This is a genomic window from Rhizohabitans arisaemae (assembly GCF_025996515.1).
GTDB classification, from domain to species: domain Bacteria; phylum Actinomycetota; class Actinomycetes; order Streptosporangiales; family Streptosporangiaceae; genus Rhizohabitans; species Rhizohabitans arisaemae.
This window is the reverse complement of record NZ_BLRH01000009.1, coordinates 1,149,406-1,334,691: the sequence shown is the minus strand read 5'-3', so window position 1 is coordinate 1,334,691 and position 185,286 is coordinate 1,149,406. Positions and strand designations below refer to the sequence as shown.

Below are 185,286 nucleotides of genomic sequence, written 5' to 3'. Positions count from 1 at the left end.
GAGCTTTCCGTGGTCGTGAGCTACAACATCGAGATCATCTCGTCAAATCTACCCAGCGAGGCATGAAGGTCCTAAATTTACGGGCATTCCTCCAGGGATGATCTGTGACTCGTGATGGACTGGGCTCCCGGTCCGGCGCTGTTGTTGCGATCCCTCCAGGGATGATCGGGAACGTGCCGCGCCGGAACCCCTCCCGGCATCCCGAACAGTTGCGATCCCTCCAGGGATGATCGGGAACCCTAGGGTAAAGCCGCAGGTCGGTGGGGTGATTCTTGTTGGTTTGGGGGTGCTTTTTGCAGCGGCCCGGCGGTAGTGCATCGTCGCAGGTCAGACCTTGATCGAATAGGTGCGTTGGTGGGATGGGATCCGGGTTCATGGTCTCAGTCTTTGTCGGCCAATGCGGTGTGATCCGGCGGATTCAGATCCCTGCTGGCCGGGGGTCGAGCAGGCTCGGTTGTGCCGTCGCGGAGCTGGGATCGGTCCTGAAATCGGCACCCGGGTGGGGTAGGAAGGTTACGCTCTGGCCGTGATCGATTTGTGGGAGCCTACGGCGGCTGGGGTGATGCGGTTGCCTTCGGGGCGGTTGGTCCGGGGACGAGGGCTGCGGCGGGGTTTGCCGGCTGGGCCCGTACCGTCCCTTGGGGTGTATCTGCTGGGTCGCCAGCCTCCTCCGGTGGAGTGGGACGCACGGTGGGTGCGGTGGCCGGATTTCCGGTTGCCGTCCGATCGGGAGGATGCCGGGGAAGTGCTGCGGGAGGCGTGGTCGCGGGCCGAGTCGGAGCGGGTGGAGGTCGCCTGCGGGGGTGGGGTCGGACGGACCGGTACGGCCTTGGCCTGCCTCGCCGTTCTGGACGGGGTGCCCGGTGCGGAGGCGGTCGCCTATGTGCGGGAACACTATTCTCGGCGGGCTGTGGAAACCCCGTGGCAGCGCCGCTTCGTGGCACGCTTCCAGTAGCGGACGCTGGGCCGATCGCCAAAACCCTGATATGGCGGAGCTCCTCGACGGCTGCTCTAAGGATCCTCTCGTTGGACGGTGGGGACGGACCGGTAGTCCTGGCCTTCGACGGGTTGGATCTGTTCGTAGTCGACCCAGCGTTCTGCGGTCCAGTGACGTCCGCTTGAGGGGGAGGACTCCTGCCAGGACAGCAATGCCCACCAGCGTCCGTCTTCGGTACGGCGCCGGGCGCGGAGGAAGACCGGCCGCCGCCGGTACTCGACCAGGGGCGGCAGCGGAAGCGGCGACTCCGGCGTGCGACGCATCTTCGCAGGTTATCGCGGGTGCAGACGGAGTCTGGGGTGGGGTTGCGGACTTCCGGAACACGGATTTTGGGGTAATTCCGCTGCAGTGGGAAGTGCTGATCGCTAATGTGGTGAGCGTCGCCGAGGGCCGGGTATGCGAATTCGACCGGGTCATTTGGGCGTGCACAACTTCATTCGAGTCTTCCCGGTGCGAAGACGACGGATACATCCTTCACTATAAGGGAGTGGGCGGGTTCGGTTCCCGCTGACGGCTTAAGCAGCCGGCGTTTCCGTGGTCGGGCCCATTTTCCGTCTCAGATTCAATCTCGGGAAGGCTTTGCCGAATATTTCGCACCTCCCGGTGCGTCGGCTGCGGCTACTTCTTTGGCGATGTACAGGTTCGAATCCTGAAACCGCTGCCATTTCGATCTGGGAGGTGCTCGGCTTGGCCGCTCCCAGAGAGATGCTTACAGGCCCAATCGGGGGTTGGGCGTGGGGAAGCGCAGCCTGCACTGATCGCTGGCTTCGGTGGAACTCGTCAAGCTGTCTGCGATAGGTCATCGCTGCATCATCCGGGTTGTCTGAGCGGTGGATCGCCTGCTCGATCGGTACGGGAAGCAGGTTCGCCACCTGTTTGTCCGTTCGGTATCCCGAAGCGAATTTGCTGCCTTTCGGATTCCTGTACATGCTTGCGGCGTCGTTTCCCTGACATGTGTTGTGCACCAATTGTGTGGGTATCGTGCTGGCGTTTTGGTAAGTGATTTGTTGGCGTCCTGAGCGGGCCGGGAATTGTCGGTGGCGGGTGGCAGGGTGGGGGTGTGGAGATTCCGGTGACGCAGCGGGTTCCCGCCGGGCTGGCTCAGATGCCGCCCGGCGCGGAGCTTGCGCGGGTGCTGGCCGGGATCGACATCGGGCGGGTGTCCGCGCCCGATGCGGTGGAGGTGCTGAAGGCCCGGTACCGGCAGCACTGCCACGACGAGGCCCATCTGATGGCGGCGATGGTGGAGGTGGGTCTGCGCACCCCGGGTCCTGATTCGCTGGTGTGCCGGGCCGATGCCCCGGATGAGTTCTCCTCCGACGAGCTGCGCCCGGCTTTGGTGTGGTCGCGGCGCCGGGCCGGCAGCCGGTTCGATGAGGCGTGGGATCTGATGTCGCGCCTGCCGATGGTGCACGCGGCTTTGGAGCGGGGCCGGATCGATGCGGTGAAGGCGCGGGCCTTTGCCGCCTGGACGCGTGGGCTGGCCGATGAGCAGGCGCGGGCGGTGTGCGGGCGGCTTCTTCCCCTGGCGGAGGCGGTGACGGTGGCCGCGCTGGTCGACGCGGTCGGACGCGCCGCGGTCGCGATCGACCCGGAGTGGGCGGAGCGGCGGTTCAAGGCGGGTGTGCGGGAGCGGCGGGTGGCGGGGTCGCGCAATCCGGACGGGACGGCGAACCTGTCGGGGCTGGACCAGCCGCTGGACCGGGTGGCTGCGGCGTGTGCCCGGGTGGACGCGCTGGCGCGGCGGGCGAAGGCGGCGGGGGACCGGCGGCCGTCCCAGCACATCCGGTCGGAGTTGTTTCTGGGGTTGTTGGACGCCGGGTTGCAGGGGTTGACGGACGAGGAGATCGTGGACCGGCTGGTGGCCGATTCCCGGGCGGCCGGTGACCTGGCCCGGTCGGAGGTCGGGCGGGGGTCGGGGGTTCGGCGGAGCGGGGAGGCGTGCGCCGCAGCCCGGCCTGTTGATGTCGGCGGTTCGTCGGGGTCGCGGGGGGTCGGCGGGACGGTCGGTGCGTCGGGTCTCTTGCGACCGGTACGGTCCGGGGGAGCGGGTGCTGCCGAGGCTGGGGACGGTGTCGCGCCGGGGAGCGGGAGTCGTGCCGGGGGCGGTTGGCCGTCGCGGGGGCCGCTTGTGTCGGAGGCCGGGCGGGATGGGAACGCACATACGGCCCGGTCGGCTGTTCTCGGTGGATCGGCTGGTCTTGGTGGATCGTCCGGGCGGTCGGGGATCGTCGCGGTGGCCGGGGGGAAGGCCCATCCTCCGGCGGGCGGACTGCCGGACGCCGGGTTCCGGGGTCTGGCGGATGAGGGGGTCGTGGAATCGCCGGTGGCCGACTCCGGGTGCGGGGATGGCCCGGCCCGATCGGAGGTCGGGCGGGATGAGAACGCGCATGTGGCCCGGTCGGCTGATCTCGGCGGACCGTCCAAGCAGCCAGGGGACGCCGGAGCCGCTGAGGCGCACGGTTTACGGATGGTCGAGGCCGGGCGGGCGGCGGTGGCCGCGGTCGCGGACGGTGTCTCGTCGGCTGGCGGCAACGGTGTCGGGGGCAGGTCGACTCGCGGTCCGGTGACAGGTGGTCTCGAAGGCACCCCGCCGGTGTCCCCTCGATCGTGGGGAACCCGTGATTCGGACGAACTCGAGGTTGGCTTCCCTGAACCAGGCAGGCCGGACTGCGAAGCGCCGGTCGCGAGTCAGCGGGGGTGGGCGGCGGGGGAGTTGCGGGTGGAGGTGTCCACGCTGCTCGGTCTGGATGATCATCCTGGTGAACTGGCCGGGTGGGGGCCGGTACACGCCGGCCTAGCCCGGGAGATCGCCGCTCGGCAGGTGCGCGGGCAGTGGCGGTGGACCCTCACCGACGATCACGGGCGCCTGGCCGCCTGCGGTGTCACCCGATGTCGCCCCGGTCCCCGCGACGACCCCGGGATCAAGGTGCCGGAGCCGACGGTCGGCCCGGCCGGGACCGGTGACCGACGCGGAGTCGTCGAGCTGCGGTTCACGCGGTCCGGCCTACTCCGTCTGGGTGCCCTGCCCGGGCTCCCGGGCCGATGGCGGCGGTTGCTCGACGATCTCACCGCCCAGGTTGTGGCCGGAGCCGCGCGGGCAGGCGAGCCGGACCGGGAACGCCCCGTCCAGGGAGGCTCCGGAGTGGGCGACCTCACAAGGGACGGGTTCGACGGGACAGAGGTGGGGGCCGATTCGCACAGGACCAAAGCGCATGGAGCAGTGCCGCACGCAACAGATCCGGGCGGGACCGCCCCCGGCCGAGCGTGCCCTCGAAGATCGAGCGAGGGCGAGGGCGGCTCCGGGAGCGCTGGGAGAGACCGCGCACCGGACGACCGGACGGAGCGAGGTGGGACGGAGCCGGGTGACACCGGTCAGGGTCCCCGGTTCCCAGGGGCTGCTCTGCGCCGTTTTGTACAGGTACGCGACCGTACGTGCACCGCGCCCGGCTGCGGGGTGCCCGCCTCCCGCACCGACCAGGACCACATCCGGGAGTGGCGGAATGACGGGCGCACCCGGGCGGACAACCTGCACTGCGTCTGCCGCCACGACCACCGCCTGCGCCACGAGGGCGGCTGGCAGGTGGCCATGAGCTCTGCCGGCGTGGTCGTCTGGACCACTCGGCTCGGACAGATCCACCCGGCCACACCAGATCAGATCATCGTGCCGCTCCCCGAGCCTCTGCCCCGCCGTCTCACACCGCTCGACTATCCGATCGAGGACGACGATCGCCCGATCCTTGCGGACAGCTCACCGGCGGCGGTGGATCTGCGGATCCCTGGGGTGTCAGCCACGACGGAACCCCAGTCGGTACCTGACTCCGAGTCGGACACACCTCCGTTCTGACTTGGGCACAAAAGACCCAAGTTCTCTCCGGGAGCGGTTGTCGTCTGGCGCGAAATCTGATTTGCCCCGCGAGGCGAGTCATCCACAACGTGTTCGAGTTCTGCGGTGTCATGGCTTAATCGCTAAGAGATCAGGCCATGCCTGAGCTGGGCCACTGGCGTGCGAGCATCGGTATCCCGATATCGAATCAATGGAGACCGGATTCGACGATGCATTGAGTTCAGGAAGCCGGAAATTCCTCCGTTGGATCAGTGATACAGATCAACAGGTGACGAACATGTTTCACCTATCGCTTGTGAATGGGATTTCCGATGCGCGGACTGGGTCCGCTTCTTGAAGCTGTCGCTGGTTCGAATCGGGCCAGGTGCCCGCCTGCCGACTATGGCGTCAGCTGCGCACTCTCATCGATGTGATCGCGTGTGCTCGACGAGGGATGCACACTCCGATAATTCGGATGCGCCGTAGATCGAAGATCTCTAAGGTGGGAACCGCCGCCGAGACCGGTCACGGGGCCGGAATCGCGCGGCACCACAACTTCACCCGAGTTTTCGCAGAGGTTCCACGGAGACTCACCCAACTTTCGCACCTCCCGGTGCGAAGGCTGCGGCTACTTCGATTTGGATTCGAACAGTAGGTGCCGCCGCCGACTCTGATCTCGGGAGGAGCATGGCCGTATGGCGTGCCCGGTGCGCAGGAGAGGGTTACTTCCATTGTTAATGGGGTTGTCGCTGGTTCGAGTCCAGCCGAGGATTTCGGTCTTCGTAGCTCAGTTGGCAGAGCGCCACACGTATCCCTCACCGACTTGATTTCGGGCACCCGCCGTGCGCCGGCTCCTCCTTGGCGCAAGTCCGCAAAAGGAGGGCTGCAAGGATGGCCAAGTTCAACCGTCGGGCCGCGAAGACCGCTGTCACCAGTCCGGTTGTCACCGAGAGTATGCCGTCGACCCGCACCTATGAGGGTGCGCCCGGCTACCTCCGGAGCACCAAGGGTGAGCTCTTCCTCCTGGCGGTCACGAACATGGTCGGTGAGCAGACCTTCTATGAGAAGGCGGACAAGCGGGACAACAGATTCAGGTACCTGGTCCGGCAGGTGGCGGTTGAGGACGTCGGATGGCTCGCCGGATTCCTGCCGTGGCTGCGGGACGAGGCGAACATGCGGTCCGCTCCGATCGCCGCGGCGCTGGAGGCGGTACAGGTACGACTTGCGGCCGGGCTGACCGGGATGAACCGTCAGTTGGTGGACTCGGTGCTGCAGCGTGCCGACGAGCCGGGGGAGGCTCTCGCGTACTGGCATTCCAGGTTCGGCCGGACTGTCCCCAAGCCGGTGAAGCGCGGCATCGCGGACGCCGTACGCCGCCTGTACAACGAGCGCTCGCTCCTCAAGTACGACACCGACTCGCGCGGGTGGCGGTTCGGCGACGTGATCGATCTGGTTCACCCGTCTCCCGACGACGCCAAGAGCCGGTGGCAGGGCGATCTGTTCGCCCATGCCCTCGACCGTCGGCACGGGCGGGACAAGCCGATCCCGGAGACGCTGCGGCTGCTTCGTGATCGGGCGGATCTGTTCGCGTTGCCGGTGGAGCAGCGGCGTTCCGTGCTGAGCGAGCCGGAGCGGCTGGGCCGGGCGGGGGTCACCTGGGAGGCGCTGGCCGGCTGGTTGCAGGGGCCGATGGACGCCGAGGCGTGGACCGCGATGATCCCGTCGATGGGGTACATGGCCTGCCTGGCGGAGGGAACGCCGGTATGGCTGCCCGACGGGACCACCGCACCGATCGAAGAGGTCGTCGCACGCAAGCTGCCCGTCCTGTCCTACGACAAGGCGTGGGACACCCGCCCGGTGAAGTACGGCGCGAACCAAGGGCCGCGCAACCACTCGGTTGGCGCGTTGGGGCCGACCACGCCGACCGCCTGGCTCGACACCGGCGTGCGCCCGGTCGCCACTATCCGCTTCGTATCCGGCCGCACCATCGAGGCGACCTACGACCACCGCTGGATTCGCCAGCGGCGCGGTGGGCGCCAGGCGTGGGAGTGGACCACCACGGGAGACCTTCGCGTCGGCGACCGCATTCCCGTCCCGCTGACCGCATCCCAGTTCGGCGAGGAGGGCGACGCGTGGGACGGCTACTTCGTTGGCGCCATGCTCGGGGACGGCGGCATGACCGCGCTGACCCCAGAGTTTCACGGCAACCCTGACGATGGTGCGGTCGCCTTCATGCGCGAATACGTCGTCAAGCACGGCTGCCGTGTGACTGAAACCCCGAATGGCAGCATCGTTCGTCTGCGCTTTCCGTTCAAGCAGTGGAAGCTCAACCCGCTCACGGAGGTCCTGCGCCGCTACGACGTGTGGGGCAAGCGCTGCGAGGTGAAGTCGCTGCCAAACCGGCCGTTCAGCCGTGAATTCTGGATCGGGGCGATCTCCGGCCTCATCGACACCGACGGCTGCGTGCGGGAGCGCGTCAACGCCAAGGGCACTGCACACGGCTCGGTGGAGTACGCGACCGTGTCGCGGAGGCTTGCTCAGCAGGTGTCGGACGCGCTGCTTCGCCTCGGCGTAACCAGCATTGTGCGAGAGAGGGCGGTCAAGACCTCCACCTCCACCCTCGACGGAGGTAGGACGATCACTAGTCGCCTGGCCTTGTTCGTCGTGGAAGTGAACCGGGCGACGGCCCTGGTCAAGCTCAGCGAGCTGCTGGACTTGCGGATCAGCTACAAGGCTGCGTCGCTAGCGCGACTGGCAGAGAAGCTGCGCCACGTGGCTCCGGCGCGCAGCGAGATGCACGGCTATGACGAGTCGATCGCCCTCGACCGCGTTGCCGCCATCGAAGACGGCGGGGAGCGGGCGACTTACTGCGTCACGGTGGAGGCATCCAACCTGTTCATCGCTGACGGTCTCGTGACCGGCAACTGCCTCCGCAACCTGCGGAACTTCGACCAGGCGGGCGTCGGCGACGAGACCGCCGGCGAGGTCATCACGCGGCTTACGGACCCCGACGAGGTCGCCCGGTCCCGGCAGTTCCCGTTCCGGTTCTACTCCGCCTACCGCAACGCTCCGTCGGAGCGCTGGCATGACGCCCTTGACCGGGCGCTCGCACTGGCGACGGGTAGCGTACCCGCTCTGCCGGGGCGCACCCTGGTCCTGGTCGACACCTCCGCTTCGATGACGGCGGGGCAGGTGTCGGCGCGGTCCACGGTCAGCGCGGCGCAGGCGGCGGCGTTGTTCGGTGTGGTTCTGGCGTCCAGGGCGACGAAGGTGGATCTGCATGGATTCGCGGACGGTGTCTTCCACCACCGGTTCGATGCCGGGGCGTCGCCGCTGCGGGAGATCAACCGGTTCTGCGAGCGAATCGGTGAGGTGGGGCACGGGACACGGATCGCTGAGGCGATCAAGGCCACCTACCGGAAGCATGATCGTGTCATCCTTCTCTCCGACATGCAGACGTTTCCCTACCTGGGCGAGTCTGTCGATCGTGCGGTGCCGCAGGATGTCCCGATCTATTCGTTCAACCTCTGCGGCTACCAGCAGGCGGCAATGCAGACCGGCAAGGCGAACCGCCATGAATTCGGTGGATTCTCCGACGCCTGCTTCCGGCTGATCCCGCTCCTCGAGCGCGGCCGGAACGCCGGGTGGCCGTGGCAGTGACCTGACGAACCCTGACTGACCTGACGAACCCGCACCATTTATGAGGTTCGGTACGGGCCGAGCCGTCGAGCCTGAGTGGCACGCGTTCGACGGCTTGCCCGTACCGGAGGACAAGTCCAGAAGCGGTGATGTCCTCCATGTCTCGCAACCCACTACTTTCCGGGTTAACGCGGAGTTTGGTATGGGCTTAGCCGTCGAGTCCGGTACGGCTGGGCTCGGTAGCGCGCCCGTACCGGATAAGTGGTGTGTTCTGGCAAGGCTTCCAGGTAAACAACCTTCACTGTCAATCCGATCTGACCTAAAGTCAGGATTGATCAGAATGGGGTGATCTATGTCCTGGCTCCAGGAACGGCAGATCGACGAGCTCTACCATCGCGCGGTAGCCGCGCAGGCACAGGGACGGCACGCCGAAGCCCTGGGATCGCTACGTCGAGCCGAGTCACTCCTGCGTGCCCAGACGGCCGACGACCGGGTCACGAGCCGACTCGCGTCGTTGCTGTACAGCATGGGGTCGAGCCTCACCGCGACCGGGGAACCGAAGCTCGCGATCAAGGCGTTGGAGGAGAGTGAGCGGCTGTATTCCGCGCTCGAATCCCACCTCGGCACGGACAAGCCGAACCTCCTCGCCGACGCGCGGGCACGCCTGGCCGTCGCCTACGCCGAACACGGCTCCGGCGCGTCCGCCGTACTCAAAATGGAAGAGGCGATCGGCGTCTACACCGCGCTCGGCGCCATGCAGTCGCGAACCGCAAGCAACCCCCACTATCTCGACCTCGCCCGGGTACTCAGCCTGAACGCCTCGGTACTGGCCAAATACGGAGATCCCGATCTGGCGGCCGGATCGGCCGACCGGGCCGTCCGGATGTACCTGTCCCAAGCCGAGGAGATCAACCGGCTGCCGGACAGCCGACTGCACGGGATGTACCTGTATCGGGCGATCACCGTCGCCGCGGAGACCCACGCCGCCTCCGGCCGGTTCGACTTGGCGCTGACCGCCGACGACATCGCGATCGCGGTGAAAGGAATGCTTGGCGGTGACGTCGTCTACGAGCAGGCCCGAATGGGTGTACACCTGGAGGCGTCAGGCCAGATCGCCAAAGCCCGGGTCATGCTGGGGCAGGCACGCCAGACGAACCCGGCCGTGGCGACCGCCGCCGAACAGGGTTTCGCCGGCCCGCACCCGGTCACCCTGGCCGCGGCGCTCCAAGTCGCCGGAGAGAACCTCCACGAGATTCTCTGCGACCCGCGATCACAGCATGCGAACGTCTGCGTCGCCGACCGGTGTTCGCCGCAGGCGGCCACACTCTTCGCCGTCCGATTGGCGAGAACGGCGCTCCAGATTTTCCCGGCGAGCCCCGCCGCGGGAAGCCGGGTCGGGCTGGAGGCACACTTCCTGTTTTCGCTCGCCTCCCGGGCCGGCGAGACCAACCTCCGGTACCGATTCGGGGAGTACGGCCCGGCCTGGGCGCGGGTCCTCCTCGAACTGGTACGCGTGTACCACGCGGGCGGCCATCAGGGGATGGCGCGAGACCTGGTCGGCTGGAGCCGCGGCGTCCTCGGCAACCTCCAGCCGTACGCCCACATCGACCAGGACACCGAGGAAATCATCCAGGCGAGCCTCGCCCTCCACCGCCGCATCGGCGAACCCGACCTCCCCACCCCCGGCATCTAGCCGGTCCTGCCTCCAGGGATGATCTGTGACCCGGCGGCTACGGTGAGCTAGTGCCGCATCAGACGACGTTCGCCCTGTTGTGGTGCCCTGTCACGGTTGGGGATCATGACGGGGCCCAGTTCTGACAGGAGGTTGGTGATGGCTCTCAACCGACGGCACTCACGGCTCATCACGGTGGACGGCGCCGATTACCGGTGGCAGGTGCGGAGAGATTCGGAGTGCGTGTACTGCAAGGGCGGGCTGGGGGCTTCCTTCGTGGTCCAGCAGGTGGATCCGCAGGGCTCTGTCCTTGTGGTGGGGTCGTCGCACTCGATGTCCCCGATCGTGCCGGCAGTGGTTCGGGCTCGTGTCCGCAGTGCCTTGGGCCAGGGGTGGATGCCCGCGCATCCCGGCGCGCAGCTCCATCTTGTCGGCGGCGGCTGAAAAGTGGACAAGCGTCGGAACCGGGGCACGGTTCACGCGTCGCTGACATCGTCTCGTCAAGGGCGGTCAGCCCACTGGGGGCAGCTCACGCGGGTAGGCGCCGGCAGTGGGTCTGCGCGAGCCGGCCACACCACGCGCGGTGCGGGGGCATGCGGGGCAGCATGATCCGCCGCTACATCATCTGGCGAAACCGCCATGCCGACGACCAGCGCCTACGGGCCGTCGTCGACAGGGCGAACGTTGCTGATGAGGCACTGGTCGCCGAGCTTCACGATGCGATGCCTCCAGGGATGATCTGTGGCCCCGAGGTAAAGTCGCAGGTCAGGCCTTGATCCAATAAGGGGTCGGTGGGTGGGGCCTTGGATTATTGTGGCGGGTTTTGCCGGTTGGTGTTAGCGGATCAGGCTTGGGCGCCGGTGTTGGTTCAGATCAGGCCGAGGGCGAGCATGGCGTCGGCGACTCGTTTGAAGCCGTCGATGTTCGCGCCTGCCACGTAGTTTCCGGGCATGCCGTACTCGTCTGCGGTTTTCAGGCAGCGGGCGTGGATGTCGCGCATGATCTCGCGAAGCCGGTCCTCGGAGTATTCGAAGGTCCACGAGTCGCGGCTGGCGTTCTGCTGCATCTCCAGTGCGCTGGTGGCGACGCCGCCGGCGTTGGCGGCCTTTCCGGGCCCGAACGCGACCCCGGCTTCCAGGAATACCCGGATGCCTTCGGGGGTGGTGGGCATGTTGGCGCCTTCGCCTACGGCGACGCATCCGTTCCTGACCAGGTGCTCCGCGTCCTTGCCGGTGATCTCGTTCTGGGTGGCGGACGGCATCGCCACCTCGCAGGGGACCTCCCACACACTCCGGTTCGGGACGAAGGTGACTTCTTTGCCGGCCCGTCCGGCGTAGACGTCGAGCCGGTGGTGTTCCACCTGTTTGATCTGCTTGAGCAGGTCCAGGTCGATCCCCTTCTCGGCAAGTATGTAGCCGGAGGAGTCCGAGCAGGCGATTACCGTTCCGCCGAGCTGCTCGACCTTTTCGATCGTATAGATCGCGACATTTCCGGAACCGGAGACCACGACGCGCCGGCCGTCGAAGGAGGTGCCCCGCGCCTTGAGCATCTCTTCGACGAAGAACGTGCAGCCGTACCCGGTCGCCTCGGTCCTGACCTGCGCGCCGCCGTAGCTCAGCCCCTTACCGGTGATCACGCCGGACTCGTACCGGTTTGTAATCCGCTTGTACTGGCCGAACAGGTAGCCGACCTCCCGCTGGCCGACCCCGATGTCCCCGGCGGGCACGTCGGTGTATTCACCGATATGCCGGTACAGCTCGGTCATGAAGCTCTGGCAGAAGCGCATGATCTCGTTGGTGGAGCGCCCCTTCGGCTCGAAGTCCGAGCCGCCTTTGCCGCCGCCGATGGGCAGGCCGGTCAGACTGTTCTTGAAGATCTGCTCGAAGCCGAGGAACTTCACGATCCCCAGGTAGACCGAGGGATGAAACCGTAGGCCGCCCTTGTACGGGCCGAGGGCGCTGTTGAACTCCACCCGAAAGCCCCGGTTGATGTGCACCTCGCCCTGGTCGTCGGACCAGGGCACCCGGAAAATGATCTGCCGCTCCGGCTCGCAGATCCGCTCGATGATTTTGGATTCCGCGTACTCCGGATGCTTGCCGAGGACCGGCCCGATGCTCTCCAAGACCTCACGCACCGCCTGGTGGAACTCGGTCTCACCGGGGTTGCGCCGCAGAACGTGGTCGTAGACCGACGACAGCTTCTCGTGCAGCATCGTGGAGCCTCCTCGTTCAGGTACCGCTCCAACCCTATGAGGCACCTTTTCCGACCGATCAGGGCGGTCCCATCATCGATGTCCGGTACGGCCTGCGGCTGCTGTTCGCCCTGGTAAGTCAGGGTTCGCAGTTATCTGAGGCGACTGTCGGAAATGCTTAACCAGTCAAGCACCGGGCTTCCCTTAATCGAGACCGGAGACGGCCTCATCGGGGACGGCGAGGGTGAACCCGTCGCGGGGGCGATCGACGCGCCCTTCATGCCAGACGGGTTCGTCGCTCTCGTAGACGGTTCCATCGGCGCCGAAGATGAGAAAACGGTCGAAGTCATCGGCGAACCAGCGGTCGTGGGTGACGGCGAGGACGGTGCCCGAGTATGAGGCCAGGCCCTGCTGCAGGGCGTCGGCGCTGGCCAGGTCCAGGTTGTCGGTCGGTTCGTCGAGGAGGAGCAAGGTGGCGCCGGACAGCTCCAGCAGCAGGATCTGGAGCCTGGCCTGCTGGCCCCCGGACAAGGTTTCGAACCGTTGACCACCGGCGGGGGCGAGTTCGTAGCGGGCGAGCGCGGCCATCGCCTCGTTGAGGGTGAGGGCGTGCCCGGACATCACGAGTTCGGCGGGGGTACGGCCGTGCAGCTCGGGCCGGGCGTGCGTCTGGACGAAACGTCCGGGCGTCACCCGCGCGCCGAGCTTGGCCGAGCCGCGGTGCCGTACCGACACCTCGTGACCCTGGCCGATCTCGGCGAGCAGCTGGAGAAAGTGGGATTTGCCCGAGCCGTTGGAACCGAGCACGCCCACGCGTTCGCCGTACCGGATCTCGACGTCGAACGGCCGCATCAGACCGGTGAGCTCCAGGTTTTCGCAGATCACGGCGCGCTTGCCGGTGCGGCCCCCGCGCAGGCGGATGCGGATGTTCTGCCGCTTGGGCGGGCGCTCAGGCGGACCGGCCTCCTCGAACCGGCTGAGCCGCGTGCGGGCGGCGCGATAGGAGGAGGAGAGCGCGTCGTTGTTGGCCGCGGTCTGCCGGAGCGTGTTGACCAGGCGCTTCAGCTTGACGTGCTCCTCGTCCCACCGTCGTCGGCGCTCCTCAAGGCGTTCGGCGCGGTCCGCGCGGCCCTTCGCATAGGTGGCGAAACCGCCTCCGTGGATCCATACCCCACGAGATTCGACCGTGACGATCCGGTCCACCGCGTTGGCCAGGAGCCGGCGGTCGTGCGAGACGATCAGCACGGTCTTGGGGGTGGCGCGGAGCTGTTCCTCCAGCCACTCCTTGCCGGGCACGTCCAGGTAGTTGTCCGGTTCGTCGAGGAGGAGGACCTGGTCCGGGCCGCGGAGCAGCGCCTCCAGGACGAGGCGCTTCTGCTCTCCGCCGGAGAGGGTGTTGACCGGCCGGTCGCGGACCGCGTCGTAGGGCAGGCCCATCGCCACGGTCGTGCAGGTGTCCCAGACGACCTCCAGGTCGTAGCCTCCGGCGTCGCCGTAGTCGGAAAGGGCCTGCGCGTAGGCCAGCTGGGCCGGTTCGTCGTCCCGCGCCGCCAGCGCCGCTTCGGCGTCCGCCAACGCCGCGGTCGTCTCCCGGATTCGGTCGGGGGCCACCGAGAGCAGCAGGTCGCGCAGGGTGCTGTCGTCTCGGATGTTCCCGATGAACTGGCGCATCGTGCCGAGCCCGCCCGAGCGCACCACCCGGCCGTCGGCGGGCCGGACATCCCCGGTGATCAGCCGGATCAGGGTCGTCTTGCCCGCGCCGTTCGGCCCGACCAGCCCGGCCTTGACCCCGTCGCCGATCCGGAACGACACGTCGTGCAGCAGGAGCCGCCCGTCCGGCAGCACATAGGTCAGCCGGTCCACCTCGACGTGTCCCACGGCCGCCGTACCTCCTCATGGTTCTAGACCGATGTACGAGTGACCGGATCAACGATCCGGTACTCGAACAACATACTAGACTCTCCCCTGTGAGCACGAGTGAGATGCAGAACGTCTGGTTCAGGGCCACGGCGACCCAGCGCGGCGCACCGCCGCTCAGCCGGGACCGGATCGTCGCGGAGGCCGTCGCCCTGCTGGACGAGGAAGGCGTCGGCCGTCTCACCATGCGCCGGCTCGCCGAGCGGCTCGGCACCGGCTCGACCACGCTGTACTGGCACGTCAAAACCAAGGACGACGTACTCGACCTAGCCCTGGACACGATCTTCGACGAGGTGCGGGTCCCCGCCGGGGGTGGGGACTGGCAGGAGGACGTCCGGGCGCTCCTCCGGGGCTGGCTTCAGGCACTCCTGAATCACCCGTGGTCCACGACCCTGCTCAGCCGGCCGCTGATGGGCCCGAACGTGCTCACCCGCAGCGAGTTTCTGCACGCCACCCTCGCCGCGGCCGGGTTCGCCGGGCAGCGGCTGACCGGGACTGCGTACGCGCTGTCCAACTACGTGATCGGCTCGGCGATGATGCAGGCCACCTGGCAGGCCGGCGACGAGGAGGAGGTACGCGAGGCCGCGAAACGGCACCTGCACGCCCAGCGGGACCGGTATCCCACCCTCGCCACCCACGATCCCCTGGTCGGAGACGAGTGGAAGGACGCCTTCGAGCTCGGCCTCGACTACCTGCTCACCGGGATCCAGAGCCAGTTGGCGGTATTCAAGGGCGCCTGACACGTGAATCGAATATTATTTCGAATGTCATGAGCGATGTGCTGTCTGGGGAGGAACGATGTCGTTTACCGATGAGGAGATCGCCTACCTGCGGTCACAACCACTCGCCCGTCTCGCCACCGTGGCGACGGACGGGCAGCCCGACGTGGTGCCCCTCTCCTTCGAGTTCGACGGGACCCACTTCTGGGTCGGCGGCGTGGGCGAGTCCGTGCTCGTCACCCGGAAGTTCCGCAACCTTCAGGCCGGGAACCGCGAGGTGGCCCTGGTCGTGGACGATCTGTTGTCCGTCGATCCACTGATCGTCCGGGGCATCCGCGTCTACGGCCACGCCGAGCCTCCGGTCGAACGGGTCGGTCGGGTCGGGCCCGGCGTCTACAGCCGGATCACTCCGGCCGTCTCCTGGAGCTGGAACCTCGACGGCGAGCCCGCCGGCGACACCTGGTACGAGTCCCGCCGCACCGTCCACGAGGCCCCGGCAACCTCTTAGACCACCGTTCTCCCGATTGTGGAACAGCAGAGTTGACCTCTACCTAGCTAGAGGTTGGAGACTGCAGGCACGAGATTCGTCGATTGGGGAGATTCGATGCGCGCGGTTCATGTGCGGGAGTTCGGTGGGCCCGAAGTGCTGGTGCCGGTGGAGGTCGACGACCCGGTGGCCGGTCCCGGCGAGCTGGTCGTGGGGGTGGCCTTCGCCGATGTGATCTACCTCGACACGCTGCTGCGGGGCGGCTGGGGAGGCGAGTACTTCCCGAAGAATCCGCCGTACATCCCCGGGGGTGGCGGCGCGGGGAGGGTGTTGTCGGTCGGCGACGGCGTGGATCCCGGCTGGGTCGGGCGCCGGGTCGTCGCCAGGTCGGCCACCGGGTACGCCGAGCGGGTCGTCTCCGCCGTCGACGAGGTGGTGGAGATCCCCGAGGGTTTGGGTTTCCCCGAGGCGGCAGCGGTACTGCACGACGGGGCCACCGCCCTCAACCTCGCCCGGATGGCGCAGATCGAGAAAGATGAGTGGGTGCTGGTGGCCGCCGCGGCCGGTGGGGCGGGTTCGCTGCTGGTGCAGCTGGCCCGTGATGCCGGGGCCCGGGTCGTCGCGGCGGCGCGGGGTGAGCGCAAGCTGGCGCTGGCCCGCGAACTCGGCGCGGAGGTCACGGTCGACTACTCGGTGGAAGGGTGGACCGACCGGGTGCGCGAAGCGACGGGCGGTGCGGGAGCAGACCTGGTCATCGACGGCGCGGGCGGAACTCTGGGCGAGGCGGCGTTCGAGGCCACGGCGCGAGGCGGCCGGTTCATCACCTACGGCACCGCGGACGGCGGGCTCGTCGAGATCGACCCGCAGGTGGCCGACGAGCGGGAGGTACGGGCGAGCAACGCGCTGATGGCCGGACCACCCGATCAGGCAACCGTACGGGAACTGCTTTCGCAGGCGCTCACCCTGGCTGCGGAAGGGCGGATCCGGCCGGTCATCGGTGCGACCTTCCCGTTGGATCGGGCCCGGGACGCCCACGAGTCCCTGGCGCAGCGCAACACGGTCGGCAAGTCACTGCTCCTCATCTGAGAACACGCGCTACCGACCTGAACCGCTGACGGCGCTTCCGAACCTGTCGCCTGGAACTGAAACCTCAACGTGTCCGACAGGCCGATGGCTTGACCTCGAGTTAGCTGGAGGTTGGAGACTGCGTGCACGAGATTCGTCGATTGAGGAGTGGTTCTGTGCGCGCTGTTCATGTACGGGAGTTCGGTGGTCCCGAGGTGCTGGTACCGGTGAAGGTCGGCGATCCGGAGGCCGGTCCGGGAGAGGTGGTCGTGGGGCTTGTCGCCGCAGATGTGATCTTCCTGGATACGCTGCTGCGCGGCGGCATGGGAGGGGATATCTTCCCGAAGAATCCGCCGTACATCCCCGGCGGCGGCGGTGCGGGGACGGTGCTGTCCGTCGGGGACGGTGTGGATCCCGGCTGGGTCGGGCGGCGGGTCGTCGCCAAGGCGGCCACCGGTTACGCCGAGCGGATCGTCGCCTCCGTCGACGCAGTGGTGGAGATCCCCGACGGGGTGGACTTCCCCGAGGCGGCAGCCGTACTGCACGACGGGGTCACCGCACAGGGCATCACCCGGCTGGCGGAGATTGAAAAGGGCGAGTGGGTGCTGGTGGCCGGGGCGGCAGGTGGGGCGGGTTCGCTGCTGGTGCAGCTGGCGCTCGACGCCGGGGCCCGGGTCGTCGCGGCGGCGCGGGGTGAGCGCAAGCTCGCGCTCGCCCGTGATCTGGGGGCGGAGGCCACCGTCGACTACTCGGTGGAAGGATGGGTGGACCGGGTACGCGAGGTGACCGGCGGCAGGGGAGCCGACCTGGTCATCGACGGTGCGGGCGCGATGCTTGGCCAGGTGGCGTTCACGGCGGCGGCACAGGGCGGCCGGTTCATCACCTACGGGGCCGCGGACGGCGGGGTCACCGAGATCGATCCGAGCCTCGCCGAAGAGCGTCAGGTGCGGGTGATCAGCGCACTCGTGGGGCCGCCCGATCCTGCCGTCAGACGGGAACGGCTCGGGCGGGCGCTCGCGATGATCGCGGAAGGGCGGCTTCGACCGGCGATCGGTGCGACCTTCCCGTTGGATCGGGCCCGGGACGCCCACATCTCACTTGCCGCGCGCAACACGGTCGGCAAGTCGCTGCTGATCATCTGAGCGGGCACGCACGGCCGCTGCTTGATGAGGAGTCCGGACAATCGGGATGCCGACGGACGATGGTCTGGGCTACCGTCACGGACAGTCGGCGGACACCCTCGGAGGTGCCGCCGTCGGGAGCCGAGCCCGTACGGCCGTCGGCGTCTCACCCCGGAAGGTCTTCATGATCACGTGGCGTCGGCTCGACGAGCGGGACTTCCCGCTGCCATGGTTCGTGGCTTCTTCGCAGGCAGCCCCCAAGTCTGGCCTGATCAACAGTGGCGTTGTTGTGCATATTTGGAGCGTTGAGCCTGAGGCTGCTTGGGGGCGGCTGGTGCCCTAGCGTTTGGGTATGGCGGAGCGACGGGTGGTTTTGAGTGGGTCGGTGTTTGAGGAGCAGATCGGGTATGCACGGGCGGTGGTCGACGGGGATCGGGTGTACGTGTCGGGAACCACCGGGTTCGACTATGCGACCATGACGATCTCCGACGATGTGGTGGAGCAGGCCGAGCAGTGCCTGCGCAACATCGGGGCGGCGCTGGCCGAGGCGGGATGCGGGTTCGCCGATGTGGTGCGGGTGCGGTATCTGCTCCCGGACCGCGCGGATTTCGAGCCCTGCTGGCCGGCGCTGCGGCGGTGTTTCGGCCAGGTTCGACCGGCCGCGACCATGATGGTGTGCGGGCTCGCCGATCCCCGGATGAAGATCGAGATCGAGGTGGACGCGCGGCGGCGGTCCGCCTGACGGGTGGATGAGAACCGGTCAGCGGCGGCGGTTGGCGCAGTCGATGCAGGTCTTGGTGGTGGGTCGGGCTTTGAGGCGGGCCAAGGCGATGGGGCGGCCGCAGCTTTCGCAGACGCCGTAGGTTTGCCGAGCGAGTCGCTCCGTCGCCTCGTCGAGGTCGACGAGGTGTTGTTGCGCGCGGTCGAGCTGGGCTTCGATGTGGGCGCGTTCGTAGACGACGGTGGCGCCTTCCGGGTCGTGTTCGTCGTCGGAGGCGGACATCGCCGCGGATTCGAGGATCCCGTCGCGGTCGCGAACGAGGGCCGCGATCTGGACGGTGGTGCTCTCGCGGTCCTTGCTTAGGAGGTCCTTCAAGGCGGCCCGCTCCGCAGTGGAGAGACCCGCTTTGGACGTTTGCCCCTTCACCTCAGTGTGAACGGACTATGACATGTCCGTATTCCTCAAGCTATGCCCGGCTCCTATGTGCCCGGTCGGGTCCGCCGGGGCGGGGCCAGAGGTACGGCGGATGCGGGTATGCACCCGCCCAGCCTGATCGTGTTCACTTCAATCGATTGTGAAATTGAGTGAACACGACTGGTGGACCACGTCACCCATGATCGCTTAAGTCTCCTCTGATCAGGTGATTTCATCGTGAACATCCGTGCAACCCTTGTTCACAAAACTTGTGTCTGATAGAACAAATGGCAATCGTAGGTCACGTGGGGTGTGACGGATGTGACCGTACGCCCCCCGCTGCCTATCCCCTCGTGGCCTCAGGAGGACCGCCATGGCTGGTTTCTTGCGTCCGGACGGTGAGAAATCACCCCTGCTGTCCCGTCGGTCGGTGCTTCAGCTCGGCGGTGGGGTGGCACTCCTCCTGGCGACCGGCTGTGCGGCCGGGACAAAGGCGGGCGGCGCGGGCGCTCCCGCGACGGCGGGGGCGGGTACGGCGGCCGGCGGCGCGGCGGCCTCGACGCTGCGGATCGCGGTGAACAGCTACATAAGCAGCTGGGACCAGGATTTCGTGGGCTTCGACCTGATCGGCCTGATGCTGCACAAGAACGTCTTCCCCTACATGATCGACTACGGGGTCAAGGACGTGGCCGGTGGCCGGATCCTGGACACCACCGCGGTCGGGCCGACGTTCGCCGAGTCGTTCGAGCCGGACGCCGACAACAAGGTCTGGACCCTCAAGCTGCGTAAGGGCGTCAAGTTCGCCAGTGGCAACGAGATGACCGCCAAGGACGTCAAGTGGTCCAAAGATCGGGCTTTCGCCGCGAAGGCGAACGTGGCGGGGATCTACCGGCTGATCGGGCTGACCAAGGCCGACCAGGTGGAGATCGTCGACGACTACACGGTTCGGTTCCGTCAGGAGTTCCCGAGCGCGCTCACCCGGCAGATCCAGGCGATCGCGCTGTACGTCTTCGACTCCGAGGAGGCGAAGAAGCACGCGACCGACGCCGACCCGTGGGCCAAGGAGTGGTTCGCCAAGAACGCCCCGACCGGCGGCTACTTCAATGTGGAGAAGGCCGTGCAGGGTCAGGAGATCGTGCTCGCCGCGAACACCGGGTACCCGGGCCCGGACGCCCCCAAGACCGCCAAGATCCGGCTCAGCGTGGTGCCCGCCGCCTCCAACCAGCGCCTTCAGCTGGAGAAAGGCGACATCGACATCGCTCTCGGCATCGCCCAGCGGGATATCAAGGACCTGAAGAACGCCGAGGGCATCAAGGTCATCTCCGCGCCGAGCAACGCCCAGCTCACCATTCAGATGTCGGTGACGACGGCGCCGTTCGACGACCCCAAAGTGCGTCAGGCGTTCGCGCACGCCGTGCCGTACGAGCAGATCATCGCGAATGTGTACGGCGGTGAGGCGCGGGCCTGCAAGAGCTTCGTCCCGCTGGACATGCCCGGCTACGTCGACACCGGTTACCCGTACACCCACGACGTCGCCAAGGCCAAGCAGCTCCTCGCCGAGGCGGGCAAGACCTCGGTCGGCTCCGAACTGGTTTACGAGAGCGGCAACGAGGAGCAGCAGCAGCTCGCCGTACTCGTGCAGAGCGAGGCCCGTAAGGCGGGCATCGAGCTGAAGCTCACCTCGCTGGACCCGGCGACCTTCGGGGAGCGCAGGGAGAAGCGGAACATCCCGCTGCAGGTCACCATGGGTGAGCTCTGGGTGAACGATGTCGAATACATGCTCGGGACGAGCTTCGTCAAAGACGCCAACCTCAACTACTCCAACTACAACAATCCCGAGATCGAGCAGATTTTCGAGCAGTCACACACGGTGGTGGAAGAGTCCGAGCGGGCCAAGCTCTGGCTCAAGGTTCAGGAGATTCTCGCCCGGGACGTGCCGTGGGTGATCGTCTGCCAGCCGAACTTCAACCTCCCGGTCCGCGCCGAGGTGGCCGGTTGGGTCCAGCCGATGGACGGTCTCGCCCGGCTGCGTTACCTGAGCATCGCCAAGTGATCCATGCGCGTCCTCCGGTTCGTTCTCAGACGGCTGCTGCAGCTCGTCCCGGTCCTGCTCGGGGTGGTGATCCTCACCTTTCTCCTGGTCCGGGTGCTGCCCGGCGACCCGATCAAGACCATCCTCGGGCCCAACGCGAGCGAGGCCGACGCCGCAGCCGCGCGGGCCAGGTTCGGGCTTGATCAACCCCTCTGGCAGCAGTTCCTCGACTATCTCGGGGGGCTGGTCACCGGGGACTTCGGCACCTCCATCCAGAGCGGCGGGGCCGTCGCGTCGGAGATGGCGGTCCGGCTCGGCCCGACGCTGGAGCTCGTCGTCATCGCTCTCATCATTGCGCTGGTGATCGCCACGGTCCTCGGCATCTGGTCGGCGCGGCGCGCGGGTGGGGCCGGGGACCACACGGTCCGGGTCGGGGCGCTCGTCGGCAACTCGGTGCCCGAGTTCTGGCTCGGCCTCGTGCTGATCCTGGTCGTCTACAGCGTGCTCGGCTGGGCTCCGGCGCCGAGCGGACGGGTCGACCCCGACACCAACCTCAGCCTGATCACCGGCGCCGATCTGCTCGACGCGGCGTTGACGGCGAACGGACCGGCCTTTCTGTCCGCGCTGCACCACCTGATGCTCCCGGTGGCCACCCTGGTCATCGTGATCGTCGCACCGCTGCTGCGGAGTGTACGGGCGTCCGCCCTGGAGGTGCTGCGCTCGGAGGCGTACACGGCGGCGGCCACGCACGGGCTCCGGGACCGGCTGCTCCTACGCGGCTATCTGCTCCGGGCGACCCTGGCCCGGCTGCCCGCCCTGGCCGCGCTGGTGTTCGGTTTCGCCATCGGCTCCACGGTTCTCATCGAGTACGTCTTCTCCTGGCAGGGCTTCGGCCAGTGGGCGCTACGCGGCCTGCTCTTCCGCGACTATCCGGTCGTGCAGGCGTCGGTGCTGGTGATCGCCCTCCTCTACGTCCTGGTCTTCCTCATCGCCGACGTGGTTCAGGCGATCCTCGACCCCCGAGTGAGGATCTGATGGCGCGAACGGCAAGGACGAAGGAGCGCTTCGCCTCCTCCCTGATCGTCGTGGGCTCGGCGATCCTGATCACGGTGGTGCTCGCCGCGCTCTTCGCCCCGCTGCTCAGCTCCTGGGGCCCCGAGGAGATCGATCCGGCCGCCTCGCTCGCCGCGCCGGGCGGGGCGCACCTGCTCGGGACCGACCTCAACGGGATGGACGTCTGGAGCAGGGTGCTGTACGCGGCACGGCTCGATCTCGGCGTCGCGGTCGCCTCGGTCGCCCTGGCCGTGGTGGCGGGGAGCCTGATCGGCCTGGTCGCCGGGTACCGGGGCGGCCTGCTGGACGACGCCCTCATGCGGGTGCTCGACATCTTCCAGGCGTTCCCCACCTTCATCCTGGCGCTGGCGGTGGCCGCGCTCCTCGGCGGCGGGGTGGCCAACCTGATCGCGGTGGTCGCCCTGGTGAACGCCCCCGCCTACGCCCGCCTGGTCCGGGCCGAGGTCCGCGCCATCCGGGACCTGCCGTTCGTGGAGGCGGCCCGGACCTCCGGCTCCTCCACCTGGTCGGTGCTCTGGCGGCACGTCCTGCCCAACAGTCTCACCCCGGTCCGGGTGATCGCCCCGCTCAACTGCGGCTGGGCGATGCTCACCCTCGCCGGGCTCTCCTTCCTCGGCCTCGGCATCCCGACACCCGAGGCGGAGTGGGGCGCCATGATCAGCCTCGGTGCCGGGGATGTGGTCGCCGGGCGCTGGTGGACCTCGGTGCCACCCGGTCTCTGTCTGCTCATCTGCGTTCTCGGCTTCAGCCTCCTGGGCGAGGGGCTGCAGGAACGCGCCGACTCGAAGCGGAGGTGAGGTCGGTGACCCTTCTGGCGATCGAGGACCTCTCCGTGGTGATCCATGGGCGTGGCCGGCAGGTGGCGGCGCTGAGCGGCGTCACGCTGTCCGTCGGTTCCGGCGAGGTGGTCGGCCTGGTCGGGGAGAGCGGCGGCGGCAAGAGCATGGTCGCCCGCTCGATCGTCGGCCTCCTCCCGGGCGGCTCGCAGGCGAGCGGCCATGTGTTCTTCGACGGCTCCGATGTGCTCGCGATGGGCCGTGCCGAGCTGGAGTCGTTCCGGGGACGTGGCGCGGCGATCTGCTTCCAGAATCCGCGCGGCGCGCTCAGCCCGACCCGGACCGTGGGCCGTCAGCTGGTCGATCGGCTGCTCACCCATCAAAAGCTGTCACCGGATCAGGCCCGTGAGGTCGCCGCCGAGCTCTTCGAGTCGGTCGGCATCCGCAGTCCGAAGCGGCGGCTGGCGGCCTATCCGCACGAGCTTTCCGGTGGGATGGCGCAGCGCGTCATGATCTCCCTCGCCACCGGGTGCGCGCCCGGCCTGCTCATCGCGGACGAGCCGACCACCGGTCTGGACGTCACGCTCACCCGGGAGATCCTGGCCAGGTTCCGCCAGGCCGCGGACGCGGAGGGCCGGGGCGTCCTGCTCATCTCGCACGACCTGGCGTCGATCGCCGAGGTCTGCGACCGGGTCGTGGTGCTGTACGCGGGCACCGTGGTGGAGACCGGCCCGGTCGCGCGGGTGCTCACCGAACCCGCCCACCCCTACACGCGGGCGCTGCTCCGCTCGGTACCCGATCTGGACGGCCGCCCGGTGGCGGTCACCCCGGGTTCGATGCCGCTGCTCCGCGAAGCTCCGGGTTCCTGCCCGTTCGCCCAACGCTGTACGGATTCCTCGGAGCGCTGTACGGCGGAACGCCCGATGGCCCGGCTGATCACGGGGGAGTGGAGCACCGCGTGTTTCCACCCCAAGACCGGCTCTCTCGCCGAGCGGGTGCACGGCCTTGACGACATCGCGCACGCCCGCCACCTCGAACAGGCCGAGTACCCACTGCGGATCGGCGAGGCCCCCTCGGGTGAGCCTTCCGGCGAGATCGAGGCCCCGGGCAAGGCGGCGACCACGGGCGGAGCCCCGTACCGGACAGAAGTCGTGGACGCGCGCGAGGTGCTGCGGGTCGAGGACGCGCATGTGGTGTACGGGAGCCGGTTCGGCGGCGGCGGGCATCACGCGCTGCGCGGGGTCGGCCTCAGCGTGGCCGCCGGGGAGACGCTCGGCGTGGTGGGGGAGAGCGGCTGCGGGAAGAGTACGCTCGCCCGGCTGATGCTCGGCCTGCAGGCGCCGACGCGGGGGCGGGTCGAGGTGGCCGGGCGGGATCTCGCGAAGGTGCGCGGGGCGGAGCTGCGCAGGCTGCGTACCCGGGTCCAGCTGGTCTTCCAGGATCCGATCGGCTCGCTCAGCCCTCGGCGCACGGTGGCGGACGCGATCGGCGAGCCGCTGCGCGCGGCCGGGGTGCCGGCGGCGGAGCGGGAGGCGCGGGTCCGGGCCGCGCTGGAGCGGATGGAACTGGACGCCTCGATTCTGGAGCGCAGGCCGCACGAGCTCTCCGGCGGGCAGGCGCAGCGCGTCGGGATCGCCAGGGCGCTGGTCGGCGAGCCCGATCTGATCGTTTTCGACGAGCCCACCTCGGCGCTGGACGTGACGGTCCAGGCGCAGATCCTCAAGGTGATCGCCGAGGTGACGTCCGACCCGTCCCGCGGCGCGGTGTTCATCTCGCATGATCTGGCCACGGTTCGGGGGTTCTGCGACCGAGTCGTCGTGCTCTATTTGGGGCGGATCGTGGAGGAAGGGCCGGTTGAGTCGGTCTTCGGCGATCCGCGTCATCCGTACACCCGGGCGCTGCTGTCGAGCGCGCCGAGCCTCGGCCGGGGCTTCGCCGGCGCCGGGGTCACGCTGACCAGGGACCTGGAGGAGACGGACGCGGCGCGGGGGTGCGCCCTCGCGCCACGCTGCCCGTTCTCGGTGCCGGCCTGCGCGGAGCGGGAGCAGGAGCTCCGTGACCACGGCGGGAGCCGGGTGGCCTGCCATCGCGCCGCCGACATCCCCGGGCTGATCGAGTTGATCGAAAGGTGACATCTGCCATGCCCGACCCCAAACGCATCCGGCTCGCCGTCGACATCGGCGGCACGTTCGTCGATGCGATGGAGCTGGACGTCCGTACCCACCAGGTGCGTTTCCGGAAGGCGTCGACGACCCCGGCGCGGCCCTGGGAGGGGGTGCTCGACGCGGTCTCCGCGCTCGGGACCGATCTGTCCGAGGTCGAGCTGTTCATCCACGGGACGACGCTGGGGCTCAACGCGGTGCTGGAGCGCCGGGGCGAGCGGACCGGGATCATCACCAACGACGGGTTCCGCGACGTGTTCCTGCTGGGCCGCGGCAACGTCCCCTCCGATCACATGTACGACTTCGAGTACCGGCGTCCCCCGAGTCTGGTACGGCGGCGCGATACCGCCGGGGTACGCGGGCGGCTCGACCACAAGGGCCGCGTGGTGGACGAACTCGACGCCGGCGGGGTACGCGAGGCGGCCCGGCGGCTCGTGGAGGAACAGGGCGTGGTCTCCATCGCCGTCTGCTTCCTGCACTCCTTCCTGGACCCCACCCACGAGCGGGAGGCGGCGCGGCTCATCAGGGAGGCGTATCCGCAGGTGCGGGTGTCGGTCTCCACCGACATCGTCCGGGAGTACCGCGAGTACGAGCGGACCAGCACCACGGTCCTGGACGCCTACATCCGGCCGATCTTCGAGCGGTATGTGGACGAGCTGGAGCGGGGCCTGGCCGAGCGGGGCTTCGACGGCCGGTTCCTGATCATGCGCTCGGGCGGCGGCTCGATGACCTCGGCGGTGGCCAAGACCTCCCCGACGCACACCGTGCTCTCCGGCCCGGCGGGCGGGATCGTCGGCGCGGCCCACCTCGCCGCCGAGCTCGGCCGCCGTGACCTGCTCACCTTCGACATCGGCGGCACCTCGCTGGACGCCTGCGTGATCGAGCGGGGTAGCGCGGTCGCGGCCTACGAGGCGCAGCTGGAACACTTCCCGCTGCTCATCCCCACCTACGACATCCGGACCATCGGCGCGGGCGGCGGGTCGATCGCCTGGCTGGAGCGGGGACTGCTCAAGGTCGGCCCGCAGAGCGCCGGGGCCGATCCGGGTCCCGTCTGCTACGGCCGGGGCGGCACGCTCCCGACGGTCACCGACGCGGCTGTCGTGCTCGGCTTCATGGACCCGAGCCGGTTCCTTGCGGGGACCATGGACCTCAGGGCGTCCTCAGCCCGGGAGGCGCTCGACGAGCAGATCGCCCGGCCGCTCGGCCTCTCCGCGGAGACCGCCGCGGCGGGGGTCTTCGACGTGCTGCTCGCCAAGACCGTCGGTGCGGTCCGGCAGATCACCGTGGAGCGGGGGCACGACCCGCGCGGCTTCTCGCTGCTGGCCTTCGGCGGGGCCGGTCCGCTGCTGGCGCCGCTGCTCGCCGCGGAGATGGGGATCGGCGAGGTGATCGTGCCGTTCGCGCCCTCCGGCTTCTCCGCCTGGGGGATGCTCAGCGCGGACATCGTGGACGACTTCTCCCGGACCGTGATGGCCACACTGGACGACGCCGACCTGGACGAGCTGGAGTCGGTGTTCCGCTCGGTGGAGGCCGAGGCGGTCGCCTCGCTCCGGGCCCAGCAGGTTCCGCCGGACCGGATGGTCCTCGAACGGCAGTTTGAGCTGCGCTATCTCGGCCAGGAGCACTCGCTGATCATCACGACCGGGTCCGGGCCGGACCGGGAGGCGATCCGCAAGGCGTTCGAGGACACCCACGTCACCCGGTACGGGCACGCCATGGACAACCGGCTGCAGATCCTCAACCTGCGGGTCCGCGGCATCGGCCGGACCGACCGGCTGGAGCTGCCGGTACGGCCGCGCGGCGACGGGGACCCGGGCCGGGCGCTGCTCCGCCGCCGGGACGCCTACGACTTCGGCGTCCGGGACGTCGCCTCGTTCGCCGTTTACGACCGGGCGCTGCTCGAACCCGGCGACGTCTTCGACGGGCCCGCCCTCGTGGACGAGGGCACCTCGACCACCGTCGTCCCCTCGGGGCAGCGGGTCGAGGTCGACGAGCACGGCTATCTGCTGGTGAGACCGACGGAGGCGTCATGACCAAGCGACTGGACGGGGCCACCGCCGAGGTCGTACGGAGCTATCTGCTCGCGGCGGCGGAGGAGATGCGGGCGACGCTGATCCGCACCTCCTTCAACCCGGTGATCTACGAGGTACACGACTTCGGCATGTCGATGTACGACGCGGACCTGCGGCTGATCGCCGAGGCGACCGGGCTCACCTTCTTCCTCGGCGCCAACGACTTCTCGCTGCGCAAGGGCGTGGAGTACGTCGGCCGGGAGAACCTGGAGCCGGGCGACGTGGTGCTGCTCAACTACCCGTACTGGAACGCGGCGCACGCCTACGACGCCACGCTCTTCTCGCCGGTCTTCTCCGGCGGGGAGATCGTCGGTTTCCTGTGTGTTCGGGCCCACTGGATGGACTTGGGCGCCAAGGACCCCGGCTACGTGCTGGACTCCACCGACATGCACCAGGAAGGCATGATTTTTCCGGGCACGAAGGTGTTCTCCCGGGGCAAGCCCAACCGGGAGATCCACGAGCTCATCCGGTTCAACTCGCGCATGCCCGACCTGGTCCTCGGTGACCTGCACGCCCAGGTGGCCGCGCTCCGGACCGGCGAACGCCGCTTCCTGGAGATCCTGGAGAAGTTCGGCCGCCCCACCGTGGACGCCGCCGTACAGCGCATGATCGACGACGGCGAAGCCCGCACCCGCGCCGCCCTGGACAAGCTCCCGCAGGGCACCTGGACCGCGGTGGACTGGGTCGACGACGACGGCATCACCGACGACCCGGTCCGGATGGAGGTCGCCGTCACCATCGCCGACGGCACCTTCACCGTGGACTTCGCCGGGTCCTCTCCGGCGGTCCCCGGCCCGATCAACATGCCGTTCGGCGCCACCGAGGCGATCTGCAAGGTCATCCTCAAGTCGCTCACCTCGCCGGACGACCCGTCCAACTTCGGCACCACGGTGCCGTTGACGGTACGGGCGGAGCCCGGCACCCTCTTCCACGCGGTCTATCCCCAGCCCACGTTCACCCTGTGGACCGGAATCGTCGCGGTGGAGCTCATCCTCAAGGCGCTCGCCCAGGGCATGCCGGACCGGCTGCCCGCCTCCTCCGGCGGTGACGTGCCCGGATTCATGATGGTCGGGACCGACCCCGACACCGGGCAGATGTTCGCGGTCAGCAACAACGACCCGGTCGGCTGGGGCGCCACCCGCGACCACGACGGGATGAACGCCGCCACCCACGTCTCCGGCAGCACCGGGCGGATCACCCCGATCGAGGTGCTGGAGGCACGGACCGGGATGTTCTTCGAGCGGGTCGAGATGCGGGAGGACTCCGGCGGTGGCGGCCGGCACCGAGGCGGGGTCGGACTGCGGAGGGACATCCGCTTCGTTCTGCCCGGCGAGTTCCTGAGTGTGATCAAGAAGACCAGGACGCGGCCGTGGGCGCTCCGGGGCGGCCTGGAGCCCGAGGCCAACCAGGTCGTGGTCTTCCCCGGCACCGACCGGGAGCAGCGGGTCAGCACCAAACGGGTCAAGGTCGAGGTCGGCGACAGGATCACCCTGCTCACCGCGGGCGGCGGCGGGCACGGCGACCCCGCCGAACGCGACCCGGACGCGGTCCGGGAGGACGTCGCCGAGGGCTACGTCTCCCCGGAGGCGGCCCGTGAGATCTACGGAGTGGAGGTCGATCGATGAGCGACACCCCCGTCGTCCTGGTCAACTGCACCGTCGCGGACAGCCTCCGGCGGGTCCCCGACGCGGCCGTGCTCATCCGCGGCGAGCGGATCGCCGCGGTCGGCCCCCGGGAGGAGGTGATCCCCCAGGTGGACGCGGCGACGCTCGTCGACCTGGACGGGGCCCACCTGACGCCCGGCCTGGTCAACATGCACACCCACTTCTCCCTCTCCCTCCCCGGCGCGGGCGGGGAGCGGGTCGCCTCGTTCACCCCGCACGAGCTCGCCCTCTACATGGCGGACGGGGCGCGGCGCACCCTGCAGTGCGGCGTCACCGCCGTCCGGTGCGTGGCGGAGAAGGATCACGCCGACTTCGCGCTCCGCCGGGCCGTCGACGCGGGCCGGGTGTCCGGCCCCCGGATCTACACCGCGGGGCGGGCGCTGGTCTGCACGGGCGGCCACGGACACGAGGGGAGCGACACCCTCGAATGCGACGGCGCCGACGACTTCCGGCGCGGGGCGCGCACCCAGATCAAGATGGGCGCCGACCTGATCAAGGTGATGATCTCCGGTGGGATCGCCGGGCGGCACGAGCGGATCGACACCCCGCAGCTGTTCGCCGACGAGATGGCCGCGGTCATCGGAACCGCACACGCCTGGGGCCGTAAGGTCACCGCGCACGCCGGTCCCGCCGCCGTGATCGCCCAAGCCGTCGAGCTCGGCCTCGACTGCGTCGAACACGGCTACCAGCTCACCCCCGAGGTCGCCGCGGCGATGGCCGCGCGGGGCACCGCGCTCGTACCCACCCTGCTGGTCACCCGATGCAAGGAGTTCTTCGACGAACTCGGCGTGCCCGAATGGATGCAGTGCCGCTCGCTCGGCGCCGGCCCTCGGCACCTGGAGAGCTTCGCGATGGCCCTTGCGGCCGGGGTCGAGGTGCTCCTCGGCAGCGACATGCCGCCGTTCTGGTCCTTCGAGGGGACCAACGCCACCGTCCGGGAGCTGGAGTACCTGTCCGAGTACGGCCTGGGGCCGGCTCGCGCGCTGTATGCGGCGACGCTCGGCCCGGCCCGCTGGCTCGGCGCCGAAGCCGACCTCGGCACCGTCGAGGCCGGACGGTACGCCGACCTGATCGCGATGGACGCCGACCCGCTCGCCGCGACCTCGGCCTTCCGCACGATCCGCTGGGTGATGAAGGGAGGCCGGGTCGTTCGCGACGACCGGGCCGGAGGAGAGCGGGTATGACCGGGACGACCACCGACGCCGCCGCCATCGCGGCGGGCATCGACGACATGTACGACGCGTTCCTCGCGGCGGACCGTGTCCGGTTCGACGGCCACCTCGACCCGGACATCACCACGTGGGAGACGCACCTGCCCGGGCCGCTCCGCAGCCGGGCCGAGCTCGACGCCTATCGGGACAGCCGGGACGCCTCGGGCGCCCGCCCCACGCTGAGCCGGCTCGTCGCCCGGGACAAGCGGATCGACGTCTACGGAGACGTCGGCGTCGCCCGGTACCTGCTCGTCGCCGAGAAACCCGGCGCCCCGGCCGAGCACAGCCGGGTGACCGACGTGCTCCGCCGTACCGACGACGACTGGCTGATCGTGCATCACCACGCCGAGTACCTCGGCTCGTGACAGGGGAGGGATGACGGATGGCCACTGAGACGAACCCGGCGGGCGCGGACCCGGCGGAGGGGGACATGGAGCTGTACGACCTGCGGGTCGTGGTGGAGCGGATCGAGGGCAGGTCCGTCTGCGGGATGGCCGTCGGCGACTACTTCGAACTGGAGAACAGCGCCCACCTGAAGATCCCCGAGGGCAAGCACTTCTGCGTGTACGCGCTCGGCTCCGCCCTGCCGTTCCTCGCCGCCAAGCAGCGGGACCTCGCGGCCGGGGACTGGCTGGAGCAGGACTCGCTCTTCTGCTGTCCGGACCCCGAGGAGCGGCTGGTGATGCGGGTGGAGCGGACCCGCCGCCGCCGGATGAACTGCGCTGACCTGACTTAAGGGGATTTTTCGTGCTTGAAGCGGAGATCGGGCTCGGGCTGCAGAGCGACAAACGGGCCGGTGACTACGCGCGGCTCGCCCGCCGGGCCGAGGAACACGGCTTCGACGTGCTCAGCGTCTTCGGCGACCTGATGTACCAGCCCCCGCTCTTCCCGCTGCTGGAGATGGCCGCCGCGACCCGGCGGGTGCGGCTCGGCACCGCCTGCCTCAACCCCTATTCAGCGGCGCCGTACGAGATCGCCGGGCAGCTCGCGGCGCTCGACCTGGCCTCGCACGGCCGGGCCTACCTGGGGCTGGCCCGGGGCACCTGGCTCGGCGCGGTCGGCATCGACCAGCCGCGCCCGCTGACGGCGCTCGCCGAGACGGCCGAGGTGGTGTACCGGCTGCTCGGCGGGGACGTGAGCGGGTTCGAAGGGGAGGTGTTCCGGCTCGCCCCCGGGACCGGACTCCGCTACCGTCCGCACCGCCCGCGACCGCCGTTGCTCATCGGCGCCTGGGGGCCGCGGGGGGCCGCGCTGGCCGGACGGATCGCCGACGAGCTCAAGGTCGGCGGGAGCGCCAACCCGGCCATGGCGGAGGTGGCCCGAGGCTGGGTCGCGGCCGGGGCCGCCGAAGCGGGGCGGGATCCGGCGGAGATCGGGGTGGTGCTCGGCGCGGTGACCGTCGTCGACGTCGACGGGCGGGCGGCCCGGGCGAAGGCGCGGACCGAGGTGGCGATGTACCTCGCGGTGGTCGCCGACCTCGATCCAACCGCGGAGGTCCCGGCCGACCTGCTCGCCGCGGTGAAGGAGCTGGTGGACGCGGGGGAGCACGAGGCGGCGGGGCGGCTGATCCCGGACGATCTGCTCGACCTGTTCGCCTTCTCGGGGACGCCCGAGCAGGTCGCCGCGCAGGCGCAGGCCCTCATCGACGCGGGGGTGCGCCGGGTGGAGTTCGGTACTCCGCACGGCCTCACCGACGACTCCGGGGTGGAGCTGCTGGGTGCCGCGGTACTTCCGCTGCTGGACCGTTCAGCCCACTTGGGCACCTGACGGAGCCGATTGGCTCCGTACAGTCACGTTGAAATCGGATTCCGGGCGAACTTTTAGCATCAAAGGTAGAAAGCCGGAATTCGTATGTGCTGCTGATTTCACCAAAGTTCAGCTTGAGTGAACATGGAGGTGCGGAAGGAGAGCGAGATGACAAGCAGGAGAGTCGTCGGATCGGCGGCCGGTGTGCGCGAGCGCGTCACCGCCCAAGCCGAGGGCGACAACGGACCCACGCTGGAGTACGAGGCGGGCAACCCGTACGACGAGTATGTCGGCGCCCAGATCCTGCATGGCCTCCTCAAGCCCCGCACCGACGTGCCGGAAGAGCGGGCCTTCCTGGTGATCAGCCAGGTCATGGAGCTGTACTTCGGCCTGATCAGGGCGGAACTGCTGGAGGCGCAGCGGCTGCTCGACGCCGACGACGTCGTCGGGGCGACCACCGCGCTCGGCCGGAGCGTCCGGCACTTCGACGGGCTCAACGCGACGTGGCAGTCACTCAGCTGGATGACCCCCGTCCAGTTCAACTCCTTCCGTCCCGCGCTCGGCGAAGCCTCCGGATTCCAGTCCGCCGGCTACCGGCACCTGGAGTTCCTCTTCGGCAACAAGTCCGAGCCGATGACCCGGCCGCACCGCCGTACCCGGCGGGTCTACGCCGAACTCCAGGAGGCGCTGGCCAAGCCCAGCCTGTACGACAGTGTCCTCGACCTGCTCTCCCGGCGGGGCTACAAGATCCCCGGGGACCGGGACCTGACCGTGGAGTACGTCCCCATGCCCGAGGTGGAGGCCGCCTGGGTCGCGATCTACGGCGAGCAGGGGCCCGGCGGCGAACTGTGGAACCTCGCCGAAGCCCTCATGGACCTGTCGGAGAAGTTCTCCGACTGGCGGTACCGCCACATCATGGCGGTCCGCCGGGCCATGGGCGCCAAAGCCGGGACCGGCGGATCCACCGGCCTGGCCTGGCTGGAGCGGAGCCTGCGCAGGGAGGTCTTCCCCGAACTCTGGTCCGCCAGGACGGTGATCTGATGGCCGGCGGAGCCGGGCAGGACGTCGCGCTGGTCGGTGCCGGCCTCGTCGGCTGCCTGGCGGCCGTCTACCTCGCCCGCCGCGGACACCGGGTCACCCTCTACGAGCGCCGCCCCGACCCGCGCAAATCCACCCCCGAGCGGGGACGCTCCATCAACCTGGCGATCTCCGAACGGGGGATCGACGCGCTGCGCCGGGTCGGCCTCGACGAGACCGTCATGGCGCCGGCGCTCCCCATGCCCGGCCGGATGATGCACGCCCGCGACGGGTCGCTCAGCTTCCAGTCCTACAGCGCCGACGGGCGGCGGGCGATCAACTCGATCAGCCGGGGCGACCTCAACCGCACCCTGCTGGACGCGGCCCTCGACCGGCCCGGCGTGGAAGCCTGCTTCGAGCACCGGCTCACCGGCCTCGACGTGGACACCGGCCGGATGACCTTCGACACCCCGTCCGGCCCGGTGGAGAAGACCGCCCGCGTGATCATCGGTGCCGACGGCGCCTACAGCGCGGTCCGGCTCCAGCTGCAGTTCCGGCCCGGCTTCGACTTCAGCCAGAGCTTCCTCGACTACGGCTACAAGGAGCTGACCATCCCGGCGCGCGACGGCGAGTACGCCCTCGACCCGGGGGCGCTGCACATCTGGCCGCGCGGCCAGGCGATGATGATCGCCCTGCCCAACCCGGACCGCTCCTTCACCTGCACCCTGTTCTGGCCCAAGTCCGGCCCCGGCAGCTTCGCCGAACTCGACACCGCCGAAAAGTTCACCGCGTTCTTCGCCGAGCACTACGCCGACGCCCACGCGCTCATGCCCGACCTGGTCGACGACTACACCCACAACCCGATCGGGCACCTGGTCACCGTGCGGGCCAAGCCCTGGCACGTCCAGGGCGAGGAGGCGGTGACCGGCCTCATCGGCGACGCCGCGCACGCCGTCGTCCCCTTCTACGGCCAAGGCGCCAACTGCGGCTTCGAAGACTGCGTGGAGCTGGACCGCTGCCTGGAGGAGACCGGCGACGACTTCCCCCGCGCCCTGGCGACCTTCGGCACCCGCCGCAAGGAACACGCCGACACCATCGCCGAACTGGCTTTGGCCAACTTCGTCGAGATGCGGGACAAGGTCGGCTCCCGCTCGTTCCTGCTCGGCAAGAAGATCGAGCACGGCCTGGAGCGGCTCCTCCCCGGCACCTACGAGTCCCAATACGAGCTGATCTCCTTCAGCACGGTTCCGTACGCCGAAGTCCGCACCCGCATAGCCCGCCAACGCCGCACCGTAACCGCCCTGGCAATAGGAGCAGCCACAGCTGCCGCCCTAACGGCTGTACGGGCACTAAGACGCCGCACTTAAAGAACCCGTCCCGGTTGCGAGTGTGGCTGGATCTTAGGGCTGGTCGCGCTACGTCCGCACTTCTCGCGCCGCGTTCTTTGCGGTGCGAGAATGCGCGCGGCGGTTCGTGCCGCGCGCTTTTTGTGCGGCATGAACCGACCGCGGTCGATGTTAAAAAATACTGTTCTTGCAGGCGTGACTTCTCTTAACGGGGTATCGCACGTCCGTGGTTGTGACCTGGTCTTCCCCTAGGCACCCGACGCCTAAAAAAGTCTCGGCGTGACCACGGAAACCACTGTGGTGACCTTGTCCGTGTCGTTGTACATGCTGTGCGGAACCGAGGAACGCAGGTGGATGCTGTCGCCGGGGTGGAGTCGGTGTTCGACCCCGTCGACTTCGTAGAGGAGTTCGCCTTCGAGGACGAAGGCGAATTCTTCTCCGAAGTGGCCGTAGGCGTCTTCGCGTTTGCCGCCGGGGGCGATGTGGACGAGGAGGGGTTCGAGGACGAGGTTGGGGCCGCGGGCGGAGAGCATGCGGTAGGTCTGCTGGCCGGAGATGTATTCGGTGGCGGCGGTGGCGGAGCGGGTGAGGGTGAAGTGGCCGGGGAGTTTGGCGGCGGGGGTGTCTTCTTCGGCTTTCTGGTCGTCGAAGAATTCGGCGACGCTCCGGTCGAGGGCGGCGGCGACGCTGTTGAGTGCGGTGAGGCCGATGGAGGAGATGCCGCGTTCGACTTGGGAGAGGAATCCGATGGAGAGCCCGGAGTGGGTGGACAGGCCGCGCAGGGTGAGTCCGCGTTCTTTGCGGAATCGGCGGATTCTGGCCCCGACGGCGTCTTGGCCGTCGGGGCCTTCGCCGCGCCGCCGTTCTGCTGTGCCCACCGGGTCCCCCTAAGTCCAGCTCTGTTCGCTCTAGCTAAACATATTTCATGAAGAGCGGGAAGGTGTAACGGCAGGGGCTCACCGTTGCCCGTTCACGGCCTTGTCGCCGGGGAAGAGACGGAGCTGCAGGGTGGCGATGAGCCGCTGGTCGGGGTCCTCCAGGTCCACGTTGAAGAGGCCGGAGAGTCGGCGGAGCCGGTAGCGCATGGTGTTGGGGTGGAGTTTGGCGGTGAGGGCGGCGCGCGGGACGTTCCCGTTCGCGTCGCACCAGGCCCGGAGGGTGTGCTCGTAGTCGGTCCCGTGCTCGGCGTCGTGGGCCCGGATGGCGCTGAGGGGTTCGCGGGGCACGGAGCGGGAGCGGAGCAGCGTCTGGAGTTCCAGGAGGAACAGCTGCGCGGTGACCTCGGCCCGGGTGGCGACCTGTCCGTGCCCGAACTCGCTGCGGAGTACCCGCAGGGCGACTTCGGCCTGGTGGGCCGAGTCGGCGACGGCTTTCGGCGTGCCGACGGTCTCGCCGATCCCCGCGTACCAGTCGCCCGCGCCGAACCGTTTGCCCGCCTGGGTGACGACGTCGACGACGAGTTTGCGGAGGATCGGCTCGGCGCCGGTTTTGACGATCACGCCGTAGATGAGGTCGTCGACGACGCCGGTGAGCGCGGTGAGGCGGTAGGAGGTGCAGGTGACGGCGAGCAGGTCGCTGACCCGGGCGGCGAGGATCCGTTCCACCCGGGGGTCCTCGCAGCCGAGGACGACGACGCCGAGCCGGGCGTCGAGCGGGATGCCGAGGAGCGCGGCGGCTTCGCCGGCCCGTTCCTTGTCACGCAGGAGTGACCGCATCCGTTCGTCGCGGAGCCGCCGGGCGGCGTCTCCGGCGAGGCGGTGCCGGCTGAGGAAGGCGGCGGCGGACCGCCCGGCTTCGGCGAGGAGGAGTTTGGCGTCGGGGGCGAGGTTCCGGTCGCCTTGGACGACCCAGATGGAGCCGAGGTTCTCGCCGCCGCCGCGGACCCCGATGGCGAGTCTGGGGAAGGATTCGCCGGGCCGGTGGAACCAGACGGCTTCGTCGCCGCGGGCGAGGGCGCCGTACTCCTCGGCGTTGGTGGGGTGCGGGGGGACTTTGCGGCCGAGGATGCCTTCGCGGCGCTCTTCGTCGATGAGCTGCCCGGGGATCGAGGAGTAGGCGAGGATGCGTGTGGTGACGTCTTCGACGGCGACCGCGCCGCCGATCTTCACGGCGAGGGTGTTGGCCAGGTCGAACAGGTCGTCGCTCTCGGTCCCGGGTCCTCCGGCGGACGGTTCGCCGAGGGCGCGCAGGGTGCTGACCAGGGAGTAGAGCCGCCCCCAGGCGATCTCGGGGGCGGCTTCCAGCAGGGCGATCCCGTGGGCGCGGGCGCGCTGCACCAGCCGGGCCGGGTCTTCACCCCGGGTTTTGACCACGACGGCGGAGACGCCGGCGTCGGCCATGGCGCCGACGAGCTCGGCGGTTTCCCGCTCGTGTACGCCGTACTCCACGGCGAGGAGTACGGCGCCCTCGAGTTTGCCGAGGTGGCTGAGCCGGTCGTAGACGACGGGCTCTCCGACGAGGACGTCGGGGCCGCGGGGCGTGGCGAGCGGACGGAGCACGTCGGCTCCGAGCGCGCCGAGCATGGTTCCGAGCGTGGGATTCGACTCCCTGATCGGACTCTCCCCCCTGAACCCTGTCAGATCACAACATAATGGTTTATATCAGGATAAATAGATCGAGTGAGTCAGACCGCCGTCTCCTGCGGCGCCGACGCCAGCAACCTCCGGGTGTACGCGTGCCCAGGGCGGTCCAGTACGGACTCCGTCGGCCCCTCCTCCACGATCTCCCCGTGGTACAGGACGACCAGCCGGTCGGTGACCTGCCGGACCACGGCCAGGTCGTGGGTGATGAAGAGCAGGCTCGTACCCAGCTCCCGGTTGACCCGGCGGAGCAGCTCAAGCACCTGCGCCTGGACCGAGACGTCCAGCGCCGCCACCGGCTCGTCGCAGATGAGCAGACGCGGCCGGACCGCCAGGGCCCGGGCGATCGCCACCCGCTGCCGCTCCCCGCCCGACAGCGCCACCGGACGGCGCCGCCCGTACTCCGCCGGCAGGCCCACCAGGTCGAGCAGGTCCGCCTCCGACGGCGGGACCTCGCCGTCGGCCGGACGCCTGCCGAGCGCCTCCCGCAGGGCGAAACCGACGGTGTGCGCGGGGTTGAGCGAGGTGTAGGGATCCTGGAAGACGCACTGCGCGACGCCGTCGACCGCGATCGTCCCCGCGGTGGGCCGGGTGAGGCCGAGCAGGCAGCGGGAGAGGGTGCTCTTGCCCGAGCCCGACTCGCCCACCAGCCCCACGCTCTCCCCGTCGCCGATCGTCAGGGAGATCCCGCCGAGCGCGACGACCGGCGGAGCCGACCGGCGTACCCGGTACTCCTTGCGCAGTCCCGAGACCCGCGCCACGGCGGGCCTCGGCCCGCTCGCCGCGGTCGCCGGGGCCTTCTCCGCGGGCGGGGACGGCCGGGAAAGCAGGCCGGCGATCTCGGCCTGCCGGTGGCAGGCGACCAGATGGCCCGCCCCGACCGGCCTCGGCTCCGGAGCCGAGGCCCCGCAGCGGTCGTCGGCGTGGCCGCACCGGGAGGTGAAGACACAGCGACCGGCGACCTCGGCGGCCCGCGGCACCCGGCCGGGGATGCCGGTCAGCGTGGCCCGCCGGTGCCGTACCGACGGCATCGCGGTGAGCAGACCGGCCGTGTACGGGTGCCCGGCCCGCTCGGCGAGCCGCGCGGCGGGCGCCTCCTCCAGGATCGACCCGGCGTACATCACCAGCACCCGGTCGCAGGTGTCGAAGGCCACCCGCAGGTCGTGCGTGATGAGCAGCAGGCCCATTCCCCGGGACTCCCGGAGCCGGGTGAGCAGGTCGAGCACCTCCCGCTGGACCGTGGTGTCCAGCGCGGTGGTCGGTTCGTCCGCGATCAGCAGGTCCGGGTCGCCCGCGAGCGCCGCCGCCATCGCCACCCGCTGGCACATGCCCCCGGAGAGCTGGAACGGGTACCGGTCCGCCACCGAGGGGTCGGTGATCCCGACTTCGGCGAGCCGCCGGGTCACCTCGGCGCGGCGGGCCGCCCGGCCGAGGGCGCGGGGGAGTGTCTCGGCGATGTGGGTCCCGGCGGTGAGCATCGGGTTGAGCATGGTGAACGGGTCCTGCAGGAGCAGGCCGATGCGGCGTCCGCGGAGCGTGCGGAGCTCGCGCTCGGGTCGGCCGATCAGCTGCCTGCCGTCGAAAACGACCGAGCCCCGCGCGGTCAGCCCGTCGGGGAGCAGGCCGGCGGCGGCCCGCGCGGTGAGCGACTTGCCGCTGCCCGACTCGCCGACCAGGGCGACGGTCTCGCCGGCGCCGATCCGCAGCGTCACCTCGCGGACGAGGGTCTCGCCCCGATGGGAGATGGTGAGTCGGTCGACGGAGAGGTCAGCCACGGCGCGCTCCCGCTGATGAGATCCGGTCGTACCCCGCGTCGGCGAGCATGGTCGCCGCGGTCGCGGTCACGGTGATGAGCAGGGCGGGCGCGATGACCGACCAGGGGTTCAGGTCGAGGATGGACCGGTTCTCCGCAAGCATCAGCCCCCAGTCGGGGGTGCCCACGGGGACGCCCATCCCCAGGAAGGAGAGGCTGGACAGGCCGACGAGGGCGGTGACGAAGTCCAGCAGGAAGTTGGTCACCACGGTGGGCAGCACGTTCGGCAGGAGGTGGACGAGGACGATGCGGCTGCCGGAGAGGCCGAGTACCCGGGCCGACTCCATGTAGGGGAGCTCCCGCTGGGTGAGGGCGGCGCTGCGAACCAGCCGGATGTCGGTCGGCACCACCAGGAGGATCAGCATGAGGACCGCCGCGTAGTAGCCGCCGCCGAGCACGCCGACCACCACGATGAGGACGAGCATCGCGGGGAGGGCGTACATCAGATCCACGCTCCGCATGATCAGAGCGTCGAGGGTCCTGCCCCGGTAGGCGGCGACGAGCCCGAGCGCGGTGCCGATCAACGTGGTGCCGATCGCCACCAGCAGCGGCCCGGCGATCGCCGTCCAGGCTCCGGCGATGAGCCGGGAGAAGATGTCCCGGCCGAGGTCGTCGGTGCCCAGCCAGTGCAGGCCACCGGGGCCGACCGCCCCTCTCGCCGGATCTTGCAGCAGGGGGTCGTAGGGGGCGATCCGTTCACCGAGCACGGCCGCGACCAGGACGAGGGCCAGGGCGGCCAGGCAGGCCAGGAGCACCGGCCCGGGACGGCGTACGTTCACGTCGCGCTCCTCGGGTGCCGGAGACGGGGGTCGATCGCGAGGTAGGCGAGGTCGACCAGCAGGTTGATCAGGATCACCGCGGCTCCGGTGAGCAGGGCGAGCGCCTGCACCACGGGGATGTCCAGCTGCCCGACCGCCTTGACCAGCAGGTTGCCCACTCCGGCCAGGCCGAAGGCCTGCTCCACCACCACGGCACCGGCCAGCGAGCCCGACAGCAGGAGCCCGCTCATGGTCAGCATGGGCAGCGAGGAGTTGCGAAGCAGGTAGACGACCTGGATCCGGATCGGTGAGAGTCCGCGGGCGCGGGCGAAGGTCATGAAGTCCTTGCCGATCACGTCGATCACGGTGGCGCGGAGCTGCCGGACGATCACGGCGGCCGACCCGGCGGCGAGGGTGAGCGAAGGGAGGGTGAGGTGGTAGACCATTTCGATGAAGGTCTCACCCGCGCCGTACACCGGGAACCAGCCGAGCAGCACCGCGAAGCCGTACAGCAGCAGCAGGCCGAGCGCGAACGGCGGGGCGCTGATCGAGACGAGGGCCGCGAACGTCACGGCGCGGTCGGTTCCTCCGCTCCGCCGACTGCCCGAGATGAGCCCGGCGGGGATTGCGACGACCAGGGCGATCAGCGTGCTGTACAGCGCGAGGGTCGCGGTGATCGGCAGGCGTTCGACGATCATGTCCAGGACATTTTGCTGGGTTTGTACAGATTTGCCTAGGTCGAGGTGGAGCACGCCTTCGATCCAGTACCAGTACCGCATCAGGAACGGCTCGTCGAGGTGGTTCTCGGCCCGGAGGGTGGCCAGCAGTTCCGGTGTCGCCGGCCGGGTGCCGAGGAGCAGTTGCTCCGGGCTGCCCGGGCTGAGCCCGAGCAGCGCGAAGCAGAGGAACGACAGCACCAGGAGCAGCAGCACCATCGCGCCGAGCCGTCGCAGGGTGAAGGCGAGCGCGGACAACTAGCCCACCCGTTTGATCAGCACCGAGGTGCGCTGCGTGACGGCCCAGGTTCCGTACTCCACTGCCAGCGCATACGTGCGGTTGAGCGCGAGACCGGTGTCGAAGTAGTAGAGCGGCTGGTACGGCACCTGGTCGGCGAGTTCGGTCACGATGCTCTTGACGACCTGCTGCCGCTGCGCACCCGTGGCGGTGGTCAGGTCGGACAGGCCCTTCTCGATCGTGGGTGTGGTGTAGTTGGAGAGGTTGAAGTGGTTGGGCTTGGCGCTCGCCGCCCCGATGACGTCGGGCAGCATCTCCCCCGGGTCGGGGGTGCTGTAGCTGGCGCTGAGGATCTGCATCCCGAGGTCCTTGTGCGCGTACAGCTGGGCGACCCACTTGTCGCCAGGGATCGGCTTGGGGGTGAGGGTGATGCCGATCTGCTTGAGGTTCTGGCTGAGGTTCTGCACGACCTTCTTGACGGTCGTGTCGTCGCCGGAGTAGGGGAGCTCGGCCTCGAAGCCGTTCGGATACTTGGATTTGGCCAGCTCGGCTCTGGCCTTGGCCACGTCGAAGTCGTACTTGGGCAGCGTCGCGGTGAACCGCGTCGCCTCCTCGGCGCCGAGGAGCGTGTTGAGCTGCGGCTCGGGGATGACGGAGTACGCGCTGACGGTACGGCCCTCGGCCGCCGACAGCGATGCGCGGTCGACCATGTGTCCGATGGCCCGGCGGACGTGCACGTCGTCATAGGGCTTGGCGGTGACGTCGAAGGAGAGGTAGTAGACGCCGTTCGCCCGCGCGAAGTGGGTCTGGGCCTCGCGTATCGCGGTCCAGCGGCGTGCGTTCTCGACGTCCACGTAGGCGGTGGCGTCGATCTCCCCGCCCTGGACGGCCAGGCGCAGGGTCTCGACATCCCCGATGATCTTAAACTGGATGGTCTTGATGGCGGGCTTTCCGCCCCAGTAGTGGTCGTTGCGCTCCAGGATTGCGCCGGAGGCGGGGGAGAAGCTCTTCACCTTGTACGGACCGGTGCCCATGGTGAGCACCGTGGGACTGCCGAGATCCCGGGGGTGTTTCTCCGCGAAGGACTTCTTCACCACCTGCCACACCAGGCTCGGCATGTACTCGAAGTTCACGCTCGGCTTCTTCAAGGTGACGGTGACCTCGTGGTCCCCGCCGGCCGTCACCTCCTTCACATTGGAGACGAAGAATCCGGCCTGGGAGGCGACCTTCTCGTCCAGGTGCCTGCTGAGGGAGTACGCCACATCCTCCGGCGTCACCGGGCTGCCGTCCCAGAACTTCACGCCCTTGCGGATCGTGTAGACGTAGGTGGTCGGGTCCTTGCGTGTCCACGACTCGGCGATTCCGGGTTTCAGCTTGCCGTCCAGCCCGATGTCGAGGACGGTGTCCAGGAGCTCGTTCTGGATCTGCGCGGAAACGCCGTCGAATCCGTGCGCGATGTCCAGGCTGGTGGGTTCACCGGTGATACCCCAGGTGAACTTGTCGATCTCGGTGCCGGAGGAGGACTTGGACCGGTCGGCGGATTCGCCGGCGTCACGGCCGCAGGCCGAGAGGACCATGCTCAGGGCGAGCACGGCGCAGGCGAGACGGCCCGCCTTGATTCGGGGAGACATAATCGATCACCTCACGCGTCGGGCGCAGAAGAATCCGTTGACGAGATGGGTGGCCGGGGCGCCGGCGGGACCGACGAAGGAAACGCCCCACCCCCGGTTGCCGGTGAGCCGGGTGTCCTCGGCGATGAACCGGTCCGGCGCCCAGGGCAGCAGCCGGGAGACGACGGTCGGGCCGACGGGGCCGCCGGAGGACGCGGACACGGTGACCCGTCCGTCGGCCACCGTCACCTCGTAGCGGGTGTTGTACTCCTCGTAGACCCCGGCCAGCCGGTCGGCGTCCACGGGAATGTCCGCCGAGGGCTCGGGCGGCGCGGCGTGCCGCACCCCCCAGAGCTCGGGGAAGAGTACGGCGGCGAGCTCTTCGGCGAGGGGATAACCCTGCTCGGGCACGTTGCTCAAGGTGGCGAAGGCCGCGCCCGGGCCGGGCAGCCAGAGCAGCTGGGAGGAGCCGCCCTCGTTGGTGCCGGTGTGCCCGTACAGCCGCGTCCCGTGCCAGTTCTTGATGTACGGGCCGACGCCCCACGATTCGGCGAGCAGCGTGCCGGGGACTTCGACCTGCGGTGACTGCATGATCGTCACCGACTCCGGGGAGAGCACCCCCGCCCCGCCGTCGAGGAAGATCCGGGCGAACCTGATCAGGTCGGCGGCGCTGGTGCACAGCGTCTCGCCCGCCGCGGCCTGGGTGGGGGTGCAGCCCCACGGGCGCAGCACCCGGGGCTCACCGTCGTCGCCGAGCCCGTGGCCGACCGAGACCCGGTGGAAGACCAGGTCCTCGGGGAGGGTGACGCTCTGCCGGAGCCCGGCCGGTTCCAGCACCCGCTCACGCAGCAGGTCGTCCCAGGTCTGTCCGGTCACCTGGACCGCGGCCTCCCCGGCGACGCAGGTGGCCAGGTTGCTGTAGCCGTACCCCGTCCCCGGGGGGAAGAGCAGCGGCAGGTCGGCGACGGAGCGGATGTAGCGTTCGGTGGCGACCTGCTCCCGGCCGTAGGTCGTGTAGGGCCCGTTGTCCAGTCCGGAGCTCATCGAGAGCAGGTGGCGCAGGGTCATCGTGGCTTCCGCCTCGGCGTCGGCCAGGCGCAGGTAGGGGATGTAGGTGCGCACCGGCTCGTCCAGGTCGAGTTTGCCCTCCTCGACCAGGCTCATCACCAGCACGGCCGTGAACACCTTGGTGGTGGACCCGATCTGTACCAGGGTGTCGACGGTCATCGGGCGCCCGAGCTCCACGTTGGCGGATCCGGTGGCGAAAGCCCGGATCTCCCCGTTCACGAGCACCGCGACCTGAGCGCCGACGACACCGAGCCGGGACGCCGTTTCGTCGAGCAGCGTTTGAACATCGCGGTCATCCATGTCACCGGAGCGTAGGAACGCAGGCTATGGCCAGGCATCGCACATTCCCCCAAAGGGATGTGCGGAGCGTTTGTCGCCACGGCCAAAGCCGGATCCGGCGCCGGTGTGGATGGATGGGGCCATGACCGTGGAAGCGATGACTGTGGACTATGCCAGAGCGGAACGCTGCCTGCCGCACAACCGGGAGAGCCTGGTCTTCGGCGACCGGGTCGACGCCCGATGGGACGGGGACAGGTTTCTCTACTTCCGCCGGACGCGCAGGGGCGACGATCGGTTCCTGCTCGTCGACCCCGCCACGGCGACGGCCGTCGAGGCGTTCGACCACAAGCGGCTCGCCGCGGCGTTGGGCGTGGACCGGATCCCCTTCGAGGAGGCCGAGCTGTCCGGGGAGGTGCTCACCTTCGAGCTGGACGGCAAGAAGATGCGCTGCGACCTCGGCGACTACACCTGCGAGGTGACGGGTGAGGCCCCCGACCTGGGCGCCCCCGTCTCGCCGGACGGGAAGTGGGCGGCGTTCGTCCGCGACCACGACCTGTGGGTCCGGGAGATCGCGACCGGCCGGGAACACCGGCTCACCCACGACGGCGAGGCCGACCGGGCGTACGCCGAGACCCCCGACGCGGCTCGTGCCGACGTCCTCATGGAGACGCTGGGGCTGACCTTCCCGCCCGCCCTGGTCTGGTCTCCCGACTCCACCCGGATCGCCACGCACCGCCTGGACCTGCGGAACACCACCCTCGCCCACCTCCTCGACTCCATCCCGGCGGGCGGCGGACACGCCCGGCTGCGCACGCTGCGCTATCCGACGCCGGGCGCGCCCGAGCTCCCGACGGCCGAGCTGGTCGTGGCCGAGGTCCCCGGCGGCCGGATCGTGCGCGCGCAGGGCGACCCGATCCACATGGAGTACCTGCCGCAGGAGCTGATCGGGCTGCTCTGGTGGTCCGAGGACGGCCGGCGGGTCTACCTCCTGGACGAAGACCGGCACGGCAGGCGGCTCACGCTGTACGCGCTCGACCCCGGGACCGGTGGCCTGACCGTGCTCGCCGAAGAGCACGCCGAGACCCGGATCGACCCCACGGCCGCGGGGGGCCGGATCACCCGGGTGCTCGCCGACGGCCGGGTGCTCTGGTACTCGCAGCGGGACGGCTGGGGACACCTCTATCTGCTCGCCGACGGCCGTGAGACCCGGGTGACCTCCGGGGAGTGGGCGGTCCAAGAGGTCCTGCACGTGGACGAGAAGGCCGGAACCGTCCTGTTCACCGCGTCCGGGCTGGTGCCGGGCGACCCGTACCCGCGCCAGATCCTCTGCGTCGGCCTGGACGGCACCGGGCTGCGGCGTCTCACCGACGACCGGCTCGACCACTCCTGCCAGGTCTCGCCCGGCGGCGCCTACCTGGTCGACACCGCGTCCGACGCCGCCACCCCGCCGGTCACGGTGCTGCGGGACCGGACGGGGCAGGTCGTGCTGCCACTGGAGACGGCCGACACGACCGCCCTCGCCGAGACCGGCTGGACGTCCCCGGAGCGGTTCGCGGTGACCGCCGCCGACGGGGTGACCACCGTGTACGGCGTGCTGCATCCGCCGTACGACTTCGATCCCGCCAAGCGCTACCCGGTGATCGACCACGTCTACCCCGGTCCTCAGGTGAAACGGGTCCCCCTCGGCTTCGGCGACGACGAGGTGGACGCGCTGCGGGCGCTCGGGTTCGCCGTCGTCACCCTGGACGGGCGCGGCACCCCGGGCCGGGACAAGGCCTTCCACGACCTCTCCTACGGACGGATGGGCGGTGCCGGGTTCCTGGAGGACCACGTCGCCGGGATCCGGGAACTCGCCGCGACCCGTCCCTGGCTCGACCTCTCCCGGGTCGGGATCATCGGCCACTCGGGAGGTGGGTACGCGGCCGCCCGGGCCATGCTCACCCACCCCGAGTTCTTCCACGTCGCCGTCTCGATCTCCGGCAACCACGACATGCGGTACTACCAGGCGGGCTGGGGCGAGCCCTACCACGGGCCCTACGACGCGGAGTCCTACCGGGAGATCGCCAACGTGACCCACGCCGAGCGGCTCCGCGGGCGGCTTCTCCTCATCCACGGAGAGCTCGACGACAACGTCACCCCGCAGCACACGATGGCCCTCGCCGACGCGTTCATCCAGGCCGACAAGGACTTCGACCTGCTCATCGTGCCGGGGACCGAACACAGCCTGATCGGGCGCACCGCCTATGTCACCCGCCGTGGCTGGGACCATTTCGTCCGGCACCTGCACGGGGTGGAACCGCCGAGGGGGCACCGTCTCACGGAGCCTCCGTTCCAGGCGTCCAAGATCCGGCGGATGTTCGGCTGACGCCGGAAGGAACCGCCCATCATGCGCGTCGTGGAGCTGACCGACGGCTTCCTCGCATTCGACCTCGACTGCATGCACAGCGTCGGGGGAACCCGGCTCGCCCTCGACGTCACCAGGGAGGAGACCGCGTTGATCGCCCGGGCCATGACCTACCGGCACGCCGTGCTCGGCCGCCGGATCGGCGGCGCGGGCGCGACGCTCCGGGCCGAGCCCGAAAGCCGGGCCCGGGTGATCTCCCGGTACGTCGAGGAGATCCATCCCCTCGCCGACCGCCGTTCGTTCCTCACCGTCCCCGACCTCGGCACCCGCCCCGAGGACTTCCACGCCCTCCCGGCCCCCACCTCGGCCGGCGGGTCCGATCCGGTCGACGACGGTCCCGGTACGGCGGCCGGTGGCCGCAGTCCCGCGGCCACCGCGCTGGGGGTGGTCGCCGCCGCCGAGATCGCCCTGGGAGGACTGCGCGGCCGGACCGCGGCGATCGAGGGGTTCGGCGTGATCGGCTCGGCGGTCGCCGCCGCCCTGGCCGCCCGGGGCTGCCGCGTCGTCGCCGTCTCCACCCGGCACGGCTCCGTCCGTTCCCCGTCCGGCCTGGACGTGCCGGGGCTGATCGCCCTCCGGGAGCGGTACGGCGCCGCGTGGCCCGGCCACGCGAGCCTCGCCGTACACCCGCCGGCGGCGCTCTTCACCGTCCCCGCCGACCTGCTCGTCCCCGCCGCCCGCACCGGCGTCCTCGACGAGGACCGGTCCGCGGGACTCGACGTCGCGGCGATCGCTCCCGCCGCGCACGCCCCCTACACCGAGGCCGGGCTGGAGGTCCTGCGGCGGCGCGGCGTGGTCGCCCTCGCCGACTTCGTCTGCAACGCCGGAGCGGGCCTCGGCCCGCAGGCCGGACGCACCGTCGCCGACCTGACCCTGCGCACCCTCCGGCACGACCAAGGCCCCTACGCCGGCGCCCGCGAGCTCGCCGAGGACTTCCTCCGCACGTGGCTGCCCCCCGCCGCACTCCCCGTCGCACCCCCGCTCGCCCCCTGAACGGCCGCCCCGTGGGGATCCTCGGCATCTGGCCTAGTCGAAGGGGATGCCGTCGAAGGTGCCGGACAGGGACGGGCGGGTTCCGAACGCCGTCCAGGTCAGCGTCACCTCGTGGGTGCGCCCGCCGGTCTCGGCGCGGAGCGTGGCGACGGCGCGGCCGTCCGGGGTGAGCTTGATGGGTCCGCTGACCCGCAGGTCGCGTACGAACCGCACGCTGTCAAGGGTGATGTCCTGGCCGAAGGAGACCTGGCCGCCGCGCAGGCCCGGCTCGTTCGGCCGCCCGAAGTAGTAGAAGGCGTGCGGATTGCGGCGGGCGGTGGCGTCGGCGGCGGTGGCGAAGGCGGCCGCGATGATCCGCCGTCGGCCGGGGCCGAGGTTGCGGGCCGGGTGCGGGGTCACGTCCTTGAGTTCTTGCGGGAACGCGCCGACGGCATGGTAGTTCTCACCGGTGCATTTCCGGTCGACCACCCGCTTGGTGGTCAGGAAGGTGCGCAGCATGCCGCGCACGCAGTCACCCATCGGCGACGGGAGAAAGGACTGCGCGTGAATCCCGAACGGAATCCGGACGACGGTCGCGTTCGGGAAGACCTGAAACGAACGCGCCACCTCTGCGGGGCGGTTGACGTCGAAGTCCCCTGCCACCACCAGGACGGGTACGTCGGGCAGCGCCTGTCCGGGCGGGCGCGGCGGGCTGTGTCGCGGGGTCGGCCAGTTGACACACCACTCCAGACCGCTGACCCCGGTGGAGACGAAGTCGGTGGGCCGATAGGGCGCCATCGGGCGTTCCCGCTCGTAGTGGCGCTCGGCCTGCGCTCGACGCTCGGCTGCCGATGCCAGCCGGTCGAAGGGGAAGGAACCGTCGCCACAGCGGAAGGCCACATGCCCCGCAAGCCACGGAGGGTTGAACGGCGGGACGGCCTTGGGGATCAGCCGGGCCAAACGGCGTAGTGGAGCCGGGTCACCGTTGAGGTAGGCGTGTGCGGCCGCGACGACTTCCCGGCCGAGCACCGCTTCGGCCGGCTCACGCAGCGTGAGCGCTTGGTGCAACGTCATCTCCGGGTCCGGCTGCTTTCGCAGCCGGTCCACCAGCCTCGTCCATACGCCGGAGGCTTTGCCCGGCAGCGCGTCGCATGCCTTCGACCGCCCGCAGACGAGATCGAGGTAGTCGAGCCGGGCGTCGAACCCCTGGTCCGCGTAGCCGTCGCGACCGATGACCATCGAGCTGTCCAGGAAGATCGCGTCCAGGCTGTTCGGGTACCGGGCCGCATACGCCTGGGCGTACAGGGTGCCGTAGGAGTTGCCGAAGTAGCTCATCTTGCCCAGGCCGAGCGCTCTCCGGACCGCGTCGAGGTCGTGCGAGGCCTGGTCGGCGGTGAAGTACGCGCCCCGGGGACCCACGCTCTCGGCGCAGGCGGCGACGGTCGCCGGCTTGAAGGGGTCGGCTCCCGGGCACAGCAGCGGTGAGGACTGTCCTATCCCACGCGGATCCATGACCAGCAGGTTCTTCCGGTCAAGGACAGGCCCGAGAACCTGCTGAATCGCGGGTATCGCCGGCAGAGCCGGTTGCGGCCCGCCGCGGTTGGCCGCCACCGTCCCGTCGGCGTCCTTGGCCGGGATGAAGGTGAAGGCTACGGAGATGCGTTCGGAGGAGGGGTTCTCCCAATCGAGAGGGACCTCGATGCTGCCGTCGCAGCGCGTGGTCGCGGTCGCGCACTCATGCAGTTCGGTCGGAGGGGTCGGTGCACCGGGCAACAAGGCCGTGGCCAGCACGAGCCCCAAGGCTTTTGCGATCATGCCACCAGTCTCGGTACCCACGCTCCGGGTTTCTTCGGCCTCATGGAGGATCCTCCCTGGGAACTTGTTCCTAGAGCCGTCCGGTACCGCCGTCCCTGGGAGCTTGTTCCTAGAGGCGGGTCGCCGGCGGGCACGACCATGCTGAGCCCGCCTGCCCCGGCCGCCTGGACACAGACGACGTCGCGCCCCGGGGGGTGCGGGGCGCGACGTCGTGGTGGGGCGGATGGTCTCAGCCGAGGAAGAGGTAGTCGGACTTGTAGGGGGACTTGGCCTTGGGGGTGCGGGCCGGGTCGCAGGCGCCCGCGGGGGCGACGCCGCCGACGGTGTTGAGCCGCAGGATCTGGGTGGTGTGGGCGAGCAGGCCGCGGCCGGCGCCGCTTTGGGTGGCGTCCAGGACGAGCTCGGGGATGTTGCCGTCACCGTTGGGGGTCCGGGTGACGGCCTTGCCGGTGAGCGGACCGTCGCCGACCTCACCATGCGTGCACTCCGCCACTCCGGCGGGGCCTACGCCGGAGCCCGAGAGCTCGCCGTGGACTTCCTCCGCACCTGGCTACCCCCGCCGCCCTCCCGCCCGCCCCTTGACCGGCCGCGCGGTACGGCCTGCGCCCGGGGCGGCTCAGGCGGTGCGGGCCGGGTCCGGTCCGCGAGTGGCCCGGTGCAGCCTGTACGGCCCGGCTGGTCGTCCGGTTCCGGCAGGCGATCGAGCCGCGGCTGCCGTACGGCGTGCGCCCGGTCGTTCGTGTCTCCGGTCGTATCCGGCACGACGTGGGCGGCCCGGGCCGGATCCGTGGTGACGGCGTCGAGGTCGCGGGGCCTCCGGATGCCCCACTTTCTATGGAAGGGGTGGGTAACGGAGGAGAAGCCGGATGCTGGGCTTGACGATCGCCTTGGCCTTGCCACTCAAGGTGTCAGGGATAGGGGTGCCCGTCGGGTAGGCGAAGAGCTCCGGGTCGGCGGTGCGATCCAGGTCCCACGCGTTGATCTGTTCCACGATGCGTGTGGCGAGTCTCCGACCGGCGGGGCCGTGGCCGACGGCACCGAGATGCCAGCGTCCCGGCGTCTCCGCACGGCGGATGGTGAAGTAGGCAAGTGAGTCGCCGGCGACCAGGGCAGGGCTGCGGGTCACGATCGCCGGGGTGCACAAGCCGGCCTGCACGGCCCTCTGATCGGCCGAGATTCGGACGGTACCGTCGTCCACAGCGCTCATATGAACCCAGACGCGGTCGAAAGGCTCCTCGCCGTGGACCGTCGCCTCCGACCACACGACCGACCTCTCCCGTTCGAGTATGCCCTGGAGGGCCTCGACGTCGACAGACTGGTCCACGTCGAAATGCAGGGTGACCAGGCTGTCCGGGTCGATGGTGGATTCCTGTTCGCCGGGCTGGCCGAGCATGGGCACGAAGCCGCACAGGAAGACCCAGTCGGACTCCCAGTGATCGTCACGCTTGATGAACGCGACCGCGCGGGTGGTCCCGCGCCAGCGTAGCGGCACGACGAGTCGCCCACCGGGTACGAGCTGATCCCACCACGGCTGTGGGATGTCCCATGCGCCGACGGTGACGATGATTCGGTCGTACGGGCCGTGCTCGGGCGCACCCAGCGCACCGTCACGCGTGATCACGGTGATGTCATGGAATCCGGTGGCGTCGAGGTTTCGACGTGCGGCGGCGGTTACGTCGGGGTTGATGTCGATGGTGATGACCTGCCCCTTGTCACCTGTCAGGGTGGACAGCAGACCGGCGTTGTAGCCGGTTCCCGCGCCGATCTCCAAAATGCGCTGATCGGGCTGCACGTCGAGAGCGTTCAACATCCCCGCGACGATGCTCGGACCGGAGGCACAACTGAGGTGAGTGCCATCGGGGAACGTATGTGTGATCACCGCCTTCTCCTCATAGGCGTCGGTCAGTGGAGCGGTAGGGACGTAGCGGTGACGTTCTACCTGCCGTAAGGCGCTCTCGACTGATTTGCTAAGGCTTTGCTGGGAGAGGATGCGGTCCACCATGCGGGCACGCAATCCCTCAGGGGAGACGTTTGTCGCAGCGTTCATTTGGTTCCTTCCGTCGTGCGGTGATCTGGGCCCGATGCACATGCCGAGCCGGAACAGCCAGTCGGTGCGTAGATCAGCCGGTGAACAGGCAGGTGTTCCATCTGGCTCCCGCAGCCGACGCTGTAGGGAGGATCTCCTCGACCAGCGCGATCCCGGCTCTTCCTTCCAGGAAACCCTCGTCGGCGGGTGCTCCACGCTTATGTAGATGTCGGCGTAGCCGATCCTCCACGGTGTCGATGGCGGTGGAGAGCTCACTGCCACCGGTATCGGCATGGACGCGCCGGGCCGTATGGATCAGCCCCGCCCAGCCGTGGCAGAGCCCGGCGTCGGTGAAGTGGGCAAGCTGGCGGCCATCTGTAAGGCATCCGACAAGGGCCTGCTCGGCGATACGTGTGCGTACTCGGTCTCCGGTGGCGAGGCCCGCGAGGTGCTGGGCACACGCGATGCCCGGCGCACCGTAACACCAAGACGGCCGGTGTGGACCGGTGCGGGTTGTGAGGCCGCTGCGCAGTTCATCTCGGTCAATGCTCTCAGGCCACCAGGCACGGGAGCCATGATCCGCGCGCCAATGATCGAGCCAGACAGAGATGGAGTGGATGGCGGCGCATTGCCCGTTCACGATTATCCGTCGCCGCATCGCCGTCGACAGTAGTGCCAGCGGTCCGCTGATGCCGTGTGCCATGCCGAAGCCCGCGTGGCCGCCGTCCCATCGTGGTGATCGGCGGCGGTCCGGGCTACCTGCTGCCCACCATCCAGGCAGAGTCTCCCCACCGAGGCGGACGGGTTGTGTGAGCCGAACCAGGTAAGCCAGGACCTGACGGAGAAGTTCGTGATCGTGGTGACGGTGTATGAGGTAGCCGCCAAGGCCGGTGATTCCATTGATCAGGTCGTACTCGCGGGCGGTGGCCATCTGGCCGTTGTCGATCCGACGATGTGCTGCGTCGAGGCGGATTCGGATGAGTGTGTTGATGCTGTGGTCGAGTGTGGCGAGAGCCCGGGCGTAGGCAGGGTGTCCGGCGGTATGCAGTGCGTACGCGACGGCGGGTGCCCCATAGAACAAGCTGGTGATCTCGGGGTGAGCGTGTACGGGTACGGCGGTCATCTCCTGGGCGAGGCGGTGGACTGGCTCCCATCCGGCGACTTCGGCGTGGGCACGTTCGATGTGGGGTAGGGCGATGCCAGGTGCACCGTCTGCCAGGGACTGCGCCCGTCCCGCGTGCTGGGTGCCTCTCATCTGGGGCTTCTGGCTGTCTTTGCGAGGCGAGCCAGCGCGATTCGTCGGGCGAGGCGCAGGCATATGGCCTCGTCGGTGCGATCGATGAGCCGGGCTCGGTTGTGGTGCATGTGCAGCAGAGCAAGCAAGATCTGATCGGTGTCGACGTCGCTGGGTAAGGCGAGGCGATATCGGCGTAACGCGGCTTGCCGTGCACTCCAAGCGGCGACCAGAGTGGTCGGCAATGTCGAGCCGTCCGCCAGTGTTCTGCGTGTCGGCCAGAGGCCGGTCTGCTCGGCTACCGCCCGCCCGGCGGAAGCGCCGGTTTTGGGGGCAAGGCGTGTCGCGAGCCACTCGGTTGCCTCGTCCGGGGACGCATGGAATCCGTCGGCGATGTCCACCATGCCGATCGCGGTGAGAGCTATGGGGTGGATCACCCGTGACGGAAGGAGACGGAAGGCGAGAGCAACGGCATGAGAGTCCGCGGCGAAGGCTTCTTCCACCGCGTCCATTGCTGCTCCGCCGCCGTATCGGCCGAGTTCGCGATGGTAGGTGGCAAGCGCGATCCGGGACGCTGCACCGATCTCGCGAAGCTGTTGCCCCCATTTGCCGACGACCACTGCCAGGGCCGCGTACTCGTCCGGGCTGGTGATGCGAATCCGCAGCCGGAGGTGGTCGGTTTCCCGCACGCTCCGGTAGCGGGCGAACCAATATGCCGGTTCACCGGCTGCCATGGCGATCAACTTGGGCAAATGGGTGTGGATGATGTCGTCGAGGCGCTCGGGATGGGTGAACACCTGCGCGTACAGCCATGACGCTTGCGGTGCCGCCGGTAGGTGCGCGGCGACAGAGTCGGTGACCAGTGGCAGCGATCCGGTCGCCAGGTTCGGGGTCGGTGGGGTGGCACGCACGAACGGCATTACGATCTCGTGAACATGTCCCGCGATCCACGCAGTCTCGGCGAGGGTTTCGGTTTCGGTCAACCTAGCCGCGCGGTGTTTGTCCAGATGCTCACGTAACACGATCAGGTGTGCACGGACTGTGAGGTCAAGTCGCAGCGAGCGGTGCCCATCGTGCAACTCAACCACGTGAGGGCAGTTCCAACGCCGACGCCACTGGACGAAGGCATCCTCCCAGGAGCCCGCTTCTGTGAGCATCCTCGCATGGTCCTCAGCGGCGATGCGCCAAGTCGAGGGAGACAGAATCGCGCGCCGGTACCGTACTCGGGGCATGTACGGCAGTTGAGCGGCCGGTGACCCCCAATCGAACTCGGTGAAATGGGCGAGAAAGCCGCGCGTCAGTGTGGCGAGAAACCGAGCCAATGGTGGTGCCTGCTTCTTCAGGGCAAGAGCGTGAAACACCTGGGGCTCGATAATCCGGCGCCGGGAGATGCTGACCAAATGTAGCCCGTCAGCCACGGCCACGAGTCCGAGATCGTCGAGGCGAATGATGCGGGGGTCGTCGTCGGTGCGGTGTTCGCCGAGCGAAAGCACGTATGGCAGGTGGGCGGGACCGCGAGCAACGTTCTCTGAGTGTGGAAACAGTGGCGGAAACGAGAGTTGCACACTGAGTGCATCGACGACACCTGGTGGTGTGGCGGCGTAAGTGGTGTCAAGGTTTGCGTTGATGACCGCCGGTCCGAACCGGCTGGTGAGGGTGCCGAACGCCCATGCGGGGTGAACGGTGAAGGTATATTCCCCGGCTTCTAGCGCTTCCTTGCTGACCGCATGGACGCGAGCACCCAACTCGACGTGCGGCGGTATCCAACGTGGATCGACTGGTTCCTTCGCCGTAATTGTGGCGATGATGTCGTCGGTCAGGACGACTTCATCGCGCCTGTCCCTGATCGCCGCCCAGGCCAGCCGAAGCAGCACCCCGTCGCGGTGGCTGACCACCGGTTCGGGTTCGGTCAACATGCTGGCCGGGTATCCGGGAGGCCACCCGATACCGGAGTCCGGGTGAACGGCCTCGGAAACAGGGACGACCGCACCGGTGCCGTAGCGGTCCCAGAAGTCGCGACACCAGTCGTTCCATGCTGGGTCGGGACGTGGTTGGCGCGTCAGCCGCACCAGGGCAGTCACGGCGTGCGCCATTTCCCTGGTCAGCTCGTCGGGGACTGCGACGTGGCAGTCGAGGTGGAGGTCACCGGCGAGTTGCGCGCGTCCTGCCGTCGACAGCCGCCGCATCCGTTCCGTGGCTACGGTACGCAGCCGGGCTTGCCCTTTCGGGTCCTTCTTGATGGCGTTGTGTGCAGTGATCACCTGCTGGATGTCACGGAGGCTACGGACAGTGGTACCGGCTTGCACCACGGTGGTCTCGGCTGTCGCCTTCTCAAGTGTCTTGATCACATGCGCAAGCGGATCGACGACTGTCATGGGGGCCCGTAGATTGGTGATCAATATTCCCTGGGCGACGAGAACGTGAAGCGCGGCGAGGATTGTGGCGACCTGGGCACCGGGAAACACCTCGGCGATCTTTCCGACCAGGAGAGAGGCGTTGATCGGTGCAGCGGTTGCCTCCTGGACAAGGCGTACGACAGCGGTCTTTCGCACTGTTACCCGCCCTGATCCGCGCGGTACCTCGATCCGATCGCCTCGATCCATCACCAGATCGGAGACTACGAGATCCAGAGTTGGGATGATCTCCAGTGAGGCCTCCAGCTGTTCGACTACGTCGTCAAGCCAAAGCGTGTCCGCCCGTACTAACGTTTGGTGGCCCGTTCCCCAACTCGCCTGAGCATCATTGCCAACCTGGACCGGAGCGACGCCGGCGAAGAGACCGAATGGAGTCGGGCGGCCAAGCGCTCGCAGTAGGTAGCGCATTGCCGAGAGCGTCACTCGGCGGACTCGCTTCCCGTCTGTGATCTCCTGGTCGATGATCGCCTCAATCTTGGCGGCGAGCGGCGTACTGGCGTATCGGGTTGCCTCGGCAAACCCAGGCACTGCCCACGCATCCCGTAGCCACGACCGGCACGAGTCAGGGTCGGCGAACGTAGGCCACGTGGTCGGGGTACGGCTCAGCGGTAGGGCCGCTGCGCGCAGCATCGCGCCACCAGCATGTCGGTACAGCGGCGAATCCGTGCCTCCCATCACACACTTCCTCTCGTTGAGGGTGGTTGATTGGACGGTTTGTGGGGATCTGGCGGCAGCCTGATCCCCACAATCCATTGGGATCAACTGCTGGCACACGCCGAATAGCACGTGGAGCCACAGGTGTCGCTGGTGTCGCAAGAGCGGACGATGTACCCGGTGGACGCGTCGGTCGTCACCCGGACATCAAGCTCGAACTCGGTGAGGGCGCCCTCGGCATCGATCAGGATCGTGTTCATGAGTCCTCGCTTCTACGTTGCTAACAGGGGCTGAGGCTCGATGGCGGGGTGGGTATTCCGCCCCGGAGACTCCTTCGGTGGTGAGGCTTCTTCGGTGGTGGACTCTCCTCACCGTGCCGTTCGCCTGGCGGACACATCAATGTCGCCGTCAGCGCAGCGCATTGCCTCCGCTATTGCCACCCGTGACAATGAAATGACCGACAGTGCCAAGATTGCGACCGATGTCGAGAGACTCACGGAGGCATGCGCACCCCATGGCAACGATTAGCCGGATGCGCCGGGCCGAGCTCACACGCCGAGGTCAGGAGATTCGTCGGCAGGGTCAACGGCAACGGTGGTCAGTCCAGCGGATCGCAGAGGCGATCGTGCAAGAGCTTCCGCAGGTGCTCCCCCTTGAGGCGTGGCGGTGGGCGCTCGGCTGGTCGCGCGCCCAGACCATCACCGAGATCGCCGACTACTACACCCGGACCAGGATCGGCACGTCGCTTCTGAACGCGAGCATGCTTTGCAAGTGGGAGCACGGGGACATCACGCCAGGCTACGACTACACCGCAGCACTGTGTGCGGTATATCAGGCAGATCCCGTCCGGCTTGGACTACGCAACACCACGCTGTTGTCGCATGTGATCGACGGCAGGGCGTACCGTGACGGGCGAGGATTCCCGCGATGGACCTACACGGATGGTGATGCGATGACGGTCGATCACAACAGCGGTGCTGCGGCCTTGGCCGCCATCCGCGACTCCATCGCCCTGGCACTCGAAGTCGAGGGTCCAGCCGGCGGCCCGCTCGCCTTGGAGAACCTCGCCTCGGCGGTCGCCTACTACGACCGGAACTACTCGATGTTTCCGCCTGGTCTGCTCGCGGTCGAAGTGCATCGTACCCGTATGTTGGTCGGCGGCATGCTGAAGCGCGACCAGTCCGACACCGCGCGGACCGAACTACGTTGTCTGGCCGGTTGGCTGTCGGCACTTGTCGGCAATCTGGCGTTCCACCTGGCGGACTACCCGGCGGCGGCGATTCACTTCGCGACCGCGGCGCGCCTGGGAACCGCAGCCGGGGACGGCGACTTGATCTGCTGGTCGCTCGGGGCCCATGCGATGACCGCCTATACCAGCGATCGCCCGATCGAGGCTCTGGAGCTTGCCCAGCAGGCGTACGAGTACGCCGGCACGCCGCTCCGCCGCGCCCAGATCCTGGCCTGGGGTCGGCTACGGTCCCTCGCTCATATGGGAGAGGGCTACCGGTCAGACGCCGCCGTGGTCATGGTCGCCGCCCAGCGAGAGCTGGAGGCCGACCCTGACGGTGACCGGCCAGGCCGGTTCGGGTTCGACCTCGCCGAACTCCAGCTACACCTTGCGGAGGCGAACCTGCAGTTCGGCGACCACACCGCCGCCGGTCTCCACGCCGGGGCATCACGGCATTCCCTTCCCGTCGGCCGACCGGGCTGGGCAGCCGCCACGCTCGTACTCGCGCGCGCGGAAGCCGCACGCGGACGTCTCTCCGATGCCGCTGCGCTCGGCCTGGAAGTGCTCGACGTGATCCCGGCGCCCGCCCTGCGGGAGACCAGCCGGGTCAGGCTCCGCGACCTCGACCGGGACTTGTCCGCGGCCGGAAGTCCGGGTGCCGAGGCGCAGGACCTTCGTGAGCGCACCCGAGCTTTGCCGACGCTCATACCGGTTGGCCGGATTAGCGATGAACCCAACGGCCGGAGCTGAACGACTGAGGAGAACAGAGGAGGGGATCGCTGGCACGTAGGCTCGTGGCCATGTCTCAGCATGTTGAAGTCCATGTGACCGCAGGAACGCGTGAAGAGGTTGTGCGGATCGCTGATGCGGTCGTCGAAGGCAGGGTGGCGGCAGGCGCTCAGATCAGCGGTCCGATCTCGTCTACCTACCGGTGGAAGGGGGAGATCCAAAGGAACAATGAGTATCTGGTCCTCATGAAGACGACACAGCAGAGACTTGACGCGCTCGTGAAAGTCGTCCGGGAGACCCACTTCTATGAGACGCCTGAGATTGTCGCTGCGCCGATCGAAGGCGGATTGGCGAAGTACAGGGACTGGATTACGGAAGAGACGGCGGAACCGACTTCGTGCGCGTAGCGGCGTAGTCGGTGCGGAAATCGCGGGCCGCCTGAGTCCGTGATGAACGAAGCTCGGCGACCACGCGGTCGAGACGTTCCCAACCGAGAGGAAAGGCCATGGTTGTCGTGGCTGCAAGGGAGTCCCGCGCCAACGTCACAGCCTCGGAGACATCGCCCAATCTGGCTCGGGCCAGAGACAGTTCGGCCTTCACCACGCACAGCTTCTGGATCTCGGTTTCGGGACCGAGGTGCAGGAGGATGTCGAAGCGCCCTGGGTCCAGGAAGTATGTCCATGGATGAGCCTTGGTGTCAGCCGAGGGGTATAGGTTCTCCGCTTCCCGGATCGGCGTGAGCGCGGTCGCCGAGCAAGGTGGCTTCCTCGGCTTGTCGGGCCAGTAGCCATGCGCGGGTCGCCGGATCGGCACTCCCGAGGTGTTCCAGGCCGTCGGTGGCGAGGCGAACGCCTCTTCGGTTGTCTCCATCTGTCATGTAAGTGCGGTAGCTGGCCATACAAGCGGAAACTACGGCCGCATCATCGGCACGTTTGGCGGCAAGGCCCGCCAGTCGGGAGTTCCCCGCCGCATCGGGGCCGTCCCCCAGTTCCCAGGCGAACCAGGCAGCGAGGACAGCGCTTTCTCCGGCGGTCCCGGTGACACGTCGGCGTTGAATCTCCGGAGGACCGCTCTCTAAGAGCGTACTGATTTCGTTGAGATGCCTCAGCAACGCCGGATAGGGAACCCGGGCCGGGAAATGCTCTTCCAATCTCTGGAGGCCCCTCGTTCTGGGTTCCAGATGGGACACCGTTGCATTGTCCGGCCTGTGGTCTCCAGCAAGGGCTCGCATCAGTCGCTCTGGGGCTCAAGCAGCGGGTCGCACGATCTTGCCAAATTTGAACACCTGCTTAATAGGAGCGGGAGGTTCGCACACATGAACCAGGGATGAACAACATTAAGAGAACTGTTCTAGCGCCTGCCGCAATGTGGCCATGCCGCGTGCTGTATGGATTCTAACCGCGCCCGCGCTGATTCCCATTGCGTTGGCGATATCGGTGACCGGCAGGTCAGCGTAATAACGCAGCACCAGTGCTTCCCTCTGACGGGTCGGCAGTGTTCGCAGGGTTTCAATTACCGCTGAACGCTCAAGCTCGCTATTGGCGGTCTTCTCAGCGCTCGAAGCTTCTGGTAGTTCCTGGGGAGCGTACGCCTCAATGACAGCGCGATGACGCAGGACCGAACGTGATCGGTTAATGACCGACTGGCGCAGGTATGTCAGTGCTTTGTCGGGATCGCGTAGCCTATGCCAGTCTTCGTGAATAGCAACGAAAGTATCGTGCACTACCTCTTCAGCAGGAGCTACATCTCTTACCAGCAGGAATGCAAGGCGCACAAGCGACCGATAGTGAGCGCTGTAGAGAGCCGTAACAGCAGTATCGGCATCTCGCTCTAGGGGAGGTGTATTGGTGATTAGGGCTGATTGGCTTACTACCACGGCCATTGCACCCGTCATGAGTACTTCATCAGGCTGCACTGCGAGAGCGCTCGAACAGCTAGTCCTAAAATCGATCGCTACGCGTGTCGAAATGTGACTGATATCACCTCTAATTGCTGAATAGGCAGCCGCTATGTGGTGCCGATAGGTCTGCATGGAGTAACCGAGGACCCATGCCTCAGGATTACCAGACGCAACAAGCTCCTCCCAATCATCGAACGCTTTCGTCATCGCTTGCCTGACGAAGACGTTAGCCGCTTCCTCGGTTAGGCCCGTAAGTTCACAAAGGGAAATTGTGAGCACAGAGTAGCGCTCGGTGTAAAAACTTGCAAACGAACGCCAGTCGGGCTGAGCCGGTCGCGCTGCTTCTAGCGAATTTGCTTCAATCGACGATTTGTCGTTGATCAATTCTAGAGATCCACGCCTGTCGGCGGCCAACCGCATCAGAGTATCGCTTATCTCCAGTTCGTTGGCTTCGGCAAACTCACATGCCTTGACATAAAGCGCTTCCGGATTGTGCTGGTTGGCGCGCCACCACTTGAGCATCGTTGGATCGTGCGCCAGCAGCGCGCGTGCCCTAATGGAGAGAGTTACTGAACCATGAGTACGGTCTCGTAGTTGGCGTGCTCCTACCGTCCCAAAAGATGATTCCTCAATAAGGCGCGCTATATCCTCGACGCCTTGAGTGTGGTCCGCCTCTGACCATTCCATATTCATGTGTTCACCTCTCCCCTTTTTTGGAGGGGGCTACATGAGACCGATGTCGATGCAGGTACCCCTCCACGGCGCGGCGGGTAACCTCGGGGCCGAGGATCTCTGCAATTTCTTCCTGCTCGTACCCATCCATGCTTAGGACAATCGCGGTCCGAGTTTTCTCGTTTGCTATCCCTGCCAGCCCTCGACGGATCTCCTCGCGCTGTACTACTACTTCTTCAGGTCCTAGTTCTGGTATTGCTATTTCGATCAAGTCATCCAAGGGGCACGTGATCCCGGAATTTTGAGTTCGGGCCAACTTTCTCCAAATATTTGCAAATTGGCCGCAAAGTGTTCGAGTGAAATATGTTTTTAGACTTGCTCCGAGCTCTGCTTTCCAGCCACCCTGCTCGAGTCCATAGAGCTTGAAGTTCTTTATGGAGCGGGCCACTGTCTCCTGTGCAAGATCCTCGCGATCATCAATCTTGATCGGTGCGGGCAGTATAGGAAATCCAGCTTCTGCACACTTCGCGAATATATGCCCGTTGGCCAGCCATGCCATCATGACTTGGTAGCCGTAATTTACCATTTCTTCTTCAAATACTACGTAAGCCGGTCCCTGAAAGTTCTGGGCTGCAAGCACGTCCCGTATTTGGCGATCGACTTCCAAGCGAGCGGTATGGTCCAGAGTGATGTTCGGTTCGGGTTCCGCCTCACGCCACCTATCGACCGCCCACTCCTCGAGCTGACGAGAGGACACCAGTTCGCTGTGCGGCTGATTGGTCCAGTGAGGTCGCTCGTCCATATCTTCCTTTGCTGCATCCGGAGGGAACGTTGCCTCGTTGCGCCGCAGAATGGTCATGTGTGAACGAGGTTGTACGACCTCCCTATAGTCACCGAAGCTTGGGCAACCCACGCGTGAATCCAAAGAGTTTCTTGGAGAGTGGCCGTGGGTTTCCTCGGCTGGATCGACTAGGTGAGGCGGTAGAACCGCGATGGCGGTTCTATCCCGATCTCACTCGAAGGGAATCCGATGTCAGACCCGTCGCCACCTGCGCTCTTGAGTCTTCGCGCTGCACTGATCTTGATCGCAAGCCTCACCATAGGTGCCCTTGCAGGCCTCCTCACCTACCTATCTCGACAGGATCCAGCCGAAGCGTGCCTCGGTGGTGGGGTCATAGCAGGGTCAACGATTCTTGTCCTCAACAAGATCATTTCTCGCCATACGGAGTGACAAGCCGCGGTACCGGTGCCCCGGACGACGCCTGCCGTCCGGGGCACCGGTACCGCGGCTCTCCGAGCCGATCACGCGGCTGCCGACCGGGGCCGTGCGACAGGAAGTTGCGCGGCCGCGCACCCAGACACCGAGGTCGGGCTGGAGGTCCTGCGATGGCGCAGTGGGTTGCGTCCACGGAGGTGGTGTACGAGTTTCCACTGGTGACAGGCGGGGCATCGTGAACTGAGGACGGCCATCGTGGCGCCACTATCCAGGTGGAGTTCCGAGCGGTCCGAGGAGATGGCCGAGGCCCGTTCACCGTACGACTCATCCGGCGGAGCCCGTATCGGTCCGGGGATCGGGTCGCCGTACCGCAGGCTTGGTCGGGGCTAGTCATGGGATCCCCGGACGGGGTGGACCTTGATGGGCGGGATGGCCTTCAGGCAGGTGGTGTCGCCGACGGCACCGGTGCGGATGAAGGCGGTGACGAGGCTCGCGACGCAGCCGCTCGGGTTGTAGTCGGCGACGTGGCCCATGTTCGGCACCGTCACCAAGGTGGAGCGTTTGAACTGGCGGGCGGCTGCGCCGCCCGAGGCGACGCTGGTGTTGGCGTCCAGGTCGGCGGCGAGGACCAGGACCGGCACGTCGGGGAACACCCCGGTTGACCTGTACGGCTTCGCGGTGCCTTCGGACGGCCAGGTGATGCACATCTCGGCCATGGTGCCCCGGGCGAAACCCTTCGCGCTGAACGCGTCGAACTGACCTTCGGCTCGGGTGAGCGCCCGTCGAACTGGCGGCGGCGCTCCGGAAGGGACGAGGACTCGTTCCACGGCTTGGGATAGTCGTTGCAGCTCACCGCGATGAAGAGCGCGTTCCCCGACTCCAGGGCAAACTGTCCGTCGGTGGCGAAGGAAGCGAAGATCTCGCGCAGCTGGCCGTAGTCGCCACTGGCCGCAGGCCCCGGGGATCGGCACCGGGTTGATCGGGCTGCGGGAGCGGGTGCGGCTGCTCGGCGGGAGCTTCGCCGCCGGTCCGGCGCCGGAGGGCGGCTTCGCGCTGACGGCGGAGCTGCCGCACGAGGCACGGCCCCGGCCGGAGTCTTCTCCCGTGGAGGTACCGGTCGGCGGGCCGGGAGGTGGGGCATGGCCGTCGTCTAGGGCGCGGGACCGCTCAGCGTGGCCGCACTCCTGCTCGGCAGCCTCGTCTACCTGCCGTTGCCCGGTTGGATCACCTCGGTGAAGCCGGGCATGTCCGCCGGGCAGGTGGACGATCTGGTCGGGGAAGATCAGCCGGTCAGCCGGCTCGCGGTGGCCGGTGTGGAGCCGCCGCGCCCGCCCGGTACCGTCTGCCGGTACGTCTTCCTGGGAACCCGGCTCACCGAGAACCCGGTGATCGTCGACAGGTACTGCCTGCGCGCGGGGCGGGTGACCGAGATCCGGACGCTGCGGCTGTCCGCGCCGAGCGGGTGAGCGGGCAGAATCGGTACATGCCCATCCGTGTGCTGCTCGCCGACGACGAATTCCTGCTGCGTACCGGCGTGCGGTTGATCCTGCGGCACGCCGACGACGTTGAGGTCGTGGCCGAGGCGTGCGACGGGGCCGAGGCGGTGAAGGCGGTTCGCACGCACAGCGTCGACGTGGTGCTCCTCGACATCCGGATGCCGGTGATGGACGGGATCGCCGCCGTGGCGGAGATCGGCCGGGTCGCGCCCCGCGTCCAGGTCGTCATGCTGACGACCTTCGGCGAGGACGACCTGGTGGCGCGGGCACTTCGGGCGGGCGCGTGCGGCTTCCTGCTCAAGGACACCGGACCCGAGGAGCTCATCCAGGCGGTGCGTACCGCGGCGGGAGGCCAGGCGATCCTCTCCCCCCGCATTAACGGGCAGATCATCGACCACTACGTGAAGACGGACGACAGCCGGGCCGAGCGTGCCGCCGACCGGGTGTCCACCCTCACCGATCGCGAGCGGGACGTCCTGCTCAAAGTCGGTGCGGGGCTGTCCAACGCGGAGATCGGCAGAATCCTCTACATGGGGGGAGGACACGGTGAAGGCGCACGTCAGCCGGATCCTCACCAAGCTCGGCTGCGCCAACCGGGTGCAGGCCGCGATCCTCGCCCACGACGCGGGCCTGCTGCCCGACGTCTGAGGGGTCCCGGATCGCCGGACCCGGCGCAGCCCGTACCTCTCGCTCCTGTTTCCCGGGACGGCCGGGGGTCGGCGGGTGAACTCGGCCGGACGGTACTGCAGAGCTTGAGGTCGCTTACGGGGGGACACCGCCGGTTTGTCGTCGTCACCTCGACGGCTGCTGCCTGCCCGGCCCAGGCGGATCGCCCTCGCCTCTTGTCGGCGGGCGAAGACGACGTCGCGCCCCGGGGGGTGCGGGGCGCGACGTCGTGGTGGGGCGGATGGTCTCAGCCGAGGAAGAGGTAGTCGGACTTGTAGGGGGACTTGGCCTTGGGGGTGCGGGCCGGGTCGCAGGCGCCCGCGGGGGCGACGCCGCCGACGGTGTTGAGCCGCAGGATCTGGGTGGTGTGGGCGAGCAGGCCGCGGCCGGCGCCGCTTTGGGTGGCGTCCAGGACGAGCTCGGGGATGTTGCCGTCACCGTTGGGGGTCCGGGTGACGGCCTTGCCGGTCACGGCGCTGCCGTCGGGGGCGATCCACTGGGGCGGGCCGGCGGCCGGCGTGACGAAGGAGTGCTTGATGCCGCGGGCCAGTTTGGCGGTCACCCCGAACTGGGTGAAGGCGTGGCCGCCGTCCTGCTGCTTGGTGCAGGCGTAGATCTGGGAGCCGCGGAGCACCTCGGCGGTCAGGGCCCTGGGGTGGCTCGCGCCCCGGCTCAGCTGCCCGCGCACGGCGCCGCCGTCGAACTCGACGGTGTGCAGGTTGGTGTAGTAACCCTGGGGGTTGCCCGTGATCCGCCGCAGGACGGATCGTTTGACCGGGGCCTGGCCGGCCACACCGGTCAGGTTCGGCGGGAGCCCCGCGGGGTCGGCGAAGAGATCGGCGACGACGGGGCCGTTCTTCCCCCGCACCCCCTTGTGGATGTGCCCGTTGGTCGGGGCGTCGACCCCGGACCAGGTGACGGTGTAGGCGAGGGCGCCCCCGTTCGGGCGGAGCCACCAGGTGGCGGCGCCGTCGCGGTCGCCGCGTTTCCTGCCGTCGTCCTCCTGGACCTCTTCGGCGCCGTCCGCCTTGGAGGTGAGGGTCGCCTGGTTGCTGCCGTGCAGGACGCCGCCCAGGTCGACCGCTTTGTTGAGTTTGTGGAACTGCCCGCGTACCGCACCCTTGGGGAACTCGGCGTTGTGCAGGTTGGCATAGAAACCCACGGAGTCGTCGCGGAGCGAGGCGAGCAGCCCGGCGTCGTTCACCGTGACGGTGCCGGTGATCCCGAGGACGCTCTTGGGCAGGGCCTTGGTGAGGAAGTCGATCTTCACGGGCCCGTTGGCGCCTTTGGCGCCCAAGTGGATGTGGGCGGCGGTGGGCGGGGCGACCTTGTTCCAGCGGAGCGCGAACGTCACCTGGTCACCCTTGATCCGGATCACGGCGGTGGCCCGGCCGTCGCGATCGCCCGGGGTGCCGACTTCGTTCGCGCCCCGCAGGCCCGCGGCGAGGTACACCTCGTCTTGGGCCGTCTTCAGGGCGGCGGGTTCCGCATCCGCCTGGGCGGGGCCTGGGTGGAGCACCGCGGCGGCGAGCAGGCCGGCCACGGCGAATCCGGGCAGCGTGAATCGACGTGCGAACATGGTTTACCCCTTGAATGCTCTGGTCACCGATCCGGTTGACCGGCTTGTCAGCCGGGCGATTCGCCCTGTCGACACGTGGTACGGCGCCGCGGGTGCGGCGGGTTCAACGAAATCTCAACATTTTTTCGCCGGTTTCCCGGGCGGAATTTCCGCATGGCCATACGTCGCTATTTGTGGACAAATAGCGAATAGGGGTGATCTATTGGTTGGATGTCAGACGGGAATGGCGAGCAGGACGTCTCCGCCGTTGACCCGCACCTCGAAGCGGACCACGTCGGTGCGCGGGAACGCGACCCCACCGTGCACGTAGAGGGGGGCCGGTGAACCCGGGACGCCGTACCCCTTCGCGGGGACGGCCCACCCGGTGACCACCCGGCGCTCACCGGACCGGGAGACGGCGATCAGTTCGCACTCCAGCGGTCCCCGCACATTGCGCAGTTCCAGCGCGGCGTGCGTGCCCCAGGCCCGGGGCTCCACCGCCACCCCGCCCGCGACACCCGAGGGCGACGTCGCCCAGTGCTTCTCCGCGCTCGCGACGAACATCTGCTCCGCCGGACCACGGTGATGACCTGGCTGTACGGTGTCGCCACGGGTGACGGCGGCGCCCACCACGATCCCGCCGGCCAGCAGGGCGACCGCGGCGGCCGCGCCGACGAGGGCGGTGCCCCGGCGGACCCGGCGCTGCCGCGCCTTGCGGCGGTTGAGCAGATCGACCATCCGGACGACGCCGTCCTCGACGTTCTCCTCGGCGTCCCCGGCGCCCCGCCGGTCGGCTTCGACCGGATCGATTCCGAGGAGGGCCCCGGCCACCCCCGACATCTCGGTCAGCTCCGCCGTACAGGACGGGCATCCGGCGAGGTGCCGTTCGAAGGCGCGGCGGTCCTCGGCCTCCAGCAGCCCCAGGGCGTAAGCGCCGACATCGGTGTGCTCCACCTCTGAATTCACGCCGTCACCCCTCTCTCCTCCAGCGCGACCCGCAACGCCCGGACGGCGTAATAGACCCGCGATTTCACGGTGCCCACCGGAATACCGAGCAATTGGGCGGCCTCGTTTACCGACCGATCGCGGAGAATCGTCTCGTTGAGAATCTCGCGATGGGCGGGCGACAATGATTTGAGTGCCTCGGAGACGATTACCTTACGCAGGAGATCCTCCATCTCGTCAGGTATCGGCAGGCTCTCCAGCGGCTCCTCCCCCGATTCCTGCGGCCGGGCGTCCCGGCGGCGCCGGTCGTCGATGACGATACGCCGGGCGACCGTGGCCAGCCAGGGCATGAGCGACGGGGCGTCGGCGTCGAGCCGGTCGGCGCCCCGCCAGGCGCGGATCATCGTCTCCTGGACCACGTCCTCGGCCCATTGCCGGTCGCCGCCGGTGAGGCGGATCACGAAGCCGAGCAGCGGACGGTGGTACTCCCGGTAGAGCTCGGAGACGACGAGTTCGTCGTCTGCGTCGGTCACCGGACGGAGGCGGCGGATCCAGCCACGCAGCCCGCCCGTCGCTTTGACCCGTGCGGCCATGGAGGCGTGTCCCTGGGGGGTAGGGGGGTCTTTCCGCACGAGCCTAGGCTCATCGTGATCGCGGGACAAGGTGGCGAGCGGCGAGTGGCTCACCGGAGTACGGCTGTCCTGTCGCATGTCCGCTGTCCCTTGGCCGGCAGGTGATGTCGGATGGTTGTACGGCCGGGGGCGGGCCTGTGGTTCAACCGGCCGCCGGGTTTTCCGCGGGATTCGCCGCCGGGCGGGTCACCGGGCTATTCGGGGCCCTCCACCGTGGTCATCGGTTTGGCCTCGCGGTAGTAGCGGACGGCGCCCGGGTGGAGCGGGACCGGCACGGTGCTGATGGCGGAACGTTCGTTGACGTGGCGGGCGGCCCCGTGCGCCGCCATGAGCTCCGGCTTGAGCTGGAAAATCATCTTGGTCAGCCGGTAGGCGGTCTCGGTGTCCAGGCCCCCGCCGACGACCAGGATGTTGGGGACTCCGATGGTGGGCGTCTCGCTGTACAGCCCGTACATCCGCGCCGGGATCGACCGCTTGAAGTAGACGTTGTTGTGCCGGTCGACGAGGGCCTTCAGGTAGTCGTCCGTCGACAGGATGCGGATCGGCATCTTCTGGGAGAGCTCGGTGATGGCGGGTGCCGGGAGCCCGCTGGTGAAGAAGAAGCCGTTGATCCGGCCGGTGCGGAGGGCCTCCGCCGACTCCGCCACACCCAGGTGGACCCGCTTCACCGCGGCCTCGGGGAGTCCCGCGGCCTCCAGGAGCCGGGTCGCCAGCAGCTCGGTCCCGGAGTTGGCGGAGCCCACCGAGACGGTGCCGCCCGTGAAGTCGCTGAGCATCCAGACGGGGGTGGCGCCGCCGACGACGATCTGGAGGTACTCGTCGTACAGGCGCATCAGGGAGGCGATCGGGAGGGGCGCGGGGAAGGGGAGCATCCCCGCGGGCGCCAGGGCGGCCGCGTCGAGGGAGGAGAAGCCGATGTGGGCCTCACCGGAGGCGATGAGGCGAAGGTTCTCCAGGGAGGCCGCGGTGGACCGCACCTCGACCGACGTCCCCCAGTGGTACCGAAGCCAGTGGGCGAGGGAGCGGCCCAGCTTGTCGTACACCCCGCCGACCCCACCGGTGGCGATCACCAGCCGGCGCGGTGGCTGGAAGGGCCCGCAGCTCCCGATGGTGAAGGGGAGCGTGATCAAGCCCGCGATCGCCGTACGGCGCCTCACGTCGCCACCACCGGCACCGCGACCTTGGCCGGCGCGTCCGCGGCGCGCAGCCGGACGCAGGCCATGAGGCCGTGCGGCTCGGCGCTGTACAGCTCGATCTTCCCGCCGGAGCGGGAGACGAGCGTGGTGCAGATGGCGAGGCCGAGGCCCGACCCGTCGACGTTCTGGGTCTTGGATCCACGCCAGAACGGATCGGCCGCGTGCTTGCGCTCCGCCTCCGACATGCCCGGTCCGTCGTCGATGACGTGGACCTCCGTCCAGCCGTCGGCACCCACGTGCACCCCGACCGTCACCTGCGACCCGGGGCCGGAGAACTTCAACGCGTTGTCGAGCATGGTGTCCAGGACCTGGTCGACCACGCCCTCACCGGCTTGGACCGGGGCGACGGGGTCGCCGATCCGGTGGAGTTCGATCTCCCGCTGGTCGGCGATGGGCTGCCATCGGACCACGCTCTGGTCCGCGACGGCGCCGAGGTCGACCACGGTGAGGACCAGCTCCTCGCTCTCGGCCGTGGCCAGCCCGAGCAGCCCGTGGCACAGGAGCGCGAGCCGGTCCACCTCGTCGAGGATGGCCTGGACCTCCGGTGTCCGCTCCGGTTCCAGGCCCGCGCCGAGGTTCTCCACCTGGAGCCGCAGGACGGTGAGCGGGCTGCGGAGCTGGTGGCTGGCGAAGCTGACGAAGGTGCGCTGGCGGTTCACCAGGTCCTGGATGGTCTCGCTCATGGTGTTGAACGACTGCACCAGCCCCCACAGCTCCGGCGGCCCCGTCGTCATCCGGGCCCGGGACGAGAGCTCCCCCCGGGTGATCGCCTTGGCCGCCTGGTCGAGGCTGAGCACGGGACGCAGGATCCACCGGGTGAGCCACGGCACCACGTTGCGCGCGGCGAGCACGATGAACAGGCCGAGGCAGAGGAAGAGCGCCCAGCTGCCCAGGATGTCCTGACGGAGCTTGGTGGTCGAGGAGACGGTGACGGCGGCGCCGATCGTCTCGTCGTCCAGCAGGATGGGAACCGCGATGATCATCGGGCCGATCTCCCACGGCCAGCTCGTCCGTTCCAGGATCGGCTCTTCCCCGGAGAGGGCGACCGCGACCTTGGTGGCCATGGTGGGCAGGTTCTCCAGTCCTGATTCAGAGAACGCGGTCGGTTTGCTGTATCTGTCGAACAGGACGACGTGGATTCCGTAGAGCTCTTTGTATCGGGTGAATTCTTGGTTGATCGGCTCTATGTCACCGGTGAGTAGGGTTGATTTTCCAATTTCGGCGTACCGGTTGGTATCGGCCTGGCGGTCGATAAACATCGAGCGGGTGAGAGAACCGGCGCTGCTTATCCCCAGGGGCAGCATCAGGCACACCAGTGTCAGGGCTATGACCGTCTGGAAGACGATGTGGATGCGACGGCGCAAGACGTGCTCCCTGCGTCGGTCTCCGCCGGAGGGACGGGAAAAAGCAGGCGGTAGCCGACGCCTCGTACGGTGTCCACCGGGTTGGGTTGTCCGAGTTTGGCGCGCAGCGTGGTCATGTGCACGTCGAGGGTGCGGCTCGTCCCCGACATGCAGGTCTTCCAGATCTCCAGCAGCAGGCGCTCGCGGCTGACCACGACCCCGGGGGTCAGTGCCAGCCGGGACAGCAGCGCGAACTCCTTGGGGGCGAGGTCGACGGGGCGGCCGGCCCGGCGGACCCTGCGGGTGTCCAGGTCGATCTCCAGATCGCCCAGGGTGAGGGTTCCGGCCGGGCTGAGCCGGGCCCGGCGGAGCACGGCCTGGATGCGGGCCTCCAGTTCGCCCATGCTGAAGGGTTTGACGATGTAGTCGTCGGCACCGGCGCGGAGCCCGCGGATCCGGTCGTGCTCGGCGCCTCGGGCGGTCAGCGCGATGATCGCCACATCGCTGTTCTCCCGGACGTGCCGGCAGATGTCCAGGCCGTCCTCGTCGGGGAGGGTGAGGTCGAGAAGGATCAGGTCGTAGCCGGTGGCCAGGCGGGCCTCCGCCCCGTTGCCCGCATGGAGGACGTCGTAGCCGAATCGTTTGAGGGCGATGCCGAGCGCTGCGGCCAGGCGCTCGTCGTCCTCCACGATGAGAACTCTCATCAGGGCTCCAGGTTCGCTCGCCGCTGTGATTTATGCCACGAATCTTAGCCATTTCGCCCTACTTGGCAAGAACCAGCTCTCGGTCGGCGAAGTAACCGGGTACTTATTTATACAATTCATATAGATACTCTGGGTGCTTTTTCGATAACTCTCAGCTCGATTCCTAAGGTCGTGTTAATAGTCGGAGATTGCCGGTTGACCGCCCCTGGCAGGCGAAATAGTTTGCGCCTTACGCCCGGTATGACAGTGGAATCGATGATCGCAATCAATTCCGCGGAGGTTATACCGCTTCGACAGGTGAAAGGGGGTGAATATATATATGCCTAATTCCAGGTCACTCGACCTCTCCGACATCGGAGTCGAGCAGTTCGAGGTGGCGCCGGCCGGTGACGTCTCCCTGGAGTCGCTCCTGAGCGGCAGCGGGATGCACGAGAACGCGGCGTCGGTGCTCCCCGTCGGCTGCTGCAGCTGCTGCATCCCCTGTTGCTGCTGCTGCGGCTGAGCGGAAGGAGAAAGGAATGGTCAGCAAGGAGATCAAAGCCCTCGACCTGGGCGATCTCGACGTCGAAACCCTGACCTTCGGCGGCAACGCCTCCGGTCAGACCCTGGAGTCCCTGTTCGGCGAGACGAGTCACGAGCTCGCCGCGTCCTGTGCCCCGGGCTGCAGCTGCTGCGCGTCCTGCTGCTGCTGTTGCTGCTACTAGTTTCAGGGAGAAGACCATGAACAAGTTCACCCTCGAACTCGGCGACCTCGACGTGGAGCCCATCCAGCTCGACCCGACCGGGGCCGTGACGCTCGAAGCGCTCAACGTCTACACCCCGGAGGTGGCCGCGTCCTGCTTCAGCGAGGACTGGTTCCTCTGCAGCTGCTGCTGCTGCTGACGGGGAGAGGGAGGTTGCTGTGAGTAGCGAACTGGCCCGTTCCCTGCATCAGTTCGCGGTCGAGCCAATGGAGATCGTCGACGACGGCGCCGTCACCCTGGAGTCGCTCGTCGGCGGGCACAGCATGGCCGAGGTCGCGGCCTCGTGCTCCTACTGCAGCTGCTGCGTGGTGTGCTGCTGCTGCTGTTGCGGCGGCGGCTGAGAACGATCACTTCAGATCTAGCTCAGCCTGTGGAGGAAAGGAGAGCATGATGTCCGTCCGCAAGAGTCTCGCACTCGAGCTCGTCGGTTTGGAGGTCGAGGCCATCCAGCCCGGCGTGCCCGGTGCGACCACGTTGGAGACGGTGGAGTTCGGTCACGGGATGACCGAGGTCACCGCCTCCGTCGGCGTACCCTCGTGCAGCGCCAGCTGCTGCCTCGGCTGCTGCTGCTGTTGCTGCTGATCCTCGGATCGCGTGCGCGGTGGGTGTGCCGCCGCATCTGCCCTCCCGGCCAGGTCGAGACGGACCGGCCGGGTCCCCGTACACCGCCGGCCGCCCTCCCCGAACCCGCGCGCAGCGAGAGGAAGCCCACACGATGAGACCAAAGCTCAAGCCCGACGTCTTCTGGGTGCCCGGCCCCGAAGGGGTGTCCTTCGTCCACTCCGGCGGCCACCTGAACATCAACGGCAAGACCGCGTTCGCACTGATCGACCGGCTCGCCCCCTTCCTCGACGGATCGACGTCCTTGGACGAGCTCGTCGGCGACCTTCCCGGCGGTAAGCAGGAGATGGTCACCACCCTGGTGACCGCCCTCGCCCGGGCGGGACTGGTCAAGGACACCACCGAGGACCTGCCGCACACCCTCGACGCGAGCCTGCTCGACACCTACGCCGCCGAGATCGCCTACATCGACTACTACCTCGACTCGGCCGCGCGCCGCTTCCAGAAGTACCGCGAGACACCGGTGGTGTGCGTCGGCTCCGGCCTGACCTTCACCGCCCTGATCCACGCCTGCCTCCGCTCCGGCCTCCGCGAGATCGTCGCCGTGGTGACCGAGGAGTCGCCGACCGACCTGAACCGGCTGCGGGAGTACGCGGACGAGGCGACGGCCAGGGACCCGCATCAGCGGCTGACCCTCCGGCAGGCGTCCCCGGACCAGGACTGGCCCGACGTCGTGTGGGAGGGCGAGCTCGTCCTGCACGTCGCCGACGTGAACGTCCCGGCTCGCGCCCGCCGGCTGGATCTGCTCTGCCGCGAACTGGGACGCCCCCTCGTCCAGGCGGTCGTGGTGGCCGACGAGGCGTGGATCGGCCCGGTCGGCGGCTCGGCCGGCCCCGGATGGGAGTCCACCTGGCTACGCCGCGCCGAGGGAACCGCGGAGGACGCCTCCGCCGGCGGCTTTCTCGCCGGACCCACGGCCGGCATCGTCGCCAACCGGCTCTCCTTCCTGGCCTTCCGCCACGTCACCGGCGTCGAGGAGATCGACCCGGTGGTCGCCGACCCCACGGGGGCCGGGCGTCGCCTGATCACCCGGGTCGATCTGGAGACCCTGGCGACCACCGCGCACCGCTGCCACCCCCACCCGGGCGGCCTGGACGCGGCCCCGGACACCGAGTCCGCGTTCGCCGACCGCTACGAGGCGTTTCTGGCGGCCAGAGCCCGCGGCTCCGACGACTTCTCCGCCGCCGCCGCCACCCTCTACGACCCCCGCCTGGGGCTCTTCACCGAACTGGACGAGCACGCGCTTCCGCAGATCCCGCTGCGCGTCGTCAAGGCGAGGGTCGCAGACCCGTTCGGGGTGCTCGGTGCAGCTTCCGAGGTGCTCGGCGCCGGACCCAGCCTGGAGCGGGCCCGGCGCGGCTGCGGTGAGGTCGCCCTGCGCGCCTACGCGGCGCTCGCGGTCGACGGCCGCAGGCTCGTCGAGGACGACGGGGCGCTCAAGGCCTACGCGTACAACCTTCAGCTCGGCAAGCCGGAGCTCGTCGAAGCCCATCTCGCCTATCCGGCGCTGGCCGCGCCCCTGTCGCCGGAGGGGTTCCGGGTCCCGCCGGGACTCGTCTCCGGGACCGACGCGGGCGACGCCCTCACCCGCGGCCTCCTGTGGCACTGCGTGGAGCGCACCGTCGCCGGCCTGAACAAAGCCGCCGAGCCGTACCCGCTCGTGGACCTCGCGGCCGTCCTGCCCGAAGCGGACCGGCAGATCCTGGAGATCCTGCGCCTCATCGGCGCGGACACCGCGGTGTACGACGTCACCGGGGAGCTCGGGGTCCGCGTGTACGCCGTCTGCGACGGCGGCCGGGCCGTCGCCTACGTGCCCGGCGACGATCTGATCTCCGGGCTGGAGCAGGTGGTCCTCGGCCGCCAGGGCGTCACGGAGCCGGCCGTGCCCGACCTCCCGCGCGCGCTGCGGGGGACCGGGACGGCGCTGGCCGCGGAGCCGTACACGCCGCCACCCTGGCCCGAACTCGTGGAGATCCTGCACAGCCGGGGGGCGCGGGTCTACGCGCTGCCCGCCGGACACGACCCCGTGGTCACCGCCGCCCTTCCGACGCTCGTCCAGGTCGTGGTCCATGACTGAGACCCTCGTGAGCGCCGGAGACCGCGTCGGCGTGGCGGGAACGGGCCGCCTCGGCCGTACCGTCGCCGAACGGCTCGCCCGTGACCTGGACGTGGTCCACCTGACCCCGGGCGGCGCCGGGGCGGCGGAGCTGAGCGCCGCCGTCGTGGTCGAGGACGGGCCCGGCACCGGCGCACCGCCCGCCGAGGTCGGCAAGGCCGCCCGCTGGCTGCCGGTACGGGTCGAGCTCGGCACCGTGGTGATCGGCCCGGTCGTCGTGGACGGCGTGCCCGGCTGCCCCACCTGTGTACGGCTGCGCGCGGTCAAGGCCAGGCCGGACGCCCAGGACCGGCTCCGGGCCCGCCGGATGTACCCCGAACGGTACGAGGCCGACGAGACCAGGATCACCGCCTTCGGCGCCGGCGTCGTCGCGGAGCTGATCGCGGCGGAGGTGCGCGGCGGGGAGACCGGCCGGGTCCTGCACGTCAAGCTCGGCTCCCTCGACGTCAGCGTGCACCGGTTCCTGCCCGAGCCGTACTGCCCCGACTGCGGGAGACTCCCCGACGACGGCGAGGAGGCGGCGGTCGTCGTCCTCCGCCCGCGGCCGAAGCCCGACCCCGGCGTCTACCGGGTCCGGGACCTGCGCGCCGAGACCGACGCGCTGACCGCGAACTACGTCGACGTCGAGACCGGGATGATCCGGGGGGTCCAGCGGACCGTCTACAGCACGTATCCGACCATCGCCGCGCCGATGGGGCTGTCCGAGACCGACGACCAGACCGAGATGGGGTTCGGCCGGGAGCTGGACTTCCACACCGCGCAGGTGACCGCGATCGCCGAAGCCCTGGAGCGGTACGCGGGGACCCGGCCCGGCGGAAAACGCACCGTGGTCCGGGGGAGCTACCGGGAGCTCGCCGATCGCGCCCTCGATCCGAAAAGTCTTGGACTGTACCCGGACTCCCGATACGACGTGCCGGGATTTCCGTTTACGCGCTACCATGACGATCTCGTCGTCCCCTGGGTCTGGGGATACTCGTTCCGCCGCGGCGAACCGATCCTCGTCCCTGAATGCTGCGCCTACTACCGGCTCAGGAGCCTTGATCCCACGTACCGGCCGTTCGTCTACGAGATTTCCAACGGCTGCGCGATCGGCGGTTGCCTGGAGGAGGCGATCCTGCACGGGATACTCGAACTGGCGGAGCGGGACGCGTTCCTGCTCACCTGGTACGCGCGGCTCCCGGTACGCCCGCTGGACCTGGATTCGGCCCGCGACCGGCGCATCCCGCTCATGGCCGAACGGCTCCGCCGGATCACGGGCGCGAAAGCCTACGCCTTCGACACCACCACCGAGCACGGTGTTCCCAGCGTCTGGGCGATGGCCATCAGGCCGGGCGACGACGAATCCCTGCCGAAGGCCGTATGCGCCGCGGCGTCGGGCTTCGACCCCGAGCGGGCCGTCGCGAACGCGCTGCTGGAGATCGCCCCGCTGGTCGAGTGGCGGGCCGAAGGATACGCCGACGAACTCCCGCGGGTACGGCGGATGCTGACGAACCCCGACGAGGTCCGGTCCATGCACGACCACTCCCTGGTCAACGGGCATCCGGCCGCGTTCTCCCGGTTCTCCTTCCTCTTCGACGGGGATCGGACGCCGATGCCGATCGAGGAGTCGTTCGCCGGGGCCTTCCGCCCCCGCAACGACGACCTCTCCGTGGACCTGACCGCGACCGTCGCCCGATACCTCGACCGCGGACAGGACGTCGTGGTGGTGGATCAGACCACGCCCGAGCAGGCCCTCGGCGGCTTCGCCTGCGTCAAGGTCCTCATCCCCGGCCTGCTCCCGATGACCTTCGGCCACCGGGCCCGCCGGATCGACGGGATCCCCCGGCTGCTGGAGACCCCCCACCTACTCGGGTACACGGAGGCGCCGTTGCGTCCGGAAGACGTCAACACCGATCCACACCCGTTCCCCTAAGGCGAGGAGGCGGCATGGGCGACGTCGGCACCGAGGTCGGCGACCGTTACTGGCACAACACCCTGCTCGACTCCGCGTCCCTGCTCCGGCGCGGGATCGGGGTGGAGGGCTCACCGGACGAACCCCCCAAGTTCAAGTCCTACCCGGGGCTGCGGGCACTGCCCCTGCCGCAGCGGCTCCCCTCGCGGCTCGGCCCCGTCACCGCGGCGTTCGGGGAGCACGTCCCCGGCGACGGGCGCACCGCGCCGCTGGACGCCGACACGCTGGGCGCGCTGCTCCACTACGGGTACGGGCTTTCCCGGGTCGACGTGGGGCCGCTCTCCGGCTGGCCGTACCACCGCACCGTGCCGTCGGCCCGCTGCTTCTATCCCACCGAGCTTTACCTGTGGCTTCCGGAGGACGGGGCCCGCCCCGCCGGGGTCTACCACTACGACCAGCTCCATCACGCGATCGTGCCGATCCGGCGCGGCGACCACCGCTCGATTCTCGGCGCCGCGGCCGGGGCGGATCTGGACGGCGCGGCGGCGGTGCTGCTGCTCACCTCGCACCTGTGGAAGACCGCGTTCCGCTACCGTCACTACGCCTACCGGCTCTGTACGCAGGAGGCGGGGATGACGGCCGGGAACCTGCTCATGGTCGCCGGCTGTCTCGGACTGGCGGCGAGCGTGCGCACCCGGTTCCTCGACGAGGTGACCGATCGGCTCCTCGGGGTCGTCCCGGCCGAGGAGCGGACGATGGCGGTGCTCCCGATCTTCCCGTCGCGGCCCGCCGCCACGGCGGAGGAACTGCTCACGCGGCTCCCGGAGATCTCGCCCGCCTTCCGGGACGTGCAAAAGGACGTGACCCTCGCCTCGGACACCTACGAGATCGACGCCCACTCGGTGCTCACCGACCTGCGACCGCCGGCCCCGCCGGACGACGTCGACCTGGTGGAGGCGCTGCGCCTGCGCAACTCGGGCGGGACGCTGTTCAAGCCGGTACGGCGGCCGATGGCCGCCGCCGACTTCCGGCGCCTCGCCCTGGCGGCCGCCCCCTACTCCGGCGACCTGGGCACGGTACCGCTTGGTACGTCCCATCTCGTCGCCCAGCACGTCACCGGGGTCGACCCCGGGGTCTACCGGCTGCCGGGGCTCGACGTCGTGGGCGAAATGCCGCAGGGCGGGTTCGACGAGGGCACCGGGCCGCCGATCGTGGACATGACCGGCGTCAACGCGATGTTCTACGTGGTGGCGAACCGGGACCGGATGACCGAGCGGTTCGGCGCCAGGGGATACCGCATCGCCAACCTCGACGCCGGGATCGCGGCGCAGCGGCTCTGTGTGCTCGCGGGGGCGGCGGGGCTTGCGGCCAGGCCGCTCAACGGGTACCGGGTGGCTTCCGTACAGCGTCTGCTCGGCGTCGTCGACCCGGCGGAGCTGCCGATGTTCCAGATCGCGGTCGGCCATCGGACGGTCAACGCGCAGTACGAGATGCCCATCGTCTTCTAGGAGGTCATGGCATGCAGACACGTGTCGCGGTCCGGGTGGCCTCGATCCCGGTCTCCGCGCTGGAGAACTTGCGGGCGGACAAGAGCTGGGCCACCCTCAGCCAGGTCGCCGGGCTCGGCAGGTGGCTCGCCGAGGAGGGGAGCGGGCTCGCCGACGACCTCTACCCGTTGATCGGGGACGAGGGGAACGCCGTGGTCAAGTCCCGGCTGGTCGCCCTCCGCCGGGCGCTGTTCGGCCGGCGGCGGATCCCGTCCGCGGTCTGGGCCGAGGAGGTGCGCGCGACACTGCCCGCGGAGCTCGCCGACCGGGTGGACCACTGGTCGGCGCAGTACGCCGAGCGGGAGCGGCTGCTCGCCGAGCTGCCGGCGACGCTGGAGGAGGAGACCGAGCGGCAGGCGGAGGGCCTGCGTGCGGCGCTGGCCGAGCCGGCCTTCGGGCACGGGCTCGTCCAGGGGAGCCCGGTGCTGTTCGAGGAGCTCGCCAAGTGGCTCGACGGACCTCCGGACCGGCCGCCGGGCCGTCAGGCGGTGCTGCGCCTGGTGAAGTACCTGGCCCGGGTGGTGGCCAAGACCAGTCCGTACAGCACGTTCACCATCAGCGGCTGGGCCGGGGTGGACGAGGAGTCGGCCGCGCCGTACCGGTACACCGGGGACTTCGCGTGGACGAGCGTCTCCGAGCTCAACGCCTGGGTGCTGACGGCGCTGAACGAGGCGGTGGCGGCGCGGCCGGCGCTGCTGCGCTCCACGAGGGTGCGCGTCAACCCCAGCCTCGTCTCGCACGGCGGAGTTGTCCGCTTCCTCTCCCCGGCCCCGATGAATCCGCTGGTCACCACCAGACCGGGGGAGGCGTTCGACACCTGTGTCCGTTTCGTCGGGGAGTATCCGGGGGCGACCGTGGACGAGGTCTGCGCCCACCTCCGCCGGATCGATCCCGAGCTCGGGGCGGAGGAGACCGAGAGGTTCGTCGGCAAGCTGATCGGCGTCGGGGCGCTCTCCCCGCTCGCGGGCTACCGCGATCAGGACGAGGACCACTTGGAGGGGCTGGCCGGGGCGCTGGACGCCGACCCGTCGGCGGCGCCGTACGCCGCGGAGCTCCGCGCCCTCCACCGCGACCTGCTGGGCTACCCGTCGATCGCGGACCCGCGGGAACGGCTCACCCGGCAACGCGAGATCTATGCCGGAGTCGAGCGGCTCACCGCCCCAGGACGCTTGGCGATCAAGGGGCGGCTGCCCCGGAAGAACCTCTTCCACGAGAACGCGGTCTTCACCCGGCCGGTGCTCGAATACGGGCGGACCGCCTGGCGGCCGGTGCTGGACGAACTGGCGGGTCTGCGAGCCCTGCTCGGCGCGGTCGACGCGATGCTCCCCACCCGGCAGGCGATGGCCCGGGTGTTCTCGGTGTGCCACGGCCCGGAGGCCGGCGTCGACTGGCTCGACTTCTACCAGCTGATCAACCGGCTCACCGCCGAGGGGGCCGAGACCGTGGTGCCCGGCCTCGACGCCGAGACGCTGCGCACCCTGCGCCGCGGTCCCGTCGGCTGGTCGCCGCAGACCTGGCGCGCCCTGCCCTTCGCCCGGGAGCAGGCGGCGATGAAGGACCGGGTCACCGACCTGATCCTGGCGACCAGTCCCGACCCGGACGGGGTGGTACGCCTCCCGGCCGAGCGGCTGATCGAGGCTCTCGGCGCCGGGGACGGCCCCGGGTTGCGGGACTCCGTCACCTGCTACGTCCAGCTGGTCGGGGAGGGGGAGCACCCGAGGGTGGTGCTCAACGGGGTCACCGGAGGGTACGGCCGGGGGCAGGGCAGGCTGGCACGGCTCATGCGCCAGGCCGGGGGCGAGGATCCCCCCGGCGGGTTCGCACCCGTGACCCACGCGCCCGGCGGGGGGCTGCTCGCCGACAGCGACGGGCTGTTCGGCTCCAACCTCAACCTGCGCGCCCGGTGCTGCGAGTACGAGCTCGACTACCCGTTCATCACCTCGGCCAGGGAAGACCGGTTCAAGATCCCGCTGAACGACCTGGTCGTGACCCTCGATCAGGACAGCGGGTTCCTCGCCCTCGGCTCCAGGAGCCGCGGGGTACGGGTCCACCCGACCCACCCGGGGGTCATGGCCGAGTTCTGGCTGCCGCCGCCGGTCCGGGACCTGCTCGCCGTCTTCGGGCCGCCCGCGTCCCTGCTGCACGCGAGCATGCCGCTGTTCGTGCCCCAGGGCGACGACCCCCGGGACGGGGGCGTCCGGATGCTCCCCCGGCTGGAGTCCGGCCGGATCACGCTCTCCCGGCGGTGCTGGGTGTTCCCCGCGCGGGAGATGCCGCGGCGCGGCAAGGGGGAGGAGGACACCAGGTACTGGCTCCGGATCACCGAGTGGCTCACCGGCCAGCAAATCCCGGAGCGGTTCTACATCCGGGTCATGGGCTTCTCCGAGACGGTCTTCAAGCCGGACATGAAGTCCCGCAAGCCCGTCTACGTCGACCTGACGGTGTGGCCGCTGGTGGCGCTGCTCGAACGGATGATCGCGGACGGCGGGGATCTGGTGGTGGTCACCGAGGCGCACCCCGACCTCGCGCAGGCGCCCGTCTACGGCACGGAACGGCATGTCACCGAGTTCATGGTCGAGCTGCCCGCCGTACCCGACGGGGAGGTCCGATGAGCGGCGCGTGGGTGAGCGTGCACGCCTACCGTCAGGGCGGACTCGACCCGCTGATCAATGAGGCGGTGGTCCCGGCGGCGCGCGCGCTGACGGCCGCCGGGCAGGTGGACGGGTGGTTCTTCCTGCGGTACTGGGAGGGCGGGACGCACGTCCGCCTCCGGGTACGGCCGGCGGGCGGCTCCCGCGACGAGGTCACCGAGGCGCTGCTCGGCCCGCTCGCGGACTACCTCCGGGCCCATCCGGCGGGCGGTCCGGCGGACCAGGCCGCCTACACGGCGATGGCGGCGGGTTTCGCCGAGTACGAGGGACTCGCCTCCTACGAGCGGGTGCTGCGCCCGGCCGACACGGCCGCCGCGGTGCCCTACCGACCGGAGCACGACTCCTACGGGCACGGGGAGTCGCTCGCCGCGGTGGAGGACCACTTCGTCGAGTCCAGCCGGATCGCCGCCGAGGTCCTGGCCTCGGGGGCGCCGATGTCCCGCCGCCGCGGCCTGGCCCTCTCGACGGCGATGGTCACGCTCGCCGTGCTCCGTCCCGACCTGGACCGGCTGGCCGCCGAGTACGCCTCCGCGGACGGGGGACACCGCGACCGCTACCCGATCTCGGACGCGCACCACCAGGCGTACGCGGCGCAGCGTGACCGCCTCGCGGAACAGGTGGAGGGGGTCTGGTCGCTGCTCGGCGCCGGAGGCGGCACCGACACCCTCGGCGCGTGGCTGGGGACGATCCGGGCGCTCCGCGACAGGCTGTCGGAGCTGGCCGACGCCGGGCTGCTCACCGTGCGGCCGCCCCGATCGCCCCTGGCCTGGCAGCGCGGGATGACCCCGGTGGAGGGCATCGCGATGCGCTGCGCACATCTGATCAACAACCGGATGGGAGTGTCCATGGCCGACGAGATGTTCGTGACCTACCTGATGGCGAGGACGCTCGTCGACCGAGGGGAGCGGTGCGCGCGATGACCACGTCGACCTGGCATAGCGCCCACGTCTTCCATCACTCGCCCGAGGGCGTCGACGAGCTGATCCTGGGCGCGGTCCGACCGCTGATCTCCGCGCTCCCGGCGGGGACGTCGGGCTACTTCCAGCGGCACTGGGTGCTCGGCCCGCACGTCCGGATCAACGTACGGGCGGAGCCGGGCGTGTGGGACCGCACGGTCCGCCCGCTCATCGAGGAGATCGTCGGCGGTCATCAGCGGCGGCACCCCTCGGCCGGCCACCCGGACCCCGAGTGGGAGATGCGGGCGCACGAGAAACTGGCGCAGCTGGAGAGCGAGCCGGGGCCGCTGGCGCCCTGGCAGCCCGACAACACGATCGGGTACGCCCCCTTCGACCCGCGTCTGCACGTGCTCGGCACGCCCGAGGCGAGCGAGCTGCTCGCCCGGTTCCACGTGGAGACGACCCCCCTGGTCTTCAAGATCATGGAGGATGTGGCGGGGGGCGCGCAGCGGCTGGACATCGCGCTGAACCTGATGCTGGCGAGCGCGCAGGTGCTCTGCCCGCCGATCGACAAAGGCGCCATCTCCTACCGGTCCCACGCCGAGGGTTTCCTCGCCAACGTGGTGAACCCCGGGGAGATGCGTGAACGCTTCGACCGTGTCTTCGCGAGCAACCGGGAGAGCCTGTCGGCGCGGCTGCGCGAGGTGCTCGCCGGGGTGGAGACCGGGGAGCACGGCCTGCCCCACCTGGCCGGGTGGACGGCGATCCTGGCGGACTTCCAGCAGCGGGTCCAGGACCTCAGCCGGACGGGCGGACTGATCCTGCCCCGGGTCGGCCTGCCGATGGCCGGCACGGGCGAGTGGAACCGGGTCAGCCCGTTCCACCGGGTGCTGTTCGGCAACGAGGAGGTGCGCAGGGAACTCGACGAGTCGGAGTGGTTCACGGTGTACCGCGCGCTGCTGAACTACCAGTACCTGTTCTTCAGCCGGTTCGGCATGATCCCCCGGGAGCGCTTCCTCCTGTGCTACCTGGCCGCCCGCGCGGTCGAGACGGAGTACGACGTGCGCATACCCGAGATGTTCTCCGAGGCCGGTCTGGGATGAGCCGGGGAGACACCGCGCGCCGGTATCTGGGGGTCGCCGAACGGCCGCCGATCGACGCGATGAACTCCGCGGACTGGCGGACGATGCCGCCCCTGGTCAAACGGTACGGGCGGCACGCGGCGGTGCCGATCCCCGAGCCCCTGGGCGACCTGCTCGCATCCGCTTCGGGCCTGACCCGGTACCAGTGGGAGACCGGCGGCCCGGCCGGGACGACGCTTCCCGAGGAGGGGTACGCGGCGGGGCGCGCCTACCGGCCCGTCCCCGCCGGCGGCGGGCTGCAGTCCAGCGAGGTCTACCTGGTCGGCTCGGCCGACGGCCTGGAGACGGGCGCGTACCACTACGACTGCGCCGCGCACTCCCTCACCCGGGTCCGCCGCGGTGCAGTCCCGGGTGACCTCGGTCTGCCCGGAGCGCGACTCTGCCTGCTGGTCACCGGGGTGGTCGGACGCCTGGTCTTCAAGTACCGGGAGTTCGGGTACCGCCTCACCTGCCTCAACGCGGGGGTGGTCGCCGGTCAGCTGCTCAGCCTGCTGGCGGGGACGCGGTGGTACGGCCGGGCCGTCCTGCGGTTCGATCCGGCGCCGATGGGGGACGTCCTCGGGTTCGACGCCGGCGCCGAGACCGTCCTGGCCGTCGTCGAACTCGCGGGGGAGCCGTGGACGGACGCCGGGCCGGACCGCCCCGCCCTGGACGCCGAGGCGTTGCCGCCCACCGACCGGACCCGGCCCGTCCCGATGCTCGACTCCGTCCCGCTGACGGCGGCGCTGCTCGGCGCGAGCCGCACGGCCGACGGCCCGCCGCCGCCCGTACCCGGACTCGCGGGCCTGGGTGGGGGAGCGGCGGAGCCGCTGCCCGCGGTGGCGTCGCGCCTCGCCGACGGGGTGGCGCGCCGCCGGAGCGCGGACGGGAGGTTCGGCCCCGACCCGCTCGGCCGCGAGGATCTCGCGGCGGTCGTCGCCGCGGGGGCCGGGGGCTGGGAAAGCGAGGTGGATCCCGGGCACATGCTGCTGTACGCGCTCGTGCACCGGGTGGACGGGGTGCCGACCGGCAGATACGTGTACGACCGCGGGGAGCACCGGCTGCTGCGGCTCCCTTCCGCGCAGGACGGTCCCGGGGCCGCCGGGCCCTTCGCCCACATTCTCGCGATGCACGGCGCGGCGGCCGGGCTCTATCTCGCCGGCGACTACGAGACCGGCCTGGACACCGTCGGCGACCGGTGGTACCAGATGCTCAACATCACCGCGGGGATCGCCGTACAGCGCGTCTGTCTCGCGGCCGCCGCCCGCGGTCTCGGCAGCCGGGTCCGATGCTCCTTCGAAGCGGATCAAGTCGCCCGGCAGCTTCATCCCTCGGGGCGGATCCGGCCGCTCTGTCAGGTCCTCATCGGGCGGATCGGCAGTGAGACCGCCTACACCCAACCGATCGACGGGAGGCACACGCTATGAAGTTACGGGGAAAGGTGCCGAAGACCGGGCCCACGCGGGAGGTGCCCGTCGCCGAGACCCTCAAGCGGGTCACGCCGCTGCTGCGGACGGTCGGGGTGACCCGGGTCGCCGACATCACCCGGCTCGACCGCATCGGGATCCCGGTGCACAACGCGATAGCGCCGGGCTCCCGCGACGTCCTCTCGGTGTACAACGGCAAGGGGCGGACCCACGCGGACGCCCGGGCGTCCGCGATCATGGAGGCGGTGGAGCGGTTCGCGGCGTGGCAGCCGATGACCGCCGACGTCATCGCGTCCTACGCCGAGCTCGCCGCCGGACGGCACCCGGTGATGAACCCGGCGGACCACAACCTTCAGCCCAACCCCTTCTACCGCGAGGACCGGCCGATCTCCTGGGTACGGGGACACGACCTCCTCGCCGACGAGGAGGTGTACGTCCCGCTCTGCCTGGCCGGGTACTACACCGTCTTCCACGAGCCCCAGTGTTTCTACATCACCACCGGCAACGGGCTCGCCTCGGGCAACTCCCTGGAGGAGGCGATCTGCCACGCGCTCTGCGAACTCGTCGAGCGGGACTCCTGGACCCTGGCCGACCTGGTGAGCAACCGGCTCAGGCAGGTGGTCGTCACCAAGCTCGGGGCGGCGGCCCCGGCGGGCGCCGACCTCTGGCTGGAGGAGCGTCACCCGACCGTGGACCCGGCGACCCTGCCCCCGTCGGCCGGCTGGTTCGCCGAGCGCGTCCAGGAGGCGGGCCTCCCCCTGGTGATCAAGAACATCACCTCGGCCGCCGGAATCCCGAGTTTCGCGGCCATGGTGGCCGAGGACGTGGCGGAGACCTTCTCCCCCGGGCATTCCGGCTACGGCACGCACCCGGACGCCGAGGTCGCCGTGGTCCGCGCGATCACCGAAGCCGTGCAGAGCCGGGCCGTCGACATCCAGGGCATGCGGGAGGATCTCTCCCTGCCCGGCCGGCGGGTCGACAAGTGGAACCAGCACGCCTCGCGTGGTGGGGCCACCGACAAGTCGGTCTGGCCGTGGCGGGAGTCGGGCCCCGCGGTCGACTTCGCCACCCTCCCCAGCCATCCCGGCGACGACGTCATGGCCGACGTCGACCTGCTGCTGGCCCGCCTCCGGGACCAGGGGCTGGAACGGGCGATCGTGGTGGACCGCACCCCGCCGGGCTTCCCGGTGAGCGTGGTCCGGGTGATCGTGCCCGGGCTGGAGTCCTACGGGGTCGACCAGAGCAGGCTCGGGAAGCGGGCCGGCGTCCACTGGGACGCCACGTTGAAGGAACTCATCGGGATGCGGGATCGAGGGGAGAGCTGATGCGCGCCGTGGTGTTCGCCGGGCCGAGCATCGACGCGGCCACCGTGGCCGGGATCGCACCGGTGGAGCTGCGTCCACCGGTCATGCGCGGCGACGTCGACGCGCTGCTCGCCGAGCCGGAGCCGGTCACCCACATCGGGATCGTGGACGGCGGGTTCCTCCAGGGCCTCATGATCTCCCCCAAGGAGCTGATGCGGGCGCTGGACGGACGCAACCCGGTGAAGCTGTTCGGCTCCTCCAGCATCGGCGCGCTGCGCGCCGTGGAGCTCGCCGACTGGGGCATGACCGGGGTCGGCCGGATCTACGAGATGTATCGGTCGGGGCAGGTCGACGAGGACGACGAGGTGGCGATCACCTACGACCCGGACTCGCTGCGGGCGCTGTGCGAGCCGATGGTCAACATCCGGATCGCGATCGAGGCGGCGCTGGCGGAGAAGGTGGTGGACGCGACGGCCGCCGAGACCGTGATCGCCATCGCGAAGGAGTTCTACTTCCCCGACCGCACCTACGACCGGATCCTCCGGGCGGTGCCGGAGGCGGCCGGGGTGGACGTGCCCGCCCTGCGGGAGTTTCTGGCCACCCGGGCTCCCGACGCCAAACGAGAGGACGCCATCCGGCTTCTCCGGCACATGATGAATTGACATGGATACGGGCGTCCGGATTTCGGCACAGGATTCGCCGGGCCCGACTCCGGCGGAGGAATATCGAGCCGACCCCATCGGATTCTTCGACCGGCGGGTCAAGGAACACGGGGATTTCTTTCCCCTGCATTTCGCGGGCAGGCCCTCCTACGTCCTGGCACACCCCGAGCTCGTGGAGCACGTCCTGGTCCGCAGGCCGGACAACTACGTCAGGGACTCCTCGATTCAGCGGCATCGCGCGCTGCTCGGCGGCGCGCTCATCGCCGACGACGACGAACGGAGCTGGCGGCTGCAGCGACGCCGCCTCCAGCCCCTGTTCGGCCAGGGCCACGGCGCGGGTCACGCCCCGCTGGTCGCCGCGTACGCCGACGCCGCCACGGCACGCTGGGCCGACGGTTCGATCCAGGACCTCTACCGGCACATGCTGGACCTCACCCTCGACCTCACCCTCGGCCTGCTCTTCGGCGCGGGCGCGGTTCCGGAGGAGGTCCGGTGGCACGCCGACGCGGCGATGACGTACCTGCGCGCGGGGATGGAACGTCCGCATCGGACCGAGGCGGACGCCGCCCCCGGCACCTGGGGACGCGAGGTCACCGGGTTCGTCGAGGAGATGGATCGGCTCCGGGGCCACGTCGGGGCGCTGATCGCCGAACGGCGGCGCGGGGGCGCCGCCCCGGGCGGCGATCTGCTGGCGACGCTGTCGGCGGAGCCGGGCGGGATGGAGGAGGTCCGGCTCCGGGACGAGCTCGTCTCCCTGCTGGTGTCCGCGCACGAGACCACCGCGCTGGGGCTGACCTACGCCTGCTACCTGCTGGCCGCCCACCCGCCGGTGCAGGATCGCCTGGCGCAGGAGCTGCGGGCCGTACTCGGCGGCGCGGCCCCGGGATTCGGCGATCTCAGGCGGCTGGCCTACACCGAGGGGCTGGTCAGGGAGACGCTGCGGCTCTTCCCTCCGGTGTGGTTCCTCACCAGGGACACGGTGCGGGACGACGTGGTCGGGGGCAACCCGGTGCGAGCCGGCTCGCGGATCTTCATGCCGCGGTGGACCATCCAGCGGGATCCGAGGTTTTTCGACGACCCCGGCGAGCTCCGCCCGGAGCGGGGCCCCGCCCGGCACCGGCTCGCCTGGTTCCCCTTCGGCGCCGGGCCGCGGCGGTGCATCGGCTCGGCCTTCGCGTTGGCCGAGACGGTGCTGGCGGTGGCGGCGATCGCCCGGCGGGTCCGCTTCACCCTGCCGGAGGATCACCGGCTGGACCTGCTGCCGACCCTGCACGTTCGCCCAAGAAATGGGATGTTGCTCAGAATTCACAGGAAATTATGAAATATGACATCTGTCATATGGATCACCGATTAATTGGCACTGGTCGAAAAACTGGCTGATGGTGAGCATTTAACTATGAATGACAGCAACTCGCCCGCCATAGAGATAAGCGGGCTCAGGAAACGCTTCGGTCAGGTCGTCGCCCTGGACGGAACCGACCTTCGCATCGGGGTGGGCGAGGTGGTCGCCGTCCTCGGGCCCAACGGCGCGGGCAAGACCACCATGCTCGACATCCTGCTCGGCCTGCAGCGTCCCGACGCCGGGGAGGTGCGGGTGCTGGGCGGCCCGGTCCGGAAGGCGATCGACGAAGGCCGGATCGGCGTGGTGCTGCAGGAGGGCGAGCCCCTCCAAGGGGTGTCCGTCCGGGAGATGATCCGGATGCTCGCCGACATCCACCCCCATCCCATGCCGCTCGACGCCGTCCTGGCGCACGCCCAGCTCACCGATCTGGTGGACCGCCGTACCGAGAAGCTCTCCGGCGGGGAGACCCAGCGGCTCCGCTTCGGCATGGCCCTGGTGGGCGACCCCGAGCTGCTCGTCCTGGACGAGCCGACCGCGGCCATGGACATCGCGGCCCGGCGGTCCTTCTGGACGATGGTGCGCGGCCTGGCCGCCGGCGGACGGACGATCCTGTTCAGCACCCACTACCTGGAGGAGGCCGACGCGATCGCCGACCGGATCGTGCTGATGGCGCACGGCCGGGTCGTCGCCGACGGACCCACCACCGAGATCCGGGCGATGGCCTCCGGACGCGTCATCCGCTGCACCCTCCCCGACGCGGTCCCCGGGGACGACCTCGCGGCCGACCTCCGGGCGCTGCCGGCGGTGACCGACGTCGAGGTGCACGGCACCGCGGTGACGATCCGCTCCGCCGACGCCGACGCGACGGTACGGGCCCTGTTCGCCGCCTACTGGCAGGCCCGGGACCTGGAGGTCGTCGCGGCCCCGCTCTCCGACGCCGTCTTCTCCCTCACGGAGGACCGCCCGGCCGACGGCGCACAGCTCACGACGGGAGCCACCCGATGACCGCCTACCTGCGGATCGAAGTGCTGCGGACCCTGCGCAACGCGGCCTTCGTCATGTTCACCATCGCCTTTCCGGTCGGGTTCTACCTGCTCTTCACCACGCTGTTCCAGCTCAACCAGGTGGGGACGACCGAATTCGACGCCTACTACATGGTGTCGATGTCGCTCTACGGGTCGATGAGCGTCTGCCTGATGGGGATCGGGGCGCGGATCGCGGTGGAGCGGACCCGGGGATGGACCCGGCAGCTCGCCCTCCTCCCGGTCCATCCGGCCTCCTACATCGTGGTGAAGATGGTCTCGGCGACGCTCCTGGTGATCCCGGTGATCCTCCTGATCATGATGTGCGGCCTCCTCGTCAACGGCGTCGAGCTCCCGCTCGGCACCTGGATCGGGCTGGTGCCGCTGATCTGGCTCGGGGCGCTGCCCTTCGTCGCGCTCGGGGTGGCCATCGGCTACACCTTCCGCGACGAGGTCGCCCAGATGGCCGCGATGAGCCTCTACTTCCTCATGTCGCTCCTGGGCGGCCTCTGGATGCCGGTGACGGTCTTCCCCGACTGGCTGGAGGCCGTCGGCACGACCCTGCCGACCTACCGCGCGGCGGAACTCTCCTGGCGCCTGCTCGCCGGTGAACAGCCGCTGACCTGGGGAGCCGTGCTTCTGCTCGGCTGGGCCGCGCTTTTCGGACTGGTCGCGGTCTGGCGCTACCGCCGGGTGAGCTGACCGTGACGGGTGGGGCACGCGTACCCGTCAAGCACATCCGCCTGGCGGCCGTCTCGGCCGTCGCCTTCCTCGGCTTCCCGCTCGCCGGCTTCCTCGCGGAGGGGCCGGGCGGGGTGCGGGCCGCGGTGGCGACGGCCGGGACGGCCGTCTTCGGCGCGCTCTTCGCCCGGGCCGTCTGGGTCGGCATCCGGCCCGCGCACTCGGGCCGGGGCACCCTCCCGCTGGTGGGGATGGCCGTCGTGGGGGCGGCGATGCTCACGGTCATGGGGATGGGCTGGCTTCTCACCGCCTCGTACTACCTCGCCGCAACCCTCCTGCTCGACCAGCCCCGGCGCAGATGGCTCCCCGGGCTGGCCACACTGATCATCGCCGATGTGGCGCTCGGGGTCTGGGTCGTCGAAGCCGATCCCGGCCGGGTGCTCTGGACGGTCCTGCAGATCGGTCTCTTCGGCCTGCTCACCCTGGGGGCGTACCGGATCGGCGACCTGTCCGGGCAGCTGCGCGCGGCCCAGGCCGAGGCCGAGGGCGCTGCGGTGGCCAGGGAACGGCTCCGCATCGCCAGGGACCTCCACGACATCCTCGGGCAGCGGCTGACCGAGGTGATCCTCAAGACCGAGCTCGCCGCCCGGCTGATCAAGCGGGATCCCGACCGCGCGGTGTCGGAGCTGACCGAGCTGTCCAAGGTGGCGCGGGGGGCGCTGGAGGACGTCAGGGCCACCGTCTCGGACTACCGGCGGATCTCCCTCGCCGGTGAACTCGCCGCAGCCCGCACCCTGATGCGCTCGGTCGGGGTGACGCTGGTGACCCGGGTCCCGGAGGTCTCGCTGCCCACCCCGCTTGACGAGATCGCCGCCTGCGCGGTACGGGAAGGTGTGACCAACGTCCTCCGCCACTCCGGCGCGCTCCGGTGCGAGATCAGCGTCGAATCGGGAGAGGCCCTGGTGGTCGCCGTCTCCGACGACGGCCCGGTACGGCAGGCGGCACCGGAGCGGGCCGCCGGTCCGGGGACCGGGCTGGCCGGGCTGGCCGAGCGGCTCGACGCGGTGGGGGGACGGCTCTCGGCCGGACGGGTGGGGGACAGGTTCGTCCTGCGCGCCGAGATCCCCGGGGAGCCCGGATGATCAGGGTCGTTCTGGCCGAGGACCAGAACCTGGTCCGGGGGGCACTCGCCGCGCTGCTGTCGCTCGAAGAGGACATCGAGGTGGTGGCCGAGGCCGCCGACGGCGAGGCGGCGGTGGCGGCCGCGCTCGAGCACCGGCCCGATGTGATCCTGCTCGACATCGAGATGCACCCGGTCGACGGGATCGAGGCGACCCGGCGGATCCGCGCGGCGCTGCCCGGGACCAAGGTGATGATCCTCACCACCTTCGGCCGGCCCGGCTACCTGCGCAGGGCGCTGGAGGCCGGCGCCTCCGGCTACCTCGTCAAGGACAGCAGCCCCGAGCGGCTCGCCGACGGGGTCCGCGGGGTCAGGGCCGGCCGGATCGTGGTCGACCCCGCGCTGGCCGTGGCGTCCCTGGAACGCGGTCCGGATCCGCTCACCGACCGGGAACGGGACGTGCTGCGGGTCGCCGCCACCGGGGTCGCGGTCACCGAGATCGCCAAAACGCTCAGCCTCTCCGCCGGCACGGTCCGGAACTACCTCTCCAGCGCGATCGCCAAGACCGGGACCGCGAACCGGATGGAGGCCGCCCTGCGCGCCAGGGAGAGCGGCTGGCTGTGATCCGGGACAGGCCGCGCGGCCGGAGTGGGGTTCCGGCGCCGTGTCTCTCTCGCCCGGTCAGGGGGTCGGCGGGCCGACCGCGATGGCGTCGAGCTCGAAGCGGCAGCCCGGGGCGCTCAGGTTGTTCACGGCGACCATGGTGGCGGCGGGGGTCCAGCCCCGGTAGTACTCGTCCATGGTGGCGTGCATCAGGTCGGCGTCGCGGATGTCGGTGATGTACTCCGTGGTCTTGACGACGTTTCGCCAGGTCAGCCCGAGGTGCTCCAGCACGCCCTGGATGTTGCGCATGACCCGGTGGGTCTGCTCCACGATGTCGTCGGGCAGCACGCACTCCTCGGGGACGTGCGGGTGGTTGTGGTACAGCGGCAATGCGGTGGCGCCCCCGAGGAAGTACATGGTGACGGGGGAGTCAACCTTGACCGCCGGGGCGTAGGGGAGTTCGGCCGCGCGGCTGGGAATCGTGTCGATGCGCTGGATGGCCATGGTTGTCGGCTCCTTGGTGAAAGGTAACGGTGAACTGAGTTGTCGGTGGAGAACCGGTCACATCCGGGTGTCCACGGTGACCGTCTTGCGGTGGGTGAAGCCGTCCAGCGCTCCCTCCCAGGAGAACTCCCGGCCGATGCCGCTCCGCCCGATCCCTCCGTAGCTGATCCCGGGGAGCTGGCCGAGCCCCCGGTTGACCTGTACCCATCCGGCGTCGATGGAGTGGGCGGTGCGCAGCGCGCGGCCGAGGTCACGGCCCCAGACGTAGGCGGCGAGCCCGTAGTGGGTGTCGTTGGCCATCCGTACGGCCTCGGCCTCGTCCCGCCAGGGCAGGGCGACGAGCACCGGTCCGAAGATCTCCTCGCGGACGATCCGCCAGGAGGGCTGTACCCGCGTGAAGACGGCCGGGGAGACGAACAGCCCGCGGTCCGGGCTCGAGGTCTGGGGGATCTCCCCGGTCAGGAGCCTGCCGCCGTCGGCGACCCCGGACTCGATGTAGCCGCGGATCCGCCCGTACTGCACCGGGTTGATGACCGTGCCGATGTCGGAGCCCTCGTCGAGCGGGTCGCCCATCCGGAGCCGGGAGATGGCCGTGACCACCCGGTCCAGGAACGAATCGAAGATCGACTCATGGACGAGGAGCCGCGAACCCGCCGTACAGGACTGGCCCTGCCGGGTGAAGCGCATGCCGTCGACGACCCCGGCCGCGACGGCGTCGGTGTCGGCGTCGGGGAAGACGACGGCCGGGCTCTTGCCGCCGAGTTCCAGGGAGACGGGGACGATGCGGTCGGCGGCGGCCCGCATTACGATCCGGCCGACCTCGGTGGAGCCGGTGAAGGAGAGCTTGGCCACGTCGGGGTGGGCGAGCAGGGCCGCCCCGGCCTCCTCCCCGTACCCGGTGACGACGTTCAGCACCCCGGGCGGGAGGTGCCGGGCGCAGATCCGGGCGAGCTCCAGCACGGCGAGCGGGGCGTCTTCCGCCGCTTTGAGCACCAGGGTGTTCCCGGTGGCCAGCGCCATGGCGATCTTCACACTCGCGAGCTGGACCGGGGCGTTCCACGGGATGATCCCGCCGACCACGCCGAGGGGTTCGCGGATCGTGTAGTTGAGCAGGCCGTCGCCGAGGGGGACGGTCTCGCCCTTGGCCTCACCGGCCACGCCGCCGAAGTAGCGGAAGAGCCGGGCGGCGCCGATCACCTCGGGCCGGGTCTGGCGCCGGATCGCGTTGCCGGTCTCGGTGGAGAGCAGCCTGGCGAGGCGCTCGGTCTCGGCCTCGACGTCGTCGGCGATCCGCAGCAGGGCGTGCCCGCGGTACGCGGGGTTCTCGCCGCGCCAGGCCGGAAACGCCGTGGCGGCCGATCGTACGGCGTGCGCGACGTCCTCGGCTCCGCCGCGCGGAACCCGGCCGGCGGGCCGTCTGCGGGCCGGGTCCTCCACCTCGATCCAGCCGCCGTCGGTGCCGGCCGACCACACCCCGCCGATCAGCATGAGGTACTCGTCGGTGCCGGCGGCCCTCGGGCTGGATGGCCTCATCACGCTCCAAAAGAGAATATTGGTTAGGCTCTATTAGCCTCTATTAGGCATCTTGTGGTTGTCAAGAGGATGTATCTGACTGTTGGTTATACTGGTTCCATGGCATTGCCAGTAGGTGTTCCCAAGGCCGAGGCGCTGGCCCGGTACGTCGACGAGCTGATCAACCAGCGGAGGCTCATGCCCGGTGAGCGGATCGCGACCAAGGACGAGCTCCGTCAGGAGACCGGGCTCGCCCGCGCGACCGTCAACGAGGCGGTCAGACTGCTCCAGTCGCAGGGGCGGATCCTGGTGCGTCCGGGTCCCGGCGGCGGCCTGTTCGTGGCGCACACCGACCCGGTCGTCCGTCTGGGGCAGACCCTGCTCGCGGTGCACAGCGAACCGGTCTCGGTCACCGACGCCGTCGCGGTCCGGGACGCCCTGGAGCCGCTGCTCGCCGCCGACGCGGCGCGGTTCCGCAGCGCCAGGGACATCGCCGACCTGCGGGTGCTGCTGGACGCCATGGCGGACGTGGTCGGCGATCCGGAGCGCTTCATCCGGGCGAACTGGCGGCTGCACGAGCGGATCGCGCAGATCGTCGGCAACCACATGCTCCAGACGATCTATCTGGGGCTCGCCCAGTTCATCCAGGACCAGGCCGTCGCCGTCGTCCCGGACATGTCGGCGAACGAGCACACGGAGTACAAGAAACACCGGCTCTACCTGCACATCGACCTCGTGCAGGCCATCATCGCGGGCGATCCCGAACAGGCCGCGGCCGCCGCGCGGAGGCACTCGCTGGAGATCCGTCCCGCGCAGGACATGCGCCCGGAGCAGACCGGAGCGGGTGTCTAGCCGATCTCCCGGTACGAATCACCGGCCCGGATCGGCGTACGGCCGGAACACCCTGGGTGCGGCGTCCCGGCCGATGCCGTGCGCGCCGGCGCGCGCATGGGTCTTACGCGTCGTCCACGACCGCGGTGCACTCGATCTCGATGAGCAGGCCGGGTAGCGCGAGGCCGGTCACCCCGACGATGGTCTGCGGCGGAGGCGGCGTGCCCTCGACGGCCTCGGCTACGGCCGAGGTGATCTCCTCCAGGGCGTGCGGCCGCGTGGTGTAGATGGTCCGCCGCACGATGTCGCCCCAGCCCACCCCGGCCGCGTCCATGGCGAGCTTGAGGTTGCGCATCGAGACCAGCGCCTGGGTGCGCAGGTCCCCTTCACCGACGATCTTGAGGTCGTCGTCGAGGGCGACCTGGCCGGCGAAAAAGATCTGCTTGCTTCCCCGGGCGATCGCGATGTGGCTGTAGCTGGTGGCGGGGTGCATCTGCGGCGGGTTGAACAGCTCTCGTGCCATGTCCGGTGTTCCTCCATGGATCCTGGGGTGGGCAGGCGATGTGCCCGATATCCTGAAACAGGTATAACCAAAACAGCTTCGGCGATCCCTTGACAAGGGTCTTCTCCGCGACTAATCCTAATTGAGTCTAATCAATAGGACCCACAGGAGTCACTGTGCCGACTATAGAACGCCTTGCCCACGTCGGTGTCCACGTCCGCGACCTGGACCGGTCCGTGGCCTTCTACCGCGACGTCCTGGGCCTGCAGGTGAGCGACGACGACGCCGAGCACGGGATGGTCTTCCTCAGCTCCCGGCCCGACGTCGAGCATCACGAGGTGCTGCTGTGCGGCGGCCGGACCTCACCGGACGGGGAGCTCTGGCTGCAGCAGATCTCCTTCCGCTGCCCCACCCTGGAGGACGTCCTCGCCTACTACCGGCGGTTCGTCGAGCACGACGTGAAGATCGAGTACACCGTCACCCACGGCAACGCCATCGGGGTCTACTTCTACGACCCGGACGGCAACCGCCTCGAGGTCTACTGGCCGACCGGGCTCGTCGCACGCCAGGGCTACCTGGAGGGGCTCGACTTCACCCTTCCCGCGGACGTGCTGCTGGAGCAGGTGCGCAAGTCGGTGGCCGAGCACGGTGAGACCGGCTACGTGGACATGCGTCTGCTCGGCGGCATCGACGTCGGGCAGTCCGACTCCTGAGCACAGCCCGCTCAAGGAGGCCGTCATGGACGCCGCACTGCTGCTGCTCCGAGTCGTCTTGGGGATCATCCTCGTCTGCCATGCCGCGCAGAAGTCGCTCGGCTGGTTCCGAGGGCCAGGGCTCAACGGGAGCGCGATCTTCTTCGAGTCACTCGGGCACCGTCCCGGGCGGATCATGACGATTCTCGCGGCGGTCTGCGAGCTGACCGCGGGGACGCTGTTCCTCCTCGGGCTGTTCACGCCGCTCGCCGCCGCCGTCGCCGGGGGCACGATGCTCGTGGCGGGACTCTCCATGATCGCGAAAGCGGGCGTCTTCTGGAACGTCCTCGGCGGCGGTGAGTACCCCTTCGTTCTGGCGATGCTCTGCATCGCGCTCGGTCTGAGCGGACCGGGCGCCTGGTCGCTGGACGCCGTCCTCTTCAACCCGTGGCCCCCCGCGGCCGGGATCGCGGCAGCCGTACTCGCTGTCGTGTCCGCCGCGCTCGCCATGGTGAACACGAGAATTGCCAGGAAAGGCCAAGCCCCATGAGATTGATCGGATATCGGGACGGCGAGACCCGGTACATCGGCGCCGTCGAGGGCGACACGGTGCTGCCCATCGCCACCCTCGACGACTTTTACACCGACCCGGCCGGTCGGCTGGAGCAGGCACAAGGCTCCCAGGCCGCCCGGCTCGCCCTCAGCGGCCTCTCCCAGGTGCCGCCGGTGCCGATGACCGCCAAGGTGTTCTGCGTCGGGCTCAACTACCGTGCGCACGCCGAGGAGGCGGGCGCCACCGTCCCCGACCACCCGACCGTGTTCGGCCGCTGGCACTCCACCCTGGTCGGCGACGGGGAATCGATTCCGGTGCCCTCCACCGAGCACGGACTCGACTGGGAGGTCGAGCTGGCGGTGGTGATCGGCGAGACGCTGATCGACGCCGATGAGGGGTCCGCGCCGCAGGCCGTACTCGGCTACACCGCCTTCAACGACGTCAGCGCGCGGAGCCGGCAGTTCGACACCACCCAGTGGACGCTCGGCAAGAACCCCGACAAGAGCGCCCCCATCGGCCCGGTCCTGGTCACCGCCGACGAATGGGACAGCGGGCGCGACCACCGCCTCACCACCAAGGTGAACGGCGAGCTGATGCAGTCCGGCTACACCTCCGACATGATCTTCTCGATCGGGCGGGTGCTCTCCTACATCTCCCAGACCTCCACCCTGCGCCCCGGCGACGTGGTCGCGCTCGGCACCCCGGAGGGTGTCGGCTTCACCCGGACGCCCCCGAGGCTTCTCGTCCCCGGTGACGTGGTGGAGGTCGAGGTCGAGGGCATCGGCGTGCTCAGCAACCCGATCACAGGTGTGGCGGGCCGGTCGTGACCCTGACGGCCGATGGGCTTCCGGCCCTGGTCCGGGGGGATCCGGCCTTCGCGGCGGAGACTCTCGGCTACAACCGCGCGTGGCGGCCCGACCCGGAGCTGGTGGTCCGGGCGACCGGTCCGGCCGACGTCGCCGCGGCCGTCGCCTTCGGGGCGGCACGGGGACTCGGCGTCGCCGTCCAGTCCACCGGGCACGGGCTCGTCGGAGATCTCGGCGGGTCGCTGCTGATCAGCACCCGGCGGATGAAGGGCCTCGCGGTCGACCCCCGGGCCCGTACCGTCACGGTGCAGGCCGGTGTGGTCTGGGCCGAGGTGATCGAGGCGGCGCGGCCGTACGGGCTGGCGCCGCTCAACGGGTCCTTTCCCGGGGCCGGCGTCATGGGCTTCACCCTCGGCGGCGGGCTTGGACCGATGTCGCGCAGGTACGGCTACGCGGCCGACCACGTGCGGTCCGTGGAGCTGGTCACCGCGGACGGAACGTTCCACACGGTGAGCCCGGAGCGTGAACCCGACCTGTTCTGGGGAGTGCGCGGCGGCAAGGGAAACCTGGGTGTGGCGACCGCCCTGACGATCGGGCTCGTCCCGGTCACCCGGCTCTACGGCGGCGGGATCCACTTCCGGGGGGAGTCGGCGCCCGAGGTGCTGCACGCCTACCGCGAGTGGATCGAGGACCTTCCCGAGGAGACGACGACGTCGGTCGCCCTCCTGCGGATGCCGGAGGCCCCCGAGCTGCCCGAGCCGTTGCGCGGCGCGTTCGTCGTCCACCTGCGCATCGCCCACCTCGGCGACCCCCGGCTCGGCGAGGCACTCCTCGCCCCGATGCGGCGGGCGGGCCGGGTCCTCATCGACGACGTCCGCGACATGCCGTACACCGAGATCGCCTCGATCCACAACGACCCGCCCGACCCGCAGCCGTTCTGGGAGGGCAGCTCCCTGCTCGCCCGGCTCTCCGCCGGCTCCGTCGAGGAGCTGCTGCGGCTGGCCGGCCCCGGTGCGGAGCTTCCCCTGGCCATGGTGGAGCTGCGGCACCTCGGCGGCGCGGCACGGCGCGCACCCGAGGTCCCGAACGCGGTCTGCGGGCGGGACGCGGAGTTCTGCCTGCTCGCCGTGGGCGACGCCACGGAGGAGGCGGCCCGGGCCGGGGCGCGGGTGCTGGACGCGCTCGCCGCCGACTCCACCGGGGGCACCCTGCTCAACTTCCAGGGCACCGCGTTCGACGACCTCCACCGGGCCTACTCGGCCGAGACCTATTCCCGGCTGCGGGAGCTCAAGCGGATCCACGACCCCGGCAACCTCTTCAGGTTCGGCCACGTGGTCCCCGCGGCGGGGGAGGACCGGTGACCTCCACACTCCTGTACGGCGGCGCCGTGCACACCCTCGGCGACGCGGGGGAAACCCACGAGGCGATCCTGCTGCGTGACGGCAAGGTGGCCGCCGTCGGGCGCCACGACGAGCTGAGACCGCATCTCGGCCGGGATGGGACCGCGATCGACCTGCGGGGCCTCACCGCGATGCCCGGGCTCGTCGACATTCACCCGCACCTCATCCAGCACGCCGGGCAGATGGCGGCGATCGTCGACCTGACCGACGCGGTCGACCACGACGACATCGTCCGCCGAATCGCCGAACGCGCGGCCACCACTCCACCCGGAACCTGGATCGTCACCAGCCCGGTGGGGGAGCCCTTCTACTTCATCCGCCGTTCCTACCGCGACCTGAAGGAGCGTGTCCTTCCCGACCGCCACATCCTGGACCGCGCGACCGACCGGCACCCGGTGCTGATCCAGGCGTGGGCGCCGGTCACCCCGAACATCTGCGCGTTCAACACCGCGGGACTGCGCGCGGTCGGGATCACCGACCTCATTCCGGATCGGGTCTGCGACGTCTGGATCGACAAGGACCACAACGGGGCCGCCACCGGCATCCTGCGGGGATCCGTCAACCAGATCTACAACTACGACCCGTTCTGGACCCAGATCCTGAACCGGCTGCCCCGCCCGGCGGTGGACCTCTTCTCCGCCACCCGCAAGGCGATGGCGACCTACAACCGGCGCGGGGTCACCACGGTCTACGAGCCGCACAACATGACCGCCGACTACCTCTCGGTCTATCGGCACCTGCACGCCGAGCGGCGGCTCACCACCCGGGTGGGGATCTCCATGGAGGTGGAGATGTGCGCCCGGCCGCCGTTCCAGCCCGCGAGCATGGCCGAGTTCGGCGAGCTCATGCGCCGGGGGCACGCCGAGCTCACCGGTGGCGACTCCACACTGTGGATGGTCGGCCTCACTCTGGCCGCCTCCGGTGGGCCGGGATGGCCGGGACACATGGTCATGCCCGAGCCCTACGCCGACCCGTACGGGCGCCCCACCAAGGGCACCGCGTTCATCTCGGCGGAGAAGATCCGCGCTTTCGCCGAGTACTGCCTGGAGCACGACATCCGGGCCAACCTTCTCGCCGCCGGCTACTCCGACCACGAGGACGTCCTCGGTGTGCTGGAGGACCCGGAACTGGCCGGCCGGATCCGCGGGAGGCACTGGATCGTGCAGCACGCCCCGCTGATCACCGAGCCGCAGGCCCGGCGCTACCGCGCACTCGGGTTCGACCTCACCACCTGCGCGGGCTTCTCCTGGGCGAAAGGGGAGATCTACGGGGAGAGAATGGGACGGCACGTCTGGCGTGACCTGGTGCCGTTCAAACGACTGCTCGACGCCGGGCTGGACGTGGCCTGCGGATCCGATTGGGGACCGAAGAACGCGTTCGAGCAGATCCAGCTCGCCCAGACGGGTGTCTTCGCGGCGAGCGGGCGGAGCAACGCCTCGCCCGACCACACCGTCGACCGCGGCCAGGCCGTCCACATGTGGACCGGTGCCGGGGGCCGCGTCCTGCGCCGTCCCGGGCTCGGCCACCTGAACCCCGGCGCGTACGGGGACCTCATCGTCGTCGACCGTGACCCGCTGAACTGCGATATCGCGGATCTGCCGGGCACCGAAGTCGAGCTGACGCTTCTCGGGGGAGAGATCGTGCACAACTCCGGCCGGCTGGACGTCTGACCACCGGCCCCGACACCACCCGAAGCTCTTCCCCATGGGGACATCCGGCCCAAGGAGGCCTGCGATGCGGCAGAACACCGACTCGCCACCCGCCAAGCGCCCACTGAGTGCCCGGCGCGTCGTGGCGGCCTGTATGGCGGGCACCACGATCGAGTGGTACGACTTCTACATCTACGGCATGGCCGCGGCGCTCGTCTTCGGCCCCCAGTACTTTCCCTCGCTGTCCCCGCTCGCCGGGACGCTCGCCGCGTTCGGCACCTTCGCAGTCGGCTTCGGCGCCCGGCCGCTCGGCGGCATCGTCCTCGGACATTTCGGCGACCGGATCGGGCGTAAGTCCATCCTCGTCTGGTCGCTGCTGCTCATGGGCGGCTCGACGTTCGCGATCGGCCTGCTCCCCACCTACGAGCAGATCGGCATCTGGGCACCGATCCTCCTGGTCACCCTGCGCTTCCTTCAGGGCGCCGGGCTCGGCGGGGAGTGGGGCGGGGCGGCGCTGATGGCCGTCGAACACGCGCCCCCGAACAAGCGCGGCCTGTACGGCAGTTTCATCTCCATGGGCATTCCGGCGGGTCTGGTCCTGTCCAACCTGGTGTTCCTGGTCATGGCGCAGGTCGCGCCGGGCGACTCCTTCGCCACCTGGGGCTGGCGGGTGCCGTTCCTGCTGAGCATCGTCCTGGTGCTCGTCGGCCTCTGGGTCCGGCTCGGGGTCGAGGAGAGCCCGCTCTTCAAGCAGTCGCAGCACCAGAAGAAGGCGGAGAAGGAGCAGAGCCTCCCGATCGCCACGGTGCTCCGCCGCTACCCCAAGCAGGTGGCCCTCGCCGCCGGGACCTACATCGGCAACAGCGGGGTCGGCTACATCGTCATCGTGTACCTGCTGACCTACGGCACGACCGTCCTGAAACTCCCGCGCCAGCAGATCCTCACCTACATCCTGATCAGCATGGCCACGATGGGGGCGGCCATCATCGCCGCGGCGATCCTGTCGGACCGGTACGGCCGCAGGAGGGTCTCCCTGGCCGGCGCGGTGCTCTCGGTGATGTGGGCGGCGGTCTTCTTCCCGCTCGTGGACACCGGCCAGGGCTGGGCCATCCTGCTCGCGGTGATCGGCATGAACTCCTTCTCCGGGATTCTGTTCGGCCCGCAGGCCGCGCTCTTCGCCGAGCTGTTCAGCACCGAGGTCCGCTACAGCGGCATCTCCATCGGCTACCAGCTGGGAGCGCTGCTGGGTGGCGCGCTGGCCCCGATCACCGCGACCGCGCTGTACGGCCTGACGGGTACGTCCCAGCTGATCACGATCTATATGGTGGGAATCTGTGTGATAAGTCTGGCTTGCTTCCTGGGGCTCACCGAGACCCGGCGGCGCGATCTCTCGGCGGACCCGGCGGAGGAGCCGCAGCGGACTCCCCCGAAAGGGGACGTCGTCCCCGTGAAAGCGTGAGGTCATGGAGATAACCACCCGTCCGGAACTCACCGGGACGTTCGGCATGGTCGCCACGTCGCACTGGCTGGCCAGCGGGGTCGGCATGGCCATCCTGGAGGGCGGCGGCAACGCCTTCGACGCCGTCGTCGCCGCCGCGTTCACCCTCCAGGTGGTCGAACCCCAGCAGAACGGTCCCGGAGGCGACCTCCCGGTCATCTTCTCCCGAGCCGGAGACCCCACCCCGGCGGTGCTCTGCGGGCAGGGACCCGCCCCCGCCGGGGCCACCCTCGACCACTTCCGCGCCCTCGGGCTCGACCTGGTCCCCGGCGCGGGGCCGCTCGCCGCCGCGGTCCCCGGGGCCACCCCCGCCCTGCTCACCCTCCTGCGCGACCACGGCACCCGGCACCTGCGCGACGTACTCGGCCCCGCCGCCGACTACGCGCGGTCCGGCTTCCCCGCCACCGCGAACATGGTGGAGACCGTCACCTCGGTGGCGGAGCTGTTCCGCGACCACTGGCCCACCTCCGCCGCCGTCTACCTCCCCGGAGGCCGGCCACCGGTTCCGGGCGGCAGGTTCGGCAACCCCGCGCTGGCCGCCACCTATGAGCGGCTGCTCGCCGAGGCGGAGGCCGCCGGGCCCGGCCGGGAGAACGAGATCGACGCCGCGCTGCGCGCCTGGTCGCACGGGTTCGTCGCCGAGGCGGTGGACGCCTTCGCCGCCCTGCCCTGGCGGGACTCCTCCGGGGAGCCCCACGCCGGGGTGCTCACCGGGGAAGACATGGCCGGCTGGGAACCCTCCTACGAGGAGCCGGCGACCCTGGAGTTCCGGGGGCACACGGTGTGCAAGCCCGGGCCGTGGAGCCAGGGACCGGTCCTGCTCCAGCAGCTCGCCCTGCTGGCGGACGCCGACCTGCGGCCGGGCACCGTCGGCTACGCGCACACCGTGATCGAGGGCGCCAAACTCGCCTTCGCCGACCGCGAGGCCTGGTACGGCGACAGCGCCGAGGTGCCGCTCGGCGAACTGCTCGCGGCGCCGTACACCGCCTCCCGCAGGCAGCTCATCGGCGAGACGGCCTCCACCCTGCTGCGGCCGGGCTCGCCCGGCGGCCGGGTTCCGCGGCTGCCCGGTCTGGGGCACGGACCAGGGGTCGCGGCCGACGGGAGCACCGGGGAGCCGACCCTCGCCCACGGCCTGCGCCTGCCGGACGCCGTCACGGCCCCCGGCGCCGTCGGCGGGGACACCGTGCACGCCGCCGTCGCCGACCGGTGGGGCAACCTCGTCGCCGCGATGCCGAGCGGAGGCTGGCTGCACTCCTCGCCGATCATCCCCGAGCTCGGTTTCCCGCTCGGCACCCGGCTGCAGATGACCTGGCTCCAGGAGGGGCTCGCCTCCTCACTGGTGCCGGGCCGCCGGCCCCGCACCACTCTGTCGCCTTCGCTGGTGCTGCGGGACGGCGAGCCGGTCCTCGCGTTCGGGTCACCCGGTGGGGATCAGCAGGACCAATGGCAGCTGCTCTTCCTCCTCAACCACCTGGTCGGCGGGATGAACCTGCAGGCCGCCGTGGACGCGCCGACCTTCCACTCCACGCACTTCCCGGCCTCCTTCTACCCCCGGGACGCCAGGCCCGGGCAGATCGTGGCCGAGACGAGCCTGGGCGAGGAGGTGCTGCGCGAGCTGGAACGGCGCGGCCACGAGGTGGTCCGGGCCCCCGCCTGGTCGCTCAGCCGGATGTGCGCGGTCGGCCGCGACCCGGCCACCGGCTTCCTCCGTGCGGCGGCCGACCCCCGCGGCGGCCACGCCTACGCGGCCGGCCGATGACCCGGCCGGCATCGAGGTGTGCCCGGAACGCCGGCGCGGGATCTCACGCGTTCTCCCCACATCCCTCTCTCGGATGATCGTTGCGCTGTGCGTATCCCGGAGGGAGTGCACATCACGATGATCACCCGAGGATGGGTCCGACAGGCGTTCCGTGGTGATCGTTGCGCTGTGTGCGCCCTTCAGGAGCCACACACCGCAACGATCACGTGGTGGATCTGCAGGATCCCGCCCCAGGTGGGGCGCACTGTCGCCCGACAGCCCTCCATGAAAGGACCGTTCCAAGCCTCATGTCCGCCTCCGAACTCATCGACGGGCTGCCGCCGATCGACCTCGGTCACTGGGCCGCCGCGGTCGCGCCCATCGCGGTCCTGCTCGGCCTGGTGCTGTGGGGGCGGTGGTCGACGGCGGTGAACGGGCTGATCACCCTGGGCACCGCGGTCGGAATCGCCGCGCTCCTGTTCGGCGCGGGGCCGCAGGTGCTCCTCGTCGGCGTCGGTAAAGGCCTGTGGGTCGGGGTGTGGATCCTCTGCGTGGTGCTCTCCGCGCTCTTCCTGCACCACTGCACCACCCGGATGGGCCTGGACCGGCCGGGAGGGCTCCTCCGGCGCATCCTGCCGTACGACGTCGAGAACGTCCTCGTCATCGCCTGGGTGTTCGCCTCGCTCGTCCAGGGGGTCGCCGGATTCGGCGTGCCCATCGCCGTCGCGGCGCCCCTGCTCGTCGCGATGGGAATCAAGCCGGTCCTCGCCGTGGCGATGCCGCTCGTCGGCTACCACTGGTCGGTCGGCTTCGGCTCGATGGGCTCCTCCTTCTACATGGGATCGCTCACCGCGGGCCTGGACGCCGGACAGACCGCCCGGTACGCCGTGGAAAGCTCCCTCCTGCTCGGCGTCAACGCGCTCATCGCCGGGATCCTGGTCGCCTTCCTGCACAGCGGGTGGCGGGGGATCGTCCGGGCCTGGCGGGTCCTGCTCGTCTGCGGGCCGCTGATGGCCGGTGCCCAGGCGCTCGCGGTACGGGCGGAGCCGGCCATCGGCGCCCTCGCCGCCGGGGTCGCCGGAATCGCCGGGGTCGCGCTGCTCCGATGGCTCGGCCGGGCCCGGCGGTCACGGGACAGGGTCGCGATCTCCCCAGGGCCGGTTCGACAGGGAACGCCGCCGACCACGGCCGGCCAGACCCCGGTCGTGGGCCCGGGGGCTCTTCACCAGGATGGGCGCAGGGATGCCCTGCTCCGGGTGGAGGAAACCGCGGGTGCGGGTTCACCGGGGTCCGCGAGCTCGGCTCGGATGGATTCGGGACCGCGGTCGGCGGGAAGCGTGGAAGCGCTCGCCTCGGAGCCAGGTGGTGGCGGCCCGGTTGCCGGGAAAGCCGGAACCGGGGAGAGCGACGCCGAACCCGGCGCAGCCGTATGGTCCGGAGCCGGGTCACCGCAGGCCAGGATGGACGGATCGATCGCGGCGCGGGGGAGGAAGCCCCGGGAGGCGCATCCGGCGCTCGCGTTCGTGCCGTACGGGCTGCTCTTCCTGCTCGCCCTCGCGGTCTACGTCCCCGGCCCCTCCCGGGATTGGGTCAAGACCCATCTGCTCGTCGGGCCGTCCTTCCCCACCACCCAGACGGCGTACGGGCTGGTCAACGAGCCGGTGCAGACCTACACCCCGATCGCGCTCCTCGGCCATCCCGCTTTCTACGTCCTGGTCGCGGCGGCGGGCGGCCTGCTCGTCTGGCGGCTGCTCGGGCACTGGCCGAAAGGCGGCCTCCGGACCACGACCGCCGCCTGGGCGGGGCAGGCCAAGAAGTCGGTGACCTCGATCCTCGCCCTCACCGCCGTGGCCAACCTGATGACCGACACCGGCATGATCCGCATGGTGGCGGTGGGCACGGCCGAGGTCCTCGGCGGGGCCTACCCGCTCGTGGCCCCCCTGGTCGGCCTGATCGGCGCCTTCCTCACCGGCTCGACGACCTCGTCCAACACGCTGTTCGCCTCCTTCCAGCGCGACGTCGCCGACCAGCTCGCCCTCCCGCCGTCCACCCTGCTCGCCGCCCAGCTGGCCGGCGGCAACATCGGCAACTCGCTCGCCCCCGTCACCACGGCCATCGGCGCGCTCTCCCTCGGCGACCGCACCCTCACCGCCCCCGCGCTCCGCCGTACCCTCACCCTCTCCTGGCTCCTCCTCACCGCGACGATCGCCCTCACCTTCGCCCTTCTGCACGTGTTCTAGGGTGAGTGATCGCCGGGCGACACGTCCGTGCGTCCTGGCCACTGGCGCGGGGTGTCACCGGACATGGGCGGTGTACGCAGCGTCCCCCGGCTTGGGCATCGGCGTCGATCTGTTGTGGACGAATGTACTCAGCTATGGCGAATGTGATTGTTCGTGGCTTTTTCCGGACATGAATAGTCGATGAAAGTGCGAAAAATCCGTGGATGGGTGGTATTGGATTTCTCGGGAGATCTGCGGAACCACGGCTCCCGCGGCGTGTTACGTGACAGACGTTTGATGTCTCCCGTCCCGTCGCCCTAGGTTTCCTGGTCACGGGAATCGGCACCGGTATCTCGTGATCAGGAGACCTACCGTGTACGCATGGAAGGTCGCCTTCCTGAACGAGGCCTTGACCAAACATGTCGCCCGGTTGAGGCTTGTGGCGAGATGGCCGGCAAAACTCGACCTTGGAGGCAGCCATGGCGCTACGGCTCATCGGCATCGATCCTGACACGGCAGGAGGCAACTGCCCCTCCGTTTGGGTCGACGAGTCCTCGGGGGACCTGCTTTTTCAGGGATGGGAGGTGACGGATCGCGCTACTCTGGACGAAGTCGCAGCCAAGAGCCCGATCACCGCGCACGAGAAGGTCGTCAGATTGCCTGCACGTATGCGCGCGATCATTCAGGAGGCAAGCGGTGGAGGAGCGGCCAACCTTCAGTGAACTGTTCGCCGGGTGCGTACGCTCAGCGGTGCATCTGGAGATGCGGGACATGTATACACCGGACGACCCGGTATATCTCGACTGGAAGGCCGACGTCCCTGTCAATGCGGTCGAGCGCTGGCGGGAATGGTATGACTTGATCGTGGCCACTGTGGCTCGCGGAGTACAAGTGCGTCGTGCCCGTATTATCTCGGAACCGATTACCGACTTCATCCGCCATGAGTATGACCTGACGGCCGATCTGAACATCGCCGCAGGTGAACGGGTGCGGTGGCTCCCTCGACGTCACGCGTCAGGTTTGGCGTTACCGGGCAATGACTTCTGGGTATTCGACGATCAACTTGTCAGATTCGGGCATTTCGCTGGTGATGGTACATATCTCTTCCAGGAGATCACCAAAGAGTCAGACGTCGTGAAGCTCTGTGTGGCTGCCTTCGAATCCGTGTGGGAACGGGCTGTCGATCACAAGGATTACCACCCCGGCTGAGAGTAGGCGATGATCTCGCAGTCAAGCTCCACGAACGATTTCACCGGCGAAGCTGAGACTGTGGTACAAGCGGGAGTCGTGTATGGCGGGGTGCATCTTCATCGTGCCCACCGGGCGTTTCCAGCACCCCATCAGCTGCCTCTAAACCCTTCCGGCTTTGTCAATCGGAAGGGTGATTTGTACCAGCTTGACCGGTTCCTTATTGCGCGTTTCGGTTCTGACGAACAGGGAAGTATGCCGGCCGGAGTCTCCATAGTGTCCGGCCCGCCCGGGGTAGGAAAGACGGCCCTTGCGGTGCACTGGGCCCATCGCGTCCGCGATGAGTTCCCAGACGGTGATCTTTACATCGACATGCAAGGGTTCGCCACAGGAGCACCACTCTCCACGGAAGTAGCGCTCGATGCCTTCCTCCGCTGCTTGCAGGTTCCCCCCGAAGATATTCCGGACACACTGGCGGGTCGGTCCGCACTCTTCAGGTCGTTGCTGGATGGGAAGCGTGCCCTCATTCTCGTGGACAACGCTTCCTCGTCCGCCCAAGTGCGCCATCTGATTCCGGGGTCACATCGGTGTTTTACCCTGGTAACCAGCAGGAACACCCTCTCTGGACTGGTGGTGAGGGAAGGAGCACTACCTGTGACCCTGGATGTTCTGTCTCCCGAGGAGTCCGTTCTTCTTCTTTCGGAAGTGATAGGAGCGGATAGAGTCAGAGCTGAGCAGGATATTGCTCTGCGAGTTGCGCAGCTGTGTGGCTGTTTACCACTTGCGCTCAGGGTGGTTGGGGAGCGTGCGGTCGGCCGCCCATTGGTGTCATTAAAAAACTTGCTTGATGAACTGATTGGTGAGCAGCGGAGGCTTGATGAGCTTGCTTCGGTAGAGGATGAGCTCAGCGATACGCGTGCGGTCTTCTCCTGGTCCTATCAGGCGCTGACTCCAGAACTCATGCGAGCGTTCAGACTGCTTGGCTTGTTCGAAGGAAGAGAAATAGGGGTCGGGGCCGCTGCTGCTTTGATCGGGGTTGGAATGGCGACCGCCAAACGACAGTTGCAGGCGCTCACGGGTGTCCATCTTCTCCAGGAAGTATCTGCAAATCGTTTTCAGTTTCACGCTCTGCTCAGGTTGTATTCGAGGGAGCGTGCATTTGTGCAAGACTCGCAAATGGAGCGCACGAAGGCTGTGCGTCGGTTGCTGTCCTGGTATCTCCTGACTTCCAATAATGCAAGATCGGCTATCCTGCCATTCTTGCCGCAGATTCCACTTGTTCCCGCAAACCAGATTGATCTGGTCGATGATTATGGTAGTGCACCGGAAGCTATGGCCTGGTTTGACGTAGAAAGACCGAATATACTTGCGGCAATGCGTCAGGCGATCGAACTTGGCCAGTTTGATATCGGATGGAAGCTGGCGTTCGTGACCACGGGGTTCTTTGAGCTTCGCTCCTATTGGAAGGAGTGGGAGGAGAATCATCGAAACGGCCTTGCAGCTGCGGTTTCGCTGGGGGATGGTCTTGGTGAGGCGGTCAATTTACTAATGCTGGGTGATATCGCATGGCGATCTCGGCGGTTTGATGAGTCCATGTCAAGTTATCAGCGTGCCGCAGAAGTCGGCCGCAGTACTTCCGAGGGCTGGGTGGAAGGATTCGCCCTCCGTGGTCAAGGCCTTATATGCGAAGAGCGAGGCGACTTCAACGAGGCATCCGAACTCTTCCAGTCCTCGCTTCGCATATTCCGGTCAACCGGATTTCGTCGAGGAGAGGGGATGTCACTGCTTAGCCTGGGAAGGTGTGAACGGGCAATCGGAGATCTGGCGCAGGCGGTGGCACTTGGTGCGGAAGCCGTGAGGATCTTTGATGAGATCGGCGATATATGGACCTCGGCATGGGGAAGGCTGTCGCTAGCCGAAATCCTTATGGAGATGGGGTCGGATGCCGATGCGATGGAAATTCTCCGTATGTCCGGGGAGGTGTTTCGAGAGTTTGAGGATCACCGTAGTGAGGCCCAAGCGCTTTTATGGCTAGGTGAGCTTCTTCTTCGTCAAAATGACAAATCCGGTGCGCGAGAGTGTTGGAGCAGAGTACTGGAGATATATGAATCCTTGGGGGATCCGGACACGGCTGACATCCGAAACCGAATGGATGGACTAGGCGTTGAACACTGATATCGGTGCAATCTGGAGTTCTATGAACTGAGACGTGACGCGAGGGTTGGGTTGGCTTCTTCACCCAGCCGACCGGGAACCGGATCCGGTCGAGCCCTCCGAAGAAGGGGGCGCGGATGTTCGGGCCACGGTCTGTACTTGCTCAGGGGGTGTCGCCGGGAGGCGGAGGCGGAAGGTGGTGCCGGGGGCGGTGGGGTCGCAGGCGGCCTCGACGTCGCCGCCGTGGGCTTCGGCGACGGCCGCGACGATGGCCAGGCCCAGGCCGGAGCCGCCGCGGCCCCGGGATCTGCCCCGGTCGGTGCGGTAGAAGCGTTCGAAGACCCGGACGCGTTCCTCGGGGGTGAGGCCGGGGCCTTCGTCGGCCACCTCCAGGACGGCCATGCCCGCGGACTCGGTGAGGCGCAGGCGCGCCGGGGTGCCCTCCGGGGTGTGCCGGATCACGTTGGAGAGCAGGTTGCCGAAGACCTGCCGGAGCCGGGCCTCGTCCCCGTACACCTCAACGGGTTCCGGGCAGTCCAGTGCGAACCGACGCCCGGGGGCGACGGCCCGGGCGTCGGCGACGGCGTCGGCGGCGAGGGCGGCCAGGTCGACGGGTTCGGACTCCAGCGGCCGTCCCTCGTCGAGCCTGGTCAGCAGGAGCATCTCGTCCACGAGGGACCCCATCCGCTCGGCTTCCGACTCGATCCGGCTCATGACCTTGGCGAGGTCGTCCGGCCGGTGCGCCGCGCCCCGGCGGAACAGCTCGGCGTAGCCGCGGATGGTCGCCACCGGGGTGCGCAGCTCGTGCGAGGCGTCGGCGAGGAACCGGCGCAGCCGCTCCTCCGAGGACTCCCGCTTGCGGAACGCGGACTCGATCTGCCCGAGCATGGCGTTGAGCGCCAGCCCCAGCCGGCCGACCTCGGTCCGGGGCCGGGTGACGTCGACCCGGCGGGTGAGGTCGCCGGAGCCGATGGCCGCGGCGGTCTCGGCGATCCGGTTCAGCGGGCGCAGGCTTCGCCGGACGAAACGCAGCGCGAGCAGCCCTACGGCGACCAGCGCCGTGAACGTGAAGAATCCGGCGATCTTGGCGGTCTTGCCGAGCAGCTCGTCCGCCTCCCGCATCCGCTTGCCGACCAGGAGTATCCGCTGGTCGGGCAGGGACGCGGTGCGCACCAGCCACTCCCCGGCCCGCCGGAACCGCTCTTCGCCCGGCTCCGGGACCAGGTGGCGGGTGAGGCCGTCGCCGAGCCGGGGCGGGGCGCCCAGCGCCCAGGTCTGGATGGGCTTCCCGCTGCGCTCGTAGGTGGCGAAGAACGAGGGGGCGTCACCGCCCGCGGCGACCGCCTGCCAGGTGCGGACGATGTCGTCCCGGGGATCCGGCGTGCGGAACCGCCCGTTCACGACCGTGCGCCCGAACTCCTCGGCGGCGGCGGCCAGCTCCAGGTTCTCCCCCCGGTCCTTCCAGTCCTTGATGGCCCCGAGGGTGGCTCCCAGCGAGCAGGTGAGAGCCAGGAAAAGCAGGCTGATCAGCGTCAGCACCAGCCGGATCCACAGGGACACGACTCACCCCCGGGGGACCGGCATGCGGATGACGTATCCGATGCGGGGAACGGTGTGGATCAACGGAGGGTCGAAGGCGTCGATCTTGCGGCGGAGGTAGCTGATGTAGGTCTGGATGACGCCGTCGTTCCCGCTGAGCTCGTCCTCCCAGACGTTGTCCAGGATCTGGCGTTTGGAGATGACCCGCCCGGCGTTCACGGTCAGATAGTGCAGCAGCCGGAACTCGGTGGGGGAGAGGGTGATCGGCACCCCGTGCCGGTACACCTGGTGGGCGTCCTCGTCGATCTCCAGATCGGCGAAGACCACCCGCCCGCCGTCCCGGTCGTCGGGCTGGGTGCGGCGAAGCACGGCTCTGATCCGGGCGACCAGCTCGTCGAGGCTGAAAGGCTTGGTGAGGTAGTCGTCGCCCCCCACGGTCAGCCCGCGCACCTTGTCCTCCACGGTGTCCCGGGCGGTGAGGAAGACCACCGGCGCCTGGCAGCGCTCACTGCGCAGCCGGCGGCACAGCTCCAGCCCCGACCCGTCCCCCAGCATGATGTCCAGCACGATCAGATCCGGGTTGAACGCTCGCAGCCGGGACTGCGCCTGCTCCGCCGAGCCCGCGAGCTCGGTCTCGAAGCCCTCGTAGCGCAGGGCGGTGCCCACCAGGTCGGCGAGGAACGGCTCGTCGTCGACGACGAGGATTCGGGAGGCTCTCTCTTTCACATCCCCAGTCTCACCCACCGATCCCGGACGAAGACCCGGAAAACCTCAGGATCCGTACGGCCTTGTGGCCGCCCGCGGCCGTACTGCGGCATCGCCCCAGCCGGGCGAGACCCCAAGCCGCCGCAGGCCGTACCGGACTCGGGGCTTTGTGAGCAGGTACGGCCTGCGGCGGCTTGAGGGGTCGCGGGCCGGAGCAGACGCAGGCCGTGGCGGGGTCAGAAGAGGAACGGGGCCGGGAAGTCGGTCCAGCCGGATCGGGTGAGCAGGTCGAGGACGGTGTGGCGGGCGGTTTCGACGACGTCGGCGGGGGTGAAGCGGGTGAACCGGTCGTCCTGCTTGAGGATGCGGCCGTCGACCATGACGAGCCGGACGTTGTGGGGTTTGGCGCAGTGCGCGACGGTACGGATCGGGTCGACGCAGGGCGCCAGGTTGAGGGCGTCCGCGTCGAGCAGGATGAGGTCGGCCCGTTTGCCGACCGTGAGGGAGCCGGTGAGGTGGTCGATCCCGAGGTCCCGGGCACCGTCGATCGTGGCCATCTCCAAGGCGCGGCGCGGCGTGAGGGGACCGTCGGGGCGTCTGCCCTTCTCCAGTTCGAGCATGGCGGCGACCTGGCTGAACATGTCGGCGGGCAGGGGCGAGGCGCAGGTGTCGATGGAGAGGCTGACGACGATCCCCGCGTCGAGGAGTTCGCCGATCCTCGGGATGCCCATGCCGTGGTATTCGGTGAGCGGGCTCAGGGTGAGGTGCGTGCCGGTCTCGGCGAGCAGCTCGATCTCGGCGTCGTCGACCTCGACGGCGTGCACGATCTGCAGGTCGGGGCCGAGCAGCCCGTCGCGGTACATCGCGGTGAGGTCGGCGTACCGGTCGGTCTGGGCGCGCCGGCCGCCGCAGTGCATGGTCATGGGGACGCCGAGCTCCCGGAGGGTGTCCCATTCCCGGCGCAGGACGTCCGGTTCGGTCCGGGTGGGACCGCGGACGGCCGCCCCCAAGGTGAGCAGTCCGTCCGGGGTGAGCTCGTCCTTGACCCGGGCGATGTCGGGCAGGTCCATCGGACGGGTCCGGTCGTAGGCGTCGGGGTTGCCGTAGGAGTAGCGGGTCCGGAGTCCCATGTCGCGGTGGGCCCGGAGCTTGGCGTCGACGTCCTCGGGGGACCGGGCGTTGTGGTCCCAGTTGTTCACCGTGGTGATCCCGGAGGCGGTGGCCTCGGCGAGGGCCATACGGCACGCGTCGTAGGAGTTCTCCGGGGTGAAATGCCGGGCGAGGCGCCGTTTGACGGGAAAGTAGCCACGGACCGGCCCGTCGGCGATCACCCCGCGCAGCACGGTGTTCCACAGGTGCCAGTGGGTGTCGATCAGCCCCGGCATGAGGATCGACCGGGGTGCGTCGATCACCGTGGCGCCGTCCAGGGGGACCTCGGCGCCGATGTGGGTGATCGTCCCGTCGTCGACCCGGACCCGGCCGGCCGGCAGGTCGCCGACGGCCGGGTCCATGCTGATCAGATAGGCGGAGCCGATCACGTAGGAGTCGCTCACTCCTCCTCCTCCGCTTCCCGCAGCAGTTCCCACAGCCGGTCTCTGAGCTCGGAGAACTCGGGCAGGGCGTGGACGTCCCGCGCCGCCCGGGGCCTCGGCAGGTCCACGGTGATGATCTCCTTGATGCGTCCGGGCCGGGGGGTGAACACCACGATGCGGTCGCCGAGCAGGATCGCCTCGTCGATGCTGTGCGTGATGAACATCACGCTCTTGCCCGTACGGATCAGGATGGCCTCCAGCTCGCGCTGCATGACCTCCCGGGTGAGCGCGTCCACGGCGCCGAACGGCTCGTCCATCAGCAGGATTTTCGGCTCCGCGACGAGCGCGCGGGCGATGCCCACGCGCTGTCGCATCCCGCCCGACAGCTCGGACGGGTAGGCGTCCTCGAATCCGCGCAGGCCGACCAGATCGATGGCCTCCTGAATCCGGGGCGCGCAGTCGGCGCGGAGCTCGGGTCGCATCTCCACGCCGAAGTAGACGTTGTTCCAGACGGTGCGCCAGGGGAACAGCGCGTACTCCTGGAAGACCACGGCGCGGTCCGGTCCCGGATCGCGGACGGGCTTGCCCCCCGCCTCGATCCGGCCCGCGGACGGCGTCACCAGGCCGGCGACGACGTTCATCAGCGTGGTCTTCCCGCAGCCGCTCGGGCCGAGCACGGTGACCGTCTCGCCCGGCGCGATCTCCAGCACCGCGTCCAGTACGGCGGCGCGCACGGTCCCGCCCTCGGTGGCCCGCCGCGCCGACTCGTAGGCGACCGAGACGTTGTCGATCGTGACGGCCGGTGCCACGGCCGCCGTACTCTCCGCTGGCTCGGTCATCCGCTGGACGAGGGGCTCGCCGCGGGGGCTCCGCCCTGCGGTCCGAACGGCACCTTGGTTTCGGGAAGCCCCAGGTCCTTCTGCGCGGCCTTGAGGGGGGCCAGGTCGGTGATCTGCTCGAAGGTCGGGATTTTCGGGAGCTTCTGCGAGGTGAGCAGCTTCATCGTCTCGTCGGCGGAAAGGTAGAGGTTGTTGCAGAACAGACGCGGGCCGACCTCGTAGAACTTCTTGTCCTGCTCGACGTTGACGCCGTTCTTGACGTTCATCTCCAGGACCTTGTCCTTGTTGGCGAGGTCCAGGTAGAAGCGCGCCGACTTGATCATCGCCCGGGTGAACCGCGCCGCGGTGTTGGGGTTGGCCTTCAGCCAGGCGCGGTTCGCCGCCATGATGTCGTTGGGCCATTCCACGCCCTCGTCCACGACGACGTTGGCCTTGGTGTCGATCATGCCCTGGCGGTGCCGGCCGAAGAACGGCGTGACGGCGAGTTTGCCCTGGTTGAAGAGCTTCACCCAGGCGTCGGAGCCGCCCGGCACGGTCACGTACTTCACGTCGACCTTGCGCAGGTCCCAGCCCTTGGCGGCGAGCAGGTCGAGCCGCTTCTCCACCTGCGGGTCACCGGGGACGCCGCCGAGCAGGACCTCCCGGCCCGCGAGGTCCTCGGCCTTGGTGGCCTTGGGGTCCACGGCGAGCAGGTACGGCTCCAGGCAGCGGTAGCCGGAGAAGGCGGCGAGCTCCAGGCCCTCGTTGACGGCCTGGGCGAGCGGTCCGACCTCGATGATGCCCACGTCCAGGCTGCCGCCGACGACGCCGGCGCGGACGTCCTCGGCCACCAGCGGCTTGACGTCGAGGCCCTCTTCCTTGAAGAAGCCCTGCTCGACGCCGATCCAGAAGGGGGCGACCGAGCCAAGGTCGGGCAGGCGCACGCCGACGTTGACCGTGGTCTTCTCGGGAGGTCCGAAGCCGCCCGCGACGGCCGCGCCGGGGCTCGCGGGGGTTTCGGAGGTGGATCCGCCGCAGGCGCCGGCCACCAGGGTGACGGTGGCGAGCACGCCTGCTACGGCGGTGCGATGGAGGTGTGGTCGAGCCATGACAGTCCTCATCTGGTTCCCGAGTCGGACGGCGGGCACGTAAGCCCGGCTGTGATCCCCACGGTCACCCTTGGGGGTACGGGCTCGCCGCTGCGAAAATCCGCTGTTGGTGGATAATGGATACATAACACCCGCCATGTCAACACTTGATTTCTCCTGGAACAGGAAAGATGCTGTGGCTGGGTCGCAAATTGGATACATCATCCGACCCCGTACACATTCATCACATCGCCTCGGACCCTCCGGGGGAGGATCATGACCACATCGACCGCGGAGGCGCCCGCATCCGCATTGCGCCCCGCGACCCGGACTTCCTGGGTGCAGAGGCTGACCGGCCGGCAGCGCGCCGCCATCGTCACCGCCGAGGTGCTGATCGTGCTCGCGCTCTGGGAGGTGATCGTCACCGTCCTCGCCCTGGTGAGCCCGGTCTTCCTCCCGCCACCCTCACGGATCGTCCAAGGGTTCGCCGACCTGGTGACGACCGGGGAGCTCTGGCCGCACCTGGGGTCCAGCACCACCGCCTACGTCATCGGCTACCTGCTCGGCGCCGCAGCCGGGGTGACGCTCGGGTTGATCATCGGCGGCTCCTCACTGATCTACAAACTGTCCACGCCCATCATCTGGTCGCTGTACGCGACACCCTGGATCGCACTGCGCCCGCTCGCCACCGTGTGGTTCGGGTTCGCGGCGGGACCGATCATCTTCCTCGTGTTCATCGCCTCGTTCTATCCGGTCCTGCTGAACACGATCGCCGGGGTGCAGACCGTCAACCGATCGGTGATCAACGCGGCCCGCGTCTTCGGCGCCTCCCGCGTCGAGGTCTTCCGCAAGATCGCGCTCCCGTCCACGTTCCCGTACGTGCTCACCGGTCTCCGGCACGCCGTCGTCATCGGGATGATCGGCCTGATCGTGGGCGAGCTCACCGGGGCCTCCACCGGTCTCGGCGCGCTCATCACGCTGAAGACCAGCACGTTCAAGACCGGTCAGGCGTTCGCGGTCATCATCCTGACGATCATCTGGACCGTGGGGCTGAGCCAGCTGATGAACCACATCGCCAAGAGCCGCTCGCCCTGGCTGGGCCGGAAGGAGATCTGATGACCGCCGTGAGCTCGCCGTCGCGGCTCCGCGCCTCCGGCAAACGCCGCTCCCCCCGGCCCCCGGCGCCACCGCTGCGCGGGCGGGTCAAATGGTGGGGTGCGGTCGCCGCCGAGGTCGTGATCCTCCTGGCGCTCTGGGAGCTGGCCGTGGGCACCCTGGAACTCATCGACCCCGAGTTCTTCCCGCCCCCGTCCGCCATCGTGGGCAGCCTGGCCGACCTCGCCTCCGGCGGGCGGCTCCTGCCGCACCTGCTGTTCAGCCTGCAGAGCTTCGCCATCGGCTATCTGCTCGCCGTGGTCCTCGGCATCACCCTGGGGATCATGCTCGGCGGTTCACCGCTGCTCAACCTGCTGCTCGGCCCGTTCGTCTGGGTGCTCTACGCCACCCCCAAGGTCGCCTTCGCCCCGCTGCTGGTGCTGTGGCTGGGCTTCGGGGTCGAGTCCAAGGTGTTCATGGTGCTCTTCATGGCGATCTTCCCGATCATCGTGAACACCGTCGAAGGCCTCCAGACCGTCGACCCGTCCCTGCTCCGGGCCGGGAGGGTGTACGGCGCCGGGCGGCTCGCGCTGACCGTCAAGGTGATCCTGCCGTCGATGCTCCCCTTCGTCCTGGTCGGCCTCCAGGTGGGCATCGTCCGCGGGTTCATCGGCGTCGTGATCGGCGAGTTCATGGGCAGCACCCAAGGCCTCGGCATCCTGCTCAGCCAGTCCGCCTCCATGTTCCAGATGGCCGACGCCCTCGCCGTCGTCGCGATCCTGATCCTGCTGTCCAACTCGGCCATGGGCATTCTCATGGCCGTCAAACGCGTCGTCGCGCCCTGGCACAAGCCCGGCGGCGACCTACTGTGAGAGAGAAACCGGCAGTCATGCGGAAGACCATCGTCACCACCCCGGACATCTACGAGATGACCTGGGACTACAGCACGGCCATCAAGGTCACGGGCGGCTCGCTGCTCTTCGTCAGCGGGATCATCGGCATGACCCCCGACGGCAAGCTCGCCCCGGACCTCCTCACCCAGGCCGACACCGCCTTCGCCAACCTGGAGAAGGTCATGGTCTCCGCCGGGGGCACGCTCCGCGACATCGTCAAGGTGAACGTCTTCGTCGGGGAGAACTACCGGGACCACATGGCCGAGATGCGGAAGATCCGTTCCCGCTACTTCACCGGCGACTTCCCGGTGAGCACCCTCGTCCAGGTCGCGGGCTTCGCCAACCCCGACTACCTCTTCGAGATCGAGGCCATCGCCGCCCTCCCGTAGCCGGCCCCAGACCGCTGCCGATCCCCACGTGCCGGGGGGATCGGCAGCCGCCGTCCGGCGCCGTCCGGCGCCGATCGGTTGCCGGTACGGCGCGGGATACCGGTGTTGTTCGAGGTGTCACTCCACCGGCCGGGTTTGTGACGCTAGGCGGTCACCGCATGTAACTTGCCGTCGCGGCTGGTGACGTAGGCAACTTTGCCGGAGACCGCCACAGACTCCAGCGCGGTTTCGCCGGTGGAGACGGACCAGCGTTGTTGGCCGGTGGCGGCGTCGATCGCGTGGAGTGCGCCGGCGCTGTCGCCGACGTAGAGGGTTCCGTCGGCGACGGCCGGAGGGCCGAGAACGGCCTGGCGTGGTTTGCCGGGGACCCCGCCGGCGTCGGAGGTCCAGCGTTGTTTGCCGGTGGCGGTGTCGATCGCCTGGATCCCGCGGATGCCGGCGACGTAAAGGGTTCCGCCGGCGACCGCCGGACTGTCGAGACTACTGGCGTCGGAGGTCCAGCGTTGTTTGCCGGTGGCGGTGTCGATCGCCTGGAGCGTGCCGATGCCGGCGAGGTAGAGGGTTCCGTCGGCGACCACGGGGGCCCTCAACGGTGACAGTGAGGCGGAGATGGACCAGCGTGCTTTGCCGGTGGTGGTGTCGACCGCGTGCAATTTCCCCTTGAGCTCAGGGATGTAGACGGTCTCCTCCGCGATAACCGGAGGCTGCAGCAGCAGGCCGTCGATAGGGTACGTCCAGCGTTTCTTGCGTGTTGCGGTGTCGATGGCCTGTGCCTCGCCGAGGAAACCACCGGTACAGACGACTCCGTCGCCGACTGCCAGGGACGGGGCCGAGAACAGCGATTTGTCGCCGGTGTACTCCCAGAGTCGCCTGCCGGTCATGGCGTCGATCGCGTACAGCTTGCCGACGGCGCCGATGTAGACGACTCCGTCGGCGACCGCGGGAGGCGACAGCGTGCTGCTCAAGTCACCGATGTACTCCCAGAGTCGCCTGCCGGTCATGGCGTCGATCCCGTGCAGTTTGCCGCCATGGGATCTTGCGCTGCGGGAGGCGATCAGGACGACTCCGCCGACGACCGACGGAGGGGAGATGTCAGTGCCCCTACCCCTTGTGGTGGCAGGCTGGGAGGCGTCGACACCCCCACTGCTTACGGCGGCCGGCGGGGGGACGTCCACACCCTCGCCGCTTACGGTGAAGGTCCAGCGCAGCTTCTCCGGGGAGGCGCCGGGGAGTGACTTCTCCGCGGAGGTGTCGAGGAGTCGCCACCCGGTGAAGCCGGCCACGGCGGCGCCGACGCCGGCCAGGGCGAACACGGCCTGGCGGCGTGAGATTCGGGCCCGCCGGGCCGCGGGCACTTCGCCGGAGGGCACGCCGTCCGCGGGATCCACCCGTGTGGGAACGGCGGGCAGGCCGGGGACCGCGACGACGGCCGGGGGGATTTCCGTGGCACGGACGTCCTCACCGTCATCCGAGGAGGTGGGTGGCCGGTCGGCGCGATCGGGGTCGCCGGGTGCCCGGGAAGGCGGAGCCGGTGTCTCGTGGTCGGATGTCCCCGTCCACGGGGGTGGCGCGGCGACGTCGTCGCGCAGGGCGTCCCCGACGGGGTGCGGCAGCCAGGCGGCTCCCGTGAACAGTTCGGTGACGACGGTGCCGTCGGTGCCGGTTCTCGTCAGCTCTTCCAGCAGGGTCGCGGTGGACGGCCGCTGTTCGGGCTGTTTGGCCAGGCATCGCTTCACCAGGGGGCGCAGCCCGTCGGGGAGGGCTGTCAGGTCCGGTTCCTCGTGGACGATGCGGTACCACAGGACCTGCCAGGAGCCGATGCCGAAGGGGCCGGTCCCCGTGGCGGTGTAGGCGAGCAGCGCACCCAGGCAGAACACATCGCTCGCGGGTCCCACGGGGGCGCCTGTCAGCTGTTCGGGGGACATGAAGCCGGGGGTGCCGACCAGGGAGCCGGTCTGGGTGAGGCGGCTCCCGTCGAGGGCGACCGAGATGCCGAAATCGATCAGCCGGGGCCCGTCCCCGGTGAGGAGCACGTTGGACGGTTTGAGGTCGCGGTGGATCACCCCGGCCGTGTGGATCGACTGCAGCGCCTCGGCGAGCCCGGCGCCCAGCGCCCGGAGGGATGCCTCCGGCCAGGGGCCGTGCTGTTCGATCGCGGCTTCCAGGGAGAGCCCGGGCATGTAGGCCGTGGCCAGCCAGGGGGGCGATCCGGTGGGGTCGGCGTCGACGACGGCCGCGGTGAAGAACCCGCTGACGGTACGGGCGAGCGCGACCTCCCGGGCGAACCGCCGCAGGAATCCGGGGTCCTCGGCGAGTTCGGCCCGGATCACTTTGACGGCGACGGCCCGGCCCGTCCGGGAGCGCCCGAGGTAGATCCGGCCCATTCCGCCCGAGCCCAGCCGGGTTTGGATCCAGTACGGTCCGATCTGCCGTGGATCGTCTGCTTGCAGGGGTTCGAACACCCGCACCCGACACTCCTCAAGTCTCATCGGGGGAATGGCCGGTGCGGGACCCACAAGCACCCGATGGCATAGGGGTTGTCGGCCACAAGCAACGGCACGCCTCGCCATCGCACCACATATCGGGTGCTCCCGCTTGAAGAAATGCGCCCTTTTGTGACCACGATCAACACGGCGAAAGCCGATTCCGAGCTTCGGTGCGGTTTTGCAGGCATGCAGATGTCTCGGGGTGTGCACCAAGGTGACGTGCATGTCGTTGCGGGAGTGGAAGAAGCGGCAGACCAGGCAGGCTCTCATCGACGCGGCGGTCCGGCTTCGACACCTGGGACGATCAGACTCTGAGGGCGTAGATCTTGGTGTCGTAGCTGCTCAGATAGACGGTTCCGTCGGCGACCGCGGGGCCGGAGGTGATCCGTTGCCCGGTGGCGAAGGTCCAGCGCCGCCGCCCGGTGGCGAGGTCGATCGCGTAGAACCCGCCGCTGTATCCGCCGATGTAGAGCACGCCGTCGGCGATCGCCGGAGACGAGTGCACCTCCTCGGCCGTGGTGAACGTCCAGCGGCGCCGCCCGGTGGCGGCGTCGATCGCGTAGACGTTGCGGTCGACGCCGCCGACGTAGACGACTCCGTCGACGACCTTGGGGGACGAGATCACCCGGGCGCCGGTGGAGAAGGTCCAGAGCTGTCGGCCGTCGGCGGTGTCGACGGCGTCGAGATGCCTGTCGTCACTGCTGACGTAGACGGTTCCGCCGACGACCGCGGGCGCCGACCTCACCCGCCGCCCGGTGGTGCACGCCCAGCGTTTCCGTCCGGTCGCGGCGTCGACCGCGTAGAGCAGCCCGTCGTCGCTGCCGACGTAGACGGATCCGTCCGCGACCGTCGGTGACGAGTACACCTCGCGGCCGGCGGTGAAGACCCAGCGCCGCCGCCCCGTCGCGACGTCGACGGCGTGGAGCCCGCGGTCGACGCTCCCGACGTAGACGATTCCGTCGGCGACGGCCGGAGACGAGGTCAGCCACCCCTGGGTGGCGTACGTCCAGCGTCGCCGTCCGGTGGCGGCGTCGATCGCGTAGAGGTTGCGGTCGCCGCTGCCGACGTACACCACCCCGCCGGCGACGGCAGGGGAGGAGAAGACCTCGTCGCCGGTGGTGAAGGCCCAGCGGCGCCGTCCGGTGGCGGCGTCGATCGCGTAGAGCTTGTGGTCGCCGCTGCCGCAGTAGACCACGCCGTCGGCGACCGCCGGGGACGAGCTCACGGATTTACCGGTGGCGAAGGCCCAGCGGAGCGATCCCGGCTGCGGCGGGAGCGGGGGACCGGAGACGGTCCCGACGCCGTCCCCGTCCCCGTCGTCGAGGAGCCGCCACCCGGTGAAGCCGGCCGCCGCGACGCCGGCACCGGTGAGGGTGAGCAGCACCCGCCGACGCGAGACCCGGCCCCGCCTGGCCGCAGGGGCTTCCGCAGGGGTCTGTTCTCCGCTCGGTTCCATCGCTCGCGGCTGGGTGGGAGCGGCGCGAACATCGGACGATTCGTTGGCGGGCGACGCGCTCCTCGGCGGATGGGTGTCGCCTCCGTGTGGGGGTGCGCTCGGTCTTCCAGGAGTGTCCGTATCACCGTTCGGGAACGAACCCGGTGGCGGGTCGGCGGTGGCGGGTCCGCCGGCCGCCGGGGAGATCGGCGGCACGGTGGCGCGGGCGGCCCTCGGACGTGTCGGGTCGGACGTTTCCCCGGGAGCGTCCGCCGAGGAGGATACGACCGGCGGCGCCGACCCCTCAGGTGCCGGGGGGCGGGTGTCCGGGACGGACGACGCCGGCGCGGACGTGACCGGAAGCGGCTTGGCGGTGTCGGCGCGCAGGGCGTGCCCGATGCCCTCCGGGAGCCAGGCGGCCTCGGCGAACAGCTCAGTCACCGTGCCGCCGTCGGCTCCGGTCAACTCGTTCAGGAGAGCTTCGGGGGTCGGCCGCCGGTCCGGCCGCTTGTCCAGGCATTGCGCCACGATGGCATGGAGTCCGGCGGGGAGCGCGTCCAGTTCCGGCTCCTGATTGACGATGCGGTACCACAGACTCTGCGCCGAGCCGGTACCGAACGGGCCGGCTCCGGTGGCCGCGTAGGTGAGGATCGCCCCCAGGCAGAAGACGTCGCCGGGCGGTCCGACCGGGTCGCCGGTGAGCTGTTCGGGGGCCATGAAACCGGGCGTCCCGACCAGGACCCCGGTGTGGGTGAGCCGGTTCCCGCCGACGGCGACCGAGATGCCGAAGTCGATGACCCGCGGTCCGTCCACGGCGAGCAGCACGTTCGCGGGTTTGAGGTCGCGGTGGACGACCCCGGCGGAGTGGATCGACTCCAGCGCCTCGGCGAGCCCGGCGCCCAGCGCCCGTACCGAATCCTGCGGCCAGGGTCCGTGCCGCTCGACCGCCTCCTCCAGGGAGAGGCCGGGCACGTAGGCGGTGACCAGCCACGGGGGCGGCCCCTCCGGGTCGGCGTCGATCACCCCGGCGGTGAAGAACCCGCTGACGGTACGGGCGAGCGCGACCTCCCGGGCGAACCGCAACCGGAACTCGGGGTCGCCGGCGAGGCTCGCGTTCACGACTTTGACGGCCACCGCCCGGCCGGTCCGGGAGCGCCCCAGGTAGACCACCCCCATTCCGCCCGACCCCAGCCGGGCCAGGATCCGGTAGCGGCCCACCTGCTGGGGATCGTTCGCCTGCAACGGCTCGAAGACCCGCACGGGCACTCCTCGGAAATCACGGAAGGGGCGGCCGGATCGCGGCTTCTCCGGCACTGCTGCACAGCTTCATCGACGCGATCTTGACAGCGGAAGTCGAATTCAGCGTAGCCCGTTCCGGCGATCAACCCAATCCCCGCTTGGACCTGTTCCTCCGCTTCTTGCCGCCGGCCGCGTTCACCGAGTGGAGCATGCCGTCGACCGTACTGACATGGACGCTCACACGTGCAGTGCGTAGATCTTGGTGTCGTAGCTGCTGAGGTAGACGGTTCCCTCGGCGATCCCGACCACGGGATCCGAGGTGATCTTGTCCCCGGTGGCGTAGGTCCAGCGCTCCCGCCCGGCGGCCAGGTCGATCGCGTAGAACCTGCCGGCGTAGTCGCCGATGTAGAGGACGCCGTCGGCGATCGCCGGAGACGAGTACAACTCCGCACCCGCGGTGAACGCCCAGCGCCGGTTTCCGGTGGCGGCGTCGATCGCGTAGACGTTCCGGTCGATGCTGCCGAGGTAGACGACTCCGTCGACGACCTTGGGGGAGGAGGGCACCCGCCCGCCGGTGGGGAAGGTCCAGCGTTGCTTTCCGGTCGCCGCGTCCACGGCGTACAGGTGCTTGTCGTAGCTGCTCACATAGACGGTGCCGTCCTCGACGGCGGGAGTCGACCTGACGCGTCGCGGGGTGGTGGTGAACGTCCAGCGCCGCCGCCCGGTGGCGGCGTCGACGGCGTGGAGCCTGCCGTCGTCGTCGCCGACGTAGACGGTCCCGTCGGCGACCGCCGGGGAGGAGTTCACCTCGGCCCCGGTGGAGTACCGCCAGCGCTGCCGTCCGGTCACCAGGTCGACGGCGTGCAGGTTCTTGTCGCCGCTGCCGATGTAGACGGTCCCGTCGTCGACCGCCGGGGACGACCTCACCCAGCCTCCGGTGGTGAACGCCCAGCGTTGCCGTCCGGTGGCCGCTTCGATCGCGTAGAGGTTGCGGTCGCCGCTGCCGACGTAGACGATTCCGTCGGCGACGGCCGGGGACGAGAAGACCTTGTCCCGGGTGGTGAACTCCCAGAGCCGCCGTCCGGTGGCGGCGTCGATCGCGTAGAGCTTGTTGTCCCCGCTCCCGCAGTACACGACCCCGCCGACGACGGCGGGGGACGAACTCACGAACTCGCCGGTGGTGAAGGACCAGCGCAGTGACCCCGGGGTGGATGGGAGCGGCGAAGGGGAGCCGACGGGTCCGCCGCTCCTCTCACCCCGGCCGTCGTCGTCGCCGTCGCCGTCGCCGTCGCCGAACAGGCGCCAGCCGGCGAAGCCGAGGGTGGCGACGCCGAGGACACGCAGGGCGATCAGGGCCTGCCGGCGGGAGACCCCGCGCCGCCGGGAGGTCACGGCGTCGCCGGGGTCCTCGCCGTCGCCCGCCTCGCCGGAGCGCGGCTGCGTCGGAGGAGTCCGGAGTCCGGAGGATTCCGTGGCGAACGGTGCCTTCTCCGGCGGCCGGGTGTCCTGGGAGTCCGGTGCGGCGGGACGGGGAACCGCTGAAGCGCCGGTGTCCTGCGGCTCCGCCCCCGAGCTGTCCGTCGTGACCTCGGAGACCGGGTTCCGTGGCGGTTCGCCGGGCTCAGGCACCGCCTCGGGATCCGTGTCCGCCGGGGAGCCCGGCGGCTTGGGGCCGACCCTCGCGCGGGTCGGCTCGGCCTCGGCGCGCGGCACGGTGGCCGCCGCAGGCCGTACGGGATCGTCGCCCGGTACGGACGGCGTCGGCGCCGGTGTGGCGGGGAGCGGCCTGGCGGTGCCGGCCCGCAAGGCGTCCACCACGTTCTCGGGCAGCCAGGCGGTGTCGGCGAACAGCTCGGTCACCGAACCCCTGGCCGTGTCGGGTCCCGCCAGCTCGCCCAGGAGGGCCTCGGTGGTCGGTCGTCGTTCGGGCCGCTTGTCCAGGCATTGCGCCACCACGGCACGGAGCCCGGCGGGAAGCGCGTCCAGGGTGGGCTCCAGGTTGGCGATGCGGTACCAGAGGCTCTGGGCGGAGCCCGTACCGAACGGTCCGGTTCCGGTGGCGGCGTAGACGAGCACGGCCCCGAGGCAGAAGACGTCGCCGGGCGGTCCGACGGGGTCGCCGACGACCTGCTCGGGTGACATGAAGCCGGGGGTCCCGATCAACGCGTCGGTGCGGGTGAGCCTGGCGCCGCCCACGGCCAGCGAGATGCCGAAGTCGATGACCCGCGGGCCGTCGGGGGCGAGCAGCACGTTGGCGGGCTTCAGGTCCCGGTGGACCACCCCGGCGGTGTGGATGGACTCCAGTGCCTCGGCGAGCCCGGCGCCCAGCGTCCGTACGGAGGTCTCAGGCCACGGGCCGTACTCCTCGATGATCTCTTCAAGGGAGAGACCGGCCACATAGGCGGTGGCCAGCCACGGTGGGCTGCCCTCCATGTCGGCGTCGATCACCCCGGCGGTGAAGAAGCCGCTGACGGTACGGGCGAGCGCGACCTCCCGCGCGAACCGCAACCGGAACTCGGGGTCGCCCGCGAGGGCGGCGTTCACGACCTTCACGGCCACCGCGCGGCCCGCCCGGGAGCGACCCAGGTAGACCACGCCCATCCCGCCCGACCCCAGTCTGGCCAGGATCCGATAGTGGCCCACCTGCTGTGGATCGCTCTCCTGCAGGGGTTCGAAGACCCGCACGGACACTCCTCGGAAATCACGGAAGGGGCAGCCGGATCGCAGTTCCCCGAGTGCTCGGCACCGCTGACCGCTTCATCGTCGCGAGCTTGACAGCGGAAGTCGAATTCAGCCTAACCCGTTCCGGTGATCAACCCAATCCTCGCTTGGGTTCGTCTGCGGACGGCTCGCCGCCCTGGAGAGAAGGCGGCCGTGCTACATCGCGAGCGCGTACAGTGTGCCCCCGCTGGCGATGTAGACGGTGTCGTCGGCGACGGTGGGAGACGAGTAGATCCCGCTTTTGGTGGTGAATGTCCAGCGTTGTTCTCTGGTTTGGGCGTCGATGGCGTAGAGCTTGCGGTCGGAGCCGCCGATGTACACGATGCCGTCGGCGACGTCGGGGGACGATTCGATCAAGCCACCGGTGGTGAATGTCCAGCGTTGCTTGCCGGTTCGGCCGTCGATGGCGTAGAGCTTGCGGTCGGAGCCGCCGATGTAGACGATGCCGTCGGCGACAGCGGGTGGCCAGAGGGAGGTATCGGCGGTGAATGTCCAGCGTTCTTTCCCGGACTGGGCGTCGAGGGCTAGAAGCAGACCTTCCTCGTTGCTCGTGTAGACGGTTCCGTCGAAGACGGCCGGATCCCGGAACACAGACTCGCCGGTGGTGAATGTCCAGCTTTCTTTTCCGGTGGCGGTGTCAACGGCGTGGAGTCTGCCGCCGTGGCCGCCGAAGTAGACCTTCCTGTTGGACACGAGTGGGGATCCGGGGACATCACCGGCGTTGAATGCCCACCGTTGCTGCCCGGTTCGGGCGTCGACGGCGTAGAGCCGTCGGTCGTCGCTGCCGACGTAGACGACGCCGTTTGCAATGGTGGGAGCTGATTGGATGGCGCTGTTCGTGGCGAATGTCCAGCGTTGCTGCCCGGTTTGTGTGTCGATGGCATAGAGCCGTCCATCGTCGCCGCCGATGTAGACGGTTCCTTCGGCGACGGCAGGGGAGGACAAAAGCTCGCCTCGGGTGGTGAACACCCAGCGTTGCTTTCCTATGGTGTCGACGGCGTGGAGCTTCCGGCTTGCACCGCCGATGTAGACGACTCCGTCGACGACCGCCGGGCGGCCGTGCAGGCGGCTGGCAGGGAAGGACCAGAGCAGGGTCCCAAGGGACGGCCGCTGCCGCTCAGGGGTTGGGGATGGAGTGGTCCGCTTGGCCGTGGCGGGGTTCTCCTCGGGGAGTGACCGCCACACGGCGAAGCCTGCCGCCGTGGCGCCGACCCCGGTCAGGGCGAGCAGGGCCTGCCGACGGGAGACGCCGGCCCGGGGACGGCCGGAACGTCCGGGGTCCGCCCGCCCATCGCGTGCCTGAGCCGGGAGGGCACGCCCCCCGGTGTGTCCGGGGACGATTGAGGTGCTTTCCAGGGGGGCCGGGTCGCCGCTTTGGTCAGGGGGGTGTCCTTGGTGGGAGGGTTCCGCCGGGGTCGGCTCGGGTGGAGATGGCTTGGCCGAGGCGCCACGCCGCTCCTGCTTGATCGTTTCGGGTGAGCCGCCGGGCTCCCCGACCTGCGGGACATCGGTGGCCTTGTCGGCCGAATCCACTGAGGTGCTTTCCAGGGGGGCCGGGTCGCCGCTTTGGTCAGGGGGGTATCTCTGGTGGGAGGGTTCGGCCGGGGTCGTCGTCGGCTGCGGTGGAGATGTCTCGGCCGAGGTGTGACGCCGCTCCTGCTTGATCGTTTTAGGTGAGCCGCCGGGCTCTCCGACCTGCAGGGCATCGGTGGCCTTGTCGGCCGAATCCAAGGGCTTCGTCCGGCGAGGCGGCGCCGGTTCTCCGGGTGCCGCCGGGGTCACCTGGCCGGACGGTCCCGTCAGGGGAGGTGTGACCGGCAGCTTGGTCACGGCGTCGGTGCGCAGGGCGTGCCCCACCGGGTGAGGGAGCCAGGCCGCTCCGGTGAACAACTCGGCGACGGCCGCCCCGTCGGCGTCGGCTCCGAGTTCGTCGACCAGGGCGGTCGAGGTCGGCCGTCGCTCCGGCCGCTTGTCCAGGCAGGGGGCCACCACGGCACGCAGGCCGGGGGAGAGCCCGTCCAGTCTGGGCGCGTCGTGCACGATGCGGTACCAGAGGCCCTGCCAGGACCCGGTGCCGAACGGGCCGGTCCCGGTGGCGGTGTAGACGAGGATCGCCCCGAGGCAGAAGACGTCGCCGGGCGGTCCGACGGGGTCGCCGGTGAGCTGTTCGGGGGTCATGAAGCCGGGAGTGCCCACCAGCGCCCCGGTGTGGGTGAGTCTGCTGCCGTCGACGGCGATGGAGATACCGAAGTCGATGACCCGCGGTCCGTCGGCGGTGAGCAGGACGTTGGAGGGTTTGAAGTCGCGGTGGACGACCCCGGCGGAGTGGATGGACTCCAGCGCCTCGGCGAGCCCGGCGCCCAGCGCCCGTACCGAAGCCTCGGGCCAGGGTCCGTGCCGCTCGACCGCCTCCTCAAGCGAGAGGCCGGGCACGTAGGCCGTCGCCAGCCACGGTGGCCGGCCTTCCGGGTCCGCGTCGACGACTCCGGCGGTGAAGAAGCCGCCGACGGTACGGGCGAGCGCGACCTCCCGCGCGAACCGGAGCCGGAACTCGGCGTCGTCGGCGAGTTCGGCGCGCACCACCTTCACCGCCACCGCCCGGCCGCCCCGGGAGCGACCCAGGTAGACCCGGCCCATGCCGCCCGACCCGAGCCGGGCCAGGATCCGGTAGGGGCCGACCCGCGACGGGTCCTCCGGCTGCAGGGGGTTGAACGCGGGCACTGATACTCCCTCTTCGATCGATCAGGAGGCAGAGTCGATGCGGGGGCGTTTCACCGGTTGGCCGGTCCGCAGACGCTCAGTGTTGCTCCGCCATGTCACCACATGTCTCGATCTTCATATCAGAATCCGAATTACTGGTGTGGCCGCTTCCCGACCCAGCGGTTGACCGGCTTTGTCGGTGGCGGTTGACCGGCTTCATCGGCGGTGTCGGCAGACGATCCGGTGACGCTCCCACTCGTCGGTTTTCTTCCCGGACGGCGCAGCCCGCACGGGGAGAGCGCACGCGCACCCGCCGCGGACGCACGCGGTTCCGTCGGCGAAGACCGAATCCGAACAGATCGAGTCGTCGGCGGTGAACGCCCGGCGTCGCTTTCCGGTTCGGGTGTCCACGGCAGGGAGTCCAGGGTCGTCGCCACCGGTGTAGACGGCTATGCCGAGCGACTCAGCTTAATATCAGATGAGGACTTATATGGATATATTCCTCTGGAGAATCGACGTTGTCCGAGGGGCGGCGATCCCTTGATCAGTTAAATATCGGACATGGTGGCATGGTTCGACAAACGCCGTTGAATTGGAGGATCGGCTGGTCGGAGCGGGCGATCGATAGGGACCGGCCGCGGTGTGGGTGGGCGGTGCCGGCGGGAGTGGCCCAACGAACCAACGTTTCTCCCATCGAGTCCGGCGAACCGCATCAAATGCGGAGATTTGCCTACCACTTTGTGTTGAATTTTCCATATAAATGATCCCTAGGATGGAGTTAAAATCAAAGCCGCCCCCCTGAACCTCCCAAATCCGGACAATTAAGGCGGTCTCCGTGTATCAGAGGTGGCAGAGCCTGCTCGACACTTTGCCTTCCCCCGAGAGCGCGGTCCTGCGTTCGCAGGGTACGGCGCGTCGCTACGCGCGCGGGGAGTGGCTCATCCACCAGTGCGCGACCGAGAGCGACGTCATCCTGATCACCGGCGGTTTCGTCAAAGTGGTCGGCCTGTCCGGGGAGACCAAGGAGGTCGTGCTGGCCTTCAGGTCGGCGGGGGATCTGGTCGGGGAGTTCGCCCTCATCCTGGGGCAGCCGAGATCGGCCTCCGTGATCGCCACGACGGACCTGCACGCCAGGACGATCGGCCGCGGGGTGTTCGAGTCCTTTCTCCACCGGTATCCCCGAGCCCGGGAGCACGTCCAGGCGCACGTGGCGCGGAAGACGACGGCGAACAACCGGCACAAGATCAGGATCAGCGGGGTCACCGCCAGGATGGCGCTGGCCCGCACCGTCTTCCAGTTCGCCCAGGACTACGGCCAGGACAGGGCGGGGGCCGGGGTCCGGCTGGCCATGCCGCTGTCCCACCGGGACCTCGCCTCGTATGTGAACATCGGAACCGCGACCGTGGATCGGGAGCTCAACTGGTTCCGCGTCAACGGCATCCTCAGCACGGGGTACCGGCATCTCGTGATCCTCGACATGGACAGGCTTTCACAGGCCGCCGCGGAGGTGGAGACACCCGGATAGCCGCCGGGAAACCCTCATATGGTGCGTTCTTCCGAGGAATCGGTCTCTACGCTCCAGCTGACCGTCCAGATCGGATGGGATCGTGGGGAGAGGTATGAGGTTTATGAGCGCGGAATCGATGGGCCGTGACAGCAGGTTCGCCGAACCACGAGGATCCCTCGACGCGAGTCTGGCCGCTCTGCTCGCGCTCGCCCCCTCCCCCCAGGCACTCGCCATCCGCGGCGAGCTGATCGGGTTGACGGTCAGCCTCACCGAGGCGGCCCTCCTCGCCGAGAACACCGACGCCCGCACCGCCGAAGCCTGCCGCGCCGCCCGCGACGCCCTGGAACGCCTCCTCTGACCCCGCCCCGCCGACCGCCTGCCCCGGGAGCGAGGACCCGGGGCAGGCCGTCAGCGGGTGCCGTTGAGTTCGGGGCCGTGGATGCGGCCGGCGGTGCGGGAGAGGGGGCGGCCGGTGCCGCCCCAGCGGTTCTGGATCAGCTCGGCGGCGATGGAGACCGCCGTCTCCTCGGGGGTGCGGGCGCCGACGTCCAGGCCGATGGGGGAGCGGAGGCGGGCGAGTTCGCGGTCGCCCAAGCCGGCTTCGCGGAGCCGGGTCAGCCGGTCCTCGTGGGTGCGGCGGCTGCCCATCGCGCCGATGTAGCCGGCCTCGGTGCGCAGCGCCACCTCCAGCAGGGGGACGTCGAACTTGGGGTCGTGGGTGAGCACGCAGATCGCCGTACGCTCGTCGACGGCGGTCTCCCGCAGGTACTCGTGGGGCCAGCGGACCACGACCTCGTCGGCGTCGGGGAAGCGCTTGCGGGTGGCGAAGACCGCGCGGGCGTCGCAGACGGTGACGTGGTATCCGAGGAACTTCCCGACTCTCGCCACGGCGGCGGCGAAGTCGATCGCGCCGAACACGAGCATGCGCGGCGGCGGGGCGAACGCCTGGACGAAGACGGTGACGTCGTCGAGACGGCGTTCCCCGTCCGGGCCGTAGTGGCGTTCGCCGGTGAGCCCTTGCGCGAGCATCCCCCGGGCGTCGTCGTCGACGGCGACGTCGAGGCCTTCCGCGCCGAGTGAGCCGGACGCGCGATCCGGCCAGATTATCCGCCTCGCCCCGATCCGCCGGGGACCGGCGATCGTCGTCGCCACCGCGACCGGCCGGCGGCCGCGGACCGCCTGGGCCACCTCGGCCAGTTCGGGGAAGGTCCGCGGGTTCACCGGCTCCACCAGGACGTGAATGATCCCGCCGCAGGTGAGACCCACGCTGAAGGCGTCGTCGTCGCTGATGCCGTACCGCTCCAGGACGGGTTGCCCGGTGGCGATGACCTCCTGCGCCAGCGCGTGGACGGCGCCCTCCACACAGCCGCCGGAGACGCTGCCCACGACCTCCCCGCTCGCCGCGACCGCCATCGCCGCGCCGGGCTCGCGTGGCGCGCTGCGGAACGTGCTGACGACGGTGGCGAGGCCGAAGGTCTCCCCCGAGGAGTGCCACTCCAGGAGGGAGTCCAGGATGTCGCGCATCGTGGACCCCTCCTAGCGGTGTCGGTACATGCCTCCCACGTTATCGGTGCTCGTCCAGTACGGCTATGCGCAGCTCCGAGGTGTAGACGCCACCCTTGGCGTCGGGCAGCCAGACGTGGTCGGGGCCCGGGTGCATCTCGGCCAGGGTCACGACGGCTCCCTCGATCCGGGCCGCCTTGCGCACCGAGGAGACGAAGTCGGCGACGAACAGCGGGCTGTCCAGGTCCAGGTAGATCGGCTTCTTGCCTTCGGCGGCCCGCCAGAACATGAAGCGCGGCATGCCGAGCCCCTTCGCCCAGCGGCGGATCTCGGTGAACTTCTCGAGTTCGCCGGAGTTCTTGCCGATCGGGATCCGCGCGGCCGGGACGCGCCAGGTCTCCCGGGACATCACCATGCGGTCGATCGTGATCCGCGGGGTGTGCGGGAGCGGGGGGATCGGCTTGAACAGGTTGGCGACGTCACGGACCATGAGCTCACCGAGGGCGTCGAGGATGCCCAGGGTTTCCCCGGTGGGCACCGGTACCCCGATCCGGCCGGTCGTCGGGTCGCGGACCGCGTTCACGTCGAAGAGGCTGAGCCGGCGTGTCTCGGGGGCGTCGCGCTCGCCGTGCCCCGCTCCGTAGGAGAGGTACCAGTACTTGTCGGAGAACACCTCGGGGGTCGGGTAGTCGCGGCCGGTGATCGCCGGGGTGCGCGGGTACATCGGGACCAAGCGCGGCGTGTACTCCAGCCGTTCCTCGGCGGCCCGCAGGATCAGGTCCGGCCTGTCGTGGAAGCTGAGGAAGGCGTGGGCGTCGAGGGTGAGCGTCCCCACGTGCAGCTCGCCGAGGACGAACTCGTACTCTCCGGCCGCCAGCGACTCGGCGCCGCGCGCCGCGATCATGACGTCGGGGCTGTGCTGCCGCCCGCTGTACCACCCGGGCGCCTGCGCCGGGAACGTCTCGCGCACCGCGGCGGCCAGCTCCCGGGCCGTGTAGCCCACCCGGGAGGCCGTGGGGTCGAAGTCGAGGACGTGGGCCCAGGCCTGCTGGAACCGGGCGACGAGCGGGGGCACCCAGGGTTGTCTGCCGAGCTCGGACAGATACTGCCGGAAGATCATGCCGAGCGGGACGCCCTCCTCACCGAAGAGGCCGAGGTGTTCGTCGTAGACCTTGCCGGCCCACCGCTCCACCTCGACGCCGAACCGGTGCACCAGCCAGCGCGCGCTGTCCAGCACCAGGGCGAGCGGTGGGGCCAGGGTCTCGCGCAGCTCTCCGCCGAGGGTCAGTTCCAGGTCCCGGCCGCACTCCTCGAACACGGCGTTGCGCCCGATCACCTTGACGTCCCGGGTACGCGTCGAGGTGCCGCCGGTGAGCCGGCCGTACTCCTCGTCGAGGTCGACCAGGGCCTCGGCCAGCGTCTTGGGGTCGCCCGCGGCGGCGGCGATCCGATCCTTGGCCGCCTCCAGCCGGTCGAGCACGGTCAGGGCCTCGGTCCGGTCCGGGGAGTCCGGGAGGGCGGCGAGCTGGGCGCGCAGCCCGCGCTCGGGGTAGCGGTTCATCGGCACGTCCGGCCGCCAGACGATCAGTTCCCGGAGGAAGAGCCGCTCCAGCACGTCGAGGACGTCGCGGAGCCCCCGGATGCCGGGGTGCGCGGCGGCGGAGAGCAGCCGTTCGATCCCGGTGGGGGTGCGCCGCCCGTCGATCGCCCGGATGACCGCCTTCTCGGCCGGGTCGAGTTTGGCGGGGGGACGGCCGGGCCTGGACGCGAAGTCGCCGTGCAGGGCGGTTCCGGGGGTCAAGGCCGGGGCCAGGCCCCGCCGCAGGGCGGGGGAGCGGGCGAGCGCGACGCCGACGGAGTGGATCAGCCACTCCTCGAAGTACACCTTCCGCTCGGAGATCACGGTGGGGCCGGGGGTCACGGACGCGTGCGGGACGTCGTCGTCGAAGGAGGCCCACGTGGCCGGACCGAAGAACCCGATCGTCTCGTTCCGGGTGTGGTAGCGCTGGATGTACCGGGTGACGCTGACCTCCTGGGCGCGCCGGGTGGAGTTGCGGACGTGGCTCCCGTCCGCCTCGGTGTGCCGGACCATCCAGGAGAGCAGCCGGTCGACCAGGGGCGGGTTCTGCCACGTCAGCGCCTCGTGGAAGAGGTCGCCGCCGATCACGGCGAGCATCCGGACGCTGATGGCGCGCAAGCCGGCGTCCCAGGCCTTCCGTTTCTCCTCGGCGCCGAGATCCGGGTCGTCGGCGGCCGCGGTCAGGGCGTCGTCGGTGAGATCGAGGAGGTCGCCGATGGGAAATCCGGTGCTTCGGAGCACGACGTCGTTCCACAGGGACCATGATCCTGCGCCCAAAGGCCGGATGAGCGATTGTTCAAGGTCATTGTCTGCACCACTCATCAATGTTTGACCTTCCGGGGGAAATGATCAAAGATCTCGATTACCGTACCTCCGATTAGTTTTCAGGTCGAGATCTATGGGTCACCATATTTGACTGATAAAAGTGGAGAATCAGGCAAGCGCCCTCGGATGTGGAATGGGCGTGAGAAATAGGAGGGGTCGCTTACGGACCCCTCATCCGCGGTTAACGGCTCAGGTCGCTTAACGGCTCTCGTCGAGTACGGCTATGCGCAACTCCGAGGTGTAGCGCCTGCCCTCGGCGTCGGTCAGCCACACATGGTGGGGATCCGGGCACATCTCGGAGATCGTAATGATCGTCCCGTCCTTCCGGGCGGCCTTGCGGACCGACGCGATGAAGTCGGTGACGAACAACGGGCTCTCGAAATCGAGGTAGATGGGCTTGGCGCCCGCCGCCGCGCGCCAGAACACGAACCGGGGCATACCCCGGTCGCGTGCCCACCGGCGCACCGCGGCGAATCTGGTGAACTCATCCTCGTTCTTGCCCGTGGGGATCTCCGCCACCGGGACGCGCCAGGTTTCCCTGGCCATCACCAGCCGGTCGATCGTCACCCTGGGGGTGTGGGCGAGCGGCGTGATGGGAGAGAACAGGTTGGCCAGTCCCGCCACGCAGAACTCACCGAGGAAGTCGCGGACGGCGAGCGTCTCCCCCGACGGCGTCCGTACCCCGACGACCCCGGTCGCCCCGTCCCGGGCGGCGACCAGGTCGGCCAGGGGAAGCCTGCGCTTCTCCGGGGTGGGGCGCTCCCCGTTGCCCGGTGAGAACGTGAGGTACCAGTACTTGTCGGAGTAGGTTTCGGGGGACGGATAGTCGCGACCGGTCAGTTCCTCGGAGCGGGAGTAGGCCGGAACCACCCGCGGGCGGAGTTCCAGCCGGGATTCGAGGGCGCCCGCGATCCGCTCCGGGGCCTCGTGGCGGGTGAGGAAGGTGGAGGCGTCGAGGGTGATCGTGGTCAGGTGCAGCTCGCCGAGGACGAACTCGTAGTCTCCGGCCGCGATCGCCTCGGGGCCCCGTGCGGCGATCATGATGTCGGGACTGTGGTGCGCCCCCGCGTACCAGGTGGGGGCCGGGGCGGCGAACCGCGTCGCCACCGCGTCGGCGAGGTCGGCCACGCTCCGCCGGACCCGGGCGGCGGACGGGTCGATCTCCAGGATCTCCCCCCAGATCCGCTGGAATTCGCTGAGGAGCGGAGCGATCCAAGCCGGGTCGTCCACCTTCTGCAGGAAACGGCGGAGGAACAGGACGAGGTGCACCCCGTCGACCTCGGTCAGCCCGTTGAACTCGTCGTAGACCTCGTCGATCAGCTGCTCGACCTGGACGCCGAACCGCCAGACCAGCCAGCGCGCGCTGTCCAGGAGCAGGGCGAGCGGTGGGGCGAGGGCTTCCCGCAGCTCGGTGCCGAGCCGGACGGAGACGTCCCTCCCGCACTCCTCGAAGACGGCGCATCGCCCGACCCTGCTGATGTCACTGGTCCGCTGCGCGGCGTTCCCGGTGATGCTCTGAAACTCCTCGCCGAGCCGGGCCAGCGCCCCCGGGAGGAGGTCCGGCCTGCCCCCGGCCGCCGCGACCTCGTCTTTGGCGGCCTCCAGGCGGTCGAGCGCGGCCAGCGCGGCGGTGCGCTCCGGGGACTGCGTCAGCCGGGTGAGCTCGTCGCGCAGGCCCCGCTCCGGCCATCGGTCGATCGGCACGTTCGGCCGCCAGACGATCAGCCCTTGCTCGCGGAGGCGCTCCAGCGTCTCAAGGACGCGCGGCAGGCCGCCGACCTCGGGAACGAGCTGTTCGAGCTGCGCCGGGACACGCCGTCCGTCGACGGCCCGGATGACGGCCGCCTCGTCCGGCCCCAGCCGGATGGGGGGTTTGCCGGGCTGTGAGATGAAGTTCCCGTGCACGACGACCCCGTTGGGGAGGCCGGGGGGCAGCTCGTGCCGCAGCCGCGCGACCTCGGCGAACGCGCCGCCGACCGCGTCGATCAACCAGTCCTCGAAGTACACCTGCCGCCCGGAGACGAGCTCCGGCCCCGGGGTCACGGTGAGCCGGGAGACGTCGTCGGAGAACGCGGCCCAGGCGCTCGGCCCGAAGAAGCCGATCGTCTCGTTGCGGGTGTGGTAGCGCTGGATGTACCGGGCGAGACCGGTCTCCTGGCTGCGCCGGACCGAGTTGCGGACGTGGGTGCCGTCCGGTTCGGTGTGCCGGAGGAACCAGCCGTGGAGGCGGTCGATCAGCGGGGGGTTCTGCCACATCAGGGCTTCCAGGAACCGATCCGTGCCGGTGATCGAGAGCATCCGGGTGGTGATGAGCCGCATACCGTTGTCCCAGGCCTCGCGGGTGTCGCCGGTACCGGGATCGTCGGCTGCCGAGGTGAGTCCGGAGTCGGTGAGACCGAGAAGGTCGGCGACCGGGAACCCGGTGCTCCTCAGTACCACGTCGTTCCATAGGGACCACGACCCCGCGCCCAAAGGCCGGATGAGCGATTGTTCAAGGTCCTTGTCTGCACCGCTCATAGATTTCTATGACCCTTCGGGGTAAATGATCAAAGATCTCAATCACCGTACCGTTTATGTGATTTTCGGTCGAGATCTTCGGTCAAAGGTGACGCGTGATTTCCTCCCAGACGACGCGAGGGTGTGCACGCACCGTGCACACCCTCGCGAAATTTAACTGTTTATCCAGCGAATATATAGACGTGGCTGGCTATGCCGGAGATCGCCTTCAGGTCATCGGCGACATTCCGCTCCACCTGGGCCGGATCGAACTGTACGGCGGTGCGGTTCAACCCCTTGCGCTTGGCGAGGGCGCTCGTCGCCGCGTTGTGGGCGAGGTTCGGGTTGAAGATCCGCCACAGGCCGTCCCAGTCCTGGCGATGGCTCCACAGCGCGACGGTCTGCGCGCCGTACTTGATCGGCAGATCGACCCGCATGGACGTCTCCGCCTCGGCACGCGGCGCGTCCCACGGGGAGTTGTTCTTGTGGCCGAAGGCGACGTCCCTGGCCCCCAGGTGCACCCGGGTGTCCCAGCCGCGGGCCTTCACCGAGATCCACAGGTTCTTCTGCGCGTCCGAGGGCGAGATGTTCGCCGCCCGGTACTCCTGGAGGTAGATGCCGCTGCTGAGCTGGACGGTGTCGACCGCCCCGGTCAGGACGTAGCGCTCCACGTTCGGCAGGGCCAGCGCGGGGTACTTGGCCCGGACCGCCGTGACACAGGAGGCGTTGGTCCCGCAGCCGAACTCCGGCACCAGGATGTTGACGGCCAGCCGCTTGGTCGGGGCGATCTTGCGTACCTCGGCCGCGGTCAGCTTGACGAACCGCTCGATGGCCTTGGCGTCCTTCAGGTTCCCCTGGTACCCGAGGTCCCAGGCGAACTGGATCCCGACCACGCCCTCCAGCTGGGCGTTTCTCGCCAGCCGGGTGACCGCGTTCTTGTAGAGGTCGCCGCCCGCGAGGTAGGCCTGGGTCAGGTCGGCCTCCAGCCACACGCTCATCCCGAGCTTGGTGGCGTTCGAGACCGCCTCCGACACCGGTCCGGCGCTCGGCGCGACCTCCTTCTTCGGGGCGACGGGGGCGTCGTTGCCGCCGGGAGGCTCCTCGGTGGCCGCCGGCTCCGTCGGGGGCGTGGCCGGCGTCGTCGGATCCATGGAGCGTTCGGGGAAGCCCGGGACCTCCGGTTCCGACGGCGTGTCGCCCGAGCCGGCGTCCCCGACGGTGTCCGTACCGGTGTCCGTACCGGTCGCGGGTGGGTCGCTGCCGGAGGAGGAGGTGGAACCGTCCGAGGTATTGGTCACGCTGCAGTCGTAGTTCGAACAGTCGACGCCGCTCGGTGGATTGACCCGTTTGCCTTCCGCGTTGTAGCACCAGTATTTACTGGTGTCGACGCCCTTCTTGCAGGCCGTCTCGTTCTTGCACTTCGGACCCTTGACGTTGGGGTTGTTCCGGTCGGCCTCGTTCTGGGTGAACGGGTCGTAGCTGAGGCCCGAGCAGAACACGTGCGGCATCGGGTACGGCTTCGCGCTCTCGACCCGCTCGTCGGTCCAGTACTTGTAGACGTCGAGCGCGTCCTGCGGGGTCTGTGCCAGCCACCAGCAGTGGACGAAACTCGGGGTGCCCTCGGGAAGCTGGTCGTTGCAGCTTTTCGGCGGATTCGGGTTGTGCCCTTCCCCGGGCCCCGCGAACGCGATTCCCGTCACCGTGCCGATCGTCAGGGCGAGAACCGTCGCGAGGATCGCGATGAGTCTTTCCCGGCGATTCAGCCTCAATCCTTGCTTCATAGGCGCACTTCCTCGTTCGGGTTACGGTTGGGCACCTTGCACACGTGCCGGCGACGGCTCATCGCCCTGTGGGACATGGTTTGCGATACATCACCGATACGGAGGCGTTTCCTCCGTTCGACGAGATGCTGATGGACGCGGTGTAGTCGGTGCCGCACCGGACCGACTGCATGTCCCCGAGTTCGACCATGACGCTGAAGCTGCCTCCGGCGGCCACACTCCCGGCCCCCTGCGAGATGGAGATGGGACCGTTGACCTGCGCGCTCCACGTCACCTGCCCGTTCTTCGCCGCAAGCTGTACATAGCCGGACTTGGACGACCGGAGGTCGAGCGAGGTACGCGACAGGGAGAGCTGCGGCGGTGGCGGCGGGGGATCGGGCTTCGGCTGGTTCGGCGCCGTGGTCCAGTTCCCGTTCCCACCGCCGCCCGGCGTCGACGGCGCGGGCGGCCGGGGATTCGGCGGCGGCGGAGGGTTGTTCGGACGGGGGGCGTCGGTCCCCTTCGGATCCGGCGCCGGAGGCCGGTTGGTCGGATCGGTACGAGGTGGATTGTTCGGCGACTTGGGCCGGTCGTCGGGACGCCGGCTCGGCGAGGTCGTCGGCTTGCCCGCGCCCCGGGTGGGGGCGGGCGGCCGTACGGTCGGCGGCGGCGGAACCTGACCCCGGGTGGTGGGGCTTGGGTTGCCCGTGGTCGGCGGCGGCGGGAGCTCGCCGTGCCCGTCCACGGCGGGCAGCGGAGGCATGCTCAACGCCGGCTGCACGTCGGACGCGGCCTGCTGGCTCGACGTGTCCACCGCGGGCGCGGGGGTGCTCCCGTGGATCGACGTCCAGACCAGGCCGGCCGTCGCGGCCACGACGACGAAGACCGCGGCGAGCCTGCCCCAGCGGATCCGGCTCTCCGGGTTGGACTCGTCGGGGTCGACCTCCCAGAAGTCCTGGTCGGACGGACCCTTTCTCGATCGTTCCAGCGGCGACCGGGTGGACTTGGGCTTGGACGGCCCCGTCCCGGCGACGGCGACGGCCGGCCGCTCGTCCGGCTCCTTCCCGGCCGCCTTGTCGGCGGATCTCTCCGGACGGGGCTTGGAATGCGGCGCCGAGTGCGGCCGGGAGTGCGGGGGCGAGGAGGACTTGGGACCCGGTGCGACGACGGCCGGGGGGACCTTCCGCGGCGGCGTCGAACCCATCGACGGCGGAGCGGAGAGCGGTACGGCGACGGCCGCCTGCTTCACCGGGGTCGTCCCGCCGCGCCCCGCGCCCTCCCGGTCGGGGTCCTGGACGGGGAAGCCGTCGTCGTGCCACGCCGTCACCCGCACCCGCCGCCCGGGGATCACCGAGGATCCGGAGAGCTCGTCGCGGAGGGAATCCGGGGGAGGCGGCATGGGAAGCCGGGAGAGCACGGCCGGCGCCGAGATCCGCCGGGGTACGGCGGCGCAGGTGTGGCACTCGTCGAGGTGGTCGGTGATCCGGTTGCGCTCGGATCCCTCCGGGGAGCCGATCCACTCCTCGACGAGGTCGCCCATGGTCTCGCAGGAGGACTGCCCGTTGTAGGCGCCGAGGACCGCGGCGAGCCAGCGCTCCAGCTGGTCGGTGCTCGCGGTCAGCGAGAGCCGCGCGGTGGACAGGTCCGTGTCCAGGGCTTTGGCGATCTCGGCCGCGCTGAGCTCGTGCCGGGCCGAGAGGTTCAGCGTCTCGTTCTCCAGGGGCTTCAGGACGCTCAGCGCCTGCCCGACCAGCTGGCCGATGTCCGGCTGGCCGTCCCCCGGGCCGTCGCCCGGAGAGGCCGGCCGGGGCCGGGCGCCACCCGGTGCGGAGTGGCAGCGTACCCGGGCCAGCGCGTAGAGCCAGGCACGCAACCGCTCCGGATTCCGGAGCCGATGGATGTTGGCCTGGGCGACGATGAGAACGTCGCGGACCGCGGCGCCCGCAGACTCAGGGCCGAGCTGTGAGCGGCAATAGTCGTAGAGCCGCGAGCCGTAGACGTCGTACACCGCCGTCAGCGCATGCGGCTCCGCGGTCCGCAATGCATTTGCCAGCTCTTCGGACATGATCTGACATGCTAGGGAAAACGACCACCCATGTCATTGTGGAATCACCAGACCCTATATCACCATTTAATAACGGCCGTCCAGCATCAAACCATCGCTGTCCTGGACAACTAGTTTTACTACGTAAAACAGGCCAGAAAGATGACTTTGGGTCTTTTTATGCGATTCTTGGTGATACCTAGCTGTGTGACCGATTTTGGGTGATGTTCCGGCGCGACCGCCGTCACGCTCGATAATAATGATCAGTCACGTATAAGTCACCATGTCCGCGACGATTGCTCCGCCGCGGAGCCGTACTCCACCCCGCCTCGAATGCGGCTCAGAGGTACAGCCCGGTGCCGTGTTCCGGGCCCTCGCTCGCGATGGCGTGGAGATCGCGTTCCCGCATCACGAGGTAGATCTCGTTCCGGACCTCGACTTCGAACTGGTCGTCGGGGTGGAAGAGGACCTTGTTGCCGACCTTGACCGTGCGCACGCTGCCGCCGACGCCGCAGACCTCGCCCCAGGCGAGCCGGTTGGTCATCTTCACCGTGGCGGGGATGACGATTCCGGCGCTGCTGCGGCGCTCCTCGTCCACCGGTGCGACGCGCACCATCACGCGGTCGTGGAGCATCTGGATCTCAAACTTCGCGTCTGGCACAGTAGGCAGTTTATTCGCCGCCGGCCGTACCCACACCCACTCCCGTGTTCCGCCTGGGAGGTCCGGCCGGGCCGGTCTCCCGCCGGTTCGATCCGCGGGACAAGGGGATCTCAGGTGAGGGATCCTCTGCTCGGACGGTTGACAGTCAACCCTAGTTTTCCTACCGTGTTAATAGGTTATTTCGAGGGGGTGCGATGAATCCAGCCGGACCCCGCCCGGTCTCCCCGGTGGAGGCGGCGATCGCGGCCGGTCGATGGGTTCGCGGTGCCGCAGTGGATGGGGAGTGCGGGCGGTACTGGCGGGCCAACCCCGATTCTGGAGGTCGGGGCGCGGTCCCGGGATCGCCCGCCTCCCTCTACTCCGGGGCCGCCGGCATCGTGGTGTTCTTCCTGGAGCTGGCGGCCGCGACCGGTCACGACGCGTACCTCGACGACGCCCTCGCCGGCGCCCGGTATCTCGCCGCGACCTGGCGGCGCCACACCGGCCTCGGCCTCTACCAGGGACTCGGCGGGATCGTCTTCGCGTTGGCCGAGACGGGATGGGCCACCGGGGACGAGAGCGTGATGAACGCGGCCCGTGACTCGGCCGACCACATCATGCGCAACCTGCGGTCGGTCGACGGAGGCGTCGGGTGGAGCGGTGACCCCGCGCAGAGCGGGGACGGCGGGGTGGTGCTCGCCCTGCTCCACGCCGCCGGGGCCCTCGGGGTCCCCGCCTACCGCGACGGCGCGGCCGAGGCGGGGCTCCGCATCGCCGCGTTCGCCGTGCCGGGGCACGGCTACCCCGCCCCGGCCGAACTGCCGCGCGACGCGGTCACCCCCGGATTCCTCCACGGGACCGCCGGGACGACGTTCCTCTGCGCCAGGCTCTTCGGGGTGACCGGCGACCACCGCTTCCTCGCCGCGGCACGGCGGGGGGCCGCCTTCATCCGGATGACGAGCGTCGTCGAGGGGGACACGGCGTTCGTCCCGCACCATGTGCCCCAGGCGCGGGACCTGCACTACCTGGGGTTCTGTTCGGGTTCGGCGGGGGTGGCCAGGGCCTTCTACGAGCTCTACCGGGTGGGCGGGGACGTCGCCGACCTGCAGTGGGCCGAGCGCCTCGCCCGGGGCATCGTGCGCGGCGGCTCCCCCGGTCCGGGAAAGTGGAACGTCGTGTGCCAGTGCTGCGGGACCGCGGGGATCATGGAGCTCTTCCTCGGGCTCTTCGCCGTGACCGGGGCGGGCGTCTACCTCGCCTACGCCAGGCACCTCGGCCTGGAGTTGATCAGAGGCGCCACCGACCACGACAGGGCCGGCTTCCGCTGGTACCAGGCGTACACGCGATGCCGGCCGTGGGAGGTGACCGCCGACACCGGCTTCATGGTCGGCGCGGCCGGTATCGGGACCGCGTTCCTGCACCTGTCCAGCGCGATCGGGGAGACCGACCCGCGACGGCTCATCCTGCTGCCGGACAATCCGTTCCCCGCCATCGCCCTCCCCGCCGAGCAGCTGCGGGCGCTAAGCGGCTGATCGTCGCTGGAAGGGCAGGAACCGTTGGGCGCTGTGCCGGTGGGACTGGAGATCGGTCGGTTCGACGGCGAGGAGCCGGTCGAAGCGGAACGCGCGGATTCCGTGGCGGAGCCGGCACCAGGTCACCAGGTACCAGTGCTCGCGGTGGACCAGGCAGGTGACGGGGTCGACGTCGCGGACGCTGAGCCGGCCGTGGGCGTCGCGGTAGCAGAGCCGGAGCACCCGCCGATCGGTGATCGAGGTGGCGATGATCCGGGCTCGGCGCGCGGTCTCCGCGGTGAGCGGGGTGGTCAGGGTGCGCAGTGTCGAGGCGATGACGTCGTCTCCGGCGTCGAGGTGGGCCAGGGCGGCCCGCAATCCGGTACGGGCTGCGCCGGCTTGCGGGCCGGTGCCGAGGTGGGCGAGGGAGAGGGCGAGCGCCGCGATCTCCGCGGCCGTCAAACCAGGTGCGTCATTGACGTTTCCCATACTAGGAACATACCCAGAACCACTGACATTTTCGCTTGTCAGTACGAGTTTTCTCGCAGGTTCTCAAGATCGTTCAGACCGCCGGACCCCGCTGGAACCAAGATCGTCCGAGTGCTCGGCGGAGTGGCCGGGCGGGCGGAGTCCGGTGGCCGGGAGGCTCGGCCGATCGCTTGGATCCGATCCGAGGCCTCCGGGTGGCGGACAGGCGTCGCCCGCGAATCGCGGACGTATCGCGATCGCGGTGCGGGCGGTCGCGGACCGCCCGGTTCGCCGGTGTGATCGGATAGGCGGATGGAACCCATTGAGGACTGGCGCGAGTTCGTCATGACCGGCACCCGGACCGGGAAGCTGGCGATCACCAGGGAGGACGGCCGGCCGCATGTGACGCCCGTCTGGTTCGTCGTCGACGGCGAGGACGTGCTGTTCAACACCGGTGAGTCGACGGTCAAGGGGAAGGCCCTGCGCAGGGACCCGAGGGTCGCGCTCTGTGTCGACGATCAGGTCCCGCTCTACTCGTTCGTCATCCTGGAGGGCGGGGTCTCACTCAGCCGGGACCTGGCGGAGCTGCGGCACTGGGCCGCGGTGATCGGGGGCCGGTACATGGGGCCGGACCGGGCGCGGGAGTACGGCGAACGCAACGGGGTCCCGGGTGAGCTGCTGGTCCGGCTCCACGTGTCCAAGGTGATCGCGCTTCGCGACGTCGCCGGGTGACACCCGCCGGACCGCAGGGAAGATCACCATCGGGGTCGCCGGTCCGCTGAGCGGCACACCCGGTGTGGCAAAGTTATGGTCGGCGGTTCCGGCGACGGCTGTGACGTGAGTCGTGGGGGAAGGCTAGTGGGGGAAAGCCGCAGGTACTCGCCGTACATCACATCGAGTCGAAGAGGAAGCCCGTGCCGTTGACCCGCGTATCCCGACTCCGCCTGCTGTCGGCGACGGCCGCTCTGGCGATTCTGCCCCTGGGTCTGGTCCAGCTCCAGGCGGGGTCCGCGAGCGGGCAGGCGGGCGCATCCGCCGCCACGCCCGCCCCCGCGCCCGGGGGCGGTGCCCAGCCGAAGCCGGCCGACGAGCGGCCCAACATCGTGCTGCTGCTCGCCGACGACCTGGATGCCAGGGATCTGGCAAGGTTTCCCAATATTTCGCGATTTCTCATGGATCAGGGGACGACGTTCACCAAGTTCTTCGTCTCGGACTCCTGGTGCTGCCCGTCGCGGGCGACGATCCTGCGCTCGCAGTACGTGCACAGCCACCAGGTCCTCACCAACATCCCGCCGCACGGCGGATTCGGGAAGTTCCCCGACGACTCGACGATCGCCACCTGGCTGAAGGGCGCGGGCTACCAGACGGCGCTCATGGGCAAGTACCTCAACCGCTACCCCGAGGGCAAGCCCAAGACCTACATCCCGCCGGGGTGGGACGAGTGGCAGGTTCCCCTCGGCTCCGGGGGTTACCGCGGCTACGACTACACGCTCAACAGCAACGGGACGCTGCGCAAGTACGGCAAGGAGGGCAAGGACTACCTCGGCGACGTGCTGACCAGGAAGGCAACGTCGTTCATCAACCGCACCGAGGCGCCGTTCTTCCTGTATCTGGCCCCGTTCGTGCCGCATCTCCCGGCGACCACCGCCCCGCGGCACGCGCACGCCTTCGCGGACGTCCAGGCGCCGCGGACCCCGTCGTTCAACCAGGCGAACCTGAGCGCGGAGCCGCGCTGGCTCCGCAGCCTGCCGAAGCTGGGCCCGAGGCAGATCAAGAAGCTCGACGACACCCACCGGCAGCGGCTGCGTTCCATGCTCGGCGTGGACGAGATGATCGGGACGCTGATCGAGGAGCTCAGGGTCACCGGAAAGCTGGACAACACCTATTTCCTTCTCTCGTCCGACAACGGCTGGCACATGGGCCAGCACCGGCTTCCCCGTGGCAAGACCACGCCGTTCGAGGAGGACATCCGCATCCCCATGCTGGTCCGCGGTCCCGGGGTGGCGCCGGGCGCCCGGGTGGACGCGCTGGGCGCGACGGTCGACCTGGCGCCCACCTTCGCCGAGCTGGCGGGGGCGGCGACGCCGGGCTTCATCGAGGGGCGCTCACTCGTCCCGTTCCTACGCGGCCAGGAGCCCGCGGTGTGGCGCGACTCGGTGCTGGTGGAGTTCTTCAGCGGCAGGTCCAAGAACGACCCCCAGGTGATCTGCGACAAGCAGACGGTCAAGATCAGCGGCTGTCCTTTCCCGCCCTCCTACGCGACCCTCCGTACAGACAAGTACACCTACGTGGAGTACGTCACGGGTGAGCGTCAGCTCTACGACCTCGACCGGGATCCGCATCAGATGCGCAACATCGTCACGACGGCCGCCCCCGAGCTGCTCCGGGAGCTCTCCGTCCGGCTGGAGCGGTTCGCCGAGTGCTCGGCGCAGGGCTGCCGGGTCGCCGATTCGGAAAGCCCCTGACCGGCCGGGGCCGGGGGAGCGGATTTCCGTACGGCGTACGCCGGGTGTAGGCCGCCTCCGCGGGGGGAGGTGCCGGGCGGGGGGTGCGGGTGAACACGTTGATCCTGATACGGCACGGCGAGACCGAGTGGAGCCGGACGGGGCGGCACACGGGTCGCACGGATGTGGCGCTGACCGCGCGCGGGGAGCGGCAGGCCAGGGATCTCCGGCGTGTGCTGAGCGGCTGCGACCCCGCCCTCACCCTGGTCAGCCCGGCCCTGCGCGCCCGCCGTACGGCGGAACTCGCCGGCCTGCCCCGCCGGGAGCCCGACCGGAACCTGTGGGAGTGGGACTACGGCGGATACGAGGGAATGACCACTCAGGCGATCAGACAGGCGCGCCCGGGCTGGTTTCTCTGGCGGGACGGGGTCCCCTCGGGCGCCACCCCGGGTGAGACGGCGCAGGAGGTGGGTCTGCGCGCGGACGCCGTACTCGCGCGGGTGCGACCGGCGCTGGGCGTCGGCGACGTCGTGCTCGTCGCGCACGGCCATCTGCTCCGCGTGCTCGTCGCGCGCTGGCTGGGTCTGGCGGCCGACCGGGGCAGGCTGTTCCGCCTGGACACCGCGACCGTCTCGACCCTCGGGTGGGAGCACGCCGAGCCGGTGGTGAACTCGCTGAACCTTCCGGCCTGATCACCGCCGGCGGGTACGGTGACCCCCATTGAGTCCACGGCAATGGGGGGTTCCCTCCGTCAGGCGTGACATCTCCGCGATTCGCGGCCGAGCCCTCAGGTCAGATGGTCGAACTCTCCGTCCTTCATCCCGAGGACCAGGGCGTGGATCTCAGCCCTGGTATAGATCAAAGCGGGCCCGTTCGGGTAGCGGGAGTTGCGGACCGCGACGTGGCCGTCCGGTAACTCCGCAAACTCGACACAGTTCCCCGACGAGTTGCTGTGACTGCTCTTCCGCCAGCGTGCCATCCCGAGGTCGGCTGCCGATATGCCGTTGTACACGTGTTTCTCTCCCGACATCTTGCGATGACCCCGGCAGTGAGGGCTGCCGTACTCGCATCCCCCAATGCCGTGAGTTGCGGGTAACGGTAGCGCGTGCACAAGTCATCTGCACGTGCATATGCAGGAGAAAGTATGGTGAATACGCACGGTGACGATGGGGCTCTGTACTACGGTTGTGTCGCTCGGCCCACTCCGGGGGGAGAATCTTGGACGACCGACTGCTCGACTGGCTCTCGACCCTTGACGAAGATCGGCTGACCCGGGTCCTGACCGCCCGCCCGGACGCCCTCTCCCCGCCCTGGCCACGCCGGCTCCCCGCGCTGGCCGAACGCCTGGAGGACGCGGAAGCCGTCCTGGAGGCGGCGGGAACCCTTCCGCTGCCCTGCATGGAGATCGCGCAGGCCTGCCTCGTCCTCGGCGCCGGCTGCTCCGCGCGGCGGCTCGCGTCGTTCCTCGGCGCCGACGAGGCGGAGCTCCGTCCCTTTCTTGACCGGCTCGCTGACCACGCCCTCGCCTGGACCGATCGGAGCGGGCGGATCCACCTCGTCCGTCCGCTCGCCAGGAACTGGGTCAACCCCTGCGGCTTCGGCAGAACCTCGGACCAGTTGCTCTCCGGGCTCCCCGTCTACGAACTACGGAGCGTGGCGCGCGCCCTCGGGCTGGCGGTCAGCGGACATCGGGACCGTCTCACCGCGGAGATCATCCGGTTCCACGGCGATCCGGAGGCGATGGCCGGCCTGATGGAACGGGCGCCCGAGGGGGTCGACGCCCTGCTTGAGGGTTTCCTCACCCGATGGCCGGTCCAGGAGTTCGAGCTGCTCGACTGGCAGCGCGCGGGCACCCCCGAGCACTGGGCGGTGCGGCACGGGCTCATCCGCATCGTGGGGTGGCGGGTCGCCGAGATGCCCCGCGAGGTCGCGCTCACCCTGCGCGGGCCCGGCTACCGGGCGCCCTTCACCCCGCGACCTCCCGGGGCGGTGCCGCGCGAGCCGCTTGAGCACGAGGCGTCGGCGGCGGCGATCCGCCTGCTCGACCGGGTCACCGGGCTCCTCGGCAACCTCGCCGGGACGCCGCTGCCCGTGCTGCGCAAGGGCGGGGTCGGGGTCCGTGAGGTACGGCGGGTCGCCAAGGAGACGGGCTGCACCGAGGACGAGACCCGGCTCTTCCTGGAGATCACCGCGGTGGCGCGGCTGCACGCCTGGTCGGAGGAGGCGCAGGCGCTGACGCCCACCGACCGGTTCGACGAGTGGCGGCTGGCCTCCCCGGCCGAACGGCTCACGGAGCTGCTGTCCGCCTGGTGGCGGATGGAGCGTTCCCCGCTCCGGCTGATCGAGGGGAAGCGTCCGCCGGTGCTCGGCGAGGAGCCGTACGGCGAGCTCATCGTCCGGGTCCGGCATGCGACCCTGCGGGCGCTCCCCACCGACGACCTGCCGGCCGCGGTCCGCTGGTACGCGCCGCTGATCCGGTCGGAGGTGGTCGACGAGTGCGCCCCCGCCGCCTTCGCCGAGGCCGCGCTGCTCGGCCTGGTCGGCGGGCAGACGATCGCGGAGCTGGGCGGGGCGCTCGCGGGGCTGAGCGCCGTCGCCGGGACCGAATGGGACGGGTACGTCCCCGCGGTGGCCCGGCACGCCCGGCTGGGCGAGATCGCCGGCCGGATGCTGGCCGCGGCCCGCCGGACCGCGCTCTTCGGAGCCGACCTGACGGCCGTGGTCACCGGGCCGGCGTCGGCGGAGCTCGCCGAGGTGCTCGACCTGGCCGCCGATCGCGAGACCCAGGGGACCGCGTCGGTGTGGCGGTTCCGCCCGGGTTCGGTACGGCGTGCGCTCGACGACGGATGGCAGGCCGACCGGCTGCTGGACGCGCTCAAAGCGGTCGCGACGGGCGAGATCCCACAGCCGCTCGACTATCTCGTGCGCGATGTCGCCCGCCGCCACGGGGAGGTCCGGGTCCTCGAACCCGGTTGCTGTGTGGCGGGCGACGACCCGGCGCTCCTCGCCGAGATCGCGTCCCACCGCAAGCTCGCCCGGCTGCGCCTGCGGCTCCTGGCCCCGACGGTGCTCGCCAGCGTGCTCGGCCCGGAGCAGACCCTGGCCGCGCTCCGCGAGGCGGGGTACGCGCCTGTGGCGGAGCGGTCCCCGGATTCGGTCCGCGCGAAGCCGCGCCCCCCGGTGAAATCGCGGGCGCACCCCGTCCGCACCGGCCGGGCGGCCTGCCCCGTCGACCCCCGGGAGCACGCGGCGCGGCTCATCGCCGTCGGGACGGCCCTGCGCGCCCGCGGTCAGACCTGGGCGGTGATCGGCCGGCACGCCTTCCGGCTCCCGCCGGCCCAGCAGGCGCACCTCGGCTTCGTCGTCGACCGCGGCGTCGCGGCCCGGGTGACCGGCACGGACGGCTTCTCGGCGACGGTCAGCTTCGGCGAACTCGACGGCGAGGTGCTGGACGCCTGGTGCGACGAGACCGGCGACTACCGCCGATTCCCCCTCGGCGAGATCGTCGAGGTCGCCTACCCCTAGCCGCCGCCGGTCGGAACAGGGCGACCCGCGGGCCGTACCGGACGCTCTGCCCTTCCGGCCCTCGCCGCCGGGATGCCGGGGCATGGCCGGGCGCCTTGGGTTCCGGGGTTCGGACGTCACCGATGATGCCCGTGTTCCGGGGTCGGCGCGGGGTCTCGGGTGATTCGCCGTACGCGGGCGAAAGGGGCGTCGGCTTTCGGCCGTACCCCGGGATCCGCGGAGGAACGGGGCGTGATCCGGGTGCGTACCCCTTTCGGGGTGATGGGGCCCGATAGTGAAGGTGCGACGAGGATGGGGGGTGGATGCGGGAAAGTTTCCGTTGATATGCTGCTGTGCACGTAAATATTCCTGGGAGGGAGTGTGTGATGCGGGGTTTCCCTCGGGTCCTGTTCGACGAGGCCCACTGTGAGTCGTGGACGATTCGCCGGGAGGTCGCCACGGCGATCAATCCCACGCATCCGGACGACAACTCCTACGTGAGAGCCGCGGACATCCTCCGGCGAACCGGCCACCGGGTCGCCTCCCACGTCGACGGCCCCTTCACGCCGGAGGTTCTCGCCGATCAGGACGTGCTGGTGATCGCGCATCCGGCGGACGCCCGCTGGGAGAAGACCACCGGCGTCGGGAGCCCGATCCTCACCGCCGGGGAACTGGACGTCGTCGAGGCCTACGTCCGGGACGGCGGCGGACTGGTGGTCCTCGCCGAGTGCGAGCAGGACAAGTACGGCAACAACGTCGCCGAGCTGCTCGCCCGCTTCGGCATCGGGGTGACCCACACCACCGTGCAGGACCCCCGGCACGCGCACCGGGGCGTCGCCACCTGGGTCCTCGGTGAGCCCGGCTCGCCGCGCGGCCTGCTCGCCGACGCCGGCCAGGCCTGCTTCTACCGGGCCGGGGCGCTCACCGGCGGCGACGAGGTCCTCTTCGCCACCTCGGCCGAGGCCGACCCGGCGGGCGCCGCGCTCGCCGTGGTCGCACGGGCGGGCCGGGGCCGGGTCGTGGCGTTCGCCGACTCCGACCTCTTCGGCGACGACTCGATCGCCGACCACCGGCACGGCCGGCTCTGGGAGAACACGGTGACCTGGGCGGCGCGGCGCCCCGAACCGGCGGTCAAGGGCGCGGTCGCGGACCTGCCCGAGGCGTGGAACGATCTCAAGGCGGCGGTCGAGGAGATCCGTCCCCTTCAGGCCAAGGACGGGTCGATCGAGGGGGACACGGACAAGGCCGCGGCCCTGGTGGACCGGGTCGTGGACGCCACGGCACGGCTGGCGCCGCTCTTCCCGCACGACGCCGCGTACCTGGAGGCGCTCCTCGGCGACCTGCGCAAATGGCGGGAGAACGGGTTCGCCAAGCCGGACTTCCTGGACTCCTTGCTCGCCTTCCAGCCGCAGCGGGCCCGGGTGGACGGTCTGGAGCACCTCGTCGTCTTCCCGATGTACACGCAGAACGGCAACCCCGACCGCAACCTGGAGGCGGTCTGGATCCGGACGGTGTGGCCGGACTGGCTGGCGGAGGTGGAGGCCGGGCGCTACGACAACCCGATGTTCGTGCCGATCACCTTCGTGGACTTCACCGGCGGCTACGACACCAACTCCGCGGTGCTCTTCCCCGAGACCGTCTCGGTGCGCGAGACACCGCCCAAGTTCACCTGGGGAGCCATCTTCTGCGACCGGGAGGGGGCACGGTTCCGTACCGTCGCCGGCGCCGCCGCGGAGATCCTCAAGCTGGATCTCCCGCCGGACGCGGCCAGGCTGCTGTCCTCCCAGGAGATCGCGGAGGACACCTTCGCGCTCTGGGACCTGATCCACGACCGGACGCACAGCCACGGCGACCTGCCCTTCGATCCCTTCATGATCAAGCAGCGCATGCCGTACTGGCTCTACTCCCTGGAGGAGCTCCGCTGCGACCTCACCGCCTTCGGGGAGGCGGTGGTGCTGGAGAAGGAGGGTGTGCCGCACGCCCGGTACGTCCAGTACGCCGTGCTGTTCGACCGGTTGTTCCGCTTCCCGATCACCGGTGACCGGGTCCGCAACTACGACGGCCTGGGCGGGCAGCTTCTCTTCGCCTACCTCCACCGCGCCGGCATCGTGCGGTGGACCGACAACCGGCTCACCGTCGACTGGCCAAGGGTCGCGGACGGGGTGGCCGAGCTCCGGGCCGCGGTCGAACGGCTCTACCGCGACGGGATCGACCGGTCGAAACTCGCCCACTGGCTCGCCGCGTACGAACTGGTGTCGGACTACGTCGAGCCGAACCCCGCCTCGGTGTGGAACAAGGGCGTCGAGGCGCTGCCCGTCGACGGGTTCCCCAAGGCCGTCGTGGACGCGGTGCTCTCCGACGAGTTCCCCCTGAGCATGTTCTACGAGGCACTGCGCCGTAAGCTCGGCGATGTGATCGAGTCCACCCGGGGAATCACGGGACAGACCGCCTGAGCGGATCGCCGGGCGCGGATCCGCCGGGATACCGCCGAGCCCGGCGGCCGATCCGGTGCGGGCGACCGACCCGGTGAGAAGGAATACGGCGTAGTGAGGGAGCGATCGACTGTGGAGCGGAACATGCGTGATCTGGTGGTCGTCGTGGCGGGCGCGGGCGGCCCCGCCGGCCGGGCGGTCGTCCGGCGGCTGCACGAGGCGGGGGCGACCGTGCTCGCGGTGGACGCCCACGAGGAGCGCGCCCTGCGATCGGCCGAAGGGCTGGCCGGGGTGCGGCCCGTCGTCGTCGACCTGCTTGACGCCGAAGCCGTCCGGGCGTTCGCCCGGGAGACCGAGGAGCGGTACGGGCACGTCGACGGACTCATCCACCTGGTCGGCGGCTGGCGCGGGTCCAAGACCTTCGCCGAGACGTCGCTGCGGGACTGGGCGACCCTGGCCGACCTGCTGATCTGCACCCTGCAGCACACGACCCTGGCGTTCGCGCAGGCACTGGCCCGCAGCTCCCGGAGCAGGTTCGCGATCGTCTCGGCGAAGGCGGCGGAGAGCCCCACCCAGGGCAACGCCGCCTACGCCACCGCCAAGGCGGCCTCCGAGGCGTGGGCCAGGGCGTTCGCCGACTCGCTGACCGGCACCGGCGCGGCGGCCTCGGTGCTGGTGGTGAAGGCGCTCGTCGACGACGAGATGCGGGCAGCCAAGCCGGACGCGAAGTTCGAGGGGTTCACCGACGTCCGGGATCTGGCCGACGCCGTGGCCGGGCTGTGGGACCGCCCGGCCGAGGAGATCAACGGGCGCCGTCTCGACCTCACCGCCTGAAACGATCGGGCCGGGCTGTTCTCCCGGTCGGCACAACGCACAACCATGAAGTGGGGACAACCTAGTGACTGACGCGGTGCAGCGGCACGATCCCTCGGTTCGGGGGTTCGCCAGCGACAACTACGCGGGCGTCCATCCGGAGATCCTGGAGGCGATCGCGCTGGCGAACGGGGGACACCAGCCCGCCTACGGCGACGACGTCTACACCGAGCACCTGCGCGAGGTGTTCGGCAGGCACTTCGGGCCGCAGGCCGAGCCGTACCCGGTCTTCAACGGCACGGGGGCGAACGTGGTCGGCCTGCAGGCGATGACCGAGCGCTGGGAGTCGGTGATCTGCGCGGAGACCGCGCACATCCATGTGGACGAGTGCGGCGCCCCGGAGAAGGTGGCCGGGCTCAAACTGCTCACCGTCCCCACCCCGGACGGCAAGCTCACCCCCGAGCTGATCGAGACGCAGGCGTGGGGCTGGGGCGACCAGCACCGGGCGCAGCCCCGGGTGGTGTCGATCACCCAGTCGACCGAGCTCGGCACCCTGTACACGCCGGAGGAGATCCGGGCGATCGTCGCCTGCACCCGCGCCCACGGCATGTCCCTGCACATGGACGGCTCCCGGCTCGCCAACGCGGCCGCCACGCTCGGGGTGCCGCTCGGCGCGCTCACCGAGGGCGTCGACGTGCTTTCCTACGGCGGCACCAAGAACGGCCTCATCTTCGGTGAGGCGGTCGTGGTGCTGAATCCGGCGGCGGTCCGCGGCGTGATGTACCTGCGGAAGGCGGCGATGCAGCTCGCCTCGAAGATGCGCTTCACCGCCGTTCAGTTCGAGGCGTTGCTCTCCGGAGACCTGTGGCTGCGCAACGCCTCGCACGCCAACGCGATGGCGCGGCGGCTCGCGGACGCCGTAGGGGGTTCGGTGCGGATCTCCCGGCCGGTGCAGGCCAATGCGGTTTTCGCGATCCTGCCGAGGGAGGTCGCCGAGCGGTTGCAGAAGGACTTCCGCTTCTACACCTGGAACGAGGGAACCGGGGAAGTCCGCTGGATGACCTCGTTCGACACCACCGCCGAGGACGTCGACGCCTTCGCGGCGGCGATCGTCGCCGAGACGGGCGGCTCCGGCCGCTAGGCGGTGGGGGAGCCGGTCTCCTTCTCGTAGGCGGAGAGCTGCTGCTCCAGGGCCTTCATGAGTTCGAAGACCTGGCCGGGCGGGATGCGGATCCGGCTGACGATCCGGGTGGGCACGCTGATGTAGGGCGTGCCCGACTCGCTGTCCTGCTCCAGCTGCGGCGGACGGGTGATCACCGCGAAGTCGAGGACGAAACCATCCTGGGTGTGCCAGACGGAGGCGAAGTTCGCGTAGAACCCCGCTTCCACCTCGGTGGTGATACTCACCTCCAAGCGGCTCTCCGGTTCTTCGTTCATGCCCCAATGCTGCCGGTTCCGGACGGTGAAACGGGGTGCGGCACGCCGAGGGAAGATCGGCGGACTAGGCCGCCGCCACGCCCCGATCCGCCAGCAGCCGGTTCATGAGATCGATCTCGCCGAGCTGGCCGTCCACGATGCGCTCGGAGATCCGGCGGACCACGGGGTCGCTCGAACGCTGCAGCAGGCCCTTGGCCATGTCGACGCCGCCCCGATGATGCTTGATCATCAATTGCAGGAAGAGGATCTCGGCGTCCTTGCCGGTCTTCGCCCGGAGCTCGTTGAGCTGCTGGACCGTCGCCATCCCGGGCATCACCCCCGGGGTGTCGCCGTGGCCGCCGTGGCCGCTCATCCACGCCATCGCCGGGGAGTCACCGGTGGGGGTGAGACCCCATACCTGAAGCCACCCCTGGAACATGCCCCGCTGGGCGGTCTGGGTGACGATGATGTCGGTGGCGAGTCCGCGGATGACCTCGTCCTGGCTCCGGTCCCGGATCGTGAAGGCCATGTCGACCGCTTGGTCGTGATGGGTGCCCATGTCCCTGGCGAACCCCGCCTCCGGGGAGGAGTCCGCGGGCGTGGACGGCCGGGTGAGCAGGAACGCCGCCGCGGCGGCGAGGGCCAGGACGGCGATCGCGGCCAGGACGGCCGTCCGCCGTCGCCGGTGCGCCGATGCGGGGGGAGCCGGGTCCGTGCCGCCGGGCCCCGCCGGGGCTTCGGCGTCGGCCGCTCGCTCTTCGAGGGGGACGTTCACCCCGTCAGGGTATCCGCCGCGGGCCCCGGGCCGGAAAACAGGAGTCGTGCGTGGGGCTGGAGAAACCACCTTTACTCCGTTCATACGACATTGCCATTACACTGCTCAAAACCAATCAGACTGGTACCGATGGCCCGGGCCGCGGCGGAGGCGGGATGTCCAAGAGCAAAGCGCAGGACAGGCGTGAGCACATCGCTCGCATGCGCGCCGATGACAAGCGCAGGGAACGGCGGGTCGCCCTGCTGAGCTGGGGAATAGGCGGCCTGGTGATCGTCATCCTGGTCGGCTTGGTCGGTGTCTACCTTGTCCAGCAGCGGCAGGGGAGTGATCTCGGCGCGGTCCAGACCTTCAAGTACAAGGGCGGCGTGCACAAGGAAGAGGCGATCAAGTACCCGGAGACGCCTCCGGTCGGCGGCGACCACGCGCCTCCGCCGAAGTGGCAGAACTGCGGCATCTACGATCAGCCGATCAGCAGCGAGAGCGCCGTCCACTCCCTGGAGCACGGCGCGGTCTGGATCACCTACCGCCCCGACCTCGCCAAGGACCAGGTCGACGCGTTGCGGTCGGTGGTCGGCACCCAGACCTACATCCTGCTCAGCCCGTTCCAGGGCCTGCCGTCGCCGATCGTCCTGAGCTCCTGGAACAAGCAGCTCAAGATCGAGAAGGCCGACGACCCGCGGATCCGCGCCTTCATCAAGGAGTTCAAGAACGGCCCCGAGACCCCTGAGCCCGGTGCCGCGTGCTCCCAGGGTGTGGGAACCCCGCTCCCGCCGGTTTGATCGCCCGGCGCCCTGAACCGGCCCGCCCGGCGGGCCGGTTCCGCCATGGGGGCTAACCGAGGATCTCCGCCAAGGAGACCGCGGCCACCCGCTGCGCTTCGGCGACGGCCGCGTTGGTCACCCGCCCCGCGTGGACGTTGAGGCCACGGGCGAGCGGCGCGTCCTCGCGCAGGGCCCGCACCCACCCTTTGTCCGCGATGGACAGGGCGTAGGGCAGCGTCACGTTCGTCAGGGCGTAGGTGGAGGTGTGCGGTACCGCTCCGGGCATGTTCGCCACGCAGTAGAACACCGAATCGTGTACCCGGTAGGTCGGATTGGCGTGAGTCGTCGGATGGGAGTCCTCGAAGCACCCGCCCTGGTCGATGGAGATGTCCACCAGTACCGAGCCCGGCTTCATCCGGGAGACCAGGTCGTTGGTGATCAGTTTCGGCGCCTTGGCGCCGGGGACGAGGACCGCACCGATCACGAGGTCGGCGTCGATCACCGCACGCTCGATCTCGTAGGCGTTGGAGGTGACGGTCTGGCAATGCCCCTGATAGACGAGGTCGGCCTGGCGGAGCTTGTCGACGTTCATGTCGAGCAGGAGCACCTCCGCCTGCATGCCGAGGGCGATGACCGCGGCGTTCAGACCGGAGACGCCCGCTCCGATCACGACGACCTTGGCCGCGTAGACGCCGGACACGCCGCCCATGAGGACGCCGCGCCCGCCGCCGGACCGCATCAGGTGGTACGCCCCTACCTGGGGTGCCAGGCGCCCCGCCACCTCCGACATGGGGGCGAGCAGGGGAAGCGCGCCGAGGTCGGTCTGTACGGTCTCGTAGGCGATTCCGGTGATCCCCGAGTCGAGCATGGCGTGGGTACACTGCGCGGAGGCCGCCAGGTGGAGATAGGTGAACAGCACCTGGCCCGCACGCATCCGGTGATACTCCTCGTTGATCGGCTCCTTCACCTTGAGAATGAGTTCGCCCTCCGCCCAGACCTCGTCGGCTGAGCGTGCGATGCGGGCACCGGCACCGGTGAAGAACTCATCCGGAATGGACGAGCCCAGGCCGGCTCCTTCTTCGACTATCACCTCGTGTCCGTGTGTGACGAGTTCGTGCGCGCCGGCCGGGGTGATGGCCACGCGATATTCGTGGTTCTTGACCTCGCGAGGTACTCCGATTTTCACGGTTCCTCCTCGAACCCTCTTTTCCTCACTGTCTGTTGTCGGCGCCTATCCGGGCCACCCCCAAAATGGAATGAGTCGACTCTCATTGGTAACAGAATGTCAATGAATTACTGCTCTTTGACTGGCATCGGTAAGCTCACTGATCATTCGGGAGGGACGATTGCACGCGAACACACCGGGGGGCGTTGAAGGACCTCCACCCGGCGGCCGGAACGTCCCCGGGACCCCGGGCCCGGCGCCGGACGGGACCGCGGCGCCCTCCCAGGGGGAGGCGGCCGCGCCCAAGGCGGTGGGCGGGCTGGTCACCGTCGTGCTCGGCGTCGCCCTGGTTCTGGCCGTGCTGCTCGCGGCCTTCATCGGCTTCGTCGCCTACCGGATGGCGGTGGCCCCGGGGGAGCCGATCGTCGGCAGCAGGCCGCTCACCCGCCTGACCACCCCCATCAACGTCCTGCCGGTGACGGCGTCGTACCCCGCGCCCTGCTCGGGTGTCGGCGCCTACCCCGACGATCTGGGCCGGACCTGCTACCAGACCGCCGACCCCGGGATGCCGCTGACCCAGGTACAGAAGATCGAGGCGCTGAAGGAGGGTGACGACAAGTACAGTGTGCGGATCACGCTGGCGCCCGCCAACCGCGACCAGATCGCCCGGCTGACCAGCGTCACCCCGAACGAGAAGAAGCTCGCGATCATCGTGGCGGACCGGGTCGTGGCCGCCCCGACGATCGCGGAGAAGATCACCGGCACCAGCTTCCGCATCGGGGGCGGATACACCAAGGCCGAGGCCGACGCCCTGGTGGCCAAGCTCGTCGGCCAGACGCCGGGCACCGGGCAGATTCCGGAGCCGGGCGTCCCCCAGACCGGCTACCCGCAGACGTTCGCCCCCACCCCGCCGGTACCGGGCTTCACCACACCCCCGCCCACGGGTTTACCGAACGGGGTTCCAGGGCAAGGCGGCGTTCCCGGCGGGATCACGCCCTCGGGTGTCGGGGGTACCCCGAGCGGGCCGAACGGCGCGGGCACCCAGGGTGTCTCCGGGCGTTTCGCGACCCCCACCCCGTCGTGCACCCCGTCTCCCGCCACCGGGATCTGCCCTCCCTGACGCGCGGACCGGGACGCCCGCTCCGGCGGTTGTCCCGGACCCGGGGGAGAACGCCGGTCAGGTCAAGGCGATGTGTTCGGGGCGGATGGGAACCCGGGGCAGCTCCAGTCCGGTGGCGTTCCGTACGGCGGCGACGATCGCCGGGGTGGAGGAGAGGGTGGCCGGCTCGCCGGCCCCGCGGAGCCCGTACGGCGCGTGCGGGTCGGGGTGCTCCAGGATCGACAGGCGCATCGGCGGCATGTCCAGGATCGTGGGGATGAGGTAGTCGGTGAACGAGGGGTTGAGCACCCTCCCGCCCTCCATCTGGATCTCCTCCATGAGCGCGAGACCGAGCCCCTGGGCCGAGGCGCCGTGGATCTGGCCCTCCAGCGCGATCGGGTTGAGGATCCTCCCCACGTCCTGGACGGCGGCGAGCTCGACGGTCTTGACCAGGCCGAGTTCGACGTCGACGGCGACGACGGCGCGGTGCACGCAGAGGGCGAGCTGGGTGTGCGAGTCGCCCTGCCCCGTGAACGGGTCCATGGGGAAGGTGGGGCGGTGCCGGTACTCCCGGGTCTCCTCGATCGGGCCGGTCAGCGCCAGGATCTCGGTGAGGGACTCCGCCGGGCCGTGTGCCGCGAGCCGGTCGCGTACGGCCGCGCAGGCCGCTCTGACCGCGCCGCCGGTCATGTAGGACTGCCGGGAGGCGGAGGAGGAACCGGCCGAGCCGACCCGGGTGTCGGCGGGGGCGACGGTCACGTTCGCGACGCCGAGCTCCGTCCTGGCGATCTGGGCGAGGACGGTGACCAGGCCCTGCCCGACTTCGGCGGCGGCCGTGTGCACGAGGACGTGCGGCTTCCCGCCGAGGAGCTCGACCCGGACCCTGGCGGTGGAGTAGTCGTCGAAGCCTTCGGAGTAGCAGATGTTCTTGAGGCCGACGGCGTACCCGACGCCGTGCCGCACCCCCTCCCCGCGGGTGGTCTGCGAGACGCCCCCCGGCAGATCGCGCAGGTCGGGGCCGGGTCGCTCCGCAGGAAGGTCCGGCATCGGCATCGCGGCCAGCTCGGCGAGCATCTCCGCCAGCGGCGCCGGGGTGTCGACGAGCTGCCCGGTGGCGATGCGCGACCCCTCCGAGACGGCGTTGCGGATCCGGATCTCGACGGGGGACAGGCCGCAGGCGGCGGCGAGCCGGTCCATCTGCGACTCGTACCCGAAACACGCCTGAACCGCGCCGAACCCACGCATCGCCCCACAGGGCGGGTTGTTGGTGTAGACGCCGTAGGCGTCGATGTGGATGTTCGGGACCTCGTACGGGCCCGCGCCGAGGGAGGCCGCGTTGCCGACGACGGCGAGCGAGGAGGAGCAGTAGGCGCCGCCGTCAAGCAGGATCTCGGCTTTGACGTAGACCAGCCGCCCGTCGGCGTCCGCCCCGTGCTCGTAGCGCATCCGGGCCGGGTGGCGGTGCACGTGGCCGAAGAAGGACTCCTGCCGGTCGTACACGATCTTCACGGGCCGGCCGGTGCGCAGGGCGAGCATGCAGGCGTGGACCTGCATGGACAGATCCTCGCGGGCGCCGAAGGCCCCGCCGACCCCGGCCAGCGTCAGCCGTACCAGCTCCGGGGGCAGGCCCAGGCACGGCGCGAGCTGGTCCCGGTCCACGTGCAGCCATTGGGTGGCGATGTAAAGGTCCACGCCGCCGTCCTCGGCCGGTACGGCGAGCCCGGACTCGGGGCCCAGGAAGGCCTGGTCCTGCATGCCGACCTCGTACTCGCCGACGACCACCACGTCGGCGGGCGGTGCGCCGGGGCCGTCCAGGAAGACGCCGGTGCGCACCGGCTGGCGCCGGACGACGTTGCCGCCGGGGTGGATGGGCGGCGAGGCGGGATCCAGGGCCCAGGCCGGGTCGACGACCGGGGGGAGCGGCTCGTAGGAGACCTTGATCGCCTTGGCGGCGCGGCGCGCGGTCTCCGGATGGTCCGCCGCGACGATCGCCACGGCCTCGCCCTGGTAGCGGACCTGGTCGACGGCGAGCACGGGCTGGTCACGGCGGTCCAGTCCGTAGTGTTTCTCGCCCGGCACGTCGTCATGGGTGAGTACGGCGTGCACGCCGGGCATCGCGATCGCCTCGGTGAGGTCGATGCCGAGGATGCGGGCGCGGACGTGCGGGCTGCGCAGGGTCGCGCCCCAGAGCATGTCCTCCAGCCACAGGTCTGAGGAGTAGGCGAACTCTCCTCGGACCTTGAGGGTTCCGTCGGGCCGGGGCAGGTTCCCGCCGATACCTCCGAATGTGTTTGCCGAGGTGGTGGCCTTGCTGGTCGTCATGACTCCCCTGTATCCCCACGGGCGGTCGGTACTCAATCCTGTCATCTGTGTAACCATGTGCTAACAGACGGGAGATGAGTGCCCTTCAGGGTTGCGCACCGAGACGTCTGTGGGTTATCACGAGAGCAGACTTCTGTTATCGGAGGTTTGGCAGGGCGACCCGGGAGTGGCGAGAGTGAGAATTGCCGCTCCGCCACTCCGAGGCCGTTCCGGTCATCGATTCGCTCTTGGTCGAAGGTGCTTTCGACGGACTCGGCTCGGGGGAGCCACAGGCCGCGGGACGTGGGTTCCTTCAACCGACCGAGGCGATGAGCGGGGTGTCAGAGGAGGTGGGGTGTGAAGTTCCCGAACAGCCCGTGGTCAATGGACTTCGACGGGCCGGGAAATTCGTCAGCAGCAGAGGTAGGCCATGGTGGATGCGGCCTTGGGCGATGCTGCGGCATTCGCGGTCGTAGCATTGGTCAGCACAATCAGCCCGGCCGCGGCCAGGAAGGTCAGTGCGGACAGCGTGAGACGGCGGCGCATTTCTAGCTCCCGTTGTTGTTGAGTTGTCTGTCGTCGTTAATCATCAAGGGAGTGCGGTGCTCAATCAAGATCTTGTCGGTGAGAGAATAAGGATGATGCGCCGCCAGCGCGGCTTATCGCAGGCGCAACTCGCTCATCCCGAGCTTTCCGACAGTTATGTGTCGCTAATCGAGAGTGGCAAGCGCACGCCTACACCAGGGGTTTTGGAGTTATTGGCGAGGAAGCTCGACTGCTCCGTCACCTATCTGGTCAACGGGGTTACCACCGAGCAGCTTTCCGAGCTGGAGCTCCAGGTTGGCTACGCTTCGCTCGCGTTGGAGAACGGCGAGGTGACGGAGGCTCGCGACCGCTACGCGGAGCTGCTGCGCGATCAGAGCCTGAGCGCCGTGCCCAGCCTGAAGTATCGCGCGGAGTTCGGCTACGCACTCGCCCTGGAGGCCTGCGGCGAGCTTGAGGCCGCGGCACGGCAGCTGGTGGAGCTGCAGGACCTGGGGGAGGCCCGCGGCCTGGAGTCGAGCTCCCGCATCGCCATCGCGATCGCCTTGTGCCGGACCTACCGGGAGCTGGGAGACCTCTCGGAGAGCGTCAACGCCGGGGAGAGGGCGCTGCAGCAGGAGTCCGTGCACGGCTGGACCGACGACCTCGTGGAACTCGGCTCCACCCTGCTCGGTGCCTACTACAAACGCGGTGACCTCATGCGGGGCCGCCAGCTCGCCTCCGAGCTACTGGAAATCGCCGACCGGCTCGGCACGCCGCGGTCCCGGGTGGCAGCCGTCTGGAACGCCGCTTTCATCGCCGACGCGGTGGGACAGGGTGACGAGGCCATCGCCCTCATCGAGCGGGCGCTGGCCATCCACGGGGAGACGGGCGACGCCCGGAACCTCGCCCGGCTGCGCGGCGCCTACGCGATGCTCCTGATCAGAAACCGTCCAGAGGACGTGGAGCAGATCAGGCAGATGCTGGGGAAGCTTCAGCGGGATCTGGCCGAGAGTGCCGCGGGCACGATCGACGTGGCCCGATGCGAGGTGATCATCGCCAGGATCGAGGTCATGATCGGCGATCCCGCCGGGGCCATCGCCCGGGTCCGAGGCGCGATGACCCCGCTCACCGGAGCGCCGAGGAACCTCCTGGCGGAGGCCAACATGCTGCTGGCCAATGCCTATCTCCTGCGCGGTGAGAGTGACGAGGCCGCGGCCGAGCTGGTCAGCGCCGCCGACCGGCTGGAGAAGATGCAGGCGTCACGCCCGGCGGCGGAGGCCTGGTTCGGCGTGGCGGAGCTTCAAGACAGGATCGGTGATTCGGAGGCCAGCTCGGAGTCCTATCGCCGCGCGCTCGCGTGCGCGGGTCTGTAGATCTGCGGACGCAGCTCAGATTTCGGGGGATCTGCGCCGGCGCTTGAGTTCGGCGCGCCGGTGCTTGGTCGTGAGCCGACGCTCGATCTGGGCCCGGCTCGGTTTGGTCGGCCGTCGTGCCCGCGCGGGCGGCGCGGTGGCGTTGCGGAGGAGGTCCGCGAGCCGGGCCGCCGCCGCCTCCCGGTTGCGCAGTTGCGACCGGAACTCGGACGCCGCGATCGTGATCACGCCGTTGTTCAGCCGGCCCGCCAGGCGCTCCAGCGCCCGGGCCTTGAGCGGGGGCGGGATGACCTCGCTCCCCGCCAGGTCGAAGCTGAGTTCCACCCTGCTGTCGGTGGTGTTGACCCCCTGCCCACCGGGTCCGGAGGACCGTGAGAAACGCCAGTGGAGTTCCGCACCGGGGATGACGATCGAATCACGGATGTGAACTGATACCGGCATGTAATTCATTCTCCTCCGGGAAAACCCGACCGCACACCAGGTTTTCTCCCACCTAAAACCACAATGCGGTCGTGGCCCCGCACCGGACCGCCGTCGGCTCTGGGTAACCTTGGCAGTGCCATGAATGCGAAACGCCCCCTGGTCATCGTGCTCACCCTGCTGGCCGCCGTGCTCTCCGGCACGGCCCTCGCCGGCCCCGCGCTCGCCCATGACCGGCTGAAGAGCAGCAATCCCGCCAAGGACGCCAAGGTCGAACTGGTGGAGAAGGTGACGCTCGAGTTCACCTCGACCGTCCGGTTGCCCAAGGTCGTCGTCACCGACGCCGACGGCCGGACGATCCCGGGCGACGAGCCGACGGTGGAGCGCACGCTCGTCACCCAGGCCCTCAGCAGCCCGCTCCCGCCGGGTAAGTACACGATCGCCTACCGGGTCGTCTCCTCCGACGGGCACCCCATCGAGGACGAGATCCCGTTCACCGTGATCCCGGCCAAGTCCGCGGCCCCGGCGACGGAGTCCGCGTCCCCGACGCCCGAGCAGTCGTCGGCGCCCGCCGCGAGTCCCACGGCCTTGACCGCGACCGCGGTCGCGGTGACGGAGGAGTCGTCCTCCGGCGGCGGGATCCCCGTCTGGCTGATCATCGTGATCGGCGGGCTCGCCGGGATCGGGATCGGTTTCTTCATGAGCACGCGCAGCAAGCGTCCCAAGCCGTGAGGGGCCGGGTCGCCCTGGGGTGGGCCGCCGGGGCCGTGACGGCGGGCGTCGTCGCCCTGGTGGCCGCGATGTACGCGGGCGGTGCGGCGAACCCGCGGGTGATCCCCGGGCTGCCCGACGAGGGCCCGATCACCCGGTTGGGCCTGCCCCTGGCCAAGCTCGCCATGGACGTCTCCGGGGCGCTCGTCGTCGGCACCCTGCTCATCGCGGCGGTGCTGCTTCCCAGCGACAAGGGCCTGCTGGGCAAGCCGGCGGCGGCCTACGTCAGGGCCGCGTCCTGGCTCGCCCTCGCCTGGGCCTTCTCCGCCGCGGCGACCATGCTCTTCTCCCTCTCCGACAGTCTGGGCAGCCCGATTTACCGGCTCACCGGCGAGGAGATCACCAGTTTCGCCGGACAGGTCTCCCAGGGCATCGCGCTCACCCTCGTGGTGCTCTTCGCCACCGCGATCGCCCTGTTCGCCCGGGGCGCGATCACCGTGGGGACGGCCGCCGGGTTGCTCCTGTTCTCGCTGCTCACCCTGCTGCCGCCCGCGTTGACCGGCCACGGCGCCTCCTCGCCCAACCACTCGCTGGCGACCACCGGGGTCGCCCTGCACCTGGTGCTCATCGCGCTGTGGGTGGGCGGGCTGGCCGTCGTCTGCGCGCACGCCGTCAAGGGTCTGCCCCACCTGCCGGTCGTCGCCGGCCGGTTCTCCCGGCTGGCGCTCTGGTGTTTCGCCGGGGTGGGGCTTTCCGGGCTGGCCGGCGTGGTGGCCCGGCTGGAGTCCCCGGCCGCGCTCCTCGGTTCCGCCTACGGCTGGATGATCGTCGTCAAGACGGTCGCCCTGGTCCTGCTGGGCTTCGCGGGATGGCGGCACCGCGAGCGGACCATCGCCCGGCTCACCGCCGGTGAGCCACGGGCCTTCACCCGGCTGGCCGCCGGCGAGGTCGTCATCATGACGGCGACGATGGGGCTGGCCGTCGCGCTCAGCCGTACCAAGCCGCCGGAGGTCGACGTCCCCCTCGACCGGGCCTTCGAACTCCTCGGCTACCTGATGCCGCCCCCGATCACCGCGGGAAACCTGATCGGGCTGTGGTGGTTCGACTTCTTCTTCGCGCTGGTCGCCGCGGCCCTCGCCGGACTCTACGCGGCCGGCCTGGTCCGGCTCCGCCGGCGCGGCGACCGCTGGCCGGTCGGCCGGAGCGTCGCCTGGTTCCTCGGCGTGGCCGTCCTGGTCCTCGCCACCCAGAGCGGGGTCGCCAGGTACGCGCCGGTGCTGTTCAGCGTGCACATGGCCGAGCACATGGTGCTGTCCATGCTCGTGCCCATCCTGCTCGTGCTCGGCGGTCCGGTCACCCTCGCGCTCCGGGCGCTCAAGCCCGCGGAGCGGAAGGGGGACCGGGGGCCGCGTGAATGGATCACCGTGCTTTTGCACAGCCGGGCGACCAAGGTCCTCGCCCATCCGGCCGTCGCCACGATGATCTTCATTGCGAGCACCTACGCGCTGTACTTCACGCCGCTCTTCGCCGCGGCGATGGAGCAGCATCTCGGGCACATCGTGATGACGCTGCACTTCCTGGCGAGCGGGTGCCTGTTCTTCTGGGTGCTGATCGGCGTGGATCCCTCGCCGCACCGCCTGCCGTACTTCGCCAAGATGCTGGTCCTGTTCGTCACGATGCCCTTCCACGCGTTCTTCGGCGTCGCGCTTATGTTCAGCACCACGGCGATGGCCGAGGACTGGTACAACCAGCTGGGCCGGGAGTGGGGGGCCTCACTCGTCGAGGACCAGCAGACGGGCGGGGCCATCGCCTGGGCGTTCGGGGAGATCCCGACCGTCGTGGTGCTGATCGCGCTGATCTTCCAGTGGTTCCGCGACGACGAGCGGAAGGCGCGCAGGAAGGATCGGCGGGTGGACGCGGCCGCGGCCAGAAAAGGCGGTTCCGGGGATGACGAACTTGATGAGTACAATGCACGCCTCGCCCGTTTGAATCAGCGGAGTGAGGCCGAAGGGTGATCTCCGGTGAGGAAACTCTCAGCTCATCCTCAGGTTGACGGGTGAGAATGGGAGTGTGAGTGATCAATCGGATGTAAACCGTGAAACGGAGGCTCGCCTCCTCGTGGTCGAGGACGAGCCCAACATCCGTGAACTCCTCGCTGTGAGCCTGCGCTTCGCCGGGTTCGAGGTGTTCACCGCGTCCGAGGGCGCCGAAGCCGTGAACACCGTCGGCCGCCGGAAACCCAACCTGATCATCCTGGACGTCATGCTCCCGGACATGGACGGGTTCGAGGTCGTTCGCCGGTTGCGGAGCGGGGGCACCTACACCCCGGTGGTCTTCCTCACCGCCCGCGACGCGACGGCCGACAAGATCCGCGGGCTCACCCTCGGCGGCGACGACTACGTGACCAAGCCGTTCAGCCTGGAGGAGGTCGTCGCGCGAATCCGCGCGGTGCTCCGCCGGACCGGCGGCGACCGGCACCTGCCGCCGCCGCGGCTGAACTTCGCCGACATCGAGCTGGACGAGGAGAGCCACGAGGTGTGGCGGGGCGGGCGGCAGGTCTCGCTCTCCCCGACGGAGTTCAAGCTGCTCCGGTTCTTCATGGCCAACTCCGGGCGGGTGCTCTCCAAGGCGCAGATTCTCGACCATGTCTGGGACTACGACTTCCGCGGGGACGCCGGGATCGTGGAGTCCTATGTCTCCGTCCTCCGACGTAAGATCGACAGGGCCGAGCCACGTTTGATTCACACGCTTCGCGGAGTCGGATATGTTCTCCGCCTTCCACCTGCCTGAGTCTCCCGCCGTGCTCGCCCCGCTCCGGAGGCTGTCCGCGCGAACCCCGCTGCGGATCAAGCTCATCGCGGGTCTGCTCGCCTTGGTCGTCGCGGCGCTGACGGTCATCAGTGTGGTGAGCGTCTCCATGCTCCGCGGCTATCTGCTGGAGCGGGCCGACGAGCAGCTCCCCATCCGCCTGCAGTCCTTCAAAAAGGGCAAGCCCCTGCTGGCGGGGTTCATCGCCCAGGGGCGGGACCGGATCGGCAACACCGTCTGGGAGCAGCATCCGCACGGTGAGGAGGCCGTCGCCGGGCCCGACCTCTCCTACGCGGAGCTCCGCAGGGGCGCCGGGCCCGCCACGGTTCCCGCGGTGCTGGGCCATGGGCGCTGGCGCGTCCTGATCGAGCCGGAGTTCGACGGCGGCTTCACGGTGGTGGGGATGAACCTCGCCGACGTGGACCAGACGCTGTCCCGGCTGACCAACATCGAACTGCTCGTCGGCGGGCTCGTGGTGGTCGTGCTGGCCGGGGTCGGCATCGTGGTGGTGCGGGCGAGCCTGTCCCCGCTGACCGAGATCGAGGAGACCGCCGAGGCGATCGCCGGGGGCCAGCTGGGGCGGCGCGTCCCCGACCGTGACCCGCGGACCGAGGTCGGGCGGCTGGCCAGGTCGCTCAACGGCATGCTGGCGCAGATCGAGTCCGCCTTCGCCGCCCGGGCGGAGTCCGAGGCGGCGGCCCGGCGGTCCGAGGAGCGGATGCGCAGGTTCGTCGCCGACGCCAGCCACGAGCTGCGTACCCCGCTGACCACGATCAGGGGATTCGCGGAGTTCTACCGCCAACGTCCGGAACGCGACCCGGAGCGGCTCGACCGGCTCATGCGCCGGCTGGAGGGCGAGGCGGCCCGGATGAGCGTTCTCGTCGACGATCTGCTGGTGCTCGCCCGATCGGACCAGCAGCGCCCGCTGGACCGCCGCCCGCTCGATCTCCTGGTTCTCGCCGCGGACGCCGTACACGACGCCAGGGTTCTCGCCCCCGAACGCTCGATCGGTCTCACGGTGGACGGCGGGGCGGCGTTCATCGTCGGGGGAGACGAGGTACGGCTGCGCCAGGTCGTGGGCAATCTGATGAGCAACGCGCTCGTCCACACCCCGCAGGGGAGCCCGGTGCAGGTGCGGGTCTCGCCCGGTCTGCTGGAGGACCGGCAGGCCGCGGTCCTGGAGGTCGCGGACGAGGGTCCGGGGCTACCGCCGGAGCAGGCCGAGCGGATCTTCGAACGGTTCTACCGGGTGGATCAGGCACGGACCCGGCGGACGTCCGGGGGGAGCGGGCTCGGGCTGTCCATCGTGGCCGCCCTGGTCCAGGCGCACGGGGGGACCGTCGCGGTCCGGACGGAGCCCGGGGCGGGGGCGACCTTCCGGGTGGTCCTGCCACTCGTCGCGGAGACGTAGCCTGGGCGCGGCCCCGTTCGGATTCACAGCCAATTCTCAGGTCGGTTGGAGGCGGCACCCATCCATGCGGTTCAGAATCGGATACGCGCGGCAAAGGGATTCACGGTTGAAAATGCCGGCACCGTGTGGGCGGCGCCCGTCCCCTGTTGGGGTGCCGCCCACGTCCGTGCCCCCGGCACCGGGCCGGTGGAGAGGGGTCGTGGGGCCGTGGAGGTGACCGAGGCGCGGCTGCTCGTCGTGGAGGACGAGCCGAACATCCTGGAGTTGCTGACGGCGAGCCTGCGGTTCGCCGGCTTCCAGGTGATGAGCGCGGAGAACGGCAGGGACGCCGTACAGCTCGCGGAGAAGTTTCCCCTGGATCTGCTCATCCTCGACGTCATGCTGCCCGACATGGATGGCTTCGCGGTGATCTCCCGGCTCCGTGGCGCGGGGGTGCAGACCCCGGTGGTGTTCCTGACCGCGCGGGACGCCACCGAGGACAAGGTGACCGGGCTGGGCCTCGGCGGGGACGACTACGTGACCAAGCCGTTCAGTCTGGAGGAGGTGCTGGCCAGGGTCCGGGCGGTGCTCCGGCGCTCCCGTGGCGGGCATCCGATCCCCACCCGGCTTCGGGTGGCCGATCTGGAACTCGACGAGGAGAGTCACGAGGTCTGGCGGAGCCGGGAACCGGTGCGGCTCTCGCCCACGGAGTTCAAGCTTCTGCACTACTTCATGGTCAATGCCGGACGTGTCGTGTCAAAGGCGCAGATTCTGGACCATGTATGGAACTACGATTTCGGGGGCGACGGGAACGTCGTCGAGTCCTACGTCTCCTATCTCCGGCGTAAAGTCGACAGGGTGGAGCCGAGGCTCATCCATACCCTGCGCGGCGTGGGGTATGTCCTGCGAGCGCCCCGAGGGTGATCAGAGTGAGGGAGCTGCCCTGGCGTCCGGCCCGGACGCCGCTGTGGCTCCGGCTCGTCTCCGGATCGCTCCTGCTGGTGATGCTGGCACTCACACTGACCAGCACGGTCGGATTGCAGCTGATGCGCGATCACCTGACGGATCGGGTGGACCGGCAACTGGAGACCGCCCTCAAGATGAACCTCACCCGCCACCAGACGGCGGGCCGGCCGATGGCCAATCGGCTCGAACGGCTGTTCGGCCCCTTCTACGCCGTCCACCTCGACCCAGCGGGCAACGTGGTCAAAGTCATCGCCGAGCCGCACGACAGGGCCCGCCCGATGCTGCCGAAGCTGGACTCCGCCGAGGTTCCGGGGCGGCTGGGTGAGCCCTTCTCCGTGGCCTCCACGGCGGGGGCGCCCGGGCGCTGGCGGGTCAGCGTGGCGATCCTGCCCGACGAGGGGTGGACCAAGGTGGTGGCGCTGAGCATGGACGGCGTGGACGCCAACGTCCGTCAGCTCGCCTTCATCGAAGTGGGCGTCGGCGCCGTCGCACTCTGCCTCCTCGGCATCGCCGGTTATCTGCTGGTACGGCATAGTCTGGGGCCGCTGCTGGCGATCGAGCGGACCGCGGAGGCCATCGCCGGAGGCGATCTCTCCCGGCGGGTGCCCAACGACGACCCCCGGACCGAGACCGGACGGCTCGGCCGGGCGATCAACGGCATGCTCGCCCAGATCGAGTCCGCCTTCCAGGCGAGGGGGATCTCCGAGCGGGCCGCCATGGAGTCCGCCGAGCAGTCCCGCCTCTCCGAGGAGCGCATGCGCAGGTTCGTCGCGGACGCCAGCCACGAACTCCGGACCCCGCTCACCTCCATCCGGGGCTTCGCCGAGCTCTACCGTCAGGAGGGCGGGGCCGACCCCCAGGTCGCCAGGGTGCTGCGCCGGATCGAGGACGAGGCGGTGCGGATGGGGCTGCTCGTGGACGACCTGCTGCTCCTGGCCCGCCTGGACCAGCAGCGCCCGATCGAGCGGCAGCCGGTGGACCTGCTGTCCGTCGCCGCCGAGGCCGTCCTGGACGCCCAGGCGCTCGCCCCGGACCGCGAGATCGACCTGGTCCGGCTGGACGACGCGGACGGCCCGGTCACCGTGGTCGGCGACGAGGCGCGGCTGCGGCAGGTGGTCGGGAACCTGGTGAACAACGCGCTCACCCACACCCCGCCGGGAACGGCTTTCCAGGTCGGGGTCGGCAAGATCGCCGAAGTCGGCGGGGAGCCCCGGGAGGCACACGAGGTGGTCGCCCTCGAGGTCGCCGACCGGGGTCAGGGTCTGCTCCCCGAGGACTCCGCGAAGGTGTTCGAGCGGTTCTACCGCGCGGACGTGTCGCGGAACCGGGCCCAAGGGGGCAGCGGCCTCGGCCTCTCGATCGTCGCCGCGCTGGTGAAGGCGCACGGCGGCTCGGTGGACGTGCGGAGCGAGCCCGGTGTCGGCGCCACCTTCCGGGTACGGCTGCCCGTCTCCTGAGCGGACTTTCAGCTCCCGCTGAGCCGGGTCACAGACCTTTCGGGCAGACTGTTCGCCAGGCGGTGCGACCCACCCCGCAGGTGGTCGCCCCGGCCGGGTTCGCACGGTATCCGCCCCGAGGCGTGCGCTCTCCCGTGCGACGGCCGGGTGACGTCGGAGGTCACCCCACCGGCGCTCCGGCACCCACCCGAGTTGTTCTATAGGCTGGTTCCCGACGGTATCGAGATCGTTTCGGGGGCGATCCGTCTGGCAAAGAGGGGCACGGGGATGTCGGACCATCTGGAGATGCTGGACGGGCTCTCGCTGGCGCAGGAGCTGCGGAGCCGGCTGGGTTCGTGGTCGGACTCCACCGGAGTCGTGGTGGAGATCTGGGCACTTCCCACCAAGCCGGTCGCGGCCGGGATCGCCGAAGCGGTCCGTTGGGTGCTCGGGGAGGCGCTGGGCAACGTCGAGAAGCACAGCTCCGCCCGGCACGTGTCCGTGGCGATCACCACGGGTCGCGACGTCCTCAAGCTCACCGTCGTCGACGACGGCAGGGGCTTCCACCCGGGGGGACGTCACCGCGGCCGCGGGCTGGTCGGCATGTCCGCCCGCTTCGCCGAACTCGGCGGGACCTGCTCGGTCGACTCCGCGCCCGGGCAGGGCGCGACCGTCTCCGGAACGATCCCGCTCACCCCGCCGAAACCCCCGCTCCGCGGCTGACCGGCTACGGCAGGGTGAGGATCTCGGGCCCGGTGGCCGTGACGAGCACGGTGTGCTCGAACTGCGCGGTGCGTCGCCGGTCCCGGGTGACCGCGGTCCAGCCGTCCGGCCAGATCTCGTAGTCGACGGTGCCGAGGGTCAGCATCGGTTCGATGGTGAACGTCATCCCGGGCTCCATCGTCACCGTGATCGACGGGTCGTCGAAATGCGGCACGATCAGGCCCGAGTGGAAGGTCGTGCCGATGCCGTGCCCGGTGAAGTCGCGCACCACGCCGTACCCGAACCGCTTGGCGTAGGACTCGATGACCCGCCCCACCACGTTGAGCGCGCGTCCCGGCGCGACCGTCTTGATCGCCCGGTTCAACGCCTCCCGGGTCCGCTCCACCAGGAGCCGGGACTCCTCGTCCACCTCACCGACGAGGTAGGTGGCGTCGGTGTCCCCGTGGACCCCGCCGATGTAGGCGGTGATGTCCACGTTGACGATGTCGCCGTCGCGCAGGACCGTGTCGTCGGGGATGCCGTGGCAGATCACCTCGTTGATCGAGGTGCAGAGGGACTTGGGGTAGCCGCGGTATCCGAGGGTGCTGGGGTAGGCGCCGTTGTCGCAGAGGAACTCGTGCCCGATCCGATCGAGTTCGTCGGTGGTCGTCCCGGGCGCGATGTGCTTGGAGACCTCCACGAGAGCCTGACCCGCGATCCGCCCGGCGACCCGCATCCGCTCGATGATCTCCGGCGACTTCACGTCGTCCTCACCGGTTCGCGGAGTTCGTTTCCCCACGTACTCCGGACGCTCGATGTGGGCGGGGACCTTGCGCATGGGCGAGATACGCCCTGGCCGGAGTGTCGACGTCATGGCGGCAAGTCTAGTTCGGCGGGAAGCGGGCAAGATTTCCCTGTGACCGATCAGTGGTGGTTCTGTCTGAAACACATGAGGGTGGAGCCGGAACAAGGCTGCCCCAACAAGGATCGCATGGGCCCCTACCCCAGCAAGGAGGAGGCGGCGCGTGCGCTCACCACGGCCGCCGAGCGCAACGAGAGCTGGAACAGCCAGGACCGGGACTGGGACGATTGACCCGGCCGGCGGTGTCCGGATGAGGATCGGCGAGGGGGCTGCGTGGGGGTGATCAAAGGGCGGAAGCGGGTGTCGCGGCGCACCCCGCCGCCCGGAGTGCCGTACGGCGCCTCGCGGCGCGGTCTGATCGACGAGTCGGCGCGGCGGTTCTCCGCGGCGGAACGCCGGGTGGCCGAGCTGCTCGCCGCGGAGGGGCGGACCGTCGTCGCGCTGGGGAGCGCGACGGCGGCCGAGCGGGCCACGCGGGCGGACGCGCTCGTCGACGGGGAGTCCGTCGACTTCGAGGTGTTCCCGGAGGGCGCGACGGCGGTGACCGTCGTGATGGCGTTGCGCCGGGCCGCCCGGCACGCGAGCAGCGCTGTGATCGACGCCAGGGGGAGCGGCCTGACCGGGGTCGCGGCGCGGGACGGGGTCTCGCTCTTTCGCGCCGCTCCGGGCGGTGGGCGGCTCGGCGGCTGGCGGATCGTCGGGGACGGCTTCGACCTCGCGGAGCGGTCGGCACCCTAGCGCGACCCCGCCCGTACCCTCACTCGAGGACTTTGGGTCCGCTGACCACGTCGAGGAAGCGTGACAGGCGCTCCTTGAAGCCGCGTCCACCCCGTACGTGCCCGTCGGGTGCGGGGGAGGGCGGGCGCAGCGGCGGGGCGTCGGCGCCCGCCGCCGTGCTCACCAGGTGCTGGGCCGCGTCGAAGGACAGGGGGGAACGCAGCGCCGGGACGTTGAGGACTTCGTGGGCGAGTCCGTCCAGTTCGGGATCCCCTTCGTCGAGGGCGAGGATCGTGGCCCCGGCGCGGCGCGCGTCGTCCACCCGTTCCAGCAGGGGTACGGTGGCCTGGGCCTGGGTGACCACGAAGAGCGTCTCACCGCGCCCGGTGTGACGGAGCCGGTCCAGGCCGACCCGCAGGTGCGGGGGCGCCCCGGGTGGCGGGGACCAGCGCACCAGGGTGGGCGCGAGCTGCGGGACGAAGCGGCTCTCCTCGTCGAGGTGAGCCGCCAGATGCCACGGTTCGTCCTCCGGGGTGCCGACGACCAGCAGACCGCCGGGGGAGCGGGTGGACCTGAGGGCGAGACCGAGTTGACGGGTCCGCTCGATCCAGCCGGTTGAGGCGAGCATCTCACGGAGGAGGTTGACCGACGCCGCGTCCATCTCTCCATGGTGCCGCAGAACCCGTCGTTCGTCGGGGATTTCCCACCACCGACGCCCTGACGACGCGTCTTGACGGATTGCGGTCGATGTCCTTGACAGGCCCCTACCCGGCGGTAACGATCAGCGCATGCCTCTGCGCACCCGTGTACGCCTCATCGCGCTTCCGCTCGCCTTCACCGCCGTCCTGGCGCAGGTGACGATCACTCCGGCCCAGGCCGACCCGAGCCGGACCTCCGCCACGCGGACGACCCTCCCCGTGGATCACCCGAACACGACGACGACCCCCGGCGAGGCCGTGACGGTCCTGCCGCCGCCCGGATCCTCGTCGGCCGTCCGCACGCGCGACACGCCGCGGACGGCCGGAACCGCCCTGCAGGGGGCCGGGGACGTCCTCGACGCGCAGACCACCGAGGTCTTCCTCGCGCCGGGACAGCGACTCAAGGTGCCCGCCAAGGCGTGGCGGATGCTCTACCGTTCCACCTCGGCGACGGGGGCGGCCGTCCCGGTGTCGGGGACGCTGATCGTCCCCAAGCTGCCCTACCTCGGCAAGCGCCCGATTCTCGGGTACGCGGCCGGCACCCACGGGCTGGGGGATCAGTGCGCCCCCTCGGCCCAGATGGGCCGGGGCACCGACCTTGAGCTCGCGCTGATCAGCCTGGCCCTGCTGCGGGGATGGGCGGTCGCCGTCACCGACTACGAGGGCCTGGGCACGGCGGGCGACCACACCTACATGGTCGGGCTCTCCCAGGGGCGGGCGGTGCTCGACTCGATCCGGGCTGCGGCCCGGGTCCCCGGGGCGGGCCTGTCCGCGACGGCTCCGACCTTGGTCATGGGCTACTCGCAGGGCGGCGCGTCGGCGGCGTGGGCCGCGCAGCTGCACCCCTCGTACGCGCCGGAGCTGCGCCTGCTCGGGGTCGCGGCGGGCGGCGTGCCGGCGGACCTGCTCCGGGTCGCGCGGGGTCTGGACGGGACGGCCGACTTCGGGCTGACCGCCGCGGCGGGGATCGGGTTCAACGCCGCCTATCCCGAGCTCGCCCTCGACTCCTACCTCACCGCGGAGGGATCGCGGCTCTTCGGCGACGTGCGGGACGACTGCCTGGGGGACATCACCCGCAAGCTGGCCAATCGCAGGCTGGCCGACCTGACCACCGCGGACGTGCTCGATCTGCCCGACTGGCGGGCGCGGCTGGCCGAGAACCGGCTCGGGGGGACCGCGCCCCGGGTACCGATGTTCCTGTATCACGCGAATTCCGATGAGATCATCCCCTTCGCGGTCGGGAGCGGGCTGCGCCGGCAGTACTGTGCCGGCGGCACGAAGGTGTTCTGGACCCCGCTTCCGGTGGGAAACCACACGTTCGGGGCGGTTCAAGGCGCTCCGCTGGCCGTGGAGTGGCTGGCGCATCGGGTATTCGGATTGCCCGTTTTGAGCAATTGTTGAACCTGGTCGGCCGGTGAAATCGGGGCCCTGGCATGATTTGGCCCATGGCTCAAACTCCGCCCGATGTAAACGGGCTCTCAATCGGAATTCTCGGTGGTACCGGCGACCAGGGCAAAGGCCTGGCACGACGGTTCTCGATCGCAGGCCACACCGTGCTGATCGGTGGGCGCAACGCGGAGCGCGCGGCTTCGGTCGCCGCCGAAATCGGGCTTGACGGCTCGGACAACGCGACGGTGGCCGCCCAGGCGGACATCGTGATCGTCGCGGTGCCCTGGGAGGGGCACAAGGCGACCCTGGAGTCCCTGCGCGCCGAGCTCGCCGGCAAGATCGTCATTGACTGCGTCAACCCCCTCGGCTTCGACGCCAAGGGTTCGTACGCCCTGGCCGTGGAGGAGGGGAGCGCCGCCGAGCAGGCCGCGGCGGTGCTCCCCGACAGCCGGGTCGTCGGGGCGTTCCACCACGTCTCCGCCGTGCTCCTGCTGGACCCGGCGGTGGACTCCGTGGACCTGGACGTCCTCGTCCTCGGGGACGACCGCGAGGCCACGGACACCGTCCAGGCCCTCGCGGACCGCATCCCCGGAATGCGGGGGGTGTACGGCGGCCGACTGCGCAACGCCCATCAGGTCGAGGCGCTGACGGCGAACCTGATCTCGATCAACCGCAGGTACAAGGCGCACGCCGGCTTCCGTGTGACCGATATCTAGCCGTTCCCCCAAGTGAACCCCGGCGATTCCTAGGGGGCGAGAAGAGGGAACCAGACGGACCCTCGTCCCGCCTCCCGCCTCGTGGGAATTGCCGGGTAAAGCGGACTTTTAGTGGTAGACGTGCTCGGGGGTGGGGAACGCCCCGGAGACCACCTCGTCGGCGAACGCCCGTACCGCCCGGTCCAGCTCTCCGGCCACGTCCGCGTAGCGCTTCACGAACCGCGGCGTCCGCGGGGAGAGGCCGGCCATGTCCTGCCAGACCAGAACCTGCGCGTCGCAGTCGCCCCCGGCCCCGATCCCGATCGTGGGGATCGAGAGAGAGTCGGTGATCCGGCCGGCCAGCTCCACCGGCACGCACTCCAGGACCACCGCGAAGGCCCCCGCGTGCTCCAGGGCCTTGGCGTCGGCCATCAGCTCGTCACCGGACTGCCCGCGGCCCTGAACCCGGTAGCCGCCGAAGACGTTGACCGACTGCGGGGTCAGCCCGATGTGGCCCATCACCGGGATCCCCGCCTGGACGAGCGTCTCGACCTGGGGGAGTATCCGGCGTCCCCCCTCAAGCTTGACGGCCTGCGCGCCCGCCTCCTTCATGAATCGCGCCGCCGACTCCAGCGCCTGCTGGGGTGAGGACTGGTAGGAGCCGAACGGCAGGTCCGCGACGACGAGCGCGCGGGACGAGCCGCGGACGACCGCGGCGGTCAGCGGGAGCAGATCGTCGACGGTGACGGGGAGCGTGGAGTCGTAGCCGTACACCACCATGGCCGCGGAGTCCCCGACGAGGAGCACCGGGATGCCCGCCTCGTCGAACACCCGCGCCGTCATGGCGTCGTAGGCGGTGACCATCGGCCACCGCTCCCCGCGCTCCTTGGCCGCGGCGATCTCCCGGACGGTGATCCGGCGACCCGCCTTGCCGCCGTACAGCGCGGTCGACGTGGCGGTGGCCGATTCCGTCCGGTTCCCGGCCGCGCCCGCGAGGGGCGTCGAGGGGTCCGGCCGTCGGGTTGAGGACACGGTCTTCTCTGAGGGCACCGCAAACACCTCCATGGTCTCGAGGCGTCCCTGTGACGTCCCCGGACACTTCCGATGATGGCATGGGCGATATCTGGACAACACCCCCACGTCACCAACCATTTCCGCGGTGGCCGCACCGTTTCCGTGGCCGGCGCCGGGATCGGCCCGGCGCCGCCCGTACCCCAGGCGTCGGGTGATCGTCGCGCTGTCCGCACCTTCCAGGGTGCACGCCCCACAAGGATCAGGCGAGCGGCGTACGGGCTACAGCCGGTCGGGCCTGCCGGGTGCGGTACGGCGCGTCCGCTGGATTGCTCAATTCGAAACGCAACCGTCGCGTATCGGATCTCAATGCGCTACGCTAGCGTTGCGAAACTTCGGCGTATCGAAATTTGCCGCGCGCCTCGCCATCCCGTCACCGCAGACCCCGCTTTCCCGGACGGCTCCGCCGTGCCGGCGATCGCGTCCGCCGCGGTCCCGGGTGCGGCCCACGACCCGCCGAGTACGCGACCACGCAGTCAGGAGAGGGAAGGGGACCCCCGTGAAGCCGACCGGTGACCAGTCAGGCACCGCACCCGCCGAGGAACCGTATCGATCTCACCAAGGCCATCCGCGCCGCTGGCAGATCCTCGGCGTTCTCGTCTTCAGCCTGTTCGCGATCGTGCTGGACAACACGATCCTCAACGTCGCCATCAAGACGATCGCCGACCCCGAACACGGGCTCGGCGCCACCCAGAGCGAGCTGGAGTGGGCGATCAACTCCTACACGCTCGTCTTCGCCGGGCTGCTCTTCACCTTCGGCGTCCTCGGGGACCGGTACGGCCGGCGGCGGATGCTGCTGATCGGCACGGTGCTCTTCGGCGTCGCCTCGCTCGCCAGCGCCTACGCCCAGGATCCGGGCCAGCTGATCGCCGCGCGGGCGCTGATGGGCCTGGGCGGCGCCGCGGTGATGCCCGCCACCCTCGCTATCATCTCCGACGTCTTCCCCCTGGCCGAACGGGGCAAGGCCATCGGCCTGTGGGCCGCGGGGGTCGGGATCGCGGTCGCGGTCGGCCCGATCACCGGCGGGCTGCTGCTGGAGCACTTCTGGTGGGGGTCGGTCTTCCTGATCAACGTCCCGGTCGTGGTCGTCGGCATCGTGCTGATCGCGCTCCTGGTCCCGGAGTCCAAGGAGCTGAACAAGGGCGGGCTCGACCCGGTGGGCGTGCTGCTCTCGGTGGCCGGACTGGTCAGCCTGGTCTACGGGATCATCAAGGCGGGCGAGCTCGGCAGCCTCACCCCGCCCGAGGCGTGGGCGCCGGCGCTGCTGGGCGTGCTGATCCTTTCGGTGTTCGTCTGGCACGAGAGGCGGGTCGCCCACCCCGCCTTCGACGTCCGGTACTTCCGCGATCCCAAGTTCACCGTCGCCAACGTCAGCGTGGGGCTGGTCTTCTTCGCCTCGATGGGCGTGATGTTCTTCCTCGCGTTCTACTGGCAGATCGCCCGGGGGTTCACCCCGCTGCAGTCGGGTGCCCTGGTGCTCCCGTTCGCCGTCTCGCAGCTGATCTTCGCCCCGCGCAGCGCCGCGCTGGTCGCCCGATACGGCGCCAAGCTGGTCGGCGCCGTCGCCATGCTCGTCGTGGCGGGCTCCCTCGCCGCCTACTACTTCGTGGGGCTGGACACCCCGGTCTGGGTCGTGCTGCTGCTCTCGTTCGTCCAGGGCTCGGCGATGGCGAGCATCCTGCCCCCGGCCACCACGGCGATCATGGAGTCGCTCCCCCCGAACAAGGCGGGGGTCGGCTCGGCGATGAGCAACACCGTCCGCCAGGTCGGCGGCGCGCTCGGTGTGGCCGTCCTCGGCTCGGTGCTCTCGGCGAGCTACCGGGGTGAGATGGCGGATCGGCTCGCCTTCCTCCCCGAGGACGCCCGGCACCTGGCCGCCGAGTCGATCGCGGGCACCGCGGGGGTCGCCGCCCGGCTCGGCGCCCAGGGTGAGGCGCTGATGGGAGCCGCCAGCCAGGCTTTCGTGCAGGGAATGCACCTGGCGGCCCTAGGATCGGCCGTGGTGGCGCTGGCAGGCGCGCTGATCGTGGCCCGCTGGATGCCCGGCAAGCCGAAGCCCGTCGACCGGGCGGAGACAGGAGCCCGTGAGAGGGTGAAGGTGCGACCATGACGATTGCGGACCCGACCGCAGGGACCACCCGGCCGCCCGGCCGTCCCCGGAGCGAGAAGGCGGAGAAGGCGATCATCCAGGCCACCCTCGATCTGATCGGTGAGGGCGTGGGGATACGGGAGATCACCATCGAGGCGGTCGCCGCCCGGGCCGGCGTCGGCAAGACCACGATCTACCGGCGCTGGCCGGGCCGTGAGGAACTCATCGTCGACGCCCTCACAACGCTCAAGGCCCCGATCCCGCCGCTCGCCGGAGAGTCGGTACGGGCGGATTTGATCACCTGTCTGGACGCGATGCGCGAGGAGGCGTCCGACAGCGGCAAGCGGTGCATGATGAATCTCGCGATGGCGGACTGGGCGAGGTCCCCGCGCCTCTACGAGCGCTACTACAAGGTGGCCATCAAGCCGCGGCGGGAGGCGATGCGCCGGATCCTGCGCCGTGGCCTGGAGACCGGGGAGATCCGTGCGGACACCGACGTGGAGCTGGCGATGGCGGCGCTCTCGGGGACCATGCTCATGTACACCAAGTGGGCGGACCCGGGCGAGACCCTGCCCCTGGACCTGGCCGAGCGCGTCGTCGACCTGGTGATGCGCGGGCTCAGTCCCGGGAACGCTGGATGAGCAGGAGCGCGGCGTCGTCGAGGAGCCTGCCCCCCACGTGTTTGAGCAGGTCCCGGTAGATGGCGCCGAGCAGTTCGTCGGGGTCCTCGACGGCCAGGGCGGTGACCCTGTCCTCCAGCGGGTAGAACTGGCCGTCCCGGTTCCTGGCCTCGGTGATCCCGTCGGTGTAGAGGAGCAGGCAGTCGCCGGGTTCGAAGCCGATCGAGGTGGGCTGCCGGGAGCCGATGGCGAGGTCGAGCAGTCCCAGCGGCGGGTGCGGCTCGGGGACGCTGACGGTGTAGACCTTGCCGTCCCGGAGCACCAGCGGCGGCGGGTGCCCGCAGACCATCAGGTTGGCCTGCCCGTCGCCGAGGAGGATCGTTCCAACCACCGCAGTGGCAAAACCGGTGGATTCGGCTCGTCGTCGCAGGGTGGCGTCGATCCGCTGGGCGAGGTCGTAGAGCCGCTCCTGGTCGTGCGCCGCCTCCCGGAAGGAGCCGAGGACGTCGGCGGCGGCCTCGACCGCGGGGAGGCCCTTCCCCATGACGTCGCCGACGATCAGGCGGACGCCGTGCGGCGTGTGCACGACGTCGTAGAGGTCGCCGCCGACGTGGGCCTCGGCCGCGGCCGCGAGGTAGCGGACCTCGATCCGCAGGTCGCCGATGGCGCCGGGGAGCGGCCTGAGCAGGGCGCGCTGCGCGGCGTCGGCGACCGTGCGCAGGTCGGTCAGGGTCCGGCGCTGGCGGTCGAAGGAGATCGCGGCGGCCCAGCTGATCAGGGTCGACAGGACCACCCCGATCACGCAGGTGAGGACTGTGCCCGGCCGCATGTGGAACTGCGGCAGGCCGACGACCAGCGTCGTGATCAAGGTGATGAGTCCGACGGCGAGCGGGCGCCAGGTACCGCGCAGTCCGATCAGCGTCATGGTGGGGATGACAATGAGCAGGGGGAGCGCGGTACGCGGTTCCGGCAATATGTGTTCGACGAGGATTACCACGATTAACGCGGCGATCGCCATTCGGCTGAGAAGTCGGGATAGGCGGAGGGACCAATGCTGAGCTGCGTCGTCGAGCCCCTCGTCGCCAGCCTTACGCATGCTTGAATCTTAATTGCCCGAGATGTCACCAGATGTAGCGATCCGCTAACTCTTTCGAGTCTATCTCGATTTTCTATTGAATTGTGGCGAAATATCAAGAGATTCGCGCCAGCGGCTGGTGATGGGAAGGCGGCGGTCCCGCCCGAAGTTCTTGGGCGTGATCTTCGGCCCCGGCGGGCTCTGCCGGCGCTTGTACTCCGCCCGGTCGACCAGCCGGATGATCCTGGTGACCAGCTCGGGGTCGTGCCCGGCGGCGATCAGCGCCGCGGCCCCCATGTCCCGCTCCACGTAGTCGTCGAGCAGCTTGTCCAGCACCTCGTACGGCGGGAGCGAGTCGGTGTCCCGCTGGTCCGGCCGCAGCTCGGCGCTGGGCTCCTTGACGATCGAGTTCTCCGGGATGGGTGCCCGGCCGTCCAAGCGGTCCTGGAGCCGGCTCCAGGGCAGCGGGGATCCGGCCTGCTCGTTGCGCCACCGCGAGAGCTGCCAGACCAGGGTCTTGGGGACGTCCTTGATCGGGGCGTAGCCTCCCGCCGAGTCCCCGTAGAGCGTCGAGTAGCCGGTGGCGGCCTCGCTCTTGTTCCCGGTGGTCAGCACGAGGTGCCCCTGCTCGTTGGAGAGCCCCATCAGGATCATCCCGCGTACCCGGGCCTGCAGGTTCTCCGCGGCGAGCCCGCTCAGCTCCACCTCCTTCTCGAAGGAGTCGACGATCTGCGCGATCGGGACGAGCCGGGAGCGCAGGCCCTGCCGGGCGACGAGGTCCTCGGCGTCGCCGACCGAGTGCTCGGAGGAGTGCCGGGACGGCATGAGCACCACGTGGACGTCGTCCGGCCCGATGGCGTCGGCGGCGATCGTCGCGGTGAGCGCCGAGTCGATCCCCCCGGACAGGCCGAGGATGACCGAGCGGAAGCCGTTCTTGACCACGTAGTCCCGGACGCCGAGCACCAGCGCCTGATAGACCTCGGCGAGGTCGTCCAGGCGTTCGGCGACGACGGGGGCGATCGGGATGTACGGCGGCAGCGGGTCGGCCGAGAGCTCGATCCGCTCCACCGTGATCGTGGTCCCGTCCTGGGCGTCCACCGGGAAGGAGCCAGGGACCGCGCCCGGGTCGGCGGCGGGCAGGTCGAGGTCGACCAGCATGAGCTCCTCGCGGAACTGGGGGCCGCGGGCGAGCAGTTCGCCGGAGGCGGAGACGACGAGGGAGTCCCCGTCGAACACCAGCTCGTCCTGGCCGCCGAGCATGTTGACGTAGGCGAGGGCGCATCCCGCCTCCCGGGCGCGGCGCGCGCACAGCGCCAGCCGTACGTCGTCCTTGTCCCGCTCGTACGGCGAGCCGTTCGGCACGATCAGCAGTCCGGCGCCGGCCGAGGCGACCACCGAGACCGGGCCGCCGTCCTGCCAGAGGTCCTCGCAGACCGCGACGGCGACGTCGATGCCGTGCAGCCGGAAGACGGGCATCCGGTCGCCGCGGACGAAGTAGCGGTACTCGTCGAAGACCCCGTAGTTGGGCAGGTGGTGTTTGGCGGTACGGGCGGCGACGCCGCCCCGCCACAGCAGCGCCGCGGCGTCCAGGGGCGCGCCGACCGGCTGGCCCACCCGGGGCGCCAGGTGTGCCCGGTCGAGGTAGCCCACGACCACCGGGAGCTCGCCCAGCCCGTCTTTGGCCAGGGCCGCCGCCATCGCCTCCACCGTGGAGATCGAGGCGTCCACGAAGGATTTGCGCAGTACCAGGTCCTCCACCGGGTAGCCGGTGAGGAACAGCTCGGGGAAGACAACGAGGTGGGCGCCGGCGTCGGCGGCCCGGCGCGTCCAGCGAAGGAGCATGTTCGCGTTGCCGGTGAGGTCACCGACACACGGATTCGTCTGAGCCAGGGCGATGCGCAGTTGTGCCACGCACCAAGCCTACTGAGGGGTCCGCCCCCGGGATCATCCGCGTCCGCCGGACGGGCGCCGCCGCGGGCTCCGTAACGTGCGCGAAACACGAAACCGGCACACTTAAGCTGAACAGACGCGTCTTCCCGTCGCGGGAGGGCGTCCCGATCCCTTGCGCCGGACCCGGATCGCACAGAGGAGGTGCCTTGGACCGCCAGCAGGAGTTCGTCCTCCGCACGCTTGAGGAGCGCGACATCCGCTTCATCCGCCTGTGGTTCACGGACGTGCTCGGATTCCTGAAGTCCGTCGCGATCGCCCCCGCGGAGCTGGAAGGGGCGTTCGCCGAGGGGATCGGGTTCGACGGTTCGGCGATCGAGGGCTTCGCCCGGGTCTACGAGGCCGACATGCTCGCCAAGCCCGACCCCTCGACCTTCCAGATCCTCCCGTGGCGCTCGGAGTCCCCCGGCGCGGGCCGGATGTTCTGCGACATCCTCATGCCCGACGGCTCGCCCAGCCACGCGGACCCGCGCTGGGTGCTCAAGCGCGCCCTGGCCCGGGCCGCCGACATGGGGTTCACGTTCTACACCCACCCGGAGATCGAGTTCTTCCTCTTCAAGGAGCGTCCGGAGAACGGCTCCCGGCCGGTGCCGGTGGACGCGGGGGGCTATTTCGACCACACCCCGCACAGCGCGGGCCACGACTTCCGCCGCAGCGCGATCATGATGCTGGAGTCCATGGGCATCTCGGTGGAGTTCAGCCACCACGAGGGCGCGCCGGGGCAGCAGGAGATCGACCTCCGGTACGCGGACGCGCTCACCACCGCCGACAACATCATGACCTTCCGCCTGGTCATGAAGGAGGTGGCGCTGGAACAGGGGATCTGGGCGACGTTCATGCCCAAGCCGTTCACCGAGTACCCGGGCTCGGGGATGCACACCCACATGTCGCTGTTCGAGGGGGATCGCAACGCCTTCTACGAGCCGAGCGGCGACTTCCAGCTCTCCAAGACCGGGCGCTCGTTCATCGGGGGGATCCTCCGGCACGCCGCCGAGATCACCGCCGTCTGCAACCAGTGGGTCAACTCCTACAAGCGGCTGTGGGGCGGCGCGGAGGCGATCGCCGGAGCGGGCGGGGAGGCCCCGTCCTACGTCTGCTGGGGGCACAACAACCGCTCCGCCCTGGTCCGCGTGCCGATGTACAAGCCGCAGAAGGGCAACTCCACCCGGATCGAGTTCCGCTCCCTGGACTCGGCGTGCAACCCCTACCTCGCCTTCGCCCTGATCCTCGCGGCGGGCTTGAAAGGAATCGAGAACGGGTACGAGCTGCCGCCCGGGGCCGAGGACGACGTCTGGGCGCTCACGTCGGCGGAGCGCCGGGCCCTGGGCATCTCCCCGCTCCCGCAGTCGCTCGACGAGGCGATCTCCATGATGGAGCGGAGCGAGCTGGTCGCGGAGACATTGGGGGAGCATGTCTTCGACTTCTTCCTCCGCAACAAGCGCGCGGAGTGGGAGGACTACCGCCGTCAGGTCACCGAGTACGAGCGCGGGCGATACCTCCCCATCCTTTGACGGACGATCGGCGATCCCGCGACCGTGGGGCGTCGGTCGTGTTTAAGCGGGAATCCGGTGAACGGCCCCGGCCGGATTGCGGATCCGGGAATCGGTCCGTTCCAAACCGGTTTGCTGCTCCCGCCCCGCGTTGCGGGAGCAGCAAAAATACGGCTTACCGGTAGTTAGGTCCACGATATCCCTCGTGGCATCGCAACACCTCCTTCCCCTACTGGCCTCGGACAGTGCTGATGTTCGAACACCGGCGCGGATCCCCCCGAACCACAAATCCCAACAAATGCGCTTATCCGGTTTCGGCGGGAATGGGGAGAGCCGCTGGATGGGATCATTTTCTATAAATCAAGACATGTCAAGACTGGGGATGACTCATAGATAAACTTGATGTTGATATAACAGTCAGGCCGGGCGGAGTTCTCCCCACGAGCCTCCGCAGGTCACACGCGTGCTCCGCGTCCGAGCCGGAGCCTGCGGGGGTGGATACCTTATCGCCCTGGCCGTAACCACCCCCGGCCCGTCACCGATCAGTTGCGAACGGAGACGCTGACATGATCGACGAGCATCGGGCGGCCCGACACCGTGGCGCGGGTGGGCCCGCCGCCCTTGGCCTTGGGTAGCGCACCGCCCATCGCCACGTTGAGGATGAGGAAGAACCCGTGGTCGGTCGTCCTGGCCCAGGTCTGCGGGTCCATCTCGTCCGCGGTGACCCGGTGGATCTCCCGATCGTCGAGATACCAGCGGACCTGCTGCGGGCTCGTGGAGAAGTCGATCTCGGCGGCGTACGTGCGGAACCGGGTGTGGCAGTCCGCGCAGGGCACCTCGCCCGAGCTCAGCCCCCCGGAGCTCTCCTTGCAGGGACCGTCGGGGAGGGTGCCGCAGTGCATCGTCGCGAACACGCCGCCGCGCCCGTTGACCGACTCCATGATGTCGACCTCACCCGCGCCCGGCCAGTCGGTGTAGGTCGCCCGGAACGGGGCCCCGAGCATCCAGAACGCGGGCCAGTACCCCGCGCCGTCCCGCCGGTTCATCTTCGGCAGCCGCAGCGAGGCCTCCACCCGCATCACCCCGCCGGGCGGCGCCTGGAAGTCGGCCCGCACCGAGGTGAGCCGTCCCGAGGTCCACCTCCCGTCGGGGAAGCGGCGGGGGGCGATGGCCAGCTGCCCGTCCCCGTTGAGGCTGACGTTGGCGGTGGAGTCGGTCATCGTCTCGATCTCCCCGGTCCCCCAGTTCTTCGCCGGACAGCCCGGATAGCACGTCCCGAGGTCGTACTGCCAGTTGGCCTGGGACGGACGGCTGCGCTGCGGGCCGGTGAAATCGTCGCGCCAGACCTCCCGCCACAGCGGGGGGATCACCCGCAGGAGCTCCAGGTGGCGTTCGATCCGCGGGGAGAGCACGGCCGCCGCGGTGTCGGTCAGGTGCGAGGAGTCCCGGTACATCACCACCCCGTCCCGTACCGCCGGGCAGGTCGTCCCCGGGCAGAGCACGTCGGTCACGTCGACCACGCGGACGCCGCCGATGAAGCGGGCGGGCGGCAGCGCGGACACGCGGGGAACGGCGCAGCGGTCGATCGTCCGCCGGTCGGCGGACCCGGACCCGTTGAGCGCCTTGGACAGGCAGGCCGGCACGTCGAAGCCGGGGCTCGGGGTGTCCCTGAGATAGACGATCGGCACGTTGAGGGATCTGAGCGGGTCGATCACGGCGGCCCAGTCCGGGTCACCAGGGTAGAAGCCGAGGGTGGAGATCACGATGAGCTCGGGCTTCGCCCCGCCGACCAGCCGGTCCAGGGTGTTCTTCCGCCAGGTGTCGCACTCCCGGTACTCCCGGCCGAGCCGGGGGTCCACCACGGTGAGCCGGGGGAGCGGGCAGCCGGGCTTGACGAGGACCTCCAGGGACCAGCCGCGGCGGTCGGCGATGGGTTTTAGCGCGGAGAACCACTGGCCGGCGTGGGAGTCGCCGAGGAGCGTCATGCGACGCTCCCCGGTGCCGAAGAGGCAGCGCGGGCTGATCACGGCGGTGAGCGGGATCTCGCAGCCGGCGCTCGGCGGGAAGTCCTGACGGGCCAGCACCGGGTGCGGGACCATCCCGGCCGCCCCGGGTTCGACGGTCAGCCCCGAGCCGTCCGCGGCGCCCCGCGGGTCGGGGCGGGGAACCGGGTCGCCCATGACCCGGACCGCTGCGCTGCCCAGCAGCAGCGCGGCCACCACGGGCACGACCACGGCGCTGAACCCGGCGGACAGCCCGCGCGAGGGACGGAGCGACAGGACCGCGGAGAAGCGGAGCGGACGCTCGACCAGCCGCAGGGTGAGATAGGCGGGAAGGGCGGCGGCCACCGTCGCCACGGCCTTGACCGGCCAGGACAGGGGGCCGAGCCCCGCTTCGAGGAGGACGACCACCGGCCAGTGCCACAGGTACCAGGCGAAGGAGAGCCGTCCGATCGCCCGCATGGGCCGGGTCCGCAGCGGCCCGCCGAAGGGACGGCGCTCCGGGCGTGCGGCGCCCTCGGCGGGGGCCGCTTCGGAGTCCGGTACGGGCCCGCGGCCGGTCTCGCTTTCGTCGGCCTGCCGACGCGCCGGGTCGGGGACCGGGCTCAGCCCCGTACCGGCAAGGATGATCGCGGCAGCCCCGACGGTCGGGACCAGTGCGGCGGTGCCGGGGAACGGCGTCGACTCGTCGAAGAGCACCGTCGACCCGGCGACCGCGGCGAGCCCGGACCAGAGCAGCGCGTGCCGCAGGGCCCGGGTGAGCCAGACGGCGAGCGGGGCGGTGAGCGCGACCAGGGCGCCCAGGCCGAACTGCCAGGCGCGGCTCGGGGAGGCGAGGTAGGCGAGCGGTTCGCTCGTCGCCGTCCAGTGCAGGGAGAGCGCGAACGAGCCCGCGGTGATCGCCAGGACCCCGAACGTGATCGCCTTCAGCCGGTGCCGCCCGGCGATCAGGGCGATGACCAGCAGGAGTGGCGCCCAGACCAGGTAGAACTGCTCTTCGACCGCGAGTGACCAGAAGTGCAGGACCGGGCTGGCGTCACGGGAGGCGAGCAGATAGTCGGTCTCATTGGCGACGAACCGCCAGTTGGCCACGTTCAGGGCGGAGGTGAGGACGTCGACCGCGGTGTCCCGGAGCCGGAGCGGGGGCAGGACCAGGTAGGCCGCGACCCCGGTGACGGTGAGCACGACTCCGGCGGCGGGCAGGATGCGGCGGGCCCGGCGGGCGTAGAACTCGGCGAGCGAGAACCGCCCGTCCCTGGCGATACCCGCCAGGAGCTGCCCGGTGATGAGGAAGCCGGAGATGACGAAGAAGACGTCCACCCCCACGTATCCCCCGCCGAAGTAGGGGATCGAGGCGTGGAAGGCGAGCACGGTGAGTACGGCGACGGCGCGCAGGCCCTCGATGTCGGGGCGGAAGCCGGGATGGTACCCGGGCTTGCGGGAGCGCGCGGAAGCCGGCGGAGCGGCAGCCACGAACGGCATGTGAGGCAACTTTCCTCAAAGATCGGTAAGCGGAGGGTGACGGCGGAAGGCCGTGACGTTCCGGGGACGCGCCGGCGGAGTCGCCGGGGCCGGGTCACGGCTCCGCCGGTTCACGGACGGGCCGTACGGGCGCGTGCGGGTCCGGCGCCGTGGGAGCCGGTCGGGCACCCCCACGGCGTACCCGGCCCGTTCGATCGGGTCCGTCAGCTCCAGGGGAGCATGGGGTCGACCCAGCCCGTGGAGACGAGCGCGATCGTCGCCAGCCCGAGGGTCACGGCGAGCTGTTCCGGCCAGTCGATCCCGCCGGTGTGCGCGGGGACCCGGGGCCGGGCGGGGCGTCCGCCGGCGAACACGGTCAGCAGGTCCCTGATCAGCGGCAGGGCGAGGTAGGTCGTCACGCCGGTGTAGGCGACGATGGCCCAGTGCTCGCGCCAGCCGTACATCCCGACCGCGTAGGCGGACCCCGACCAGGCGAGCAGCGTGCTGAGGAACAGCCACACCAGGGCGACGAGGTTGATGCGCCGGGCCAGCGGCGAACGGGTCTTCACCCCGGTCGGCACCCATGCGGCGGATCTGCCCCGCAGCGTGTGCCAGACGGCCGCCCCCGCGGCGAGGCTCACCATCAGCTGGGCCCGGATCACCTCGGCTCGCCAGCGGGTCCGGGAGACCGAGGGGAGGAACACCAGCCAGACCCAGAGCGGGGCGAGCAGCGGCAGGACGTGCCAGGCCCGGATCTCGCCGGGGTAGAAGAACATCATGACCAGGGGAGGCAGCGGTGCCGCGAAGACGTTGACCGAGGTCAGGATGTAGCTGATGATGCCGTTCCAGTAGGACAGGCGCCGCCGCCAGGGCATCCGCGCGGTGGTGTCCCGGGTGATGAGCAGGTGCAGGTTGCCCATCGCCCAGCGGTACTGCTGGTTCACGAACGCGGGCAGGGTGTCGGGGGAGAGGCCTTTGGCGAGCTGGACGGGGACGTACAGCGTCCCGTGGCCCCGCTCGGCGAGCGCGATCCCCGTGTACATGTCCTCACTGTGGTCGAGCTTGGCGAAGCCGCCGATCTCGTCGATCGCGGATCGCCGGTAGATCGCGTTGCTGCCGCAGCAGATCGCGGCGTCGTTGGCGTCGCGGGAGGGCTGCAGCCAGCGGAAGAACCACTCCTGGGCCGCTCCGGCGGCACGTTCGAGCCAGGTCATCGAGGCGTCGGTGTCGAACACCTGGGGGCTCTGCACGATTCCGATCTTGGGGTCGGAGAGATAGGGCACCAGGTGTGCCAGGAAGTCCGGGCGCGGGCAGAAGTCGGCGTCGAGGATGGCCACGACCTCACCCCGCGCGAGGGTGAGCGCGTGGTTGAGGTTGCCGGCCTTCTTCAGGTGGCCTCGGTCCGGCCGGACGACGTATCGGAATCCGTGGCGGTCGGCGAGCTCGCGGACGTGGTCGCTGTCAGCGTCGTCGAGCACCCACACGGTGAGTGGAGCGCTCCACGACAGGCGGGCGACGTGGCGGTAGGCGTTCTCCAGAACCTCCAGGGGTTCCCCGCAGGTGGGGAGGAACACATCCACGTCCGGCAGTCGCTCGGGACGCCAGGCCGCCAGAAGCATCTCGTGGGAGGCCCGGGTGACCCGCCGCGGGCGGTTTCCGTCGACCAGGGAGAGCAGCCAGGCGGCGACGTTCACCGCGAGCACGACGAGGAAGACCCAGAGAAGGGGATGGCGGAGGGCGAAGAGAAAGAGGGTTACCGCGGTGAATGTATACGACAGCGATACACAGAGAAGTACCCATCGCCTTTGCGGTCCCAGATAGGCATACAACTCCTCGTCACTGGGCGGAATAGGAAGATGTTGCAGTGATGGCGCGTGCTTGTGGGTCACAGGCACGTTAAACCCCCGAATGTGATTCAGTCTTCATGGTTGATTCCATCGCGGCAGGGGAGTTTCCCGGCGATGTCCCCCGAGGGTGAACACCGCCGGGACGTGGAGCGACGACGGCACACCTCCAGCCGTGGCCCCGGCCGACGGAGGAATGCCCGCCCCGAATAGTTAACAAAACTTACTGTACACGGTGGCTCACGCGATATTTGCGAGTACCCCCGGTTGGGCGTGATTGAGTGGTGTAAATCACGGTAAATCCCATAACCGTGCACTTGGTGTCGTGAGATGGGAATGTCGCAAATTAAACTATTTAGCGGGACAGTAGAATAAGTTTCCGGTAACCCGGCGGTCTCCACCTCGGGGCAGGTCAGTGGGATCGCGGTCCGGCGCCGAGCCGTCCACGGCTCGGTTCGAGACCCCGGAAGGGGTGCGACGACCGGTCCGGTATGGGGGTTTGGTACCGGGCCACGGGGTTCCGGTCAGCCGTCCGGTTGTTTCCCGGCCCGGCGGCGTGGGTCCTAGATCGGAAGGGCTCCGGCAACCCATCCGGCCAAGGCCTGGCCGAGGGGGACGAGGGCGCCGACGCTGAGCGCCGGCGAGCCGACGAAGATCGCCCGGCTGAAGATCACGTGATTGAGGGGGATCTTCCCTTTCGGCCGTCCGTGAACCTTCCAGGGCTTTTGCCGGTTGAGGAGAGGTGGCAGGGCGCGCGAGCAGGACGGGCAGTACGCCGGCAACCGGTGACGCCCGAGCGGGGTGGCCGTCGGCAACCTCCCGCCGCACAGGCACACATGGCGGAAGACCCCGTACAGGTCGGGCTTGAGCGCAGGGTGTCGGACATCGCAGCGCGGGCAGGCGTAGACAGGCAGGGTGAAACGTGCACAACACTCAGAATGTTGACAAGTCTGATTTATGCGTCGATAGATACGAAAAGGCCATTCGATTAATCCCAGGACCAGCGCGAGGCCGAGCCGGAGCGCCGTCCCGATCAGCACCACGGCGATGTACGCCGCGGCGTGCGCGATGAAGACCACGGCGAGCGGCACGGCGGACAGTGCGACCCCCGCGGACATCGCCAGGGACAAGGGGAGGAGGAAGGACGTCAGCCAGACGTTGAAACCGAGAGCCGACAAGATCCCTCTGGGGGACCGCAGGATCCTCCGGCCGTGCAGGCGGATGCGGGACGCGGTCTCGGTAAGGATCACCAGCCAGTCCAGCCAGACCATGCCGACCAGGTAGTGCGGGTACTTCGTCCCGTGCTCATGGAAGTGGTTGGTCCCGGTCCTGAGCAGGATCTCCTTGGCGCAGAGGTGGTACTGCACCGTCACCGCGACGGTCGAGGCGATGAACGCGACGGGAAGGACGACCGTGAACCCGACCAGGAATCCCAGCGGCAGCGGTCCGACGCAGATGAGGAGTCCGTAGACGAGGTACCGCACGGACTACCGCCACCTCCACATCGACCGTCGTCCTCCCGACAGTACTTCTCGCAGACCGGCGGCGAGTTCGGGATCGCCGATCAGAGGCCCTTCCACCTGA

At 69.5% G+C, this 185,286-nt stretch carries 148 protein-coding genes and 1 pseudogene (1 of these 149 only partly in view); 87 read left to right on the top strand and 62 right to left on the bottom strand.

Annotation, left to right across the window (positions count from 1 at the left end):
• The first annotated feature begins 562 nt into the window (after positions 1-562).
• A complete protein-coding gene (locus RUR_RS06655) occupies positions 563-955 on the top strand; it encodes a protein-tyrosine phosphatase family protein (protein WP_283134026.1) in 393 nt (130 codons plus the stop codon).
• Between the two features lie 56 nt (positions 956-1,011).
• Here RUR_RS06655 and RUR_RS06650 read toward each other — a convergent pair whose 3' ends face one another.
• Positions 1,012-1,260, bottom strand: a complete 249-nt coding sequence (locus RUR_RS06650) for a hypothetical protein (protein ID WP_283133977.1) — start codon at positions 1,258-1,260, stop codon at positions 1,012-1,014.
• Between the two features lie 809 nt (positions 1,261-2,069).
• Here RUR_RS06650 and RUR_RS06645 point away from each other — a divergent pair.
• From RUR_RS06645 to RUR_RS06635, 3 genes are all read left to right on the top strand, one after another.
• Entirely contained in the window at positions 2,070-4,844 is a 2,775-nt protein-coding gene (locus RUR_RS06645) for an HNH endonuclease signature motif containing protein (protein ID WP_283133976.1), read from the top strand.
• Between the two features lie 870 nt (positions 4,845-5,714).
• Entirely contained in the window at positions 5,715-8,483 is a 2,769-nt protein-coding gene (locus RUR_RS06640) for an LAGLIDADG family homing endonuclease (RefSeq protein ID WP_283133975.1), read from the top strand.
• Between the two features lie 331 nt (positions 8,484-8,814).
• Positions 8,815-10,155 carry a hypothetical protein gene (locus RUR_RS06635; protein ID WP_283133974.1) on the top strand — a complete coding sequence of 447 codons (1,341 nt, stop codon included), beginning with the start codon at positions 8,815-8,817 and terminating at the stop codon, positions 10,153-10,155.
• A gap of 847 nt (positions 10,156-11,002) precedes the next feature.
• On the opposite strand, the gene gdhA is transcribed toward RUR_RS06635, so the two are convergent.
• Positions 11,003-12,346 carry an NADP-specific glutamate dehydrogenase gene (gene gdhA / locus RUR_RS06630; RefSeq protein ID WP_283133973.1) on the bottom strand — a complete coding sequence of 448 codons (1,344 nt, stop codon included), beginning with the start codon at positions 12,344-12,346 and terminating at the stop codon, positions 11,003-11,005.
• A gap of 183 nt (positions 12,347-12,529) precedes the next feature.
• Positions 12,530-14,203 carry an ATP-binding cassette domain-containing protein gene (locus RUR_RS06625; protein WP_283133972.1) on the bottom strand — a complete coding sequence of 558 codons (1,674 nt, stop codon included), beginning with the start codon at positions 14,201-14,203 and terminating at the stop codon, positions 12,530-12,532.
• 89 nt (positions 14,204-14,292) lie between these two features.
• On the opposite strand from RUR_RS06625, the gene RUR_RS06620 reads away from it, so the two are divergent.
• From RUR_RS06620 to RUR_RS06600, 5 genes are all read left to right on the top strand, one after another.
• On the top strand, positions 14,293-14,982 hold the full coding sequence (locus tag RUR_RS06620) for a TetR/AcrR family transcriptional regulator C-terminal domain-containing protein (RefSeq protein WP_283133971.1): 690 nt from the start codon (positions 14,293-14,295) through the stop codon (positions 14,980-14,982).
• A gap of 58 nt (positions 14,983-15,040) precedes the next feature.
• Positions 15,041-15,469, top strand: coding sequence for a PPOX class F420-dependent oxidoreductase (locus tag RUR_RS06615; protein ID WP_283133970.1), 429 nt, complete (start codon positions 15,041-15,043; stop codon positions 15,467-15,469).
• A 96-nt stretch (positions 15,470-15,565) separates the two neighbouring features.
• The gene (locus tag RUR_RS06610; RefSeq protein WP_283133969.1) at positions 15,566-16,534 is read left to right on the top strand and encodes a zinc-binding dehydrogenase; all 969 of its coding nucleotides are present in this window, start codon (positions 15,566-15,568) and stop codon (positions 16,532-16,534) included.
• 155 nt (positions 16,535-16,689) lie between these two features.
• The gene (locus RUR_RS06605) at positions 16,690-17,655 is read left to right on the top strand and encodes a zinc-binding dehydrogenase (protein WP_283133968.1); all 966 of its coding nucleotides are present in this window, start codon (positions 16,690-16,692) and stop codon (positions 17,653-17,655) included.
• Between the two features lie 331 nt (positions 17,656-17,986).
• Entirely contained in the window at positions 17,987-18,376 is a 390-nt protein-coding gene (locus RUR_RS06600; protein ID WP_283133967.1) for a RidA family protein, read from the top strand.
• 18 nt (positions 18,377-18,394) lie between these two features.
• Here RUR_RS06600 and RUR_RS06595 read toward each other — a convergent pair whose 3' ends face one another.
• Positions 18,395-18,730, bottom strand: a complete 336-nt coding sequence (locus RUR_RS06595) for a TraR/DksA family transcriptional regulator (protein ID WP_283133966.1) — start codon at positions 18,728-18,730, stop codon at positions 18,395-18,397.
• Positions 18,731-19,142: 412 nt separating this feature from the next.
• Here RUR_RS06595 and RUR_RS06590 point away from each other — a divergent pair, with 412 nt between their 5' ends.
• From RUR_RS06590 to RUR_RS06535, 12 genes are all read left to right on the top strand, one after another.
• Positions 19,143-20,822 carry an ABC transporter substrate-binding protein gene (locus RUR_RS06590; protein WP_283133965.1) on the top strand — a complete coding sequence of 560 codons (1,680 nt, stop codon included), beginning with the start codon at positions 19,143-19,145 and terminating at the stop codon, positions 20,820-20,822.
• 3 nt (positions 20,823-20,825) lie between these two features.
• On the top strand, positions 20,826-21,836 hold the full coding sequence (locus RUR_RS06585; RefSeq protein WP_283133964.1) for an ABC transporter permease: 1,011 nt from the start codon (positions 20,826-20,828) through the stop codon (positions 21,834-21,836).
• Positions 21,836-22,672, top strand: a complete 837-nt coding sequence (locus RUR_RS06580) for an ABC transporter permease (protein WP_283133963.1) — start codon at positions 21,836-21,838, stop codon at positions 22,670-22,672. Before RUR_RS06585 ends, RUR_RS06580 begins: the two co-directional genes overlap by 1 nt.
• Positions 22,673-22,677: 5 nt before the next feature.
• On the top strand, positions 22,678-24,783 hold the full coding sequence (locus RUR_RS06575) for an ABC transporter ATP-binding protein (RefSeq protein WP_283133962.1): 2,106 nt from the start codon (positions 22,678-22,680) through the stop codon (positions 24,781-24,783).
• Positions 24,784-24,791: 8 nt separating this feature from the next.
• A complete protein-coding gene (locus RUR_RS06570) occupies positions 24,792-26,846 on the top strand; it encodes a hydantoinase/oxoprolinase family protein (protein WP_283133961.1) in 2,055 nt (684 codons plus the stop codon).
• A complete protein-coding gene (locus tag RUR_RS06565) occupies positions 26,843-28,510 on the top strand; it encodes a hydantoinase B/oxoprolinase family protein (protein WP_283133960.1) in 1,668 nt (555 codons plus the stop codon). Before RUR_RS06570 ends, RUR_RS06565 begins: the two co-directional genes overlap by 4 nt.
• Positions 28,507-29,733, top strand: coding sequence for an amidohydrolase family protein (locus RUR_RS06560; RefSeq protein WP_283133959.1), 1,227 nt, complete (start codon positions 28,507-28,509; stop codon positions 29,731-29,733). The genes RUR_RS06565 and RUR_RS06560 overlap by 4 nt, the downstream gene beginning before the upstream one ends.
• Positions 29,730-30,125 (top strand): nuclear transport factor 2 family protein, encoded by a 396-nt coding sequence (locus RUR_RS06555; protein ID WP_283133958.1) that lies wholly within the window; start codon positions 29,730-29,732, stop codon positions 30,123-30,125. The genes RUR_RS06560 and RUR_RS06555 overlap by 4 nt, the downstream gene beginning before the upstream one ends.
• Before the next feature lie 17 nt (positions 30,126-30,142).
• The gene (locus RUR_RS06550) at positions 30,143-30,496 is read left to right on the top strand and encodes a TIGR04076 family protein (RefSeq protein WP_283133957.1); all 354 of its coding nucleotides are present in this window, start codon (positions 30,143-30,145) and stop codon (positions 30,494-30,496) included.
• Between the two features lie 11 nt (positions 30,497-30,507).
• A complete protein-coding gene (locus tag RUR_RS06545; RefSeq protein WP_283133956.1) occupies positions 30,508-31,527 on the top strand; it encodes an LLM class flavin-dependent oxidoreductase in 1,020 nt (339 codons plus the stop codon).
• A 147-nt stretch (positions 31,528-31,674) separates the two neighbouring features.
• Positions 31,675-32,547 (top strand): tryptophan 2,3-dioxygenase, encoded by an 873-nt coding sequence (locus RUR_RS06540; protein WP_283133955.1) that lies wholly within the window; start codon positions 31,675-31,677, stop codon positions 32,545-32,547.
• Positions 32,466-33,890 (top strand): FAD-dependent oxidoreductase, encoded by a 1,425-nt coding sequence (locus RUR_RS06535; RefSeq protein WP_346349022.1) that lies wholly within the window; start codon positions 32,466-32,468, stop codon positions 33,888-33,890. Before RUR_RS06540 ends, RUR_RS06535 begins: the two co-directional genes overlap by 82 nt.
• Positions 33,891-34,132: 242 nt before the next feature.
• Here RUR_RS06535 and RUR_RS06530 read toward each other — a convergent pair whose 3' ends face one another.
• The 7 genes from RUR_RS06530 to RUR_RS06500 all read right to left on the bottom strand — a co-directional run bounded on the left by RUR_RS06530 (position 34,133) and on the right by RUR_RS06500 (position 42,951).
• Entirely contained in the window at positions 34,133-34,747 is a 615-nt protein-coding gene (locus tag RUR_RS06530) for a helix-turn-helix domain-containing protein (RefSeq protein WP_283133953.1), read from the bottom strand.
• A 78-nt stretch (positions 34,748-34,825) separates the two neighbouring features.
• Complete coding sequence (locus RUR_RS06525) at positions 34,826-36,391, bottom strand: PucR family transcriptional regulator (protein ID WP_283133952.1); 1,566 nt, start codon at positions 36,389-36,391, stop codon at positions 34,826-34,828.
• Between the two features lie 101 nt (positions 36,392-36,492).
• Complete coding sequence (locus RUR_RS06520; RefSeq protein ID WP_283133951.1) at positions 36,493-38,223, bottom strand: ABC transporter ATP-binding protein; 1,731 nt, start codon at positions 38,221-38,223, stop codon at positions 36,493-36,495.
• On the bottom strand, positions 38,216-39,040 hold the full coding sequence (locus RUR_RS06515; protein WP_283133950.1) for an ABC transporter permease: 825 nt from the start codon (positions 39,038-39,040) through the stop codon (positions 38,216-38,218). Before RUR_RS06515 ends, RUR_RS06520 begins: the two co-directional genes overlap by 8 nt.
• A complete protein-coding gene (locus RUR_RS06510; protein ID WP_283133949.1) occupies positions 39,037-39,993 on the bottom strand; it encodes an ABC transporter permease in 957 nt (318 codons plus the stop codon). The genes RUR_RS06515 and RUR_RS06510 overlap by 4 nt, the downstream gene beginning before the upstream one ends.
• Positions 39,994-41,604: an ABC transporter substrate-binding protein gene (locus tag RUR_RS06505; RefSeq protein WP_283133948.1), complete on the bottom strand. Its 1,611-nt coding sequence runs from the start codon at positions 41,602-41,604 to the stop codon at positions 39,994-39,996.
• A gap of 6 nt (positions 41,605-41,610) precedes the next feature.
• Positions 41,611-42,951, bottom strand: coding sequence for a serine hydrolase domain-containing protein (locus RUR_RS06500; RefSeq protein WP_283133947.1), 1,341 nt, complete (start codon positions 42,949-42,951; stop codon positions 41,611-41,613).
• A 136-nt stretch (positions 42,952-43,087) separates the two neighbouring features.
• Between RUR_RS06500 and RUR_RS06495 the strand changes: the two genes are divergently transcribed.
• Together RUR_RS06495 and RUR_RS06490 are read left to right on the top strand one after the other, a co-directional pair.
• The gene (locus RUR_RS06495) at positions 43,088-45,295 is read left to right on the top strand and encodes a S9 family peptidase (RefSeq protein WP_283133946.1); all 2,208 of its coding nucleotides are present in this window, start codon (positions 43,088-43,090) and stop codon (positions 45,293-45,295) included.
• Positions 45,296-45,316: 21 nt separating this feature from the next.
• Positions 45,317-46,327: a Glu/Leu/Phe/Val dehydrogenase dimerization domain-containing protein gene (locus tag RUR_RS06490; RefSeq protein WP_283133945.1), complete on the top strand. Its 1,011-nt coding sequence runs from the start codon at positions 45,317-45,319 to the stop codon at positions 46,325-46,327.
• A gap of 33 nt (positions 46,328-46,360) precedes the next feature.
• Here the strand turns inward: RUR_RS06490 and RUR_RS06485 are convergent, their stop codons facing one another.
• The 6 genes from RUR_RS06485 to RUR_RS06460 all read right to left on the bottom strand — a co-directional run bounded on the left by RUR_RS06485 (position 46,361) and on the right by RUR_RS06460 (position 54,709).
• Positions 46,361-48,121 (bottom strand): alpha/beta fold hydrolase, encoded by a 1,761-nt coding sequence (locus tag RUR_RS06485; protein WP_283133944.1) that lies wholly within the window; start codon positions 48,119-48,121, stop codon positions 46,361-46,363.
• A 229-nt stretch (positions 48,122-48,350) separates the two neighbouring features.
• On the bottom strand, positions 48,351-48,614 hold the full coding sequence (locus RUR_RS06480; protein ID WP_283133943.1) for a DUF3455 domain-containing protein: 264 nt from the start codon (positions 48,612-48,614) through the stop codon (positions 48,351-48,353).
• Positions 48,615-48,953: 339 nt separating this feature from the next.
• The gene (fxlM, locus tag RUR_RS06475; RefSeq protein ID WP_283133942.1) at positions 48,954-50,168 is read right to left on the bottom strand and encodes a methyltransferase, FxLD system; all 1,215 of its coding nucleotides are present in this window, start codon (positions 50,166-50,168) and stop codon (positions 48,954-48,956) included.
• 73 nt (positions 50,169-50,241) lie between these two features.
• Positions 50,242-51,402: a lanthionine synthetase C family protein gene (locus tag RUR_RS06470; protein WP_283133941.1), complete on the bottom strand. Its 1,161-nt coding sequence runs from the start codon at positions 51,400-51,402 to the stop codon at positions 50,242-50,244.
• A complete protein-coding gene (locus tag RUR_RS06465) occupies positions 51,399-54,323 on the bottom strand; it encodes a lantibiotic dehydratase (protein WP_283133940.1) in 2,925 nt (974 codons plus the stop codon). Before RUR_RS06465 ends, RUR_RS06470 begins: the two co-directional genes overlap by 4 nt.
• Before the next feature lie 230 nt (positions 54,324-54,553).
• The gene (locus RUR_RS06460) at positions 54,554-54,709 is read right to left on the bottom strand and encodes an FxLD family lanthipeptide (protein WP_283133939.1); all 156 of its coding nucleotides are present in this window, start codon (positions 54,707-54,709) and stop codon (positions 54,554-54,556) included.
• A gap of 272 nt (positions 54,710-54,981) precedes the next feature.
• Between RUR_RS06460 and RUR_RS06455 the strand changes: the two genes are divergently transcribed.
• Together RUR_RS06455 and cutA are read left to right on the top strand one after the other, a co-directional pair.
• Positions 54,982-56,427 carry an NsdA family TPR-like regulatory protein gene (locus tag RUR_RS06455; protein ID WP_283133938.1) on the top strand — a complete coding sequence of 482 codons (1,446 nt, stop codon included), beginning with the start codon at positions 54,982-54,984 and terminating at the stop codon, positions 56,425-56,427.
• Positions 56,428-56,477: 50 nt separating this feature from the next.
• Positions 56,478-56,813 carry a divalent-cation tolerance protein CutA gene (gene cutA / locus RUR_RS06450; protein ID WP_283133937.1) on the top strand — a complete coding sequence of 112 codons (336 nt, stop codon included), beginning with the start codon at positions 56,478-56,480 and terminating at the stop codon, positions 56,811-56,813.
• Positions 56,814-57,103: 290 nt separating this feature from the next.
• Here cutA and RUR_RS06445 read toward each other — a convergent pair whose 3' ends face one another.
• From RUR_RS06445 to RUR_RS06430, 4 genes are all read right to left on the bottom strand, one after another.
• Positions 57,104-57,556, bottom strand: a complete 453-nt coding sequence (locus RUR_RS06445; protein WP_283133936.1) for a hypothetical protein — start codon at positions 57,554-57,556, stop codon at positions 57,104-57,106.
• A 186-nt stretch (positions 57,557-57,742) separates the two neighbouring features.
• Complete coding sequence (locus tag RUR_RS06440; protein WP_283134025.1) at positions 57,743-58,288, bottom strand: SigE family RNA polymerase sigma factor; 546 nt, start codon at positions 58,286-58,288, stop codon at positions 57,743-57,745.
• Between the two features lie 715 nt (positions 58,289-59,003).
• On the bottom strand, positions 59,004-59,837 hold the full coding sequence (locus RUR_RS06435; protein ID WP_283133935.1) for an RNA polymerase sigma factor: 834 nt from the start codon (positions 59,835-59,837) through the stop codon (positions 59,004-59,006).
• 743 nt (positions 59,838-60,580) lie between these two features.
• A complete protein-coding gene (locus RUR_RS06430) occupies positions 60,581-61,021 on the bottom strand; it encodes an alpha/beta hydrolase (RefSeq protein ID WP_283133934.1) in 441 nt (146 codons plus the stop codon).
• Between the two features lie 345 nt (positions 61,022-61,366).
• Between RUR_RS06430 and RUR_RS06420 the strand changes: the two genes are divergently transcribed.
• The gene (locus RUR_RS06420; protein ID WP_283133933.1) at positions 61,367-61,660 is read left to right on the top strand and encodes a hypothetical protein; all 294 of its coding nucleotides are present in this window, start codon (positions 61,367-61,369) and stop codon (positions 61,658-61,660) included.
• Between the two features lie 17 nt (positions 61,661-61,677).
• Positions 61,678-62,338 (top strand): annotated as a pseudogene (locus RUR_RS06415) (response regulator).
• Positions 62,339-62,603: 265 nt separating this feature from the next.
• Here the strand turns inward: RUR_RS06415 and RUR_RS06405 are convergent.
• The 6 genes from RUR_RS06405 to RUR_RS06380 all read right to left on the bottom strand — a co-directional run bounded on the left by RUR_RS06405 (position 62,604) and on the right by RUR_RS06380 (position 68,734).
• Positions 62,604-63,935, bottom strand: a complete 1,332-nt coding sequence (locus RUR_RS06405) for a CHRD domain-containing protein (RefSeq protein WP_283133932.1) — start codon at positions 63,933-63,935, stop codon at positions 62,604-62,606.
• A gap of 213 nt (positions 63,936-64,148) precedes the next feature.
• Positions 64,149-64,880, bottom strand: a complete 732-nt coding sequence (locus tag RUR_RS06400) for an anti-sigma factor family protein (protein WP_283133931.1) — start codon at positions 64,878-64,880, stop codon at positions 64,149-64,151.
• Complete coding sequence (locus RUR_RS06395; protein WP_283133930.1) at positions 64,877-65,452, bottom strand: sigma-70 family RNA polymerase sigma factor; 576 nt, start codon at positions 65,450-65,452, stop codon at positions 64,877-64,879. The genes RUR_RS06400 and RUR_RS06395 overlap by 4 nt, the downstream gene beginning before the upstream one ends.
• 233 nt (positions 65,453-65,685) lie before the next feature.
• Positions 65,686-66,648, bottom strand: a complete 963-nt coding sequence (locus RUR_RS06390; protein WP_283133929.1) for a TAXI family TRAP transporter solute-binding subunit — start codon at positions 66,646-66,648, stop codon at positions 65,686-65,688.
• Positions 66,645-68,051: a sensor histidine kinase gene (locus RUR_RS06385; RefSeq protein WP_283133928.1), complete on the bottom strand. Its 1,407-nt coding sequence runs from the start codon at positions 68,049-68,051 to the stop codon at positions 66,645-66,647. The genes RUR_RS06390 and RUR_RS06385 overlap by 4 nt, the downstream gene beginning before the upstream one ends.
• Positions 68,012-68,734, bottom strand: coding sequence for a response regulator transcription factor (locus tag RUR_RS06380; protein WP_346349017.1), 723 nt, complete (start codon positions 68,732-68,734; stop codon positions 68,012-68,014). The genes RUR_RS06385 and RUR_RS06380 overlap by 40 nt, the downstream gene beginning before the upstream one ends.
• A gap of 319 nt (positions 68,735-69,053) precedes the next feature.
• Here RUR_RS06380 and RUR_RS06375 point away from each other — a divergent pair, with 319 nt between their 5' ends.
• From RUR_RS06375 to RUR_RS06285, 19 genes are all read left to right on the top strand, one after another.
• Positions 69,054-69,236, top strand: coding sequence for a hypothetical protein (locus tag RUR_RS06375; protein WP_283133927.1), 183 nt, complete (start codon positions 69,054-69,056; stop codon positions 69,234-69,236).
• Between the two features lie 16 nt (positions 69,237-69,252).
• Complete coding sequence (locus RUR_RS06370; RefSeq protein WP_283133926.1) at positions 69,253-69,438, top strand: hypothetical protein; 186 nt, start codon at positions 69,253-69,255, stop codon at positions 69,436-69,438.
• 16 nt (positions 69,439-69,454) lie between these two features.
• On the top strand, positions 69,455-69,616 hold the full coding sequence (locus tag RUR_RS06365; protein WP_283133925.1) for a hypothetical protein: 162 nt from the start codon (positions 69,455-69,457) through the stop codon (positions 69,614-69,616).
• 19 nt (positions 69,617-69,635) lie between these two features.
• Complete coding sequence (locus RUR_RS06360) at positions 69,636-69,818, top strand: thiomuracin/GE37468 family thiazolyl RiPP peptide (protein WP_283133924.1); 183 nt, start codon at positions 69,636-69,638, stop codon at positions 69,816-69,818.
• 49 nt (positions 69,819-69,867) lie between these two features.
• Positions 69,868-70,059: a hypothetical protein gene (locus RUR_RS06355; protein ID WP_283133923.1), complete on the top strand. Its 192-nt coding sequence runs from the start codon at positions 69,868-69,870 to the stop codon at positions 70,057-70,059.
• A gap of 133 nt (positions 70,060-70,192) precedes the next feature.
• The gene (locus RUR_RS06350) at positions 70,193-72,175 is read left to right on the top strand and encodes a hypothetical protein (RefSeq protein WP_283133922.1); all 1,983 of its coding nucleotides are present in this window, start codon (positions 70,193-70,195) and stop codon (positions 72,173-72,175) included.
• On the top strand, positions 72,168-74,126 hold the full coding sequence (locus RUR_RS06345) for a TOMM precursor leader peptide-binding protein (protein ID WP_283133921.1): 1,959 nt from the start codon (positions 72,168-72,170) through the stop codon (positions 74,124-74,126). The genes RUR_RS06350 and RUR_RS06345 overlap by 8 nt, the downstream gene beginning before the upstream one ends.
• Before the next feature lie 14 nt (positions 74,127-74,140).
• On the top strand, positions 74,141-75,613 hold the full coding sequence (locus RUR_RS06340; protein ID WP_283133920.1) for a SagB family peptide dehydrogenase: 1,473 nt from the start codon (positions 74,141-74,143) through the stop codon (positions 75,611-75,613).
• A gap of 11 nt (positions 75,614-75,624) precedes the next feature.
• A complete protein-coding gene (locus tag RUR_RS06335; RefSeq protein WP_283133919.1) occupies positions 75,625-78,264 on the top strand; it encodes a lantibiotic dehydratase in 2,640 nt (879 codons plus the stop codon).
• The gene (locus RUR_RS06330; protein ID WP_283133918.1) at positions 78,261-79,223 is read left to right on the top strand and encodes a lantibiotic dehydratase C-terminal domain-containing protein; all 963 of its coding nucleotides are present in this window, start codon (positions 78,261-78,263) and stop codon (positions 79,221-79,223) included. The genes RUR_RS06335 and RUR_RS06330 overlap by 4 nt, the downstream gene beginning before the upstream one ends.
• Positions 79,220-80,302: a thiopeptide maturation pyridine synthase gene (locus tag RUR_RS06325; protein ID WP_283133917.1), complete on the top strand. Its 1,083-nt coding sequence runs from the start codon at positions 79,220-79,222 to the stop codon at positions 80,300-80,302. Before RUR_RS06330 ends, RUR_RS06325 begins: the two co-directional genes overlap by 4 nt.
• Complete coding sequence (locus tag RUR_RS06320; RefSeq protein ID WP_283133916.1) at positions 80,299-81,747, top strand: nitroreductase family protein; 1,449 nt, start codon at positions 80,299-80,301, stop codon at positions 81,745-81,747. Before RUR_RS06325 ends, RUR_RS06320 begins: the two co-directional genes overlap by 4 nt.
• Positions 81,744-83,072, top strand: a complete 1,329-nt coding sequence (locus RUR_RS06315; RefSeq protein ID WP_283133915.1) for a YcaO-like family protein — start codon at positions 81,744-81,746, stop codon at positions 83,070-83,072. The genes RUR_RS06320 and RUR_RS06315 overlap by 4 nt, the downstream gene beginning before the upstream one ends.
• Positions 83,072-83,713: a TfuA-like protein gene (locus RUR_RS06310; RefSeq protein WP_283133914.1), complete on the top strand. Its 642-nt coding sequence runs from the start codon at positions 83,072-83,074 to the stop codon at positions 83,711-83,713. Before RUR_RS06315 ends, RUR_RS06310 begins: the two co-directional genes overlap by 1 nt.
• A gap of 1 nt (position 83,714) precedes the next feature.
• Positions 83,715-85,034 carry a cytochrome P450 gene (locus RUR_RS06305; protein WP_283133913.1) on the top strand — a complete coding sequence of 440 codons (1,320 nt, stop codon included), beginning with the start codon at positions 83,715-83,717 and terminating at the stop codon, positions 85,032-85,034.
• A 75-nt stretch (positions 85,035-85,109) separates the two neighbouring features.
• Positions 85,110-86,060: an ABC transporter ATP-binding protein gene (locus RUR_RS06300; RefSeq protein ID WP_283133912.1), complete on the top strand. Its 951-nt coding sequence runs from the start codon at positions 85,110-85,112 to the stop codon at positions 86,058-86,060.
• A complete protein-coding gene (locus RUR_RS06295; protein WP_283133911.1) occupies positions 86,057-86,779 on the top strand; it encodes an ABC transporter permease in 723 nt (240 codons plus the stop codon). The genes RUR_RS06300 and RUR_RS06295 overlap by 4 nt, the downstream gene beginning before the upstream one ends.
• A gap of 2 nt (positions 86,780-86,781) precedes the next feature.
• Positions 86,782-87,900, top strand: a complete 1,119-nt coding sequence (locus RUR_RS06290; RefSeq protein WP_283133910.1) for a sensor histidine kinase — start codon at positions 86,782-86,784, stop codon at positions 87,898-87,900.
• Positions 87,897-88,502, top strand: a complete 606-nt coding sequence (locus tag RUR_RS06285; RefSeq protein ID WP_283133909.1) for a response regulator transcription factor — start codon at positions 87,897-87,899, stop codon at positions 88,500-88,502. The genes RUR_RS06290 and RUR_RS06285 overlap by 4 nt, the downstream gene beginning before the upstream one ends.
• Positions 88,503-88,559: 57 nt before the next feature.
• Here the strand turns inward: RUR_RS06285 and RUR_RS06280 are convergent, their stop codons facing one another.
• Both RUR_RS06280 and RUR_RS06275 read right to left on the bottom strand, forming a co-directional pair.
• Positions 88,560-88,985, bottom strand: coding sequence for a RidA family protein (locus RUR_RS06280; RefSeq protein WP_283133908.1), 426 nt, complete (start codon positions 88,983-88,985; stop codon positions 88,560-88,562).
• Between the two features lie 57 nt (positions 88,986-89,042).
• The gene (locus RUR_RS06275) at positions 89,043-90,518 is read right to left on the bottom strand and encodes an aldehyde dehydrogenase family protein (RefSeq protein ID WP_283133907.1); all 1,476 of its coding nucleotides are present in this window, start codon (positions 90,516-90,518) and stop codon (positions 89,043-89,045) included.
• Positions 90,519-90,617: 99 nt separating this feature from the next.
• Here RUR_RS06275 and RUR_RS06270 point away from each other — a divergent pair, with 99 nt between their 5' ends.
• On the top strand, positions 90,618-91,349 hold the full coding sequence (locus RUR_RS06270; protein ID WP_283133906.1) for a FadR/GntR family transcriptional regulator: 732 nt from the start codon (positions 90,618-90,620) through the stop codon (positions 91,347-91,349).
• Positions 91,350-91,452: 103 nt separating this feature from the next.
• Here the strand turns inward: RUR_RS06270 and RUR_RS06265 are convergent, their stop codons facing one another.
• Positions 91,453-91,851, bottom strand: a complete 399-nt coding sequence (locus tag RUR_RS06265) for a RidA family protein (protein ID WP_283133905.1) — start codon at positions 91,849-91,851, stop codon at positions 91,453-91,455.
• A gap of 155 nt (positions 91,852-92,006) precedes the next feature.
• Here RUR_RS06265 and RUR_RS06260 point away from each other — a divergent pair, with 155 nt between their 5' ends.
• The 11 genes from RUR_RS06260 (at position 92,007) to RUR_RS36920 (ending at position 105,751) form a co-directional block, all read left to right on the top strand.
• Positions 92,007-92,543 carry a VOC family protein gene (locus RUR_RS06260; RefSeq protein WP_283133904.1) on the top strand — a complete coding sequence of 179 codons (537 nt, stop codon included), beginning with the start codon at positions 92,007-92,009 and terminating at the stop codon, positions 92,541-92,543.
• 25 nt (positions 92,544-92,568) lie between these two features.
• Positions 92,569-93,072, top strand: a complete 504-nt coding sequence (locus RUR_RS06255; RefSeq protein ID WP_283133903.1) for a DoxX family protein — start codon at positions 92,569-92,571, stop codon at positions 93,070-93,072.
• On the top strand, positions 93,069-93,902 hold the full coding sequence (locus tag RUR_RS06250) for a fumarylacetoacetate hydrolase family protein (RefSeq protein WP_283133902.1): 834 nt from the start codon (positions 93,069-93,071) through the stop codon (positions 93,900-93,902). Before RUR_RS06255 ends, RUR_RS06250 begins: the two co-directional genes overlap by 4 nt.
• A complete protein-coding gene (locus RUR_RS06245; RefSeq protein ID WP_283133901.1) occupies positions 93,899-95,242 on the top strand; it encodes an FAD-binding oxidoreductase in 1,344 nt (447 codons plus the stop codon). Before RUR_RS06250 ends, RUR_RS06245 begins: the two co-directional genes overlap by 4 nt.
• Positions 95,239-96,951 (top strand): amidohydrolase, encoded by a 1,713-nt coding sequence (locus tag RUR_RS06240; RefSeq protein WP_283133900.1) that lies wholly within the window; start codon positions 95,239-95,241, stop codon positions 96,949-96,951. The genes RUR_RS06245 and RUR_RS06240 overlap by 4 nt, the downstream gene beginning before the upstream one ends.
• Positions 96,952-97,015: 64 nt before the next feature.
• Entirely contained in the window at positions 97,016-98,389 is a 1,374-nt protein-coding gene (locus RUR_RS06235; RefSeq protein WP_283133899.1) for an MFS transporter, read from the top strand.
• A gap of 4 nt (positions 98,390-98,393) precedes the next feature.
• The gene (locus RUR_RS06230) at positions 98,394-100,190 is read left to right on the top strand and encodes a gamma-glutamyltransferase family protein (protein ID WP_283133898.1); all 1,797 of its coding nucleotides are present in this window, start codon (positions 98,394-98,396) and stop codon (positions 100,188-100,190) included.
• 287 nt (positions 100,191-100,477) lie between these two features.
• The gene (locus RUR_RS06225; protein ID WP_283133897.1) at positions 100,478-102,409 is read left to right on the top strand and encodes an L-lactate permease; all 1,932 of its coding nucleotides are present in this window, start codon (positions 100,478-100,480) and stop codon (positions 102,407-102,409) included.
• Between the two features lie 458 nt (positions 102,410-102,867).
• Positions 102,868-103,110, top strand: coding sequence for a hypothetical protein (locus tag RUR_RS06220; RefSeq protein ID WP_283133896.1), 243 nt, complete (start codon positions 102,868-102,870; stop codon positions 103,108-103,110).
• Positions 103,085-103,597, top strand: coding sequence for a DUF6879 family protein (locus RUR_RS06215; protein WP_283133895.1), 513 nt, complete (start codon positions 103,085-103,087; stop codon positions 103,595-103,597). Before RUR_RS06220 ends, RUR_RS06215 begins: the two co-directional genes overlap by 26 nt.
• Before the next feature lie 819 nt (positions 103,598-104,416).
• A complete protein-coding gene (locus RUR_RS36920; RefSeq protein ID WP_487250711.1) occupies positions 104,417-105,751 on the top strand; it encodes a tetratricopeptide repeat protein in 1,335 nt (444 codons plus the stop codon).
• 60 nt (positions 105,752-105,811) lie between these two features.
• On the opposite strand, the gene RUR_RS06205 is transcribed toward RUR_RS36920, so the two are convergent.
• The 5 genes from RUR_RS06205 to RUR_RS06185 all read right to left on the bottom strand — a co-directional run bounded on the left by RUR_RS06205 (position 105,812) and on the right by RUR_RS06185 (position 111,433).
• The gene (locus RUR_RS06205) at positions 105,812-107,290 is read right to left on the bottom strand and encodes a sensor histidine kinase (protein WP_283133894.1); all 1,479 of its coding nucleotides are present in this window, start codon (positions 107,288-107,290) and stop codon (positions 105,812-105,814) included.
• A gap of 3 nt (positions 107,291-107,293) precedes the next feature.
• Entirely contained in the window at positions 107,294-107,995 is a 702-nt protein-coding gene (locus RUR_RS06200) for a response regulator transcription factor (protein WP_283133893.1), read from the bottom strand.
• Between the two features lie 215 nt (positions 107,996-108,210).
• Positions 108,211-109,527: an amidohydrolase family protein gene (locus RUR_RS06195; protein ID WP_283133892.1), complete on the bottom strand. Its 1,317-nt coding sequence runs from the start codon at positions 109,525-109,527 to the stop codon at positions 108,211-108,213.
• On the bottom strand, positions 109,524-110,345 hold the full coding sequence (locus tag RUR_RS06190; RefSeq protein ID WP_283133891.1) for an ABC transporter ATP-binding protein: 822 nt from the start codon (positions 110,343-110,345) through the stop codon (positions 109,524-109,526). The genes RUR_RS06195 and RUR_RS06190 overlap by 4 nt, the downstream gene beginning before the upstream one ends.
• Positions 110,342-111,433, bottom strand: coding sequence for an ABC transporter substrate-binding protein (locus tag RUR_RS06185; protein ID WP_283133890.1), 1,092 nt, complete (start codon positions 111,431-111,433; stop codon positions 110,342-110,344). The genes RUR_RS06190 and RUR_RS06185 overlap by 4 nt, the downstream gene beginning before the upstream one ends.
• Before the next feature lie 255 nt (positions 111,434-111,688).
• On the opposite strand from RUR_RS06185, the gene RUR_RS06180 reads away from it, so the two are divergent.
• Genes RUR_RS06180 through RUR_RS06170 form a run of 3 tightly spaced genes read left to right on the top strand, consistent with a single transcriptional unit; the run spans position 111,689 to position 113,789 of the window.
• Positions 111,689-112,528 carry an ABC transporter permease gene (locus tag RUR_RS06180; protein ID WP_283133889.1) on the top strand — a complete coding sequence of 280 codons (840 nt, stop codon included), beginning with the start codon at positions 111,689-111,691 and terminating at the stop codon, positions 112,526-112,528.
• Positions 112,528-113,379: an ABC transporter permease gene (locus tag RUR_RS06175; protein WP_283133888.1), complete on the top strand. Its 852-nt coding sequence runs from the start codon at positions 112,528-112,530 to the stop codon at positions 113,377-113,379. The genes RUR_RS06180 and RUR_RS06175 overlap by 1 nt, the downstream gene beginning before the upstream one ends.
• A 17-nt stretch (positions 113,380-113,396) precedes the next feature.
• Positions 113,397-113,789 (top strand): RidA family protein, encoded by a 393-nt coding sequence (locus RUR_RS06170; RefSeq protein ID WP_283133887.1) that lies wholly within the window; start codon positions 113,397-113,399, stop codon positions 113,787-113,789.
• A 143-nt stretch (positions 113,790-113,932) separates the two neighbouring features.
• Here RUR_RS06170 and RUR_RS06165 read toward each other — a convergent pair whose 3' ends face one another.
• The 4 genes from RUR_RS06165 to RUR_RS06150 form a co-directional block, all read right to left on the bottom strand.
• Positions 113,933-116,257, bottom strand: a complete 2,325-nt coding sequence (locus RUR_RS06165; RefSeq protein ID WP_283133886.1) for an outer membrane protein assembly factor BamB family protein — start codon at positions 116,255-116,257, stop codon at positions 113,933-113,935.
• A gap of 322 nt (positions 116,258-116,579) precedes the next feature.
• Positions 116,580-118,970, bottom strand: a complete 2,391-nt coding sequence (locus tag RUR_RS06160) for an outer membrane protein assembly factor BamB family protein (protein WP_283133885.1) — start codon at positions 118,968-118,970, stop codon at positions 116,580-116,582.
• Between the two features lie 216 nt (positions 118,971-119,186).
• Entirely contained in the window at positions 119,187-121,634 is a 2,448-nt protein-coding gene (locus RUR_RS06155) for an outer membrane protein assembly factor BamB family protein (RefSeq protein WP_283133884.1), read from the bottom strand.
• Between the two features lie 192 nt (positions 121,635-121,826).
• Positions 121,827-124,391 (bottom strand): outer membrane protein assembly factor BamB family protein, encoded by a 2,565-nt coding sequence (locus RUR_RS06150; protein WP_283133883.1) that lies wholly within the window; start codon positions 124,389-124,391, stop codon positions 121,827-121,829.
• A gap of 814 nt (positions 124,392-125,205) precedes the next feature.
• Here RUR_RS06150 and RUR_RS06145 point away from each other — a divergent pair.
• The gene (locus tag RUR_RS06145) at positions 125,206-125,895 is read left to right on the top strand and encodes a Crp/Fnr family transcriptional regulator (protein ID WP_283133882.1); all 690 of its coding nucleotides are present in this window, start codon (positions 125,206-125,208) and stop codon (positions 125,893-125,895) included.
• 103 nt (positions 125,896-125,998) lie between these two features.
• Positions 125,999-126,235 carry a hypothetical protein gene (locus RUR_RS06140; protein WP_283133881.1) on the top strand — a complete coding sequence of 79 codons (237 nt, stop codon included), beginning with the start codon at positions 125,999-126,001 and terminating at the stop codon, positions 126,233-126,235.
• A 50-nt stretch (positions 126,236-126,285) separates the two neighbouring features.
• On the opposite strand, the gene RUR_RS06135 is transcribed toward RUR_RS06140, so the two are convergent.
• The 6 genes from RUR_RS06135 to RUR_RS06110 all read right to left on the bottom strand — a co-directional run bounded on the left by RUR_RS06135 (position 126,286) and on the right by RUR_RS06110 (position 136,745).
• Positions 126,286-127,401, bottom strand: a complete 1,116-nt coding sequence (locus RUR_RS06135; RefSeq protein ID WP_283133880.1) for an XdhC family protein — start codon at positions 127,399-127,401, stop codon at positions 126,286-126,288.
• A 40-nt stretch (positions 127,402-127,441) separates the two neighbouring features.
• On the bottom strand, positions 127,442-129,700 hold the full coding sequence (locus RUR_RS06130) for a lantibiotic dehydratase (RefSeq protein WP_283133879.1): 2,259 nt from the start codon (positions 129,698-129,700) through the stop codon (positions 127,442-127,444).
• Between the two features lie 282 nt (positions 129,701-129,982).
• On the bottom strand, positions 129,983-132,223 hold the full coding sequence (locus RUR_RS06125) for a lantibiotic dehydratase (protein WP_283133878.1): 2,241 nt from the start codon (positions 132,221-132,223) through the stop codon (positions 129,983-129,985).
• A gap of 239 nt (positions 132,224-132,462) precedes the next feature.
• Positions 132,463-134,061 (bottom strand): hypothetical protein, encoded by a 1,599-nt coding sequence (locus tag RUR_RS06120; protein ID WP_283133877.1) that lies wholly within the window; start codon positions 134,059-134,061, stop codon positions 132,463-132,465.
• A gap of 58 nt (positions 134,062-134,119) precedes the next feature.
• Positions 134,120-136,105: an RNA polymerase sigma factor gene (locus tag RUR_RS06115; RefSeq protein ID WP_283133876.1), complete on the bottom strand. Its 1,986-nt coding sequence runs from the start codon at positions 136,103-136,105 to the stop codon at positions 134,120-134,122.
• A gap of 319 nt (positions 136,106-136,424) precedes the next feature.
• Positions 136,425-136,745 carry a GroES family chaperonin gene (locus RUR_RS06110; protein WP_283133875.1) on the bottom strand — a complete coding sequence of 107 codons (321 nt, stop codon included), beginning with the start codon at positions 136,743-136,745 and terminating at the stop codon, positions 136,425-136,427.
• Between the two features lie 194 nt (positions 136,746-136,939).
• Between RUR_RS06110 and RUR_RS06105 the strand changes: the two genes are divergently transcribed.
• Positions 136,940-138,256 (top strand): lanthionine synthetase LanC family protein, encoded by a 1,317-nt coding sequence (locus tag RUR_RS06105; RefSeq protein WP_283133874.1) that lies wholly within the window; start codon positions 136,940-136,942, stop codon positions 138,254-138,256.
• Here RUR_RS06105 and RUR_RS06100 read toward each other — a convergent pair.
• The gene (locus tag RUR_RS06100; protein ID WP_283133873.1) at positions 138,245-138,724 is read right to left on the bottom strand and encodes a helix-turn-helix transcriptional regulator; all 480 of its coding nucleotides are present in this window, start codon (positions 138,722-138,724) and stop codon (positions 138,245-138,247) included. The genes RUR_RS06105 and RUR_RS06100 overlap by 12 nt on opposite strands.
• A gap of 291 nt (positions 138,725-139,015) precedes the next feature.
• Between RUR_RS06100 and RUR_RS06095 the strand changes: the two genes are divergently transcribed.
• The 3 genes from RUR_RS06095 to RUR_RS06085 all read left to right on the top strand — a co-directional run bounded on the left by RUR_RS06095 (position 139,016) and on the right by RUR_RS06085 (position 141,839).
• A complete protein-coding gene (locus RUR_RS06095; RefSeq protein WP_283133872.1) occupies positions 139,016-139,435 on the top strand; it encodes a PPOX class F420-dependent oxidoreductase in 420 nt (139 codons plus the stop codon).
• 188 nt (positions 139,436-139,623) lie between these two features.
• Positions 139,624-141,168 (top strand): sulfatase family protein, encoded by a 1,545-nt coding sequence (locus RUR_RS06090; protein WP_283133871.1) that lies wholly within the window; start codon positions 139,624-139,626, stop codon positions 141,166-141,168.
• 89 nt (positions 141,169-141,257) lie between these two features.
• Positions 141,258-141,839 (top strand): histidine phosphatase family protein, encoded by a 582-nt coding sequence (locus RUR_RS06085; protein ID WP_283133870.1) that lies wholly within the window; start codon positions 141,258-141,260, stop codon positions 141,837-141,839.
• Positions 141,840-141,934: 95 nt separating this feature from the next.
• On the opposite strand, the gene RUR_RS06080 is transcribed toward RUR_RS06085, so the two are convergent.
• Entirely contained in the window at positions 141,935-142,177 is a 243-nt protein-coding gene (locus tag RUR_RS06080; protein WP_283133869.1) for a DUF397 domain-containing protein, read from the bottom strand.
• 188 nt (positions 142,178-142,365) lie between these two features.
• On the opposite strand from RUR_RS06080, the gene RUR_RS06075 reads away from it, so the two are divergent.
• From RUR_RS06075 to RUR_RS06060, 4 genes are all read left to right on the top strand, one after another.
• Entirely contained in the window at positions 142,366-144,672 is a 2,307-nt protein-coding gene (locus tag RUR_RS06075) for a helicase-associated domain-containing protein (protein WP_283133868.1), read from the top strand.
• A gap of 365 nt (positions 144,673-145,037) precedes the next feature.
• Positions 145,038-147,104: a DUF6421 family protein gene (locus tag RUR_RS06070; protein WP_283133867.1), complete on the top strand. Its 2,067-nt coding sequence runs from the start codon at positions 145,038-145,040 to the stop codon at positions 147,102-147,104.
• A 123-nt stretch (positions 147,105-147,227) separates the two neighbouring features.
• Positions 147,228-147,917 carry an SDR family NAD(P)-dependent oxidoreductase gene (locus RUR_RS06065; protein WP_283133866.1) on the top strand — a complete coding sequence of 230 codons (690 nt, stop codon included), beginning with the start codon at positions 147,228-147,230 and terminating at the stop codon, positions 147,915-147,917.
• Between the two features lie 64 nt (positions 147,918-147,981).
• Positions 147,982-149,037 (top strand): threonine aldolase family protein, encoded by a 1,056-nt coding sequence (locus tag RUR_RS06060; RefSeq protein WP_283133865.1) that lies wholly within the window; start codon positions 147,982-147,984, stop codon positions 149,035-149,037.
• Here the strand turns inward: RUR_RS06060 and RUR_RS06055 are convergent.
• Complete coding sequence (locus RUR_RS06055; protein WP_283133864.1) at positions 149,034-149,333, bottom strand: DUF3467 domain-containing protein; 300 nt, start codon at positions 149,331-149,333, stop codon at positions 149,034-149,036. The genes RUR_RS06060 and RUR_RS06055 overlap by 4 nt on opposite strands.
• Positions 149,334-149,397: 64 nt before the next feature.
• Positions 149,398-150,087, bottom strand: coding sequence for a DUF305 domain-containing protein (locus RUR_RS06050; RefSeq protein WP_283133863.1), 690 nt, complete (start codon positions 150,085-150,087; stop codon positions 149,398-149,400).
• 155 nt (positions 150,088-150,242) lie between these two features.
• Between RUR_RS06050 and RUR_RS06045 the strand changes: the two genes are divergently transcribed.
• The gene (locus RUR_RS06045) at positions 150,243-150,866 is read left to right on the top strand and encodes a thioredoxin-like domain-containing protein (RefSeq protein ID WP_283133862.1); all 624 of its coding nucleotides are present in this window, start codon (positions 150,243-150,245) and stop codon (positions 150,864-150,866) included.
• Between the two features lie 52 nt (positions 150,867-150,918).
• Here RUR_RS06045 and ald read toward each other — a convergent pair whose 3' ends face one another.
• A complete protein-coding gene (ald, locus tag RUR_RS06040; protein WP_283133861.1) occupies positions 150,919-152,034 on the bottom strand; it encodes an alanine dehydrogenase in 1,116 nt (371 codons plus the stop codon).
• A 160-nt stretch (positions 152,035-152,194) separates the two neighbouring features.
• Here ald and RUR_RS06035 point away from each other — a divergent pair, with 160 nt between their 5' ends.
• A complete protein-coding gene (locus tag RUR_RS06035; RefSeq protein ID WP_283133860.1) occupies positions 152,195-153,133 on the top strand; it encodes a SecDF P1 head subdomain-containing protein in 939 nt (312 codons plus the stop codon).
• Between the two features lie 57 nt (positions 153,134-153,190).
• On the opposite strand, the gene RUR_RS06030 is transcribed toward RUR_RS06035, so the two are convergent.
• Positions 153,191-155,434: a molybdopterin cofactor-binding domain-containing protein gene (locus RUR_RS06030; RefSeq protein ID WP_283133859.1), complete on the bottom strand. Its 2,244-nt coding sequence runs from the start codon at positions 155,432-155,434 to the stop codon at positions 153,191-153,193.
• Between the two features lie 390 nt (positions 155,435-155,824).
• Complete coding sequence (locus tag RUR_RS06025; protein ID WP_283133858.1) at positions 155,825-155,959, bottom strand: hypothetical protein; 135 nt, start codon at positions 155,957-155,959, stop codon at positions 155,825-155,827.
• A gap of 56 nt (positions 155,960-156,015) precedes the next feature.
• Here RUR_RS06025 and RUR_RS06020 point away from each other — a divergent pair, with 56 nt between their 5' ends.
• Positions 156,016-157,311 carry a helix-turn-helix domain-containing protein gene (locus tag RUR_RS06020; protein WP_283133857.1) on the top strand — a complete coding sequence of 432 codons (1,296 nt, stop codon included), beginning with the start codon at positions 156,016-156,018 and terminating at the stop codon, positions 157,309-157,311.
• Positions 157,312-157,326: 15 nt separating this feature from the next.
• Here the strand turns inward: RUR_RS06020 and arfB are convergent, their stop codons facing one another.
• The gene (arfB, locus tag RUR_RS06015) at positions 157,327-157,752 is read right to left on the bottom strand and encodes an alternative ribosome rescue aminoacyl-tRNA hydrolase ArfB (protein WP_283133856.1); all 426 of its coding nucleotides are present in this window, start codon (positions 157,750-157,752) and stop codon (positions 157,327-157,329) included.
• A 120-nt stretch (positions 157,753-157,872) separates the two neighbouring features.
• Here arfB and RUR_RS06010 point away from each other — a divergent pair, with 120 nt between their 5' ends.
• From RUR_RS06010 to RUR_RS05980, 7 genes are all read left to right on the top strand, one after another.
• On the top strand, positions 157,873-158,463 hold the full coding sequence (locus RUR_RS06010) for a copper resistance CopC family protein (protein ID WP_283133855.1): 591 nt from the start codon (positions 157,873-157,875) through the stop codon (positions 158,461-158,463).
• On the top strand, positions 158,460-160,457 hold the full coding sequence (locus RUR_RS06005; protein ID WP_283133854.1) for a bifunctional copper resistance protein CopD/cytochrome c oxidase assembly protein: 1,998 nt from the start codon (positions 158,460-158,462) through the stop codon (positions 160,455-160,457). The genes RUR_RS06010 and RUR_RS06005 overlap by 4 nt, the downstream gene beginning before the upstream one ends.
• Positions 160,458-160,512: 55 nt before the next feature.
• Positions 160,513-161,232 carry a response regulator transcription factor gene (locus RUR_RS06000; RefSeq protein ID WP_283133853.1) on the top strand — a complete coding sequence of 240 codons (720 nt, stop codon included), beginning with the start codon at positions 160,513-160,515 and terminating at the stop codon, positions 161,230-161,232.
• Positions 161,207-162,661, top strand: a complete 1,455-nt coding sequence (locus RUR_RS05995; RefSeq protein WP_283133852.1) for a HAMP domain-containing sensor histidine kinase — start codon at positions 161,207-161,209, stop codon at positions 162,659-162,661. Before RUR_RS06000 ends, RUR_RS05995 begins: the two co-directional genes overlap by 26 nt.
• Positions 162,662-162,868: 207 nt before the next feature.
• Entirely contained in the window at positions 162,869-163,564 is a 696-nt protein-coding gene (locus RUR_RS05990) for a response regulator transcription factor (RefSeq protein ID WP_283133851.1), read from the top strand.
• Between the two features lie 5 nt (positions 163,565-163,569).
• Complete coding sequence (locus RUR_RS05985; RefSeq protein ID WP_283133850.1) at positions 163,570-165,063, top strand: sensor histidine kinase; 1,494 nt, start codon at positions 163,570-163,572, stop codon at positions 165,061-165,063.
• Positions 165,064-165,330: 267 nt separating this feature from the next.
• Positions 165,331-165,765: a sensor histidine kinase gene (locus RUR_RS05980; RefSeq protein WP_283133849.1), complete on the top strand. Its 435-nt coding sequence runs from the start codon at positions 165,331-165,333 to the stop codon at positions 165,763-165,765.
• Positions 165,766-165,769: 4 nt separating this feature from the next.
• Here the strand turns inward: RUR_RS05980 and map are convergent, their stop codons facing one another.
• Positions 165,770-166,618 carry a type I methionyl aminopeptidase gene (gene map, locus RUR_RS05975; RefSeq protein WP_283133848.1) on the bottom strand — a complete coding sequence of 283 codons (849 nt, stop codon included), beginning with the start codon at positions 166,616-166,618 and terminating at the stop codon, positions 165,770-165,772.
• Between the two features lie 261 nt (positions 166,619-166,879).
• On the opposite strand from map, the gene RUR_RS05970 reads away from it, so the two are divergent.
• Complete coding sequence (locus RUR_RS05970; RefSeq protein WP_283133847.1) at positions 166,880-167,344, top strand: hypothetical protein; 465 nt, start codon at positions 166,880-166,882, stop codon at positions 167,342-167,344.
• 19 nt (positions 167,345-167,363) lie between these two features.
• On the opposite strand, the gene RUR_RS05965 is transcribed toward RUR_RS05970, so the two are convergent.
• Complete coding sequence (locus RUR_RS05965) at positions 167,364-167,984, bottom strand: hypothetical protein (RefSeq protein ID WP_283133846.1); 621 nt, start codon at positions 167,982-167,984, stop codon at positions 167,364-167,366.
• A gap of 127 nt (positions 167,985-168,111) precedes the next feature.
• On the opposite strand from RUR_RS05965, the gene RUR_RS05960 reads away from it, so the two are divergent.
• Together RUR_RS05960 and npdG are read left to right on the top strand one after the other, a co-directional pair.
• The gene (locus RUR_RS05960) at positions 168,112-169,422 is read left to right on the top strand and encodes a lipase family protein (protein ID WP_283133845.1); all 1,311 of its coding nucleotides are present in this window, start codon (positions 168,112-168,114) and stop codon (positions 169,420-169,422) included.
• 44 nt (positions 169,423-169,466) lie between these two features.
• Complete coding sequence (npdG, locus tag RUR_RS05955) at positions 169,467-170,126, top strand: NADPH-dependent F420 reductase (RefSeq protein WP_283133844.1); 660 nt, start codon at positions 169,467-169,469, stop codon at positions 170,124-170,126.
• A 108-nt stretch (positions 170,127-170,234) separates the two neighbouring features.
• Here the strand turns inward: npdG and panB are convergent, their stop codons facing one another.
• The gene (gene panB / locus RUR_RS05950) at positions 170,235-171,047 is read right to left on the bottom strand and encodes a 3-methyl-2-oxobutanoate hydroxymethyltransferase (protein WP_283134022.1); all 813 of its coding nucleotides are present in this window, start codon (positions 171,045-171,047) and stop codon (positions 170,235-170,237) included.
• Between the two features lie 628 nt (positions 171,048-171,675).
• On the opposite strand from panB, the gene RUR_RS05945 reads away from it, so the two are divergent.
• Together RUR_RS05945 and RUR_RS05940 are read left to right on the top strand one after the other, a co-directional pair.
• Entirely contained in the window at positions 171,676-173,286 is a 1,611-nt protein-coding gene (locus tag RUR_RS05945) for an MFS transporter (protein WP_283133843.1), read from the top strand.
• Positions 173,283-173,906 (top strand): TetR/AcrR family transcriptional regulator, encoded by a 624-nt coding sequence (locus tag RUR_RS05940; RefSeq protein WP_283133842.1) that lies wholly within the window; start codon positions 173,283-173,285, stop codon positions 173,904-173,906. The genes RUR_RS05945 and RUR_RS05940 overlap by 4 nt, the downstream gene beginning before the upstream one ends.
• Here the strand turns inward: RUR_RS05940 and RUR_RS05935 are convergent.
• Both RUR_RS05935 and RUR_RS05930 read right to left on the bottom strand, forming a co-directional pair.
• Positions 173,884-174,981 (bottom strand): PP2C family protein-serine/threonine phosphatase, encoded by a 1,098-nt coding sequence (locus tag RUR_RS05935; protein WP_283133841.1) that lies wholly within the window; start codon positions 174,979-174,981, stop codon positions 173,884-173,886. The two genes, RUR_RS05940 and RUR_RS05935, sit on opposite strands and share 23 nt — an antisense overlap.
• A gap of 60 nt (positions 174,982-175,041) precedes the next feature.
• Complete coding sequence (locus RUR_RS05930; protein WP_283133840.1) at positions 175,042-176,871, bottom strand: NAD+ synthase; 1,830 nt, start codon at positions 176,869-176,871, stop codon at positions 175,042-175,044.
• A 185-nt stretch (positions 176,872-177,056) separates the two neighbouring features.
• On the opposite strand from RUR_RS05930, the gene glnA reads away from it, so the two are divergent.
• Complete coding sequence (gene glnA, locus RUR_RS05925; RefSeq protein ID WP_283133839.1) at positions 177,057-178,418, top strand: type I glutamate--ammonia ligase; 1,362 nt, start codon at positions 177,057-177,059, stop codon at positions 178,416-178,418.
• A gap of 521 nt (positions 178,419-178,939) precedes the next feature.
• On the opposite strand, the gene RUR_RS05920 is transcribed toward glnA, so the two are convergent.
• From RUR_RS05920 to RUR_RS05905, 4 genes are all read right to left on the bottom strand, one after another.
• Complete coding sequence (locus RUR_RS05920; RefSeq protein WP_283133838.1) at positions 178,940-181,870, bottom strand: SGNH hydrolase domain-containing protein; 2,931 nt, start codon at positions 181,868-181,870, stop codon at positions 178,940-178,942.
• Positions 181,871-182,082: 212 nt separating this feature from the next.
• On the bottom strand, positions 182,083-183,561 hold the full coding sequence (locus RUR_RS05915) for a glycosyltransferase family 2 protein (RefSeq protein WP_283133837.1): 1,479 nt from the start codon (positions 183,559-183,561) through the stop codon (positions 182,083-182,085).
• Positions 183,562-184,265: 704 nt separating this feature from the next.
• On the bottom strand, positions 184,266-185,186 hold the full coding sequence (locus RUR_RS05910) for a hypothetical protein (RefSeq protein ID WP_283133836.1): 921 nt from the start codon (positions 185,184-185,186) through the stop codon (positions 184,266-184,268).
• A gap of 3 nt (positions 185,187-185,189) precedes the next feature.
• On the bottom strand, positions 185,190-185,286 hold the end of the coding sequence (locus RUR_RS05905) for a GAP1-N2 domain-containing protein (protein ID WP_283133835.1). Its footprint extends 2,012 nt past the window's final position; only the last 97 of its 2,109 coding nucleotides appear in the window; its start codon lies beyond the right edge, outside the window; it ends in the stop codon at positions 185,190-185,192.

Excerpts from the sequence above, each read along its gene's own strand:
- RUR_RS06655 (WP_283134026.1), top strand. The coding sequence starts at position 563 with ATGCGGTTGCCTTCGGGGCGGTTGGTCCGGGGACGAGGGCTGCGGCGG.
- RUR_RS06650 (WP_283133977.1), bottom strand. The coding sequence starts at position 1,260 with ATGCGTCGCACGCCGGAGTCGCCGCTTCCGCTGCCGCCCCTGGTCGAG.
- RUR_RS06640 (WP_283133975.1), top strand. The coding sequence starts at position 5,715 with ATGGCCAAGTTCAACCGTCGGGCCGCGAAGACCGCTGTCACCAGTCCG.
- RUR_RS06635 (WP_283133974.1), top strand. The coding sequence starts at position 8,815 with ATGTCCTGGCTCCAGGAACGGCAGATCGACGAGCTCTACCATCGCGCG.
- gdhA (WP_283133973.1), bottom strand. The coding sequence starts at position 12,346 with ATGCTGCACGAGAAGCTGTCGTCGGTCTACGACCACGTTCTGCGGCGC.
- RUR_RS06615 (WP_283133970.1), top strand. The coding sequence starts at position 15,041 with ATGTCGTTTACCGATGAGGAGATCGCCTACCTGCGGTCACAACCACTC.
- RUR_RS06610 (WP_283133969.1), top strand. The coding sequence starts at position 15,566 with ATGCGCGCGGTTCATGTGCGGGAGTTCGGTGGGCCCGAAGTGCTGGTG.
- RUR_RS06600 (WP_283133967.1), top strand. The coding sequence starts at position 17,987 with ATGGCGGAGCGACGGGTGGTTTTGAGTGGGTCGGTGTTTGAGGAGCAG.
- RUR_RS06590 (WP_283133965.1), top strand. The coding sequence starts at position 19,143 with ATGGCTGGTTTCTTGCGTCCGGACGGTGAGAAATCACCCCTGCTGTCC.
- RUR_RS06585 (WP_283133964.1), top strand. The coding sequence starts at position 20,826 with ATGCGCGTCCTCCGGTTCGTTCTCAGACGGCTGCTGCAGCTCGTCCCG.
- RUR_RS06580 (WP_283133963.1), top strand. The coding sequence starts at position 21,836 with ATGGCGCGAACGGCAAGGACGAAGGAGCGCTTCGCCTCCTCCCTGATC.
- RUR_RS06570 (WP_283133961.1), top strand. The coding sequence starts at position 24,792 with ATGCCCGACCCCAAACGCATCCGGCTCGCCGTCGACATCGGCGGCACG.
- RUR_RS06565 (WP_283133960.1), top strand. The coding sequence starts at position 26,843 with ATGACCAAGCGACTGGACGGGGCCACCGCCGAGGTCGTACGGAGCTAT.
- RUR_RS06560 (WP_283133959.1), top strand. The coding sequence starts at position 28,507 with ATGAGCGACACCCCCGTCGTCCTGGTCAACTGCACCGTCGCGGACAGC.
- RUR_RS06555 (WP_283133958.1), top strand. The coding sequence starts at position 29,730 with ATGACCGGGACGACCACCGACGCCGCCGCCATCGCGGCGGGCATCGAC.
- RUR_RS06550 (WP_283133957.1), top strand. The coding sequence starts at position 30,143 with ATGGCCACTGAGACGAACCCGGCGGGCGCGGACCCGGCGGAGGGGGAC.
- RUR_RS06540 (WP_283133955.1), top strand. The coding sequence starts at position 31,675 with ATGACAAGCAGGAGAGTCGTCGGATCGGCGGCCGGTGTGCGCGAGCGC.
- RUR_RS06525 (WP_283133952.1), bottom strand. The coding sequence starts at position 36,391 with ATGCTCGGCGCGCTCGGAGCCGACGTGCTCCGTCCGCTCGCCACGCCC.
- RUR_RS06505 (WP_283133948.1), bottom strand. The coding sequence starts at position 41,604 with ATGTCTCCCCGAATCAAGGCGGGCCGTCTCGCCTGCGCCGTGCTCGCC.
- RUR_RS06500 (WP_283133947.1), bottom strand. The coding sequence starts at position 42,951 with ATGGATGACCGCGATGTTCAAACGCTGCTCGACGAAACGGCGTCCCGG.
- RUR_RS06495 (WP_283133946.1), top strand. The coding sequence starts at position 43,088 with ATGACTGTGGACTATGCCAGAGCGGAACGCTGCCTGCCGCACAACCGG.
- RUR_RS06490 (WP_283133945.1), top strand. The coding sequence starts at position 45,317 with ATGCGCGTCGTGGAGCTGACCGACGGCTTCCTCGCATTCGACCTCGAC.
- RUR_RS06485 (WP_283133944.1), bottom strand. The coding sequence starts at position 48,121 with ATGATCGCAAAAGCCTTGGGGCTCGTGCTGGCCACGGCCTTGTTGCCC.
- fxlM (WP_283133942.1), bottom strand. The coding sequence starts at position 50,168 with ATGAACGCTGCGACAAACGTCTCCCCTGAGGGATTGCGTGCCCGCATG.
- RUR_RS06470 (WP_283133941.1), bottom strand. The coding sequence starts at position 51,402 with ATGAGAGGCACCCAGCACGCGGGACGGGCGCAGTCCCTGGCAGACGGT.
- RUR_RS06460 (WP_283133939.1), bottom strand. The coding sequence starts at position 54,709 with ATGAACACGATCCTGATCGATGCCGAGGGCGCCCTCACCGAGTTCGAG.
- RUR_RS06455 (WP_283133938.1), top strand. The coding sequence starts at position 54,982 with ATGCGCCGGGCCGAGCTCACACGCCGAGGTCAGGAGATTCGTCGGCAG.
- cutA (WP_283133937.1), top strand. The coding sequence starts at position 56,478 with ATGTCTCAGCATGTTGAAGTCCATGTGACCGCAGGAACGCGTGAAGAG.
- RUR_RS06440 (WP_283134025.1), bottom strand. The coding sequence starts at position 58,288 with ATGGCCGTGGTAGTAAGCCAATCAGCCCTAATCACCAATACACCTCCC.
- RUR_RS06435 (WP_283133935.1), bottom strand. The coding sequence starts at position 59,837 with ATGACCATTCTGCGGCGCAACGAGGCAACGTTCCCTCCGGATGCAGCA.
- RUR_RS06405 (WP_283133932.1), bottom strand. The coding sequence starts at position 63,935 with ATGTTCGCACGTCGATTCACGCTGCCCGGATTCGCCGTGGCCGGCCTG.
- RUR_RS06395 (WP_283133930.1), bottom strand. The coding sequence starts at position 65,452 with ATGGCCGCACGGGTCAAAGCGACGGGCGGGCTGCGTGGCTGGATCCGC.
- RUR_RS06380 (WP_346349017.1), bottom strand. The coding sequence starts at position 68,734 with ATGAGAGTTCTCATCGTGGAGGACGACGAGCGCCTGGCCGCAGCGCTC.
- RUR_RS06375 (WP_283133927.1), top strand. The coding sequence starts at position 69,054 with ATGCCTAATTCCAGGTCACTCGACCTCTCCGACATCGGAGTCGAGCAG.
- RUR_RS06370 (WP_283133926.1), top strand. The coding sequence starts at position 69,253 with ATGGTCAGCAAGGAGATCAAAGCCCTCGACCTGGGCGATCTCGACGTC.
- RUR_RS06365 (WP_283133925.1), top strand. The coding sequence starts at position 69,455 with ATGAACAAGTTCACCCTCGAACTCGGCGACCTCGACGTGGAGCCCATC.
- RUR_RS06355 (WP_283133923.1), top strand. The coding sequence starts at position 69,868 with ATGTCCGTCCGCAAGAGTCTCGCACTCGAGCTCGTCGGTTTGGAGGTC.
- RUR_RS06350 (WP_283133922.1), top strand. The coding sequence starts at position 70,193 with ATGAGACCAAAGCTCAAGCCCGACGTCTTCTGGGTGCCCGGCCCCGAA.
- RUR_RS06345 (WP_283133921.1), top strand. The coding sequence starts at position 72,168 with ATGACTGAGACCCTCGTGAGCGCCGGAGACCGCGTCGGCGTGGCGGGA.
- RUR_RS06340 (WP_283133920.1), top strand. The coding sequence starts at position 74,141 with ATGGGCGACGTCGGCACCGAGGTCGGCGACCGTTACTGGCACAACACC.
- RUR_RS06335 (WP_283133919.1), top strand. The coding sequence starts at position 75,625 with ATGCAGACACGTGTCGCGGTCCGGGTGGCCTCGATCCCGGTCTCCGCG.
- RUR_RS06330 (WP_283133918.1), top strand. The coding sequence starts at position 78,261 with ATGAGCGGCGCGTGGGTGAGCGTGCACGCCTACCGTCAGGGCGGACTC.
- RUR_RS06325 (WP_283133917.1), top strand. The coding sequence starts at position 79,220 with ATGACCACGTCGACCTGGCATAGCGCCCACGTCTTCCATCACTCGCCC.
- RUR_RS06320 (WP_283133916.1), top strand. The coding sequence starts at position 80,299 with ATGAGCCGGGGAGACACCGCGCGCCGGTATCTGGGGGTCGCCGAACGG.
- RUR_RS06315 (WP_283133915.1), top strand. The coding sequence starts at position 81,744 with ATGAAGTTACGGGGAAAGGTGCCGAAGACCGGGCCCACGCGGGAGGTG.
- RUR_RS06310 (WP_283133914.1), top strand. The coding sequence starts at position 83,072 with ATGCGCGCCGTGGTGTTCGCCGGGCCGAGCATCGACGCGGCCACCGTG.
- RUR_RS06305 (WP_283133913.1), top strand. The coding sequence starts at position 83,715 with ATGGATACGGGCGTCCGGATTTCGGCACAGGATTCGCCGGGCCCGACT.
- RUR_RS06300 (WP_283133912.1), top strand. The coding sequence starts at position 85,110 with ATGAATGACAGCAACTCGCCCGCCATAGAGATAAGCGGGCTCAGGAAA.
- RUR_RS06295 (WP_283133911.1), top strand. The coding sequence starts at position 86,057 with ATGACCGCCTACCTGCGGATCGAAGTGCTGCGGACCCTGCGCAACGCG.
- RUR_RS06285 (WP_283133909.1), top strand. The coding sequence starts at position 87,897 with ATGATCAGGGTCGTTCTGGCCGAGGACCAGAACCTGGTCCGGGGGGCA.
- RUR_RS06280 (WP_283133908.1), bottom strand. The coding sequence starts at position 88,985 with ATGGCCATCCAGCGCATCGACACGATTCCCAGCCGCGCGGCCGAACTC.
- RUR_RS06275 (WP_283133907.1), bottom strand. The coding sequence starts at position 90,518 with ATGAGGCCATCCAGCCCGAGGGCCGCCGGCACCGACGAGTACCTCATG.
- RUR_RS06270 (WP_283133906.1), top strand. The coding sequence starts at position 90,618 with ATGGCATTGCCAGTAGGTGTTCCCAAGGCCGAGGCGCTGGCCCGGTAC.
- RUR_RS06265 (WP_283133905.1), bottom strand. The coding sequence starts at position 91,851 with ATGGCACGAGAGCTGTTCAACCCGCCGCAGATGCACCCCGCCACCAGC.
- RUR_RS06255 (WP_283133903.1), top strand. The coding sequence starts at position 92,569 with ATGGACGCCGCACTGCTGCTGCTCCGAGTCGTCTTGGGGATCATCCTC.
- RUR_RS06250 (WP_283133902.1), top strand. The coding sequence starts at position 93,069 with ATGAGATTGATCGGATATCGGGACGGCGAGACCCGGTACATCGGCGCC.
- RUR_RS06235 (WP_283133899.1), top strand. The coding sequence starts at position 97,016 with ATGCGGCAGAACACCGACTCGCCACCCGCCAAGCGCCCACTGAGTGCC.
- RUR_RS06230 (WP_283133898.1), top strand. The coding sequence starts at position 98,394 with ATGGAGATAACCACCCGTCCGGAACTCACCGGGACGTTCGGCATGGTC.
- RUR_RS06225 (WP_283133897.1), top strand. The coding sequence starts at position 100,478 with ATGTCCGCCTCCGAACTCATCGACGGGCTGCCGCCGATCGACCTCGGT.
- RUR_RS06220 (WP_283133896.1), top strand. The coding sequence starts at position 102,868 with ATGGCGCTACGGCTCATCGGCATCGATCCTGACACGGCAGGAGGCAAC.
- RUR_RS06190 (WP_283133891.1), bottom strand. The coding sequence starts at position 110,345 with ATGACCGAGCCAGCGGAGAGTACGGCGGCCGTGGCACCGGCCGTCACG.
- RUR_RS06185 (WP_283133890.1), bottom strand. The coding sequence starts at position 111,433 with ATGGCTCGACCACACCTCCATCGCACCGCCGTAGCAGGCGTGCTCGCC.
- RUR_RS06180 (WP_283133889.1), top strand. The coding sequence starts at position 111,689 with ATGACCACATCGACCGCGGAGGCGCCCGCATCCGCATTGCGCCCCGCG.
- RUR_RS06175 (WP_283133888.1), top strand. The coding sequence starts at position 112,528 with ATGACCGCCGTGAGCTCGCCGTCGCGGCTCCGCGCCTCCGGCAAACGC.
- RUR_RS06170 (WP_283133887.1), top strand. The coding sequence starts at position 113,397 with ATGCGGAAGACCATCGTCACCACCCCGGACATCTACGAGATGACCTGG.
- RUR_RS06140 (WP_283133881.1), top strand. The coding sequence starts at position 125,999 with ATGAGCGCGGAATCGATGGGCCGTGACAGCAGGTTCGCCGAACCACGA.
- RUR_RS06135 (WP_283133880.1), bottom strand. The coding sequence starts at position 127,401 with ATGCGCGACATCCTGGACTCCCTCCTGGAGTGGCACTCCTCGGGGGAG.
- RUR_RS06120 (WP_283133877.1), bottom strand. The coding sequence starts at position 134,061 with ATGAAGCAAGGATTGAGGCTGAATCGCCGGGAAAGACTCATCGCGATC.
- RUR_RS06115 (WP_283133876.1), bottom strand. The coding sequence starts at position 136,105 with ATGTCCGAAGAGCTGGCAAATGCATTGCGGACCGCGGAGCCGCATGCG.
- RUR_RS06105 (WP_283133874.1), top strand. The coding sequence starts at position 136,940 with ATGAATCCAGCCGGACCCCGCCCGGTCTCCCCGGTGGAGGCGGCGATC.
- RUR_RS06100 (WP_283133873.1), bottom strand. The coding sequence starts at position 138,724 with ATGGGAAACGTCAATGACGCACCTGGTTTGACGGCCGCGGAGATCGCG.
- RUR_RS06095 (WP_283133872.1), top strand. The coding sequence starts at position 139,016 with ATGGAACCCATTGAGGACTGGCGCGAGTTCGTCATGACCGGCACCCGG.
- RUR_RS06080 (WP_283133869.1), bottom strand. The coding sequence starts at position 142,177 with ATGTCGGGAGAGAAACACGTGTACAACGGCATATCGGCAGCCGACCTC.
- RUR_RS06070 (WP_283133867.1), top strand. The coding sequence starts at position 145,038 with ATGCGGGGTTTCCCTCGGGTCCTGTTCGACGAGGCCCACTGTGAGTCG.
- RUR_RS06065 (WP_283133866.1), top strand. The coding sequence starts at position 147,228 with ATGCGTGATCTGGTGGTCGTCGTGGCGGGCGCGGGCGGCCCCGCCGGC.
- RUR_RS06055 (WP_283133864.1), bottom strand. The coding sequence starts at position 149,333 with ATGAACGAAGAACCGGAGAGCCGCTTGGAGGTGAGTATCACCACCGAG.
- RUR_RS06045 (WP_283133862.1), top strand. The coding sequence starts at position 150,243 with ATGTCCAAGAGCAAAGCGCAGGACAGGCGTGAGCACATCGCTCGCATG.
- RUR_RS06030 (WP_283133859.1), bottom strand. The coding sequence starts at position 155,434 with ATGACGACCAGCAAGGCCACCACCTCGGCAAACACATTCGGAGGTATC.
- RUR_RS06025 (WP_283133858.1), bottom strand. The coding sequence starts at position 155,959 with ATGCGCCGCCGTCTCACGCTGTCCGCACTGACCTTCCTGGCCGCGGCC.
- arfB (WP_283133856.1), bottom strand. The coding sequence starts at position 157,752 with ATGCCGGTATCAGTTCACATCCGTGATTCGATCGTCATCCCCGGTGCG.
- RUR_RS06010 (WP_283133855.1), top strand. The coding sequence starts at position 157,873 with ATGAATGCGAAACGCCCCCTGGTCATCGTGCTCACCCTGCTGGCCGCC.
- RUR_RS05995 (WP_283133852.1), top strand. The coding sequence starts at position 161,207 with ATGTTCTCCGCCTTCCACCTGCCTGAGTCTCCCGCCGTGCTCGCCCCG.
- RUR_RS05980 (WP_283133849.1), top strand. The coding sequence starts at position 165,331 with ATGTCGGACCATCTGGAGATGCTGGACGGGCTCTCGCTGGCGCAGGAG.
- map (WP_283133848.1), bottom strand. The coding sequence starts at position 166,618 with ATGACGTCGACACTCCGGCCAGGGCGTATCTCGCCCATGCGCAAGGTC.
- RUR_RS05965 (WP_283133846.1), bottom strand. The coding sequence starts at position 167,984 with ATGGACGCGGCGTCGGTCAACCTCCTCCGTGAGATGCTCGCCTCAACC.
- RUR_RS05960 (WP_283133845.1), top strand. The coding sequence starts at position 168,112 with ATGCCTCTGCGCACCCGTGTACGCCTCATCGCGCTTCCGCTCGCCTTC.
- npdG (WP_283133844.1), top strand. The coding sequence starts at position 169,467 with ATGGCTCAAACTCCGCCCGATGTAAACGGGCTCTCAATCGGAATTCTC.
- RUR_RS05940 (WP_283133842.1), top strand. The coding sequence starts at position 173,283 with ATGACGATTGCGGACCCGACCGCAGGGACCACCCGGCCGCCCGGCCGT.
- RUR_RS05935 (WP_283133841.1), bottom strand. The coding sequence starts at position 174,981 with ATGCGTAAGGCTGGCGACGAGGGGCTCGACGACGCAGCTCAGCATTGG.